Origin of the sequence: Granulicella sp. S156 (assembly GCF_009766105.1) — a bacterium.
In the GTDB taxonomy this organism is placed as follows: domain Bacteria; phylum Acidobacteriota; class Terriglobia; order Terriglobales; family Acidobacteriaceae; genus Granulicella.
The window spans coordinates 274,346-496,321 of record NZ_LMUH01000013.1 but is presented as its reverse complement, the minus strand read 5'-3'; the positions used below and the strand labels follow the sequence as shown (position 1 = coordinate 496,321).

The following is a 221,976-nucleotide window of genomic DNA, read 5'->3' as shown; positions in this document are numbered from 1 at the left end:
TCTCGACTCCGAAGCGTCAATCGGGCATTCTGATGAATGTCCATTCGTTCCTCCCCAAAAGAATCTGATTGCTCGCACATTCAGCTTCTTCGGTTCGGTTCGAATGGACAACCTCTTGAAATCTCACAGGTGCCCGATTTGTGGCATACTAAACTTTATCTCGGTTACACTGACCGCCATGTCGATCGGTCTTAAGCGCTATCAACAGAACGGCGACCTCCATGCCATCAACTTCTGTTGTTTCCGAAAGCGTCCGATCCTCGGCACAACTCAAGCTCGCGATAAATTTCTCGAAATCCTCGAACAAACGCGTGAGAAATATCGTTTCCAAATCCTCGGCTTCGTCATCATGCCCGATCACGTCCATCTGCTCCTCACTGAGCCAGACGAGAAACCACTTTCCACAGCACTTCAAGTTCTCAAACAACGTTTCTCCCGTACCCGAACCGAGACCGAAGTCTGGGAAGAGCGTTACTACGACTTCAATATCTACACCCGGCACAAGCACATCGAGAAAATCAACTACATCCATCACAACCCAGTAAAGCGCGGTCTAGTCACGGAACCGGACCAAGGGTCCTGGAGCAGCGCCCGCTTCTATCTCCGCGATGAATCCGGCCCTGTCGGCCTTACCAACCTTCTCGAATTCTGAGAGGTGGCCACTGGCGCCCGTCTCTTCACATTTTTGCGAAATCGTTTGCCACAGCAAACGGCTGTACTCCTCTATCCAATTGCAGTCGCCTCTACAACCTAAAGGCGGTCGCGCTAACTCGCGATACCCCACCCTTTGCCTGAGGGTTCTTTAGCACTTCACAAATCGTGCGACAAAGGATGGGGCACCCAGTTGTGTCAGCCCTGGCTTCTCTGCAGCTACAGCAAAACAAGCAACGGCCCGCTTTCGCGGGCCGTTGCTTGTTTCAATGATCGATCGCCTGTTAGAACCGGACGCCGACCTTGACCGGAAAATACGTAGTTTCCTGGCTGTTTTGCGGAAAGTAATTCCAGCCAGTGTAGCTGTCAGCTACGGTTGTCGGAGTATTGACCGTAATACCCGGACGGTAGTTATTGAAGGTATGCACGACACGAAACTCGGCGTAGAAGCGTTCGTTGGAGAACCGCGAGAACTTGTAGGTCAGGCCGATACCGCCGTTTACGCCAGCCGAATTACTCGAGTAGTTCTGGACCGTAGCATTTGCGGTGTAGTCGTAGCAGTAGATATAGCAGGATTCCGCTTCTTGAGGAACGAAGAAGTTCGCGGCCTTGTGATAGAAACCTCCACCAACAACGACATACGCGCCAAGTCCTTCACCCGAATAGAAGGTATAGGTTGGATCCACCGTAAAAGACCAAATATGGCTGTGACCATCAAGACCATACAAACTATTCGTTGGATCATCAAAATAGAGGGATGCCTGATTCGAAATAGTCTGTCCGGTAAAGCCAAAGTTGTCCCAATCGAACTGTATCGGGAGCGCGAAGTGCTTGTTAAACTGGCGACCGCCGCCTACCTGAATACCCCAGCTGGTCTTCAGATAATTAGAGTCGTTTCCCACGGGTGCGGTAAAACCTGCACCGGCGAAAAACACATACTTGTTCGAGCCATCCGCGTTCGTGTTGCCACCGCGATAGCGCGGCCGTCCGTAGCGCTGGCGCTGGCCGCCGCCGTACTGCATGGCATCCACGAAGTTGAAGTGGTCGGCGTTGACCGCTACCTCATTCTCCGAGCTGCTGCTCGAAAACATCGCGTCGCCGCTGACGGCAGGAATAGTCAAGTTCAACGTCGGCTTCGCCTGAACATCGGCTTGCGCGGAAACCGGGCTGGTCTGGGTTGTCGCTGGAGCAACCGACTCATCATTGGTCTGGCTGGTTTGCGCGCTCATCACGGCCACGCTTGCGCCGAGAATTGCCGACAACGCCGCCAACTGTGTTAAGTTACGGCGCACAAAACCTGAGGGTCTAGTAGGGGTAAACATCATCTTTAGAACTCCTTGCCGTGAAACGGACAGAATGCTGAATCAAACCCGAGCACCCGCCAATTGTTGCTATGACTTGCGGCAGTCCCTGGTTCCTTTCCACGTAGGACGATGATAATGCCCTAGAGGATGCAGAATGTGCGCTAATCAGTACATTCTGCCTATTTCCACAAGCGATGAATCATGCCCGTTACCTGTAAATTTGCGCAACAAATCTGCGTAACTCTGCGCCCAAAATAACGTCTAATACAATAAGCCTTCGTGTGTTCAAAATTTGCTACAGACACAGCACGAGACGTTTCGTCAGGATGGTATCCGTTTGTCATTTTTCCCTCAGGTCTGGCCTTCACGGCGCATTTGTCGCATCTGCGCTTTTAGCGTGGCCGGACTCGTACTATCTCCGCTGATCGCGACCGCGCAGCAGGCTTCCTCCGTGGCACTGGTTGTTCCGCCGCAGGCAGCGGCTCAGCCCACACTTCCAGATGCTCCTTCCGCACTTTTGATCTCTGCCGTCACGCCTGAAGCCGGCACAAGTTCCTCCGCCACTCCGAACGAGGCAGGCGACAGCGACAGCACAGACGACCAGACCACGCAGAACCCTTCCCCACAAAGCCAGACGACGACACAAAGGCCGACCCACCAGGAAACCGTCACCGTCAATGGCAAGCAGGTTCCCTCCGACGTCGAACTCGACTCCCACGGCAATCCAATCCCGCTCAATCTTCAGCAGCCGAAGCGCATTCTCGGCTTTATGCCGAACTTTCGTTCCGTATCTGGCGGAGCTGTAGCCCATCCTCCGGGCTGGAAGTACAACTTCCAGATCGCCACTCACCAGGCGTTCGACTACTCCTCCTTCATCTTCCTCGGGATCACATCCCTCGCCGCCGAAGGCATCAACTCTCACCCCGTCCTCGGTAAGGGCGCCGACGGCTTTTACGCTTACACCTGGCGAGGCTTGCTCGACAAGACCGATGGCACCTACCTTGGCGCCTGGTTCCTTCCCAGCCTTCTGCACGAGGACACGCGTTACTACGCCATGGGCAATCGGCGCAGCATCCCCATTCGCGCACTCTATGTCATCAGCCGCCAGGTCGTCACACAAACCTACGGCGGTAACGAGACACCGAACATCGCCGGACTCGGCGGCAAAGTACTCACCCAGATCGTCTCGCGCGAGTACTACCCCCCAGGCGCCACCAGCTTCGGCGTTCTCGCTACAAAGTTCGCTTACTCCGCCATGCGCGATATCGCCTTCACGTCTATCCGCGAGTTCTACCCCGACGTCGCCGCGCACTACATTCGCGTACACCGCGAAAAGGCCGCACGCCTCTCCGCGAAGGACGTCCAGTCCGTCGGCAACCCGTAGAGCGGTTCTCCTGTAGATGTATCCGGAGGACTATGGTCTATACGCCGCTTTTTCCCAAGAAAAGCGGCACGCTCTAAACTCCTCCAAAGCGCAGTAACAGGAGAACCGCTCTAAACTGGACAAAGCATGTCCATCGCCTCCAACCTTGAGCGTCTCCGCAACGAAATCGCCGATATCTGCGCCCGCACGAACCGCCGCGCGGAAGATATAGCCCTGATGGCTGTCAGCAAGATGCATCCCGCTGAAGCTCTCCTCGAAGCCCACGCCGCTGGCCAGCGGCTGTTTGGCGAGAACCGCGTGCAAGAGGCCCAGGCCAAGTCTGCCCAGATCGCGCAACTCGATGGCCTGGACCTCCACCTCATCGGTCCGCTGCAGAGCAACAAGACGACGAAGGCTGCCGAACTCTTCCACGCCATCGACACCATCGACTCGCTGAAGACAGCGGAACGCCTCAACACCGCCGCTCAGGCTCTCGGCAAAACGCTGCCCATCCTTATCGAAGTGAAGCTCTCGCACGAAGAGACCAAGCATGGTCTGGCGCCCGAAGAACTCGCAGCCTTTCTCGACTCGCTGCGGCCGTTCAGCTCCCTTCAGCCCCGTGGATTAATGACCGTTCCACCCTGGAGCGAAGATCCCGAGACCGCTCGACCCTACTTTCAGCATCTGCGCCGCCTGCGCGATGAGAGCCTCGCGCAGCATCCGGAGCTTACGCAGCTCTCGATGGGCATGTCCAATGACTTTCGCGTGGCCATCGAAGAGGGCTCGAACACGGTACGCATCGGCACAGCGATCTTCGGTAAGCGGAGCTACGAGTGATTCTCTCTCTGCGCGACGCACCAGGAGGCTGCACGCTTCGCGTGCGCGTTCACCCCGGAGCGAAGCATAATGCCATCACCGGCACGCACGATGGCGCACTCAAGATCTCGCTGACGACACCACCCACCGATGGACGCGCCAACGCAGCGCTCATCGCCTTCCTGAGCGAACGCCTGCATGTTCCGCGAGCACACATTGAGCTTCTGACAGGCGCGAGCAGCCGCTCCAAGACGCTGCGCATCCTCGGCCCGACGGCAGCAGAGGTCGAAACAGCTTTGCTTACTGATCTCGCGTAGAGCTTCCGCGCTTCCAGACCAACGCGATCAAAGTCAGAGTCGCGGCAGCACCGCCCGCAAACAATCCCGCCATCGCGCTCCCCAGGCGCACCTGCAGCGCATACGCTCCGCCTGGCGCCGAATGCGCGCTGACGGTCCTCGCTGTCAGCACTCCCACGCCGGCAAAGACCGCCACAACCACTATCACCTTCCACGCAAACTGCATGTGTTCAGCTTACTGCTTCGTTACCGTCGCCGTCGGTGAGACCGTAATGCCCTCGCCTTCGACTGCGGTGACAGTTACATGGTCGAACGTGGCCTGCGTGTAAGCAATCTTCATTCCTGTCTGCGCCTGAATGTCGAGGTTCTTCAGCACAATCGTCTTCACCGGAGCCTCAGGCAGTCCAACGATAACGCCAGCCTGCTTCGACCCCGTCGCCTTCAGGTTCTCGATCTCGATGTCGTGAAAGAACGGTGTCAATCGGCCAATGGGTGCGGCCGAGACTTCGCCCTCGGGATAGGCCTTCGGGTAATACTCGCTGATGAGTACCGCAGTCTTCACGTCTTCCATCGTGATGTCCCTGAAAACCATGTGCGATACGTCCGCGCCGCGGTCGCGATTCGACTTGATGCGAATGCCATTGTCCGTTCCCTTGAAGGTGATGCGCTCCGCCAGCACATTCTGCGCGCCGCCCGCTAGCTCGCTGCCGATGCTCAAGCCATGCCCATGCAAAAACGTGCAGTCGCGGATCACAATGTTCTTCGACGGCGCATCCGGCCCCGGCGAGTTGATCATGCCGCTCTTGATCGCGACATCGTCATCCCCAACATCGGCCAATACATGCTCGATCACCACATTCGTCGAGCTGAAGGGATCGATCGCATCCGTGTTCGGCGAGTGCGGATCGGCGAGCACCTTGGTATCGCGAATCACGACATCGTCCGTGTAATACGGCACGATCTGCCACATCGCCGCGTTCTGTACCGTCACGCCTTCGATGCGCACATGCTTGCAGTGGTCGAAGACCACACCACGCGGCCGGGAGTTCTCGCTGCCAAGCAGGCCCGCATCCTTCTGGTGACGTGCTTCGTCCCACCAACTCTTGCCATTGCCGTCGATCACGCCACCACCGGTGATTGTGAGGTTCTCCGCATTCACTGCACCGACGAACGCCTGATATCCCGGCCCGCGAAACTCGGTCTTCTTCGGGTAGTCGGCATGATCGGGCGAGCCGAGCAGCGTCGTTCCCTCCGCAATATTCAGCGTGATGTTCGACTTCAACACAATCGGCCCGCTCAGGAACGTGCCCCCGCTGAGCCTCACCACACCGCCACCTTTATGCGCCGCGCAGGTGTCGATGGCCTTCTGAATCGCCGCCGTATCTTTGGTGGTGCCATCGCCCTTCGCGCCAAACTTGCGCACATCGCAGGTCTTTGCCGAAGCCGCCCAAACCCGTGGTGCAGCCACTAACGCCACCACTCCAACCAACGCCACAAAACGCATTCCACCCACCTCGCTAAAATCTGTAAGACAGAATTGGAAGCCATCTTACACGGCAAATGAGGTTACTGTCGCTGCGTCCTGGCAATGAGTTGAGGCGTCAAACAGCCAGATGATGGCCGCTGTCTGGGCCTGCCGATTCTGGCACAGGTGACTTGTCATGCGCATCCGGTTGCTCTTTGTTTTGCCGCTACTCGTCCTGGTTGCCGGTGCTGCCTGCGCGCAGAACGAAGGTATTCCCCCTGTTCGATTGGGGCCCTTTCCACGAGGCACCAAATTGCCGACGGCCACCATACCGAACCCACAATTTCCGCTGCGCGTTCAACTCCAGTTCGATTACAACCGATGGAACCGCACCTATGGCGGGTACTATGGCTTCGGCAAGTTCACTTTCGCGAACCTGTCCACGAAGGAATACAACTTCGATTACGGCTGCAACGTGTCATTTCTGCAGCCGCAAGCCAACCAGTTCCAGGCTCGTTGGGTCAAAGGCGGACACAAGCTTGAAGTCCTGCTGAATGATCCAAATAAGAACAAGGTCCATACCTGCAGGCTCACCACGCTTGCCAGCGAGCCTGCAGTACCCCCGCGCTTCCGCTGATACGGAAGAGACTCTGAACATCCCCAAAGGGACCCTACTCCCACTCAATTGTTCCTGGCGGTTTCGACGTGATGTCGTACACCACGCGGTTGATCCCGCGCACCTCGCTCACAATGCGGCTGGAGATGGCGCGCAGCACTTCATAGGGCAGCGCAGCCCAGTCGGCGGTCATGCCGTCTTCACTTTCCACCGCGCGGATCGCGCAGGTATAGGCATAGGTGCGCTGGTCGCCCATCACACCGACAGACTTCACCGGCAGCAGCACTGCAAAGCTCTGCCACACCTTGCGGTAGAGGCCCGCGCGTTTGATCTCGTCGACGCAGATCGCGTCGGCTTCCTGCAAGATAGCCACACGTTCGGGCGTGACCTCGCCAAGAATGCGCACCGCGAGGCCTGGTCCTGGGAACGGTTGGCGTTCGAGAATCTCCTCGGGCATACCGAGGTCGCGGCCGATGCGGCGAACTTCATCCTTGAACAGATCGCGCAGAGGCTCGATCAGCTTGAGCTTCATGTCCTCCGGCAGACCACCGACGTTGTGATGGCTCTTGATTACGTGCGAAGGTCCATGAACACTGGCTGATTCAATCACGTCGGGATACAGAGTTCCCTGCACCAGCCAGGCAATCTCTTCACCGGAAGATTTTTCTGCCTCAAAGATCTTCTTGGCTTCGTCATCGAAGACCGCAATAAATTCGTTGCCGATAGCCTTGCGCTTCTTCTCCGGGTCAGTCACTCCGGCGAGCTTGCCGAGGAACCTCTCACTGGAGTCAACTGCAACGACGTTCAGCTTCAACTCCTCGCGCATGGTCTTCTGCACCTTCGCAAACTCGTCCTTGCGCAGCACGCCATTGTTCACGAAGATGCACGTCAGACGGTCGCCAATTGCACGCGCCACCAGCACTGCAGCAACACTAGAGTCCACTCCGCCGCTGAGGCCGCAGATTGCATGCCCCGTTTCGCCTACCTGCTCACGAATCTTCGCGACGGTTGTGGCGATGAAATGCTCGGGGGTCCAGTCCTGCTTCGCGCCGCAGATATCAACGGCAAAGTTCTTCAGCAGGGCCATGCCATGCTTGGTGTGCGCAACCTCGGGATGAAACTGCACAGCCCACATCTTGCGCGACTCGTCGGCGATGCTCGCCACGGCATTGGCCGTGCGTGCCGTGATGCGAAAGCCCGGCGCCAGCGTCTCCGCGTGGTCGCCATGCGACATCCAGACTTCCAGCTTCTCCGGCAGGCCATGGAACAAGGCTGTAGGATCGACGAGCTCAACCTCCGCATGACCGTACTCACGCGCAGCTGCCGGAACGACCTTGCCGCCGAGATGGTGCGTCATGAACTGCAGGCCGTAGCAGATGCCCAGCACCGGCAGCCCGGTTTCGAGCACCTTCGGGTCAGCCTTGGGGGCCGAGTCGTCGTAAACGCTCGACGGCCCGCCCGAGAGCACGATGCCCTTGGGTTTCAAGGCCAGCACCTGCTCTAGCGGTGTCGTACAGGGCAGTACGACGGAGAAGACATTGAATTCGCGGATGCGTCGCGCGATCAGCTGCGTGTACTGCGACCCGAAGTCGAGAATAACGATGGTAGAGGTTTGGGGAGTGTCCACACTATAAGTCTAAATCGAGGTGCCGATAACGCACCCGGGCCCTGGCGACAATCCGGGTTCAGTGGCCTGACTCAAGCCTCTTCATATACCCGGCATAGCGACACATACGCCGCCGCACGCACGACGTGGAAGTAATCCGAGGCCACCAGGTACAGCACCGCGACGCCAATGCCCCAGTTCACCAGGAACCCCTGCGTCTCCACGCTCTCGAAAGGCAGCGGGCAGGCAGAGAAGACCATCGCCAGCACAATCAAGGCGATCTTTACGATGCCCATCACGAGGTTGATCTCTACCAGCTTGCCCCTCAATGGGCCTAGCCGGCTTGCTTGTCGCAGGCTCTCTATAACCCCGAGGCCACGCAGCATCGCCAGCACGGGTGCTATGTCGAACAGCCATCCACTGGCTGCCCACGTCACAAACAGAGCCAGGGTTCCGCAGATCAGCAGCGCCGCATAGAGCACCAGGTTCGGCTCCCCGCCCTGGCTTATCGGCCCCATCACCGCCCACTGCCCCGCCAACTGCAAGCCGCCGTACCAGAGCCCATAGACCGCCAGCAGAATGAAGATCCGCAGGCCACCCAATACGAGGAGTACCCAGGGCCGCGGCTTCAGTTGCGTGTCCAACCGACGCATCACGATCGTTCGCCCGAAGGCGGACACGATCATCCACGCGACCAACGCAAGGGGTACAAACCATCGCGCGATCTGCGTTACCGCAGGCGACAGCGAACTCATCGCCACGCTTAGCGTACCCACAGCATCGACAGGCTTGAACACGGTCATTGCGGCGAGCGCATGGGTATCCACCGGCACAGCACTCCCAATGCGCAAGGCCTCCCACACGACGACCGCGACCAGAGGCGCCCCTATAAGCCAGCGCCACAACACTTCCAATCCAGTGAGCGACGGCCGTTTCCACACGGCCGCCATCACGCCAACAAACGACTGAGTTCCCCTCACCGGTACGTGATGGCCAACAGTGTCCGGCACTACTTCACCACCAGATTCACCATACGGCCCTTGACCACAATGATCTTCACTACGGTCTTACCCACAAGCCGGGCTATTACTTTCTCATCGGCCAGCGCTACCGCTTTGATCGCCTCTTCATCGCTCTCGGCGGAGACCTTCACCACATTCGCGAGCTTGCCGTTGATCTGCACTGGAATTTCAATCTCACTCTCGCGTGCGAGCTCTGCGTCGGCTTCAGGCCAGGGTTGGCGAAGCAATGCGCCCTCGCCCCCCATCTGCTCCCAAAGCTCTGCCGTCATGAACGGCGCGAACGGAGCGAGCAACAACACCAGCGAATGGAAGATCTCGGCAATCGTGGCCGCCGAGACCTCACCAGCATCCATCGCCGGTTCAGCGGTGGAGACCTCATTCACCAGAATCATGATCGCGGCGATGCAGGTGTTGAAGTGCCAGCGTCCGCTGAAGTCTTCCGTGATCTTCGCGATGGTCTGGTGCAGTGTACGCAGCAGTGCCACATCGGCAGGAGACCGCACGGCGTTTGCCGCGGGAGACGTCTGCTCCACCTCCTGCACCACAGGCGCAAACTTCGAGGTCAACCGATAGACACGAGCCAGAAAGCGGCTCACACCAGCAACCCCGTCTTCCTGCCAATCCAGATCGCGGTCTGGCGGTGCGGCGAAGAGCGCATACGTCCGAGCCGCATCCGCGCCAAAGCGCGAGATCATCTCGTCGGGCGAAACGACATTGCCCTTCGACTTCGACATCTTGGCGCCGTCTTTGATGACCATGCCCTGCGTGAAGAGCCGCTCTACTGGCTCGTCATTCTTGATGAGCCCGAGATCCCGCATCACCTTCGTCCAGAAGCGCGAGTAGATCAGGTGCAGGATCGCGTGCTCCACGCCACCGATGTACTGATCGATCGGAAACCAGTAGTTCACCTTGTCGGAGTCGAACGGCGCGGTCGCGTTCTTCGCATCGGTGTAGCGATAGAAGTACCAGCTCGAATCAACGAAGGTGTCCATCGTGTCGGTCTCTCGACGAGCAGGGCCACCGCAGACCGGGCAGGTGGTGTTCACGAACTCGGGCACCTTGCCGAGTGGCGAACCGCCCTCCTGCGTGATCTCGATCTTCTCGGGCAGCAGCACCGGCAGGGCGCTCTCCGGCAGCGCAACAACGCCACCCGGCTTCACGCCCTCATGTCCGTTGAGGCAGTACACCATCGGAATCGGTGTGCCCCAATAGCGCTGGCGGCTCACGCCCCAATCCTTCAAGCGGAACGTCGTAGTCTTCTCACCGAAACCGTGCTCTTCGGCGTAGCGAGCCATCTTGTCCTGCGCTTCGAGCGAGGCCTCGCCCGTCCACTCGCCGGAGTCGACCAGCACCGCCTCTTCTTCACCTGTATATGGCAGTCCTATTTCTTCAGTGTCCAGATTCGGAGCGATGACGCGCTTCACAGGCAGACCGTACTTCTGCGCAAACTCAAAGTCCCGCTCATCATGGCCCGGCACACTCATGATCGCGCCCGTGCCGTAGTCGGCGAGGATATAGTTCGCCACCCAGATCGGCAGTGTCGCGCCGTTGAAGGGATTCACCGCGTGCTTGCCCGTGGAGACGCCGTGCTTCTCAATGTTGCCGATGTCGCCAGTCTCACGCGCGGCCTTCTGCTGCGCGATCATCTCGTCAACTGCCTTCTGCAACTCCGCATCGCTCTTCACCCACTCTTTGACCAGTGGATGCTCAGGAGCAAGCTGAATCGACGTCGCACCGAATATCGTGTCGACACGCGTCGTGAACACAGTGATCTTCTGCTCTTCCTGTTTGCTGTTTCCTGTTTCCTGTTTCCTGCTTTCGCCGGCTACGGCGAAAGCTACATGCGTCCCTTCGCTGCGCCCGATCCAGTTGCGCTGCATGGTGCGCACCTTTTCCGGCCAGCCAGGCAGCTTATCCAAATCATCGAGCAACTCATCCGCATACTTCGTGATCCGCAGGAACCACTGCTCCAGCTCGCGCTGCTCGACAAGGGTGTCCTCATGCCGCCAGCAACAGCCTCCGATGACCTGCTCGTTCGCCAGCACGGTCGCGCACTTGGGGCACCAGTTCACCTTGCTCGACTTGCGATAGGCGAGGCCCGCGTCGACCATCTTCAGAAAGATCCACTGATTCCAGCGGTAGTACTCCGGCAGACAGGTCGTGACTTCGGTCCCGGCCCAGTCGTAGCTCAGGCCGATGCGCCGCATCTGCACCTTCATCTGCTCGATGTTGCGCAGCGTCCACTCGCGCGGTGGCGTGTTGTTCTTGAGCGCAGCGTTCTCCGCCGGCAGGCCAAAGGCATCCCAGCCCATGGGGTGCAGCACGTTATAGCCGCGCATCCACATAAAGCGCGCGAGCGCGTCGCCAATGGAGTAGTTGCGCACATGCCCTATGTGCAGTTGGCCGCTGGGGTAAGGCAGCATCTCAAGGCAATAAAACTTGGGTTTGCCGCTGGAATGCGGCTCTGCGGCGTAAAGCGAAGGATCGGCGTCCCACCGCGCCTGCCACTTGGGTTCGATCTCGGCTGGGTTGTACCGGTTCTGGTTCTCGTTCTTTTCAATCTCTGGCATACCTATTGATTGTAAAGAACCAGAGCTCACTGAGCTGTAGAAGCGGTTACCACCGTAGTGCGATCCTCTACCGTATACCCCTCGGGAGGGGCGAATACCGAAGGATTGGGCTCGTTCTGGCTTAGCTCTTCTATCTCGTAAGTCGTCTTCCCTCGTCTTGGGTCATCGCTGATGGCCAGCAGCATAATACCGTGCTCTTTCGAGTTCCAGTACTCGTTTGTTACCACGAGAGGAAGCTCGTTTCCTTCTTCCCCAGCCGGAATGGTTCGCGTCGTTCTCAAACCATGCGCCTCCACTCCTGCGATCGTCTTAGTTCCCAGGTCCTCCCTCTTGACTTCGCCTCGCGGAGATCGCTGCGCCTGGGAGGACTTCTGACGGGCTGCCAACTCAGCCGGTGTCAACGGCTTGGGAGGCGTTGACGACTGACGATATATACGAACGACCTTATCTTCATTGTCGCCGCCTACGTTCCATGTGGTTGAGGTGTGCGTTGCCGGATCAAAGACGTGCACCATCTTGCGTAGTTGGGGCTCGCCATTCTCTCCACGCTGGCAGCCTACCGGTTGTTCGGAAAATGTTCTTCCCGCACCATCCTGGGCTTGGTGAAACCGCACAAAACCACGAATTGTATTGCCATCTGGCAGTTTTTGTTCAAGGGTTGTCTTTACTGTTGCGGAGTAGGCAAAGTGTCTCCCAAAACTACTGTAGCCGCCAGAAAAACTGTTTACGCCCACCGTGCATGCGGGTTCCGAGCTCTGCCCTTTCGCCGCCACTCCCAGAGCCATCCCAGCCGTAACTGCGGCCACCGTCCAACGACAAAGCTTCTTTCGCATCGTCATTCCCTCGGCTGAATCTGTTGATTCCTAGACGCTGAAGCGTAATCAAGGTAATTAATCCAATGCGAGAAAAGCAATCCCAGAACAGCCACAGACCTATAGGAGAACGGCTCTACCCCGCCGACAACGCCCGCAGCGCCATTACATTACGCATCTCATCGCCGGGCTCATCCACGGGAGTCTCCGCGATGAACGCCGCATGCGCAAAACGCTCGTCGTGCAGTAGCCTGCGGAACGCCGCTGCACCAATCGTTCCTTCGCCGATGTGCTCATGCCGGTCGAGCTTTGAGCCCATCGCGGCCTTCGCGTCGTTGCAGTGCCAGACCCGTACCGCGTCGAAGCCGACGGTCTCGCTAACCTGCTTCATCGTTGCGTCGTAGCCCTCCGGCGAGACGATGTCATAGCCCGCTACATGCACGTGGCAGGTATCGAGGCACACCGCAACCGGCGCACAGGCCTTCAGCCGCTCGACAAGTTCGGCGACCTGCTCGAGACTGCCGCCCAGCGAGAACTCCGCTCCGGCCGTGTTCTCGATCAGGATACGGAAGTTCTTATCCTGCCAGGGCAGCCCGTCGATGGCGCGCTCGATCGACTGCGCCGCCAACAGCAGGCCCTCGTCGCGGGTCAATCCCTTCCAGCTTCCGGGATGCAACACAAGGAACTCCGCTCCCAGCGCCAGCGCACGCTCTACCTCGCCGCGAAAGCCGCCGATGGAGTTCTCCCGCACGCTCTCCGTCTGGGAGCACAGGTTGATCAGATAACTGGCGTGGATCGCCACGGGATTTACGTCGAGCTTTGCGCGTAGTTCCTGCATCTTCAGCGCGTCTTCCGGTTTCACCGGAGCGGCCTTCCATTGCCGGGGGCTGGCGCTGAATATCTGGAACGTGTTCGCTCCCGCCGCTGCCGCACGCTCTACCGCCGTCCACACTCCGCCTGAAGTCCCTACATGTACGCCAATGCGCTTCTTTGCCATGTATGAAAGGGTAGCGCAAGCCTTTGTATTAATGGCTTTTCCATGGCGTCCTTCGGCGATTACAATACTAGGAACATGAGTGAACACGCTTCGAAGTACACACGTAACCAACCCTACATCTCCAAGGTTCTGGTAAACGACAGGCTGACTGGGCCAGAGTCGGAAAAAGAGACCATTCATATCGAGCTTGATCTTGAAGAGGGTATGACCTACACGCCGGGCGATGCGGTCGGAATTATTCCGACGAACCGCGAAGCCGCTGTAGACGGCGTCTTGAAGGCACTCAGCTTCGACGGCACGGAGCGCGTGCTGGACCACTACAAGGTCGAGATTTCACTGCATGAGGCGCTGACCACGCGGCTCGGCATCGGCAAGCTGGCCCGTGGAAGCTTGAACCAGTACGCCAAGCTATGCGGCGAGAACGTTCCTGCCGGTCTGAAGATCTATATCGGCCAGGAAAACAAGGCAGCCGCCGAGGAGTACGTCTGGGGACGCGAGTTCATCGACCTTGCGACCGAGTTTCCGGGCGTCGTGAAACAGCCGCAGGAGCTGTTCAATATTCTGCAGCGGCTCACACCGCGCATGTATTCGATTGCCTCAAGCCAGGCCGCGCACCCGAACCAGGTGCATACGACCGTGCGCGTCATCCGCTATAACGCACACCACGCCGACCGGCAGGGTATCTGCTCGGGCCATCTGGGCGAGCGCTCCCCCGCGGGCAGCACTATGCCCATCTTCCTGCATGAGAACAATGCGTTTCGTCTGCCGGAAGACACCAACGCGCCGGTCATCATGATCGGACCGGGAACAGGCATTGCGCCCTTCCGCGCCTTCATGGAGCATCGGCAGGCGCACGGCGAAAAGGGCAATATGTGGCTCTTCTTCGGCGAGCAGCGCTCGGTATCGGATTACCTGTACAAGGAACAGTTCCTCGGTATGCAGAAGGACGGCTTGCTGACGAACCTGCACACCGCGTTCTCGCGTGACCAGGGCAAGAAGGTCTACGTGCAGGACCGCATGCAGGAGAACGCGGAGGAGTTGTACTCCTGGCTGGAGCGCGGCGCCTACTTCTATGTCTGCGGTGATGCCAGCCGCATGGCCAAGGACGTAGAGACCGCTCTGCTGGATGTCATCGCGAAGGGTTCGAATGGAACCCTGGAGCACGCAACCGAGTATCTCGGAGAGATGAAGAAGGCGAAGCGGTATCAGCGAGACGTCTACTAAATTCCGCGAATATCCCAAAAGCAACGACCGCAAAGGGCATCACTCACTCCTTTGCGGTCGTTGCTTTTTCTGTTCTTTCTGTCACTTCCATAGAGAGCATCGGACATCGCTAAAGGCTTTAACGCAGAGGAAAACGAGGAGGACGCAGTGGGTTCCGTGGCGACCTCCGCGAAACCTCTGCGTCCTCTGCGTTAAAGCTTTTGCTGTTGCGTGTTCCTCATCCCATGCTTAGGTTCTAGCGAAGGAAAACCTATCAACGCCCCTTCACCGCCTGAAACACGACCACGGATGTATCGCTAACATTGACCAGACCTCGGCCTGGAATGAGTTTCAGACTCCAGCGGTCGCCTCCAATGGCCACCGTATAGATCAGGCCATCGGGGTCGAATATCTTCCATGTGCCATTGCGTCCATCGGCAGTCATCACGGCACCGTTCGCCTGGAAGCGCACCGCCTGACAGTCGAAGTCGGGAGGACAGACCATCATCGAATAGGTGCCGGCAATCTGCTCCGGGCCTGCTGCTTTAACCCCGGCAAGATCGATTGCTGGCCCACTGAGAACAATGCTGTAGTCGCCGCCGGCGCGAACCAGAGCCATGCCGGTAGGGCGCAGCTCCACAACCATCGTGCCGGGATGGACGAAGTTTGCCGGCAGCTCAAGCTGCGCTGCGGTTCCATGAGAGGTCAGCGATTTCGTGTCGATGACTTTGCCATTCGGATCGAGAAAGACGACCTCGATCGTCGTGTTCTGGCGATTGCCGAACAGCCCCATGGAGGTAAAGTTGATCGTGACCTTGCCAGGTCCCTTCAGGTATTTGAAGACCCAGAACTGTGGGCCAACCATGTTGTCCAGCGTGCCATGATTTTCACCCGCAACCAGGGGTGTGGGGGCTCTCTGGTTCAGAGATTGTGCGAAGACCGGGGAAACAAGTGTAAGGGTATGGAAGAGGACAGAGAATATGAGCAAGGTGCGGCTCTGACGATCGCGCGGGTGTTGCATGATGGAACCTCCAGAAGCAGGCATAGCTGACAGAACAGGCCCAGTCAGTTATGCGGAGCCCAAAAGTCGGCTGTCCCCTTCAATCCGGCTAGCGGTGAAAGAGACAGAATGTTTCATGGCCCGCAGTATTGCCCTCTGCAGACTGGATAGCAACTGAATGGTTTTTAAATTTTGTGAAGAAATGTATCGCTTTACTTTCTTGAAGATAGGGCTGCAGCAATGTCCTTGCGATCCCTTTCGTCCATAGATTAGGCCGCTACGATCTGCAGGGAGTACATCTATTGTGAAATCGCTTCAGAGGCGAACTCTTGGACAATGTGTGCGATGCCAAAGAAGAACCGGAGATTTCCATTTTGAACGCCACGCTCCTGCAGCACTTCACTCGTAACTGGCGGCTGTATGTCTTTGAGGGTGCCGAACTCGCAATCTTCATGATCTCGGCCTGCCTCTTCACTGTCCTGTTGTTCCATCCTTCCTATCCGCTGCTGCGCCTCTTTCCAAGCGCGGCCCTCAGGCGCATAGGGATGGGAGTGGCGATGGGGGCAACGGCAATCGGCATCATCCACTCGCCCATGGGCAAACGCTCGGGCGCACACTTCAACCCTGCCATCACCTTGACCTATCTAAGGCTGGGCAAGGTCGCGCGCTGGGATGCGCTCTTCTACGTTCTGTTCCAATTTCTTGGCGGCGTCTTTGGAGTGGCCGTCTCTGCCCTTCTGCTGGGCGACCGCCTCGCCGCTCCCGATGTCGATTACGCCATTACTGTGCCCGGAAAGTACGGGACGGCGGCAGCTTTCTTCGCCGAGCTCTTTATGGCAACAGTGCTCATGGGAGTGGTCCTCTGGACCTCAAACCGCCCGTCGTTGGCAAAGTACACCAGCTACTGCGTCGGTGTCCTGATTGCGCTGTACATCTTTTTCTTTGCACCGGTTTCAGGCTTCAGCATCAACCCGGCGCGAACGACAGGCTCTGCCGTCTTTGCGCATATCTGGACCGCAGGATGGCTCTACTTCGCCGCTCCGCTGCTCGGCATGTTCACATCGGCGGAGATCTATCTCCGCACCCAGGGCGCGGATAGAATCCTCTGCGCCAAACTTCATCCCGCTCCGGGATACCCCTGCCCGTTTCTTTGCCACTATCCGCTCCACCGGCACCCATCGCGTTAGTCCGATAATCGCACATACTATTCCTGACGAAAAGGGCCCTTTACTGCAAAGTCCAACACCTTAGAAAACGTGCATCTCACCTTTCATCGAAAGGCGCACTTCGGTTCTATACCTTACTCACTATGCCTAATCCTTACGACGCAATCGTCATCGGCACCGGAGCAGGCGGAGGAACGCTTGCTCTGCATCTTGCCCAGGCCGGCAAGAAGATCCTCATCCTGGAGCGCGGCCCCTTTATGCCGCAGGAAAAACTGAACTGGGACACCTCCGCCGTCTTTCTCGACAACCGCTATCACACCAAGGAAGTATGGCAGGACAAGAACGGCAAAGACCTGCACCCGCAGCAATCCTACTTCGTCGGCGGCCAGACCAAGGTCTACGGGGCAGCCATGTTCCGCATGCGAGCTGAGGACTTCGGCATAATCGAGCACAAGGGCGGCATCTCTCCAGCGTGGCCCATCTCCTATGCGGATCTGGAACCGTACTACACCCGCGCCGAAGAGCTATTCCATGTCCACGGAGATCTGGGCACAGCCCCTTCTATCCCAGGCGGCTACGGCTCTTCGTTCGATCCCACCGAGCCCTTTCACTCCGCGAAGTATCCCTTTCCTGCCTTCAGCAATGAGCCGCGTATGCAATCGATCGAGGACAGCGTTCGCAAGCTCGGCATCAACACCTTTCCCATCCCACTCGGTCTGAAACGCAACGAAGCCGATCCGCAGGCCTCGAAGTGTGTCCGCTGTGACACCTGCGATGGCTACCCCTGCCTTGTCCATGCCAAGTCGGACGCCGACATCAATTGCATTCGACAGATTCTGCATCTGCCTAATGTCACGTTGATGACGAACTCCCGCGTCACGCGACTGCTCACCAACTCAACCGGCACTGCCGTCACCGCAGTAGAGGTCATTCACACCGGCTCCAGCAAGACCTATGGCGGAGAGAAAGACGACGCACCGCCAGCCTCTCGAGAAAGCTACACTGCGACCTATACTGCGGGCTTCTTTGCGGTCTGCGCAGGCGCTATCAACTCTGCTGTGATTCTGCTGGCCTCGGCTAATGACAAGCATCCTACCGGCCTCGCAAACCGCTCCGATCAGGTAGGACGTAACTTCATGTACCACCAGGCCGATGCCCTGCTCGCCCTGACCACCGACCTCAACGAAGACAGCTACACCAAGACCTGGGGCACCAACGACTTCTACTTCAAGGACAGTGATCCGGCTTATCCCTATCCTCTCGGACAGGTGCAGCCTGTCGGGAGCTTTCACTTTGAGATGATGAAGGGAGACGCACCGCCTCTGACTCCAGGCTTCGCCCTCGAGAGCATGAAGCACCATGCTGTGCCGTGGTGGCTAACCACCGAAGACCTGCCCGACCCAAACAACCGGGTAACGCTGCATAACACCACGCCGCTATCAGTCGACAACTCACAGCCTGGCATCGCGGGTGCCCATCCCTCCGGAGATACCGGCACCACCAACCAGTCAGAAACAGTGACGGACGCTGCTCCGCATCGCATCCAGCTCTCTTACACACCGAACAACGTCGAATCCTTCGACCGGCTGAAAGACCGCTGGGTCGATGTGTTGAAGAAGGCCGGCCATGCAGCCACATCGGTGCCGCTGCACGCGTATTTCAAAAAACGCATTCCGCTCGAAGGTGTCGGCCACCAGAACGGCACCTGCCGCATGGGTAATGACCCTGCAACCAGCGTCCTCGACCCGAACTGCAAAGCCCACGACCTCGACAATCTCTATGTCGTCGATGCTTCGTGCTTCGTGAGCGCCAGCGCGGTCAACCCATCGCTAACGATCATCGCCAATGCCATCCGCGTCGCCGATCACCTTCTCGGCGAACGGCTCAAGTAACCACTGTATGGCGCGCTTCGCATTTACCGCAGCCCTGTAGTCTGAAACGGCAAGCCTGTTGCAGGCCAATGATCGACCTGTGCGTCGACATTGGGCCCGATGGAAATGCCACGGCTAGATGACGGGGTGACTGCGACGTTCCATCCATCGAACACCACTAACGCTTCCTCACCCTTGAAATCCTTCAGGTCTGCCTCGATCATGATCGTCCTGCTCTCCCCTGGAACCAGCGAGACATAGTTGTCGCTATAGAAGACCGGCAGCACCCGCTCGCCGGAATGACGGCGCAGTTGCAGGTGCGTCATAAGCGCGACGTTCGTCGATGGATTATGCAAGGTCACCGTCACCAGAGTCTTGCCGTCTGCGTCGTTGCGGCTGGCCTTCGCGTCAAGAGTGACTGTAGGCAGCTTGCCGAGATCGGTGAGGTCGTCCTGGTGTTCCGGCAGAGCCCGCCAATAGAAGTTACTGGAAAGCAGCTTGCCGCTGGCATCGTGCATTTCGAGCTTCAGGAAGTGGACTGAGGACAGCGAAGCAGGAAACTCCACCGCTCCAAGGCTGGTGGCTGTCGACGGAGAGGCTGTGACCTTGTAGTCGTGCTGGTAGGCCACAGTGCCATCCAGGTTATAGACGGACAGATGCGCGACTGCATCCGCTACCGGCGTCGGGAGATTGTTGATGACCTGCAACTCACCCGTGACTTCGTTGAACTGAATATGGACAGGCTCAGAGGCCGACTTGACCGCGAAGAGCGACGAATTGGGCTCAAGGTCATAGTGGTAGAGCTGCCAGACGAAGCTCGGCTGCGCCGGGTGGCTCATCCAGGTGATAATGCCAGTCGTTGGATGAAAGAGTTGCGCGTTGCGGCCTTCGTACATGGCGCGAAACGCCTCGTAGTTCATCAGTTGTGACTTGCGAACGAAGTCGGCAAGATTAACGAGCTTGCCATAGCGCGCGGCAGTGGTCGCAGGATAGGTATCGCCCCCCGAGGCCCCTTTGGCCAAGTCGTGCTCGGCCCAGTCGTCGGTGATCGTCTCCCAGTCTTTCTGGGGCATCATGCCGTGAATCGACTCGAGCGTTGGCACGGAGACGCTGCCGGTCTCGGTCTTGAAGAAGTCATCCGTGACCGTGTAGAACTCACGTGGAGTGCGCCAGTGATACGGCCCATGGGAGCGAACGCCGTGACCGTCAGTAGAGCTAGGTTGATAGAGGCGCATCGGCTCAAGTTCGGCCATCAGCTTGCGCAAGGCTGCATCGATTTCCGGCGGTGGAGGGCCCTCGTTTCTCGCGCACCATAGCGCAATCGATGGGTGATTGCGGAAGTGCAGAATTTTGTCACGCACGTTCGCTATGTACGTGTCGAGATCGGTAGGATCCGGTCCGTCGTCCGGGTTCGGTTGAAAGAACTCGTCCCACACGAGGATTCCGTATTTGTCGCAGAGCTCGTAGAAGTCTTCGCTGGTGCTCTGCCCCACCCAGTTACGGATCAGGTTGAGATTCGCCAGCTGATGCATGTGGATCTGGGCATCGAGGCGCTCGCGCGGAATTCGCTTCATAGCCTCATCGAGTCCCCAATCACCGCCGCGAATGAAGACAGGGACACCGTTCACCGAGATCGTCAGGTTCTCCGAGTCAGGCACCGTGTAGGTGATCTTGCGAACTCCAAAGTTAATGTCCTGGCTATCCGAAACTTTGTGCTGCAGTTCAAAGCTCAGGTGCAGCTTGTAGAGGTTCTGCGGGCCATAGCCATTAGGCCACCACAACTTGGGATGATCGATGTGCAGCGCCAGCATGCTCTTCGGATCGAAGCTCACTAGCTGAGAGCTGTGTGGAGCAAGTTCTACCTCTGTTTCGAAGAGAATATTGCCGATGCTGCCCTTGAGAACACCCTTTTGCGGCTGGTCGGTGATGTTCTCTACCGTTGCCTGTACTGTAACGTCGGCAGAGTCGGTCTTCGGCAAAGGAAGATCCGTGGTGACCAGCGGATTCTTCACCAGAACCGGACCAGTCGCTGACAGGGAAACCTTTTGCCAGATACCTGTGTCGCGATCACGGATAGCGGGCAGCCAGTCCCAGCCAATCGTCGAGAGAAAGGTTGGGCCGTCGATGGCGGTGATGCCGCCGTTCTTGCCCAGGCCATTACGCAAAGTATGCTCATGCGGATCGCCAGGGTGCGGCTGTGGCGAGACGAGCACCGCCACAACAGCCTTCCTGGAATGATCGACATGGAGAGCGGTGAGATCGAAGCTGCCACGAGCGAAGGCCCCGCGCATGGTGCCAACCTTGGTACCGTTCACCCAGATCTGCGCCGCGTAGTTGATGCCATCGAAGTTCAGCCAGATATGTTTGCCCGCAAACGATTTTGGGACGTCCACCACTGTCCGGTACCAGTAGGAGGTACGGGCAAGGCTTTCCGGAATAATCTCCGGGCGGTTGTTTTCGCCGTAGAGCGGCTCCGGGTAGACGTGGTTATCGACCAGCGTCGTAAGCACCGTACCCGGAACCGTCGCGGTATACCAACCCGCGGCTTTGAATGCCGGAGCGGAGACTTCAGCGCCAGATTCCGCCACTTTGGCGACATCCTGCATCTGCCAGCCCGCGGCGATGACAAGAGGTTGGGGAATGTTTTTTTCAGCCCATGCACTGAAGGAAGACATCGCGACCAGTGCTGCTACCAATCCAGTAAGGAGTTTTGTACCAGAACGCATTTGCAATGAATGTATCCCATTGACCCTGCTCTTTGCTAAATCGGCCCTCCGGCCTAGTGACTTACCAGATGTAGGTAGCCGCGGCACCTGCTGAAAGGGTGGCACTGATGGATTTGCCATTGAAGCGGATATAGAACGTCTTTACCTCCGTGCCTGGATTAGCGACGATTACGACATGCTTCCCTTCCGGCGTTCGAAAGGCAACGTGAGGGGGAACATCGGCGGAAGCAGAGTCGGAACTGACACGAACAGACCCCGGCGGAACGAACTTCGAGGCGTGCGCGACGCTGTAGAACGCCAGGTTTCTCGTTACCTTGTCGCCATCGATCGTGATGGCGCCCTCGCAGATGGGGCAACCTCCATTGCTCGTATGAGGGCCGAACTGTGGATCCGCCGCCAGATTCCAGAGCAGGACATTGCGGCTCCAGTTTTCGGTCGCACCGATAAGAACACGAGACACCGGCTTAGCGATCTGAAGACTCGGATCGGACTTCTCGTCGATGATCATCTGCTCCGTAAAGTAGAGATTTTTTTGAGGAGCCACGTTGTGGACGGTGGTCATCGCATCGATCGTGCCCCCATACAGATGAAAGCCGGAACCATCGACATATTGGCTAGCATCGGGATCCTTAAGGATAGAGATCGGATAATCCGGCTTATCGCAGTTGTGGTCGTAAAGAATGATCTTCGTCGCAAGATTATGCTTGTGGAGCTCGGGGCCGAAGGCCTGCTTGATGAACTGCGCCTGCTCCTCAGACGACATATACATGCTCGGCGTATTCTTCGGGTTCAGCGGCTCGTTCTGAATCGTGATGGCGGCTATAGAGACGCCCTGGGCCCGCATCGCCTCAATGTACTTCACCAGATAACGGCTATAGGTGTCGTAGAACTCCGGCTTAAGGGAGCCGCCTTTGGGATCGTCGTTCGACTTCATCCAGGAAGGCGCGCTCCAGGGTGAGGCGAGGATAGAGATCTTAGGGTTGATCGAGAGAATCTCTTTCAACACAGGAACTACGTCCGTCAGGTCAGGCCCCAGATTGAAGTGCTCAAGAGCAGCATCTTTCTCGCCCTGTGGCAGGTCGTCATACGTAAAGACATGGTCGTTCATGTCGGACGAGCCGATACTCACCCGAAGATAGCTGACACCAATAGCGTTGCCGCTTGATCCAAAAAGTTCATGGAGAAGGCTGGTGCGAGCGCTTGGAGTCATGCGCATAATGAGCTGCGCGCTTCCCCCTGTCAGTGCGAAACCAAAGCCATCGATCGTCTGAAAGGTCTTCGCATCGTCCACCTCGATCGTCGGCCCGGGACTAGCGGCATCTTTGAAGCGCAGCTCCCCTGGCTGTTTCGTCAGCAATGAAGTGCGATCTGGCGTCGTCAGCCACTGCGAAACCTTAGGGGTGGCAGCACAGGCAGGAACAGCAAGCGTTCCCAACAGAAGCAACAAGCCAGTTGTCTTCCAGGGGGATACCGCAGAAACAGCTTTATGGATACGCATAAACAGACCACTCCCGATTTCGCCGAATATTACACAATTTATCTAGAGATAAACGATTGTCTAGAGAACATACACGGTGCAGGCAACTCTGCTGGAGAAGCATAGCGAGTCGGACAAAGAATGCGCAAGTGGTCTCGGGTTGCAGGCAGGGCAAACGCATCTTATTTCCCGGAAAATCCGTGGCGGACAGGCAAAAAGCTTTGACGCAACGGGCGCAGAGGAAAGGCGCAAAGGACGCCACGGTAGCCGTCGCGAAGCTTGAGGCTCTTCCTTTGCGTACTTTGCGTCAAGGCTTTTGTAGCGTCCCGCAGTGGAACGATGGCAGTACATCCAAGGTCCTCCTTTGTGGTTGCAGCGTGTGTATGACCAGCATTCATCCTGAACGTATTTTGAATAACAGTTTGATGATGTGTCTAAAGCCCGAAAATTCAGCCCAGCATTGCACTGACAGGGTTTAGACTGAGCGATAATGCCGCGCCCAACCAAATCTCCAAACATCCCGAATCGAGTGAGCCTCAAGACGCTCGCTGACTTCCTGGATTTAAGCCCAGCCACGATCTCCTTCGTTCTCAACGATGCTCCTGGGCGGTCCATCCCTCAGGTGACGCGCAATCGCGTTCATGCAGCCGCGAAAAAGTTTGGATACCAGCCGAGTTTTGTAGCTCGGTCTTTGCAGGGAATGAGAAGCCAGACCATTGGAGTGCTCCTGCCGGTCTTTGGAGAGGGTTATCACACGCAGGTACTCGCGGGCGCTGGAGACTCCCTCATCGACAAGGGGTACTTCTTCTTCACCGCACACCATCGCCACCGCGAAGACCTGGTCCTCGAATATCCCAATTTGCTGGCCGCGCGAGGCATCGAGGGCATTTTGGCGATCGATACGCATCTCAAGAAGTCGCCGCAATGCCCAACCGTAGCTATTGCTAGTCATCACACACTGCCCGGCGTTACGAATGTGATCCTCGATCACCATCGCGCAGCGGAGCTGGCATTACAGCACCTTTACCAACTCGGCCATCGCAAGATTGCCTTCATGAGAGGCCAGAGTATTAGTTCAGACTCGGACGCACGCTGGAAGGCAACGGTGAAAGTAGCACGCAGTCTGGGAATAAAAGTCTCATCCGAACTAACGATCAAGCTGGATATCGATCTCGACACACCGGAGCTTGGCTATCCCGGCATTCGGAACCTGCTGCGTCAGACAACCAACTTCACCGCCATGCTGTGCTTCAATGACGTTGCGGCGATAGGAACGATGCGGGCACTCTTCGATGCGGGCCTGCGTGTTCCTCACGATGTCTCCATCCTGGGCTTCGACGACATCCCTGCCGCGGCATTCAACGTACCCAGCATCTCAACGATTCGCCAGCCGCTTCAGGAGTTTGGCCGCACAGCCGCGCAGCTGCTCTTGAGAAAGATCGCCGGCGAGCGTGTCCCTAACGTTGTCACGATAGAACCCGAACTGATCGTTCGTGAGTCGACAGGACCCGCTCCGAAGAAGCCGGTCGCGTCGCGCAATCGCGCTGGCAATCAATGAACTCTCGTCTTGAGCCGGCACTCTTCAGCCGATCTTCGCTCCGGAAGCGCTTGCCGCTCTATATTGCCTTTGCGGCAACGGGCTTTTCCTGTGCGATTCCGGGAGCTCTCATGCCGTGGCTTCTTGCACGCTGGACGCTTCAGGATTCACAAGTGGGGTTATTGCTGGGCCTCTTTTTTGTGGGAGGAACCAGTGGAGCGCTGCTATCGCGCGGATCTCTGCGATGGTCGATCTTTCGTGGCGCCATCTGCACATCGCTGGGAGCGGCGCTCCTGCCCTTTGCTTCCGGCAGATCTGCCAATGGAGTGATCCTGCTCTTCGGCCTGGGGCTGGGAATCACAATGACGTCCATTAGCCTGCTTCAGTCGCGGCGATGGACCGACACTCGCCCGGCGGAGATGACCAGGCTGAACCTATTGTGGGCAATCGGCGCATGCACCGGTCCCTGGATCATCCTGCATGAGGGTACTCGCAATGCCGCCAACGCGAAAAATGTTCTTCTTATCCTGGCTGGCATATTTGCCGTCTTTTGTGCCTGGGTGGCTGCTTTCGAACGAGATGAACCATCAGTAGACCCAGCACAAACCTCATCTCCACGTTTCATTCAATTCGCGGCACCCCTGTCCCTGCTGCTGCTGGTTGTCTGCGCAACCGGCGTGGAGGCCTCTTCAGCAGGATGGCTGGCGACCTACTCCCAACGCAGCGGCGACAGCCTTGGCGTCACGATAGGTGCACCAACCTGCCTCTGGATCGGGCTTCTGACGAGCCGGCTGGTCCATTCGAGCGCCGCCATTGGGCGGGCATCCAGGCAGTTTCTACTGACGTGGAATCTGCTGGCTATGGCCGCAGCCCTTGCGGCGTTGGTCCTCTTCCGCAACGGATCTGTACTGATGTCAGCAGCCTTTGTCATAGGATTCGCAGCTGGCCCTATTTATCCCCTGCTGCTTGCCCTGGTATTCGAGCACGACAGTGGCAATACGGTTTACGTACTCGGCGGCATTGGCTCTGCCTTGCTGCCCTTCCTGACGGGCGCAGTCTCCAGCAGGACAGGATCACTACGCATGGGCATCCTGGTGCCGTGTGCGGCCGCGATTATGATGACTGCGACAGGGTGGAGCTTCACCCGAACGAACCGAATCGACACACAGCAAAGCTGAAGACGGTCTTGATTAGCTTGGCAGAAGGTTGCTCGCCATTCTTTTCATAGGGTGGAATAGCTGAGTTCTTCGTCGTAGGCCAGAGTCACCAAAGAAATGAGAACTTGATGGCCACGTTCTTTCTGTCGCACTTTTCGGTGTAATCCGCTGATCGCGCTCAAGCTTCCGTCGGAGACTAGATGGTAAACTGCGGTTCAAGTGACTAATCGAGGAAAACAAGGGAAAAAGTCCGGGTATCTTCCCAGTCTTGACGGTTGGCGAGCCATTGCAATCCTGGGCGTCCTCATGTCGCATGACCGAGCCTGGCACATCGGCAGTCACAGCAACATCGCCTGGAAGGGATTGGGCGGTTCCGGCGTTGACCTTTTTTTTGCGATTAGCGGGGTGCTCATCTGCTGGCGCATCCTCGAGGATGAAGCCATAACGGGCGTCTTCAAGCTAAAGGATTTTTACATACGCAGGCTTTTTCGCATTCAGCCGGCAGCACTCTCTTACCTGGCTCTCATTGCCCTTTTGATCGTCATTGGAGTCATCCATGAGTGGTGGCACTTCTGGCTCGGGGGACTCTTTCTTTACCAGAATTTCCTCTTCCACACCCAGAGCCGGACCTTGATATTCGCAGGGTACTTTACCGGACATTTCTGGACGCTTTCGGTAGAGGAGCACTTTTACATTCTGCTGTCTCTTTTCCTGTTCTTTGTCCGGCGCTACAGAATCAGGTGCATGGCGCTTCTCTACCTGGCACAGTATTGCGCGCTGAGAATAGCTCATACCTATGGGTTTTACTCGGAGGATACCTCTACACGCCGGACCTACTGGGTCATTGGCCGCCTCATTTTTCCGGCGTTGCTGGCACTTCTGCTCCGCCGCGAGACGGTATACGCTGCAGCCCAGAAATATCTGCGTCCCTGGGTAGCTTTTCTAGGTGCAGTCCTTTTAGCCTATGCCGACCAAGTCATGCACACAAAGTCTCTTGGCACGTGGACAGCATGGTGGTTCAAAAACGCTTTCTATTCTCAATGGGACCATGTAGTGCTCACGTTTGGCTTCCTGGTAGTCGCCACCATGTTGCATCCCCGAAGTTGGACCACGCGATTTCTGGAGCTTGCGCCAATCCGGTATGTTGGCCGACTGTCCTATAGCATCTACGTCTGGCATCTGCTCTTTCTCTGCGCGACGGAGCCAGAGGCCCATATAACCTGGGCGCCTCTCGTGATGATTGATCAACGGCCCTGGCGGTATATTGGCATTCTAGCCGTCGCCATGCTCAGCTACCATTTGATCGAGAAGCCGATGATCCGGCTTGGTCATAAACTCGCACCACCAGCTACACCTGGGCACTCGGATTTAAGAGTTGAACCGGAAGCCTCCAATGACAGCGGCACTGCAATCTCCGCCACGCAAGCTGGCTAGAGCGAGCAGCGTGTTGTGTCCTGTCGCAGCGTTTTAGGTTGCTGAAGTTTATGCTGAAGCTGCCATCTGCCGTCCATCCGCCACGCTATTTGGCTCAACTTAGAATCACAGCGTGAAAGTTCAAACATAATCTGTGGGGGGACGATCGATCGCAGCCTCGATGACAGTCAACGGTCTTTCGCGAACCTGGCGGTACATGCGCCCAAGGTATTCGCCCATAATTCCCAACAGCATGGCATTGATGCTGATCGACATGAGGATAAGGGCTGCGAGAGTGGCAAAGCCAGCCGGCCATGCTGCGCCGAACATGAGCCGGGCCACAACGTAGCCAGCCATCGTGAGCAATGTGAGTAGAGACACGGCAAGACCAAAGTAGGTAGCAAAACGCAAGGGGATGACAGAGTGGTTCAGAATGCCGTCCAGAGCCAACGACATCAGCTTTGAGAACGGGAACTTGCTTTCGCCGCGCTCGCGTGCATTGCGCGCGTACTCCACTCCGACCTGTTCAAAGCCGAGGGTGGCGATTGTGCCGCGAAGGTAGGGGTTCGCATCGCGATAGGCGCAGAGCAGGTCGATGACACGGCGGCTAATGAGCCGGAAGTCGCCGGCGTCCACGGGCAATTTCTCTTCGCTAAGCAGATCGGCGAGGCGATAGAAGATAGAGCGCGCAGCAGTGATGCCAAAGCCTTCGGCGCGCTGCTTGCGAATGCCGTAGACCACGTCAGCGCCCGACTGCCAGCGATTGAGAAAGGTCTCAATGAGTTCAGGGGGGTCTTGAAGATCGACGTCGAGCTGAATGGCGGCATCACCGCGGCAGCGCGTATAGCCGGTGAGGATGGAACGCTGGAAGCCAAAGTTCTTCGAGAAACGAAAGACGCGCACGCGAGAATCGTGGGTGGCGAGATCGGAGAGCAGTGCGAAGGTCCGGTCAGTGCTGTGATTATCGGTAAAAACAAACTCAAAATGGAAGCGGCTCTCAAGTGGAGCAAGAACAGAGGTGACGCGCTCGTAGAAGGGACGGATGTTTAGCTCTTCGTTGTAGACCGGAACCACAATCGATATGAGCTGCCTTGTCTCCATGACTGCCATCATATCGTCTCAGCACTTGGGTGCAAGGGGGACAGTAGTAGGGGTTCTGCTCTAAGCCTTATCCAGGATCGATGCCCAGGTCCTGCGCAGGCCCTCGTCGAGCATGATGGACGGTTTCCAGCCGAAGGCAGAGTAAGTCTCCTCAACCTTAAGTTCATAACGATAGATCTCGCGATCAACGTAGGGGCGGCCACCGTAGTCGATGAGGCCAGTGCGCCCGGAGACGCGTTCGATGCGTTCGAGACAATCCCGCACGGTAACGACCTCTCCGGAACCGACATTCCAAACCCCTCCCTCGATCCCGGAGAGGGTAAGAGCGAGGACGATGGCGTCGGCGACGTCATCGATGTAGACAAAATCACGGGTCTGCTTGCCTTCCGTGACGTCGATGGTGCGGTTCTCCGCCAGGGCCTTCATCACCTGCGAGATCAACATGCGCGGGGACTGCCCCGGACCGTAGACCACCGAGGGTCGAAGAACGACTGTTGGCAGCTTGAATGAAGTAGTGAACATTCGTGCGTAAGCCGTGACGGCGGCCTTGCTCGCCCCGTAAGGGGAATTTGGATCAGGGGCAAGCGCGGGGTCAAAAGGCGAGATGTTTTGACCGTATTCTTCACAAGAACCCATCAGGATGACCCGCTCAGCCTGGATCGCGGAAGCAGCTGTGAGAAGAGAAATCGTGGAGAAGAGGTTCCATTGCAAAGACTGCTGCAACGAGTGGAGGCTGCGTTCGGTAGAGATATAGGCGTTGAGATGAACGACATAGCGAGGCTTGGCCTGAAGGATGGCGTCGCCTATGTTTGCAACATCTTCGACAACGATCAGCTCGATGGGAAAAGGGAGGGTTTCGAGTTTGGAGGCCGATCTGCCCGCAGCAACAATTGCTACGATCTCTGCTCCCGCCTCATGTAACTTGCGTAAGACCTGCATCCCAATGAAGCCGGTAGCACCGGTAACCGCAACGCGTTGTGACGTCAAACTGATGGGCATGAGAGAAACAAACTTCAGATCCAGATGCTGTAGCTTCCGTTTAGCAGAGCATAACAGAGCGAGGGGAGACGAGCCGGTCTCTGGGTATGCGTACGGGGCATTTCAAAATCCGGGATGCGCCCCTCTATAATCGGCGGTAGATCATGCCCACCAATCATCCAGCGATCCCCCCTAGAAAGCACGCTCTCTCGGTCCCCGTCACACTGCCGCCCGTGCTTCGCGAGTTCTGCTGGGTGACGCTTTTGTTGACGCTGATTTCAGGGCTTTACTGCATTGCGATGGTCGTGGTTTTTCACAAGCATTACCCCTACAACTGGCCCTTCTTCCTAAGGTCGGAACGTTTCAGCGATTTCACGATCTTTACCCACAAGTTCGAATACTTTCATCAAGCCGCATTCTTCACGACTGGCTTCCCAATCAACTATCCGGCTCCTATGACGATCGTTTATGAAGCGTTCTTCAAGTTCGCCGGTTCGAAAGCCCTCCTTGCCTTTCTCATTGTGCTGTTGCTGTCGTTTGCCGTACCCGCAGTACTGTTTGGGCGGGCGCTTGTAAAGCGCGGGCTTTCCCGATCCACAGCCACCGTCGTAGTAAGCATCACGCTCTTGCTCTCATGGCCTGCCTTGCTCTTGGTGGACCGCGCGAACGTCGAGGTGATTGTATGGATCGCAGTAGCGCTAGGAGCCTGGGCCTATGCGCGGAATAAAGGGTGGACGGCTGCGGCCATGTTCGGCGTGGCGGCATCACTCAAGTTGTTTCCATTTATATATCTGGCCCTATTTCTTACACGCAAGAACTTTCCCAAAGTGCTGTTCGGCGCACTGGTGTTCGGCGGGGTCACTTTAGCCTCACTGGCCATGCTTGGACCTACCATTCCAGTGGCCTATCAAGGACTGGCGATGGGGATGAGCTCGTTTCGGGCCAACTATATGGTGATGTATCGTCCGGCTGAAGGCGGATTCGATCACTCAGTACTTGCGTTCTGCAAGCTCTGGATCGCGATAGCGCTCCGCGATCACTCCGCCCATGCGCTTCTTGTGGCTTTGAACATCTATCTTCCGCTGATGGCAATCGGCGGCATACTGCTCTACTTCCTTTTGATTCGCAAGCTTCCACTGCTAAATCAGTTACTGGTGCTAACGATCGCGTCGATTTACTTCACGCCGTTTTCTGGTGACGGCACGCTTATTCACCTCTACTGTTCTTTTGCACTATGCAGCTTTCTGGCAATCGATGCATGGAAACGAAAGATCGAGATTCCAGGGCTACGAACAATTTTCCTGTGTTATGCGTGGCTTTTTTCCATTGAGAGTTTCTTGATCGTCATAGGGTATCGGGTCGAGGGACAGTTCAAATGCGTCGGGATCGCTGTACTGCTAATATCCGCCCTGCGCCATCCGCTGGGCCCTCCCCTGAAGAGCAACCAGGAGGAGGACCTTTCATGGCCGAACGCCAGCAATATTCAAACAGCAAGAATATTGCCGGATAACGTGAGCTGAAGGTGCGTCAGATCGCACGAATGCCTTTCACGATCCGCGCTGGCTTTCATCATTTCTTACCGGTCATAAGAACCAGCCATGATCGTTCACGGCGGAAGGGTTCGCAAAAGACATAGAGTGCCCTGAGCGAATAGGCCTGTAGCGTGCTATCAAGCCACCGGGCGGAGCTTGTGGTTGGATATGCAGCAGACTATGAAAACCGTAAAGCCACCCTCGCGTCGAGCCTCAGGCTATTTGCCGAGCCTCGATGGATGGCGTGCCATCGCCATCCTCGGCGTTCTGATGACTCACGATCTGCCCTGGAGCATAGGCGGCTATAGCACTGCCGCGTTCAGGGGATACGGCGGATATGGTGTCTATCTCTTCTTCGCGATCAGCGGAATCCTCATCTGCACGCGCATCCTCGAAGAGGAATCCCTTATCGGTAGATTCCACCTTAAATCCTTCTACATCCGGCGAGTTCTGCGAATTCAACCGGCATCTTTGGTATATCTCGCGGTTATTGCGTTGCTCATGCTTGCAGGTATCGTCCACGAGAGCTGGCACTATTGGCGAGGGGCGCTACTGTTCTATGCCAATTTTCTCTACCGCGCCTCTGACAGCAGCGGAACTGCGGCCTTTACCGGTCACTTCTGGACGCTCTCTGTCGAAGAGCACTTTTACATACTGCTCTCCCTTCTGCTCTTCTTCTTTCGCAGGCACCGCATCAGGGTCTTTGCAAGCCTTATTTTGCTCACATGGATAGCGCAGATCGTGGCCCACAGGTATGGGATCTATTCGTATGACATCTCGAGCCGCCGTACCCAGTGGGTCATTCTGTATCTATTGACACCGGCCCTGCTCGCGCTCCTTCTTCGTATCCCCAACATACGGTCGCTGGCCGTTCGATTTCTTTCCCCGTGGGTGGCTTATCTGACGACCCTTGCCCTCATGTCGGCGGATCGCCTGCGCGTCCCTCATCCCGGCGTGAAGTTCTGGTCCTTCGACATGCTTGGCATGCAGGGGAACTATCTTTTTTTTGGATTTTCCCTATGGATCATAGCGACCACGTTGCACCCGAAAAGCCTAAGTACGCGCTTTCTCGAGCTGCCTCCTGTCAGGTTTGTGGGCCGGCTTTCCTATAGCCTCTACCTTTGGCACATTCTTTTTTTTATACCCGTCTATGCGGGCGTTCGGATTACCTCGGCACCACTCTTATTTCTCTCTGAGCGCCCCTGGAAGTACATCGCTTCATTTGCAGCTGCAACACTTAGTTATTACTTCATCGAAAAACCGTTTATCCGTTTGGGGCACCGGCTGGCACCTCCTGCTACGCCTGGGCACAAGGATCTTGCTGTTGATACGGCCCATAGAGAAAATGCTGGCGCAGAACCTATTCGCGTTGCCAATTGACGTATAACCCTGTCCCAGGCGGCCTCGACCAGGACCGAGCCGAAACAACATTGTCATCAGAACACCAGAGATTAGCCCCAAGGAGGTTCGTGTCGATAAAACCCGATACATCTGTGATAACAATATCAACGTCTTGGGGAATCATTCCAACATCGAATTCACCAAACGGAGTCGCCATATATGATTTATGGCTTGCAGAGTATGAGTTTGGCAGTGCATGATGACGAATACGGGATCGAACATTTGCATGGGAACGATTACCATTAGATCAGCCGAACACGGGACAAAGACACTTCCTGAAGGGGCAATGATTGGGCAAAACGTCGCTGGAAGAGTGCTTATGACCATCATGACGACATCTGGCGGTCCTTCTGGTTGTGTTCGGACACATGTTGGTGACTGGAAGGTGCAAGGATCTTGATGGACGAAATGTTTTCAATTGGTGTAGACCTCGGCGGCACAAACCTGCGGATTGCCTCGTATGCAGGTGGTGTCGACTTTCTTGACACCATCCTCGTACCTACGCGTCTTGCCGAAGGCCGTGAACGCGTCGTGCGCGATATGTGCGAGGCCATCCAAGCTCTGGCAACGAAGGACTACGGAAGCCGGCGGCTGACAGGCATAGGAATCGGCACGCCGGGTCCGTTGGAACTGCCGGAAGGCATCCTTCGGAATCCACCCAACCTTCCGGGGTGGGACGGATTCGATCTCCGCCAGGCCATCGAGTCAACCCTGGGCCGTTCTGTCGAGATCGATGGTGACGCCAACGTAGCCGCTCTTGCCGAACAGAAATTCGGGGCAGGACAGACCCATAACGTCAAATCCCTCTGCATGCTCACACTGGGCACGGGAGTGGGCAATGGCCTCATCCTGAACGAACATATCTGGCACGGATCCACGGGCATGGGCGGTGAAGGCGGTCACATCATCGTGCAGGACGTCGACGGCGCAGCCTGCGGCTGTGGTGGTTTTGGCTGCCTGGAACAGTATGCTTCCGCACCCGCTATCGTACGGATGGCCCATGAGCTCATGGGGTCCGCTGCTCCGGCTACGTCGCACGATATTGCCCTTTTGGCAGCCGAAGGTGATCCACAGTGCCGTCTGATCTTCGAAAAAGTCGGTCATGCGCTTGCCATCGCGCTCACTGGGTTGATCAACACGCTCAATCTTCCGCTCTACATCATTGGAGGAGGGGTTTGTGAAGCGTGGGACCTGTTTGCTCCGGTCATGTTTCGCGAGTTGCAGCTGCGCAGCTATGTATATCGTCTTACTGCGCCAGAGATTTTGCAGCCTACCCAACTGGAACGGCATAAAACCTATATTCTAGGCGCTCAGCTTGGCCCTTCGGCCGGCCTTCTCGGGGCCTGCCTGCTGCCCTTGCAACAGAAATCGGGTTCATCTCAGCTCCTGGAGGATCCTCTTGTCCATCAATAGGTACATTGTGCGCAGCACCTTCGTGGGCGCGTTGGGTGGACTGCTGTTCGGGTTCGATACCGCCGTTATCTCTGGAACGACAGCCGGACTGACGCACGCCTATGCGCTGTCCCACGGTCAACTCGGCTTTACGGTAGCCATCGCGCTGGTGGGCACCGTGATCGGAGCCGCGACGGCGGGCTCGCTGGGCCAGCGCTATGGGTCGCGCGAGATGCTGCGACTCACCGCGATTTTGTATGTGCTTTCAGCCCTCGGATGTGCCTTTGCACCCAGTTGGACGTTTCTGCTTGCGGCGCGGTTCCTTGGTGGACTGGGCATCGGCGGCTCGTCTGTGCTGGGCCCGGTGTACATCGCGGAACTCGCTCCTCCAAAGTTACGTGGCCGGCTCGTCGGTACGTTCCAGATCAACATCGTCATCGGCATCCTGCTCGCCTATCTTTCCAATTATCTGATCGGCCTTTTGAACCTCGGCGCGATGGAGTGGCGGCTGCAACTTGGAATCGCCTCAGTTCCCGCCGCTATCTTTTTCGCGCTGCTCTTCAGTATCCCCCGGAGCGCCCGCTGGCTCACCACCCAGGACAGAATCGATGAGGCACGCGAGGTCCTGGAGATGATGGGATCGCCCAACTCCGAGGCCGAGCTCGCCGACATCCGCGAGTCGCTGCACATGGAGCGCAATCAGAAGCAGGCATCGCTGTTCGAGTCGACCGGCAATCGGCTGCGCTATGGCAAACCGATCTTCCTGGCCATAGCCATTGGGGCGTTCAACCAACTCAGCGGCATTAACGCCATTCTCTACTACCTGAATGACATCTTTGCCGCGGCGGGTTTCAGCCGAGTCTCCGGCAATATGCAGGCGGTAGCCATCGGAGCGATGAACCTGGTTGCCACACTCGTCGGCATGATGCTGATCGACCGTGTCGGCCGCAAGATGCTGCTGTTGATCGGCGCGGTCGGAACGGCTATCTGCCTCTCCATCGTTGCGGCGATCTTTGCCACTCATCAACATCTGGCCGTGCTGGTCTGGGCGTTGGTTGCCTATATCGCATTCTTCGCCATCTCGCAGGGAGCCGTCGTCTGGGTTTATATCAGCGAGATCTTTCCAACACGCGTGCGCGGCAAAGGACAGAGCCTCGGATCCGGCACCCATTGGGTTCTGAATGCAGCGCTTTCGTGGACCTTTCCCATCATCGCAGCTCGTTCCGGCGCATATCCTTTCATCTTCTTCGCCGCCATGATGGTGGTTCAGTTCATCGTCGTCCTGCTGTTCTTCCCGGAGACCAAACAGGTCTCGCTAGAGGAGCTGCAACGCAAACTTAAGATCACATAAGCCCTGTCCAACTAGAACAGTTCTCCTGGAGAGGTAGAGCGTGCGACCTTCCTCCGACACTTCGGAATAAGGTCATCGACTACCGTCATTTATGCTTGGGGGCAGTATGAGCAAGTCGGAACCACGTACCCCGACAATTCGCGAAGTGGCAAAACTGGCCCGAGTCGGCCTGATGACCGTCTCACGCGTTATCAACAATCATCCATCGGTACGTCCCTCAACCCGCAAGAAGGTAGAAGCTGCCATTGAGCAGCTCGGCTACCGCCAGAACGAAGCGGCCCGCCTGCTCAAGGGTCAGCGCGCAAAGATGATCGGCCTCATCGTTCCCGATCTCTCCGACGCCTTCTTCGCCTCCTGCGCCCACACCGTGCAACACATGGCTCGCGCACACGGGTACATGACGCTGGTGGTCTCATCCGAACGCGATCCCGATCTTGAATTTCAGCAGGCCGAACTCATGGCAAGCAGAAAGGTATCGGGCCTCCTCGTAGTCACCTCCGCACCCCGCGGCGACGATCGCCTGCGCGAGTTGCAGAATACGGGCCTCGCTATTGTGGCTTTCGACCGGCCGCTTCCCGGCTCCGATGCCGATTGCGTCCTGGTCGAAAACCGGGTGGGCGCCGAAGAAGCTACGCAACACCTCATCTCCCACGGCCATAGCCACATCGCCTGCGTCGGCTACGACGAAAAGACGTATCCGATCCACGAACGGGTATTGGGCTACACCCATCACATGATCGCCTCCGGACTAAAGCCGACCGTTACCCTTGGGCTCCTTACCCTCGATGGTGTTCGCCAGTGGCTCAGCAGCGTTTTTGCGAGCAAAAACAGGCCTACGGCAATCTTCTCTCTGAACCACCGCACCTCCGTCTTCCTGCTGCAGGCACTTGCGGATCTGCAGATCCGCATCCCCGAGGACATGGCTCTCGTCGGCTTCGACGACTTCGACCTGGCCGGCATCATCAGCCCCCCTCTCACGACAGTCGCGCAGCCCCCTATCGAACTAGCGCGCCGCGCCATGACCCTGCTGCTCGAGCGTATCCAGAAGGCGCATGACGGCGTCGACGCCTCACCTGCCAAAATACTGCTGCCAGTCAAGCTGATGATCCGCGCCTCCTGCGGCCCGCATGAAAGCCCTGCTCCGGCAGTGCTTCCCCCTCCGACCGACGATCACAACAATCGTTAGACAGGCGTCGTTCACCCTCCCGTTCCTTCCTCCCATTAGCAATCGAACAACGCTTCTACCGGATGTTTCAATCAGGGCTTACGCAAAATCCGGGGAGTGGGATGAAACCCAACCCCTGCGGATAGCACTGATTCACAAGGCTTAAAACGGCCATCCGACAAAATCGACTGGCACTTCTGAGAAATCAGGGTAGAATTGGTCGTGCCAATCCATTTACATGGACATGTACCGATCACGCTTTAGGATCATTCCTGACATTGCCTAACCAGACCATCCAAGATCGAGTTCTTAAAGTCATTGCGACCTCGAAACGCCTACCCCTCGAGAGTGTTCGGGAAGACAGCAGCTTCGAATCCTTAGGGATTGACTCGCTGGACCGTCTCAACATCCTCTTCGACCTCGAAAGCGAGTTTGATATCGAGATCAACGACGAGGAAGCTAAAGATATCAAGAACATTCACGAGATGGTGGAAGGCATCACCCATCTCGTCCAAGCGAAGACGCCCTCTTCGTCTGCCGAATAATATGCATCGCGTCGTCGTCACTGGAGTAGGTGTCATCAGCGCCCTCGGCAAGAATACAGCCGGTTTCTGGGAGTCGTTGGTTGCGGGAACCTCCGCTATCCGGGAGATCAAAAGCGTCGATGTCTCGCAGATTCGGTTCAAAAACGCCGCGGAGATTCGGAATTACGTTCCGGAAGAGCATCTTGAACCAAAAGACATCCCCTTTATGGACCGCTTCGCGCAATTTGCAGTCATATCTGCCCGCGAAGCCATTGCCGATGCGGGAGTCGAGTGGACTCCAGATCTGCGGGAAAATACCGCCGTCATTACCGGCTCCTGCCTAGGGGGACGCGGTACGGAAGAGACCGGCTACTGGGAGCTCTTCCACAACAATAAAAACCGCGTTCACCCCCTCACAATTCCCCTCAGCATGAGCAACGCCGGTGCCAGCCATATCTGCATGCAGTTCGGCATCGAAGGCCCCGCTTACACCATCTCCACCGCCTGCGCCTCTTCAGCCCACGCCATCGGCCAAGCCTTCTGGATGGTTCGTTCAGGAGCGGCCCCGATGGCTATCGCTGGCGGCAGTGAAGCTCCTTTCTTTCTCGGCGGACTCAAAGCGTGGGAGGCCCTGCGCGTTATCAGCAAAGATACCTGCCGTCCCTTCTCTGCAGAGCGCAGCGGCATGGTTTTGGGCGAAGGAGCCGCCATGCTCGTGCTCGAGCCCCTGGAGACAGCACTGGCTCGCGGAGCCCGTCCTCTAGTCGAAATCGTCGGCTTCGGCATGTCCGCCGATGCCGGCCACATCACCCAGCCTGTTGCCACTGGGCCCAGCCGCGCCATGAACCTTGCTCTTCGCGACGCCCGCCTCGCTCCCGAGCAAATCGGCTATATCAACGCCCACGGAACGGCCACAGAAGCCAACGACCGGATTGAAACGGCAGCCATTCGCAGCACCTTTGGCAAGCACGCCGAAAAACTCGCTGTCAGTTCGACGAAATCCATGCACGGCCACGCGCTGGGCGCAGCGGGAGCCCTGGAAGCCGTCGCCAGCATTCGCAGCCTCGAACGCGGCATTCTTCCGCCCACCGCAAACTTCCTCACAGCCGACCCCGCCTGCGATCTCGACATCATCCCCAACCAGGCCCGCAAAGCCTCGGTAGAGGCTTGCCTTTCGAACTCCTTCGCCTTTGGCGGCCTGAATGCCGTACTCGCCTTCAAGGCGATCCCCTAGCGGGGTAGATCCTTCACCCAGGCCACCGAGCGGTCTATACCTTCCTCGAAAGACACCCTCGAAACAAAGTCAAACTCCACCCGCGCCTTGCCACAGGGGTACTCCTGATCCCGCCCCAGCAGGGCCACCGCATGCTGCGTCAACAGCGGGCGCCCCTTCAGCCAACGATAAGGGAACTCCATGACCTTCGCGATCACCATCGCCGCCTCGTAAGGCAGATCGATCCACGGAGGCTTGCACCCCAGCCCCTCCGCCAGCGACGCCACGTATTCATTCCACAGCACCCCTGTTTCGTCCGTCAGGTTATAGGCCTGCCCCAGTGTCGCTGAGCTTTGCGCCGCCGCGATCAATGCGTCTACGGCGTTATCGACATACAGAAACCCACCCGTCGTCCCCCCGCCGCCAATGTGGGCCATCTGCCCTTTCCGCAGCAGGTCCGCAATATCCGTCACAAACGCCTTCCCTCGAGGGCCGTAGATCGTCGCCGGCCGAACCACCGTAACCGGCAGTCCTGCCTCCCGTGCGGCCCGCCAGACCGCCTTCTCCCCCAGGATCTTCGTCTGGTTATACGGCAGCCCTACATCCCGCAAGGCCCCTGTCTCATTGCACGGAACGACCGGATATCCGTAGACATCCGTCGTGCTTACATGGACGAAGCGCTCAAGCTGAGGAGCCTCACGCGCGGCCGCCAGCAACATCTCCGTCCCCTTGACATTGCTTTCGAGGTAAACCTCCATCGACGCCCAGTCCGTCGAAGCAGCCGCGCAGTGAAAGATGTGAGTCGCCCCACGCAGGGCTTCCACTACGGGCTCGCGGTCCGTCAGGCCTCCTCGCACCACGCGCACCTTAGATCCTGATAGGTGCCGCAAGTCGGCATTTGGACGGGCCAATACCGTTACCTGCTCTCCCTCGCGCGCCAGCACCTCTGCCAGCCGGCCACCCAGGAACCCGCTCGCACCTGTCACCAGCGCCGGCATGCGCTACTCGCTCCGCATCTTGTCGAAGGCATCCAGTACAAACTGGAGATGTTTCGGCGTATGGGCTGCCGTCACACACAGTCGCAGGCGCGCCGCTCCCTGGGCTACCGCAGGAAATAACACCGGCGCGACCAGGATTCCGTGATCGCGCAACCTCCGCGCAAACAGTGCCGTCCGCGCATCGTCATGCAGGATCACCGGAATCACCGCCGTCTCAGAAAGTCCTGTGTCATAACCGAGGCTCTGAAGCCCATCGCGCAACAGCGTTGCATTCGCCTTCAGGCACGCAACCCTCTCCGGTTCGGCTTTGAGTATCTTCAACCCCTCCAGAACAGACGCCGCCACTGGCGCCGGCATCGCCGCCGAAAAGATATACGGGGACGCAGCATGCTGCAGAAAGATAGCCACCCTTCGTGAGACGGCTACAAATCCGCCGCTGGCTGGAATCGACTTCGCCAGGGATCCGGTCCAGATGTCGACCTCGTCTGTCGGCACTCCAAAGTGCTCATCTGTTCCACGTCCACGCTTGCCCAGCAAACCAATGGCATGGGCTTCATCCATCAGCAAAAAGCAGCCGAACTCCTTCTTCAGAGCAATCAACTCCGGCATACAGGCGATATCACCATCCATGGAAAAGACGCCATCGGAGATAATCAGCGTTCGATTCGCCTCTGGCCCGTTCTCCAACTCATACCTCAGGGAGGCGGGATTGTTGTGCTCAAACCTCTGGACCTGGACCCCTGCCAGACGGCACGCATCCACCAGGCTACGATGCGACAGCGTATCGGCGATCACCCGGTCGGCCGGCCCAAACAGCCCGCTGATGACGGCCAGATTCGCTGAGTAGCCCGAAGTAAAGGTGATGGCAGCCTCGGTACCCTTAAACTCTGCCAGCGCCTGCTCTACCTCCAGGTGGAGGTCCAGTGTCCCCGACAGCAGCCGAGCGCCGCCCGTCCCTATGCCGTACTTCCGTATGGCCGCAATCGCAGCTTCATCCACACGCGGATCACCGATAAGCCCCAGATAGTCATAGGAGGACAACATGAGCATCTTGTGCCCATCCATCATCACCTCTGGCCCGGACCTGGTGCTTAACGGGGCCTGGAAGGGATAGGCATCCAGCGAGCAGGCCAGTGCCGTGTTCTCGAACAGCCGCCGTGCACGCGCATCAATGAGGTCGCGCTTCTTGTAGGTGTCTTCTCGTGCAGAAGAAAAAAAGCTCTGAAACATCTGTCCTGAAGAAGATGGGAAGTCCTTCTTGGCCGGAGAGATAGACTTTTCGCTGGGTAGGTGAGTACTCATGAATACCCAATATATCGCGCAATCTCCTATTCTTTCGTTTTCCACTGAAACCAGCGGCTTATAGCACCGTATTCCTTACTGGATGGGGTGGAAACAACATAAATCTGCACTTTAGCGGCGTAAAGCTGTAATTCAATAGAAAAATAATTTTACTCATGAGATAAATAATCAAAACCAGCCGCGTTCTACTCGTTTTGGCGTATCGGGCGTGTCCGCGGGCAGGGCTGAGCTCATCGACCGTTCCCCAGCGATATCCTGAAGCCGCGGAGGCTCAGAGCCATCCCTTGGTTCGCGCAAGGCGGGCAGCTTCAGCACGATTGTGGGCGCCGAGCTTGGAGATGGCCCCGGATAGATAGTTTCGTACCGTTCCTTCGGTAAGCCGCAGTGCGCGTGCAACCTCGGCCGTGCTCTCGCCCTCACCGGCGCGGCGCAGGATCTCGCGTTCACGGTCGCTAAGCGGGTCCGCTTCTGCGCCCCAGGCCTCAGCTGCCAACTCCGGATCGACTACGCGCAGCCCGCGATACACGCGGCGCACGGCGTTGGCTAGCTCCGTCGAAGGCCGGTCCTTGAGCACGTAGCCGAGCGCACCGGCCTCAAGAGCACGCCGCAGATAGCCAGGTCGCGCGAAGGTGGTCAGGATGAGCATACGAGTCTTCGGATAGAGCTCCCGCACCCGCCGGGCGAGCTCTAAGCCGGTGAGCCGGGGCATCTCGATATCGGTAACAAGCACGCCGGGGCGATGCTGCCCGATCGCGCGCAAAGCCTCTTCGCCATCGCTTGCAACGGCCACGACCTCGATGTCCGGCTCGATGCCCAGCAGAACAGCCAGCGCGCCCTGCACCATGCTTTGGTCCTCAGCCAGGACCACACGGATCTCTTTGCCTTCGCCCGCCCGCCGAGCTGCACTGTCAATCACGCGCGCACCGTGCCCTTGTCCAGAGTCACGAACAATGTGTTGGTCCTCTCCGCCTGTGGGCGTTCGAGGGTTTGCAGTTCCACGCCGGTCAGTGGAAGCTGCGCAGTCAGCCGCGTTCCTCCATCGGCGCAGCTCTCACGCTGGAGTGCTCCGCCAGCAGCCGCGAGACGCTCGCGCATACCGCGCAGGCCGTTGCCTTCGGCGCCGAGTTTACCGGAACCGTTGTCCTCGATCTTCAGAGTCAGGAGATCTCCGTCGCGATGCAGCTCTAAATAGCACGTGGTTGCACCGGAGTGCCGGATAACGTTGGTAACGGCCTCACGCAGCACAAGACTGAGCGTATTTGCGATGGCGGGAGGCAGGGCAAAATACTCAATGTCCGTGGTGAGTTGCACACTTGCGCTGGTTAGCGCGTGACGGGCGCGGGAGACTTCAACCTGCAGACCCTCCGCACGATACCCCGTGACAGCCTCGCGAACCTCGGCGAGCGCCTTGCGAGCAGTTGCCTCCACCTCGGCGATCTCACGATGCGCAAGCTCCGGCTGTGCGGTGAAGAGCCGGTTCGCGATATCGCTTTTGAGCACAATGACCGTGAGTGTGTGTCCTAACAAGTCATGAAGGTCACGAGCGATGCGCTCGCGTTCAGCCACCTGAGTGAGGTGCTCAATCTCTCGATTCGCCTGTTCTAGTTGCTCACTGGCGAGTAAGTGCCGGGAAAAGGCGAAGTGGCTCAGCCCAACAGCCACCGTATAAAAGATGATCGTCTCAGCGAGATCGAGACTTCTATGCAGCAGCCAAGTCTCCAGCAGGACTCCCGCACCTTGTGCCATCGCAATCGCAGCAAACCTCCAGAAAGCAGCCGACACTCTGGGTTGCCGCAGTAAGAAAACACTCATCGCCACGGGGTACACGAACTCGCCCCCAGCGTTCTGATTGAACGGAAAGTACAAATACCCCAGCAGAAACACTATCCCCAGCCAGATAAGCTGTGTCTGTCCTCGTGTCTTGAATATCTGGAAATAGGCCACCAGAAAGATCACGAAGAACGGTATAAAGAATGCCCACTTCTTTGAGGAGTGATAGGACCAGGTCTCGACAAACCAGAACACTGTATATAACAACGGAGGCCATCGGCCGGAAAGAAACATTCTTCTGTGCTGTGGTATCGTCGCAGCGACCTTCCTGCCCTCTCCCGTCATCGTCACGTTGCCCTCTTCATCCATGGGAACTCCATCATCTCGTGCCTGCCGTGCCGGCGAAACTCCCAGCCATCATCCAGACCGTATGACATTTGTCATCATGACATCTGTCACTCCACATACCTGATGGCCTGCACTTCTTTTGCGGAAAGCTACAGTGCAAGATAACTCCTGTCAGACCTTTCAGGCGAACACTTCAAGGAGTTTCAATGCCGCTTCGACGCAATTTTCTTGCCGCCGCGCTTCTGCTTTCGAGCCTTTTCTCCTGGGCCAATGCAGTGGCAGAGTCCCCCTGCCGTGAACACACGGACAGTGGCAGCGGCCAGGTGATGGATGTGACCGGCGCCGTCATTGTGGACGCCACCGTTACCGTCGTTGGCGCTGAAACGAGTAAGACTCTCCATACCGATCGCGATGGCCGCTTTGCCACAACTTGCCTTTCCGACGGAACCTACACAGCGACGATCGACTCGCCCGGCTTCGAATCCGTTACTCGCAAATTCCAGATCGGCTCCGGGATCCACGCGCTCGCGGTACGCCTCAAGCCCCAGACCGTAACCACTGAGGTCGAGGCAACGGCAGAGGAGACTGGAGTCAACAGCCAGGATATAGCTGGCTCTCGCACCCTGAACAAAAGCGACCTCGCGCAGCTCGCCGATGATCCTGACGAGTTCAGCCGAGAGCTCCAGGTACTGGCCGCGGCTGCGGGTGGTGCGCCCGGACAGGCCATCGTAACCGTGGATGGGTTTCAGAACAGCGGGCAGATTCCGCCCAAGTCTTCTATCGCCTTCATCCGCATCAACCCCGACCTGTTCTCCGCAGAGTATGCCCGGCCGCCCTACCGCGGAGGCCGCGTAGAGATCTACACCAAGCCCGGGCAGTCGAACCTCCACGGCGCTCTGTTTACGACTCAAAGCGCCGAGTGGATGAACGCCAAGGATCCGTTCTCCCCCAGCCGTGCGGCCATCGGCAAGCAGCGTTACGGGTTTGAACTCAGCGGGCCCATGGCCAAGAACCGCAGCGACTTTGCGCTGGCGCTCGAGCATCGGCAGATTAATGAGTTCGCTGTCGTTGATGCGATTACGCTCGATATCTCCGGCAATCAGCAACCGGTAGTAGCGAACGTCGCCACACCACAGTCTCTATGGGAGGCAAGCGCCCGCTTCGGTTTTCTGCTCAGCCCGAAGAACAACCTGACGGTCACGTACACCGCAAACGTGAACGAACTCTACAACCAGGGTGTCGGTGGCAACGTGCTCGCCGAAGCCGGTTACAACAGCGCGCAGTCCGAGCATGTGCTGAAAGTTGTCAATCTTCAGACCCTCTCCCCTGCCCTGGTGCATGAGACGCGGCTTGGGTATACATGGCGTTATCGCAACGACACTCCCAGCTCCGCCGCGCCCTCGCTGCAGGTGGCCGGAGCCTTTACCGGCGGCGGCGTTACCACCGGCGCCATGCGCTCCCATGAACGTGACCTCGAGCTTGACGACGACCTCCTCTACAGCCACGGCAAACACAGCCTCAAAGCCGGAATCGAACTACTCGACACCTCGCTGAACGACACCCAGCCTTCAGGATTCAACGGGACCTACATCTTCGGCGGCGGCATAGCGCCCGCGCTCGATGGCTCCGGCACAACCACCACCATCACCGGCCTCGAGCAGTACCGCCGAACCCTTCTTGGTCTGCCCGGCGGCACCCCCACACAGTACGACGTGACCACAGGCACTGAAGCGGTCTCGCTGAATCAACTGCAGGTTGTGCTCTATGCGCAGGATCAGTGGAAGCTCCGCCCACGACTGCAACTCGCCCTGGGACTTCGCTGGGCCATGCAGAACGACCCTGGAACAGTAGGCAACATCGGCCCGCGGGTGGGTCTGGCGTGGTCGCCTGACCGCAAGCAAAAGACGGTCTTCCATGCACGCACCGGCCTGTTCTTCGGCACCATCGATCCGCAGACAGTACTGACGGCCCACCAACTCAACGGCACAATCCAGAGCCAGTTGCAGATCGACAACCCCGTGTACGGCTCGCCGCTCAACACGGGCACATCCACCGTCACAACATTACGCGCGCCAATCTCAGGTCTGACGCAGACACCGTCGCTACAGTCCCACCTCGGTGTCGAACATGACTTCCCACACCACTGGCATGCTCAGGCCAATCTCTACCTGGCGCATGCGTGGGACATGCTTCGCTCCCGCGACATCAACGCCCCGCTAAACGGATCACCCAATGGCCCACGCCCGCTGGAGCCCAACCTGAATCTCTACCAGTTTCAGCAGAGCGGCAGACTCGGAGGCAACGTACTCTTTGTCGGTCTCGATCAGCACAGCCTGAAGCGGCTGCAGATCTTTGCCGGCTACGTTCGCCTCGACCTGCGCGGCAATGCCGACTCTGACACCTCGTTCCCGCAGAACAGCTACTCCGATCAAGGTGAGATGGCCCGCCCCTCCTGGGAAGCCACACATCAACTGATCGCCTTCACCAACTACACGTTTCCGTATGCGGTGAACCTCTCCTTCCAGTTCAACGCTGCCTCAGGCCAGCCGTACAACATCACTACCGGATTCGATAACAATGGCGATGGCGTCTTCAACGATCGTCCGTTCTTCAGTTCCCCCTCCAGCACCACCGTCTATAGCACGCCCTTCGGCCCGCTCTCGCCCGAGGGTCCTGGTACCTCCATCGGCCGCAACGCCGGAACGCTGCCCTGGAACGTGCATCTCGACGCCAACCTGAGCCACACCTTCACCTTGCCGCACAAAGTCGACAAGCAAGTTCAATCGCTGGCCCTGAACCTGCGCTCTACCAATCTGCTGAACCACACCAATGTGCTCGCAGTTGGCGGAGTGCTCGGCTCCCCGCTCTTCGGCCAGGCTTACGAGGCCGACCCCGGCCGTCGTGTCGAAGGAGGCCTTCGCTGGAGTTTTTAGCTTCATCTGTTCGCACAAATTCGAATCTCTTCACCCAACTCGCAACCTGCTCTTCAAGGAGAACGTCATGAACCGCATCGCCTCTACTCTCGCCACCGTCTTCCTCGCCGCCGGCGCACTCCATGCGCAGACCGCACCTGCTCCCGCTATTGCCCCACCCCTACTTCCGCTGGTGACCACCTATCGCTATTGGCCTATTCAGTTCGTGCAGTTTGTCGGCCCCGAGCTTCCGTACTCGATGGTTGAGCTCGATGTCGATCCCGGCGCGGGGAAGCAGCCGCTGCTATATGCCACACTCGTTGATCGCGCCAGCGGCAAACGCATCCACTACACCAGCGACGACGGACTCATCGCCGCAGCTACTGGGCTTGGCGAAGAGGCGCACAAGGCAGCCATCGCCTTCGAGGCCGCCGACACCGAAAACGTAGGCAGCATCTCAACGGTTCGCTTCACCATGGCCGATGGCAAACCTCTGGAGTGGCGCTTCGTACAGGGCTCTGATATCTCCGAGCAAGGCAGCGGCCTCAACCCCTTCCCCGACTCCAAGATTCCGATCTTCGCCTACCGAGAGCAAGGTGCGGTCGCCGGCGAAGGCACTGCTCTCAAGATCGGCGACACCGTCAGCACCGCTGCAGTATGGACGGAGATCAGCCATCCACCGTACTTCGTCGCCTACCGCGGCGCGGAGACGGAGAGTGCACATACGCTGGTCTTCCTGCCAGGCCAGCAAACCTGGACCATCACCTCCGCCCCAGCTGCACTAACCCCTGGCGCTACATGGGAGCTTGACGAGGAGCACGGCAACCATCGCTCTATCCACATCGACAAGGTCGATGGCGCTCATCTCACCATCACCTCCACCGATCGCTTTCAGCCCGGTGTTCACTGCACGCTGGAGGTCACACGAACCGGCGATACGTGGAGCATTGACCATGCACGCTTTTCTTCCGTACGTGACGGTGAGAAGCATGCGTTTACTGTGCAGTTCACAACTCCGCTCTCCGCTGCCACAGACCACACGGAGCTAACGCTGATCGCAGGCAAAAAGAAAGTTATCGCCAACGGCGCACTCTCTTCAGGCGCCGCACCCAGCCACGCTCTTACGCTCAGCTTCTCGAATCCCGCATGGTTGAACGGAAAGAGTATGACCGAAGAAAGCACCGTCGCGAACGGTAAGGTAAGCTTGTCCGCTCATCCATGATTTTTCTATGCGGGCGACCTGTCGAGAGTCACAAAAGTGCCGCCGCACAGAACTGCGGCGGCACTTTTGTGTAGTGGCAAGGTGGAGAACGGAAAATACTATGTGTGGGGTTACCGGTATCACGATGGAGTCAAAGGATTCCATGAAGTGAGCCGGGCAGTCTTCAATTACAGCTTTTCGATCGTGAACGCCAAAATTGTTTTTCTTTCGTTGAATATTTGTAATAATATTCAACAATGCGCGATGCCGAAATTGATCTCAAGCATGGTCAAGGTGATCCATACTTCATTCGGAACCGGAAACAGCTTGCCACGCTCAAAGCCGCCGCACGCCAGGAACTGCTCGACGTACTTTCCTCGATGGGAACCGTTTCTGTGGCAGAGTTAGCAGCCGCGTTGGGTAAGCCAGCCGACAGTTTGTACTATCACTTGCGCATTCTGCAGAAAGCCGGTCTCGTGATCGAAGACGGCACTCGTGAAGAAGCAGGCCACAACGAGCGACTTTACCGTGCTGTCGCTTCGGATCTTCGGCTCGCATACACACCCGGGCCGAAGGGGAATGCAGAAGCGGTTACGCCCATCGTTGACTCTATGCTGCGACTCACATCGCGAGACTTCAAAGCTGCCTTCACAGACGCGACCACCGTGATTGAGGGTCCGCAAAGAGAACTATGGGCAGCACGCACCACCGGCTGGCTTACCGAGCAGCAGGTAGAGGAGCTGAACCAACATATCGCGTCTATGCGGCAGATAACCGTCTCTTCGCCTCCACGCGATGGAGATGAGCGGCTGTATGCGTTGACGATGGTACTTGCGCCACTGAACCGCTAGCGAAGCTGCATTCAAAGCACATCTACCTAATTTATAGAGGTTCCAGCGTATGACACGATCCGGATGTACAAAACTGTTGTTCGCATTTCTCTTGATCCTTGCACTCGTTTCGACTCAAGAGATGACCGTAGCCATAGCTCAAGCTGCGAACGTCGCCATCGGTGATGTTCCCATTGCTCAGCTCAAGTCTCAGATCACCAAAACCTCTCCAGGGCCGCTGCGTGACTTCTTCGCCGGTGTGCTCGCCGCGCGTGAAGGAAGGGATGAGGAGGCCATTCAACTTTTTACGCGGGCATTGCCGTTGCTACGTCGCACAGAACCGGACCGGGCGGCGCTTGCATTGCGCCTGCTTGCGGACGTCTACGACCGGGACGGCCTCTATGCGCGCTCCAAGCCCTTGTACGATGAACTGGCAAAGTCCAACCTTCTGAATAGACTGACCGAGACGGATCGAGAAGGGGCACGGGATGATGCTGAATTGTCGCGGGTTCTAGCCGATTCCCCCGTACAGACCATTACGCGGAACGGACCGGTGCACTTAATCACGAGCCGCGAAAATCCCCTTGGAGTGATTACAACGGAGCTCACCGTGAATGGCGTCCACTCAGAGTGGATTCTTGACACTGGCGCGAACGAGTCCGTCATCAGCCGCAGCCTTGCATCGCAGCTGCATCTTCCAATTCTTCCGGGGGTGGCCCACACTTCGGGCGGTGTTACGGGCATCGAGAATGAGCTGCACGTGGCGCTTTTGCCCAACCTTCCACTGGGCGGCGTCACCGCCCACAACGTCGTTCTACTGGTACTGGATGACGCCAACCTCACCATTCCCAACGGCAACGGGCGCTCCTACCGCATTGCAGGAATCATTGGCTTCCCAGTCCTTCGCGCTCTGGGCCGCATTACTTTCCATCACGACGGTACGCTTGACGCGACGGTAGATGGCGGAAGTGCGTCTGCGGGTTCTCCACTGGAACTACGCTTTTTCAACCCGGTTATAGAGGCCATGGTAGAAGGCGAACTCCTTCCATTCACGCTCGATACCGGAGCTTCTGGGACGAACCTCTCGGTGCGTTTCTTCGATCGTTTCCAAGCAGAAGAGCCGACGTGGAAGAAGGCACAAACAAAGAACTTTAATGCAGGTGGCGAGACGACGTCACAGAGTTATCTTGTGCCGTCTGTCGCTCTTGAGGTTGGAGGCCGTACAGTCACTTTGCACAATCTCGCCGTCGCTCCTGCCGCGCAGCATGCCGACATCGATACGCTCTTCGGAAATGTGGGCGAAGATTTGTTCCAGTCTGTGCAAAGTTTTACCTTCGATTTTCCGAATATGCGCTTCGTAATGGGACCGCCGCTATCTGCCCCTAACGCGACCGGGAAACACTAGTCCCGAGAAATATTCTTATCGTCAGTTGGCCCGGCTCAGCCTTGGTGCGCTAGCGTACGATCTTTGACGTTTGGTGTAGTGACCCCAATCAGGTCAGGGGAAGAAGCAGGGGGCTGAAAGCCCGGTATATCTCGCTAGTGCAGACGAGATATACCGGGCTTTCAGCCCTTGATTTGTTGTGGGGACTCGTACCTGGGGCTACGCCCCAGGCTGGTATATATCGCCCCTTTGGGGCTGTACCCTTGGCACTTTCAGCAACATTGCTCTCCGCTATCTTTCTGTCGTCCTTCTTCTCGGGACAGACACCCGCTGCGTAACATCAGTTACGCAGCGGGGTTCAAGATCAGCCTTGGTTGGGATGAACGACGCGGTAGCTCTCCCCGCCCTTCGACCAGACCAGCAGAAGAACATCCTGCCCCTCCGGAATGGCATGGACACTCGCTACCGCCTGGTTCGCGGAATCGACATCATGCCGGTTCACCTGCACGATCACATCTCCGGGCTGCAAACCGGCATCTTCCGCCGGGCTGCCGGGACGAACGCTTCCAACAGCCGCTCCCTTCACTCCATCAGGAAGGTTAAGCTGCTGCCGCACATCGGACGTCAGGTCTAACATCGCCAGACCAAGTTTGCCGCCCTGCCCTGCAGCTCCGTTGCTGCCGTCCTGGTTTCCGGCAACCTGTTCGTCGGAGTGGAACTCACCCACCGTCAGGTCGACGTTCTGCGAATGACCATTGCGCAGAATACCGAGTTGCACCTTGGTTCCAGGGGCCACATCGGCGATTGCCAGCTGCAGTGCGCTGCCGTTCAGCATCTTCTGCCCATTCAGTTGCGCGATCACATCCCCGTTCTGCAGGCCGGCCCGGCTGGCTGGAGACTCCGGTGTGACCTGCGCTACGATCGCGCCTGACGCGTCGGAGAGATTGAAGAAGTGGGCATTCTCCGGTGTGACATCGTTCATGGTGATACCCAGGTAGCCGTGGTGCACACCACCGGTCTTGATGATCTGGTCGGCGGTTGCCTTCGCGATCTGCGCCGGGATAGCAAATCCGGCACCGGCAAACGAACCGTTATTGGTGATGATGAAGGTGTTGATGCCCACCAGTTCGCCGTGCGAGTTCACCAGCGCACCGCCGGAGTTGCCCGGATTGATCGCTGCATCCGTCTGGATGTAACCGCCCAGCTTGCGCGCGTCGTTCGAGTACGGATTCTGCCGGTCCACCGCGCTCACAATGCCACGCGTCACCGAGAACTGGAAGTAGCCGAAGGGACTGCCGAAGGCGAGCACCGTCTGCCCCGGCTGCAGCCTCGATGAATCGCCCCACGAGATAGCCGGCAGATTATGCGCGTCCACCTTGATGACAGCAAGATCGGTCAGCTTGTCCACGCCAATCACCTTGGCGGTCAGCACGCGGCGATCGTTCAGCGTTACCTTGATCTGCGTAGCTCCATCGACTACGTGATCGTTGGTCACAATATAACCATCCGGTGAGATGATCACACCGCTTCCGATACCGTGCTGCAGCTCAGGCTGCTGCGGAGCCTGCATGTGTCGGCCTCCACCATTGCCATTACCGAAGCCAAAGAACTGCGCGAATCCGGGAGGCAGTCCTTGCGGGTCCTGCCCCTGCAGTTCAGCGGACTGATCCTCGGCTTTCGAGGTTACGGCGACGTTGACCACAGCAGGCGTCACACGAGCAGCAAGCGACTCCATGGCATGATCGAGCGCGGTGAGAGCGGCAACACTGTTGTCATCCAGCGGCGAGGCCGAAATGCCTGCTGCATGAACATTGTTCTCGTGCACGAAGAGCCCTAAACCGAGTACAGCAGCGGCCAAACTAGCGGGTAGAATGAACTTCCTTGATTTAGTAACTAATTGATTAGTTGACATGAACGTGACGCTCCTTCGAGACAGTTGTGTTGGTGGTTAAAGTTGAACGATCAGCCAGCCGTCTCCAAAGGGGACAGCGGCAAACGAAGGGGAAGACTCGGTCGGCATGGCATACACCGCACGAACCGAGGTGAAGCTAAAGTTGTCACCCTGCATGGTCGTGGTTGCAGTCGTCAGCACCATGTGGGGCTGCTGGGGCTCGCTTGCTGCCTGCACCGTATGCAACTCAGCCTGCCGTGGTTTCCTCATCGCTGGCTTTGCCAGCGGGAGCATACGAGGCGTCTTTGCAGCAGGCATAACGGCCTTCAGCAGCGTTGCATGAGGCTGCGCCGCGGTTGGGCGGTACACCACGGGAAACGCCTGAAAAGCAGCAGGACCCATCACCGGAGCAGCAGCTTCTGCAACAGGTGCAGAGACTGCTTCTGTGAAGGAGACCAGGCGAGGAGCTCGCGCCATCTCGACAGCTCCCCCAGCTAATCCGACACTGAGCAAAGCGATCGATATTCTTGCCTGCAGCGGAGACATCTTATGCATCGGACGCAGAAGACTGTGCACGCGCCGGGCGAGTTCCGACTGGCGGCTCCATGCGGACAAAGCAAGCGCGACGGTACGACTGCGCAGGCGATGCTCGGCCAGCCGTGTCAGGCAGTGGGCATAGTCGAACGGTGCTGCTGTCGACGCCACCACACCGGCATCGCACGCTAACTCGCGCTCCAGGCTCAACCGGCGATCCACCCAGAGCAGCGCCGGATTCAGCGGAAACAGGACAAGTCCAATCTTCTGCAGGAGGTTCATCCAGTCGTCATAGCGGCTCAGGTGTTGGCACTCATGCAGGACGATCTGCTGCAGCTCTGGCTGCGTAAGCTTCGCCAGCAGCCACTCCGGAATCAGCAGGCGCGGCGAGAAGAAGCCAATCACGCTGGGAGAGTCCACATCAGCTGATGTGCAGAGCTCTGCGGAACGCTTTCCGCTTTGCAGTAGCGCGAGTATCTCGGGCTCAACAACGACTGGCTTGGCACGCTTCCAGATGCGGCGCAGGCGAATCGCCTGCACTAGAAGTTGGGAGGCACGTGCAAGCATAAGGGTGGCCCAGATTCCTGCGATGGCGAATCCCCACACTGCCCCTAGGTGAATCACAGCAGAAGGCGCATTCGACGGCTGAACAGCCAGCACTCGAAGATGCAGCAGAGGGATAGCGATGACAAGCGCGAAGGCCACCGACCAGATTGCGAACCGAATCGAAGGGCTTCCGCGAAACATACCTCGAAGGCAGATGGCGACCGCCGAAATCAGCACCACCCCTTGCCAAAGGCCAGACACAAACGCTTGCGCCGTAAAACGCGAGAGGTCGAGAAGCAGGTTCATCGCGGGGTGCGGCATACTTATTTCTCCTCCGATTCGGCAGCAGCTTCGGCTTCAGCGATCGCGTCCTTAAGACGCTGCAATTCCTCAGGGGTAATCTCGCCATCCCCCAGCAGCGAGAGCATCAGCTGCTCCCGCGAGTTGCCGAAGAATCGATGCAGCACATGCCGCACCTCCGACCGGCTGGCATCGTGCTCCGCAACGCAGGGACTATACAGAAAAGCGCGTCCCTCCTGTCGATGCTCGACATAGCCCTTCTGCTCCAGGATGCGAACGGTGGTCAGCACGGAGGTGTAGGCAAGCGGCGCACTCTCGGGCATAGCCGAGACCAGGTCGCTGACCAGGGACTCCCCGCGAGCCCACAGAATCCGCATGATGCGGAGTTCGGCTTCCGTCAACGTATTGGAGCGTTTTGGTGGCATAACTTCTAGTACCCCCCGATAACCGGGACGTATGAGTGGGACGTGCAACTAGAAAATTAGTTAGCAGACCTTTTTGGCAGTTTATTAACTGGCACAGCATGAGCGCACGCCTCCGATGAGGCTGCGGGATGGGCCACATATCGCGCGTGGAATTAGTAGGTTGGTGGAGCGACTTCTACTCCCTTCGCCGACCTCGTGGACGTGGAATCGTTAACTCCCCTTAAGCGATGACCTGTCTAGTTTCAGCAGCACTTTCATATGGTGCACGATGCTCGCTGCACGGAGACGGCTAAATTCTGGCGGCAACGCCTCGCCATTCTTACCGGTCATACAGGATTTTTTGCCCTGCTAAAGTTCTTTGGAGAAAATATTTCTACCAAGGAATTTCATGTAAACTATTGAAAGTAATATAGATATTCGTACGTCGTCCCTGTTTTGAGCGATATTCGCCTTGACAGAGTTCTCGGGGGGCTGGAATAGTTTCGTCTCATCATATTCAACCCTTGATTTTGAGAACTACGCATGTGGAGGCTTTGTAATGGCGGCTCACCGAAAGATATCGATAGCGATAAAGCAAACGGTTACACTTCAACTTTTTCTGATGTTTTTCTTCTGCGCGTTGCTAGTGGCCCAAACCGGCACATCGGCGATCTCAGGAAGGATCATTGATCCCAGCGGTGGACTCATCCAGGATGCGCAGGTCACTGTCACGGATGAGGCAACCGGCGTAAAGACGGAGCTTCACTCGAATGGAGATGGGATTTACTCCGCCGAGGCCCTCGGCGTGGGTTTTTATTCGATACGAGTCGCCAAAGGGGGATTTAGCCCCACTATCACGAGCCATATTCATCTCGATCCAGGCGAGCGGCGAACCAACGATGTGACCTTGAAGCTGGGCACGGAGAGTACGAGCGTCAACGTCGATGCCAATGCTCTGCAGGTCAATACGCAAACGGCTGAGAACGGCGGTACGATCAACGAGCAGCAGATCGACAACCTGATGTTGAACGGAAGAGACTTTCAGACGATGGCCCTGGCAATTCCGGGCGTTGCGAGCCCCACGGGCGCTGACCAGTCCACCGTCTCGAACAACATTCTGATCACAGTGAACGGCGCCGGCACGGAGACCTCCACACAGATCCTGGATGGCATCTACAACATGAACTCGGGTTCGCTGAACGGCATCAATGCGAAGCCGATCGTGGACGGCATTAGCGAGTTCACGGTATTGAAGGACAACTACGGCGCTCAGTATGGAATGTCGAGTTCTTCGGTGGTCGTCGTAGTGACGAAGTCCGGCGGCTCGAAGCTGCATGGAAGCGCATGGGAGTACGTACGCAACAATGACTTCGATGCGGATGGCTACTTCGCCAAGACGACTCCGCCGCTGCACCAGAACATCTTCGGCTACTCGCTGGGTGGCCCCGTGGTAATCCCGCATGTATACAACGGGCAGAATAAGACATTCTTCTTCGCCTCGAACCAGTGGTATCGCATCAGCCAGGGCGTGACCTTGAACGGCGCGGTGCTGACCGATGATCAGCGGGCAGGAAACTTCAATGGCAGTGCGAGCCTGCGACTCTGCGGAACGGCGCCCTGTCCCCTGTCCTTAGATTCGGGCAGCGTGGCACTGCTGGCGTCCGAAGGCAAGACGAACTGCATTATCGCTAACACTAATACCGTTAACCCATCCTGCTTCGATCCGGTTGCGGTCGCCATGTTGAACACGTATTTCCCGACGGCGAACAACTCCTCGAACGGCTTTCAGAACTATCTCAATCAAGGGTCGCAACAAACAGATGAGACGGACTACCAGTACCGTATCGACCACCACATCACCGGCAATGAACTATTGACCGGCAGAGTCATCTACGATCGCGAGCTAAGCAATTACCCGTATCAGACCTGGGGCGGTGTTCCGTTCAACACGATCACGGACAATGAGCCGTTCAGCGGAATGAATGCGTTTGTGCGGCTGCAGTCGACCGTCACTCCTAATCTTCTGAACACGTTCACGGTCGCGCAGACTTACGACAAGCTCTCGTTCAGCCTCACCAAGGGCGGCACCATGCCTTCGGGCGTTAGCATCACCCAGGCATTCCCCAACGCGAATGTGCAGAACTACATTCCCACGATCAATATCTCTGGTGGGTATACCAGCCTGAGCGTGACGGAGCAGCCGATCTGGGCATCCGACGGTGAAGGCATGTTGATGGATGACGTGAGCTGGGTCCACGGACGCCACGTTGTTTCAGCCGGCGGTCTCTACATGTTCGGGATCAAGCGCCAGTATGTGTTTACGAATCCGGAAGGGTCTTTCAGCTTTACCGGCAACCATACGAATGATCCGGCTGCGGACTTCCTGCTGGGCCTTGATTCGAACTACTCCCAGGCAAGCACACAGAAGCTCGGAGCCTTCCACTATCGCCAGGGTGAAGCGTATGTGCAGGACATCTGGAAGGCGACAAGTCGCCTGACCCTGTCCGCAGGCATCCGGTGGCAGTACTTCTCCAACGACACCGTGAGCGGCGACCAGGTCACCAGCTTCGATCCCTCGCAGTACAACGCCGCCCAGGCGCCTGTCGTCAACATCGACGGCTCTCTCACGGTGAATGCGGCCAACCAGCCGTTGACCTCCGCGGGCACGGTGGCGAACACGCTCAACGGTCTGGTGTATGCCGGGAAGAACGGCGTGCCCGACGGCTTCTTCACGCCGAAAAAGGATAACTTCGGCCCACGTGTCGGCTTTGCCTACGATGTATTCGGCAACAGCAAGGACGCGATCCGCGGCGGCTATGGAATCGGCTACTCGCGTATCCCGGTCGAGCAGATCTATAACGCCTTCGGCCAGAACCCGCCCTACAATCAGAGCGCGAACATCCTGAACAGCCTGCTGAGCAACGGCACAGCGGGAGGAGTAGCTCAAGCTCCAACCACCCAGACACTGAACAACGTGCCGCTGTCGTTTACGCCAACGGATGTTCAGTCCTACAGCCTGACGCTGGAGCACCAGGTAAAAAGTGACATCATTGCGACGGTCGGTTATGCGGGCAGCGCGTCGCGTCACCTCATGACCTTCCAGGGAGGCTATGATTTCAACTTCCCCCTGCCGGTAACGGCACCGAGCACCACAGGATGTCTGGCTGCACAACAGACAGCCTCCGCATCCTATAACTTCGATCCGTGCATCAACGCATCAAAGGCCTCTTCGGACTACACACGTCCGTATAAGGGCTACAGCACGATGGACAATCAGTATCAACAGGGCACGGCGAACTACAACTCGCTGCAATCGTCGCTCTCCTGGCGCGGACATCCTCTGCAACTGACGGTCGCGTACACCTACAGCAAGACGCTGACGACCGTTGGAGCCCACGGGACTCAGGCCAACTCCGGTCAGAGTGCGCAGGCCCAGAACTCTCGTGACTTTCATCTGGAATATGGACCTCCTTCCTACGACTTCACCAACGATATTTCTATGACCTGGATCTATGACTTGCCAAAGCTTCGCGGTTCGAACTGGGCTGTGAGAAGCGTACTCGGTAACTGGAGCTTTGCCGGACTATTCCTTCACCAGAGCGGCTTTGCCCTGTCGCCGGGCCTCTCTGTCGGAGACGCGGGTCTCGCTATCCGGCCAAACCAGATAGCTCCTTTCAAGAAGGTCGGAAACGTAAAGGAGTGGTTCGATACCACTCGTTACCAGCAGCCGGCTTACGGATTCTTCGGAGATGCGAGCAACGGATCGATCCGTAGCCCCGGCTACACGACGGCAAACGTTTCTCTGAACAAGGCGTTCCCGATCATCCATGACAAGGCACAGTTCCAGCTCAGCGCAGAGGCCTTCAACGTCGCAAACCACACGAACTTCGTCGGTGTAGATACTGGCGTGGGTTCGGGGTCCTACGGACAACTAACGAGTGCGGGCGATCCGAGAATCCTGGAGTTCTCCGGAAAGTTCAAGTTCTAAACAACCCGTGCAGGCGCACGCGCGCAGACTCATGTATCGATCTGGCGCGTGCGCACTACATGATCCGTTTGGGATCATTCGAAGCAAGCAGTGCTAACAGAAACAACGTGGGAGCAACGATATGCGGAGACATTACAAATCTAGACACAAGGCAGCATCGATGCTGCTTAGCAGCTCCATGCTGCTTGCCCTTACCGGCACAGCACTGCCTCAAGGACAGACCTCTTCGACCGATTCCAATCCAGACACCTTACTCAAAGGCTTCCAGAATCCCCCGAGCTCCGCAGCCCCCAGAGTCTGGTGGCATTGGATGAACGGCAACATCACCCAGGAGGGCATCAAACTCGACCTTGAGTGGATGCACCGGTCCCACATCGGCGGCTTCCAGGCCTTCGATGCGGCGTTGTTCACGCCCCAGTATGTGAAAGATCGCCTCGTCTATATGACGCCGCCGTGGAAGGATGCCTTCCGTTATGCAACTACGTTGGCAGATCAACTAGGCATGGAAGAGGGTATCGCCAGTTCTCCAGGTTGGAGTGAAACCGGGGGACCCTGGGTGCCGCCCTCGCAGGCGATGAAGAAGTATGTATGGAGCGAGACCCTGGTGGAAGGCGGTCATCCCTTCAGCGGAAAGTTGGCGTCGCCTCCAACAAACACCGGAGCTTTTCAGAACCTGCCGGTTAACGATGTGATGCCCGGCGACACCCAGCCACCTCAGTTCTATGCCGATAGCACCGTGATCGCTTATAAGCTTCCTGCTACGGACGAAGAGGCGCTGGAACTCAAACCTAAGATCACCACCAGCGGCGGAAACATCGATCCCGCACTTCTCTCCGATGGTGACCTCGTGAAGGGTGTGCAGGTAGAGAAAGCCTCGAATCCCGGAGAGAAAGCGTGGATTCAGTTCGAATACTCGCGGCCGCAAACGATCCGCGCACTCTCTTTCATGATGAACACAGAGCAGACCCAGGTCATGGGCTGGCTGGGCGTGCAGATGAACGGACCCCGCGCGCTCGAAGCAAGCGACGACGGTCAGACCTTCCATGAAGTCATTACGATTCCAATCGATGGCGCGGCCGAGCACACGCTGTCTTTCGCGCCGGTAACAGCTAAATATTTTCGCGTGAGCATTACGACGCCGCAACCACCGCACATCTCGCAGGAGCAACTCGCTGCGTTCGGCGCGAATTTACCGAAGCAGAGCACGACGTTCACCGTCACGGAATTAGTCCTTCACCCCGGCGGGAGAGTGAACCGTTTTGAAGAGAAGGCGGCCTTCGTGCCCATGCCCGATCTCTACAAGTTTGCAACGCCCGATGCAGGTGCAAAGGATGCCATCCACAAAAGCACAGTCGTAGATCTGACGAGCAGAATGAAGCCGGATGGAACGTTGGACTGGACACCGCCCGCAGGACACTGGATGGTCATGCGCATAGGCTATTCCCTGCTTGGGATCACGAATCACCCAGCGACGAAGGAGGCGACAGGTCTCGAGGTCGACAAGCTAAACGCCAACTATGTACGGAACTACATGAATGGCTATCTCGATAGCTACAAGGAAACTGTGGGACCGGATAGGATGGGCTCCCGCGGTATCCGCTATGTGGTTACAGACAGCTGGGAGGCCGGCGCACAAAACTGGACGGACAACATGATCGCGGAGTTTACGAAGCGCCGCGGCTACGATCCTCACCCGTGGCTTCCTGTGCTTGCCGGGCATATCGTCGAAAGTGCGCAGGCTAGCGATCAATTTCTTTGGGATCTTCGCAAGACGATTGCCGATCTGACCGCGGACGAACATTACGGGCAGGTGCAGGCTTCTCTTAAAGAGCGCGGCATCGGCCACTATGGAGAATCTCACGAGAGCGATCGCGCCTTTATCGCCGACGGCATGGAAGTCAAGAAACTCGATGACATTCCGATGAGCGCGATGTGGACGCAAAGACCGGGCGTCAACAAAATCCAATACAACTTCAATGCAGACGATCGTGAATCCGCTTCGGTGGCGCACATCTACGGCCAGAACCTTGCGGCTGCAGAGTCGATGACCGCTGCCGAAGCGCCATGGGGGTGGTCACCGGAGACACTGAAGCCGACTGCCGACCAGGAGTTTTTGAATGGTATTAATCGCTTCGTCATCCACGAATCGGCACACCAACCCCTTATAGATAAAGCCCCAGGCCTTACCCTTGGGCCTTTTGGACAGTGGTTCAACCGCAACGAAACATGGGCTAATAACGCGAGTGTCTGGATCGATTATCTGGCGCGCACCTCTTTCATGCTGCAGCAGGGCCGCTTGTCCGCCGATGTGCTGTACTTCTACGGCGAAGACTCCAACATCACCGCAATATTTCATAACTCAGCTCCGCCAATTCCCGAAGGCTTCAACTTCGACTATGTGAATGCCGACGCGCTCCTCCATGAGTTCAATGCGACGCCAAGCAAGCTCACCAGCAAAGCCGGCATGAGCTATCGGGTATTAGTGCTCGATCCGTATAGCCGGCATATGTCCTTGCCCGTGCTGAAAGCCATCTATCAACTGGTGCAGCAGGGTGCAACAGTAGCCGGCCCGAAACCAACCGATACGCCGAGCCTTGCGGACAATGCCGCAGAATTTCGCCGCTTGAGTAACGAGCTCTTTGGGAACGGAACCGGCACGCATGTCGTGGGCAAAGGAAAAGTGTATGCGGGCGCGACCGGAACAGACGTAACGCAGGCACTCCAGATTGCTCCTGATTTCCGATACACCAATCCAGACCCACAACATCCAGTTCTGTTTGCTCATCGCGAACTCCCCGATGCTGATATCTATTTCGTCGACAATCGAAGCGATCGAGAGACTGCCATCGATGCGAGCTTTCGAGTGGCAGGCAAGGAACCTGAGCTGTGGTACGCGGAGACCGGCAAGGCTCAGCCAACGTCCTACAGCATCGCGGAGGGCCGCACGAACGTACCACTCCACCTGGAACCATGGGGCACAGTGTTCGTTGTGTTCCACAAACCAACCTCACAGATGTCGAGAGTCATTCCAGCAGCTACCGAGACGCAGCTGACGACTCTCGAAGGATCATGGAAGGTCGGATTCCAGCCTGGGCGCGGAGCTCCGGAAAGCATCACGCTGCCGCAGCTTAGTTCGTGGATAGACAGCCACGACAAAGGCGTGAAGTACTTCTCCGGCACCGGCACCTACACCAAGTCTGTTGAGGCTCCCAACGATTGGTTCAAGCAAGGCACGACTCTTTGGTTGGATCTCGGCGACGTGAAGAATCTCGCCGACGTAGAGATCAATGGCAAACCTGCGGGTGTTCTGTGGCATGCTCCATTCCGCGCAGACGTGACGGGGATTTTGAAGCCAGGACACAACGAGGTCACGATTAAGGTGACGAACCTGTGGGTGAACCGCCTGATTGGAGACCAGCAGCCTGACGCGACGAAGAAGTACACCTTTGCTGACGTGACGCCCTACAAGGCCGATTCGCCATTGCTGCCCTCTGGGCTTCTAGGGCCAGTGCGCATACTTCAGCGCAGTGAATAAACGCGCAGCAGTATAGGCATACGCTTCCCGTCAGTCACACGCGACCACGGGAAGCCTATACCGTTACTAATTGCGCGCAGCGCGAACCCTGACGCTTCAACGTCAGGGAGACGGAGGGTAAGGGAGGCAAACGCCTTTAGGCTACGGAATAAAGCCTTCGCACCTTACTCATAAATTTCGCAAAAAATGATCAAACGGCATGGTTACGCCTTCATTCTATGATCGCGCGATCTAGCGGCGCCAGCGCGAGTATCCCCAACCCCCGCCACCAAATAAGAGCAACACTAAGAGAACAATCACTATGGTTTCCATCTTGTAACCTCTCTTGGAAGAGGAAGCGGAACCGGCCTTTGCAACAGTCGTCTCGCTTCTTCACTAATGCAACATGATAGGAGTGGCTAAGACGGATGTCTGGTCAGATTAGCTCACTTTGAGTCCGGCGCGACAGAGGGTATGTACCTCTTGATGCCACTGCATGATGATGTCAAGTCTAATGGGTTGAAGCCAAATCGGTGACGTTTGTGACGCGCTCTGCGTCAAGAGATCTGCAGTTTGCCTATCCAGGCACGATCTCCTGCGCGAACAACCTACATAGGCCCAGGTTAAAGCCTGGCCCTCAACAGCAGTGACAAACTGCGGTCTAGGATCTGCCATAGATCTTCAAGAACGCGTCCACAGCCAGTTCTGCTCTTGTCTCAAACTGCCTCTGCGAATGAGGAATCTCCAGTCCAAGCATCGCTCGATGCACAAGGTCCCCCACCAGCAGCCCTGCGAAATGCTGCGCAGCCACTTGCGAGTCGTTCAGGGTGAGTGTTCCTCGCGTCACTTGCTTCTTGAGGTGGGCCGCCAGCTTCACGATGCCACGATCCGGTCCCCGCTCTGTCATGTATTGAGCAGCCTTCGGAAATTGCAGCGCCTGCGTGTACACCAGCCGCATCAACGCGGTGTGCTCTTCGCTCAGCAGCGATCGAAGAAGCTCTCTCGCCACCTCTAACAGCGTCTCTCGAATCGGCCGCTCCTCCTGGAAAAGCACCGTTACCTTGTCCGCAATTTTCGCCGTGCGATGGTCGATGACCGCCATGAACAGTTCTTCTTTACTGGCGAATCGTGAGTAGAGAGCGCGCTTCGAGGAATGCGCGCGTGCCGCGATTTCGGCGGTGCTCGCAGCCTCGTACCCCATTTCGAAGAACACCTCCGCAGCGACATCCAGTAGTTGCGTCAGACGCAACCGTTCTTCTTCGGCCTTCGGTAGTCCGCTTGATTTAGGTCTCGCCATCAGTTTCCATTCCTATCTAATTTTGCATCCTCCGTCGACTGGCTTCATCCCATTTATGGTACTAACTAGTACCATTACTGCCTGACAGAGACAGCTACCGACCTCTTTGCTCAAGGCAGCAGCCTTTTACCAAAGGAGCTAAGCCCATGCGCATGCCACTTGTCAGTCGTGTCTTCTTCTGTTTCGTGAGCATTTACCTCGTAGTCGGGGCGCACATCGCGGACTACAGCCGCACCCACCTGCTTGACCCACGCTGGCCGCCGCACGCGAAGTTTCATGACGGCCAGACGCTCATGTTCTCCGTCTTCCTCGCGGCACTCACCATCTACTTCGCCAGCAGGAAGACCCAGGACAGAAACGTTACGCTGATCGCCACTACGTCCTTTGCAGCACTGTACTGGGTCACACAGGCGTTGGCCATCGTGTACCCCGGCACTGCCTTTGTTGACCCCGAATTCGATACCCCGCGCGCCTATCTACTGGGTCTCCCGGCGCAGGTGGTCATCGATGTCATTGCTTTGTGTCTCATCTCTGTGGCCTCGTACCTGGCTGCTCGCAAGTCGTCCCTTTGGACGAGCTAGCGCGCAACCGTCGCTACCAACCGCAACGAAATAAGGAGCTTCCCATGAACACGCAAAAACGAAATCGAATCTTTTATTGGGCCCTGACGCTGCTCGTACTCTTGCCGACAGCAGGTTCCGCCATTCCCGAGCTTTTCGCAGGAGGCACACAGTCAATCGTTCATTCCTACCAAACGCTGGGCTACCCGCTCTATCTGATGAAGATCCTCGGCTTTGCAAAGATATTGGGAGCGGTCGTCCTCTTGACCGATCGCAGCCGCCGGATCATGGAGTGGGCCTATGCAGGCTTCGGCATCTTGTTCCTCGGAGCCACGGCATCGCATTTATTAGCCGGAGACTCAGCCCACGCTCCGATACCACTCCTGTTCTTCGTTATCCTCGCGGGGTCGTATGCATTCTGGAGCAGGAGCAAAGCGCAGTCATTCGAACACTTGCAGAAAATGTGATGGCTATCGCAAAGTGGATTGTCGCGTTCGTCGCTGTCTACGGATTCGGCGGAATGCTCGCAGACTTCGTTGTGCCGGCCACGGCAAAGATGCACATGAAGAACCCGCATTGGCCGCCTCACGCCAAATTTCACAACGGGCAGACGATGCTGATGGGTGTCTTCGCCGGCTCGCTTTCTCTCTGCTGCCTTTTTGCTCCTCGTCCGCTCACGTTGCCATGGTTCTTTGCCGGTGTCGCCGCGGCGTCTCTCTACTGGATCAGTCTGGCCTTCGCTCAGATTTTTCCCGGTACGGCATGGCATGATCCGGAGTTCGACGCAGAAGTGTCCCACCCGCTCGGTCTCGATCCTCAGCAGCTTCTTGGCTACATTCTTTGCGGTCTCCTGATTGTTGCCATAGGCCTGGCCCTGTTGATGCATGGGCCAGTCTCCTAGCGACACACACACTCAAAACAAGTTGAGGTAACGATCATGAGCAGAACGTCTGCATACCCTATCGACCCCATGTTCCTGGAGCGATAGTCACCGCGCACCTTTACACCAGAGCCGATGTCCTCGGAAACATTGTTGACGATGCTGGAGGCAGCGCGGAAGTGAAGAGCTCGACGAGCGTCCTCACGCGCTCTTTCTGACGGATGCGCGGAAATCGCTTGGTTCTTGTGAGCTCGGCGATACCGTGAAGGCTCGCCCAAAACAATTCCGATAGAACCTCCGACTTCGAGCTCTGCCCCTGAAACAACTCCAGGAATTGGGAAAACGCGAATCGCAGCTCCGGCGGAGTAGCCGCTTCACCAAATGGTACGCTCAGGCTGAGCGAAAACATCACTTCATACAGTGCGGGTGAAGACGCGGCGAACTCCAGATATGCGGCCCCGACCGATTCGACCGCATTTCCACGCTTCACCCGTTTCCGTGCCTTCTCCAAAGCCAGGCCCAGCTCCTGGAAACCCTCGATAGCAACCGCGGCGAGAATCCCTTCGCGGCTTTCAAAATGAGCGTACAAGACGGGTTGGCTGTATGAAATTTCGTCGGATAGCCGCCGAACGGTTACGTTGGACCACCCTTCAAGCTCCGCGATTCGTCGTGCGGCACTGATAATCTGTGCCCGGCGGGCCTGCTTGTCACGCAGTTTTCGTTCCGCAATTCGATTAGCTGCCAGCGTCGTTGCCATCGATAGCAAGTATAGCGCCGCTAGAAATCACCCCTTGGCGGACGGTGAAACTTTTCCGAATGCTTTGCATCAAATATAGCGTTGCTAGATTTTATAATAAGGATATAACTTATGCATAACGCTATACCGCTTTCTATAGCTGCTCTCATCGCTGTGGGGGTCACAATTATCGGTTGCTCCTACCTCGTATCTCCTGAACGAATCTCAGGATCATTTGGTCTTAAGCCGCCTGCACCCGATGCAGACACTCGTGCCTGGCTACGTCTTAAAGGAATTCGGGACGTCGCATCTGGATTACTCGTGCTGACCATGATGCTGACCGGAGACAGGCGGTCCGTAGGCATAGCTCTAATCGCTTTTGCCATCATCCCTCTTGGCGACATGTCAATCATCCTGGGGTCGGGCGGGTCGAAGTCGGCAGCGTTCTCCATTCATGGCTTAACCTGCGTGGTGATGCTTGTCGTCGGCCTCTTGTTGATCCATGCCATTTGAGAAATGCCTGTGACCGTTCTTGTCGACCGTGAGGGTCGGATCGCGATCAGCCATGCTGGAGTTGTAGATCCATTGCTCTTCGAAGCCGACATCAACGCGCTCCTCGCCGTATAGGTGAGCGTTCAGCTTATTTTGCCCACAGGTGCGAATTCGTCCCGCTAAGCGCATTTATCTGGATCTATCAAAGTCATTCTCCGCGTTGCACTTTGTTAGGTAGCCAAACCCGCTATTGAAGAAGCTCTTACCTGCGGCTTGTATACGCGTGAGTGTGCTCATTCCCGCGCATACACTTACACCTGTTGTTGAGGAGTCTCCGCCATCCAAGCCTCCGCATCGGCTCCGGCTGCCATGCGAACCGGCGCTGACGGATCGCTCACAATTTTCCAGATCACTTCGGAAACATCCGACGAACGAGTAACCGGGCCGGACGAATCCCGTACGCTGGACATAAAGCGTTCGATCATCGGGGCATACGCGGGATGATTGAGGCCGCGCAGGTGCGGGGATGCATTTTGGCCGAACTTCGTCTCTGGCGCTCGCCCCGGCAGCACCAGATGCACACGTACGCCGAAAGGCTTCATCTCCAACGCAAGCGATTCGGTGAACGCATTCACCGCAGCCTTGCTGGCCCGGTACAGGCCAACCAAAGGCATCGGCCGAAGGGTGGTAGACGAGCTGACGTTGATGATGACGCCCGACCGGCGCTCACGGAATGCTGGAAGAACCGCCTGGGTCATCGCAAGCGTACCCAGTGTATTTGTCTCGAAGAGAGAACGCGCGGCGCTAAGATCGATAAGTTCAACCGGCGAGGGTACAGCGAACCCCGCATTGTTCACCAGGACATCGATAGTGCCAGCATCGGCTACTGCCTGGGAGATGCTGGCAGAATCGGTGACATCGAGCGGCAAAATGCACAGGCGATCGGACTCAGGCAACAACTCGTCGTTGGGCTTCCGCATGGTCGCCACCACATCCCAGCCACGATCGAGAAAGAATTTTGCAGCATCCAGCCCGAATCCGGACGAGCAACCGGTGATAAGAATCTTCGACATAAGCACCTCCCGATGCGATCCCACAGGATTGAAGATAGATCGCATTGCGAGGACTTTCTATGGTTGACCGTCGCTAATTCTTTTGCGATAGTCCTGTTATGTCGAGTGATCCTCTTGCAGAGGTCGTAACGCTGCTCCAACCTTCCGCCCGCTTTTCAAAGCTTGTAGAGTGTGCTGGAACATGGAGAATCCACCGCGGGGGAACCGGGGAGCCTTTCTACTGCGCGATTCTGGAGGGTTGCTGCAACTCGACCGTGGATGGTCAATCGATGACGCTTGAGGCCGGGGACTTCGTGCTGGTCCCCGCCATGCACGACCTCATCAACGAGAGCCTGATCCCACCGCCGGATGGAATGACGACAAAGCCAATCGAGGTCAGCCCGGGATGTTTTCGCGTCGGCCAGCACACTGATCCCACACAGTTGCGGATGCAGATCGGGCACTGCAGCCTGGATTCTCCAGATGCCAATCTGCTCGTCTCATTGCTACCGCAAGTCATCATCACGCGCGGAGAACCGCGGCTCGCTCTGCTGCTACAGCTGATTGGCGAGGAGAGCCGCGCCCGGCGTTCCGCACGCGATCTTGTGCTCCAGAGACTGCTGGAGGTAATGCTCATCGAGGCATTGCGGTGCGGCACGGATACGGCATCCACGCCCGGCTTGACCCGAGGGCTGGCGGACGAACACCTTGCGACCGCACTGCGCGCCATCCATGCACGCCCCGCATATCCCTGGACGGTTCCCAAACTCGCCACCGATGCTGCTTTGTCGCGTTCGGCCTTCTTCGCGCGCTTTACCCGCACCGTAGGTGTGCCGCCCATGGAGTATCTCCTGGCTTGGCGGATGGCGCTGGCGAAGCAACGATTACGAGGACGCAAACTCGCCATCGAACAAGTTGCCGAGAGCGTGGGTTATAGCTCGGCCAGCACATTCACGGTAGCCTTCGCACGCCATGTGGGCATGCCGCCGGCACGCTATGCCCGAATGCAGCGGGATGAATACGATCGACACGCAGCATCAACGGAAAACGCCCGCAACCCGCAGCGTGCAATCTCGTCTGTCTCCTCGACAGAGATTGAGTCAAAGGCCAATGTCCTTTAGTCCACATAGGTCGGCTTGCCGTCAGTGAACCGACAAACCGGCGGGACTGGAACACTGGTGAGTTTCGTCATGGCCTCGAATCACAGGGCTAATTATGCCGTCGGTTCAGGGGGTAAAAGCTCCTGCTCCCCCCGCTCCAAAGCCCCTTCACGGCGCGGGTGCCAGCCACAATTCTGAGCGATACGCCAAAATATCTGGACAGCAGATGTTTTCTGGCATTATGATCGAAAATCGATATACCGATCATCGACTATGCCAAAGCAAAAACTCGATCCTCTTCCCTCTGCCGCCTTTCAGATTCTTCTCGCTCTCGCCGGCGAAGACCTTCACGGCTATGCCATCATGCGCAGCATCGCCGAGCAGACCGGCGGCCGCATGCGCCTGGGCCCCGGCACTCTCTATAGTTCCATCCGATCGCTTCTGGAAGCCGAACTGATTGTGGAACTCGAGGCCCGCGAAGACTCCTCCATCAACAGTGAGCGACGACGCTACTACCGTCTCACCTCAGCCGGACGTAAACTTGCCTGCGCCGAAGCAGACCGTCTCGCTGACCTTCTTCGTGTTGCGCGTTCCAGGAAAATCTTGCGAGGGGAACATGTCTGAAAAACTCTACGCCTTCCTGCTCTATCTCTATCCCTCAACGTTCCGTGCAGCGCATGGTGAAGATGCGCTGCAACTCTTTCGTGACCGTCTTCGCGAGGAAACCGGATTCTTCCGCAGAACCCGGCTGTGGCTAGACATCTTCCGCGATCTTGCCACCTCGCTTCCCCATCTGCACAGGCACCCACAACTTGCTTTCGCTGCTGCGAACTCCGCGAGTTCGTCGATGTTCCTGGTCCTTGAAGAGGAACCGATTCGACCGACGGCGTTTTTATCTGCCTGTGCGATTGCCCTCGTCGCGTACAGCCTCATCGCGGTGTCACTCAACCACACTGGCAAGATGAGAATTGCAAGCGCAGAAGCTGCGCACTCACCTTCGAGGCAACCCCATGCCCACACAACTCCCGACGACCCGGATGATTCTGAAGCCACGACAGGAAAACCTTCGAGCCATCCCGGCCACAATCGCGGAAGTGTCATCGCCAGTCCGGCCTCGGACCTCGAACGCCAGAGGGTATTGGGTGCGGTGATCGCGAATCTGAAGCAACACTACTTTGATCCTGTTGTGGCACAGCGAATGGCAGATGCCCTCGTTGCACACCGGGATCGTGGCGACGACGCTGCAGCCATCGATGAGGCATTCGCCGCACTGCTTACCGCTCAGATGCGTGATGTGAGCCAAGACCCGCATTTGCAGGTCATCTATAACGCAACGCCTCTTCCGCAACCATCGCGCGTGGATTCCGCGCGTATGCGGGCGGACCTGCAACAGGAAAACTGCTTCTTCAGGAAAGTCCAGATACTGCCGCACAACGTCGGCTATCTCAAGCTCGATGGCTTTCCCGATCCTATCGATTGTGGTCCCACTGCGACCGCTGCGATGGAGTCTTTGAACCAAGCCAATGCCCTTATCTTCGACCTCCGCGACAATCGTGGCGGCACCTCCGAGATGGTCTCCCTCATCTCCTCCTACCTCTTCGATCACCCCAAATACATATTCGATCCCAGGAGACTCCCAACGCCCCAGTCCTGGACAGCCTCTCCGGTTGCCGGCAGCAAACTCGCCGACAAGCCTGTATACATCCTCACTTCGTCCACGACTATATCTGCAGCCGAGCAGTTCACCTACGACCTGAGGATGTTGAGTCGAGCTACCATCATCGGCGAGGTCACCGCTGGTGGCGCCCACGCCGGCGCTTATCATCGCATCGACGATCACTACGCCATCGCTATCCCCGAAACTCGCATAGTCAATCCCTATGGCCAGGCCGATTGGGAAGCCATTGGAATTCAGCCTGACATCAAGGTACCCGCAGCCGAAGCTCTCAAAATTGCCTCACAACGAGCGGAATCGCAGATCCAGGAACCTGGGATACATCTGCAACACCATTAGATTTGCACTCTACCGAAGAACCGCATCTCCCACGCTCTTACCTTTGTTTCGAATACAGAAAAGAGGAAATATGATGCAGCGTTTTGTGATCTTTCTCATGCTGGCTGGCTCATGCCTGGCACAGTCCCCCGATCGCAAGGAGATCACGGTCTCTCCCGAAGTCCTTTCTCAATACGTCGGCACCTATGCGATCGCGCCGAGATTCAATATGACAATCACCCTCGTAGACGGACAATTGATCTCGCAGATGCCTGGTCAAGGGAAGGCTCCATTGATCCCCGAATCGGAGACGAAGTTTTCCCGTAAGGGCACCAGTGTCGAGATTGAATTTCCAAAAGATGAAAAGGGCCCGGCGAGCCAGGTGATCCTGCACCAGAATGGCCGAGACACCACGGGAAAACGGCTAAGTGACAAAGATTTAAAGAGGATAGCCGAGGCTGCGGCTGCCTTCGATAAGAGATTCAAGGACCAAACCGCAGCACCCGGTACTGAGGCTGCAGTACGCACGCTCGTTGGGGCATTGCAAACCGGAAAGCCGAACTACGAAAAGATGTCTCCCGATCTGGCGGATGCAACACGCCAGCAACTGCCGGACCTCCACCAGATGATTGTTGAGAAGGGCGTATTGCAGTCCGTGCTCTTTAAAGGAGTGGGGCCGGGAGGCGCCGATATTTATCAAGTCAACTTTGAGAAGGGCTCGATTGATTACAGGGTCTGGCTGGAAGCGGACGGGAAAATCGAGAGTGCGAATTTCCGTCCCAGCGAATATCTCCCACCCATTACGGCGACGGCTGAGAGCCTGCATGCGCAATTAATGGAGGTAGATTCCAAGATTGCAGCTGAGTTTGCGAAACATCCGATCGGTAGTGTCACAGCAGGCGTAGTTGTCGGCAAACAACTTATCTGGTCGAAGAGCTATGGCGAGGCCGATATGGAGAAAAAGATTCCGGCGGATGCCGAAACCGTATACCGTCTAGGCTCCATCACCAAGATGTTTACCGCGCTGATGCTGGAACAGTTGGTGGAGGCAGGAAAGGTACACCTCTCCGACCCGGTGGAAAAATACTTCCCGGAGATGAAAGCGGTCCAGGGACGCTTTCCGGATGCTCCGCCAATTACATTGATCCAACTCGCAACCCACACCTCAGGATTGGACCGCGAACCTGACGATATCGAAGTGGCCACAGCAGGCCCTGTTGCCGATTGGGAGAAGACGCTCATCGCTGCGCTGCCCCATCTGCGTTACCAGTTCGAGCCGGGCACACAGTTTTTCTACTCCAACATGGGATATGCGATCCTGGGCGCGGCGCTGTCCCGGGCCGCTGGCGAATCCTATCTCGAATATGTTCCAAAACACATCTTCGAACCACTGGGTATGACCCACTCTGCTTTGGAATTGAACTCTCAAATCCTGCCACATCTTTCGAAGGGATATGCAGTGATGGGACCTAACGGAGAGGTGGATTCAGAGACTCCCGCGCGCGAGAATGAAAAGGGGCGTGGGTATAAAGTGCCGAATGGAGCCGCCTACACCACCGTAGGAGACCTTGCGCGGTTCGCCTCGTTTCTAATGGGCCAGGGGCCAGCGAGCGTCCTGAAGACTTCCAGCCTGGATCGCTTTCAAAAAGAAATCATAGTGCCTGCCAACATCGACCTAACCGACGGCTACGGTGTGGGCTTTCAAGTGGACAAGCACGATAACTACGTCACCTTCGGGCACGGCGGGTCGGTTGCCGGATACACGGCGATGCTACTGATAAATCGCCAGAAAGGAATCGGTGTCATTGTGTTCTCCAATGGTGCGGTGGATCCGGGCGGCCTCGCGGAACAATCGCTCGATATTCTGTCAAAGTGAAATAACCGCTAGCTCAACCAATGTCTACCCTGGACCTGCGTGGCTCACACGCAATGTCGTGTTGACGGCATGGATCGTATGTTCTTCGCGGCTTGCCTGGTGTATTGGAGAAACACTCGGATAGCGCTCGTTACCTATGGGGTACTAGGTTTTGGCGGGCTCGCGCACTATGTCATGCCTCAGGCGAGAAGTATGCCGATGCGCTGTACGCTCACAATCGGTACGGAGGCTGCCTCATCAGTGCTCTTGATTGCTTACGCCTTACTCCGGTCCAGGATGAATCCCGACAGGTCGGTTGCTCGCCAGTAACGATCGATGACGAGAAGAGCGTTTGTCATTACCTATGTCACTTGCTTGGCCAGGGAGCCGTGCGAAATCAGCGAGTGTCATCGTTTATCGCAATAGGTGGACCACTGAAGCTGTCCTGCACGACGATCGCACACAATGGATCATTCGGGTCTAGTTAGCCCGCACGTGGTCTCCTTGCCTTGGAACAGAGCGCAGCTCGCAACGGATTTCATCCGTCAAGACTTCGTCTAAGTCGCCCTCGACGCGAAAGTATACCCGCCTGGTCACTCGCTGCATGCCGGCTCCGCTGCGATATCTGGAACCACCGTGCGGAAACCAGCCGAGTGTCTGTACGTCAACGATCATAGCGTTTCGTTTCAAGCCGGAACGCATCAACCGTCGCTTGAGTGGCCAGCGCTGGATCGTATGCCAGCGGAACACAATCCAGAGAAGGAGAGATACGGTTACCAGAGAAGCCATAACGATGTACATACGCCCAAGCATAATCTCATGCGAGAGGATTCTGGATCACTGCGATCAGTGACCATGGATATGTCCTGTGAAGTCGATTTCGCGTCAGTATCCGTTGCTGGCGAGTAGCGCGTTATCAGGACTTACGCTCCGCTCGGACGTGGAAGACATCCCGAAGCAGTGACACAGATCGAGGTCCGTGGTGTAGTTTTCGTCTTATATATTCGGACTGGGGTGGCGAATGATCGACGATTTTCAACCCGGTCCCTCGGGGACACCATTGGGAGGCATCAAGGAAGGGCTGGATATTGCCGGAGACTGGCAAGGAGCGTTGGGCGAGAGGAAGCTTCGTTTGGGCGTACGCCTGAGCGCGTCCGATGGGGATGCGTGGAGAGCGACGTTATATTCCATCGATCAGTCCACTCAGCCGATCCCAATCAATGCCGTTTCCCTGGAAGGCCGCTCTCTGAAGTTTGCTGTGAATGCAATTCGCGGCGCGTATGAGGGCACAATCAGCCCCGACGGGAACGCGATCGCGGGAACCTGGATCCAAGGCAAATCGCTGCCGCTCGAACTGCAGCGCGCGACTAGCGAATCTGCCTGGTTAGCCACGCCTACCCAGGTGCACTTCATAGAAGTGGACCTGGGCGTAAAGCTGGAAGTGGTCGACTGGGGCGGCATGGGACGGCCTGTAGTCCTGTTGGCGGGCCTGGGCGCCGACGCCCATTCATACGCCAAGTTTGCGGCCAGACTGACACCTTCTTACCATGTCTACGGCATCACACGGCGCGGGTTCGGAGCCTCCAGTGTTCCACTTACCGGCTACTCGGCCGACCGGCTCGGGGATGACGTACTCGCTGTTCTGGCTGCATTAGACCTGAATCGCCCGGTTTTGGTTGGACATTCCATCGCGGGCCAGGAGCTCAGCTCTGTGGGATCTCGCCATTCCGACAAGGTAGCAGGATTGGTGTACCTGGACGCTGCCTGGTCGTTCGCGTACTACGACAGCTCCCTTGGAGACCTAGCGATTGAGTTGATCGAAGTGAAACGGAAAATGGAAGAGCTGCAATCAAAGTTTCTGCAAGATACGCGACCGCTGATTCAGGAGTTGTTGGAGACCGATCTTCCAAGACTGGAAAGGGTTTTGCGGGAGTGGCAGAAAGAACTGGATGCGACTCCCGCAGCACTCCTGACGGCGCTTGCGCAAGCCGCTCCCCACATCCCCCCAGCCGTTTCTGCAATTCACGCAGGACGACAGAGGTACACACACATTCCGCTTCCCATTCTCGCCATCTATGCGCTGCCTCTTGATCCTGGGGATCGACCTATCGGCACCGAGGCACAGGCGAAGGCGTTCGAAGCTGGCGTACCGTCCGCGCGCGTGGTGCGCCTGCCGCATGCCCGGCATGAAGTGTTCTCCTCGAATGAAGAAGATGTATTGCGCGAAATGAATGCCTTCATCGCAAAGCTGCCTTAAGCTGACGCTAGAGCAGTTCTCGTAATGGTGTAGAGCGAGTCAAAGGTACCAACGTCGTTTTTCCCCAAGAAAAACGACACTCGCAGGGTTCTTCCGCTTCACGCTATTACGAGAACTGCTCTAAGCGCGGTAACGAGATTCGGACACGTCAGCTTCTGCCGAGATTATTTCTGTGCGGTCTGAGTGGAGGAAACGAAGGTTCTGGCGTGAGCGAGCTCAGGGCGCACGGAGTTTTGGCCGTTGCCGGTGGATTTGAGGAGAGCAGCGTAGTAAAACTCGGCCTTCTCCCTGTTCCCGGTTGCCTCAGCAGCCCGTCCAGCGTTATAGAGGCCGTTGAATCGGTTAGGGCTGAGCTTGAGAGCAACTTCGTACTCGGCGAGTGCCTGCTCCGAATGGCCGAATTCTAGAAGCATATCCGCTAGCATTTCACGCGCCGGAATGTCGACCTCTCCCTGGCCGACTTTGTCCTGGAGGTCAGCCGCACGGCGCATGGTCGCTAGCGCCTCCGCTTGCTTCCCCTGCGCGTATGAGTTCCAGGCCAATATCTCGCTATGCTGGATCTGCACGGACGTGTTCTCAGCTACGTAAGCGGATTTGCCCTTCTTGATCTCGGCAATTAATTCGTCGTATCGAGCAAGATCGGTCTTGGCCTGCTCAGGCTGGTGCAAGCGTCCATGAGCTATCGCTCGCGCCCAGTACACCAGAGTTGCGGGCTCCGGCAGCGAACCGGGATAAGGCTCCAACGCCGCAGCCGATCTCCAATCGCGCATCTCAAGCGCATAGAAAACGGGGAGCTTCACCCGATAGTACGAGACCATTCCCGCCATGTAGCCGGCTCCCATCCCGGGCATCGATGCGATCATCGTCAACGGCGCTGAGATCTCAGTAAGAGCAGCTTTGGCGCGATCGTCCTGGGCGGTTTGCAGATAGGCATACAGCACAAAGTCATAGGAGTGCGGCTCATCCATAATGCCGCTCTCGCCGCGCGCCTCAGCTGCCTGCGCAGCCTTTATCGAGCCAAGTTGAGAAGCAATGTCCTGCGGCCACATGCCCAGCCGCGAGTAAATGTGTCCGGGCATGTGAAAGGCATGCGGGCCGGACTGCGCGATCTCGCCATAGTGATCGGCGGCAGCCAGACCAGCTGCGGCCATTGCCGGATTGTCGCAGGCGTGAATGATGTAATGCACCACGCCGGGATTATCGGGATACTTTACGAAGAGCGGCGTCAACACCGCCATCGCCTTGTGCTCCTGTGACAGGCTTGTGTCGTCTGGCGCTTTGGCGGCCAGTAATGAGAGTGCGTAGAAAGCTCCAGCGTCCACATCGTCGGGATAACGACCATACAAGTTGCCCATCTGTGTGGAGTAGGCCGCGATGCGAGCCGGATAATCCTGGGGAGCGGGATTATAAAAGCCGGAGAGCGCGGCGATATAAGCGCGTTCACGTTCCGTGCCCACAGGCAGCGATTGCGCCTTTTGCATCTCCGCCCATCCGAGTTTCATATCGGAGGCATCCGGACGCTCCCAGATTTGGTGGAAGATGCTTATCGCAGCACCCCAGTGGGCCATCGCACAGCCAGGATCGCTCTTGGTGATCCGATCGAATTGGGCCTGCGCCTCCTCGTACCAAAAGTCATGCAGCAGTGCTACACCACGGTTGAAGGCCGCTTGCGATGATGCTGTGCAGGAAATGGGAAACGACACAGTGCCCAGCCGTTCCTTCGGGAGACTGGCCATGTTGTCCGTCTGCTGCTGCATTGTCTGAGCTGTAACTGGGAGAACCGCTAGCAGAAGAAGGAGACGTAAAGGAGCGTACATTGAGCCATTATAGGGAGACAGCCCAATGAATCGCCGTCCCCTTATTACCCTGTCTCACCTCAGGGGTTCACTCCAGGATCGTCTCCTCGTATTTCCCAACGCACTTCTGGTTGCCGGCCCTGGTCCGTATGCAGCGATCCTCCTGATAGCGGGAAGAACGTTTAGAGATAGTCACCAGAATCGAACAGCGAGCCTCGGGTGGAGAACGATTTGGTTTGACCTGAGTTTTTTCAGTTGTGACCTAATAAGCCCGGCCGCGCTGCCGAACGGCAAGCGTGGAACGTCTTATCTGGGACGAGGGGAGCTAGGTCCATCTCATCCTCTGCAACAAACTCCACCGGCCCCGCACACTGCGGCGACTCCTGCACCTGCCCCGTCGGGTCCGGCGTCGAAGCTGTGATCGTGTACTCCCGCTCCGCAAACAGTTGCACCTCCAGGAGGCCGTTCGAATCCGTCCGCCCTGTCGCAGCAGTCTGGACCGCGCTTGCCGGGTCGGTCACTATTACCATCGCGTTCTCGATCGGTGTTCCGTCCGCTCTCTTCACCGCCAGATGCACCGTTGCTACACGCAGCGGCGCGGGCCTTACTAAGTCGATCCCTTCCAGCGTCTCCGCCCCCTTCAGGTGCAGCACCGTTGCGTCTGAAGGCAGCGTCTGTGCCGGATAGAAGACCGGTGGATAAGGATCTTCCTCCTTCGCCGGAGAAGGATGCAGTACCACACTGTAGTCGCCGGGATTCACTCCCGCGAATTCGTACCGTCCATCCACATCGGTCACCATGTATGCAAACGAAGCAACCCGCCCGCGGGCCAGCCCTGCCTCGTCCTTTCCACGCGCGAACAGCCCTACGTTCGCACGCGCCACCGGCCGCCCCGCAGCATCCGTCACTCGCCCGCGGATATGGCTGTCCACTCGCAAGAACCAATCCACCTCCCGGCAACTGTTTGCCGCGACCGAAATCGGTCCACCCGCCTTATCCACCGGTATCACCGCCACGCCCGGCGCAGCCTTTGCCGCCACGACGTAGTCGCCCGGTGGGACGCCGGCCAATAGGTAGACTTGCTCTCCGCTGCCGCGCTCAGCCTGCGCCTCACGACTCACTGGCCCCTGGATCGAAACCATTACCTCTGCGTCCTCCACCGGAGCCGCATCGCCGCCTGTGGTCGATCCGCGCAAGTAGAGTCTGCCGAAAATTACCCCTTTGCTGTCCGCCGAAGACAAATCTCGCAGCAGTTGCAGATCCGACGCCCCCCCATCCGCCTTCGAAAGGTCTTGCTGATGAACACAGCTATTGGCAAATAATGCGTTAGTCGGCCCATTCGCACCGACATAGACCAGGTACTCATGCCCAACCTGATAAGCCCCCGTGGGCACCTGAATCGTGATCTCTTGGCTCGGCAGCTTACCCTTTAGAACCTCACGAACCAGAAACCGGACGTTATCCGTCGCACGGCGCAGGAGCGCTAACCCCGCTGGCGGCGGAGGCAACGGCTCAGTCGTAACCTCAACCGCCTCACCCCGAAAGATCAATGGAATATCTTTGCTTGAGTAAGCCGCGCAGACCGAAATCTCTATGCAAGAAGACGCATACGCCGGAATCGCCAACAGCAACAACACCGGAAGCAAACGCATCATGACGTCGATCCTAAAACAACTAACGATCAGATAGTGCCCAATTCTGTGCGTCATGATTTTTGCGTGGCGGATCTGTCGCAACAGAAACGGGATCTGGTGATATTCAATTCCGGCATATACCCCACAAGCACACATGCCACACCTGTATGCACTCAGTAGGAAGTGCTTTTCAACATGGCGTTGAGGCACCTACAAGCCGCTGAGATAGACCTTAGGTTAAAGCGTTGGCCTGTCTCAGCGGCAAAAGAAAAAATGCTCTTCCGGATTCCTCAGACACTCCTAGTTGGGCGTGACTCTCAAAAGAGCTGAAGCATGCGTGCTGAGCGAGGCACTATAGCTGTTTGTGAAGGTTCCAAGATCGACATTGTTCCAGAGGTCATAGACGTCCGCCGAGCCACTGAACCCCAGACTGCTCCAGTTAACGGTTGTCGTAGAGCTACTACCGTTTAGGTTGAACAGCGCAACGTTGTAAGTCCCATTGCTTAACTTGGGAGATGCCCAGACCGGGTTATTCCCAGACGTAATCTGGGTCCCTGGACTTGCGGACTGATCCACTGCGATCACCGAGCTGTTCGTCAGGAGTTGCAACCCGAAACTGTCTAATTGCGTCAGGTCGTCCCCCACAAACATAGGAGCATTGGCGATGGCCCAAAGCGACATCGTGCTCTGCCGTTCGTCGTTCGTCAATCCATCCTGGTTCCCATTGCCGACTTCCATGGAGTCCAGGTCGTTCCATCCGACCGTTGGGCCAGCATTGTTCTCCCAGGTGACGAGGTCGTTGAACCGCAGCGCGACATCCGCCCATGTCGTGAGCGTGCTGCAATAGCACTCCACGTCATTCTCGATCCTTCTGGCATTGGCATACGTCTGCCAGGTGCTGAGATAGTCGTGATCCAGGGCCCATGAAACCGTCAACCAAATCGGACGACCCGATTGTGCGATGGCCTGCGACCATGCCTGAACATCAGGGCGATTATCCACGGTGAGATCGTTATCGTCAGACCCAGGGGTCGTTCCATCCAATTTAATGAAATCGACTCCCCAGGAGGCAAAGAGAGCAACGACTGAATTTACATACTGCTGCGCTCCAGGCTGTGAGAACTCGATCTTCGCGTGCCAATATGGAGGTCCATTCCCTATGGCAAAGGCGTTGCCGGGAAGATTCGAGTTCACGATGCTGGCTACGGTGTAAGAAGTGCCGAGAATTAAGTCACTCGACTCCCATACCGGTTCCTGCACGCCAGGAATCCAATAGATGCCGGCCTTTTGCCCGTTCGCGTGGATGTATGCGATCGTTGCCGCCATGCCATCCGGGAACTGAGTGGTATTCACCTCCGGGCGGCCATTCGCATCGAAGCGTTCTGCCATCCCGAATCAATGTTGATATACACAAATCCCTGCGATTGCAGCCCCGACGCCTTTAGAGCGTCGGATTGAGCTTTGATATTGGCCTCCGTCAGCCAACTCTCACCGCTGATCGTCTCCTGGCTCCAACTGCTCCAGCCCAGATAGGGAAGCTGCCCCTGACCATTCACCTGTGCTCGCGACGAACTCACGAAAAGGATGAGCATGCCCACCAGCGATAGCAGGCTTCGCCATCCAGCTTTTGAGCTGGTCTGTTTTTGGAGTGTATCTGGCGAGAATCTCGAACCATCGCAAACAGTAAAAATGCGGGCCCATTGTCTAGTTCCGGTTATATGCATCTGTTCTCCTCTTTTGCTCGATACTTCCTGGTTGGAGGGAAACGCTATCGCCTGCAGAGCACCACAACAAAGGCTCAGCGGCGCCTGTCTTTAATCCAGATCCAGCCCGGAAACCGACGAGAATCTGGCTACTTGTCATGCGTTTTCGCCTTAAATGTATACGTATTCATTTAGGCGGGAGCTTTTTATGCTTCCGCAGGTTCCCCTGTCAAGATTTTCATTCCGAAATAAGAAACTAAAGGGTTTGGGACAAACCCTTCCGGCCGAAAACCCTCAGTTACTGCAATCTCCAACAGGCTCTAGACACTGCTTTAGAATCGTTCCATGTCCGACATCTCCCTGGCTTCCCTTGCCTCACCCGATGTATTGGCCCGTGCCAGCAAGATCAAACTGTTCCTGATGGACGTCGATGGCACGCTGACCGATGGCGGCGTCTGTCTGATTTCGACAACGGGCGGCTCCGGAGATGCGACGGTCTCCGAGATGAAGGTATTCAACGCGCAGGACGGACAGGGGTTGTCGCTTGCCCACACAATGGGAATCCAGACCGGCTTTATCACCGGCCGATCTTCACCGGCAGTTGCCAAACGTGCCCAGGAACTGAAGGTCAGTTTTGTCTATCTGGGCCAGGCAAAGAAAACCCAGGCTTTCGAGGAGTGCCTGCAGAAGGCAGGTGTGACCGAAGAAGAGGTTGCCTATATGGGCGACGACCTTCCGGACATCCCTTTGGCGCAGCGAGCCGGTCTGGGAGTATGCGTAGCCGATGGCGCGCCCGAGTTGAAGGCGATCTGCCACTTCACGACTCGCAGACCTGGAGGGCGTGGCGCCGCACGCGAGGTCGTAGAACTTATCCTGAAGGCACAGGGACACTGGGAAGAAGCCGTCCCCCTAGCGCTTGCCTAGATTGTGTTTAAAAAAGAAAAGCCGGAGTTGGCGAAGCCAACCCCGGCGATCTTAGCTTTAGCTAGAAGTATCCCGGACCACTGAAGTCGAACAGGCCCATGAGATCGTCGATAGCCGGGCTATTGACCGGCACATAGGGATTTGAGGGCAAGGCAATCGGGTTGGGGAAGTTGTCGCGGCTACGCCTTGAGACAGTCTCCAATCCCCAATTTGCCTCGATAAACTTCAAGATAGATACGTGGTCGGCATACTCGTGGGAGATGTGACCTGCCTTCGTATAGGGAGATACAACGATCAGAGGAATACGCGTACCGTCGCCGAAATAATCCAGCGGTTGTACATACCCTGAATCGTAGAAGCCGCCGCCCTCATCCTCAGTGATGAAGATAGCAGTGTCTTTCCAGAGTTCTGGATTGGCCTTCACTGCATCCACGATCTTCTGGGTAAATCCTTCAAACAAGTCCAGCTTGGAAGAAGACGGGTGCCCGTCGACCAATCCGCTGGGCTTGACGATGGAGACTGCTGGAAGCTTTCCATCCTGGATGTCCTGGTAAAGATTCTCGGTGTCCTGGATATGAGCCGTGCGTACAGCAGCATCGCTCATGATGGACGTGTCGTACTGAAAAGGATTGCAGATGGTGCAGTATTCGTCGGTCTTGCTGCCGATCGCGCTGGAGTTGAGCTGATAGGGGTCCGGTAAATAGTTGTTCCACTGGTCGCCGTAGTACTTCCATGAAACGTGGTTCTTGATCAGGTCGTCGCCAATGCTGGGGACGGAGGACGGCGGAATGGTAAAGACGGTGTTGTCGGGGTTGGTGTCGGTATAGGCGTTCTTGCCGTTTCCGAAGTAGCCCGGGTTGTAATTGTTAAGAAGGTAGTAGTGACCCTTCTCGCAGCGGGGAGAGATAGGCGTCGGCAGCGATGCGAGGTAATCCACGATAGGCGCCACGCCCGGCTGGGTTTTATCCGAGCAGTCGGTATAAGAACCGCCGCCGTAGGACGGGGAACCATAAGAACCACCACCATAACCATCTTCCGAATACCAGTTGTTGGTGTCGGCTGCCGGGTTGGGATTTTCAACTTCGTCCACCACACCGGAGTTGGCGGTGCCCGGATTAACTTTGATGTTGTGGGGCGGAAGAGCCGGCTGGCCCTTGCCATCGCTGAACCAGATAGCATCACCGTGGCCGAACATGATGTGATTGGCGCCGGTACCACCATTGACGGACTGATGGAAGTTGTCACTCATCGCATAGTTATCGGCGAGATACTTGAAGTAAGGGGCATCGCCATTCTGGACGTTATAGAAGCCCATGGAGGCCGCACCTTCACCGGTAGTCGTAGCCGTGGGAGAATACTCTGTGCTGAAGTCCGCGGGCTGCTTGAGACCGTTTGTGCCTGCACCCACGGTCACTTCTACCCAGGGAAACAGGCTTGCGTCACAACCCGAGGGATTGCTAACGGTTGCCTGCTTGGCGCTGCAGTTCAACTGCTGCCACATCTGGTAGAAGCGATGCACCGGGCTGGCTGCGTATGAGTTGTAGGTAAACCCATCTCCGTTCGTCAGCTGAAACGGACCGGCGGGAATTGCATTCACGTTCTTGATACGTATATCGGGAGTGCCGGATGTCTGACCCGTGCCGCCGGTCACAAGATAGGCATAATAATCATCCGGCAGGCCATTTTCAGACTGCTGTGCAAGAGTGAGGCTGTCGTCCTTGACGTACGAATCTTCAGGTCCGCCCACGAGCGGCGCAGGAAGCACCGATCCAGGAAACGAACCCTTAGCAGGGTTCAGCAAAAAGGCGTCAGGCGTCCGGTCAGTTGCTGCCTTCTGCTCTGCTTTCGCAAAGTTCGGTCCGGCGGTTCCATCGGCCTTCACAATTCCTTCTGAGAGAAGGTTCCAGACCTTCTCGCCCTTCTTCGGAACGTACGTTGCGAAGACATGATCGAAGCTGCGATTTTCGCCGATGATGACAATCACATGCTTAATCGGTGTGCTCGTGTCGTTGTCTCGAGAGGGCTCGCTTTGCGCCGGGCCGGATGCGAACGCGCTGCCTAACGCGAGCTCGAATATCATCGCGCACGTCAGTCCCGTACGGACCGCGCCCATCGTTTTGGATACAAGGTGCCTGGTAAACATGCTTTTCTCCTGGGGCCTGGTGATATGGTGTGCCCCATTGATAAAAGCTCTTTGAAATGAATAGCGCGTATTTGTTTCTTGAACACCAAGTGAATTAATCTTCAGCTTCTGGAAAAGCAGGTGACGGAACACATCTTCATTCGTCTGAAAATCTATTTCAATCCATGACCCTGGGAAGACTCTTTCGTGCAGTCTGCCGAGGAATCGCCTGCACTACACGAAGCAGTCGCTTTGGGTCCTGAAATATCCGGTCCCGGATCGACTCGTATCGATCCCATCATCCCTTTGTCCTCGTGTTCGAGAAGATGACAGTGATACACAAAGGTGCCCACGACATTCGGGTCGCGGAAATCCATGCGAAGGCGAACGCTTGGATATGTCAGTGAGCGTCCGTCATAGTAGGGGACATTCACGGTGTCGCGCAGAAAGTCCTCATTCACCTGTCTTCCTGCATACTCGAGCAACAGAAAATGTAGCTGGTGAATGTGGAAGGCGTGCAGCTCGTTCGAGCGATTTTCTATAATCCAATCCTCAACGGTTCCCTGCTTCGCAATGATGTTCGGGAGATCCGAACTCATATCGAACATCTTTGGTTCTTGTCCATCAACGGTCAGGTAAAACTCCACAGCGCTCGTGGGGTCATTGGGGTCGGCCAGCTTCTCAGAGAAATAGAGTCGCCGTACCCGCACTGGAGCCACATCTCCGAGCCATGTTTCCGTGGAAGGAGAAAGAGAATCCGGCGAACTCCGCAATCGCGAACGCGGCTCGGGTGCATTTGATGAAACGACAATCTTTGCAAGCATCCGATTCGGGTCATTTTCACCGCCGGGACCGGTGTCCACCGTTCTCGTCACCAGCAAGCCGGCTTCGCCTTCTGCGGGTCCAGTCACAATAAACTCAGCGCGCGCACCGGGCGGAAGACCGATGTGCGTTTGCGTATTCACGGAATCACTCTGCACGTCACCATGGTTCATGGGTACACCATCCATAGCCACAAGTCCCAAAGGCTGCGGCGCACGGCGAACCAACACCTCAAGGTTGAGGTACGTGATCGCGGAAGCATTCAAGACTCGCCATAGCTGCCGTTCACCGGGCTTCATCTCGATCGTTGCAGGAGTGTAATCCGGATAAGGAACTGGCACGTAGTTGATCGACAAGTCTTTAGCCGGCTTGCCGAAACCGGTGCCGTTATTGGCTGCGTCTCCATCGCGATCGATCAGAAACTTTGGAATTACCGGCTCAGACCGGGCGGGTTGTGCATTCGGATTCACGAGGTCCTGGTCGCGAATGATGAACACTCGTTCCGGCAGACCAGCGACCGATCTCTTTGCACGCTCGATTCCTTCTACAATGAGCGCTCCAGACGCTCCGCCGAGGAGCTGTTCCTTACTGAATCCATGGATATGAGGGTGATACCAGTAAAGGCCAGGCGGTTCATTCTTTGGAATGCGAAACCGGTACTCAAAGGGGGCATCACCTGGCTGTACAGACGTTTTCAGAACATCGTCCTGATGACAGACTGGAGGAATTGTAAGCCCGTGAAAGTGAAGGTTGGTGGACACCGCGCTCATGATTCCACTCGTACAGGGATCGTCCACAGTGTGGGGATGCCCATGCGCGTGCGCTACTGTTGTGCCGCTGGGACTGAGATCTGTCAGCTTGTTCTTCAGATGAAGAATCACGAGATCACCCGGACTGACGCGCAAATTGGGAGACTCTCGGCCGGCATCATCGGAGTAGCAGTATCGCTTCGTGCCACTCGTATCCATGGAGTCGTAGGCCGTGAGATTAACCTCCAACACGCCATTCTGACTGCGCAGGTCTTCCGGCTCTTCGACGAGGCTCTCAGCCTGTGGGCGTGGACATACATTCCTGGACGGAGCCTGGGCATTCAGCAATTGACACCAGGACGCCACACATACAACGGTCACGGCGATCCATACAGGCTTTTTCATTCGACGGTGCGTTCTCCGGAGGGTTGTGTCAGATTCAGCTCGCCAGTACGCAGGCGAGTCGTTCTTCCATTAGTCTTCTTCAGCCACATGAACATGCGGTAAATAGAAGACAGAACCTCAACGGATCTCAATAGATAGCAATAAGGCCGGTATAGCTTCGGCCAACTTCGATGTAATCGGCGCTTATATGGGGATGCGATGAACTTCAGGTCTTTAGGGGGTTGAAGAGATCGTTGACCCGATCATTCGCTATCTGTTCACTTCAACGCTTCGGCATTGCAGGCGGCGGAAGCGTTGATGGGATTGCAGCGTGCCACTGCGTCGCCGGGAAGGGCTACGACAAAGTGGCCATCCCAACGGGCAGGCTCATTGACGGGATAGTCGGTGCTGAGGAGCTGGGCACCACTGGCGATCATGGCATCGCGAGTCGTGGTGTCGTTGGCTCTCGCCTGCTTGGTGTCAGAGTCAGTGCGGGCGCGGATGAGATAGCCCTGTCGTACGAGAGTGGAGATGTTGGCAGCAGGACCGTCGTTGCGTTCGATAAAGGCGGCATCGGGCTGGCCGGGCTCGGCGTTGGTAAAGAGAACGCGACCGCGCAATGAAGGGTGACCGGCGAGATAGACCGGCCCAACAGGCCGTTGGTCCATGAGGAATATGACCTTGCCACGTGCGCTCGCGAGAGTGGGCCAGTTGCCGGCAAGTACAGCCTGATTGAGCGTCTTATAGTGACCACGGACATCGTCTGGGGTGATGAGTTCATCCGGCGGGAAGACGGAGCGGATCTCGGCATCGAGGGCGTCAAAGGTGGCAGAGGTAAAGTCCTCAGGCATGGTGAGGTGGATATTGCCTTCGGGTTTTCCCTGTTTGGTTTCAACAAGGATGAAGATTGGAATATGTCCCGGATGGGCATGGGACCACTCACGAACCTCTTTCAGGCAGCCGATAAAAGGCTGGCAGGTGCTGCGATAGTCGACATCTTGAACGTGCATGACCTTGAAGCCGGGCTTGGTCATGATCCCATTGGGGTCAAAGTCGGGATCGGGAGGAAGATGGGCGGCGGCCACGTTCGATGGACCAGAGGGATGCGCGTAAAGGCCGCCCTTTGTATCGGCAAAGATGTCGAGCTCGATCTGACGAACGCCGCTGTCAAATTGCTGCGTGAGAGGTTGGTGTTGGTAGTCGAGTCCCTTGAAGGCTTCGGCATACTTTGCTTGCCAGAGTTTGCTCTCGTTGGGCGCGATGCCGGCGTGGTAGCTGTTATGAGTGCCGATGACCTGAATCTGATTGAGCTTGATAGCTCCGTCGCTCGACTGCGCTAGGGAGAGAGTGCCACCCAGGGCTACAGCAAGGGCGACGGCGGAGAGAGCGCGGCAGTGATTCGAAAGCATGAGCAGGTCCTTCAACGGATGCTAGAGCTATGCGGCGATTGTATTTTGATCAGACGGTTCGATAGGGGCGGCTGTAATGTGTTGCCCATTCGACGAGGCTTGCATTCATGAAGCGCCAGGTGGCGTGCTTCGTGTCTACCTCCATGAGCATGTAGGCATTCGGATCGTAGCGAGTAGCTGCCATAACGTAGTGTTGCGGCCCATAGGTATGAGCGAAATCGATCCACTTATGCATGTGACCGGAGACGACAAGTTGAATCGTCTCCTGATACTTGCGCAGAAGAGGCTGCAGCCCATAGTCGGCAAACTCGGCAGGAACATCCTGAATAAGCGGGTAGTGGATGAAGACGAAGGTGGGCTTGTGCTGTTGCAACTGCGCCTCGAACCAGTGAAGCTGCTCTTCCCCAAGAGAACCGATGTTGGGATTGAAGTCAGAAGACGTGTGGTCCTGGGTGCTGCCAAGAAAGTTGTTCAGGTGGATGAATTTGTAGCCTTTATAATCCAGCACGGAGTAGGGCTTGGCCTGGAACTTGGCTTCGAAAAGACGGTGGCTCATCTCGCGCGGGACATGGCGCACGTCATAGTCGTGGTTGCCGAAGCCGAGGTGAATCGGCATCTTGAATCCGTCCGTAATGGCTTTGGCGTTATCGAGACGAGTGGTGTTCTTGAAGTAGAAGTCGTAGTCGGTGGAAGGGTAGTTGTGGAAGTAGTCGCCGATGAGAAAGACCTGTTCGATCGCGGGATTGAGGGAGTTGATGAGATCGCGCGCGGAGGTCAGACGAGGGGTGGTGAGAAGAATGCTCTCGTTGTCTTCGACTCCGTTTTCGCTGCCTTTGACGTAGAAGTTGTCGATGATGTGGGTGTCGGCAATGAGGGCGAAATAAAACTTGTCCGGCGAGGCTGCAGCCCGCACCTGCTCAGCCCAGAGTCTCTGGGTGAGCAGGCTGCCGAGCGATGCGACACCGAGGGTAGTGAACTGTCTGCGGTCCATTGCGATGCCCCTCCGTGTTTTGGGTTAGAAGACGATCTTGCCAGCGAACTGGAGGATGCGGGCCGGGAAGGTAGTAGAGGCCGTTACAACACCGAAGCTGCTGGAGCCAACACCGCTCTGCGGATAAGAATAGTTGGTTTGATTGAGGATGTTGAATGCCTCAACGCGGAAGTCAAACGAGGTACCTGTGGGACGAAGAGCAAATTGCTTATGAAGACCCATATCCAGTTGGTAGAAGGGGTCAAAGCGGACAGAGTTGCGTCCGACATTGCCATAGGGATGATTGTTGTCCGGGAGGCTGAACGCGGAGCTATACAGAGCGGTGACACCTTGGTTGCCCGATGTCCTGAATCGCTGCTTCTTTGGAATGATGACATTGTTTGAGACCTGGTTGGGCCGCTGCACGAGCAGGGGGCTGACAGTTTGAAAGCTATTGGGCGTGTAATAGATGTTGACCGGCATGCCGCTGCTGGCGCTGTTGATGGCCGTGATCTGCCACCCGCCGAGAAGCTCCTGCATGACGAAGGGCGCTCCGCCACCAAACATACGTCCTTTGCCGTAGGGCAGATCGTAGACGATGGTGAGAATATCGTTGAGCGGCTGGTTATAGGCAGAGGGACCACGCTCACCCAATGGATTGGCCAGGTTAATGCGGGAGTTGTCTCCGTCGGGAGTATCGAGATGTCCGGAAGCGTTGTCCAGGGCTCGCGAGTAGGTGAAGGAGTTTAACAGGTAGAGGCCGTGACCGGTGCGATGCTCCAGCTTGGTCTGGAGACCGTTGTAGCTAAGAAAGCCCTGGGACAAGCTCTCTTCGATAGTGGTGAAGGTGGGAATAGGACGACGCGCTGCTACCGACAGACAGCCTGAGCTGGTCGAAGCGTTACAAGTAGCGGTGACAGGATTGGCCTCGGACTGATTCAGGTCCGCAAGAACCTGAATCTTTACGCCATGCTCCCCGACGTAGGAGACCTCGAACGTCGTCGAGTTCGTGAGCTGACGCTGAACGGTCAGATGGTAGCTCTGAACGTAACCGGTAGAAGTGTTTTTTGGGATGTAGCGAGCCTGTGTGCTGAGATTGCTGGCCGCAGTGACATTGGCAGGGCTGGTGAAACCGGTCGGATAGCCCTGCGCAGTGGTGCGGAAGCAGGGGTTGGGGTTGGTAGAGCTGAACGGAGCATCGGCTTGCGCGGTTGTACAGATGGGCTCAGCCTTCTGGGAACCGAGAACACCGGGATTAGCAAACTGCGGGCCCTGGACGATGTTGGTGTTGACGATGGCTGGCAAGTTATAGACCAGCAGATTTTCGCCGCCTTCGCGGTTGACCTGGGCATAGCCAAGACCATAACCAGCACGGATGACCGTTTTAGGATCTGCCTGGAACGCAAAGCCGAAGCGGGGAGCAAAGTCGAGCTTCGGCATGTTGACCAGGGCGCGGTTGTAGAGAGAGCCGGGCGTGGCCTGGATAAGGGACTGGGTATCCGGATCATAGTTGGCTAGCTTATTGCTGGATTCCCACTGGGGTGTCACTAGTTCATAGCGCAGACCGGCGTTGACCGTGAGGCGAGAGTTGACTCGAATATCGTCCTGAAAGTAGAGGTAATGCATTCTCTGATTGAGATGGACGTTGACGAAGTTGTTGAGCTGATAGGTGTCGCGAGCACCAAAGAGGAAGTCTGCAAGAGCAACAGCCTCCTTGGTGCCGGTATTAGAGCCGCTTAGAGCGCTGGCAGTAGCACCAGTAAAGCTGAAACCGCCGTTGTAGGTGTCCTGACCATAAACAGGGTTGAAGTCGTCGATGGTGGTAAAGATGGCCTGATACTCGTAGCCAGCTTTATAGGTACTGCGTCCGTGAATCCAGGTGTAGTTAACCTTTGGATTGAATACGTAGGGATTCTGGTACTGAGGATTGCTGCCCTGATTGCCAAACTGTGTGAAGGTATTGACGCTCTGGACATTAAGGCTGCGAACAACCTGAGGATCTGTCGGAAGGCCAGGGATACCGCCCATCAGGCTCGGTAAGTTTGCGCCGTAAGGGCTCTTACCGCCGTCGGTGCGGGTGAAGGCGAAGCGTGCGTCGAGGATCGAGTTCTGATTGAAGATGTGAGTGACGCCACCGGCGATCTGCTGGTTGAAGATATTGACAGTGCCGTTGCTGTTGCCGCCAGCCGACCCCTGAATATTAGGCGGCGAGGCGATCTTCCCCTGATGTTCGCTGTAACGTACGAAGCCTGTGGTGCGCTGACTGAAGGTCTCGTCGACGCGGATATCGCCCTTGTCGTCATTGATGGTGTCAGCAGGCAGAGAAGCATAGTTGTTAGCGTAGGGATTGCCAGGAACATTCGGAGCAGGTAGAGCCGCGAGAACCCCCTTGGCGAAGGACGAAACGGAAGGATCGTTGAATGGGATCACGCCGTTGGTATACGTCTGGCCAGTGATGGGATTCAGCAGAGGTATGGGGCTGCCGTTCTCAGAGCTGCTCCCTGAGATGAAGGTATAGCCGCCATTGGCAATGGCGAGAGAGCTGGTGCCGTTTTGATTGGCAGTAGGGACAGTCGCCTGATTGATGGCATGCACGACCTGACGGGTGCCTTCGTAATCTGCGAAGAAAAAAGTGTGGTCCTTCCACAGCGGACCGCCAAAGGTACCACCAAACTGGTTACGAATGAGGACCGGTTTCTGTGGCGAGTGTGTGAGCGGATTGGTCGGCGGCGTAAAGGGTCCGATGGCGTTGAAGACCGTGTTGCGAAGATAGTCGTAGGCCTTGCCGTGAAACTTATTGGTGCCGCTGCGGATACTTACGTTGATGACGGCGCCTGCAGAGCGACCATACTCGGCACTGTAATTGTCTGTCTCGACGCGGAACTCAGAGATAGCGTCTGGGGATGGTGGAATTGACTGATTGGAAAAGCCCTGATTAGAGGTTCCGTAGGCGTTGTTGTCCAAACCGTCGAGGAGGAAGTTATTGAACTCGCTGCGCTGGCCGTTGACGTTGAAAGAGGCATCGCGGCTGCTGTCTGTGCTGTTCTCAAGAATGTTGCGACGGACACCGGGGACAAGTGCGGCAAGGTCGGCGTAGGCGCGACCATTGAGAGGCAGATTCTCTACCTCGCGGGTTCCGATGACCTGGCCGCGCTCACTCGAGTCGGTCTCAAGCAATGCTGCGGCAGAGTCAACGGTGACCGTCTCGCTGTTGGAACCGATCTTAAGGGCGACATCTACACGCTGGCGGGCGTTGACCGTAACCGTAAATGGCTGAGTGGTGCTGATATCAAAACCGGCTGCTTTCGCAGTGACCTGATATTGGCCAATCTTGACGTCAGTAAACTCATACGCCCCCTGAGCATTGCTCTGCGCGGTAACCTGAGCCTTGGTTTCCTGATTGACAAGGGAGACAGTGGCTCCAGGAACGACCGCACCCGAACTGTCTCGCACATATCCCAGAACAGAAGCGGTTTCGAACTGCGCAAACAACGGTGCGGAGTTCAGGACGATACAAATCATTGCCAGTAGCAAAAAACAACGTTTTAGCATTTGCACCAGAATTTCCTATCTATATTGCAGTTGCATGAATGGTTTTCCTAAAGACTCCATACGAAACCATCCCTTCGTGACGGCAGATGAGGCAATACTGCCCTCTCTGCGTAGCGACGAAAGGGCATTTCATGTCGGAAATAGTCGAGATTCAGCCCATAGGTCTTCACCGCGACCCGCTGCCATTAACAGGAGAAACGTACTTTTAAGCTTCGACTCTTTCATGGAAATTTCACATCAGGAACTATTTCCCTACGACAAACAACGATGTCTTTATGAAAAGAGCCCGAGTAGGATTCGCGCTTGACAGATGCGACCGCTTTATTTCAGTAAGAAACAGATCCTGCGGAGTTTATCTCATTCAAGGGAAGACAGGGAAATTGAACCTGTCGCATGTCACCCGTAGAGCGCACACGGCAGACCCAGCGCTGGCTTTGCAAGCGCTCTCGAAACACACCAGAGCAGTTTCACGGTTACAGTGAAACTGCTCTAGCGCATCCAGAATCAATGAAGATCTATTTCGCTGCTTGTGCGGCCGCCTCGGTCCGCCATTTTGCTGTGAGCTGCTTATCAGACAGAGCCTTGATGAAGACACCCCCCACCACACTCCGAGCCTGAAAGCCAATCTGCTTTCCGGTCTTTGTGTCATACCAATCGGTCAGGGGGACATGACTGGGTGTCTCGTTTATCCACTGGTATATGGGGTCGATCATCGCGGCGAACTGCTCCGGGTTCGATGCGAGTGTAGCAGTCCAAACGGACCAGTCGAGTTTTGTATAGTCGGCTCGACTGTCGAGGGGGAGGCCGTAGCGGTTAATCTTTTTCATGTAAAAGGCTAGTTCGGTCTCGCGGACGCTCTTAGGAAACAAGTTATAGTCAAGAACGATGTCCCATACCAGATTATATTTTTGACTCCATGTACCAGGGCTGTTGAACGCGAGTTTGTAGTGGTCGCCTTCGCCAGCCATAACGATCCACTTTCCTGCCATTGTCTTCGCGGTAGTACTGTATTCCTTCGCGACATCTTCGTGCCGAAGTAAACGTGCTAGATCGGCATAGGCTGCAAGCGCGTCAATCGCCTTAATAGACAAATTGGCGTTGTGTGCGACGTGGCCAGCAAAGTCGTCCGTCGTGAGTTGGTTCTCTGGGTCGAGCCCTTTCTCCTTCAAATACTTTGCCCAACTTGTAAGTTGCGGCCAATAGCGTTCGGCAAAATGGGCGTCGCCTTCAGCACGTGCGAGAGCGTCGACGAGAATGAGCATATTACCACTCTCCTCAACTGGCATCTGATCTTCTTCCGTCTGCTCTCCGCCGCCATAAACCTGTCCATTGGCTAGAGGGTACTGGCCGAGATCATGAGGAGCGAAAGGAAACCGCCAACGCACAAGAGCCGCATATTCGAGGACGGGAAGAAGTTGAGCCTCAAGCAACTTCGGCTGGAAGAAGAGAAAAAATGGAGCTGAGGGATAAAGCACATCGACTGTAGCAATGCAACCGTTTGAAAAGTTCTCCTTGGCAAAAAGCATAGGATCGCCATTGGCATCGGCTACAAGTTTGTGGGCTGCAAGTGTTTGTCTATACGCCAGAATAGCTATTGCCGCATAGTGTTCTCCACCAACTTTGGTCAAATCGGCGGTCAGTTCCTCATCAAACGTCTGGCCTCGAGCCTCAAGGCTAGGATATTGAGCTTCAGCCGCATCCAACATCTTCTCTACCGACAGGTTGTTGCGCTGCCAGTACGGTCGCATATTCCGCTGCAAATACTGGATCGCATATTCCGCTGTGTAAGAAACCAGGAGGTGACGCGTGATAGACGCTGAACCAACAGAACCAAATTCGATTACCGTTGCGAGGTGTGGACTATCCCAACCAGCAGGTTGAGGCATACCCATTGAATCACTCGCTGCAATCTTCCCAGAATTCACGAAAGCATCGACAGGATGGGATGCGATTGATGCTGTTGACTCCTCATCCTTGGGAATGGCCAGATGGAAGTACCCCCAGTCAATACGGAGGTTGTCTCCGGAGCGATTGAGTATGTTCTGATCACGAGACCCAACCGAGAGAACATTGAGTGACGAGGTCTCGTTACGGGATGACACAACCTGCTGGCTCCTATCATTGACCGCAATAATTGGATCAACATCCAGAAGAACCGAGACCCGATGCGCAACACCATCTGTGGACTGGACGCTCCACGTCAGATATGTAACCGGACGAGAGAGCAAATCCAGGTCGTTCATCATCGCCGGCGTAAAGAACGTGAGTTCCAGCGTTACACCGTCCTGACGAAACTGATAACGAGTGTGCGTGGGAGTGATCGAATGGCCGGTCTGCTGCATTGCAGGGACTTTATCGGGTTGATGCCCCATGAAACGATATGATTTGCCGTCGATGCGAGCAATACCGCTGATGGGCTGAGGGCTTCCAGTCCAATGGGTTGTGTCAGAGTCGGTAAGGTTATCGGTAGTCGACCAGACACTGAAATAGGGGTCATGAGTAATGAGGGGTGTCGCTGGAACTCTCTGCTGACAAACAGCAGAGCCAACACTAAAACAGAAAGAGACTACAGAAAGAAAAAGCGACGCGACAGCCTTCATTAAACCCTCTCTAGAGGCGAAACTTTTGTTCAACAAACCATATGCAACGTTTAGCAAACTTGATTCAAATGTTTAGAGATTAGCATCTTTGGGGTCTCACAAAAACGTCTACGCCGCCTTTATTGGCCTCAGGATCTCCGCTAAAAAGCCAACCGCAGACTGAATTGAATTTCACGTGCGTCATTCGCTCCCTGCAAATTGCCGAAGTTGGCATCGTTGGCGCCGGTGTCTAGTCCCGTGAAATTAACGCGATTGAATGCGTTGAAGAAATCAGTTCTGAATGTAGCGCCATACCGATCAGCGAACTTCCAGGTTTTGAAAAGCGATAAATCCCAGTCTGCGCTTCCGGGACTCTCAATGTTTGACACACCGGCATTTCCCTGAACTCCTAACGTACTTACTAACTGGACATTCTGTGTATTGAAGTACGGGCCCACCCTTCCATTTCTCCCTAGTCCACCATGCAGCGATGGATTATTAACCGGGCCGATGACATTAGGCAAGTTATTCACAAAGGCTCCGAGATTTTGAACGCTACCCAAAGTAAACCAGGGGCCCGTATAAAAAGTCGCAATTGCGCTTGCTTGCCAACCCCCTGCAAGCGCATTTACGAAGCCTCCTTTATTCAAGAATTGTTTGTTTTGACCGAATGGAAGCTCATAAACAGAGTTCACACTTAAGCGTTGATTCTGGTCGTATGTGCAATGGCCATAATCTAGCTTTAGATCGAGAGGATGCCACGCAAACTGGTCTTGCCAGGGTGTACCAAGACACTTCGACCATGTGTAATTACCAAGCAGCGAAAAACCTGATGCGTATCGCTTTTCTATATGAGCAGCGAGAGCATTGTAGTTGGAGGTGCCAGCATTCAAATTCTCCTGAATCGCACCCTGATAATTGGTATAACCTGTTGTGCCGTTGGGCAATAAAGGATTGATTACGATCCGTGTCTCGTAATGACGTGATGACGATCCCAGGTAAGAAAGCTCAAAGAGCCAGTCCTTCAAGAAGGTTTGCTGGACAGCCAGAGAGTATTCATAGGTCAACGGCGTTTTGTTGTTTGCGTTGATAAAAGAGACCGATTGTCCCGCACCTGGCAGGCTCAGACTGAAGAGTTGATCGAGAGTAAAGTTTAATGGCTGTCCCGCCGCAGAGTTATTGTAATTCTGAACGGAATAGTATTTGGGCGTATCAACCATTACCTCAAGCTGATTCAAGTTTGCCGCGAGGTAATACATTCCAAAACCGCCTTTGACAACGGTATTGCCGCTAGCAAACGGAACTAAATTAAATCCAAGTCGAGGGGAGATATTTGTATATTGCGGATGAACCATTTGCCGTCCAAGACCTAGAGCCTTTGTATCCGGGTACGTAAGCAAAGTGCCAGTCGCAAAGTCGAAACTTCCAACGTGGTTCGCCGTGTCTACGGGAGGCTGGCTGTACTCATAACGTATGCCACCATTTACCGTCAGCCGTTTACTGACCTGTACAGTGTCTTGAACGTAATAGGATTGGTACCATCTCCGAAGATTCAAGGTCGGATCGCCGATAGAGGTTGCGGCTGACGATGGTATCCCGAGCAGGGCATCGGCCATCGCATCGCCCGGCGTGCCGGTCAGCGGATTACCCGTATAGTTTCCGTTAAAGCTCACACCGCTTCCCTGCCAGTCTTCGTACAGATACACCGGATCGTAGCGGATGTCTGTGCCCGCAGTGATCGTGTGCCTGCCTTTCTGGATCAGTAAGGAATCGGTCCCCATGAACAGATTTTCCCGGACAACTTCCGTTCCACCCGCCGACCCCGGATTGGCGTATCCGGAGATCCCAATGCTGGGAGGACCAAATGATCCAGGCTGTATCTCAGCTACATGAAGTCCGAGCGGATTGGCGTCACTTTGAATAAATCCAGCAGCTCGATTTTGGCCGGTTTCCGTATAATTCCAGCCAAACCTCGCGTTGTTGACAATGTTTGGCGAAAAGACATGCGTCCAACCAACTGCCAGGTTTTTGGGGTTCGATGGAAATATTCTGCCACCGTAGAATGTTAGACCTGGCTCGACAGTGTTTTCGCGCTCCCAGGTGTATCGCGCAAATATCGTGTTCTTGTTTGAAATCGTGTAATCGAACCGTCCGCTTCCCTGGTCCCAATTGTTCGTTGTGTTTTGAACGTTGACGTAATTATTGCCACCAGAAAAATTTCCGTTGGCTGCTGGGAAAAACGTGAGCATTTTTTGAGCTGCAAGTGATGAGTTGATTGGAATTTGGTTATTTACATACGGCACGTGAGTAATGGGATCGTAGAGCTGCTGGGTATCAGCGCTGAAGTCACCTGCAAGCTGTTGCGTCGTTGGCACTCTAGAGTAGACAGTTGCGGGCTTGATCTGGCGGAACCCCTCATAGTTTCCAAAGAAAAACATCTTGTTTCTCTTGATGGGCCCACCGACACTTGCACCGAACTGGTTCTGGTGGAAAGCCGGCTTCGTGCCCGGCTGGTCGAACCAATTTCTCGCATCGAAGGCATCGTTCCGAATAAACTCGAAGACCGTTCCATGAATCTGGTTTGTACCTGATTTGGTTACAATATTGACGAAAGTACCGCCATTTCCGAAAGCAGCTGATGAGCCTGTCTGCTCAATTTTAAACTCTTGAATATTATCGATCGAAGGAAGGATGCCAATGGCGCCATACCAGGCATTCCTCACTTCAATACCATCGAACAGATAGCTCGTATCGTCTTCTCGTAGTCCGGCAACGGAAATACTAACCGTTTGAGTCCCGGTCCATGCAGAAGCTGGTGAATTCATACCTGGGATATTTGATGGGACGACACCAGCAGATAGCTGTGCCAGCTGTAGAAAGTCTCGCCCATTCAATGGCAAATCCTGAATCTGCTTATTTTCAATGACCTGCCCTTGATTAGAGCTAACGGTATCCAGCAGTTGGGCGCTCTCAGAAACAGAAATCGATTGGGTGCTTGCTCCTACTCCCAGTTTAACGTCCTGCCGGGCCTGTTGATCAACAAGGAGTGTGAAAGCCTTGACATTCTGCGTCGCAAATCCGGTACTTTCAACTTGCATCGTATAACTTCCAGGAGGAAGCTGCGTGACCCTGTAAATGCCCTGATCGCCAGTCGTCGCCTTGTATTCAACGCCAGTGGCGGTGCCAACGATCTTAATCGCGGCACCCACGACAACCGCACCAGAGGTATCCGTCACCGTACCAGTAATCGAACTTGTTGTGCTCTGTGCGCTACCGCCCACCGGAATCAAAACGGCGATGACGAGCAGCATGATTGAGAAACTCAGCTTTCGCATCTGCCGAAACAAGCGAAGCCTCGGCCATTTTATGGTCGGGGTATTTTTTTTCATATTTGGTCTCCAGGGTAAATAGCATCATTTTTTGAACCTAGATGCTTTAGAGCTCTGACGTTCCGCTCTTACATAACGATCCCTTAGCTTCTAGCTGTACGGAGGGAACTATATGGTTCTCACTATGTGATATGCAACATGCCATAGCAACCAATCTTGCGTAGTTCAAATGAACTATGCCCTTGGGCAACTTTGTGAACGTGTGCGAAAGGTGCTAACAGCTTTGCCGCGGGAGATTCAATGGGATAATATTGGCGGACTCGTAAAATGCATCCTTTTTCCGTGCTTCAGTCTTAATGGAAGAACGAGACAGATGAGTTCAGAGGGCCTGATATGCCGGAGCAATCGAAGATAATAAAGGTGCTGATCGTGGATGATCATCCTGTGGTTCGTTTTGGGTTACGAACCATGTTGGAGACTGAAGAGAATATCCAAGTGACGGGTATGGCAGGCTCCGCAAAAGAAGCCTTGCTCGAAGTGCAGAGAATTCAGCCGGATGTTGTCCTCATGGATTTGCGCATGCCTGAAATGGAAGGCACCGAGGCCATTGCGGAACTGCGTCGCATACAGCCGGATATACGCATTCTGGTGCTTACAAATTATGAGGCAGACGAAGATATCCTGCGGGCGCTTCAAGCAGGTGCAATGGGATATCTTCTCAAAAATACTCCACACGAAGAAATCGTTCAGGCCGTTGAGATGGTCTACGAAAACAAACGTTGCGTCCCACCCAACATTGCACAACGTTTACTGGAAACGGTTGGACGTAAGGAGCTTAGCCAGCGCGAGCTTGAAGTGCTTACGCTCGTGGCTATGGGTTTGAGCAATAAAGAAATCGCACGAAGCCTCTTTATTAGCGACAAGACAGCCCGAAATCACGTTGTTAGCTGTCTTACGAAGCTTGGAGCCAATGATCGAACCGAGGCGGCTACAACTGCCATCAGACGTGGACTAATCCGTATTGCCGAATAGGCCGGAGAATGGCAATAGCAAAAAATCATCATTTGCGATGACAGGACAATCTCCAACATGCAGTGCGTTGAGTCGTTACCGCACTTAAGATCAAGAAAAATATCCTAAAAGGCCATCCTTCAGCTTTGCGAATAATCGTTTTCTTAGAGTGCTCTGCCGTCGCGTCGCCACAACACGCACCTGCGTTCCTTCCCCAGGCGTGCTGAGGATCTGCAATATAGCTGCCACGTCGCGAGCTCGTTTCTGCATTCCCGAAATTCCGAACCCCGCTGTTTGCGGTAGATATTCGAATCCCTGTCCGTTGTCTTTCACCACAAGCTCTACCCCGCTGTCCTGGTAACTTAGAGTGATTGTCAGCATGGTCGGATCTGCATGACTCACAGCATTTGCAATTGCTTCCTGACCAATATGCAGCAGAGCGTCGGCGAGCCGTAGATTCAAAAGAACGAAAGTCCCATGAAGTTCCGTGATGATCTCTATCTTATCTCCGGCGATTTTACGCGCTGTGTCAGCCAACGCTTCCAATAAATTCTGCTGTATGAAGGATGACGATGAGCCGAGCATGGCAATCGTTTCACTAGCTTCTGCATGACATCTGCGGATTAACTGATAGACAACATTCAATTGATCCGCGATATAGTGGGAGTCCTGCTGGTTGCGTCGCACAACGCTTCTTCGGATTCCCTGAATTTGATATCCGACCCCGGCAAAGCTCTGCGCCATTGTGTCGTGAATTGCATGAGCTAGGCGCTCACGTTCCTGCATGATCGTATACGTCTTCCACCGCTGGATTCGGAAATAAGCGAGTTGGGTCAGCAAAGCCAACGCTAAAACACCGGCGAAGATCATTCCCACGTGCCACGGAGTCCACCAAGGCGGACCGGCCGGAACCTCTGGCCTTTCCACGAAAGCTGCGTGTTGCTGCAACTCCAGATAATCGCTTCGACCAGCTGGCATTACACTTACATTCCGCCACATCCCACCGGGGTTCATCGATCGCAATCCGATACGTCCAGTTTCGACACAAGAACGCTCCTCAAAAGCAATCCACGCGGTTTGAGATGTAGCCAGATTCTGTACGGAGGCAGCAATATTGCATTCGTATGCCGTCACTCGGAGCCGATACCAGACGGAAGGATGAACGCCACCCGGTATTGGCAAAGGACGCGCTTCCATCCATCCATAATCCGAGCGCCCAATCACAATGGTTCCATCCAAATTGCGAAGACCTACGAAGTACCCGTTATATGTGTCTACACCCTCCTTTTCATCATTGGATCGGATGATCACCCCCATATCGGCGCCCTCTCCGTCAAACCTGATGTCGGCGTTCAGTGTGTAGTTCCTCCAGTCGTTAGAGCCGGTTAGGAGCTTGGCACCTCGTTCGGTGGAGTTATCGCGGATGACGCCATTGTCAACTTCCCACATCCCCCCGACTGCCTTCCATTCATCCATCCGTCCGGCCACCAACTGATAGGAACGTGAGGGTACCACGCTATTCACATGACGCCGTTCAAGCCATAACCATGCGCCAAACACGAGACAGGCAATAGCTAGCCCACACGCCAGAAGTCTCTTCGCCGTTATGTTGTGTAGTAGCACTGTTGCTCCCTCTAAACCACGTCATCTTCTCTATTTAAACGGAATCGAAAGTGTACCGCGTAATGCCGACCAAAATGGCAAGCCGGCATTCAACACGTCACTCTTTTGGAGGAAGCTCTCAGCCAACCTCGCGATGCGAAGCACTGAGTGCTCTACGAATCGGGCATAGAAAACGTTGTCCTCACGATCCAAAAGAACATTCGCTTCCACAACTCAAGAGGACTCGAACTCAAAATTGAGGACTTCAACGCATTCAAGCATGACCAGTTCTATAGAAGACTACCAGCGGTAGATAGACAGATAGGGAATCTCAGCTTTTGCAATATCAAAAGTGCTGCGATCCCTACGCCTGACGGAGTTCGTGGCGAAATATATTTCTAGAGGATAGTCGTTCATTGCAAAGGGGGAATATAGTTTTGAATATGGTTCTTTCCACCACGTCACGCTATTGTTGTTGCATCTGACATTGGCGGTTTCAAGCGGAAGCACCTCTATCTCAACGATGGGGATCTTCCAGGTGGAAAAAATGAAATTGCAGACGCGGTAGCTGACACGTTCCCAGCCATTTTATCCCCATCTAAGTTGAAGCTGCCTAACCTGCCCACCTCGGTCCTGGTGTGTGTCTGGGCTAGCGCGTTCATCGAACCGACTTCGTCCTCACACTCCCGGTAAAAGCATCGCCGTCGACGGCACAAATATTTCCCAAAAAGGAGAATGAAGATGTGCGACGAATATCGTATTAATGGAGATAAATTCCAGGTAGATCCAAATGAGCGGATCGTTAAAAACACTGAAATCGACCAACAATGGGCAGATTGGCTTGCCCCCACTCGCCGCTCATTTCTCTTCGGCGCTGGCGCCGCTGCAGTCGGCCTCACGCTCGGAGAGGAACCCGCTCGTGGCGAGGAGCCTGAAATTTCTGCCCCTCCTGCTTCCACTCCCTCCGCTGCTTTTCTTGCGCTCAACGGAACCATCAAGCCTTACGTTTCCCAAGACACGGGTGTCAGCGAATGGGGTTATGACACCTTGAAACAGCCTACGATACAACCCAAGGGGCTATGGCCGGGAACAGAGAACGGTCTTCCGGAAAAACCTCGCCCCTACACCGATATCAAGAGCTACCACGCCCATTTTTATTTCGATCAGGATTCCTATGAGAAGGCCGTTCGGATTCGCCGGTGGGCCGGCGAGCGGTTCCCTGTCGAACTTGGAGACTGGAATCTACAGCCACGCGGTCCGCATGTAACGCCATCGTTCTACTTCGGCTTTACCAATGACCTGCTGACTGTTATCGTGCCGTGGCTGCAACTCAATAGCCTGGGACTTACAACGCTGGTACACCCTAACACCGACGATCCACGTGCAGACCATCTCTACTACACGCTCTGGGTCAACCGTTCGCAGCCCGTAAATGCCTACAACCTGAAAGCACCGCGCGACAAGGAGGGCAAGGCGCTCGTTGAAAAGATCCTTCCGAACGTGACACCCACCGTAAAACTGGAGATCTGACGCTGAGAGATCCGTTCCACCATCAGTACCAACCGTTTCAAGACGCACCTTTGACCACATGGAGTGAAACATAGAGTCATGAGATCCCTTTTCTTAGCGGCCACACTACTTACCGCGACAACTCTCTCAGCCCAGAGTCCTTCGTCAATCGCTTCTGACCCACCCGTAGATCAGAAACGCCCAGCTGCACTAGTTGAAATCGCAGTGCCCTCGCACGGGGTACAGCTACTTGGCGCTCTGTACCTTGCTGCTGGCGCTGGCCCGCACCCCACGGTCATCCTGTATCACGGCTTCCCCGGTTACGAGCAGAACCTTGACCTCGCGCAGGCTCTTCGCCGAGCTGGCTACAATGTTCTTGCGGTACACTACCGCGGCAGTTGGGGTGTCAAGGGAGATTTCTCCTTCACCCATGTGATCGAAGATGCCGATGCGCAGGTAGACTGGATTACTTCACCTGAAATTGCCGCAAAATATCGCGTAGATACAACCCGCATCATTCTTATTGGGCACTCCATGGGCGGCTTCGCGGCAATCTCAGCAACTGCACATAACCCGAAGGTCAGGGCAGCCGTTCTGATCTCTGCTGCCTCGCTTGGCCATCGTTTCGCAGAGCTAAAGCCAGAAGACAAAGATAAAGCAGTGGGTCTCTATGTGAGCAAAGTAGACCCGGCCGACCTCCTCCCCCTTGCGGGCACAACACCGGCGGCACTTGGCGCAGAGATCTTCGACCACCGCGCGGAGTGGGACTTTATCACGCTAGCTCCCGCGATTGGAAAGCGCCCAATTCTGCTCATCACGGCGGACGATGGCACTGGCCCAAACAGCGAAGCATTGCTTCAGGTTTTGAAACAAGACGGAAGCACGGAATCCGAACATATCCCAATCAAAACGGATCACCCCTTCAGCGACCACCGCATCGCTCTCGAAACAGACATTATCCATTGGCTCGATCGGCAGGCGTTCTGAAATCAAGGCGGACAGAAATCTCGGCCCGGACAACTCAAAAAAAAGCATTGGAAGTGGGCACCTACAACTTTGCCCGTCAGGGAAGATGCCCTGACGGGCAAAGCCTTGGCTTCGAGATAACTTCCAGAGATCGAGCTATTCGCCGGGCTTGGCTGGAGTCGTTGCAGCAGCCGTGACGTTTTGGCCAGCTTTCTCAGCGAGAAGTTGTTCTATCTTCGCGGTGAACTCATCCTGCAACTGCTGGTTGAACTCACCGCTAGCAGGAGAGGCGAATCCAGAATGGATTCCCTTCACTAACCCATCTCGGCCAACGAAAATAGTTGCCGGCCAGGTGTTGAGGTTAACCGCCTGAGGAACTTTTTCCCACATATCAGACGGCGCGCCTGCGATCAGATAGGTGTACTCCACCCCGTACTGCTTCACGAAGGCGCGCTCACGGGCCAAGGTTCCCTGCTGTTCCGGTTCTTCGAAGTCAAGAGCGACGATTGCGAGGCCCTTGTCACGATATTTCTTGTCGAGCTTTACGAGATACTGCGCCTCATCGTGGCAGTTCGGGCACCAGGTGCCTGTCACAATAGCGAGCACAACCTTGTTCTTGAAGCGAGGGTCATCGCTCGACACCAGCTTTCCATTCACGTCCGGGAAGTTGAAGGTGAATTTCTCATTCGGGTCCCTCACGGTTGTATGGGTATCGTAGTTTTCGGGCTGCGGAAGCCCCTTGGCTGTTGCCACCTCGGAACGGTATGCGATCAGTTTCGTGGCATAGCGGCTGTCGGCCGTCTCGTCACCATACGACTTCGTATTGCTGGCACCCACTGTTTGGGAGCTGCCCGCACTGGCTTCATTCTGCGCGACGGCCTTTTTAGCGCGCCCACTGTTCTGGAGAACTTCGAGTGTGCCATCTTTCGTCAAAGACACTTCGATGACTCCCGGACGTGAGCCGTCGAAGTGACTGAGCACCCATTTCCCGTCTTTGTAGGTGCCGCTGTAAGCACCGGTGTCTCCATCGACACGGAGAATCGACGCTGCGACGTCCGCACCATGTTGCTCGACGATGAACCGGAAAGCCTTCTCGCCTTTGGAAGAAGGGCTATCAAGCGGGATGATCCATGAACCTGCTATAGACGGCGCATCGACAGTTGCAGCTGTCGATGCCACATGCCGGGTAGCCAGGAAGCCATATTCCGTGGCGGGGCCCCGCGATTGCGTCACGACGTTCCCCGTGAGCTGCTCGTCCTTCAGCGTAGCCGTAATTGTCGTGAGGTAGTGCTCGACGTTGAGTACGAGCTTGCCATCCTGAAAAGATGCGCTGGTCGTACCGTCGTACGGCTGGAAACCGTCATAGAAGGTGCCTTTCAACGTCGGACCGGATCCGGAGATGTCGAGCCTAAATGGAATGACCGTGCCATGGCTGTTAAGGCTAGCGTCCCAGCGCCCTTCCAGGGAGCCAGCCGCGGGGGTGGTTTGGGCCACGGCGATGGTTGCGCCAAAGCTCGCGAAAATAACTGCGAAGCAAGCACTTCTTGATATTGATTTCATTTCATTATTCCTTTCTAGTTAAATCCGGGTAAGTTGCTTATCCTTGTGAACTGGAACGAGAACGCTTTCCTGCTATCTGAATGTGGAGGTGGTTGGATTTGGCGTAGTCTCTCCACTCCTCTGGTAATCCGGGCTTGGTTGCCAGCAAGATTTCAAGAATCGCTCGGCGCTCTTCTCCCGACAGTTTCGCGAAATCCGAGCTTTGATCCTGCCCTGTCAGAATTTCCAGCAAGCGATGATAGATATATCCCTTGGCTGGTTCGGGTAAGGTGTCGAAGGACTCGGAGTAGATGAGGTAGCTGCAGGGATACCGGAAGATTCTGGTCTGCAGATCAAAGTCGCGCAGCGAACGCCCTTTCCGATCTCGTATGCCCCGCTCAGTGAACTCTTTTGCAAATGTGGACGATCCTTCAACACTCCCAGACCCCGCGCTGAAAAGGGGTGCTTCGTTGACGAAAAGCATGTAGCGCAGCAACTGCTCCGCTGGCCGCTCGAACTGCTGCCGCACATTCTCCGGCAAGGACGTGTCTGCCGGCACACCGGAGCCCTTGCTCTGCGTAGCTTGCGCGTAAAGAGCAAGCCGCGTCTTATAGTTCGTCAACGTGATCAGGTTGTGCATCTGCGTCTGATGTGCCAATACAAGATGGGCCACAACATCGCTGTCGGGTAACAGATAGGTTGAAGTATCGAACGGTTTTGAGAGTGCGACCAGATTATTGACAGTAGCCTGGTCCGATTGTTCCGTCGCTGGCTTGTCGACGACAACAGCATTGCCCATATGGGACGCTCCAGCAAGCTTGCCGGTAACGTACCACCCTCCCCAGCGATCCTTGAACGGACTGTCTTGATCCGTAATGAAAGATTTGCTACTGGGCGCCTGGGTCCCCGTGGTCGTAGGATAGATAGACCGCAACAACACTCCGGGAACTCCACGTGTACCCGCAGCAATATGGCATTGCGTGCAGTCCAGTTCCGCTCGCTGAAAGGTAGGTTTCTCTACCTTATGTTCGTCAAGAAGATAGAAAATAGCCCCTTGCATTGGATCGAAGGAGACTATTTCAATCGCTTTCCCCTCATGGACCGAGCCGACATAAACGTCGTCATTGAAATAGAGGGCTCGAGGATGCTCTGGGGAAATTTTCTTGTATTGAAAGCTTGTCTTGGAGAAAACCAGCGTCTGCGAATCGACAGGTACCTTCAACAGATTCAGTACGGATTTGAGATAACCGTGTTCGGGTTCATACAGCAACGCCGTTTTACCTTGATCTAACCGTTGCTGCAGCTTGGCCACCGGATCACTTAGATCCTCTGATCGGTAGTTGATCGGCGCATCGCTATAGGGCACATACCCTTGATTCCGCACCGCGATCTGTCCATAAGCACGCAGAGCCAGCCAACCGAGACCTGCAGCGGCGAGTGCCACAAATATTGCTGAGACCAGACCAAGTCGGTGCACCGCTGACATGATCGGCTTCGATGTCCTCGTCACCGTTTGCGCGGATTGGCCTGCGCCCACCCACAAAGAAGGAAGCTCTGGATCATTAACATCGATCCCTGTTCGAATTGGATCTTGAGATTTCACAACGATAAACTGCCCCATGCGTCAAGGATTAGAACTTCTGGAAATGCGCCTCTGCCAAAAGGAAAGCCCGCTACAGTCAGGCTGGCGGGCTTCAACAGAGATAACGATCCAGTATGACCGCGCACTCAAACAAGAAACCCGCTCCAGCAATGCTGGCGAGCGGGTTATCGATAACGGTACGGATCGTTGGCGATCACATATCAGTTAGAGGTACACACGATTTCCCATATGCCAGCGGAGATGCTTGGCGAACAACAATACATTCTGGGAATAGTTACCATAACAGCGAATCTATGCATAGTTGTCCAATTTGTCAAACGCAAGGCTGCGACCTGAGGGAGTTAGACTGCGCGTCCTCCTCCGCTAGGTGCCAGCAAGAACCTCAATCGGTATGGATAGGTGAGCAGTTCTCGGGGGCAGGCAAGTTCGGTCGCTGCATGCCTGAAATCGAACGCTCACCGGGATTGATTGCTTGCCCGTGGCTGAATGTTGTTTCACCTGCAAGGGAATGTGCACCGTGAATGACTGCGTATAAAACTGGGTCTCTAGTTCAAAGCTTGGGTCCTGTTTCTTTATCGGAGTTGTGCCTGACGTAGTACCGGCGATCTGGACCGCATCATTCTCCTCCAGGGCTACACGCAGCGGCGTTGGGCCGCCAGGAACCTGCTCGAGACCGTAGACGTGCCAGCCGTTTTGAATTTCCGCAGACAGTTCAACCGCGAACCTGCTTCCATGTTTTACAGGCGTCTTCGGTACCGCCAACCCTTCCCATTGCACCGGCTGGACCGGGGCCTGCGCAGCACCAGCGGTACAAAGGAACAGACCCAAAGCAAGGCCAAAACTAATTCGTAGAAACTTCATACGAGCTGCCCTTTCTATCATCATTTCAATTCCAATCTTGTATGTTTCTATCTCTGCCGAGCACAAGGAACGGCCATCACAACACTCATCTCTGTGGCTTCGGTTCAAAAGTTGGAGGTTGCACCTGTCCCTGATGACAGTTGCCGCAGGTAAGAGGTTCGGCATACCGCCTATCCCCAAGCTGTGCAAGGTATTTGTTGTTGATGTCATTGGTCATCGAGATCATGGACCGCGCCGTCTCTTTGATTGGATTCTCGTCGGATGCGAAGTCGATCTGCTTGGTTTGCGGATTCTCTTCATGGCAGTATCCGCACGGCACACCCAAGTCCTTTTCATACCGATGCATCAGCTTATCGATATCGTCTCCGGTGAGATTCTTCGGCAATACCTTCAGGTTCGTTGGCTTGGGATGTGCAGCTTTTGAGGAAGGACCTGCATCGCTTGTCGCTTTGGTACTGCCTGGGCTTTGAGATGCGGCACCTATGCCAATTGAAAATATGGCGCAGCCCAAAATGAGAATCATTGCGTAGCGAGCATTCATGCTATTCCTTCCTGAATTCATTTTGGGGTGGACCATGACGGAGCCCGACCTCTGGCATCCCTTCCGTGCCCAAACCTACGCACGCAACCGAAAGTGTGAATGAGCCCGCGAAGAAGAACAATGCACCAAAGTCACAGGACTACCGACCTCCTCATGCTGAATACAGCGCGAGCGGCGGGAGAAGACAGCCCTCGAAATGAACACAGTGCGTAAGCACCGAGGCAACCTACGCACCGTGTTTTGGGCCATTACTCGGATTTCACAAGTTGGCCGCGTATTTCTCCTCCGGGGTTTGCCGACGTATGAAGGTTGAAATACCACTTACCATCCACCAGATCCTTCGCTTGTTCCGGTGTTATGGTCGCTTTCCCATCAATAGGGCTTGCGAGAGGGCTGGTCTTGATCGGAATCTGCGGTTTCGCATTCGTCCCCGCAGCTGCCGGTCCATGAAAATGCGCTGCGACAACAGGGCCGGTCAATCCACTGAACTCGATGTGATACTTCAACTCATTGGTGTCAGTATCTAGCGTAGCGGTCAAAGTCCCTGTACCAGTACTATCTTTGGCAGGAACTTCTGCAGAGGCTTTCAGGTCAGCCTTCAGGGTAATCGTTGCGGCGTGCGCTGCGATTGACACAAACGCCAGGGTCGAGGCTGCAACAACGGTTCGAATCAAACTATTTAACTTTTTCAATTCACTTCTCCTTTGAGTTGTTGGTTTACGTCTATTTGTATTTGCTGAATAAAGTGGAGCATTGCACAACGACTTATGGCGGAAACCGATCCAGGTCACTGAAGTCAATACTCGTGGTCGCGATCCCTATGCGTTCGCTGCTAGCGCAAGGAAAAGGATTAGCAGAAAGCCGCTGGACAACACACGAGATGGCATTGGTAGACGGGGGAATCGACCGAAGGGTGAATGAAATACGGCATATCGTTCCTGGAATGGACGGAGAGATTAAATCCACCTATCGCGAAGGCACAATCGTGCTATGGATGGGTTGACATCACCAAATGGAAAGTATGGTGCCAAGGACGAGAGATGTTAGCCCAGGCAGGGACAACAAAGGGAGAGCCGCGTTGGAATTTTCGTCAACATCGCGTTTGCTCGACGATAGCGCAATTGTCCTGATTCTGCAATCAATTGCCGTGTTTGCTGAGGAAACGACCTGCATGAAGACAAGAAGAAGCGGCGCATGTAAATTCGCCGCTTCTTCTTGTCCGCATGCCTGCCAATGCCTCGCGGCTGCTATGGCATTTTAAGTACATTGTTGCTGCGGTCATCATCCGGGAGGAGATGATCCGGATCGACGGTGATGTTGTCCACGGGCTTTCCCTCTTTGAAGATAAAGGTGCCGGTGCCTTTGGAAAGCCACGCTTCCGCTGGGATACGGATACGAGCTGTAGTGCCATCTTTATAGGCAACCTGAAGCGTGGCAGGAAGAACCAGCGGCCGTAGATTCGAGACTACGACAGCGATACCTTCCTTTGGATTGTCATTGACATACTTGGCGGACTCAACGGCCAAGTCGAGGGTCCAGTTGTGCATATACCATCCACGCCAGAAATAGCTGAGGTCTTCACCGCCTTCGTTCTCCATGGTGCGGAAGAAATCGGAAGGAGAAGGATGTTTGTAAGCCCACTCCCGAATATAGCGACGGAAGGCGTAATCAAAACGCTGAGGGCCGAGAATCTGCTCGCGGAGCAGCACATTTCCATAGGCCCCTTTGAAATATTGAACTGGGTGACCGAGAGCCCCGGTGAAGCCGTCGGCGCGAGTGAGAATGTTGGGCGCGTCGGGATTGTCTAAAACTTTGAGGATCGTGTCTGACGGTTCTCCACCCGCGGAGTATTCGCTATCGCGCTTGGGGCCGTAGACACCGTGTTCGAAGTCGTCGGACTCAAAGATATCAATGAACGTATTGAAGCCTTCGTCCATGAAGGCCCAGCGGCGTTCGTTGGAACCAACAATCATTGGGAACCAGTCATGTCCGATCTCATGAGCGGTAATCCAAAAGAGGATCTTGCTCTGGTCGTGTATTCCATCGAAGACGATGCCGGGATACTCCATGCCGGTAGAAAAGCCCGCCACGTTGATGGCTGCAGGCCAAGGATAGGGATACCAGCGACGGGAAAACTCTTCTACAGAATCCTTGACATATTCAGTGGAACGAGACCAGCCTTCCTGGCCAACGCTCTCGACGGGATAGACGGACATCGCGAGGGGAATTTTGCCGACGGGGAGCGAGTTGGGCGGATCATCACCTACATCGGTTTTAGCCGGGAGGTTGATTCGCGCGGCATCCCATACGAACGTGGGCGAAGCGGTGAAGACTACGTCGCGAGTGTGATCCATCTGGAAGTGCCAGGTAAGTGTGCCGCTCTGTTTAGGACGGCTACCGGGATCGGTTGTCTCTTCCGGGGTGCGGATATAGACCGTCTTATCGGAGTGGCGAGCCTGCTCGAGACGATCTATCTGGGTTTTGGTGAGAACTTCGGCCGGATTTACGAGCTCGCCGGAACCGGCGAGGATGAAGTTCCAGGGAACGGTGACGTAGTAGTCGAAGTGGCCATATTCGAGATAGAATTCCGCGCCAATGTAGGGGAGCGTGTCCCACCCGTGAAGGTCATCGTAGACGCACATACGGGGATACCACTGAGCAATGTCATAGATCTCGCCATGCTCTGCTGCTCCCCAGGATGTGCGTCCTCCCCAAATGCCAGGAATCGCGTAGTGATATTTGATGTGAATGCGTAACTGTGCGCCGTGTGGCTTCAAGGGCGTGCCAAGCCGTACCTGCATACGGGTGTCGTCAACGATGTAGTCGGCCTTGGACCAGCGAGTTGTTGCGGCAACAACGCCAACCTCGACGGAGTCGAACACTATACCTTCGGTATGGTTATCTCCGCGAGCAGGCGGTGGAGGGCCGGTCTGGCCGGCACGGGGTGGACGAGCGAAGCCGGTATTGCCGAGATTGTTAGAGCGGGAATCCCTTCGATAGATGTTCTGTTCAAGGTAAATCCAGAGGCTGTCGAGGGAGTCAGATGAGTTGTTGGTATAGGTGATGACTTCGTCGTTGGTAAGAACTTTGGCGACGGGGTCGAGCGTAGCGTGCATCACGTAATCGGCCGCGTTCTGCCAATAAGATGCGCCCGGCGCGCCGGAGACGGAGCGATACTGAGTGGCTGGGTCGGGCAGCGCCAACGGAGCAAATGTGACGCGCGGATCATACGTGGAATGCGAAGATGGCGAAGCCTGCCCAACGGCTGAATTTGCGAAAGTGCCACACAGAAGAATGGCCAGCAAAAAGGATGCAATTCGATGCACAGTGTTCACAAACATGTCCTCTTTCTTGTCGAATGGAAATTGCCAGTTGGATCGAGCGGTCTGCCCTGCCTCTTTTGTATCAGTTGATCAGCGGCAAAAACGGAATAAAAGAGGCCGGGCAGACCGCGGCGAGTCGTGGTCAAGGGCAATCATTGGCTCGCAAATTGGGCTGAGTTGAAGGCGGCACGTGCCAATGCTCTCGACGCGATTCAAACCAAACAAAGAGGGATGCTCGCTGGCCGGGCTCGACCGAGCATCCCTCCTATACTGCGCTGCTAGACCAGCGGTACTACTAGGGCTTCAAAGGCGACACTGCAGCAGATGCACTCTGGCTCGTCGCGTTTTCTGCGAGAAGCTTTTCGATCTTGGCCGTGAACTCCTCTTGTAGTTGACTATTGAATTCGCCGCTGGCCTGAGAGGCAAAGCCGGAGTGGATTCCCTTAGCGAGACCATCCCGTCCCACGAAGATGGTTGCCGGCCAAGTATTCAGATTGACCGCTTGAGGAACCTTCTCCCACATTTCGGAAGGGGCTCCTGCGATCAAGTAGGTGTATTTGACGCCATATTCCTTCACAAAGGCACGCTCGCGGGTAAGATTGCCCTGCTCCTCGGGTTCTTCGAAGTCGAGAGCTACGATTGCCAGACCTTTGTCACGGTACTTCTTGTCGAGTTGAACGAGGAAGCGTGCTTCATCGTGGCAGTTAGGGCACCAGGTGCCGGTCACGATCGCAAGAACCACTTTGCCCTTGAAGCGCGGATCATCGCTGGAGACTAGCTTGCCGCTGGCATCGGGAAAGCTGAAGGCGAACTTCTCATTCGCATTGCGGATGGTTGTGTGGGTATCGAAGTTGTCGGGTTCAGGAAAGCCTTTGGCGCGAGCCACTTCCGGGCGATAGGCAATAAGCCTATCACCGGTGACAGCCGCACTCGGCGCTGCGTCATACTGACCGGCACTCGCACTCGCGGTTTTTGTCTCAGGGCTGTCTCCTTCGATAGCTCTCTTGAGAGCCTCGTTATGTTGGACTACTTCCAGTGTTCCATCTTTCTTAGCGGAAACTTCAATCACGCCAGGGCGCGATCCATCAAAGTGACTCAGAATCCATTTGCCGTCTTTGTAGGTACCGCTGTAGGCTCCGGTATCCCCATCAATGCGAAGGATCGATGCTTCGGCATCTGCTCCATTTTGCCTCACGATGAGATGGAAAGATTTCTCTCCTTTCGAACTTGTAGACGCAAGTGGAAGCTCCCACACTCCCGCAATGGAAGGCACATTTTCAAGTTTTACCGTCGAGTCCGCATGACGAGTCGCTTCAAAACCATAGTTGATGTGAAATCCTGGGCCCTGTAAGACCACGTCACCGGCAAGCTCTCCGTTCTTCAGGGTCGCGGTGATGGTCGTGAGATAGTGCTCGGCTTTTAGCGTAAGTATGCCGTCCTGGTACGACGCATTGGTCGTTTCCTCATAGGGCTTGAAACCATCGTAGAAAGTACCTCTAAGCGTTGGTCCCGATCCTGCGATGTCGAGCCGAAACGGGACCGCCGGCCCATTATTGATGAGGCTGGCATCCCAGCGTCCGTCGATGGGCAGCTGCGTATCGCTAGATTGAGCAACGGCTCCGGATGAACCGAAGGCTGCAAGAATGAGGGCGAGACCTATACTTCGCGAAATTATTCTCACTGGATGAATTCCTTTCTGGTGGATGATCGTGAACTACTGCTCTTGACGGCTCGGCTGTGACTCCTGTGTGCTTCCACATTTGCAAACTCGCGACAGCAAACTAGTTCTTGGGGACGGAAAGCTCATCCTTAAGAACGCATATGCCGCTTAGCGAAAACTTGGAACACGAAATGCCCAGGCTGGCCGGGAATTACCCGAAGACCGTTCTCGAAGTGCGGGATAGATCCTCGTATCCCTTGCGAAAGGCGATGAGATTTTGAGGTCGACTTAAACAGAAAACCCGCTCCGGAAGAGTCACTGGGCGGGTCTGTCAACCACGATATGGATCTATGCGATCACATACGAGTCGGTTGAACACGATTTTCCCGTTCCCCAGCGGAGATGCAGGACGAACAACAATATGTTCTGGGAATAAATCGCATAATCGAAACTTACTACCGCACTAATAAGTTGTCAATCAATAGCCAGGTCTTGCGTCGAAGCGACAGCTGAAACCTTATATCCCGAAAGTGTTCACTTATTCACCTCTCATCCTATAGTTGCCTAGAATGCCGGGAGGACTGCGCCCTGATACTTTTGTTGAATGAATTGCCGAGCGATAGGGCTCTGTAATGCCTTCACCAAAGCAAGGATGCGGGGATCGGTTGCTTTTCCGGGCACAGTGGACAGTACATTGGCATAGGGAGATGCAGAGTTTTCCAGGAAGATCGCATCCTTGAGCGGATTCAACTTTGCTGCCAAAGCATAGTTCGTATTGATCACAGCGGCGTCGACATCGCGAAGCGAACGCGGCAACTGTGCCGCCTCGAGCTCGCTGATCTTCAGATGCTTTGGGTTCTGAGAGACATCCTCAAGCGTTGTGTTCGTATTGGTTCCAGTGCGCAGCTTAATCAATCCTGCGGACTGCAGCAGAAGTAGCCCTCGCCCCAAATTGACCGGGTCATTTGGAATCGCAATGATTGCACCATCAGGCAATGCGCTGAGCGTCTTTATGCGCCCAGGATAGAGTCCGAGTGGTTCGATATGGATTTTGGCCACCGCGATGATATTCGTACCGTGGTCCCGGTTGAAGCGGTCCATAAAAGGGACATGTTGAAAGAGGTTCGCATCGATATCCCCTGAGGCCAATGCCAGATTTGGCTGGATATAGTCACTGAAATAGATGATCTGCACGTGGATCCCTTCCCTCTCCAAAATCGGCATCACCGCCTGGAGAATCTCTCCGTGTGGAATAGGATTTACGCCGACGCGCAGAGGCTTGTGGAGTACCGCCGAGTGCACATGAAGAACAGTCGCAAGTATTCCAACTAGAAGGATACCGAGAGTCCCCCAACGCACTACAGGAAGATATCGAGGAGGTATCTTCCACCAGCGTTGCCGCTGCAGTGCTCCTATTGCGCCAGCTTTCCCGGTGCGTTCGAAGTGCCGCGCGAGGATATCGCCTGAAAACTGAATCCCCTGGATCATCATGATCAGCACAATGACTGTTACCACCATGATGTCGAGACGAAATCCCTGGTAGCCATAGCGAATAGCCAGATCACCCAGGCCTCCGCCACCCACCGTACCAGCCATCGCCGAGTAGCTGACCAGAGTGATCGTGACTACGGTGAAAGCTCGAATTAGCGCGGGAACTGCCTCTGGCAGATATGCTTTGCGGATGACCTGCCACGGGGTAGCACCCATCGTGAGGATCGCTTCAATCGCGCCGCGGTTCACCTCGCGAAGCGCACCTTCCACCAGCCGTCCGACATAAGGGATGGCTCCAACCACCAGCGGCACCATCGCCGCCGTCGTTCCAATCGATGTCCCCACGACCCAACGAGTGAAAGGGATAATGGCGACCATCAAAATGATGAAGGGGATGCTGCGGCCGATGTTTGTGAGTGTGTTCAGGAAGCGGTTCAACCACGGCGCTGGCAACACACCGCTTTGCTCCGTGACGACCAACAAAACGCCAAGTACGGTCCCACCTACTCCACTGATCAACGCAGATACTGCGACCATCGCAATGGTCTGCAAGGTAGGCTCCCAAAGCAGTTGCAGTAGCTCTTTCACTCCGGCCTCCCATTTGTTTCTGCTTCAGACCAGGGATCAATTTGTGTCACGACAGCTCCATGCGCTTCGAGAAATCCTATGCTCTGTTCCAGCGTTCCCGTCGCACCACTGAGTTCGACAACGAGCAAACCATAGGTTGACCGGTTCAGTGCTCCAATATCGGCGCGCAGAATGTTCACGGTGACATCGATGGTGCGAACCAGGGTCGAAAGGACATGGCTCGTAGCACTCTGGCCTAGAAACTGCAATTCCAGGAAGATCGAGTCCTGGTGTGCTGTCTTTCCGCCCAGATATTCAGCCAGATGTTCGACACCCAAGTTGCGTCCCAACAGGCGCTGTGTCGTCCTGCTAGCAGGACGCAGCAACACCTCTTCGACAGGCCCCTCCTCGACGATAGCGCCCTGGTCGAGCACAGCGACGCGGTCACAGATTGCTCGGACAGCGCTGAGTTCGTGCGTAATAAGAAGGATCGTTACTCCAAGTTCATCGCGGACCCGGCGCAGAAGTTCCAGCACAGATGCAGTCGTCTCCGGATCGAGCGCAGAGGTGGGCTCATCGCTTAGGAGGACTGCCGGCTTCGTCGCCAAAGCGCGGGCGATGGCGACTCGTTGCTGTTGTCCGCCGGAAAGCTGCGATGGGTAGTCGTCCGCTTTTGTCTGCAGACCAAACCAGGCGAGCAACTCCGTCACTCGTTCGTCGATTGCCTCTGGACTCGATCCAGCAAGTTCCAGAGGCAGAGCGATATTCCGTGCCACGGTACGCGAACGAAACAGATGAAGCTGTTGGAAGACCACGCCGAGCCGGCGCCGGGCAGATCGTAGCTGCGTCCCGTTCATATTGGCCAAGTCAGCTCCATCAATCAGTACTCTTCCTTCATCAGGAAGCTCCAGACGGCTGATGCACCGCAGTAGTGTGGTTTTGCCTGCGCCGCTGAAGCCGATAATGCCCTGAATCGTACCTTTCGATACGCTCAGGCTAATGCCAGAGAGCGCATTCGACCAATTGGAGCCTTGCTGGTAACGTTTCGTGAGGTTCTCGAGCAACACGGCCGGAGGCGGTGTTGGAACCGAGATCTCCCGATGATCGAGTTGGGGAAAAGATCTTGCGTCGTCAGGCATATGCTTTGTCCTCGTTGTTGTCAGGCATAGATGCCCAGCAGTTGAATAATTTGCTCAAGTCAGGGACACAACGGAAAGTTGACTGATATGGATATTGGGCAATGAGCGCCCGATAGACCACAGCACTTCGCTCAGCGAATGTAAAAAGGCGTTCCGCCAATCTCACCGTAGAGCGGATGCTAACTTCACGTAGTGAAACTTCTCCGCGAGCTGTACCGGAGTATGTCCCTCCGGATCTTTAACGTCGCGCTTCGCACCGGCAGCGAGTAACTGCTGCACAATCGCCGTCTCTCCATAGTCCACCATCGAAGCATAATGCAGAGGTGTAAGTCCGATTCCATCAGGAGCGTTCACGTCTGCTCCCTTGGCAATCAGGATTGCCACGACATCCTTGTAGTTCGAGAGGACTGCCCGTGACAGCGGAGTCAGTCCGCGCAGATCACGCTCGCGTATATCTGCGCCTGAGTCGATTAGAAACTGCACCATCGGCGCATCGCCCATGTCGATCGCATTGATCAAAGGGGAGTAACTTCCACCCCGGCGCGTCCATTTCTCGTTGACTCCATCGCCATGGGCGATCAGCAACTGCGCCTTCTCGATCTCACCGGTGCCCGCAGCAAGGAATAGCGGCGAAGGAACACTTGTGTCAGTCGTCCCACGAGCAACCGTAGCACCATGATCGAGAAGTGTTCGCACGACCTCAGTTGTCCCGCGATAGTTCGCCGCCACGGTCAGTGCTGTAAAGCCATTCTTTGTTCGGGTGTTCACCGCCGCGCCGCGCTCCAGAACCAACTTCGTCTTCCCAGCATCGGTCGCCACCAATTGCAGTAGAGGAGTTCCTCCCGGTGTCGTGGCATTTGCGCTTAGTCCCTTGTCGAGCAGTGTCTTCAACTCCTGCGTGGTACCGAAGAGTGCCGACTCAATCCATGTGTTGTCCGGTTGAGGGCCAGTAGGAAAGAGCCCACTGTCGTCCGATGCCGTGTAGAGTGGCACTGTCACATTCACCTTCGGCTGGGTCAACAAGAGCGCCTGAGTGGCCCACTCCGTACCGAAAACAGAGATTACATAGTCGTCGTCATAAGGAAACTTGAAATCAAAGGGAGGCGGACTCAACTCAACCGGAGCGACCAGCCGTGTCTTTACATGCCATGAACCGTCTTTAGCCTGCGTCTTAAGGAGATATTCAACCCCATGCCGGTATACGGGGTCCTTTACGTTCAAAGCCCTGGACTCATTCAGAGCGACCAGTGCTTGCCCTGTGGCATACGCGTCGCTGTCACGCGTTGGAATCTGTGCCCATCCGCCGTCCTCTCTCTGCTCTTTGATCAGCCGCCTTGCAATCGGCTCAATCTCCTTCTGCGAAGCATCCGAGGACTTTAGGCCGAATAGCTGCATACTCTCATCCTCGGTCCCGCGCGGGGCTGCCGTAAGCAACCACTGCTTCGCCCGCCCTATGACCTTTCGTTTTTCCACTGCGATCCGCGTCGGCAAGTAGTCGCGAATTGCCTCAATTGCATAGGCGGTGGCGCTGAAATAGCTCTCAGACTCAGGAGGCCGCCGATCCGAAGTTACCCAGTAGCCTGCGGGTGTCTGTAAGCGCTCCACTCGCTTCGCGTATGCAGCCAGATATAAGTTTCCCGGCACACCGAGATCATGAAGCGAGGTCAGCTGGATACCATCCACGATCGGCGCATCGACGAAATAGGTACCTTGCACTGCATAGTCCAGGCTTCCGATCGCCTCGATACTCTTCAGGCCAAGCGTCTTCCGCAGATTCGTGTTCGCCGCGGCACGGTCGACCGCAATGCCATGCTCCGTTGCCAGGCGATCCAGCCGGAACTTGATCGCCTCGTGATGGCAGTTGTAGCAATAAGCCTTATCCACCCACGCCTGCTCGCTCACGTTAAGTAGGTCGTTCGCTTGATGAATCGCGCGTAAGATCTGCTCGTTCGAGGCGTGCGTAGGAAGCTGGGCTCCAGCTACCGTGGACCCGACGAGCAAAACTGCCAGGGCGAAGAAAGAGAAACGCTGCATGAACCCTCCAGAGCGCGATTCAGAAAAACACAAGAACACTGCAAGCGGCAAGATGAGGAAGCTCACCTCATCGGGTTCAGGTTAAAAAGAAAACCCACCCGGCACCAAGCCTGAGCGGGATTTGAAGATCGCTATGCAAGTCGACTGAAGTCAATGACTCCGGATGAAATGTATCCACGCTCCGCCCGCCACAGAATACAAACGACAACAATCGCGGGAGTTATGAACTGTAACCATGTGTAGATGCTATCTATCAGCCGAAGGGGCGTCAATCGAGGAGAGACTCAGGGCATTGACCTTTCGAAAAGGTATACCCGCATTTTTAATGCACGAAATCGATCATCTACAGAGCACTCTTTATATCGATCGCATGTTGTAACGCAGTTTCTCCACCTTGGATAACTAAAGTTGGCATTGGAGAGATCGCCCATCGCGTCACGCTGGAGACTAATGTTAGTCATTCTGATCTTGACCTTAAGCCCGCCACCAGATATCTTTCCATACATGGCTCCTCAACCATTCTTTACTTGTCGTTGTTGCTCTTCCGTCTCCGGAGAGCAGTTGACGCTGAGCCACATCCGGATACTGGCGGCCTGATTCAGGCTCAACAGTGTTCAGGGTTATCACTCTCCACTCCTAAATAATTCACTCGTTAGCTGAGTCCACGTTTCTCTCCTGATATCGGGCGAGATGATCATCGTGCTATGTGATTGGTTGAGATGCGCCGAATATTCGTACAAGGCCGTTATTGTTGTCCCAGCTTCCAATCTCCTCACTGGTGGGACAGGGCATGTGTGTCGTTGATGGCTTGATCCACAAGCTACTCGTTTGATTCCCATATCTCTGTGGCCCGCTTGCCCCGCATAGTGGGCCTGCTCTGTAGACACGTGTTGAGTCGTTATCTTACCGGCCAACGAACGGACCGAGAAACACTGCGTGCCTTCATACCGGGAACCGCCCGTTTGGGGACGAGATGTCTCTCTTTGGCGCAAACAGCATTGCAATCGGAAGACGTTGGAGAAAACATGCTAAAAGCTGTTCATTGGAAACCAGGTATCTATATTGCTGTACGCTCCAGCATCTTGACACTATTTATGGCTAGTACTCTATCTGTACATGCTCAGACAAACTATGGGAGTGTGCGAGGACGTGTGACGGATGCTCAAGGAGCTGTAGTCTCTGATGCCATCATCTCGCTAATCAACTCGGAAACTCATCTCGACCGTTCTACTCGTTCGAACGCGTCAGGGGCCTACTTCTTTACTGCGGTAGATCCCGGGACGTACACAATCGCAATCTCGACTTCGGGCTTCAAAAAGACTGAGAGAAAGGATGTCGTCATCGAGCTCGGTGCGACAGCGACGATTGACGAGAAGCTTGAGGTGGGTACGGTAGGTGAGACGGTGAATGTTTCGGCTGCAGAGCCTCTGATCGACACTGCGACCGCTTCCGGAGGGCAGCTTTTCTCCGAGCAGCAGGTCCAGGATCTGCCAAACCTGGGACGCAATCCATTCATCCTCGACAAGCTGGACAACAATGTGACGCCGGTAGGTGATCCCCGTTTCGTGCGTTTCGAAGATCAAAACGGCACGGCTTCCGTATCGGTGTCCGGAGCTCCGATCGGCGCAAATAGTTATGTCGTCGATGGAATTCCAATCTCGACATCAACTGGAGGCGTTACATTTGTTCCTTCCATTGAGGCTGTATCCAATGTGAAGGTGCAGGCGAACACGTATGACGCCGAAATGGGTCGAACTGGCGGAGGAGTTTTCAATACATCGTTGAAGTCTGGTACAGACACATATCACGGTGTGCTATTTGGCCTCACCCGGCAGACTGATTGGGCAGCCAATACCTGGTTCAATAATCACAACCAATACACGAATAGTTCGGGAGTCTCTCAATCTCCGCCAGCTCCGAGGCCCAATTTCACGACGTACCAATACGCTGGCGCCTTTGGCGGCCCACTGCCATTCAGCAACAAGAATCGCTATCTGAAGAACACCTTCTTCTGGGTAACGGAAGAAGGTTATCGGCAGGCTCAACCCTTCGTGAGCACAACTACCCAGTACTATGTTCCGACGGTTGCGGAACGGGCCGGCGACTTCAGCGCAGATATCGGTTTACCGCTTTATGATCCAACCCAGCCCTTTGTGAATGGTAATCGGACCGCGGTTCTCTCTGGAACAATCAATGGTGTTTCCAAGCCCAACGTGATTCCCGCTAATTACATCAATCCCATCGGGCAGGCGATCGTGAACTCATTTCCGCTTCCAACCACGAGCCAGGCCTACGACGGTAGCCATGCGAACTACTTTGGATCTGATGACTACAAGACGCGCGGCGACGAGTATGTCGGAAAGCTCGACCATGCTTTCGCCCCGTGGTGGTCCGCTGCGGCTTCTTATGTTCATCTTGCAACGCAGGAGCCAAACGGGAGCATTTTACAAACCGTTGCCGCAAGTCAAGGGGTGTTGACTCGATATATCGATGCGACGGCCGTGAACAATATAGTTACTCTCAATCCGACCACACTTCTGACCGTGGGCTATGGATTCAACCGCTATTATTCAACGGACCCGCAATATAGCAATGGCTTCAATCAGACGAACGGATTTGGCGGCACAGGCTTTCCTGCTGGATATGTAGATCAGCTGCAGTCGAAGACGTTTCCGACTATCACCCTGGCGAACGTAACACAGGCAGCATCGCTTGGCGCAGCCAACACCGGACCGACTATTCAGACATCACGCAATTTGATCGTAGGGTTGACCAAGACGATAGGCAAACACAACATCAAGACCGGATACGTGTTTCGCAGCCTCACATCTTTCTCCTCCCCGGAGACGAACGGAAATGGCTCGTTTACCTTCGATGGGCAATACACGACCCAGAGTGGCGGAGCGCCTAGTAGTGGCAATGGACCGAATGCAATTGCCGACCTGTTACTTGGCCTTCCATCAACCGCCAGTGTTCAGATCAATGCGGTAGGACTCAACATGAATCAGCACTATCATGCAGCCTATGTTCAGGACGATGTTCGCCTGGGGGAGAAACTGACCGCTAACCTGGGACTGCGCTACGAATACGAACAAGGGCAGAGCGAATCCAACAATCGATACACCGTTGGCTTCGACCCAAATGTCGCATACTCCTTTCCCGGAGCCAACGGAGATATCGCGACCCATGGCGCTCTTGCCTTTGCGGGACTAGATGGCTATTCGAAGCACTCAGGGGACCTTAGCCACACGAAGTTCTCGCCTCGCGCCGGGGTGAGTTACGAAGTTCAACCGGGCACTGTCGTTCGTGCCGGCTTCGGTGTCTTCTACGCGGCGGTAGGACTCACGCCTGCGTCTACCGGCTTCACGCAGACCACAAGCTATGCTCCCGGCAACGCCACGGGGCCGGTTGCGGTAGGGGCGAATGCCTATCTTTCCAACCCGTTCAACGCACAACTCCTGGCGCCCACGGGAACCTCACTTGGGCCGTTGACTGGCGTCGGAGGCTCTGTAGCAGTTTCAAGTTTCGGCTTGCGCTATCCGTTTGTGGAGCAGTATTCGCTGGATGTGGAACAACAACTTCCGAGCGGCATCGCTCTCAAGATCGGTTATGTCGGAGCCCACTCCCGCAACTTTCCGGACCCGGTGAACATTAACCAGATCCCGGATAACGTGCTGGCTTCGTATGCGGGCGGAACGACGAACCTGTCGGCGAAGGTCACCAATCCCTACTATGCGAAGACCGTTGGAGGCTACCCCTCAACTCCCTTCGGCATCATCGCGCAGCCGACAGTGGCAAAAGGCCAAACCTTACTGCCATTTCCCCAGTTTCAGGCTGTGACGGTAACCGAGAGTATTGGACGAAGCCAATACAACGCGCTGGATGTAAAGATCCAGAAGAGTTTTCGCAGAGGGTTGACCGTACTGGCCGCTTACACTTGGTCTTCGAACTGGGACAATCTGTATGGCTCGCCCGTTGCTGGACTCAACACGCTCAATCCGAATCCGAGTTCAAGCTCTCCTGGACCGCAAGACAACTACAACACAAACGCGGAATACTCTCGTGCGACCAACGACATGCCTAACCGCTTTACCCTGGCCGCTTCCTACGATCTGCCGATCGGACGCGGGAAGAAGGTCTTCGGCGGCGCGAATCGGTTTGTGAATGGACTCATTGGGGGATGGCAGATCAACGATGAGACGATCGTGGAGAACGGTGGTCCGCTGCCTGTTGTGCAGACGAATCTCAGTGCCGGAGCATTCGGAACAACAGGGGTCGGTGGAACAAATCAGCGTCCCAACCTACTTCCCGGAGCGAATCCCTGCTACTCAGGCAGACCACAGAGCCGTCTCGGGGGATCGCCTGGCCTCAACAAACCATATTTTAATCTGAATGCGTTCTCCCCTGCGCTTCCTTACACGTATGGCAATGCTCCGCGTACGCTGAGTTGCTATGGGCCGGGATTTAATAACTCGGACCTTTCGATCAACAAAGACTTCAAGGTAACGGAAAGGGTGAACTTCCAGTTCCGCGCCGAGGCCCTCAATGTCTTCAATACCCCGGAGTTCGGTCAGCCCGGGAATATCCTCACGTTTAGTAGCAGCAGCCTCACATCGGCGTCCTACACTCCCGCAGCAAGCAATGCAACGGCGGGCGCTGTTACTTCTCAGCTAGGTTTTTCGCGAATCATTCAGCTCGGCGGACGTCTCACATTTTGAATGCCGCTGAGCCTTACGAAGCTTCAGATCTGGAGGAACCTTTTATGACTTTGCCTCACCACTAGCTGTCCGCTTTTCCGATCGACAAATCACCTAATCATGACTGGACTCATGGATGCGCCATTCTGACGACATCCCATGAGTTCCGAGGAGGTCATCGGTAACTTCGCAAATGAAGAGAACATAAAGGTGGTTCAGGAGCTCACGCGTCATCCAAGTATCCGATTCAAACTTGAGATCTATTCGCAAGTTCAAATCATTACAAAGAGACAGGCACAGCGATCTGAGGGACGGTTGAGAATGGGCCGAAAAAAGCTAAGCCAGGTTGGGTTCCCCACGTACCAACCCACGCCCACATGGTGTGCTGTGGCTTTGTGGCATTTTTGTGGCAAATATCCATTGGGTCAAAATAAATCTTCGCCGTCCGTCACCCAGATTTCAATCGGCCCGGATCAATCGCAGTTGGGACACGAGACGATTCCGGTTGTGATTGCCTTCAGATCGATCTCCGCCAGATTTGAGACGCATTCGCATTTTGGGAAGATATGCACAGGCTCCGAGTGCTTTTTCTCGCTCGGATTTGAAATATGCACACTCATCTACGATTGGAGATTCCATTGGCAAAACTAACCATTATCGTCGTCTATCGGCAGACCATGCTGAGATGGCGCCTCTTACGCTATCCAACCGCCGGTTGTGTAATTTGAATGTCCGCCATCTCTTCGACAAATGTGACAATCGCGGAATGATCTAAATCACCCTTCCCTTGGTTCATGAGCGCAATCAAAATCTGCTGTATTGCGCTGGTAAGTGGCAGACTGACCTTCATCGACTCGGCAGCTTGCAAGGCGTTTCGAAGATCCTTTTGATGCAACCGAATTCGAAATCCTGGTTTAAAGTTGCGGCTGATCACCATAGGAGCTTTGGCATTGAGAACGGTACTCCCTGCCAAGCCGCCTTTGATGGCGTCGAGGACAATATTGGGATCTAATCCCGCTCGTGTAGCCAGCACGAATGCTTCCCCCATGGCGGCGATATTACAAGCCACAATGATCTGATTGGCCAGCTTGGCGAAGTTCCCAGCGCCAATAGGTCCTGTGAGCGTAACGCTAGATCCCATGGCTAGCAGTACCGGCTCCACTTCCTTGAATACAGATGCTTCGCCTCCAACCATGATTGCGAGTGTTCCATCAACAGCTTTCGGTTCTCCGCCACTGACCGGGGCATCTAGGAATCGGACTTTCTTAGCCGCACAACTCGCACCTATTTTTTGTGAAATAAGCGGATTGACCGAGCTCATATCAATTACCGTCGAGCCGGGCTTTGCTCCTTCAAGGACGCCACAAGTACCGAGAATGACCTCTTCTACCTCAGGTCCATCAGGCATCATCGTGATGACTATGCTTGATCTCTCGGCGACATCGCGTGAGGATTCGCCACGTGCAGCTCCGAGTTCAACGAGGCGATCGATGGCGCCGGGAGAACGGTTGTAGACGACCACTTTGTGTCCAGCCTTCAACAGGTTCCGGCACATCGGACCACCCATAATGCCTAAACCAATAAATCTGATTTCAGCCATAGCGTTGTTCTCCTTAGGTCGTTGTTACTTCTGTCTTTTGAGGGTCGGCATCTCGTTGAACCAGCTCAAACCGTCGGTCGTATTGGCCGCCGGACGATACTCGCATCCAATCCAGCCGCTATAACCGATCGCATCTAGATGGTCATAGAGAAACGGATAGTGAACCTCACCGGTGTTCGGCTCGTTACGCTTAGGCACCCCAGCCACCTGTACATGGCCGCATCGTGCGGCATACTTGCTGAGCTTGATAGCCAAGTCGCCTTCCATGATCTGCATATGGTAGAGATCCATCTGCAGCATCAGGTTCTCGGCGTTTACTTCCTGAAGAATGTCAAACGCCTGGGCTTGCGTGTTAAGAAAGAAACCCGGAATATCGCGTGTATTAATAGCTTCAATCAAAAGGGTTAAGTTATGCTTCGCAAGTTCAGTTGCAGCGAACTTGAGATTGGCGACATACGCGGCCTTAGCGTCCGTTGGATTGATCCCTTGCGGCACAACACCCGCCATGGCGTGAAGCCTCGGAGTGTTCAAGGTTTTCGCGTATTCAATTGCGGTCGCTACCCCAGCACGAAATTCTTCTTCACGACCCGGCAGACAGGTTGTACCGCGCTCTCCTGACGCCCAGTCTCCCGGAGGCAGGTTGAACAGTATGTTTTCCAAAGCATTTGTCTTGAGTTCCGCCGCTATGAGTTCTGTAGGAAACTCATAGGGGAACAGATATTCGACACCTGTAAATCCCGCATTGGCCGCGGCGGCGAACCGCTCAAGAAACGGCACCTCGTTGAACATCATCGAAAGATTGGCTGCAAATTTAGGCATTTTGGGTCGCCTCCGAATGGTTCTCAAGTTTCCTGCTTGCTGACTTTCTATTGAGGATGCGGCGAACCGCGCCAACGATCGCTTCTACGCTCATCCCATATTTATCCAAGAGATCAAGATAGGGTCCACATTCGGCAAATGTGTCATCAAGGCCCACTCTCTCCACCGGAACGGGGCAAACGTCTGCAAGGCATTCTGCGATGGCACCCCCGAGACCGCCGACAATAGTGTGCTCTTCCGCAGTGACGATCGCACCCGTTTCACGCGCACAGGATTCGACCAACTCAACATCAAGCGGCTTGATTGTGTGCATGTCTACGACACGCGTGCTAATTCCCTCGTGGCGTAGTACTTCGGCCGCCTGAAGTGATCGAGCTACCAGCACACCGCACGCGATAATTGTGGCGTCATCGCCATCGACCAACGTGATCCCCTTGCCTATCTGCGGGTCACAATCATCCGTGTGGATCTGCGGCACTTCGTTGCGACATAACCGGAGGTAGACCGGCCCTTCCCATGCTGCTATCTGCGGCAATAGCTTCGTCACAGATAACGAGTCAGCAGGCACGACGATAGTCATTCGCGGGAGGCTACGAAAGATAGCGATATCCGTGATGGAGTGATGCGTAGGCCCGTCGAAGGAGTCAGACAGCCCAGCGTATGCTCCTGCTAGTTTGACGTTGGCTTGGCCATAACATAGGTGAGTCCGTACCATCTCCAAAGCTCGCGTCGCGATTAGGAAAGCAAAGGTATTCACGATGGGAACTAACCCACTGTTCGCTAATCCAACCGCAGCATCTACAAGTGCCGGCTCAGCGATCCCAACGTTGAAGAAACGATCAGGGAAACTCTGCTCAAACATGTTGCTGTAGTCCGAACTGCTAACGTCGGCACTCAACACGACCACATCCTTGCGAGCGTGTCCCAGTGCCACCAAGGCATCGCCGTAGGCCCTACGCATCATGATGGGCTGGCCAAATGGGTTTCTAATCAGGCTTGCCATTGCTCAACTCCTTCTCGCAACTCGACTAACGCTTGTTCGAATTGCTGCTCACTCGGAATCCCCCCATGCCACTGTGGCAGGTGCTCCATAAAACTGACTCCCTTGCCTTTAGTGGTGCGGGCAATAATTACTACCGGTCGTCCGTGAATCTCATCCGCGAGATCGAGAGCGTCCAAAATTGCGGCCATATTGTGCCCGTGAATCTCGATTACGTGCCAGTTGAAAGCAGCCCACTTATCAGTAATCGGTTCGGTCGGCATTACATCTTTCGTCATTCCGGTTTGCTGAACGCCGTTATAGTCGACGATGACTGTGAGGTTGTCCAAGCCGAACTTGGCTCCCACCATTAGGCCTTCCCAAATCACCCCAGAGTTGAGTTCGCCATCGCCCAAAACGACATAGGTCTTGCGGCGAGACCCCGCTATGCGGGCGGCCAGCGCCATTCCGGCCCCTATGGCAACGCCGTGGCCCAGAGGCCCGGCAGCAACCTCCACTCCAGGAGTTTTCGCTGGTTCCGGGTGACCCTGCAGACGGCTGTTCAATGCGCGAAATGTACTCAGTTCAGCTACTGGGAAGTACCCGCGGTGGGCAAGAACCGTATAAAGCATCGCGCACGCGTGGCCTTTTGAAAACACTAGTCGGTCGCGGTCATCCCACCCTGGCCTTTCAGGGTCCAATCGCAGTTGGTGGAAGTAGAGAGCCGTCAGAATCTCCGCAATCGAAAACGCTCCGCCAATGTGACCGCTCTTGCGCTCGTAGACCATGCGGAGGACATGAGTTCGATACTCATAAGCACGCAGGGACAAGTCTCGGATCATTTCGGGAGTGTGCCTTGTTCCGTACGCGTACAGTTTCCTCGATGGCTCAGATGTGTATCCATTCATGTCATCCTCATTTCGGTTCTTCCATTTATCTTTGTCGTCAACGGCCATAGTCTTAAATTGGAATTCCCTTCGTTTCGTAAATCTTGGGGTTGATAACGGGTGTGATCTTGCGCACAACCAGCAGAATGATGATGAATCCTAGTGGGTGCAATAAACCCGTGATGGCAAAGACGATGGTGTAACTGTGATATGCAGTGAGCAGCGCGCCTGCGAAGATATTGAACAGCATCCCGCCGAAAGCTCCTGCAGCACCAATCAAACCCGCAACAGAGCCGACACTGGATGAAGGGAACATGTCCGCCGTAAGGGTCTGCATGATCGTGGACCAACACTGATGGCCAAGCATCGCCAGACTGAAGAAGACAATTGTGACGGACAATGGCGATACAGTGATCAAAAGTGACAGGGGCATGCAGGCAGCGCTAATGCCCAGACATATTTTTCGCGAGGCATCAACGGAGAGCCGGCGCTTGACGAGGTAGCTCGATAACCACCCTCCCAGCAAGCTGCCTAAACTAGCTAGGGCGTAAGGAATCCAAGCGAAATATCCGATTGACTTGATATTTAGATGGCGTACGTCGGCCAGATATTTGGGCAACCAAAAGATCAGGAAAAACCATGCCGAGTCGGAGCAGAATCTGGCTGCTACTAGGCCCCAGACTTGCCGCAAACGAAGGAGGTCAGTCCAAGACAAGGAGGGGCTCCCAACCATCTTTGCGGGAATGGCCTCAGCTAGAAAGTCTCGTTCGGGATCTGTAAGTCTTTTATGCAGCGCTGGAGGATAGTACAGTCCGAGCCAACAGACCGCCCAGGCGAACCCCGTTGCACCGGTGATGAAAAATACCCAGCGCCAATTTAACCGCAGCACAATCACCGCAATCAAAGGCGGCGCGATCGTGGCGCCGAAACCGGATCCCGCATTGAAGATCCCAAAGGCCAATGATCTTTCTTTCGCCGAAAACCACTCAGCGATAGCTTTGGCCGCCGCAGGAAAGGCCCCGCCTTCGCCGAGCCCCAGCAAGAAGAGTCCAATTCCCAAGCCAAATACGCTCGAGACTGCTCCTTGCATAAGATTGGCCGCCGACCACCATACGATGATGACGAAATACCCCCAACGCGCTCCTAACATGTCCGTGAGCTTGCCGCCAACGATGTACATCACCCCATACGCAAGGAGGAACATAAACTGCAAGTTGCCGTATTGTTGATCTGTGATGGGTATGGTCTTTTGAATCTCTCCGATGACCACGGGCAGAGTCTGCCGGTCCACATAGGCTAGCGCGCTCGCAGTAGCGAGTAACCCGGCGATCCACCAACGTAGGTTCGGAATGCGTTTCGATATCACTGGGTTTCTCTAAGTAGATACGGGGTTGAGAGGCTTTGCAGGCGCATTTCGGCTTGGCGGGGTTCGAATTCTTTAGGCGACGGTAGTGGCCAGAGGGATAACGTCTCGGGAAAATCGGGAACGCAGAAATTTAATCGCCTGCCGTGCGGCCGCGTCTGGATTGGGTTCAGGTAATATTTCAGCCGTTATCCAATCGTTGTAGCCAATCTCGCCGAGGATCTGAAAGATTTCGTCGAGCGGAACGTGTCCCCATCCTGGTGCAAGACGATTTGAATCGGCTACGTGAACATAGCTTATGAAGTCGCGAGCTGCCAGGAACGCATCGCGAAACGATGCATCTTCGATGTTCATGTGAAAGGTGTCAGGCATCAACCGCACGCATCGCAGACCTGATTCGCGGATAAGCTCAATGCCTTGAGCGCAATTGTTGATGAAGTTCACTTCATATCGATTCACGGGTTCCACAAGTAACTCCACACCAAGTGGTTCGGCGATATAAGCGCACTGGCAGACACAGTCGATATAACGTCGGCTGGCCGCGTCGAGGGTGTCTTCGGAGTGAATCGTACCGCGGACTCGACCTATGTTCACCTTCGCATTGAACTCTGACGCAAGACGGATCATGTCAATGATTCGTTCGATGGCACGAGTTCGAACCGCTCCATCAGGATGTGTGAAATAAAGGTGATCTGCTGCGAAAACCTGACCGGTTGAAATGCAAGGAATTTCGAGGCCAGTCGCCGCCAGTCGCTGCTTTATTCGTTGCACATCCACCTGTGACGCGTCACGTAACGCAAGCTCAACCCCGTCGTATCCCAGTTCAGCGCAGCGATCGATACAGCTGCCGAGGTCGTCGCGGTATACAACATATGCACTTGGGAGCGCGTCTTTCGTTGAAACAGCTAACCCAATTTTCATTGCCAATCTCCTGTTGCGACTTTCTCGTTGCTCATGATCTGGATCGTCACTGACTCCTGTTATCGATGGATCGAGGACTGCTTTCTGTACCTATGTTCGGTCTTTAGAGCCGTGAGATCAGCTGACACCATAGGAAGCTATTGCCGAAGGCGTGAGAGCATTTCGACGCTCTGTTATTCCGCGCTATGCGCCGGAATCAAAATGGAGTAGAAAAGAGTGGCTTATTCGGAGGACCTTTCTTTTCATGTCTGTTTCTCGGGATCGCTCATCGGATCCACCGGCTCCCACATTCCGCAATTCGAGATTGCCCTCTCGGCCTCGCCGATTAGACCGAGCGAAATCTCATGGCGGCCGCCCTCAAAAGGTGTCGCGAGCCACGCATCGAGAATTTCCAATGCCTCTGGCACCCCAGTAATTTTTCCGCCAAGACAAAGCAAGTTCGAATCGTTATGCGCTCGGGTCATCTTGCCCATATGCACACTTGTGCAGAGTGACGCCCGAATTCCTTTGTACTTATTAGCGATGATGCTCATCCCGATTCCGGTTGAACAAATCAGGATTCCTCGGCTCGCTTCTTTCTTCACAATGGCTTCGGCGACCTGTGCAGCATAATAGGGATAGCGGACGATCTCCTCCGAGTGGCAGCCAACGTCGTGAACCGCAATTCCCTTCTTCTCGAGATGTTCGGCAATTTGCGATTTCAGTTCAAAACCACCGTGGTCGCTTCCTATCCAAATTGCGGATTTGTCCGTCACAGGTACCGACCTTTCTGGTCTTACACTTCATAGACACCGAAAACTCATCCAATTTCGGGCGGCTCCTCAAACGAACACTTCGCCCATTGGGTCTCGGCGCGTTAGGAGCTCTGAGCGGCGCAAAAATCCGGTTGGAAGTTTCCGGGTGTCCTACAATTCGTGAATACTAATCAATACAATGTATTAGTGTCAAAACATCACTATCAAAATGTTTATTTTCAACACTATAACATAGTGGTATTACCTCATACCTCACACCAATAAGACGCATGCGAAATATCGACAATGATTGAAGAGTTTGAAGATCCGTAACAACAATCTTGATATGGACTCAGAATTCGCCGATCAAAAGCCGGAGATCCCTCAGGTTCTGTTCAGTGGATTTCGTAACAACCAAATCACCTAGCGCAGCGAAGAGCGGGCTGGCGTCGAATGCCGCCAGTGATGCTTCAGCGTCATAACCTAGCGCGTGCGCACGTGCAACCGTCGTCACGTCCGCGATTGCTCCTGCCGCCTGAGTGTTCCCGTCTATTCCGTCCGAGCCCGCGCTCAGAACAATAAGCCGCTGTCCTTGATGTCGATCCAGTTCTAGAGCACACTGCAACACAAACTGCTGATTTCGCCCGCCGAAGCCGGGCCTCTCCTTCAGGGTCACCGTAACTTCTCCCACTGAGATCAAGCAAAATCGTGGGTACCTTCCACGTAGCGCATGAAAGCGATCCAGTAAGTAGCGAGCCGCTTCTGCATAATCCCAATCGTCGCAGGTGTTGTCCACAACCACGTAATAGCCGGCCTTCTCAGCGATTGCGCGGGCATTTTCTAACAAGTCATGGCTCGAAAGCAGTATCTCGAACCACGAATCCCGCAACACTTCATCGCTATCGCTTAAAGAAGGGCTTGGCTCCGGAGGTCGCGTGAGTTCTTCCCCCTCATTGCTCAGAGAGCATGATAAGAAACCCTCATTCTGGGAAAGCCCAGCCACAGGGTCTCGCCTATCAAAAAACCTGCGCACTGATTCGGGAAGTTTGGGGACCAAAGCATACCGATCCATCAACTCGCGCACCTCCACCAAAGTCGACCTATTGGGGAATGTTGGGCCAGAAGATAGCGCGTCTAGCGACTGCAGAGGTACATCAGGCAACAGTAGATTAACCTTGGTGGCTTCCCGTGCAGCCAGCGCCAACCGTCCACCTTTAACGGCGGAGAAGTGTTTTCGCAGGGTGTTCATCTCGTTGATTGGAGCACCCGAACCGAGCAGAACTTGATAAAACGTAATTGTCTCCTCTAGCGTGATCTGCGAGTCTAGTGGCAGTTCGAACATCGCAGATCCACCTCCCGAAATTAGAAAGAAGATCAACGTGTCTTTCTGTGCTGTTTTCAGGAGTGTTAGGGCCGCACGTGCCGCGGCAAACGAGGCCTCATTCGGGACCGGGTGGCCACCCTCAAAAAACTGGATCTCGCTATATTCGCCTTTCGGAGGTTGGTTCGAACAATAGATTCCACCAAGCCCCGTTCGTCGCTTCATACGATCCAACAACGCGTCTAGCATCGGCCCCGCCGCCTTGCCCAGAGCCACGACAAAGATCTGTTTGAAATTATTCATATCTATCGTCGACGAACTGGTGCCATCAGCCGCCAGACGATGCAATACATCTCCCTCAAATCGGATGCGTCGATCGAAGGAAGATGCGATGTCGCATGCCTTCAGTGCGTCAAAAAAGATTTCCGCTGCCTCTGCATGCCGAACTTCAAATTCATTGGGTGCGGCCACGAAATTGCTCCTTGAGCCACCCGGGGAAGCTCGTGCATCCTAGAGCGGACTGCTAATCAGTGATCGGCGGCATAGACTATCATGCCGCCGATCACATAGTGCATGTCATCCCTTTTCGGGATGACATCTATTGAAGTTGAGGCTTTTTCCAGTACGAATTTCCTGCTTCGTGACCTGGTACCAGAATGAGGTCATAAAGCCGGATGACGACCGACTGTTTCTTATACGCGCTCAGATCCAGATGGATGTGCTCCCAGTGGCGCGCTGCGTCAATTGTCTTCGTATCCGGAGGCCCATCAATATGTATCCCCGGTGGTGCCCCCCCCATCGGCATCACGATTGGGGGCTCTCGCATTGGGTGCGTCGGCGCTGGACCTTCTATCAATTTGTCGAGGACTCTGTCGTTGTTGACATAAACCTGCAAGTGCCAGGTTCGGCCAGGGTCGACGCCCGCGTCGAAATCGAGTGAAGGGCTGTCGCTTAGTTTAACTGTCTGACGCAGAAGCGCTCCGCGCACCTCATCTCGGGGAAAGACCGACAGGATATCTCCGTTTAAGAAAGTGGCGCCGCGGATTCCTCTAATTCCCCCGGTACCTCCGCCAAATCCAGCTCGTTCCAGAGACCATTCCGGGCCCCACCATTTGGTAAAGTCAGACAGTTTGAACAACTCGGGCGCCTGGGTGACGGGTTGCTGTATAGCAATGACAAGGTTATTGCCCTCGAGTTTAGCTCCGTGCGCGAGAAGAATCTTCTCCCCAATCTTTGCCGTCCGATCTCCCAGGACCCGGATGCTTTCGTCAACCGGCGGCGTTAGGGCAACGCCGCCCATGGTAGCGCCCTGAACCCGATCATTGAAAGAAGCCACCAACTCCGCTGGCATCGCGGCCATTCCATGCATCGCACCGATGACGGACGCGGCATTCGCTGCGTTGCAGTCGGTATCCGCATAATCGGCGATGGTAAACGCAAGGTTTTCCGTCTTTGCAAAATCGCCGTTTCCGAACCATACGCTTATAGCTACTATCGATCCGTTCACGACTGCATTGTTGGTCGCCGGATATTCGATACCCCAGCGCTCATTGATGACACGAGATATCTCTTCCGGCGACTTTCCTGCGTCGGCCATGGAAATCACCATATCCAGAGACTGACGATACGGAGACAAAGGCGATATCAAGCTTGCGGCTTTGCGAATGATAGTCTTGGTATCTGTCTCGACAAAGCCCAGGCTGATCATGCCAGAGATGAATACGGCGCCGTCCGTTCCCTCGGCATAGCCATTTACATGAGTCAACCGACGAGCCATCTCGGCTGCGACATTGGGCATACCCGGAGCAAGAGTGCCATAGACATCGCTGCTGAACTCCGGCCCAATGGTCCACCACAATTTGTTGTAGCGCGGGTTTCCGGTATCCGGGGCCTTCATTCCCTGCCTAAGCAAGCCAAGTGCTTCCGCGCTGGACCCCCAGGAGCCCGCGCTATTCTCGAGCCACTGGTCTCCTAGCTTCTCCACCGTGAGATTGATTCCGTACTTTTCGAAGGCTCGGATTGCCACCATCTCGTAGTAATAATCATCGTCGGTTTCTGCGAATCCCCGTCCATGAACCAGAGGGGTGTGACTAAGCACGGAGGCCGTCTTATGTTCAAAACGCAAGCCAGTCAATTGGCCAATCATCTGGCCCATCCATATCGCGTTGACGCGGTCCAAGTACTCCGACTGGGAGATGACCAGGCGTCCTTTTTGCACTTCGCTTGCGTGGGTTACAGGCGGAAATATCCCCATATTCAAGGCAAGCGCAGCCGTAAGCGCGGAAACAATTGTTGTGCTCCACCAATTAGTATTCATCGATATATCTCCCTTTGAAACTTAGATCAAGAGGTTGTGGGTTACGCCAGATGAGGTTGGCAAGGATCATGACTTGGCCCTCTGCTTGGACAACCCTCAAGCTGGACACAGTACCCTTCAATAGTTTGCGCATGCCTTGCGGTCCGCGGTGCGCTTTCGATCTGAGCCCATCACGTGCGGACAGTCGAGCTGTGATTGGGAGCACACCCGCGGACAATGTTCGATGCCCACCTCTTCCGGTTGTACCTACATGTCTCCCCAATACATAACCGGCTTCAACATGAAAGCTAGATGAGTTGCAAAATCGGTCGAATAGTAGATCATGCCATACATATATGTCAATTAAATCTATTAAATATTGATTACAAATACTTTATATTGAGGTACGACCTCTTACCTCATACCTCAATATGAAGACAATGTAAGGCATGAAACCTTCGGAAGCGACTTCTCTACTGTCAGACCTCCTACCACTTTTGCTTGACTTGGCTTGAGAAGACTCTATGATGGCAAATGATGATGCGGATCAGCGAATGACAAATTCAGCATTAAAGCGAGTACCCAAACTTCGTTTCGGTACAGTTGGCAACAAGAGCGCACTGGTCGACAGGGTTGTTGAAAAAATCCAGGAACTAATCCTTTCAGAGCGCCTAGCTGTTGGCACAAAACTGCCCCCGGAAAGAGAATTCGCTGAGCGTCTGGGTGTTAGTCGCACCGTCTTACGAGAAGCTGTGCGCGTCCTCTCAGCAAAGGGATTGCTTGAAACCTGCCACGGGGTAGGCACTACGGTTCGCGCATTGACTCACGAAGAGATGGTCGCGCCATTGAATCTGTTTCTTCGCTCCTGGGGTCGAGATGTCAGCCTCAATCACTTGCATCAGGTTCGATCTCTCCTGGAGGTGGAGAATATTGGCTTAGCGGCAGAGCATGCTTCGGAAGAAGATATCCAAGATCTTCGTCGCATCTTAGAGGAGATGAAATCTGCAAAAGCAAATCCCTTGCTCTTTGCGGCCAAGGACTCTGACTTTCATCGACGTCTTGCTCAAACGGCGCATAATCCGCTACTCACGCTGTTGCTCGACTCTATCCAGGACCTCCTGGTTGGGATTCGCAAGCTAGTTGCAGAGGAGAGCGGGCTAGTCGAACGAGTAATGCCCGCACACAATGAAATGCTGGAATGCATCGTAAATCGCGATGCGAGAAGGGCCAGACAGACGATGCGTGCGCATCTCCTCGCGGCGCTAGACGTTCAAAAACATGTAATCCGTTCCGAGTCCGATACCCAAGAGGCGAAATCCGAACAAGAGCAATCTGCAGATGCGAGCGGTACGGCCGAATACGCCTAAGTCCAGGTTCCTTTCTAGCACTAGGAGTTAGGGCAAAGGATGGGTGTCAATCACGTACTCACCAGGAGTGACGGCTCGTTCGATTGATTGCTCGTGGTGCGGCCAGCTTTGCGCATAGCAAAGCCAGGATTGGAAACACGAATGAGGGAGCAGCGAAAGCCTGCGTCCTCATTCGTGTTTTTAGCTTGATTGAACTGACTACTGTGCATCCTTGACCGTTCGGAACCCTACGGTTCCCGAACGATCGTAACTAGGAGCCATGAGCAACAACTTGCCGTGTTGGTCATTTCTATAGGCTTGAGGAAAGTACCAGATTGAGCCTTGCGGCTGATAGTGACTGCCCCCGCGAACAATGGCGGCGCGAGTGTGCTCGTCTTCATACTCGTCGGTCCACTGCCATACATTTCCGACCATATCCATGACACCAAACGGGCTGGCTCCATGGGGATGCGCATCCACATCGCTCGGAGGAAGTATCGTACGCCCCTTGTCAGGAGCTGGCGCCAGAGCGCTACTATCGGAAGCGCAGGCACCCGCCCCACCTCCGCGCGAAGCAAGCCAGTCGCAGTTTCCCCAGGGGAACCTGCGTTCATCGTTGCCCTGCGCAGCATACTGCCACTCCCACTCGTGGGGAAGCCGTTTCCCAGCCCATTTCGCATATGCTCGCGCATCTTCGATCGATACCCAGGTTACCGGCTTGTTCGCCCATCCATCGGGGTAGGAACCATCTTTCCAGTCCTTGAGGAAATTGAGACTGTCCTTGGGCTGATAGTGGGTAGCATCGCGGAACTTCTTGAATTCCGCATTGGTCACTGGGTACTTATCGATGAAATAAGGCTTGATCTGCATCGTGTGTTCATGGAAACGACGAGGGCTGTCTTCCCAGGGATACTGGACATCTACCCCAACATCGTCGCTGCCTTCGATCTCCAGGCCCTCTAGGCGGAAAGTATACTGTGCGCCTTCGATGCGGATCATTCCTTCAGGGGCGGATGCGGCGCGTGGCGAAGGTTCGATAGCGACCATTTGCTGTGGCAGAAAATGCCACTCGTGCGAGTATGCCGATAACGGCTTCGCTGTCATCGCCTTCATCTTGACCATGAGTTCTGTCAGCCTGGAGTCCAGCTCACCGGAAGTTGAGAAGATCGCTCCATAGCCGTGACTTTCAGTCGGAAAGGAAAGTATAGCTTGTTCGCCTTTGATTTCCGGCTTCAGTTCGACGCCGTGATAGAGATCGTAGTAACGCATACCCTGCTTGTAGGGCATCGTCATCTGGGCCCCTTCGATGTCATATTCATTGCGGTTCACGATGGTCCACACTGTCTGGTCGCCAAGCGGCCAGCGGCTTGAGAAGACACCGTACCTCAACATCGGATAGAGCGGCTCCCAGCCTTGACTGGCGAAAAAAGGAGCCACCGCGCGCTCGATGGTTGCCACGCGACGCGTTGCCTCTCCGTCGCGAGGAGTAACTCCGTTCCAAATACCCCAGACGTTTTCCCAACTTTCCCAGCCTTCGCCGTTGAAGAAGGCGTATTGCAGAGCGTCCGTTTTATCGCGATCCCAGCGTCCCTGAATGTTGACCTGGTGGCGGGGTTCAAGCCAGCGATACCTGTCCACCGCAGGAACAAACGTATATTGGTATTGGCCCCAGGTAAGCACGTTCCAGGCAAGCCCCTCATCGGCGGGGCCGCGTTCTGGCTCAAACGCGAGCGGATGGCCGACTTTTTCAGCAGCGAGAGAGAACGCCAACGGCACTCCATCCTGCGTGTCCCCATTGACTCCGTCCGCATCAATCTCTTTCATAAATTCCGCAAATGCCGTCGGCCAGTCTGTTCCCGGGTCTCTGGTTCCCTGATCCCACATCATCATAGGAAACAGAACTTTCACGCCGCGACGATGAAAATCCGCGACCATCTGCTTCAACCCCTCCACACCGCCGGGCATGGAGCGCGCCATATCATGTTCGTTGCGATCGTCGATGCCCGCGTTTGGATAAACTGCCCAAACCAGTACGGCATCGATGCCACCGTAACGCTTCTCAAGGTCATCAAGATAGCGGTCAACGGTATATTTGCCAGCGACAGGATCATAGAAGTAGCGGTCCTGCACCATCATCTGCGGTTGAATAAAGCTATGTTGAGCCCATTGAAGCTGAGGCAGCGCGTAGCGGAATCCGTCATACCCGATATAGATGTGGCGCTCATTGCGCCAGTGCGTAATATTGGCGATCCAGTCACGATGTGTGGACTCGGTGCAAGGCGCGGAGCCTCCCATCCACACGGGAGCCATCGTTAAGCACGACGGTGAAGCAAGCAGTGGCCCCTGTGGAGGTGGATGCTGTCCATAGGAGTTTGCCGCGAAGGCAGCACTAATAAGCAACGGGCCGGCAATGCGCAACATTGTTCGGAATTCAGCCTTCATTTCGTACTTCCTTTCGGGCGAGTAAATTGTGACCACTTGTGCGTGAACATAGAAGATACGGTCGTCATGTCTAGTAACTTCCGAAAGACAACTACCGTTGAACAACTTCACGCGCAACTTGGAGCGATTCGTCTTTCATGAACGCCTCTACCTCTGACATGCTGGGCATGGAAGGCTGAGCTCCCATACGTGTTACTGAAATGGCAGCGACCGCGGCAGCGAAAACCGCACTGTCCAACGGAGACTTTCCCAGCATGAGCGCGGTAGCGAAGCCAGCATTGAACGCATCGCCGGCAGCCGTAGTATCGATCGCATTGACAGAAAACGCGTGAACCAAGCTGCCCAGGCCAGCCTGCGTCCCGAGATAGGTCCCATGGGCCCCCATCTTCAGGACAACCCCACGGCAGCCATTGGAAAGGAAGACTCTTGCCATTTCGGCGGGTGGCTGTGAATTTGATTCGGAGTGTTTGTCTCCAAGATAGAAAGCAGCTTCGGTCTGGTTCGGAGTAAACCATGCAATATTTTTGAAGATGTCCGGCGACAGATCCCTCGCGGGCGCCGGGTCGAGAATCAGAGGCACATTCTCTCGCGCGCAGATGCTGGCCAGGTACTCAACGGTCTCCAGTGGTATCTCAAGCTGAGCCAGAACCATGCCAGCGCTTCTCAGAATTGAGATGTTTGCATCAATATCCTCAGGAGTGACCTTAGAATTAGCACCGGGCGCTAGCACGATGCTATTTTCTCCTTGTTCCGAGACCGCGATCATGGCCACGCCTGAAGCACCATCACTTGTAGAGACACCGGTTACGTCGACGCCCGCCTCCTCAAGGTGAGTTCGTAGGACAGCACCGAACGTATCATTCCCCAAGCGTCCGATGAGTCGCACGGGGTAGCCAAGCCGAGCTACAGCGACGGCTTGATTCGCGCCCTTTCCACCGGGATGATTCTGAAGGTCGGATCCGGTGACAGTTTCACCCACAACAGGAATTCTCTTAGTGACCGATACCAAGTCTGTATTGATGCTGCCGACGACGACAATTGGCTTTTGCGCGGACAATGCGTTTCTCCTCAAAATAACGTTGCAGGGTTGCTATCAAAAGATCGGGGCACAAGCGACCGCCGTCAAGCCGCACAGAAAAAAGATAAACATCCAGATCAGAATATTTTTTGAACGAGATGGAGCGCCACTGAATTCGTGCCAAACGAAGACACCCCAGCACGCTGAAATCATGGTGGCACCTTGCCCGATCGAGTAGGAGACGGCGGGTCCTACGATGTGGGCCTGTGAAGCCACAAAATTGGCCATCGCCCCCGTACACCAGATCGCTCCCCCCACGACGCCCCAGAAGTGCCAGGCGCCGGGCGCTCGCCAATAACCCCGCATCAACGCGGGTTCACGGCCATCGAGTGGAAAGCGCATGAAGAAATAGTTCACCGGAATCGCGCAAACCGCCACGCCGATCGTGAAGAATAGCAGCACGGCATAGGGCCCGGGCGCGCCCTCTCCTGTCATTGCTTTCGAGACGAAGGGGTAGAACATACCCATCAGAAGTCCCGCGATCAAACTAATGACGATGCCGCGACGGCTCATGGCAGGGCGTTCTGTTTCGCGCAGCCTGTAGGCTACGGCATCGAATACGATGGCCGCTGTAACAAATGCGATGCCACCGAATAAGAGAAGAGGATTTCCTTTGGGCGAGATGATGTAACTACTGATGGCGCCGGCAACAAGCGCCAGGCCTATGCCAATAGGAAACGCCACTGCCAGACCTGCGATATCGATCGCGGCGACTAGCAGCAGGTTAGCGATGTTGAAGATAGCACCGCCCGCCATGGCGAAGAGTATCGGGTGCGCGCCAGAGTGAGCGATGTCCGCATAGAAAGATCTGCCCACAGTTCCAAGGCTTCCGAGAGTTGAACCCCACACAATCGCTGCAGCAAGCAATCCTAGGATGAAGTCCCAGTAAAGCAATTGAAACCTGTACCCGGGACAAAGCTTCACGGTGTTTGCCCATGACCCCCAGCACAACATGCTTGTCAGCATAAGTGCGAGGGCGATGAAATAAGTTTCCGGCTGATACATACATTCCCCTTCAGCGAAACAAATGTAACGGTCGCACCCTGGTCCATGCCTACCAGGGTACGACCACTTAGAAGATCAGCTTCGCCGCTACCTGGCCAATGCGGGCATCCCCGGCCCCGTTCACCGAACCGAACGGATATTGCGCACTTCCGCTCGGGTACGTGGTCACGACACTGTTCCACTGCGAGTGGTTCAGAGCGTTGAAGGCATCTGCCCGGAACTCGAGATGAAGGGTCTTATACAAGGGGAACGTCTTCGCGAGAGAAAGATCCAGCCTCTCCTGTCCGGGACCTCGAACCGTGCCGAATCCTGAGTTTCCGCGGACGTTCATAGGAGGAACTGAGAACACCGACGTGTTGAACTGCTTTGAAAGACTCTTCTGGCCATGACCAATATTGGGATTGCCCGATATATTTAGCTGATCGAATGCAGCCCCATACTGCCCATCGAACGAAGCTCCGTCCTGTGCGCTGGAACCGAAGCCGGTGGGGCACATAGGGGTGCCACTGTCAGCCGCCGGGCAAGATTGGTTCGGGCCGCCGTTAGATACGGTTAGAGCATCGCCGGATTCAAATGTGGCAATACCGCTAATTCGCCAACCCGTGAGAGGAACCCTCGCGAAGGCCGACCAGTTTTTCCCGTATTCTGGTGCCCAGATCCCACTGATCACCATGCGATTGCGATGAGACTGAGTCGACTCACCACGGCTATTTAGATTTGGATACTCGAGACCGCCGCCACCATAAAACGGGTACGCGTTCGTGGCGAGGTTGTTGACAACAGGGTAGTCGGAGACCGTCTTCCCCCAGGTGTAGCTGCTCGTAATCTGAACACCTCGGCTGAAGGAGCGCTGGAACTGGAATATTGCGGCGTTATAGAACGAATTGATGGTCGGTCGAATAACAAAAATGTCACCGAACCTACCGGAATTATTGGGACGTGCTGCGTTGAAAGTAGAATCTTGAACGCCCCCACCATAGGTCCAGCCTGTCTGATAGGCGGGAAGGTTGGTGTTTACCTCGTTCTGCCCCTTCCGGCCTTGCGCTCCGACATAGGAGACCGTGAAAACATTGTGCCCTCCTACTTGCTGTTGGACATCGAAGAGCATTCGCTGATAGTAGGGCAACGGAGTCGACTTCTGATCGTAATAGGTGACCTGGCTCCACTGTCCGTCACCTTCATATCCTTGCCCCACCGCTGTGGACACCGGAAATGTTCCCAACGTCGTCGTCAAGGGTGCCGGGAAGATGTTCGACAGGTTTAATACTGGCGTGTCAGGCAACGCACCTAGTGTGACGTTGTTGACGTTGTAATTAACTGACGCAGAGGTTCCATAGATCGCGTTCCCGAGATTGTTAGAAACCTGACTGGCTCCGGTGTCATAGAAGATACCGTACCCCGCACGGATAACGGTGGATGGCGTAGGACTATAGGCGATACTGAGTCGAGGAGCGAAGTCGAGCTTGGGCGCTTTGAGGTAACGATTCGACAAGCCAGCGGCAATACCGGGGTATTCGAGTACACCGCCCTCGGGTGTTGACGTGTAGATTGCGCAACAAGGGGCCGTACTCGGGTTAGGTGTATAGTCCGGAATGCTCAAGTCATAGCGCAAGCCAGCAGATATCGTCAGCTTCGGATTGATGCGAAATTTGTCATTCGCATAAAAGCCCCAATATGGGAAAATGATGTTATAGTCTGGCGCTGTGGGGCTGCCACCCTGGACGGTATATCGGACGTCCATACTACTTGGAAGTCCCATTGCAAGGTCCGCCATGGGATCGCCGCCGGCATAACTTTGGGCACCACCTCCACTACTAAATCCACCAAATTGCACATTTCGTTGAACGTCCCAGTCGATCTCACTCTTCCGGAAATAATTCATGCCGGCGGATAAAGTGTGTCGCCCCTTTACGAAATCGACATTGTCGGATATTTGATAGGACTTGTTCTCGTCATGAAACACCTCACCTGTGCCTGGAGTCGCGTAGTTGCCAACGTCGATAGCGAAAATACCTTTCGTTACACCTGTGCCAGTGTTTTGAAACTGTGTATTCAAAGGATTGCTTGCGCTATTCAGGAAGCTTTGCTCGCTCGAGCTTATGGTGATCAACGAACCATCGCCTACTCCAAAGATGAATTCGTTCGTGAGATGCGGTGTGAAAATATGTACGTAGTTTGCCGTTATGAGATATGCCTGATCTTGATTCGTGAAGTCGTGGACCTGATAGGGCGGGATACCACCCGTAATCGTATTCCCTCCGCTTGACTTTGACCATGTTACAAAAATGGAATCATTTGCGGTTATCTTGGCGTCAAACCGAGTGTCGAAGTGATAGCTAGAGATCCCCGATCCCTGGGTTGAGACATAATTAACCTCGTTGCTCGGAGTGTTTGGAACATTCGGCAACGGCCAGAGCGCGTTCTGGATAGCGAGTGCGCCTGGATCTAGAAGAGGAGCACCATTTGGCCGTGTTGCCAAATCGAGACGGTTGCCCGCAATCGCGGGCCGAGAACTTAGGCCTGTAACGGGGTCATAGGTGGTGTAGAACGGATTGTAGAGTTGAAGTGGATTTTGATTAGGAGCTAGCAACTCGCTAAAGTCGCCAGTACGCTCCGCTGCGGAAGGAACTGAGGCGGTCACGAGCGCATTCCCATCATGTTCAATGAATTTTTCGTAGTTGGCGAAAAAGAACAATCGTTGCTTGAGTTCTGGGAGCAGTTTAGGAATAAAAATAGGACCACTCAGGTTGCCTCCAAATTGGTTGCGACGAAGCGTCGGCTTAGCGGATGGCGCCCCCGTAATAATCGCATTGGCATTCGTCCATGGGTTTACCGCATTCAGCGCGTCATTCTCGATAAAGTCGTAAGCTTCACCATGAAATTTGCTGGAGCCACCTTTGGTTTGCATCGTCAGCGCCGAGATATCGTGGCCTACGGCTGCTGAAAAATCTGCGACTTGAATTGTTCCGGTACCAAGCGCTTCGGCAGAAGGCTCGAAGCTGATACTGCTCTCATAGTTGTCGTTGATATTCACACCGTTGACATAGAATCCTCCGTCGCGAGACCCTTCAAAGGCGCCACCCACTGTGAATTGCGTACCTCCGACGGCGAACATCGCGCCCACAGCATAGGTACCTTGCGTGTTCACATTCGCCTGCGGATAGGTGCTCACTCCCGGCGTGAGCGCTGCGATGGATGTGAAGTTGCGGCCATTGAGGGGGAGTTCCTCGAGTTGCTGCGTAGAGACGTCGGTACCGATACTGGCTCGCTCGGTGTCGACCCCACCCTCCTGTGCAGTCACGGTAACGGATTCGGTCGTGGATCCTGGGAACAGCTTGAAATCGAAATGAGCACTGCCACCGATGTTGACGGTGATCGGTTCCGACTTTGCGGTTTGGAACCCCGTCAAAGTCGCAGTCAACTGATATTGACCGGCGGTGAGGTTGTCGAACTCAAAGTGGCCCGCCGTATCGGCATTGATTTTCCGCTCCTGCCTCTGAGCCAAATCTAGCAGGGTGATTTGCGCTCCGGGAACTACGGCACCGGTCGAATCGAACACAGTGCCAGCGAGACCTCCGCGCTGCGCAAACTGCGCCCACGATTCTCCGGTTAAAGAAAGCAAGAGGACAAAGAGCATGGAGATCAACACGCGTCGTTTCACGAAATATCTCGGCATCAGGGAAGGCCCGAAAGTATGGCCCATCCCTACGGCGAGGACAGAGACGAGCAGAGATCTGATCGGACAAAAAATCTTCATCTTGCGACTCCTTTGAAAGCTTTCAAATAGAACGTCGATGAAGGTAATGACTAGAGATGCAAAATGTCAAGAGATAAATTTTGGAGTCACCATATGTATTTGATTATAAACAGATCATAATTGTGGTATGACCTCATATCTCCTACCAAATTTGTGAATGTGGGAAGCGGTTTATTCTGTTGGCTAGAGGTGGTATAAGCTAAGGTCTCTGGATCTCGGTCTCTTACGACCAAACTCCTAAAACCTAACGGAGAGAATGCGTCATGGCCAACATGCATGAGATCGCCAAGATGGCAGGCGTCTCACTAGGTACGGTCTCGCATGTACTCAACAATACCGCCAAGGTTCGAGAGCCGAAGCGCACGCGTGTCCTTGAGGCTGTGAAGGCATCTGGATATCAGCCTAGCCAGTTGGCGCGCGGCCTGCGACGCGACACAACCAACATGATCGGGATGATTATTCCCGATATTACAAACCCTTTCTTTCCCGCAGTCGTTCGCGGTGCGGAAGATATGGCATTCTCAAACGGATATCGTCTGCTCCTCTGCAACACTGATAACGATCACGCCAAAGAGATAATCCATCTGAATGAGTTGCGGACCTATTTACCTGCCGGGCTCATCGTCATCCCATCGAATTTCAGCGATCTTACCGCGCAAGCGGAGTCTTACCGGCGAGCGGGTACCGGCGTTGTTTGCGTGGACCGGCTCCCAAAAAACTGGAGCGGGGACAGCGTCACTGCAGATAACGAGGCAGGAGCTTACAACGCGACTCGGCATCTGCTTCAATTGGGGCACACCAGACTGGCAACGATCACAGGGCCATTGCACTTTACCAATGCAAAAGAGCGTCTTGTCGGATTCAAACGCGCCATGAAGGAAGCCAAACTTCACCTATCCTCGGACTACACTCAGGAGACCCGCTACGACAAGCAAGGCGGACACGCCAAGACTCTTGTTTTGCTAGGCCTGGTTCCACGCCCAACTGCGATCTTCGCCGGCAACGACATGATTGCGTTGGGAGCCTTACTCGCCGTCCACGAAGCAGGCCTCCGTTGTCCTAACGACGTCTCCATCATGGGCTTCGATGATCTGGACTTGGCCGAAACCACGAATCCTCCCCTCTCGTCTGTTTCCCAGTCGGGCTACCAACTTGGTGCGACAGCAGCCCGCCTATTGCTCGACCGCAGGGAAGGCGACATCGGTCCCGCAAAACATATCGTTCTGGAAACAGTATTGAACCTGAGACATTCGGTGGCACCTCCGCCGGAGGCGGCGATGGGTAGTTCGTCGATGAAAAGGCGACCCAGAAGTGTACAAAAGAGAACCTGATTTGGCTTGCAGGTGACCGATCTGATCAACACCCCCCCGGTCTGCGCGATGTCCACTAAACTCCGTGCGACGCTCGCTTCCTGACTCCTGCGATGTCACAGCTCCGATATTGATTTCTTATAGGTGAAGCTCTGCGCTATGTATCGGCTCAACCCCGGTGACGATTAAGCTCGTAAAGAAGTAGTCGTCAAACATATTTAAGGATGTGCTCTGCCACCTCCACACAGCAACGCCTGGTTCAAGCACTTTTCCCTGAGGAAGCAGAAGAATTACCACCTGTGATTTGCAGACACACTGAATCGATCTATCGCCAATAAATTCAATAACTTAGAATTCTAGTGGAGCAACCGGGAGTAACAACTTCCCCGCACAGGACATGTAAGTTGTTGATTTATATGGTGGGCACAGCAGGATTCGAACCTACGACTTCCACCGTGTGAAGGTGGCACTCTACCGCTGAGTTATGCGCCCGTCATCGTGCATCCAGAACCATACGCCCACCGCAGCGGCCCCAGACCTCCAGCATAGCATTGCTATCCCGGTGCGCCAACCACGATTCCTTCTGTCGCGTCTAACTTCGTGAGCCAAAAGATACAATTACACCCTGATGAAGTCTTCTCGAACATCCGTGACTCCTCCCGCAGAATCTCGCATAGAGGCCGACGATCCGCAATTCCCTGCGGAATCCGACGATCTCGCGCAACCTGAGGCGGAAGATGGGGTTACAGAAGACATGGGAACGCTTGCGATCCATCCCGGACTCCTGAATGCACCGCAAGACTCGCACTTGTTGGTGGACCGTCCCTTTGGCGTAGAAGCTCTGACACCCGAACAGGCTCACTCCCGGGCCGCAGCCGTAGCACGCGGGGACTTCTCACTGCTCTCCGATGCCGAGGTCATGCTGGAGTTGCGGTCCGGCAACATGGCGGCCTTCGATATCCTGCTCGCGAAGTACCGCAAGCCGATCATTCACTTCATGTTCCGCATGGTGCATAATCAGGCCGTTGCCGAAGAGCTTGCGCAGGAGGTTTTTCTTCGTATCTACCGTTCGCGCGAGACCTACCGCGCTGAGGCCCGCTTCAGCACCTGGCTGTACCGCATTGCGACGAACCTCGGGGTCAACCATGCTCGCGACACGCGACACGAAAGATCGGCTTCGACGGTTTATCTGGACGAGACGGACACCGAAACCGGCACAACGCCCGACGTTGCCGACTCTACGCCCTCCGCTGAAGCCAACATGCTTCGTCGCGAGCGCATGAACGCCATTCGCCAGCACGTGCTGGCGCTTCCAGAACGGCAACAGACCGCCGTTCTTATGCACAAATATGAAGGCATGGACTACAAGCAGATAGGCGAGGTCCTGAAACTCTCCGAGTCCGCGACCAAGTCGCTCCTCTTCCGCGCGTACCAGACATTACGCGAGAAACTAAAGGATTTTGTTTAGCCCGTTATGGAACAAAACGGGCAGAGATATCGTCGAACCAAGAGCCGTTGCTTTATTCCGGCGTACCGGGCATCGACATGACAGCAACACAACCCTGCTAAGGGGGGCTGAGATGATTAACGAAATGATTCGTAAAACCGATTCCGATTGCAAGACATGCCGCTCGCACCTCCCCGATCTCCTTTTTGAAGAGGGTTTTGCGGCTGCGCATCCCGAACTCGAGTCACACCTCGAGTCCTGTGCTGAGTGCCGCACTGAGTTGAACGAGTTGCGCTCCACCTTTGCCCTGCTGGACGAGTTCACTGCGCCCGAGCCCTCTCCCTACTTCGATTCCAAGCTGCATGCACGGCTGCGAGAGGCCCAGGCCACCGCGCCCGAGGGATTTATCGAGCGTCTGCGCTCCTTCGTATTGTTCGGCACTGGGCGGAGTTTTCGTCCAGCTCTTGCTGGAGCTCTCGGACTTCTGCTTTTACTTGGCGGGGGCGGAACATTCGTCGGACTCTACAACACTCACGGTGCTGCGACTGCCACAGCTTCATCCGCCGCAGTCGACGACCTCAAGGTGCTTGACAACAATGTCCAGGCCGAGCAGCAGATGGGTCAACTGCTCGACATGTCCGGCTCAGAGGACGACGATACGCCACCTACAACCTAAGGCTGGCCGTGTTTTCCCTCTCTCTCGTGTCATAGGCAGTTTTCGGTATGATGGAGAGCGTTCAGCATCCCTCAGATTCCGGCAGGTGAAATAGACAGACGAACTGTGCGAACCGTGACCAAAGATGGCCACGGTTCGCCGCTTGTCTCATAACCGAATGAACTGTTTGCTTCCAACTCGCGCTGGCACAACGCTCGCAAGCATCGTCTTATGCTTGTCAGGTGCTGCGTTGGCGCAGGGGCGGCATGTCTCTCCCCCCGCTCCCGCTCATTTTTCTTCGCCAGCGTCGTCCGAACCAGCTTTCCGGTCTTCTGCCCCGCAGAATGGCACGCCAGCCGGGAACGGCTCCGCCACACAGCACCCTAGCGGCGCTTCCGCGCCCATTGAGCGTCGGCCGCCAAATGCGGCCAAGTCTAACGGCGTGCATCTGCCTGTGTGGATGAATCAACACAAGAACCTGACGCCCGAACAGCAGCAGCAGGCCTTGGAAAAGGAGCCGGGCTTCCGCGACTTACCACCCCAGACGCAGCAACACATGCGCGACCAGCTAAAGCGTCTTAATGCCATGACACCGGAAAAACGTCAGCGTTTGCTCGAAACCAATGAGTGGGTGGAACACCTAACTCCCGCGCAACGCAATCAGTACACCAGCGCCATGAAGCAGTTGAACACGCTCCCACCGGATCAGCGTGTCTACGTCGCCCGCACCTTCCGCGGACTTCGCGAACTCACCCCGGACCAACGCCAGGCCGTGCTAAACTCCGATCGCTTCAACCACCTCACGGATGCCCAACGCGCCACGCTGAATAGCCTGATGCAGGTCGAACCGCTGATGCCGCCGCCTTATGACTCAGGTCCGCCGCCACAGCCCCACTAATTCCTGAAGAAGTTCTTCGCTAAAAACAACACATTCGCTGGTCGCTCTGCCAGCCGCCGCATGAAGTATGGGTACCATTCCGTTCCGAACGGCACATACACGCGCACGCCGAATCCCCTGGCCACCAGTTTTCGCTGCAAGTCGCGGCGTATACCGTAGAGCATCTGGAACTCGAACGCGCGCTTGTCGAGTCCTGTCTCGGCGACAAACCGTTCCATCTCGGCGACGATCGTCTCGTGATGCGTCGCAATCCCGCAGAAGACGCCGCTGGTAGCAACTCGCTTCATGAGCTTGACGTAGTTCGCATCGACATCCTGCTTTGCAGGAAACGCGATCTCTACCGGCTCCTTGTACGCGCCCTTACACAGACGAATTCGAATTCCCTGCGCGACTAACCGTTCGATGTCGTCCGCCGTGCGAAAGAGATACGCCTGCAGCACCGTTCCCACAGCGCTCGGCCACTTCGCGTGCAGACGCTCGGTCATTGCGATTGTGGCCTCGGTGTAGTCGGAGCCTTCCATATCGATACGCACGAAGTTGGACATCGCCGCTGCGTGCTCCACCATCTCGCCGACGATGCGCTCTGCCAGCTCAGGACCAGCACCATGGCCACCGATGTCCATACCCACCTGCGTCAGCTTCACGCTGACGTTAGCCCGCAGTCCGCGGGCGGCTATCTCATCCAGCAGCCGATGATAGATCGCGGCGCTCTCCTCAGCCTGCGATACCAGCATCACGCTCTCGCCGAGCGAGTCTAGCGTCGCGTCTATGCCCTCGGCGTTTAGCTGCTCTGTGGCGGCAATCGCCTCTTCGACGCTCATACCCGCGACAAAACGCCGCGACACTCGCCGCCCCATCGCCGACCGCTCAGAAAATGCACGAAACGCCTTATTCGTCGACAAGGCAATAAAGAAAGACCGTAACAACCACACACCTCACAAAACCTAATGACAACCGCTTATTTTCGCACGTCTTCCCACTCGTCATTGGCAGGCAGGGCTGGTATGGGGTGAAGCAGCATGCGTCCTTTTAGTCGATTCTGTTGGAGTTTGCCGTAAACTCGTCTTTTTTGCCGCTAGGCCAGGTGCGAAAAACATAGAGCTTGGGCGAATATCGACCATAATTCGCGAATCGTAGATTCATCCCAGGACAGATATTGGGCGAAGACATAGGCATGCCGGGTATCTATTCGATACCCGGCATGCTTTTTCCTTAAGAGCTTCCTGAAAAACACCATCAGAAGACGGTGGGTGAGATGGTGATGGAGTCCAGATCAGGAGCGTAGTTATCTGGGTTGCTGAACTGGATCTGATTGGCACCTGCCTGCAACGTCACCTTGATAACAGTGCTTTGCGGTGTGCTGAAACTGGTACCGTTCAGATCGAGTTCGTTTGCAGCGCCGTTGTTTATGGAGACGAAGAACGATCGTGGACCGCTGGTCAGGTAGTCAACCTCCATTTGATAGACTCCCGCCACCGGCACATTCACCGTGGTGAAGGTCACGGTGCTCTGTGGGGAGCCTCCGATATTACCAGCCTTGGAGACGCCGGAGCAGTTAGAGCAGTAGCCCTGGCTAGCGGTTCCGCCAAGCGTGGCCAGTTCGCCTTCATAGGTGGTGGCCTCCGGATACGGCTCATGGCCATCACCGCTGATGACGATGCGGTCGAGATCCGGCGGATAGCTCGCAGGATTGCCGAACTCAATGGTGTTCATGCCTTTTTGCAGACGAACCGGAATAGTACTGCTGAAAGGAATATTGCCACTTCCTCCACTCAGATTCAACGTAATGTTGGGATCGTCATTCACCCCGATGATGAACGAGCGAGTGCCATTCGTCATGGAGTCGACCTCCATCCGGTACACACCCGCCTTATCAGCCTTCACATTGAAGACGGCATAGTTGGCCGCTCCAATGCCGAGATAGGTCAGTTTGTAGCCGCTCGCGCAGGTGGAGCATTGCGAGAGCTGAGAGCCTCCGAACAGCGTTGCCGTCTCTGCCCCATAGATCTGCGATGGAGATGCCGGGGCATGGCCGGCAGCCTTTACCTTGAACAAGCGCGTTCCATGTCCTGGCAGCACATCGGAGAAGTATCCGTATCCAGGTCCGAGTTCAGTGTGGTTCCAGAGGTCTCTCCTCTCGAGCGCACCGGCGAAGCCGAGATCGTTCCAGTTCACGGTTACGCGGGTGGGAAAGGCATTGAGATTAAAGATCGCGACGTAATAGCTACCATTGCCGAGATCGGAGACCCACACGGGGGTATAGCCTCCCGTAACCTGCTTTGCCGGATGACCGGACTGATCGACGGCGAGGACTTCATCGTTGGAAAGTAGCTTTTCGCCATAGCTGGTCAGCTTCGTCAGATCACCCCCAAGCGAAAGCGGAGCATTGGCCATCGCCCACAGGGTCATCGCGGTCCGTTGTTCCGTATCCGTAATGCCGTCCGTGGTTCCGTTGCCGACCTCCAGCGAGTCGAGATCGTTCCAGCCGAGAGTGGGACCTGAGACGTTCTCCCATCCGATCAGATCGTAAAAACGAAGCAGTACACGCTGCCATTCTGTCAGGTTCGGGCAGTCTCCTTCGCATTCAACGTCACCTTCGATGCGTCGTGCATTCGAATTCTGCTGCCAGTCGCTGATGTAGTCCTCATCAAGAGCCCAGGACAGCGTAAGCCAGATCGGACGGCCGCTCTGCGCAATTGCTTTCGACATCGCCTGCACGTCGGGGATGTTGTTGATGTTGAGATTGTCGTTGTAGGAGCCCGGAGTAACGGCATCAAGTTTGATAAAGTCGATACCCCACGATGCATAAAGATCGATGACGGAGTTGATGTACTCCTGCGCACCGGGCTTGGTGTAATCGATCTTGTCTCCACCGCCAAAGGCATTGGCGATAGTGGCCGGGGTCACAATAATGTCCTGCGCGTGATATTGCGTGCCTAGAATTGGGAGATTGGCAGCGACCACCGACGTACTGATACCTGGGTTCATATAGATGCCAACCTTTTGCCCATTGGCATGGATGTGTTTGATCATCTCCAGGAATGTCGGGAACTCGGTTGGGCTCCAGAGAGTACGTCCATACTGATCGTTACCGCCATTCCAGGCCGCATCGAGGTTGATGTACTGGAATCCATGAGCTCCCAGTCCGGAAGAACGTATTGCATCGGATTGCGCAAGAATATTCTGCTCATTCATTACGGTGCTGGAAGGCACAATCGTCTGCTGGCTATAGGTGCTCCAACCAAGATAGGGCCTGTTCCCTAAACCGTTCACCTGGGAAAGAGCAGCCACCGGCGAGATTAAAACTGCAAGAAGAAACAAAGACATGGAGATCCATGCTCTGCGATGGGTTAAGTGGTTATGAACGGCCCGAGTTGCAGCGGGGGAAGGTGTCGTTGGCATCGTCGCTTACCTCATAGGAGTTTGTGCCTCTTCACCCTCATAGCGAGCGCCTTTGCGAAACAGCCTTCGGCGTGAAATCGACCGTCGAAATACGGCTGCCAGCAAAAGACAAACATTTTTAAGGATGAAAAAACACTTTTAGTGCGGCACTACTGTACTCCGGAAACGACGAAAGTGGCAATTTTCAACTTTTAAAATGCGCCTGGAAGAATGCTTTGTAGAAGCTGCAGGCTAAGGGTGTGATTTTTATGCAGAATACCTTTCATATTCACCCCGCAGGCGGCGGTTAAAGTCATGGGGCGAGCCGGATATCCGGCTCGCCCCATGACTTTTATTACCCAAGCGTACGTCGTGCTTTATCTGTCGAGGTGAGACAGCGATTCCGATAGCGGCGCTGGCGTCCAATCGGCGCCCCAGTGGGATGGAGAGGGTCCCATCACCAGTCTGAGCGAAGCACCGGCCAGGATGTCTTCATAACGGATCACTGGAATCGTGAGTGGCTTGCCATTCAACGTTGCCGACTGGATGTAGACGTTCTTCGAAGAGTTATTCACCGCGTCTACGGTGAAGTGATTTCCATTGGCGAGCCGCAATGTCATTTTCGTGAAGAGTGGGCTGCCGATCATGTAATCCCCCGAGGCAGGGTTGACGGGATAGAAGCCGAGCGCGGTGAAGATATACCAGGCCGACATCTGCCCGCAATCGTCGTCGCCATCTATGCCTGAGGGGAGATTGGCATACTCTGCAGTGGCGATCTCCCGCACCTTGGCCTGAGTCTTCCAGGGTTGCCCACTGTAGTCATACAAATAACCGTAATGGTGACTGGGCTCATTGCTGTGAACGTTATGACCGCCGCTGAAGTGTTCGTCGAGCTCAGCGTTATATTTCTCTCTGCCGCCCATCAGTTGGATGAGCCCAGGAATGTCATGCATGACGGCCCAGGTATAGACCCACTTATTCCCCTCGGTCCAGCCTTCATCAAGGCCAGCCCACGATCCGTCGGCATGCTTCGCCTGCATGAAGCCGGTCTCTTTATTAAAGAGATGTTGATAGTTGAGAGATCGTTTGAGAAAGAACTGGTAGTCGCTGGTTTTGCCGAGTGCTTTTGCTACTTGAGCCACGCACCAGTCGTCGTACGAGTCCTCCAACGTGCTTGAAGCCGACTCCGCCGTATGATCCACCGGAATATATCCCAGTTCTTTCAGGTACGTAAGGCCGGCACGAGCCTCGTAAGGAGTGTGCGGTTCGCGATCGGCCCAGCGGCGTGTAGTATCGCCGTCCGGCGGCGTCATCGCATCCTTGTAGACAGCGTCCCATGCAAGGTTGTAGTCGAAGCCTTTGAAGTGTTTGTTGATTGCCTCCGCGACCAATGAGTCAGCATGAGTCCCAATCATGATGTTGGTGTAGGAAGGATTCGGCCACTTCGGCATCCATCCACCTTCCTGATAGTTCTGCAGAAGCGCACCGATCATGCCATCGATGCGCTCGGGAGCCATGAGCGTAAGCAGGCTGTGCTCCGCACGAAAGGTATCCCAAATGGAATATGCCGTGTAGGACGTGCCTTTATGCACCGTGTCATCAAAGGCGCTATAGTAGCGACCCTGCTCTGAGAAGATACGAGGATAGAGCAGCGCGTGATAGAGGCCGGTGTAGACGATTCTGCGTTGGTCGTCAGTGGCGCCCTCGACCGTGATGCGTCCCAGCTTGTCGTTCCAGGTTGCACGTAACGAGTTGCGAACCGCTTCAAAGTCCCAGACAGGAATCTCAGCCTTAAGGTTCTGGCGTGCCTGATCGATACTGATAAACGATGTGCCTACCCGGGCTTCGACAATTTCTCCTTCGGTCGTTTTAAATTTTGCGTAAGCGCCAGTGGCAAGTCCGGGGTCCTGCGCCGTTGGCCCGTAGAGGCCTGATCCGCTGAATGCTTTGCGAAACTGAATGACGAAGTAGCCCTTGAAGTTTGGCAGCTTGAAGGGACCCAAGCCGGAGTCTATGCGGTCCGGGTTGTAGCCGGTGATCTCTTGCGCAGCAGCGTCCACATGCGCAAACCCTGCAATGCCAGGGCGTGATGCTTCCACAATGACAGTGGAGGAAGCGTTGGCAGGAAAAGTGAAACGCAGATAAGAGCAGCGTTCGGTAGCCGTCATCTCCGTGCGAATCCTGCGCGAATGATCTGCGTCCATCCAGACCGAGTAGTAGTCCGGCCGTACGATCTCATCCTTGTGATTGAAGGCGAGCTTGCGGTCGTCCGGAGTTGTCTTGAGGCCATCGATCTCCGGCATCAGAGTTACATAGCCGTAATCGCCCATCCAGATTGCCGGCTGATGGGTGCCTACAAAGCCTGAGATCGATGTGTCTTCGTATTTGTAGGAGACGACACTCAGTTTGTTCTGACGAGTTTGCGGTGTCCAATCTGTCATGCCGAATGGAGTGGTGACGAACGGCATCGTGCCACCGTAGCCGATAGGCCCACTGCCTGTGCCAATGTAGAGATTGACCCAATCAACAGGATCGGCCTGGGCCGAGGTTGCCAGAGTACACAAAGCAAGAAATGCAGGGACATAAATGGTACGGCGCGGCAGTACGCTCCAAAGACTATGAATCCGTTTACATATCTGCAGCAGCCGATGGAACATTTGCGCACTGTTCATTAAGATAGAAACCTTTCCGGCATATTCAACCCGGTCCATTTTTGCATGGCATGTCCGGTAGACTCAATCACCATGCCCACGGCGCCCAACGGAAGCGAGATGGAACGCACGTTGCGTGCGTTCCATCTCATGGTGACCGATCGATTTTAGAAGGACAACTTCAACGCCAACTGTAGCAGCCTGGGATTGTTCCTGGTGCTGGTAATGGAGGCGAAGGTATTCGGAGTGAGGAAGTTCAGACTTCCCGGTTGAGCGAACTGAGGCGTATTGGTGGTGTTGAACGCCTCAGCCCGAAACTGCAGCCGAACCGTATCCGTAAAGTTGAAGTACTTGAAGACGGAGGAGTCCAGGTTTTGGTACCCGGGTCCGCGAGCCTGTTGCGCACTACCGCCGAGAACAGAGTAGTCAGACTGGCCCAGAGTAGTGGCTAGAGCAGGCTGTATAAATGCGGCCGGGTTCAGCCATTGGTGATAGTTATGTTGACCAGCATACATATTCTGGCCCTGAGCTACAGGCGCAAAGCAGGTAAAGCCAGGTGAGGTTGTGACTGGGCAAGTGACCGTAAATGGCTGACCACCCTGATAGCCATAAATGAAGTTGATTGCCCATCCTCCGAAGACAGCATCTATGCCGCGGTTTGTGTTACTCAGGAACGCCTTCCCCCGGCCGACGGGCAATGCCCAGGAACCAGAGAGATGAACTACGTTGGTCGCATCGGTATCGCACAGGCCGTAGTCCGCGCTGATGCCGAAGCCAGGAAGCCATTCCGCTCTGTACTGTTGATTCTGTTCGGCCTGGGTGTGTTGATCGGTCAAACACTTACTCCAGGTGTAGTTGGCAAGTAGAGTCAATCCATAACTCAGTTGATGCTGATAGGTTGCCTGCAGTGCGTTGTAACTGCTCGTTGCGTTGGTAGTTTCATAGGTTGCATTCCGAGCAAAATTGGGAAATGGAATGTAGTTTTGGGCATTGGCGCCCACAGGAAGAATCTCACTAGGAGAGTTGTTATATCCCAGATTGTCCAGATGGCGGCCCATCGTTCCCACGTATCCGATTTGGACAGAGTCGTGATTCGTGAATTGATCCTGGATGGTTAAGTTTACGGTTTGAACGTACGGAGTCTGAAAGTTCTGCTGGCGTCCGTACAAGTTCAATCCCAAGCCACTATTGATCGTAGGGTCCTGGATGTTGATGGAGGAGAGACTGTTCTCAAGAGTCGCTGTCTGGCCGTTGGGAAGCACCAACGGATGCTGGGAATCAGGACTGTTGAAGGTGGAGGTATAGACGAACGGATAGTTAGTGCCCAACGTTCCGCCGTAGCCGAGATTGCCCAGCGCGCCATAGGACGGTCCATAGCCACCCCGTATAACCAACTTCGGTGTAACTCGATACGCAAAACCAACTCTTGGAGCAAAGTTAGTCTTCTGCGCTTGTCCCAAGGTAAGCCCAGGAACACAGGCAAGCGTGATATTGCTGCTTGCCAGCAATGCATTGAATGCAGTGGACCTGGCTACCTGGCAACCCTTCGTCGACATGGAGTAGGTTCCGGTGTTGCCGTTGCCGCCGGTGGGGATGAAGTTCGCCTGCCTGCCGTTCACCTCCGCATACGGAGTGAAGTAATCCCAGCGAAGACCAAGATTCAATGTCAGGTTGGGAGTAACTTTCCAGTCGTCCTGGAAGAACGCTCCCGTATACCAGCGTTGATCATCGGTCGAGGAGACATTCGAGCCCCCAAAGGTAGCTAGACCACCCACATTGTTGACGCCGCCTGAGACTGTCGAGGCCTCGGGAACCACAAGCAGATCCGCGATGCCATTCAGGCTCTGATTGGCGTTGGGAACATCGGTGTATTGTCCATTGAAGGTGTAGTTCCCTCGTCCCTGAGGCGGCTGTGAGATGTTCGCTATCAGATCATCGACCTGGATGCCGCCCTTGAAGGTGTGATTGCGAAGAGCCTTGGTTATACTGTCCGACCCTTCAATGCTGTAGACCGTCTGAATCGTCGGGGTGTAATTGCCTACTCCAATATGAGTCAGGCCGCTGATGGTGATGGGAGGGATGCCGCCGTTGTCTGTAACCTGTGGCACGCCGCCGATACCATAAGTCGCGGGAATGCCGAAGGTATCTCCATAGACGGATCTTTGAAATTTATCGGCATGGACCATGCCAACGTGCATTTCATTAGCCAGCGTAGGGGTAAATACAGTGTTGTAGCCCACGGCGAAGGCATAAGCGGGAAAGCTGTCGTTCCTGCCGCCGGTTTCGCCTACAGCCAACCCAGGCAGACTGGCTGGAACGGATCTGGTGATGAGGCTTCGGTCATACACACCAAAGAGAGTGTTTTTGGAGTTGATCGTCTCATCAATCCTTATGTCGAAGGAGTTATCCGTTTCATCCTGGCTTGGGGTCCAGGCAAAATTGTTTGCCAGCACCCCATTTACGGTTGGCGCTGGATAGAGTCCAAGTAGCTTGACTGCATTGGGATCGATACGGCTGGCCGGAAGAACGTTCAATTGAGAGGTTAGACCAACGTAGTTCGTTCTGCCGGCGATGCTTCCCGTATAGAACGGGTCGCGCGCGTATCCGGTAGCGGTTGCCGTCAGCCCTGTTACCGGGTCTACTGCCCCCTTGGTTACAGCGCGTGTGGTGGCTGGGTCGAGGATGGTTCCATGAGAAAAGGTTCGGCCCAGGGAGTCGGTTGTGGTTCCACCACTGTATGTAATGAGGTCCTGCAGGTTCTGGAATCCACTGCTGATCATGCTCGCGGTAGGCACTGTGCTGGTTGCGGGCACCGGCTGTACGATCCGATTTCCCTGGTAGTCCACGAAGAAGAAGGTCTTGTCCCTGCCGTTGTAAATCTTTGGGATAACGACTGGGCCACCCAGGGTTCCGCCAAACTGATTCTGGTGATACGGAGGTACGGGGCTGGTTGGCGTAGCTTTGAAAAAGACGTTCGCGTCGAGGGCGGTATTCCGGAGATACTCCCACACGTCTCCGTGTAGTTGGTTGGTTCCGGTTTTGATCGCGGCATTGATGACGGCTCCGGTAGAGTGTCCGAACTCAGCATTGAAGTTGCCATTCTGCAACTTGAACTCCTGGATGGCGTCCGGTGGCGGAGTAATGGCTGCGTTGCTGTTCACCGAGGAGCCGCCATAGACCTCGATGTTGTCATTGATGCCATTCAGACGGAAGTCGTTCTGCCATAGGTTGACGCCGTCGACCGAGAAGTAAGCGCTCCCCGTGGTTCCCGAGTTGCCGCTGGGTTGGCCCACCGGAGCGGTTGTGGTCCCAGCGGAAAGTTGCGCCAGAGAATCCCAGTTGCGGCCGTTCAGCGGGAGATCGTTGACCGTTTGACTGTTGATCGTCTGACCAATCGCGGCGTTTTCCGCCTGCAGCAGGGGGGCTGCCGCCGTTACGGTGATCTGCTGCTTCACTCCGCCAGGAGCGAGTGGGACGTCGATCGTCAGGGTGCTCTGCAGGTGAACCTCCAGGCCCTTGTCGACAAAGGTTTGAAAACCCGGTGCTTCCCCGCGCAGGGTGTACGTTCCAGGCCTGATGGCGTTCAGGGAGTAGGTGCCTGTCGACGTGGATTGGGTTGAGCTTACGATCCCAGTCGCATCGTTCGTCAGCGTAATGGTGGCACCGGGTACGACCGCGCCAGAGCGGTCCATTACTGTTCCGGTGATTCCGCCGGTATCAATCTGTGCTGAAAGAGGACCTGCCGCGAACGCCAGAAGACACAGCATGCTGGCGAATAAGAGCATTCTGGCCTTCGTGAAGGAAGAGAGCGGTGAAGTAGTGTCTTTGAGCGTTAACACTTGGAGCCTCCTAAAATTTTGCAGTTGACCCTCACTATTCTTCGTCTCTACAGCGCATGCGCAAGGGGTTTACACCGGGTTTACACGGGTGTCTTTCTGAGAACCGCATAATCTTTTCAATTGTTTACAAAAGCGTTACAGTGGATGCGCTACTCATAAACAGGATTGCCGGACCACAGGAAATCCCTTTACCTGTTGTTCTTCAAAATCCAGTAACCTTCGCGGTGAGGGGATTTTGAGGAGAGGGTGTCGAACAAATTGTTTGACCGGCCCTTCCAGATGAAGGAGAGGAGATCGAAATGGGAGCGCGCCAAAGCGGTCGCCGACCTGAAGACGATCCATCACGCGGTTGCGAAGGAAGAGGCCGCGCTGAACGGGCTGTGCCAGCCCCCTGGGAATCTGGCTGCGAAATGAAAGCTCACCGAGATCTAGAGAGACTCTCAGCCGCTTCGTGACACTGCGGGAAGATCGCTTCCCTCACTGTCACGGCTGGTCAACCGATCGTTATTTAGCCCGATCGTCACCACAAAATACTGGACACTACCTTGGAGCAGCGAACTGATTGGACCTCACACTCGGAATCCTTCCCAAAGAGCGCGGTGCTAGAGCCCCCAGCGCACTACGAACCGGTATGGTCCTCTTTGTGTCTGGAAGACGATCTGCGTTGGCAGCTCGCCCAGCGTATTGCGGCCAGCAAGAGCTTTGCTAAATCTGCCCTGCTGTCCAAGTTTTTGCTCTACGTGTGCGACCGTGCGCTAAGTGGAAGAGTGGACGAAATCAGCGAGCACCAGATTGGGGTGCACGTCTTCGTCAGAAAACCGGGATACAACTCCGCGGAAGACAATATTGTTCGCAACTATGCGCGTCAACTGCGTCGGCGCCTGGAACACTACTTCGAAGAGGAGGGGAGATCCGAAAGCCTGCGGATCAGTATCCCCGTCGGGAAGTATGTCCCTGTATTTTCTGCGAATCATCCTGCTGAGCCAACCCCGATGCAAGCGCATGCGGTTGATGAACCGAGACCGTTATCGGTAGGCGACGGCAGCAGACCTGTGGCCCTCGATGCTCCGCGCTATCGTGTGCGTTTGTATGCTGTGTGTGTTCTCTTCTTATTGCTGGTATGCGGAGGTTTCGTATGGAGAACACTGAGACGAGCTCACTCCATACAGGGAGATCCCTATCACCAGCTTTGGGCGCAGGTCTTCGACAAGGAACACCAGACTTTTCTAGTTCCGTCCGATGATGGCATTGTTATGTTTCAGAATTTGACCGGCCATACCGTTCATCTTTCCGAGTACATCAATCGAGACTATCTTTCCACGAAGAGCTCCTTCAAGATCGATGCGCGAAATATGGCGGATCTTGATGCGCAGCGTTACACCAGCGTCGCCGATCTCGATGCTGTTCTGAGATATTCGCGAGTAGACGCAGTAGACCCCGCTCGCTTCGTCGTTCGATACGCGCGCGAACTCCACATGGAGGACCTGAAAGGCTCCAACGCCATTCTTATGGGGTCCACCTTTTCCAATCCCTGGGTAGAGCTCTTCCAGAAGAGCCTCAACTTCGAATTCAACTATGAACCGCGCCCAAACGCTTCCGTCATTATTAATAAGCACCCAAACCAAGGGGAGCTTCCGATCTATACCAATGACGCAGAGCAACCATCGCATCGGACGTATGCCGTGGTTGCGCTGGTTCCGAATTTGAACAATACCGGGTGGGTCTTGATTGTTGAGGGGATGACCATGGCCGGAACTCAGGCGGCCACGGACGTGCTCTTCAATCGTGACGAGATGCTGCCAGTCCTTGAAAAAGCCGAGGCCGGTGGTAGCACCCTGCAGCCTTTCGAGTTACTGATTGAGACCAGAAGCTTCGGCTCGAACGCTCCGCAGGCAAGCATTATTGCGAGCAGAATCTATTCCAAGCTTCCGGCTTAACAAAGCCTGCGTTACTCCTCGCCGTAGCGTTTCTCTCCAACTGGAATCGCCACTGTCAGGCGGTTGGACTCGGTCGGCAGCGGGCAAGTGGCGTAAGGCGTGTACCCGCATGGCGGATTATGCGCGTAGTTGAAGTCGATCACTACCGTGCCCGCTGTGTGGACTCCGTTGCTGGGCAACGCCGTGTTCAGAAATCTTCCAGCGCCATCGGTCGTGGTCTTGCTGGTGGTATCGCGGAAGTCGAAGAACAGGCTATCGCCTTCCACCGTTGGTTCCAGCCTCACCGTCTGGCCGTCGAGCTGAAACTCGGCGTAGCCCGGTGACGGCTCCTCGTTCGTCTGGCCGAGTACGTTCACGATTCGCAGCGTCTTTGGCGACGGATACGGCACCCACTTCGCTGTTACACGGAGTGCGGGGTTCTCGGCGTACCAGTTCAGGCCATGAAAGTGCAGGCGCGTTGGCGAGTAGGCATCTTTCACTCGCAGGTAGTAGCGATCTCCTCGGTGAATGACTGTCATCTGCACGTCGCCGCTGGTGATAACGGAGGGGTGGTCCGAATCATCGGCATTGACTACTCCTGCAGTCGACTTGCCATCCAACAGCACGGAAGGCGAAGCGCCCTCTTGCGGCGAGAGAAGTTCCACGTGTCCAGTGTGCTGACGCAGTATGCCGAGATGCGCCGGCACGTGCTTCAGCTTGATCTTGTTGTCCGCTGCAGACCCCACAGAGCTATCGCCATCCTGCAGCCACTCCAGCGCAACTAGTGCAAGCCAACCATCGCGCTTCATTAGGTTATCGGCGTAGGACTTGCGCCAGTGCTGTAGATCTTCGGTTTCCTTTGCGGGCTTTGCCTGGGCGAAGACTGCCGTTGCACACTGTGCAGCGACGAAGGCAAGACTTGCGGCAGCAATGATGATTGCGCGACGACGGGTTCGGGGACGCAGGCTTGGAATCATGATGGCTTTAGGTTACCCCGATAACGGCACGGGTAAACACGTGCCGTTATCGAAACGTGACCATTTCAGGAAATCAAGTAAGTGTCTTTAATGGGAGTACAACGGTAGTAAACTGCGTTACCGTACTTCGACATGCTCGACGCGTTCTACCTGAGGGGTCACCATCTTGCTGGTGTCCTTCATCGCGGCGATCGCTTCGTCGTAGCGTCCGCGCACGGAGTTTGCGCGGATCTCCGCCATCTCTTCCAGCATCTTCATGCCGTCTTTTAGATAGCTGATGCGGCTGCGCTCGTCGTGGCCCCAGGTTACTGGTACTTCGACGATCTTGTAGCGTAGCTTCTGAGCAATAAATAAGATCTCTGGGTCGAAGCCCCAGCGCTCGATCGTCTGCAGCCGGAAGATCGTCTGCGCGGCTTCGCGCTTGAAGGCCTTGAAGCCGCATTGGGTGTCCTTGAAGGGCAGTCCCATGACCAGCCGCGTGACCTTGTTGAAACATCGCCCGAAGAACCGGCGATACAGCGGCTGATGCACCGTCTGCTTCTGCTTGTCGAGCCAGCGCGAGCCGATCGCGACATCCGCTCCGGCGTCGATGGCTGCCATGAGACGCTCGGCCTCTTCCATCGGCGACGAGAGGTCGGCGTCGGTAAACATCACAATGTCGCCCGCGGCCTGCAGGAGACCGTTGCGTACCGAGTAGCCCTTGCCGCGGTTGCCCGGGTTCTTCACCAGGTGCAGTCGGTCGTACTTCTCCATCCAGTGCTGCACGATGGGCACCGTCTCGTCGGTTGAGCCGTCGTCGACGACCAGCACTTCGGCGTCCCAGCCGCGGGCCTGCACGCAGGCCATCACACGCTCGAGGGTGCCCTCGATGCGTGCGTGCTCGTTGTACGCCGGAATGACGATGCTTAATGCCGGATGTGCCACGTTGTCTCTATACCCTTCTTCGCTTGTCGGCCCGATTCGTGCTCTTCCTTTAAAGCATTTTTCCTATTACTGTGAACCGGATAAGTTCTACGAGTGCCGTTTTAGGAAAAACGGCGTATAGATCTTTACTTTCGGTGTACACACCTAGGGAAATGCTCCAGCCTACAGCAGAGGAGACGTCGTAAATCCGCGCCCAATCATACGCTATCTATTTGACGTTTCGATATCCCTATTTGACTCTTTGATATCTTGCCGTTTGAAAATTATCGCAGATGCAGGTGAGGCAGGAAACAGCGAACAGGAAACAGGAAACAGCGCAGGGTGTTGCGGGGGAGCGGTGTGGCTCCAAAATGCCTGCAAAAGCGCTTACGCAAAGGGAGACGCAGCGGTCGCGACGGCTTTTAAGGCTAAATATGGCCTCTTTAATGCGGTGAAGGGCTGTTTGTTGTTTCCTTTGCGCTACTTCATGGTTCCTGCTTCCTGCTACACTCCCCATCATGCCGGAAGATTTCCCACAACAGCCGCCGCCACCCGCTCCGTACAGCACCGGAAGCTTCGACCAGCCCGCTGGACAGCCGGTTACCCGCGCTGCCTATGGAGCTTCGACTCCGCCGGGGCCTCCGCCTGCTCCGCGCCGGTCCGGCTGGTTCTGGGTCTCCATTATTGGAGGCATCGCTGCGGTCATCATCATTGCGCTTTGCATTACCTTTGCGTCGCTCGCCAAGTCTCTCGGCAATGACACGGACGGCGCCTCGAGCTTCGTCGGTTCCGATGCGATCGCGGTCATCGATGTCTCCGGCGTGATTCTCGATGCCGATAAGGTCGACAAGCAGCTCCAGAAGTTCGGCGATGACGACAGCGTCAAGGCCATCATCCTGCATATCGACTCGCCCGGCGGCGGTGCAGCGGCCTCTCAGGAGATCTATCACGAGGTATTGCGCATCCGGGAGGAGAAACACAAGAAGATTATTGCTTCGGTTGAAAGCGTGGGAGCCTCCGGTGCGTATTACATTGCCTCGGCCTGCGACAAGATCTATGCCAACCCAGCTTCAGTCGTCGGATCCATCGGCGTAATTATGGAGTGGACCAACTATGGCGACCTGTTGCGCTGGGCCAAGATGAAGAATGTCGTCATCCATGCGGGCGAGCTCAAGGACGCCGGCGACCCGACCCGCGATCTTACCCCTAAGGAAGAGGCCTACTTCCAATCGCTGGTCGACAATATGTACGGCCAGTTCATCCATGACGTCGCCACCGGCCGCCACACCACCGACGACAAGATCAAGCCGCTGGCCACAGGCCAGGTCTGGACCGGGGAACAGGCCCTCCCGCTGGGGCTCATCGACCAGCAGGGCGGCTTCCGCATTGCCCTGATCGACACGGCGCGCTCGGTTGGCATTAATGGCGAGCCGCGTATCGTGCGCCCCTCCAAGGACAAGCGCGGAATAGCCGCGCTGCTCACCGACGGTACGGATGATCTCTTCCCAAACCCCTCAAAACTTTTGGATCGTGCCCCTGGCTTCTACTTTCTTTGGAAGTGATGGCATAAACTGAAACCGTCGGCATACGATGTACGTCGATGTTCTTATAACACCCGGAGCCCTCGCCATGACCAAAGCCGAACTCGTCGACCACGTCATAGCCCTCGGTGACCTTACCCGCCGTGATGGCGAGGTCATCGTCGACACACTCTTCGATTCGATCATTGGGGCCGTCAAATCTGGCGACAAGGTCGAAGTTCGTGGATTTGGCAGCTTCCGCACGCGCCAGCGCAAGCCGCGTACGGGACGTAATCCGAAGACCGGAGCCTCCGTCTCGGTCCCGGCCAAGCGCGTTCCCTACTTCAAGCCGAGCAAAGATCTCCGCGATCTTGTGAATCCGGGCGAGAAGAAGTCCGCGCGTGGTTCCAAGGCCAAAGAGACCGAACTCCCCATCGACCCACATCATCCTCCTGCGATGTAGACGGCCGGGGACAGATCACTTTGTCCCCAGGCGCTCCCACAATTGCTCGCGGTACAGGCGCGCCGGTTCCACGGCCTTTCCGTGGGCATGGTGTGTTGATCTTTCCGGTTGTCACAAGAACGTTAGATGGATGCGGTGGGATTCTGCCCTCCGCATAGGCGAAGTGCGTTCAAACTAGTACACCTCTATAGAACTGCACTAGATGTACACTGGGCCGACAATGCCCTTCCAAGGTGTGCTCTCCATGCGCAAGCTTGCTCTATGGTTTTCCTCGTCTCTTTGTGTGGCTGCCATCTTGTGCGGCTGCGGACCTGGAAACGGATCTGGCTCTGGTTCAACACCTAAGGCCCCAACGGCGAACGTTGGGGGACCTTATACCGGCAAGACCGAGACTGCTCTCAGCTTCAGTGGAAACGGATCGAGCGATCCTCAGGGCGAAGCGCTTACCTACGCATGGAACTTCGGCGACAAAACAACTGGGACAGGTGTTAGTCCATCCCACACCTACACGGCGCCCGGGACTTATACCGTTTCACTCACCGTCACCGATACCTCCAATCTGACCGCTACCGCCTCCACCACGGCCACCGTTGCAGCGCAACCCCCGGTGGCGAACGCCGGAGGGCCCTACACAGGCGGCATTGGAGCTGTCATTTACTTCAGTGGAAACGGATCGAGTGATCCCCAGGGGGAAACCCTTGCCTACGCATGGAACTTCGGCGACGGCACAACCGGGACGGGCATCAGCCCATCCCACGCCTACACGGCTGGCGGGACTTATACCGTGTCACTCACAGTGACCGACACCTCCAATCTGACCGCTACCGCTTCCACCACGGCCACCATTGCAGGGCTGTCTCCTGCGGCGAATGCTGGAGGACCCTACACAGGTGGTATTGGAACCATCATTAGCTTCAGTGGAAGTAAGTCGAACGATCCTCGGGGGGAAACCCTTACCTACGCATGGAACTTTGGCGACGGCACAACCGGGACGGGCGTCAGTCCAACCCACGCCTATACGGCACTCGGGACGTATACCGTTTCGCTCACCGTGACCGACACCTCCAATCTGACCGCAACTGCTTCCACTACGGTCTCTATCAAAGCCAGCACGATCAATATCAATGGCCTCGTCAGCGGCGGAAAGAGTCCTATCTCTGGGGCGACCATCGCTCTGTATGCCGCGGGCAATGTGAGTAACGGCTCCACAGCTACCGCCGTACCCACATTCCTGGCCCCGGTGGTCACCGACAGCAACGGTAACTTCGACATCACCAGCGACTACACCTGCGTCAACGCCAGCGATCAGATGTATCTTGTGGCGACTGGTGGAAGTCCGGATTCTGCTTCTAGTGCCAACAATGCCGCACTCGAACTGATGGCGGCGCTTGGCCCTTGCGACCAACTCAGCAGCACCCCCTTCGTCACGTTGAATGAGGTTACGACCGTAGCCTCTGCCTGGGCTTTGTCGCAGTTTCTCTCCCCGGGTGGCAATGTGGGCGCGACCCCTAACAACGTCCAGGGGTTGGCCAATGCCGTCATTACGGCAAACAATCTCGTCAATATCGCAACGGGGGCATCGCCGGGAGCAGCCGTGCCGGCCAATGTAAAGGTCTCTACCTCGAAGTTGAATATGCTCGCCAATGCACTCGCGTCCTGCGTGAATTCTGTAGGGGGAGCAGACTGCAGCTCATTGCTCGCTGCGGCTACAGCAGGTGGTGTTACCCCTAGCAATACGCTGGATGCGGCGCTCAATATCGCACGCAATCCGGCCAGCAATGTCGGCTCTATTTACACGCTGGCGACGGCGAATACTGTGTTTCAGTCCGCGCTGGCCGCTGCGCCACCCGACTGGATGCTGTACGCCACTCTTACCGGCGGCGGCCTGGACGGCAACCAAGTGGCCGCCATTGCCGTCGATTCGGGAGGCAATGTCTGGGTTTCAACGTACTTCAACTACATCGCGAAATTTTCCCCGAACGGAACTCCCGCCACGGCAACAGGATTCACCGGCTCCGGTATCAATGAGTCTTACGGTATTGCACTGGATGCCAGCGACGACGTGTGGATCACCAATCGGGAGACCTCCCCGAATAGCGGCAGCGGAGATGTTACTGAATTGAATTCCTCCGGCCAGCCGCTTACCGGCGCAAATGGCATCACAGTCGGCGGCATCGACTATCCCGTGGCAGTCGCCACTGACACAAATGGCAATGTGTGGATTGCAGACAATGATCACTCCCATGTCACGCTGCTGAACAGCGCAGGTACTGCCATTTCGCCCAGCACCGGATTCGGCGTGGGTTATGTCTCGCTCCCGCTCTCAATAGCCGTAGATGCTAACCACAACGCCTGGGTCGGCAACTCGGGCGGTAGCCCCACGATTACCAGGATATCTTCCGATGGATCGCAGGTTGTTAATCTCGTCTGCTGCGATGAGGAGATTGTCGGCATCGCCATCGACCAGACGAACAACCTCTGGACGGTCAACTACGACAACAACAGCATCAGCCAGATCAAAGACATCTCCACGACAACTCCTAGTATTGGCGGATCTTTCAAGGGTGGGGGTGGACTCGACTTTCCCAGTGGCATCGCCGTGGATGGAGCTGGAAACGTGTGGGTGACTAATTTTCACGGCGCTTCTCCATCCCTTACTGAGCTTGCCGGCTCGAATGCGGCCTCGCCGGGTACCTTTCTATCGCCTACTACCGGATTCGGGAGCGATGCCTCCATGCAGGAGCCCTATGGAGTTGCGGTCGATGCGAGTGGAAACCTTTGGGTTTCGAATACTGGGAATGACTCGGTGACGGAGCTTATCGGGGCGGCGGTGCCGGTTAGGACTCCGTTGGTGGGGCCGGTGCAGCTTCCTTAAGGGTTACCTTGTTGAGTTCTTCAGCATTCTGCTGCATTTGAAGCGTTTGAGGTGATATTCCACTCTTTACATAATGACATCATGATGTCATTATGTATATATGGCCGATGGTCTATTAAGTAGTTCGCTGCCGCTCTATGCCCAGGTGGAGGCCGTGCTGGCCGCCAGCATTGCCGATGGCACCTATCCGCCCGGCAGCCGGCTGCCCAACGAAGAGAGCCTGATCGAGCGGTTTGCGGTGAGTCGAACGACCGTACGGCAGACCGTGCAGAACCTGATCCGGCGGGGGCTGGTGGAGATTCGGCGGGGCAAGGGGACCTTCGTCACGCAGCCCAAGATCACCCAGGAACTGACTGAGCTGAGCGGCTTCGTCGAAGACATGCAGGCGCTGGGGCGGCGGGCCACGGCCCGGCTGGTCGACAAGCAGGTCGTTCCGGCGAGCGAGTCGGTCGCGCGGCAACTGGCGCTGGCCGCTGGAACGCTGGTGGTGCGGATTCAGCGGGTGCGGCTCGCGGACAACGTGCCGATTTCGTTCGACGAGACCTATCTGCCGCGCGAGATCGGCGAGAAGGTGATGGAAAACGATCTGGAGATTGAGCCGATCTTCTCGCTGCTCGAACAGAAGTACAACATGCCGCTGGTGGAGGCGGAGTATCGGCTGGAGGCCGTCTCCGCCGATGCCGTGATCGCGAGGGCGCTGGGTATCGCCGTGGGCAGCCCCATCTTCCTGATCGAGCGAACCTCCTACTGTGCGGGGCCGCAGCCGATCGACTACGAGAGGCTCTACTACCGTGGCGATCAGGTTCGATTCGTAACCCGGCTCGCACGCCGCAGCCCGGCCGGAGGCCTTTGAGATGTCGAGTGAGGTGACTCTATGGTTGTTTGCGGTGGCCCTGGGAGCCAGCGCGCTGGGTGGAATGCTCGGCATGGCGGGCGGGATCTTTATGGTGCCAATCCTTACGATGTTCGGGCACATCGACATCCATACCGCCATCGGCGCGAGCCTGGTCTCGGTGATCGCCTGCTCGTGCGGCAGCGCGAAGCCGTATCTCAAGGGCCGGCTCACCAACATCCGCCTCGCGATTGTGCTGGAGGTCGCCACGACTCTGGGCGCGTTGACGGGTGTGCTCCTCATTGGCGTGATCCCGGTGTCGTATCTGTTCTTCCTCTTTGCCGCGATTCTCCTGCTCTCCGCCCAGCAGATGCTGGCCAAGCGCGGCGACCCAGCCGCCAGCTCTGCCGTAGCGAATCCCGGACAGTGGGGGACGATCCTGCGGCTGGACTCGAACTATCCCGATCGCACGCTGGGGCGCGATATTCCGTATCGAGTGCAGCAGGTGCCTCTGGGGATGGCGCTGATGTATGGCGCAGGATTGATCTCGGCGCTGCTGGGCATCGGCAGCGGTGTGCTAAAGATTCCTGCGATGGACTCCGCGCTGCGCCTGCCCATCAAGGTTTCGTCGGCTACTTCCAACTTCATGATCGGCGTGACGGCAGCGACGAGTGCGGGGGCCTACTTTCTGCGCGGCGACATCGTGACTGCTATCGCCGGGCCGGTGGCGCTGGGGTCGGTGGTGGGTTCAGTGCTCGGCGCGCGCATTCTGATGCGCGTGCCGAACGACAAGATCCGTCTGCTGTTTGTCGTGGTGCTGGTGGCGCTGAGCGTCCAGATGGTGCTGCAGGCCTTCGGCATTCACTTATCTAGCCATTCATGAGGAAGACGATGAATCACGACGAATCGCGTTCTCTTCCGCTGGAGTCGCTGTTGGCGGAAGTGTTGGACTATGGCTGTTGGATAGCCTCGGCGGCCATCGCCTTGGGGCTTGTTTTGGCTTTGAGCGCTCATCATCTGGCAGTGCTGCAGAACCTGCACCTTGTCGCGATTGGGATTGCGTTGTTTATTCTGCTGCCGGTGCTGCGCGTGGTCTTGATGCTGATCGTCTTCCTGCGCGAACGTGACTATCGGTTTAGTGCGATTGCAGCGCTGGTGTTGACGATACTTTTGGTGGGGTTTGTGCTCGGGACGCGCGTACCCGGTGCGATAGCGAGATAGGCTGCAACTAGGGAGCTTAGAAGCATTGCACGATCTTCTGATTAGGAGAGGATGAAGGAGAGTTGAACAAATCGGGTGCCCCATCTTCGGCGCGCGTTCTTTGCGCGACTAAGGTGGGCATTCGCGAAGCGAACCGCTCCTGCCCATCTTTCCATTTTCCTTGGTGTTATGTATCTGACATCTGGCTTGGTGGTACGAACGATATGGGGGATGCGCGCATGGGCGGGTGCGGTCGGGCTTCGCCCGATGCCCACCTTAGCGACGATGAAACCGTCGCGAAGATGGGGCACCCGATTTGTTCAGCATGCGTCATTTCATAAAAGACATTCTGCTGACAATCATCTGTTACGATTTGGGGAAAATGGTACCCATGCACTCTTCTACGGAACAGACTCCACCGATGGCAAACTTCCTCACTAAGCGCCGGCCTTCATGTCACGTCTGATGCCCAGCGAGAATGACAGAGTTCAGGGCGTCATCGGTTGGTCCAGCTTCTTTTTTGCGGTTCTGCAAAGCATCTGTACCTTCTTTGCAGCTGTTGACGGCCTGCGGCTGGTGATTGGGGTAGGCTCCCTTGCGATAAGCGCCGGAATCGGAACAGCCGTGGACTGGTTTCACCAGGACTGGATTCGAGTACCGATGATGGTGCTGGCGCTACTCGGCTCCTCGCTCAATCTGTTGATCCTGATGCAGGTGCGCCGTCTCCGCAATCGTCCGGCTTCGCAATGGCGTCAACTACCACTGAGTCCGAAGAAGATCCGTATGGAGCGAGTACAGATGATTTTGTCACTGGCTACTCTGGTTCTCATTGGCATCGAGGAGTATCTACACTTTCGCTGGTGCCATCATCTATAAGCGGCGATCTTTTGCGGATAGAGCATTTCTCGTGAAGGTGTAAAGAGGTGCCAGGACACGGGCTGGTATTGATCAACTCGCGGATGAGCACGTACTAGCTGGCAGTGCCGCGAGACATGCGATTCGTGACGATTCGGATTGCGCTGTTTCTTCTGCTGCCGGTCTGCGCGAGGTCTTGATGCTGATCGTCTTGCTGCGCGAACGTGACTATCGCTATTGGCGCTGGTGCTGACGATACTTTTGGTGGGGTTCGTGCTGGGTACGCGCCTGCCGTCGACAATAGCAAGGTAGCCTGTTACTCGCACTGGATCAGTTGCGGAGTTGCCGCTCATTCGAGAGCTTGCATTCTGTTCAATCAATACAAGAGTGCCTGTACTGATTTTCACTAAAAGAGATTTGGTTGCGCGTATACTTCTCCCCATCCAATCATGGACAAAAAAGACAAACCTCTTTCTTCGACGGACTGGCTCTCCTCGGACAGACCTATAGACGTTCGAAGCGAAGACCTGCTCGACCGTCGAGGATTTGCTGAAGCTCTTGCGACCGCGATTCGAGAATGGTCAGGCCGCGACAGCCTCGTAATAGCCCTCTATGGGGCGTGGGGCAATGGGAAATCCTCGATCAAAAACATGATGATCGACTATCTCTCTGAAACGGCTCCAAGCTTGCGCGTTTTTGACTTTAATCCATGGCAACGTGCAAATCGGCCACAGTTAAGTGCTGCCTTTTTCGATGAGTTAGGCATTGCCCTAGGAAAGGGCGATCTAGGAACGAATGAAAGCCGTAAAAAAACGTTGAACCGCTATCGGCGCTGGGCTTCAAGATTGCGAGGGGGACAGGAGATAGTCAATCTCTTACGACACACGATCAGCACTATTTTTATGGTTTGCGCCTTAGTTCTCCTTAGTACCGGATTGCTTCAGTCCCGAGCACTCTCCGTAGTGGCTGGTCTTCTTGCATTTTTCATTGGTCTGCTCTCATTCAGCACAAAACTTGTAAATGCCACAATTGCTTTCTTTGAAGCTGGAGTCGATACAGGTGCAAAAAGCCTCACGGAAGTAAAAACAGAACTTGCCGCAGACTTGCAGAAGATGAAAACTCCGATTTTGGCTGTCCTTGATGACCTCGATCGCTTAACACCAGAGGAGCTTCTTGAAGTCTTTCAGTTAATTAAGGCAAATGGAGATTTTCCGAATCTCATTTATTTAGTCCTCTGCGACCGAAAAATTGTTGAGAATAGCATATCGGAGTCTCTCAAGCTGTCCGGAAGAGATTATTTGGAGAAAGTCGTGCAGGTCGCATTTGACGTTCCAATGATTGACGCCGACCGCGTAAGATCGGTCCTTTTTCAAGGCCTCGATTTGCTTCTTGCGAAAGAAGGCGTCTCAAAGCGTTTTGATAGGAAACGTTGGGGCAACGTTTTTTTTTCAGGCCTCAACTCTTACTTTGCGACGCTACGGGATGTAAATCGATTTCTTTCAACCCTAGCCTTCCACATCTCACTTTTGTCCGTTGAGGGTGCCTTCGAGGTCAATCCCATTGACCTAATAGTTCTTGAAACGATGCGACTCTTTGAGCCAGATGTCTACGCGTCTTTGCAAGCTAACAAATCTCTTCTCACCACGTCTAGGTCAGAGGGCGGCGACGCCTCAGTCGCCAAGAAGGCACTCAACTCCATAGTGAGCTTGGGTCAAAACACCCATCAGAACCAGCTAATAGCGCTCGTCAAGCATCTCTTTCCAACTGTCGAATGGGCTTTTGACGGCCCGAATTATGCGCAAGACTATGGATCCCAGTGGTACCGGGATTTGCGCGTATGTTCGCGGAAAGTATTTGATCGATACTTCCGCCTTGCGATTTCTGGAGGGGAGCTTCCGCAGGCCACAATTAGCCGCCTGCTGGATGCTCGCGGAGACCGGCAAGAACTGCGATCAGAGCTGGAAGCACTCTTCGCTCAAGGTCTGGGCAATCTGGCCATGGAGGAACTCGGCGTATATCAAGACGACCTAGAGTCCTTACAAGTTGAACCATACATTACTGCCATATTTGATATTGGAGATTCTATCTCTGACGAAAACCGAACAATGTTCGACGTTCCCGCATCCTGGCGAGCCGGTTTCTTGGTCGATCGGGCCCTCGAAAAGCTACAAGATTTGAGCGTGCGCATCTCGATTCTTAGAAACTCGATGCATAACACGCTCGGATTGTTCTTGCCACTTCAGTTCCTAGATCAAATCGCTGCTGAAAACCCAAACGACGGAGCGGAGCGGCTCATTCCAGAGTCGGATCTTATAAATTTGAAGGATACGATAGGACTCCAGAAAATAAGAGATGCGGCAGACTCGGGGGTACTGGCAGATCATCCGAAAGTTGGACGATTGCTACACATGTGGCGAGAACGGGGCCAGCCTGAAGCTGCCGCGAAATATGCGGACGAAATGACGCAGAAAAAAGCAGGCATGCTGCGGTTCCTTGAGTCCTTTGTCCTGCGATCAACACGACAAGGAATTAGCGATCATGTCGGTGAGGCGCGACGATATATCCGTAGCGGCGAGATTAACTCGTTGGTTCCCGTCGCTACGATTGAGTCCAGACTTGGCCTTATGTCCCTCAATGACATAAGCGAGAGCGAGAGTGTGGCAGTAAAAGCATTTGAAAAGGCAATGGAGCGCCGCAAAGCTGGAAAGAGCGACGAAGACCCGCGTACCTGGAATTAGTCTCAAAAGTTGGCTTGTTATCAGCAATTAGCAGGTCAGCACAAGAACATTTGTCATTACCAGTTTCACCAGAGCATGTTCTTGTTCCGTGCTCGCGGAGGCAACGTGGCTGCTGCGGTATGTTGGCATTGTATTGAAGACGAATATCTCAAACGGATTATCCAAGACCGCGGTGAGATTGCAGAATGCACTCTCTGCGGTAACCACGACAGAGCGGCGTTCGCTCCCGATGACTTTTCTGCTGTTCTCGATCCGGTCATGCGCAAGCACTTTGCTCAGGGCGAGGACGTAAAGCGATTTGGCGAAGATGACAGCGAGTGGTGGGAGCAGGTGGGAGATCCATTGTCGCACCATCTTCAGGAAGTAATCGGCACCTACCTGGGCTTTGAAGATGAGATTGTCGAGGCTTTAGAGAAGAACGAAGACGTTCGCCCACAAGATGGAGAACAAGCATTCTTTGACAGTAGCCAAGTCTACGTCCCCCTTCCAACCCGACCGTACAGGTATATCGAAAAATGGGATCTTGCCCTCGATGAGTTGAAGCATAGAAGGCGATTCTTTAGCTCATCAGCAAAAACTCTGTTTACAGAACTATTTGAGGGTGTCGAAACAAGACAAGCTTGGAGCGAGAGCGGGGCAAGGGATGAAGTAGTTAGGTCATTTCCTCAGGGATCAGAGTTTTATAGAGCTAGAATATGCGGGTCCACTGCAACTATTAAAGAAGCTTTTTTAGATCCTTTAAAGAACGTTGGTCCAACTCCATCAGAGCATGCGCGTTCAGGCCGCATGAATGCAGAAGGTGTAACTGTCCTCTACGGGTCTCTGGATTGCGAGACATGTCTAGCGGAAGTGCGACCAGCACTTGGTAATGACACGGCAGTCATAAAATTGCGTACTACAAAGCCTCTACGACTGCTTGATTTCAGCAGGCTTGAGCGGTCGTATACCAACCTGAGCTATTTTCAGCCCGATTTCGAAGAAGAATGTGAAAAGGGGGTTTTTCTCAGGCGACTGCAGAAACTTATCTCACAGCCAATCATTCCCGGTCGAGAAACAGACTACATCATTACACAAACTCTAGCTGAATACCTCGCACACGTACACGATTTGCATTTCGACGGAGTGCTTTTCCAATCGGTTCAGCGATCTGAAGGAACAAATATTGTGCTTTTCCCGGACGTGGAGGGCAACTTCCCATTGTCCTACGTCGACCAGAGCATCGCTCTGCACACCACAACGTCAATTGAGTACAAGCACGACCAACGGCTTGTGCTTTTGACCGAAGATAGTATTTGGATTGATAGTGATTATGACGAAGAGGAATGGTGATCATCACCGGCTCGCCAGATGAGCGCACGATAAAGGAATAATAGGGAGATGATTCAAGGCGATATCCACCCTTCGCAAAAAGATGAACCACCCAATTGTGGCACGACCGATAGGTCGGACTTTCAGCCCTCTGCTCTGAGCTTGTTCCGTAACCCGGGGTTTCACCCTGGGCTGTGATAGTGCCGCCCCTTCTGGGCTGGTTTGAGAGGTTGCTGAAGATCGTAGCGCGTTACCACGGCGGCTAAAACCGTATTGCGATGGAAGCTTTTACGGCACCCGTTCGACTACGCTCAGGGCAGGCTAACCGGTGCCGTTAACGAAACGTGTCCTTTTTAGCACCCTTCGACACGACTATAAATGCTTGCAGGAGCGATTGATTATGTACAAGCTACTATTCACCCGAGGGTTGGTAGTCAGCGTCTTAACATTGACGGTCTCGGTCCAATGTCTGGACGGACAGCAGGGCATTTCGAAACAAAACATCACGCCGGAAGCACTGAAGATGTTTCTCCGAAGCTATCTAAATCCGAGACGAGCGTCTCCAGATAAGAGCACTCGAATTACCGTTGTTTCTGTGGCTACAAAGAGCGTGGCAACCGAGGAACAAATCGTATATGTCTCTGGGCAAGGCTGGTGTGGCAGTGGTGGGTGCATGTTGCTCGTTTTAGAACGTTCCGGCGCTTCTTTCAAGATTCTTGGCGACATGAGTATAGTTCAGCTTCCGGTGCGGATCCTCCCATCCATGGAACATGGGCATCCTGATATAGGTGTGAACGTTCGTGGACGTGAGGTCGGAAGCGAGTACGAAGCCAAGCTCTCTTTCGATGGAACTGCATACCCGACTGACCCTACCTTACCGCCCGCTCGGCGAATACCAGCCGGGAGAGGTAAACAAATCATCACTACGACGGAGAGCAGCGTTTCTCTGTACGACTGAAAATGGTAGCGCGCTGAAGTGCTTTTCAGCGCCCATCGAAGACCCGATTGATATGTGGCGTGACTGATAGGTCGAACTTTCAGCCGTCTGCTCTGAGCTTGTTACGTAATCCAGAACCTTGCCACTTCGCCCCGGCTGCATCGGGGGAAAAGGTTCGAACTGTGTTGGCAACCCAGAAACTTTCGGGGTTCTTCGACTGCGCTCAGAATGACGGATTTGTGGGGAGTGAAAGGACGACAAACCCTTTCGGTTAGCGCCTATGCCGCTTCGCCCTCGGCTCTGATGGAATCGCTCCTTCGGGGCTGGCTTGAGAGGTTGATGAAAGATCGTGACGTGCTGAAGCGCGTACCCTCTGACGCAGAGCTCGATGCGAACGGTTGTGCTGCACCTGAGAGCATTCCCTCTGTGGCTGAAGCCGGGTTTATCGGGATGGACTGACGGCGGGGCTTCAGCCTAATGGCACTTACTTTCCACAGGGAATAATGGAGTGTAGGCCAGATTGTCGCATTTGGCTTCTTTCGTCATGCAGGCATTCGCGAAATGCTGAGGTTTCTCCACTCCCGTTGGTCGGTCGAAATGACAAGTATAGGGTAGTTTCTAAATACAACTGCTGTTTCAGTGGAAAGTAAGTGGCATTAGGCTGAAGCCCCGCCCCTTCAAAGCTAAAGCCGCGTTGTGATGGAAGCTTTACGGTACCCATTCGACTGCGCTCAGAATGACGGATTTGTGGGGGATGAAAGGACGACAAACCCTTTGGGTTAGCGCCTATGGGGCTTCGCCCTCGGCTCGGATGGAATCGCCCTATAAGGGAGCGTCCCAATGGTTGCGGCCACGAATTTGCGGTACAAGATTCGCTGTCCAAAGAAGTAGAGAGCCTTATATCTCCCTTATATGTTTGAGCGTTTACTGGTGTGAGAGGTGCGGATCTGATCCGACTCTGGAGGAAACACCCATGAAATCGATTACCCGGTTCGTCACAGTAATGGTGGCGGTTCTATTAACGTTCGCCATACTAAGCCCCGCGCAGGACGTCACCACGAAGGACCTGGGCAAGGGCGCGGCGTTCCATGGCAAGAGTATCCACATGAAGGACAACGGAGAGGTCTCTTACCTCCTGTCTTTCACGGCGGGGAAAGAGTTCGAGGCCACCACGGACGGCGTGAAGACTACCGACGTGCACCTTTTTGTCTACGACTCCACCGGCGCTGAAGTCGGTAAGGACGTCTCTCCCGGACCGAAGTGCTCCGTTAAGGTCACACCGGAGAAGGACGGGCAGTACAAGTTCGTCATCAAGAACGCCGGCGGGGCCAACACGGTGACCTTCCATGTAAAGGTCGCCAATTGATGACTCGCCGCTTGCTAAAAAGACGCTAGGGCCTGTCATCAAATTCTGCCATTATTCCACTGCGGGGCGTTGCAAAAGCCTTGACGCAACGAGCGCAACGGTTCGCGACGATACGCAACGGCTATAGTGCTTAGGACTGGCATCTTTCCCAAATACAAATGCCTTCGCGTTCCTTTGCGAAACCACCGCGCCCTTTGCGTCAAGGCTTTTGTAGTACTCCGCAGTGGAATGATGGCGGGATTTGATGAGACACCCTAGCTTTGTGAGTTATTTATCAGTTGAGAAGTAGTATCGGCATGAAGTAAGAAGGGAAACTTGAAATGCCTATCGTGCATGGTCTCGAGTTCAGGGCTAACCAGTCTGAAATCGTCAAAGATCTAGTTCGTGAATTGCTGAAAGACGGTAATTGCGCCGTCTATGCGTTACATAATATGAAACCTCAGGGTGAGCTTCGCTTGGCTTCGACACTACCTAGCCCGAACCCGAAGAAGGCACGTGGTGTGTTCTTGCGAATACGGCCGGGAGTCACGGAAGCGATCATTGTGCGTCCCATGAATGCCAAGGCTGGCCAGTCACTGACGAAGCTAACTAAGATTTCCATGGCGGAGACGCTCCGAACTATTCGGATTTGGCGCAAACAAACGTCGCCGCATGGAGTGACATCTGAGAGAGTTGAATCAATGGGCAAGAGGACATCTGCCACGGCCTTGCAGGAAAGCGCTCCGCTGGCTTAGTTCTGAACCAAACTATAAGACACCTGTGACTGTTGTCTTTGCCTCCTCATCGACAGCAGTCACATCCTCTAACAATCACTGACAGTTCTCGAAACGGAACCACATACCCTCAAAACGGGCGCAGTTCTTTTCTTTATCTCTCGTGCGATCGTCGAAGCTGTAGCTGGTGCGCCAAAGCAAGTCGTTCGGACTTTCAGCCCTCTTCTCTGATCTTGTTCCGTAACCCAGGGCGTTGCCCTGGGCTGTGATAGTACCGCCCCTTCGGGGCTGGCTTGAGAGGTTGGTGAAAAATCGTGGTGTGCTGAGTGCGTCCCCCTAATTGCTGAAGCCCCAGGGATATAGGGGCTTTCCTCTGGGCCTCTATGCCGCAGGAGACGAAGGCTTGTCCCAGGGGCTGAAGCCCTGCCCCTTCAAAGCAAAGACTGCTGAAGCCTCACCCCATCAAGGCAAAACTTCGGCCACTGGCTCATACGCATCCTGAATCCCTGGGCGCCACCTTCATGACAGCTTCCTGTCATGAAGGGCGGATTTCTCATAAAGAACCTGTTTTATACCAGGTGTATGCTTTGGGCTGGGGCTTTATCACTATGAATAACAGGCTGCATCCAGGTTGGAGTGGGCTGGGACTTTCTTTGTGATTCGTTTCGCTAAGTTCCGGCAGGCCGAAGATCAGGTGTTGTTGGTTTTGGCCGTTGTGATTGGCGCGCTGACAGGTCTGGCGGTCGTCGCGTTCATCCTGTGTACCGAGCGCTTCGGGATGCACCTTTACCCGATTGGCGGCGCTGCGTGGCGGCGGCTTTTGTTCCCCGTGGTGGGATCGATTGGCATCGGATATCTGCTCTATCGCTTCTTTCCCAACGCCCGTGGCAGCGGCGTTCCGCAGACCAAGACGGCACTGTTTGCACGCGACGGACGCATTACGCTGCGTACCGTGCTGGGCAAGTTCTTCTGCACCTCGGTGACACTGGCCAGCGGCATCCCGCTGGGACGCGAAGGTCCTTCGGTGCAGGTCGGCGCCGGCATCGCCTCCGTGCTTGGACGCATGCTTGGGCTGAGTCCTGAAACGGTGAAGAAGCTGATCCCGGTGGGTGCGGCAGCTGCCATCGCAGCAGCTTTCAATACGCCGCTCGCCGCAGTGCTGTTTGCCCTCGAAGAGATCATGGGCGACCTGAACGCACCGGTCATGGCGGCGGTCGTATTGGCTTCGGCAACGGCCTGGGTAGTGCTGCGCGCTTGCCTGGGCAATCATCCGCTCTTCCGAGTTCCGGAATATCAATTGGTGAGCCCGATTGAATTTTTCTTGTACGCGTTGCTGGGCGTGGCCGGAGGATTGATCTCAGCGGCTTTCACCGGATTGCTGTTGCGCATGCGCGCAGCCTTTCTGCGCTTGCCTTATAAAACCACGTGGTTGCATCCTCTGGCCGGGGGATTGATGGTGGGTGCGATGGGATGGTTTGTGCCCCAGGTTCTGGGAGTGGGATATCTCTACGTCGGTCAGGCCCTCAACAACGGTATCGCCCTCCGCTTGATGCTTTTGCTCGTTGTGTTGAAGTTCTTCGCTGTTACCACCAGTTACGCTTCGGGCAATGCTGGAGGCATCTTCGGCCCTGCCTTGTTTATCGGAGCCATGCTCGGAGGATCACTGGGGACGGTGGCGCATCATCTGCTGCCGGCCTTAACGGCAACGCCAGGAGCGTATGCGCTGGTCGGCATGGGCGCGGTCTTTGCCGGAGTTGTGCGCGCTCCGATGACCTCCGTGCTGATCATCTTCGAGATGACGCAGGACTACGCGGTTATAGTTCCGCTGATGCTGGCAAATCTTGTCAGCCTATTCATCGCGTCCCAGTTCCAGCGTGAATCGATCTATGAGGCACTGACCGAGCAGGACGGCATCCACTTGCCGGCGGCGGCGCGAAACCTGGGATACAGCAAACGGGTGATCAGTGCGGCTATGCGGCCTCCGGGCGAGTTACTGCGCACGGAGATGACGGTCCAAGAGGCCTTTACCGTGATGCACTCCTCGGAGCTGGAGTCCTGTCCGGTGCTGGATTTGAGCGGTGTCATCGGAGTGGTGAGCCTTACGCAACTCGATCGGGAGCGGAGTGCAGATGCAGACCGCAGGCTCGATGCCTTGATCCATGCTCAGGATTTTCTTCACGTTCACGCCGACGAATCGCTGGATGTGGCCCTCGCCCGCATGGGATCTACAGGGGTGGCGATGCTGCCTGTAGTCAGCCGCGCAAACATCCACAATCTCGAAGGCATAGTGACCCTGCAAGATGTGCTGCACGTCTATGGAGTTTCCGCGTGGGGTGGGCATTCTACGGATGATGCAGCAGCAGCAGCGGACATATCGCCTCTGCCAGCACACTGGGAATAACGCCACGCAGCAGGTGGTCTGCTTTTTCTGCTGCGCTGTGCGCGCCCATCACAATAAGATCAGAGTCCCGTTCCCGCGCTAACCCAACAATCTCAGAGCTGGGCTCTTTGCGGGAGACGACCGTTTGCAGGCTCTTCATTGGATCGCATCCGGAGAGTCGCTGGTCAGCAGACATGATTCTGGCCAGTGCGTTTTGAAACGGCTCCGGATCGAGTGGTTGACTGTGTCTTTCTCGCGCAGGATTCTCGATATGCAGAAGCGTGAAGGCGGCATGATGATCTTCAGCGAGCGCGCAGGCGAAGGCGGGAGTGCGAGCCGAGCCGGGATTCAGATCGCTGGCGCAAAGGACATCGCGCAACGACCAGACAGATTGTTTCATTTGCCGGACTTTAGGGCCGACCACCAGTACGGGACAGTCGACCCGACGCAAAAGGGCTTCGGCGTCGGAACCGCAAAACAGCCTTACAACGCCTTTCACCGCATGTGTGCCGAGCACCATCAGATCGGGCTTCTGGTCGTGCGCCGTAGCGATGACCTCATCCTGTAAGTTTCCTGAAGACAGAATCGTCTGCACCGCAAATCCTTCAGCACGCAGCTGAGCGTCATGCTCTTCCAGCCTCCGTTCGCCCTGGCGCATCACTTCAAGTGTCACGTCGAGCTCTACCCAGGGCATTTCGGAGGGGGCATATCCACTGGGAAGTTGGCTTACATGCTCAAGCAGAATCTGCGACCCATAGCATCTGGCGATGCTTTTGGCATACTCCAGCGCGCACATGGAAAGATCGGAAAAATCGCTAGGCACGAGGATTCGGTCGAACGCTATCTTTTTCGGAGCTAGAGTGACCACCGTATGCACCTCCTCCTGAAAGTAGATGCCGTACCGAGCTCCCATTCTACGCCGCGCTCCGTGCAGGCAGGCTATCTCTTCAGCTCATCTTGCATGGGATAGGAACATTGGCGGCAGAACACGATGGAGATCATGAACGCAGAGCAGATGCGAGGACATAGAGGAACGGACGGATGGGCCACGCTTATCCTGAATCCATCGGGTGCCATCGTGGCGCAACCGGCATCGTTCCCTCCGCGGCTGAAGCCGCATGTATCCGGATACCCTGACGGCGGGGCTGAAGCCCCGCCCCTTCAAAGCAAAGGCTGCTGCAATTCCCTGGGATATGTTTTCTCTTCTCTCGGCACCTGTGCCATAGGAGAAGAAGGCTTGTCCCAGGGGCTGAAGCCCGTTCTGTGGCGGTCCCCTAATGTCCGGACTAAAGTCCGGACCTATCTCAGAGGCAAAAGCCTATCTCTGAAGCAAAGGTCTATCTCAAGGGCGAAAGTAAATATCCCAGAGAGCTGTGGCCGCACCCTCATGCGCAAAGAACGCGCATGAATGGGGCACGCGGCTGATATTGCGTAACGGCGTCCCTCAAAACGCTCTAACTTTTTTGCGGCAGCCATTGTGCAAAGATGCCGTTTGAGTAAAATGGTGGCGTCATTCTTCACAAAAACCACTTTGCGTTAGGTTCCAACAACGCGCGTCCAGGCCTTAGCGTAATAAGGCCGTTTGATCGGGCCTGAAGAACCGGAAGACACGATTCGGTATACGCAGTTTTACTGGAGCGAGCCAATGAGTTCCATGGGATGTTTGGGTCGCCGCAAGGGCGGCGGCAAGTGGATTTTTCTCCTCATGAAAATTGTGACTGTGGCGATCTGTGCGGCTTTGGGAGCCTCGCTTTCGGCACAGACGGTGACCGTCACGCTGAGCACGGACGCGGCAGCAACGACCACCAATCCCGGGGATGGTCCAGGGCAGAGTGGCGATTTGCGGTACGCCATCTTGAACGCGACGAGCGGATCGACAATCCAGTTCAGCTGCGGAAGTCCGTGCCTTATTACGCTGAACGGTCCATTACCGCCAATTACGAAGAACCTGGCGATCAATGGCGGGACGCTGGGCAATGTGATTATCAGCGGCAATGGTACGTACCGCGTGTTCTTTGTCGATACCGGCACGGTAGAACTCGAAAACCTGCTCATACGCAATGCAGTGGGAAAGGGAGGCAATGGCGGAGTGGGTCATATTGCCTGCGGAGGCGGAGGCGCCGGCCTGGGTGGCGGCCTCTTCGTGAATGGCGTTACTGCGCCCGCTACCGTAACGGTGAGTGATGTCTACTTTTCGAGTGACCGCGCGATCGGTGGGAATGGTTGCTCCGCCAGTGGCTCTGGTGACGGAGGCGGTGGCGGTGGTTTAGGAGGCAACGGTGGCAATGGCGCACTCGCCAGCGGTACCTACGTGAATGGTGGCGGAGGCGGTGTCCTGGGGCCGGGCGCAAATGGCAGTACAGCGACATTGAATGGAGCCGCCGGTGGCGTTGGAGGCGGCGGCGGTGCAGATGAGAATGGCAACCCAGGTGCTTCACCAGGCGTGGGCGGGTCTGGTTATGGGACAAATAGTGCTGGAGCAACTGGGACTACTGACGCGGCCGGTAACGGCGGATTTGGCGGCGGCGGCGGCGGTGGAGTGCTGCAGGGAGGTAGTGGCGGATTTGGAGGAGGAGGCGGAGGCGCCGAAGACAATGGTGGAGCTGGTGGCGTTGGAGGCGGCGGTGGTGGCTCCGAGGGCGGCACTGCCGGTCCGGGAGGTGTTGTTGTTGGAGCGGTAACAGGAGGCAGCGGATCTGGTGGATTTCCGTTTGGCAATGGAAGCAGTGGTGGCGGCGCGGCTGCCGGCCCGGACATCTTTGTCAATCAGGGGACTCTGATCACGGTAAACAGCGGCTCCCTTGGCGCCAGTGCGACAGGCGGCGCCGGCGGATCGGGCGCGGGTAGCGGGACTTTCGATGCCACACCGGTCTTCAACTATGCGGGCTCGGTTAATGGCTCTACGACCAAGGGCCCCATTGCCACCGCCCTGACGGCTTCTGCAGTACCCGACTTTGTGGTGACCTCCACTGCGGACAGCGGCCAGGGGACACTGCGTGAGGCCCTGACCAATGCTGCGGACTTCGGTGCGGGGAACGTCACCTTCGACCCCACGGTATTTGCGACGCCGCAGACGATTACGCTGGCGAGTTCGTTGAGCGTTCCTTCGAGCACGACCATCACCGGCGCGACCAGCGGCAGCGGAACGACGCTGACCAACCTGGTGACGGTGAGCGGCGGCGGATCGAGCAGCAACTTCTCGGTGTTCAGCGTCGCCATCGGCGTGACCAATGCTGCGATCAGTAATCTGATCATCGCTAACGGCTATACCACCGCCGAAGGGGGCGGGGTCGATAACCTCGGGGTCCTCACGGTGACGAATACCACCTTTAGTAACAACTATGCGGCGGGGACCTTAGCGTTTGGTGGAGGGGCCATCTTTACGTCAGGCACCCTGACCATAGCTGGGAGCACCTTTACCGGAAATTCCGCCGGGCTGGGCGGCGCGATTTCTGCAGTCGACGGAACGGTCACCGTTAGCTCCAGCACCTTTACCGGGAACGCTGCCTCAGGAGGGTCTCCGGGCGGCGCCATGTTCATTTCAACAGGTACTGTCACGATTACGGACAGTACCTTCAGCGGAAATTCGGCGAGCACGGGCGAAGGGGGCGGAATCGCTAACGACGGAACGCTCTCGGTCGCGAATTCCATCCTCTCCGGCAACACCGGCGGCGACTGCGTCGGCGGCTGCCCCACCAATGGAAGCAACGGCAATCTCGTAGGGGGTACGGTCGCCCTGTCGTCGCTGGGCAGCTATGGTGGACCGACACAGACGATGGTCCCGCTTCCAGGGTCGACGGCGATCTGTGACATCAATCCTTCGACGGCCACGGGGACCGACCAGCGCGGCGACCCGCGCACAACCAGCTACGGCACGGCGACCTGCCAGGATTCAGGAGCGGTGGAGAGCCACTATGCGATAAGCTTCACCACCGATCCGGCTGCCACGGAGACTTCAGGCGTGGCCTTCCCGGTGGCCATTACGCTGACCGAAAGCGGCAATCCCTTCCTGGGCGCGAGCGAGAGCATCCCGGTGACGCTGAGCAGCGGCGCCACGCTTTCCGGCTCGCCCGTTTCGGCCAGCACTAGTACCGCTACAGGTGTGGCCAGCTATTCGCTGACCGCGACCGATTCGACCTCAGTCAGTGGGCTGACGCTGAATGCGGGCCTGACGCTCAATGCGCCGACGGCGGTGATTGCGGCACAGAGCGCCAGCTTCACGCTCAGTCCAGTCACTGCGCCGGTGGCTTCGGCCGCTTTCAATCCGACGACGATCCCTGTGGGAGATACTTCACAGCTCACCATCACGGTGACCAATCCGAACGCGGTAGCGCTCACGAATGTGCAGTTCACCGACACGCTGCCTTCAGGCATCACGTTCGTGACGTTCCTCGCTGGGACCTGCGGGACCTTCGCCGTCAACGGCGGGAGCTTCTCGATCACGGAGAGTTCGCTGGGGGCGAACTCGTCCTGCTCTATAGCGGTGCTGGTGCAGGGCAACTCGGTGACTACGGCGACCGACAGCACCAGCACAATCACTTCCAGCAATGGCCCGATAGGGGCCGCTGCGACCGCGACGCTCACAGTGGAAGGCGGCCTGGTCTGGGTGATCAACGCGAACGGTACTTTGGCCAGCCTCTCTGAGGACGGAACACTGGCCACAACCGCCGGTACGGCGGGCACCGTCGGCGCCTTCGGTGCAGTGGCCTTCGACAACGCTGGAGATGTCTGGGCGGTTGCCAACGGAACCAGCGCGGTCACCGAGTTCACGAGTACTGGTACGGTCATCGCGGTACCCGGCAATGCGGCTGCAGGCGTTAATACTCCGGCGTCGCTGGCCATCGATGGTCTGGGCCAGATTTGGGTTGCTAACGGCAACAACTCTGTCAGCGTGCTCAGCGCGAACGGTACGGCGGTAACGTCGAGCACCGGATATCAGGGGGGAAGCATCAGCACGCCGGCTGGCATCCTCATCGACAACTCAGGTTCGGTGTGGATACCCAACAAAGGCAATAACTCTGTGACCAAGATCATCGGCGCCGCCGCTCCGGTCGTGACACCTACCGTCACCGGCACCACCAACAACACACTCGGAACGCGGCCCTAAGTATCAGGAGCAGGAGAATACGGTGCGAATCCTACAGACAACACGACAGACGATGAATCGTACCTCCTTCGCTCTGATTCTCACCCTTGCGGTCCGTGGAGCCCGCATCGGTTGCGGCGTGGGCGCTTCTCTCTGCAGGTAAGAGATTCGTGTTGCTCTATCCTGCCTCTGGGGGATTGCGATGAAGTCTTTGATCTTTGCCTTTTGTGTTATGGCTGCGTTTGGCAGTCTGAGCGCGCAGAAGCCTGTGTGGCAGCCCTCGCCGGGACATACACAGATACCGATATGGCCGGGGGCGGCTCCTGATCCGCAGCCGGTGCGAGGACCAGAGTACATGGAGACGTCGGGGAAAGACTTTCTTCCCGGCGGTAGACCGGCGGTTGGAGTGAACGATGTGACGCGGCCCACGATCACGGTCTATTCGCCGAAGGGAAAGAATACCGGCGCTGCAGTAGTCGTGTTTCCTGGCGGGGGTTATCAGACACTTGCCATCGACCTTGAAGGCACCGAAGTTTGCGACTGGCTGACGCCGATAGGGGTCACGTGTGTGCTGTTGAAATATCGCGTGACGGAGGTGGGGCCGTATCCGAAATCGGGACCGTATCCGGAGTCACCGATGGCGCTGGAAGATGCACAGAGGGCAATGGGGCTAGTGCGTTTTCACGCGGCGGAGTGGCACATCGATCCTCACAAGATTGGCGTGCTCGGGTTTTCGTCGGGCGGGCATCTGTCGGCAGCGATCAGCACGCACTACGCGAAACGTTTATATCCGGTTGTCGATGCCGCCGACAAAGAAAGCTGCCGGCCGGACTTTGCGGTGCCTATCTATCCAGGTCATCTGTCGCTTGCGGCGGCGGAATGGGATGCGAAACGAGGCACCAAAAAGTTTGTGGTTCCTCATCCGGCAGGCGTCGATGGACATCTTGCGTTGAATCCTGAAATTCCAGTGACCGCACAGACGCCTCCTACGTTCTTGCTGCAGAACGAGGATGACCACGTGGACAACGTAGACGATTCGCTGGCTTACTACATTGCACTGAAGAACGCCGGTGTTCCCGTGGAGATGCATTTGTATGCCCAGGGAGGGCACGCGTTCGGACTGCGGCGTACAAAACTTCCAGTGACAGCATGGCCTCAGTTGGTGGAGACGTGGCTGAAGACGATTGGGATGATTTCGGAGTAGGTGCTGTGGGTAGGCGTACCCGCTTATCGGAATCGAGTCACGTAGCTCCAGGTGTGGACTCGCCACTACAATTTAAAAGCGGTCGCCCTTGCAGGCGATACCCCTGACGCAGAGCGCGCTGCGAAGATTTGCGGTGTTCGCTCAGCAGCAATACCCCACCCTTTCGCAAAAGCGCGAAAGGATGGGGCACCCAATTTGTGGTGCGACCGAGAGGTCGGACTTTCAGCCCTCTTCTCTGATCTTGTTACGTAGTCCAGGGTGATGAAGTTTGACATGGTTTAGTAGTACACAGTCGACGTAGTTCCGGAGACGCCAACCCCGAAGCCGCACGAGAGGCCTCCGGTATCGTATATTGCGCCATACCAGCCCGGCGTCTCGAGAGTGTAGGACGTAGTTCCCTGGTAGACCTCAGTGCCTGTAAATGTGTCGTGGAGGTTAGCCGGGAGCTGGGAGCAGGAGCTTATGCCGTAGGCCTCGAGGACCGCAGCATACGCCCAGGACCACTCGAGCCCTGAGGTGCTGGTTGTGATCCACGAATAAGCGCCTGTGGTTTCATCCTCGCCTTCCACTCTCCAATCGAGAGTGCTGCCTGAAGTACCGGTCACCTCGGTATATCCGAAGAGCGAGTCACCGGGATTAACGGTCTCCAGCGGGCTATGGAAGACATAGTTCGTGCCCACGAGCCAACTGGCGATGGCCCAGTAGTTGCCGCCTCCCGCATAGCCCGAGCCATACTGAAGAACAGGCTGCAGGATATAGGTCTGGACCGAAGGCTCAAGGCCATTGAACAGATAGATCAGACCACCGTTTTCCGAGGGGTTGGAGGGCACTGTCCAATTTCCGTAGATGAGATCGACGTTCTGATTCGTGTCATCCCATTGTGCGGCTTCGACCCAGCCATTGAGGCCAGGAGTGTGGGCAACACGGTTCTCGCTGGGCGACGGGTGACGGGTAGCGACGGCTTCTTCCGTGCAAGGCTCATAGTGAGCGAGGAGTGCGCCATTCACAGTTACATCGCCGGTAATTTTGCCCTCTACAGTCTCAACCTTGGCGCCGTTTGGGATTTCATGCACACATTCCGGGCGGATCAACTCACCTGGAATCTGTACCCAATCGGGGTGGACGAGGGCGGCCTGGCTCTTGATGGTTTGTGCGTACGCCATGGAATACGTGGACAGCCCAAGTAAACCAGCGCAGTAGATAAGCTTCACTTTCTTTAACATCGTGTATCTCCTTTTTTCCTGGCGCACTGCTGCACTATGCCGCAATGGACTGGGTCGCAGTGGACTGGAGTAGCGAATGCGCTCGATAGATGGTGCCCATCGCAGGCGTAGCGTTACAGTTTGCTGGAAGATAAAGGCCGGGCAGCCTGCACGCATGCCGAATCGCAAAGAATGTGCGTGAAGGTGACACCCAATTCGTGGCGCGCCTGGCGTCATTCCCTCTGCGGCTGAAGCCGCTTTTAGCGGGGATGTCCTGACGGCAGGGCTGAAGCCCCGCCCCCTCAAAGCAAAAGCTGCTGAAGCCCCGATTGATGTGTGGCGCGACCGATATATGCTCGCCTGGACTAGGATGTAAGCTGTTGACCTTTCCGCATCGTCGCTACTCGTGCGAAGCCAGGTCGGTGTTCGAAACTTCAATAGCATACGAATGCACGATGCCTGATCTTCCAATTTCCATGGGCCAACAGGCTCTCACAACGCGGACGAAGGCCTTGATTATCGGGGACAGTGAGTTGGCTGGCCGCATTCGTGCGCACAGTTGGTCGGAGACACCTCTTGGGCCGATTGAAGGCTGGTCCGAGACCTTACTCGCGACCGTGAATCTCATGTTGCATTCGCCGTTTCCAACGATCCTCTCGTGGGGGCCGGAGATGGTGTTCCTTTATAACGACGCGGCCATTCCCACTTTGACAGAGAAGCATCCGAGCGCCCTTGGCGGCCTGTATCGGGATGTCTTCCACGAGGCATGGGACCTCGTGAGCGGCGATCTCGAAGCCTGCTTCTACCGAGGGGAGACGGCGGTACGGGATAACATGTTCATCCCGACCCTCTTCCATGGTGTTCTCGAAGACCATTATTGGAGCTATTCCCTCATCCCGGTCTACGAAGGTGGTGTGATCGCAGGGGTTTACGACGCCTTCCGCAACACTGCCGAGATCGTGATGGGGGCTCGGCGGCTGGGAGAACTCGCGGCCATTGTCGACTCCTCCGACGATGTGATTTTGAGCAAAGATCTGAATGGCATCATTACGAGCTGGAACGCGGCCGCTATTCGCCTTTTCGGTTATTCGGCGGAAGAGATGATTGGCAGCTCGATTCTCAAACTGATTCCAGACGATCTTCATTCCGATGAAAAGACCATCATGGACAGTATTCGTGCCGGACGCCGTGTCGAGCATTTCGAAACAGCGCGCCTTACCAAGAGCGGTCAATTGATCGATGTTTCTCTCACTATTTCACCGGTAAGAGACGAGCGCGGCAGGGTGATCGGAGCCTCCAAGATTTTGCGCGATGTTTCCATACGCAAACGGATGGAGCAATCCCTATTGCAGGCAGAAAAGATTGCAGCCACCGGGCGCATGGCGGCGACGATCGCCCATGAGATCAACAACCCTCTCGAAGCGGTGATGAACCTCCTCTACCTTATTGGCCCCATGATCACCGATCCGGTCGGTATCAGTTATTTCCAGGCCATCGATACCGAACTCGGACGTGTCGCGCATATCGCCAAGCAGACGCTTGGCTATTACCGCGAACATGCAGCCGCGAACGCTGTCGCTATTGCAGATATCGTCCTCCATGCCATCACCATCTATGGGCCACGATGTACGGCTACGGGCATTCAGGTAAAGAAAGCACTTCATTCGTCGAGAAAGATTGTGCTGCGTCGCGGCGAGATGACGCAGGTGGTCTCAAACCTCATGGTGAACTCGATTTACGCGATGCCAACGGGTGGCGTCCTGTCCGTCTCTGTGGAAGATGCGGCAGAGCCCGAAGACGGCATCGTCCTGACCATTCAGGATGACGGTGCCGGGATCGCGGAAGCTGATATGCCAAGAGTGTTTGAAGCCTTCTTCACTACTCGCAGCGTTGTAGGAACAGGCATTGGCTTGTTTGTGGCAAAGCAGTTTGTCGAAGGCCACGGGGGCAGGATCGAGATCGAAAGCAGACAAGGCGCGGAAGATCATGGCACGACCGTTCGCGTCTTTTTGCCGATGTCCACGACGTATGAGTCCGCTGGTGAGGTTGCACGCGTCAAGGATTGAGCTGGGAATGAAATAGAGCGGGTTTAGCCTTGGGCCTACGTGGCCCTATTTCAGGAATTCATGCCGCTCCTGCGCCACAGATACATAGGTCGAAAAGGAATAGGCCACAGAGGTTGCGTGAGGACTTTCGGGGTCCTTCGACTCCGCGTCCCCAAAGGCTGGGACGCTCCGCTCAGGATGACGAATTTACGGTAACTGAGATACAGGGGTTTCTAAACGCAAAGCGCGCCACAAACATTTGCATCACGCTCTGCCTCAAGGGGTTTCTCCGCTCCCGTTGGTCGGTCGAAATGACAGGCTTTTTGGTTAGGTCTGTAAGTACAGCTGTAGTACTCGAGGAGTTCCCTATTGCTGTAAGTGCAATCTCGGGGTCATCCCATGTAAGCTGATCAGCACATCATGAATCAAGGCACTGCAATCCTCAAAACTAAGAGCCACTACGAAATCCTCGACGGATTGCGCGGCGTGGCGGCGCTCATGGTCGTCATCTTCCATACCTTCGAGGGGTATGGCCCAGGCAATCGATTCCTACAGCCGATCAATCATGGCTACCTGGCCGTCGACTTCTTTTTCCTGCTCTCTGGGTTTGTCGTCTCCTATGCCTACGATGACCGCTGGGGAAAGATGACGCAGTGGGAGTTTTATAAGCGTCGCCTGATCCGGCTGCAACCTATGGTTATCGCGGGAAGCGTGATTGGGGCTATCTTCTTCTACCTGCAGCGCTCTCCCACCTTTCCACTGATTGCTACTACGCCAGTGTGGAAGATGCTGGTGGTGATGGTCGTCGGCTTTACTTTGATTCCCCTTTTGCCTTCGATGGATATTCGCGGCTGGCAGGAGATGCATCCGCTGGATGGACCGGCATGGTCGCTCTTCTGGGAGTATGTCGCCAACATTCTCTATGCCGTGGGCCTCCGGAAGCTTTCCAATAAGGCACTCGGCGTTCTGGTGTTCCTGGCGGGTGTTTTCCTGGTGCATCTTGCGGTGATGGGTGGCCGTGGCGATGTGATCGGCGGTTGGGCGGTCGATATACGAGAGATGCACATCGGCGCTGCTCGCTTGCTGTATCCGTTCTTTGCAGGCATCCTGCTGCAGCGGCTGGGCAAGCGGATTCATGTCAAGGGAGCCTTCGGTCTATGCAGCCTGATGCTCATCGTCATTTTTGCCATTCCCAGAATTGGCGGGCCTGCCCATGTATGGATGAACGGACTCTATGAGTCGTTCTGCATCATTGTTCTTTTCCCGGTGATTGTTTCCATGGGTGCGGGCGATGAGGTTACGGGAAGGATCTCCATCAAGGTTTGCAAGTTCTGCGGGGAGATCTCGTATCCGCTCTATATCACTCACTACCCGTTGATCTATTTCTATACGGCCTGGACGCATGATCATCACGCTTCCGTACGTACGGGAGTGTTGTTGGGCATCCTGCTCCTGGTCAGCAGCGTGACCATTGCCTATGCCTGCTTGAAACTCTATGACGAGCCAGTGCGTGCATGGCTACAGCGGCGATTCCTTTGGGCCAAATAGAGGATAGGTCCTGGGGAAGCGTACACGTTCATCCATAGCTGTGCAGTTCTGACGGCGGGGCTGAAGCGCCGCCATCAAAACAAAGCTAGTGGTTGCGAGATCGCCGATGCGCTGTCAGACAGCACATCGGTAAAGGTGGGTGCCTGTTCTGCAACTGTGGTTTCGGCAATAATGGATGTACAGACCGGTGATTTTTGCGTTGCTAGCGCAAGAATCCTACCCCGAGCTGCGAGGCGAGCCGGGGAGAACTGCCACTACGCCTCCATCAGCCTTTTGGTGAGAACCTTTGAGCTTTCGTAAATACCTTGTGATTCTCTCCATGGTAGTTTTTGGGTCCAGCGGAGACGCGCTGCTATCGCACGGCATGAAGACGTCCGGCGCGATCGATATTCATCACCTCCTGAATGTCTTCGCGATGCTGCCCAATCCCTACATCCTGCTTGGAATTTTTTCTCTGATCGTCTTCATGTGGAGCTACATGACGGCGCTCTCGTTTGCCGATCTGAGCTACGTGATGCCGGCAACGGCCATCAGCTATGTCGTGATGACGCTGCTCTCCATCTTCTGGCTACATGAGCATGTCGGACGAGAGCGCTGGTCGGGGATTCTGTTCATCGTCCTTGGGGTTGGACTGGTTGCCGGAGAACCCGCGCGCACGGGGGATACGCCAGAGCCTGTTCCCAACGTGAATCCAGAGGAGGCAGGCCGATGAGAGCGGTGTACATATGGCTATGCATCGCGATTACCGTTTGCGCCGCCACTGCCGGAGATGTTCTGGTCGCGCTGGCCATGCGTCGCATCGGGGACCTGGATGAGCTTCGCCGCCACCGAGGATGGATACAGATGTTTCTTCGAGTGCTCTCCAGCGGTGTGCTCTTTGCGGGAATCTTCTTCATGGCCATCGCCTTTTTCAGCAATCTCATCGGCCTCTCGTGGGCGGACCTGAGCCTGATGGGCCCGGCTTCGGCTGCGCTCACGTACATCACCAATGCCGTGGCCGCTAAGTTTTTTCTGAAAGAAGTGGTGAGCCGCCGGCGCTGGCTGGCCACCGTTTTTGTGTTTTGCGGCGTACTGATTCTGACCTTCAGCTGAACCGGGAAGCAGGGTCGGCGCATCATACCGGCAATAACGCGAATAAGGAGAATCGCACCCCATGATCTCGTCCCCCTCGAACTCCGGCGCCGTGCCGGGTTCCGACGCTACGACGACCCGAAGTGGTGATGGAGCCGCCACGGAGCGGGCTATTCATTCCGATCGTTCCGGACGCCCTGTCCGTCGGCTAGCCGACTGGCGAGTTTCCGTTGTGGTGATCGCCGGATTGTGGGCGGTGATCTACATGATCGGGCTCTCGTGGCCGGCACTGCTGGATGACGTGGATACCGTGCATGCCGAGGCAGCGCGCGAGATGCTGCAGCGTCATGATTGGGTCACTCTCTATACGGACGGGCTCCGTTATCTGGAGAAGGCTCCCATGATGTATTGGAGCCTGGCCACAAGTTACAAGATCTTCGGCATCAGCAATTGGAGCACACGCCTGCCACTGATGCTTGCCCTATTGGCGCTGGCGTTGGCCACCTATCGTTTAGGAAGACGCATCTATGGCGAAACGGGCGGGCTGTATGCGGGAGTGGCTCTGATTACCTGCCTCGGGTTGTATGTCTATACGCGCTTCCTGATTCCCGAGGTGCTGGTAACGCTGTGGCTGACTCTCGGCTACGACCTGTTCCTGCAATCGCTCGAGCAGGAGCGGCCGTCGCGCCTTGTCTGTTGGGGGTTCGCGGTACTATGCGCGCTCAACGTATTAACCAAGGGCCTGGTTGGACTGGTCTTTCCGGTGGGTGCGATCGGTCTCTTTCTGTTGCTCACTGGAGACCTGCGGCGTCTGCTGCGGATGCGCCTGATTTCGAGCACGCTGGTGTTCCTGCTGATCGCGGCACCGTGGCACATCCTGGCCGCGCTGCGCAATCCTCCTGCGGGCCAGTCGCGCGGCTTCCTGTGGTTCTACTTCATCAACGAACACGTGATGCGCTTCTTAGGTAAGCGTGTGCCGCCAGGCTATGACACGGTTCCTCTGCTGCTGTTCTGGGTTCTGCTGGCTGTGTGGCTGATACCGTGGAGCGCGTTTTTGCCGCAGGCGCTGCGCAGTGTTCCAGCATTCTGGAGCCGTGCAGCGCGGCCGTTCAACGCACAGCAACGGGCCAATCTGCTCTTCCTCCTATGGGCTCTGGTGATTTTGGTGTTCTTCAGCTTCTCCACACGGCAGGAGTACTACACGATCCCCGGTTTGCCCGGCCTGGCGCTGCTGGTCGGCGGATGGCTGGCACGTGAATCGGCGCCGGATGCAACGGAAGAAGATCGCAGGGCCGGGAGGATATCTTCGGTTGCCTTGTTGGTCATCGGAGTGATCGCCTTTGTGGCGGGCATGTACTTCCTCTCCGTCTCTCATACGCCACCACCCGGGGTGGATCTGGCCGATCTACTGAAAGCGAATCCTCAGGACTATAACTTTTCGCTGGGACATGTCTTCGATTTGACCCCGCGGGCGTTAGGCCTGTTTCGCCTACCGCTGCTGGGGGCCTCGCTGGCCTTGCTTCTGGGCACAGGGTGCAACTGGATCATGAGGCGCCGTGGGCGGCCCGTGGCGGGGAATATTGGGTTAGTGGCGATGATGGTTGTCCTGCTGGCTTGTATCCACGTTTCTTTCGGGATTTTTTCTCCGATCCTCTCCTCCTACAACCTGGCGGCGGCGATTCAACAGCGGTATCAGCCGGGAGATGTGATCGTAATCGATGGCCCTTACGATGAGGCGTCGACGCTGAATTTTTATACCGGAGTCCAGGTGCACGTTCTACATGAGCCAAGCGGGAATCTTTGGTATGGCGCGAAGTTCCCGGATGCTCCGCATATCTTCGAGACGCCGGAATCGCTGGCGGCTAAGTGGAACGGGAAGGCACAGATTTTCGTATGGTCTGATCAGGAAGATCCGCAGGAGCTGCATGGACTGAAATCGTTCCTGCTCGCGCGTAGCGGAGGAAAGTCCATCTTCACGAATCGCGCGCCGGCTGCGTGATATTCGGCCACGTATCCAGATTTGTCTGGTGGCCGACATAACGAAGACGTGAGTGCGGGAGGAAAGAAAGATAGAACTCACAACAATTGCTGGCTGAATATCTGCGGGCAAAATTTGAATCGATTCTGCGCCCAACGCCACGCCTCCAGCATCAAAGATTTCGAGAGAAATGGTTATGCCTACTTTCGCTATTATGACAATTGCCGTTGGAGGCATAGTCACTTCAACGATCGTATTAATTCTTTCCCTAGTGGGTGCGGTAAAGTTTCGCCGGGATGCCCGGAGGGACCGTGAATCCTTTGCCCGCCTGGGTAAAGATCTGCCTCCTATCTCCGTGCTGAAGCCCGTTCATGGCAACGAGGCACGGCTTAAAGAAAACATCGAGAGCTTCTTTCGTCAGGACTATCCTGCGTTCGAAATCTTGTTCGCTGCCGACGAGGCGGATGATCCCGCGCTGCCCGTAATCCGGGAGATCTGCGCGCGATATCCGAACATTCCTACTCGAATTATGGTGACGGGAAAACCGCCCTGGCCGAATGCACAGAACTACTGCTTCCATCATCTGACTGCCGTCGCGGCGCATGACATCCTATTGACCAGTGACAGCGACGTTGAGGTGGGTCCGGACTATCTGCGCGAAGTCACGGCTCCGCTGCTCGATCCTAAGGTCGGAGCCGTCACATGCCTCTTCCGCGGCAAGAGTGCTGGCGGATTCTGGGCCGGGTTCGACGCCATCGGTATGTCCGTGGAGTTTACCGCCGGTGTTCTGGTCGACAATCTTCTGGAAGAGACGAAGTTTGGTCTCGGACCGACAATCGTTGTTCGGAAGGACTCGATTGGAAAGATTGGCGGCTTTGCAGGTGTCCGCGACTATCTATCGAACGATTTCGTTGTCGGCAACTTTATCTACAAAGCCGGCTACAAGGTGGTGCTCTCCAGTTATGTGGTCGATCATGTGTGCTCCTCCAAAGGTCTTCGACCGATGTGGGAGCGACAGTTGCGGTGGGCGATGGGTACGCGGTACTCGCGACCGGCGGGCCATTTTGGCTCGGTGCTGACCTTCGCCGTCCCGTTTGGAATTCTTGGGCTGGTCGCAGGATGGATGCTCGGCCATCCGTGGCTGGGGGTCGATCTGTTTGCCGCATCGCTCGTGAACCGGATGCTGGAGTGCTGGCTCATCGGCTGGTGGGCTGCGGGTGACCGTATGGCTCTGCGTTGGGTGCCGCTCTATCCTCTGCGGGATCTGTATGGCTTTGTCGTATGGTGTGCGAGCTACATGAAGCAACGCACCCTATGGCGCGATACGAACTATCGGCTGCTCAAGGGCGGCAAGTTAGTGGCGGTGCGGGCCGATGGCTCTGTGCTGGATCCGGAGTCGGCCCGGTCGATCACGCCAGAGGCCGGACACTTTTAGGAGAGCTCGCACCTTGCCTCACAGAGTTCGGCGTTAGAACATTTTTCAGTCATGACGTGATGTATGCATGAACTACTTTAGAGCTGTCATCTCGACCGGAGCATGATGGTTCTATCGTCATGCGGAATGGAGAGACCTGCAGTTTGCTTGCGCAGGCGATAGGGACGGTCTGATCTAGACCAGCTCCAGCGCTACCTTCTGCTCGACCTTGACTGTGCGCTTTCTCCACGCTGCCAGCCTTCGCAGCGCCAGAGAGAATCCGGTCCATACCAGGAGAAGCGCGGCCAACGCCGCAATTAACGCGATCAACTGCCCAGTCGCACCATAGAGCTCGCCCGTGTGCAGGTAGCGCGCATAGAGCCGCCATTGGCGACCGCGAGGCTGGCTGCTGAACGGCTCCCACCTCACTACCTTTGCATTCTTCAAGGAGAGAATGAGTTGCGCTCTTTCCTGAGGGCGACCGCCCTTGCCATCATCGATGGAGAAGGTGACGTTCTTGTCCTTCTCCCCTGGCATCCGGAACGACAGGCTGTACCAGCGTGCATCCTGCAACTTCGCATGCGCGATCAGAGGATCAAGAAGAGTGAGATCGGAGATGGAGCCGTGCTGCATCTGCCGCTCCGCTGGAGTCGCCGGAAGAGGAGTTCCCGCTGCGCGATAGAGCAGCCCGTTGGCCCAGCTATAGGCCATGATCGAACCCGTTGCAGAGATGACGAGCAGCGGCACCGCCAACCAGAATCCTGCGATGTTATGCAGATTCCACTCACGAGCCCTGCCCGCCAGGTTCCTGCGGAACGTTAGCGCGGACTTTAGATTTGCAGATCGCCAGCGACGCGGAAACCAGAGGATCAATCCACTTAGCAGGAGAAAGGAGAAACCAAGGTTGGCAGCATCCTTCACGTACCGCAACCCCTCGTGCTGGCCGCGGCTCAGTGCGACCCAGCGGTGCAGGTCGCGCACGGAGTTGAAGAACACCCGAAGCCGGCTAGCGCCCGGCCCCAGCACCTTGCCAGTGCAGCCATCGACGAGCAGAGTCGTGTCGCCCGGCAATGTCACTTGAGCGGGCACGACTGGATCAGAGAAGAGCTGAACAGCCGTGGCAAGCTGACCGCTTTGCGCCTGAGCCGAAGCCAGAATGGTCGATGGAGCCGCACAGACTTCTCCTGGCGACTGAATGCCGGGCTTGATGGCTCGCTCAGCAAATCGCACGATCTGCGGCTGAAACGCGAGAATCGTTCCGGTAGCCGCCATATAGGCGACCCCCAAACCCACCGCGATTCCAACGATCAAATGTGCCCAGAACAAGAGGCGTCGTACGCTCATACTACTGTCTCCATGGGGATGGAGGCCGTAGAGCTATACCCCTAAAAGGCCTGCTCGTGAGCCATCATCGCCGATCTCAAGAATCATCCGGGCGCTTCGCCAAAAAGACTTCCGGATAACCCGCCACCAAATGAAGACTAAATTGGTCCTATATTTAAATCAAGTTCATCTTGACCTTCCAGGCACTTGCGGAGAACCCATTGAGGCTCAAAGCGAGTTATCAGTGCTGTCATCGTTCCACTGCGAGATACAAAAGCCTTGACGCAACGGGCGCAACGGTTCGCAAAGGAACGCGACGGCATTTGTATTAGGGAAGATGCTTGCCCTAAGCACTATAGCCGTTGCGTATCGTTGCGAACCGTTGCGTCAAGGCTTCCGCACCCGCAGTGGAACGATGACAGTACTTCCGATGTCCTAGGCCCCTGTCATAACAGCGCGTCTGTACGAACCCAAAGTATTCGTATGAGTCGCAACGCGCTTAGGAGATCACTTCTATTGCATCGACCCGTGATGGATAAAACGCCAAATGCTCTTTAATGCCGGCGACTGCCTCGTAAGGGTTTTCATAGGTCCAAACGGCATATTCCGATTTCGCTCCGCCGATGGGAACGCTGTAGTACGTGCAGTCACCCTTGTACGGACAATAGGTGTAATGCGTGGTCCGAACGAGCAAGGACATATCTGCATCGCTGCGCGGCAAATAGTAGACAGGCGAATATCCCTGCTCCTCCAACCGCAGCGCTCGTGTCGATTCAGCGACGATCTTGCCGGCGACCGTTACGCGCACTGTGCCCTCCGCCGGAGAAATCGTGATGGGATGGTCTGGCCCGGGGATTTTGATTTCTTTCTCTTTGATAGACATAGTGCTCCTCATGGTGCCAGCTACAGCTTAGACCCGCCATCGACTGGAATGCTCGCACCTGTGATCCAGCGCGCACCATCGGACGCCAAAAAAGCGACGACATCGGCGACATCCTCGGGCTTGCCGAGCCGCTTCAAGGCCTGCATTCCCAGCGCGACCTCGCGTCCAGTTTCGGTCTTCGTGAAGTTCGACATATCTGTGTCGATTACGCCAGGTGCGACAGCGTTGACACGAATGCCGCTCGGCCCAAGAATGGCGGCCCAGTTCTTGACCAGAGTCTCGAGCGCTCCTTTGGTAGAGGCGTAGGCAAGGACCGAAGGGTTTTCTAAACCGGGCTTGCCCACTACCATACGGGCTGCGAGAGAAGAGATAACAACGATGTTCGATCCCTCCCCAAGAACTGGCAGGAGCTGTTGCACCAGGAAGAATGGGCCTCGGACGTTGGTCGCGAAGAGGTTGTCAAAATCCTCTAGCGTGTGATCCGCGATGCGTGCGGCCTTGCTGATTCCAGCGTTGAGCACAAGCACATCCAATCGATCTCCGACGATGGAACGCACCTGTTGGGCGAGCAGCGCAGCACCGTCCGGTGTTCCCAGGTCCGCTGAGATGGCATGGGCGCGGCCTCCCTTTGTCTGGATCTCGGAGACGATAGACTCCGCTTCCTTGGCGGAACGGCCATAGTGAACCAGAACCTGTGCTCCGGCCTCAGCAAGCGCTAGTGCAGTCGCACGGCCGATCCCTTTCGATGCGCCCGTCACAAGCGCAGTTTTGTTTTGAAGTGTAGCCATTGCTCTCTGTCTCCTGTCAGCTAATAGATAAGACGAGTGCGGCATCTGCCGTTAGGGAGAGTCGGCTTCGTTCGCCGGCTCTCCTTTACGTCCACACGGATGCCTTCTCTTCAGACCCGCGAACTGCGTGTCTGCGTTGGGTCAGGCATTCGTGCCGCCATCGATCGTCAGATTCGCCCCGGTAATGTAGGAGGACTCCGGACCAGCGACGAACGCCACCAGCGCGGCAACCTCATCCACATGACCATAGCGGTTGAGTGCTGTGGCAGCAATTTGCGGCTCCGCCCAGTCGCCCGCTGCGGGGTTCAGGTCCGTATCGATCGGACCAGGCTGGACGTTGTTGACCGTAATGCCTCGGCTCCCGACCTCTCTGGACAAGCCTTGCGTAAACATCTTCACGGCTCCCTTGGTAGCTGAGTAGGGCACCAGTCCTGGCGTCATCATGCGCTCGCCTACGCAGGAACCAATGTTGATGATTCGGCCACCATCATTCATGTGTTTCAGTGCCGCCTGAGTCGCAACAAAGACACCGCGGATATTGATGTTAATCACGCGATCCAGCTCTTCCAACGTGGTGTCTTCGAACTTTTTCGGGATAGCAGTGCCCGCATTATTCACCAGTACATCCAACCGGCCCAGGGTAGCGACGGCCTTTTCGACCGCAGCTTTGACCGCGTCGGCATCGGCCGCATCCGCCTGGATCGCGACGGCCTTTCCGCCAGCGAGTTCAATCTCCTTGACCACGGCCGAAGCCGAGCTTGCATCCTTCGCGTACGTGATGGCTACGCTTGCTCCATCCACCGCCAGACGCTTCGCGATCGCCGCGCCAATACCCCGGGAACCGCCGGTTACGAGTGCCACTTTATTAACTAACTTAGACATGGAATCTCCTTTGCCTCTCTGTGAACAATTCACTACAGTGTTGATTCAACTGACCGTCATCTTGCTCGAAGCTCTCAGACTGCTATCTGATGTGCCATTATTGCAAGCGGACTTGGCACTCCCTGGAATACCAGCTATTCCCAAGAGGAATGCATGATGTAGAAGAGGAACCTTTGTTTGGTCTGTGTTCTTTACCTCTGACAACAAAACGAAAGAATCACTATCCCTCGCATAGAATCCATTCCATAGAGGAATACGGAGGCTGGTTTGGACAAATTCAGTGCCATGCAGATGTTCGTCCGAGTGATCGAGAAAGGGAGCTTCTCCGCTGTCGCCAAGGAACGTGGAATCGGCCAGCCTGCGGTCAGCAAACAGATCTCCGCGCTTGAAGATGAGCTCGGCACCGAATTGATTCACCGCACCTCTCGTGCCATTGCACTGACGGAAGCAGGCCGCGATTTTTACGAGTCTGCTTTGCGCATTCTCGACGACTTTGAAAGCGCGACTTCGCGAATCGGCAGAGGCCAGACAGCACCGAAAGGCCTTATCCGCGTGACCGTTCCTCCCACGTTTGCCCGCCTCCACATGGTGTCGAAGCTGGCTGCTTTTTTTGCTGCCTATCCCGACATGGCCGTTGAGATGGCAGCCTCGGAGAGCCCGACAACAATCGTCGAAGACGGCTTCGATTTGGCCATCCACTCAGGGGACCTTCCAGACTCTACATTGGTTGCGCGAAGATTCGCGCAGACGATGACCATTCTCGTCGCCACGCCTCAGTACCTCGCACGCTACGGGGCACCGGAGTCGCCGGAAGATCTCCACCGTTTTCGATCGGTCGTCTTTGTCGAGCGGGACTCGGTACAGCCATGGATCTTTGGCTCTGGGCAGGATGCGAAGCGAGTTATCCCCACAGGAGTCTTTCGAACCAGCGATATCGAACAGATGCGGATGGGAGTCCTTGAACATCTGGGGATTGCCCAGGCGCCAGCATGGCTCTTCGCCGCAGAACTCAGAGAAGGTACCGTCCTCAGGCTGCTGACGACTTTTGAGCGAACCGTACCGATCCTTGCCGTACGGCCTGCCAGCCGCCGGATGTCTACCAAAGTTCGCATCTTCATCGAGCATCTGGAGAAGACGTTCGCGCTCTGTTCTCAGTTCAATCCACGCCCTAGTTAAGAGTGCTCGATATAATGCCTGCATGAATACGCCTCAGGCTGGAATCTTCGCTCTTGGAACGTCCTCTCATGCATACCTGGAGTTTGACCTTCTGGACGCGAAGAGTTGCAAGGAGTTCGCCTCTACCATCGCCGCTATCCGTGAACCGCGGACCACCACAGGGGGAGTGAACTTCGTCATCGGCTTTCGGCCTGAACTCTGGCGCGATATCGTTCCAGCCGACGCCCCTGCGGGCGTGGAAGGATTTAACCACGACATCAAGGGCACAGAAGGGTTCGTTATGCCGAGCACCCAGCATGATGCGCTGGTATGGATGTCTGGCAGTGCTTATGATGTGATCTTCGATATGGCCCGCACGGTCATCCATGACCTCGCAGGCCAGGCCACGCTGGGGGAAGAGACCTCAAGTTGGCCGTACCGGCATGATCGCGATCTTACCGGCTTCGTCGATGGCTCGGAGAATCCGACTCTGCTAGACGCTCCCCTCGCAGGACTCCTGCCCGAAGGAGCGCCCGGCGCCGGCGGTTCAGTCCTGTTGCTGCAAAAATGGAAGCACAAGGTAACGGAGTGGGAAGCTCTGCCGGTCGAACAGCAGGAGCGCATCATGGGACGCACCAAGCAGGACAGCATCGAACTCGAGAACAAGCCGGCGGACTCGCATGTCGCTCGCACCGATCAGGACGAGTTTGGGAACATCTTTCGTCGCAATATGCCCTACGGAAATATCGACGACCATGGCACGGTATTCGTTGGATTCAGCGCAGATCAGAAGCGGCTTTCCCGAATGCTCGAAAGCATGGCTGGCCTCATCACTGGCACGCGCGATGCGCTCACACGCTATACACAGCCATTGACCGGCTCCTATTATTTCGTGCCTTCTGTCGAGAGCCTGCGGAATTTACGGTGAGACGGCGAGCTTCATCGCTTCAGCTCCGGGTGTTCCGAGATACTCAACGTATTTCCGTCCGGATCCTTGAACCAGGCGACCTTCGCGCCGGTAGGCGAAGTCCAGATGCCTGACTCATCCTGATCCATACCCTCATAGCGCTCGAAACGAACACCGGCTTGCGCCAGGCTCTTAACGGTTGCAGTAATCTCGGGGACTTGCCAACCCAAAACCGTGCCATGTGCGGGTGGGCGTTCTTTCGCCATGCCGAGACGCAGCATGATCCCATTGGCCTCAAAGACCAACGCGAACGGTGGCTCTTCCAGGATTAGGCGAAGGCCTAGAGTGTTCTGATAGAAATCCTTCGCGCGGGGTACGTCGACGATGGTGACAAATCCGATGATGTTGTATTTGCCGAGTCCGGGTAGTTGTGACATGCGGCCATCATGAACTCTTTAATCGATTGTCGCAAGAATGCTCTTACGCCATAATATATCTCTATTGCGACAAAGTGAAGTTTTGACAGAATACGATCCGAAGCGCGGCGTTTCTGTTGCGACGCTCGCCTATGAATACCCTTCCAGGTCTCGGGTGCCGGAACACGCACACGGGTCGGATCAACTGATCTATGCCATCAGCGGGCTTATGGAAGTATCGTCCGGTCAAAGCATGTGGCTGATCCCACCGCATTTTGCGCTTTGGATTCCGGCGAGAACCCAGCATCGGATTCACATGCCTGGGCCTGTTGCGATGCGCACGCTTTATCTACGGAGAGACCTGGCAGCAAGATTGGAGCCGCGTTGTGCCGTGCTGCATGTGACTCCGCTACTGCGGGAGCTCATCGTCGAAGCCGTAAGTGTCGGCCAACTTCGTATGCGGAATCACTACGAGTGTGCCCTTCGTGACCTGCTCATTCGTCAGATTCAGAAGGCATCCCCGATACCCACCTTTGTGACGCTGCCACGAGAGGAGAGAGCCCTTGCGGTAGCTCAGGCAATCCTGCGGAATCCGGCTGAATCGAAGTCGATGGCGGTTCTATGTTCCGAGGCAGGTGTCGGCGTCAGAACGATCGAGAGGGCCTTTCATAAGGATGTTGGCATCAGCTTTGAATTGTGGCGACGACAGGTTCGGCTGACGAAGGCCGTGGAGCTATTGGTTTCGGGATGTTCGATCAAGGAAGTGGCTTACAGAGTCGGCTATTGCCAGTCGAGCGCCTTTGTCGAAATGTTTCGCCGAACATTTGGGACAACACCGAAGGCGTGGGTCTTAGCGCTAGAGACACTTGGACAACAATCTACCGCATCACAGGAAAAACTTTCGCTTGCAGCCCGACGCTCAGAAGAGGTTTAGGGCGTGTCATCCAATTGCACGAAGCGCGTTCACGATGGCTTCATCGTTAGCATCAATACATCCTTTACTACAGCTTGTTATCAATACATCCTTTACAGGTCAGCGAGACTGAGAGGGTGGACTCGGTATGCCATCGGCATTCCATGCAGTGACACGGTAACTAACACCGAAGAATCCAGGGTGTGGATCGGCCCAGGGATCGTCGCTGTCCGTGGCACACTTGTCGCAGACGACCATCCACTGTTTTGAAGTTGGATCCAGACGCTCTACAGAATAGCGGACAGCGCCAGCGGAGCCACGCCACGCGATCAAGCCTCCGAAGACGGTCGACGTGATGACCGGTGATGGTGGAATAGCGTGCCTGGGAACAGGAATTCCGGACATCGCGAAGGCATGGGTACGAAGCTGTTGCGCGCGGGCCGCCATATCTTCAGCTGTATTGACCAGAGTCTTGACGCCGGGATAGTAGAGCGCCCACCATTCGCCGCACTCGCCTTTTTCAGCGAACACGGGATCTTTGGAGTCAGCGGGAATCGGCTGGAAGCCGAAGTTGTCGAGATGAGCCTGCAGTGCCCAAAAGCCGTCGCCGGAGATGTTGGGGTCGTGGGCGAGAGTATCGAGGACGTGCTGGAAGTCATCCGTAGTCTTCCAGTCGGTGCGGTCCCATCCGAATTCATTCACGATGAATACCTTGCCATGAGCGGTGACGGTAGCCGCATCGTGGGTGAATGTTTCAGCAGTAGTGGGTGGTGCGCCCTTGTTGAGAGCAAAGTCCCAGTGTGGGTAAAACTCGAAGGTGACGAGGTCCGTGCTGGGGTTCTCAATAACTTTCGGGTAAGCGCGGAAGATGCCGGTAGTGTCGAGATAGAGGTGGTGCGGATCGACCTGCTTGATATGAGCGCCGATGGTTTCGGACCATGCGGCAACCTGGGTGAGAGCGGTTTGGTCGCCTCCTGTGAGGAGAGTGACGATGCCGCACATGTTGCAGTTCTCCCAGGCCATAATCGTGGGGTCATCACGGTAGCGAACGCCCGTGATCGTGTTCACGTGGTTGAGAACAGCGTCGATGTGATGCTCGTAGGCGGCGATGATCGCCGGATCGGTGAAAAAGTCCTGTGGGTTCTGCTTTCCATTCCAGGCGAGATACTGACCAAGACCGCCGCCTGCGCAGGTGGCGCAGTCTCCGACGAGAGGAATGATCAGGCGCATGTTGTGCTTTGCAGCCGTGGCGATGGCGTAATCGGAGGCCTGAAAAGCAATCTCGTTAAACTTGCCCTGTTCGGGCTCGATACAAAGCGGACAGCCAACCGTGTCGCCGATGGTCTGGGCACGTACTACCCTGGCGCCCATCTCGGCAGCGGTGGCGAAGGCATCGTCGATTTCGAAGTGGCTGGGGAAACGGGGTCCCGCTGGATCGTGAGGGCCGTAGCCTTCGAGACCAAGCCACTCGATGTTGGGGCCGCTATAGCGGAAGGGTGCACCGCTCAGCGTAAGGTGGCTCCCCGTGCGCTGAACAAAGTCCTGAGCATCTACTGAGACCGAGAGAGCAAGCATTGCGGCGAGGGGAAGAAGAGACTTGAGGCTGTGCATTCGTTCTCCGAGGCTTACAGAGTGTGCTGAACCACCGCCAGAATTGTAAGGGATGGCTTTATGCGTTGGCCTCCCTTGTATTTGTCCGTTTCTCCACCCTGCACTCACCGTGAAAATGCTTTAGTCCTTCAGCCTCAGCGTCACCAGAGCGTTGTCGGACACTTCGACCCATTTGGGGTCGGGCGATGCGCTGGAGCCGTATTCATCGTGCCAGTTCCACCACTTGTATGGAGCAGTTTGGGGATAGCCTGCGGGCGAGTCCTCCCAGTCCTCCTGGCGACCGAGCGCGGTTATGTCGAGATAGCTCCAGACGCTCCCCATTGCTTCGTCGCCGCGGTTGTTGATGAAGTAAGTGCGGAAGATCTTGTCGCCATCGCGGATGAACGCGTTGGTGCCGTGCCATTCGTCGACATCGAAGTCAGTGTCGAAGCTGTCCGTTATGGTGTACCAGGGCATCTTCCAATCCATGCGCGCTTTCAGACGCTCGATGTCCGGCTGTGGCGCGCGCGAGGCGTAGGCGAGAGTGGTGTCGCGGGCGTTCAGATGGGATAGATGAGAGAGCTGGTCGGCACCCAGGGAACAACCGCGGCAGGCATGGTCGGGCCAGCCGAACACTCCGGGTTCAAAGAAGGCACGGTAGACGATGAGCTGGCGGCGGCCTTCGAACAGGTCGAGCAGGCTCGCTTTGCCTTTGGGACCCTCGAACTCGTATTGCTTCTCTACGGCCAGCCACGGCATCCGCCGACGCTCAGCGGCCAGGGCGTCGCGCTCGCGGGTGAAGTGTTTCTCCTTGGCCAATAAGTTCGTGCGAGCCGCAAGCCACTCCTCTCGCGACACTATCTGTGGTTTCTCAATCATGTTCGATGACATCTTGATCTCTCCTTGGATATGCGTTGGGGACTACTTCAGCTGCTCTGTTGTTTTTCATGCCGAATTTCCTGATTACGATTGCAGCGAATCCTCCTGTAGAGGTCGCGCTCCCGGCGATCAGCGCTGCGGTTGCTATGCACATCGGACACATGGGCTTCTCCTCCCTTGCGGCTCGTGATTGCAATACGGGCTGTTGTCAGCCGACCTTAGCTTGCCTGCGAACGCGTTCATGCAGGTTGGTGGTCACGAGACAATTTAACACCCATCGCGCGATAAATGGGCACAGGGGTTACGCCGGCTGAGGTTCCGGCTGGAGTACTGAACGTTCGTCGGCGCTAGGGCCCCAGCTTGATGGCACAGGAACCTCGAGCAGGCGCAGGTAAACGCAGAACTGGCCGCGGTGCTGGTACCAGTGGTTGAGCATGATATTGCGCAGGAAGACGACACGCGGCATGGCGGCGATCTCCTGACCGTCGGAGACGATGCGCCAGGTCGCGTTCATGGCGGCGTCATCAAAGCCCGGCAGGATCTCGCGCACGGTGGCGATGCTCTTGTCGAAGGCGTCGAGGACCTCCCGCACGGTGGCGGGTTGAGGGAATTGGAAGTCTGACGGCGGGACTTGGTTCTTCTGAGCGCCGCGGACGACTCCTCCGGGCACGAGGGCGAGGTGGTATGCCAGTTGCCCAGCGGTCAGGGACCTCGGGTGAGGCTTCCAGGTGAGCTTGTTGTCGGGAAGGCGCTCCAGGAACTTCCGCGTGATGGGAGCCTGAGCTTCAAATTCTGTGAGTAGGGATTGTGCAATGAGCATGGGATTCTCCTTTGGAGTTTGTGTCCTTAGCAGGTCACCAAAGCCGCTATTTACGCGAGGCCTCGGCTTGCCTGCGAACGCGTTCGTGCATCGAGGTCCAGCCTTTGTCCATCCCTGCCTTCTGCTCCTCGGGAACGACGCCGAGCGCGGCGTGCCGAAAGGAGATTAGCGTTCCGCCATCGGCTTCACTCAGCCGATATTGCACGTTGGAGACGAACGGGAAAGAGGCGAACAAGGGGCCGACGAATTCTAGCAGCGTGGGCCGCTTGATGGCTTTCACATGGGCCCAGAAATGCCCTTCGCCCTCGCCGAGGTCGCGGTACCACCTTCCACCGGGCCATGGCTCGATCTTCATGTTGAGCGATTTGCCGTCGGGTGTCTCGTTGCCAGGACCCAGTTGCTCGAGCAGTGCGGCAAAGGTTACATCCAGGGGCGCCTGGACGTGGATCTCCTGATTAATAGTCAGGAGCAGGTTTTCGAGGGTCTGTTCGGTAGCAATCATTGTTTCTCCTTAAGGTTCGGGGTTGGGAAATTCGAAGCTGTTGAACTCTGGCGGACCGTCGCTTCCGCAAGTTCCTTCACGCGATTCAACTGGTGCTGCCAATAACGCTCGAAGGTTGCGGCCCACTCGTGAAGAGGGCGTATCGCTTCGGCATTGGTCCGGTACAGCTTTTGGCGGCCCTGGCAGCGCATCCGAACTAGTCCCACATTGCGCAGCACGCGCAGGTGCTTGGAGACGGAAGGCTGCTCCAGACCGAGGGCTGCCACAATCTCTCCAACTGGGCGTTCGGCTCCCGCGAGATAGCTCAAAATCTCCCTCCGGCGGGGTTCAGCAACCGCGTTGAAGGCATCCGATGTGGTGCTTGCTCTTGCCATGACGGAACATTACATGCCGATATGGGAATATGTCAAGGGAGGTTTAGCCTGCCTCCGGACAAGGCTAAGTAGCGCACTTTGCATCCTCATCCCGGGAAGTGGGATAGATCGCACTCTCGGGGCTGCTTTCGTGCGGTTTCTAATCTGCTTTACGCCGCGTTTAGACCTGTCGCAGTTTTTCCGCGAGCTCTCGATATGAGCCTGACAGGATGTCCGTGAGCATATCGACGCCTTTCGGTTTCCATCCCAGTTCTTGAACGGCTTTGCGATTCGACGCGCGGTTCTCGAATTGAACGAACGCCGTCAGGAACTGCCCCCATATGGCCTCCGCCTCTTCTCGATTGACGGAGCGCGTTGGAAGTTTAAGGGCCTCTCCGATGGTTTCAGCCAACTCCCGTAAGGTGACAGTGGTCGATCCAGTGCCGTTGAAGACCTCACCGGCTTTCGCTTTGCTTGCAGCGAGAAGATACAACGTCGCCGCATCGTCCACGTGAACATCCGAGGTGCGCAGATGTCCGTCGTCTACGTAGATGGACTCGCCGGCCTTCGCAGCCGCTTCCATCAACATCGGCACGAAGTAGCTGCCGCCGCGTCCGTAGACGTAAGGAGGCAGACGAATCGCACTCACCCGGACACCCTCTTCGCTCAGGCTCAGGGCATGACGTTCGGAGTGGATGCGGTCTTTCAAGACGAAGGTTTGCGCCAGTGGTGAATCTTCGGACGTCTCACCACCCGCCAGATCTGGATCGACGACCGCCGTGCCGGAGGTGATCACGAACCCCTTCGCTGTTCCGCGTAAAGGCTCGCCCAAGGCATCTACTGCCGCCTTATCGATGCGCAGAATCTCTTCGTAATCCATTCCCCAGTCGTGAATGTAGGCCAGTTGCAACACCGCATCAGCCTGAGCGCTCTGTTGCCGGAGTACGTCCAGGCTAGTCAGTTCTCCACGTACGGGAGTCGCACCCAGGGCTCTCAGCTTTGCATCGCCTTCATCATTCCTCGACAACCCGTGCACAGCGTGGCCTTCGGCGATCGCTCGCTCCGTTACAACGCGGCCGATATACCCGGTCGCACCCGTTATAAATATCCGCATTTGTTCTCCCTCGCTTTGTTCTGCAGAGACGTTTCTCGTTCCTGCTTCCCCTTAAGATGTGAGCGAAGAGCAGACGATGTAACGCGTCCGTCTGGATTTTATTCTCACAATCAGTTGATGGAGAGCGACATACGCTTTTACTCAGGGGCGTTGCGAGTCGCATTGGTGTCGGGTATCAGTGGGTGTTCAAATTTGTGCTGCATGGCTCGGTAGCTGCGTTCGGTGACAACGATGGTTTCGGCGAGGCGATCCTGGGCGCAGCGGCGGTAGGGGTGAATAAAGAACTGGACGAAGCCGAAGCCTCCCTCCAGCGCTGCGGCGCCATAGCCAAGAGCGCGCTCGACGCAGTGCCAGAAGCTAAGGTGCCGGTGCACGAGGGAGACAACACGAATACGCATGATGCGCTTGCCCGGCGTACGTCCTTTGCCCTTCCAGAGAAGGATGCCGAAGTAAAGGATGGGTACGACGATGTCGAAGAACGCTTGAGAGATTTCACTGTGGGAGAACTCTATGAACTCCGGGTCGGTGACCTTGAGGTTGAACGGAGGGCTGGTGATGATTTGCTGGAGGCTGGGCAGGGGATGGCCTTGCGCAGCGCCCACCCCCAACTGGACCGCAAGAAAAGCCAGTGTAACGATGGCCCAGATAACAAGGAACAGTGCAGCGAGGATGCAGCCATCGATCACCAGGGCCAGGGCGCGCTGCTGAAAGCTGGCCAACTCGATGCCATCCAGCTCCAGCAGCCATTCAGTTTCGCGAGCGGAAAAATTGCGCATGGAAAAGTGTAACGTCGAGCGACGGGAATTCTTACTCCAAGCCGTCTCGACAGGTCTTCACTCGGGGCGGTGCTACGCTCCAAATTGCCGAAGATGATGATCCAGATGTTTGTATGCCAGCGACGCCCACTCCAGGGGAGTCATCGGCCCGAAGAAACAGTGCGGATGCGTCGTGCATCCTGAAGGGCCACCCGCTGCGAAGGTGTCCGTCCATTTCAGCAACCGATCCCGCTCCGAGACGAACTCTCGTTCGTCGCTCACGATCAGGCTCTTTTCCGAAGGCATATTACGGCCAATCGGTTCTTCTCCACCCAGCACCTTCGCTTTTGCGACCCGCCCAAAGATGCGTCCGATCAGGCTTCGTGGTGGAGAGTTCAACCCAACAACCATCTCCATCCACGCGGAGCAATGCGCCAGCATCTGGGAGACATTCATCTTTCCCCACTGCGGTTCGCTATCCGGCTTGAGATGCGCCATACGCTCCTGGATCTCGTTCACTGTCACTGCTTCAAAAAGATTTTTCATACGGATAGACCTCTCCTACTTTCCATTGCGCTTTCCGTCGCGGCCGAAATGTTCGGCGTAGAACGTCTTGGCGCGATCCTGATCGAACACAGGAAACTCGGCAAACTGGACATGCATGAATCTTCATTCCTAACGATGCAAATAGGTACTGGACAGTCTAGTACTGTAATTGCGCCGATACTAGACTGTCCAGTACTCTGAGTCAAGAGAATATTTACTCAAAATGGAGGTGGGATGGCGACATCGACGGAAGCAGGCAAACCAGTCCAACGCGTAGAGGAGGGTAACTCTGCCCGAAAGCGCAGGGCGATCCTGGATGCCGCTACCGAGGTGTTTCTGAAAGGCGGCTACATGGGGACGAACATGGATGAGATTGCAGCTCTGTCAGCGGTATCGAAGCAGACTGTTTACAAGCATTTCTCCAGTAAGGAGTCTTTGTTCATCGAGATCGTGACCCGCATGACAGACGCGGCCAGCGAGAGGGTTCACAACAATATCCCGGAACTCTCCGAAGACGCTACCGTCGTTGCCTTTCTTGAGATGTATGCGTACCGACTGCTATCTGTGGTTCTGACGCCGCGACTCATGCAACTACGCCGCCTGGTGATTGGCGAAGCGAGCCGCTTTCCCGAACAGGCAAAGATCGTTTACGAACGTGGGCCGCACCGCGCTAAGTCGGTGACTGCAAAAACACTCGTGGGCCTGGCCGCGCGTGGCCTGCTGGTTATCGATGATCCGATGATTGCAGCCTCTCATTTCAACTGGCTGGTCATGTCTGATCCCTTGAATAAGATCATGTTTTTGGGGGACGACGCGATTCCGAAACCAGCGGCCCTTCGTCGTCATGCTGCTGAAGTGGTGCGAGTCTTCCTCGCAGCCTACGGGAAAAAATGATCGAAGACCGTGACGGTTACTTTGAAGCTTCAAATTTCCTGGACTCCACTCGCATCATGCGAGGCTCAGACGGTTTTGTTCCTGGCTTGATATTCCCGTGGTCATCGGTGACGTCCCAGCCGGAGTTGGCAATGTAGTAGAAGTCCTTGCCAACGACCACTCCGTGGGTCGGATCGCCGAGCGTATCCGTGGATCGTTCGAGAATCGTTTCGCCTGTAATTTCCGAGAGTGTTGAGTCTAGCGTGAAGACGATCACGCGTTCGGGAGAGGTGCCATTTTGTACGGCGATTAATCTTCCATGATCGAAGTAAAGACCGTCGATGCCGTTGAGAGCGAATCGCCCTCCTGTTGAAAGCCACTGCACGTGTCTGGTTGCGAGCTCCACAACAGCAATCCCGCGTTCATAATCAGGGACAAAGATATGCTCCCCGTCCGGATGCATCGCTGGAGTCTGAGGGGAGATGAAATCTCCGCCGTCGAGACGCTCCAGAGTGGAGCTCTTCGCTGGCAATCGGTATACGCCGCCTCCATCTCCGTCGCTCACAACAACATCGCCATTCGCCATCAGCGCCATATCGCCCAGGGCGCTGCTGCGTGGGCCTTCGATACGCCGCAGCAACCTACCGTCTTTCAGGTCGTAGCAGAGTAACGCTGACCTTCCCCAGTCCGATTCGCGTGCCAAACTAAAGCCTTGCATCGCAACTTCCGTTGCCCACACCAGTCCGCGTGAGCGGTCGATCTTGATCGCCATCATGGGCCAGTTGTCGGGAGCACTCGCAAAATCACCGCTGACTCCGCCACCCTTCATAGCAATGATCTTCTTCTGGCGCAAGCTTGTAACAAGAAACCGATGACCACTCGGATCGTAATCCACATCTTCGGCTAGCAGGTTAGATTCAGGCAGTAGAAACGCGGTTGATCCCAGTGAGATCGGAGTGCGGTTCGTCTGCATTCCACGCTGTATCGTTGCAAATTCTGCCTTATCGCGGAGCGGGGCAAACTCCGCGGATCGCTCCGGCAGATCGCTGGACTGCCCCATGCGGACGAACTGATCCAATTCGCGAAACGCTGCCTTGAAATCTGCCACATGCACATTAGCACGAGCAACTTCCAACAGCGAGTCCGGATCCTCATTGAGCAACTGTTTCAATTCATTGGCTGCGATGAGATTCGACTGCCAATCCTTAGCAGTACGGGACTGCTTAAGCTTTGCCTGCACGCTCTGGAATCTCGCCACCGCAGAATCGGTTGGTTCTGCGGTTAACGATGTCGCCACAATGAGCAGAATGGACGCTGCAAGCAGTCGCATATACGCCTCAGGGTTACGAGTATAGAGCGGTGGGCCATATCTGGGGATATCCCGACGCACAGGATCACGGTAAGTCTTCCGAGGTGCGAATCTCAGGAAACCTCATACCCCCCCTCCAACGGTTTCGAGTTCTGGTCTTGACAGTGAATACAGCTCGGTCTACGCTGGCATAGTTTAACTATGTAAGCTTCGCTGGAGTCTTCTGCATGACCGCAGGCACACCTCGCAACTCGGATTTGGGCGACAGCCGGGATGAGATTCCGCCCGGCACCCTTTACCTGCTCATCCTCAAAACCCTTGCGGTCCGGGGCAAACTCCACGGTTACGAGATCGCCGACAATATTCAGCGCAGCACCGACGATATTCTCCAGGTGGAAGAAGGCTCGCTCTACCCTGCCCTGCAGCGCATGTTGATCAAAGGCTGGGTGACCGCCGAGTGGGGCATTACCTCCGGCAATCGCCGTGCCCGTTATTACACGCTCACTACTGCTGGCCGCAAGCAGTTGCGCCTTGAAGTCTCCCAGTTCGAACGTGTCATGGGCGCCATCACCCGCGTTATCCAAACGGTCTAATCTCACGCGTTACGAGAGGAGCTCCTATGAGCCTGCCTGGTGAATGGCTACGACGACTGCAAATGCTCTTCCACCGCCGCCAATTCCGCAGCGATCTGGAAGAAGAGATGCGCCTCCATATGGAGCTTCGCCAGGAGCAGCAGATCGAAATCGGGCTGTCTCCTGAAGCAGCCTTCTCCGCCGCTCATCGCAAGTTCGGTAACACCACTCGCATCCAGGAGAACAGCTACATGACATGGGGATGGGAATGGTTGGAAAGCTTTGCCCAGGATATTGCCTATGGCACCCGCGCCATGCTGCGGAGCCCCGCACTCACGGTGGTCGCGCTGGTCTCGCTGGCGCTGGGCATCGGCGCTAACACCGCCATCTTCAGCCTGCTGGACGCGGTGATGCTCCGGTCTCTGCCGGTTAGGGAACCCCAGCAGCTGATCCTTCTCGGACACGGCGAGGATAATGGCAACAGCGACGACCGCGGCCAAACCGATCTCTACTCGTACCCCTTCTATCGCCAGCTGCAACAAAGAAACGCCGTCTTTTCCTACACCGCTGCGGTCTTCAGCGTGTTGAATGCAGTGCACGGAACAGTGGAGGGCCGGACCGAAGCCGAGCCCATGAACGTCCAGTTGGTCTCCGGAACTTACTTCCCAACCCTCGGTGTGCAGGCTCCAATCGGCCGACTACTTAACGATGCCGACGACAACAGCGAAGGCGACCATCCTGTAGCCGTCGTGAGCCAGGCTTGGTGGAAGCGCAGCCTCGCCAAAGATCCTGCGGTCCTTGACCGCAAGCTGAAGATCGGTTCGACGATCTTCAGCATCGTTGGCGTCGCTCCTGCCGAATTCTTCGGCACCGAAGTGGGCAAAGCGCCCGATATCTGGATTCCGCTATCGATGGCGCAAGCCGTTCCTCCCGGCTGGAAGGGATACAAAGATAACTTTTCGGAAGCCCTCTACCTCATGGGCCGGCTCAAACCCGGCGTCACAACCGCGCAAGCCACCAGTAACGTCAACCTGCTTTACCAGCAGATCATTCGCAGCTTTCCAGATGCCAATCTCGATCAGAGAAACCTGGAGAAACTCAGCAAAGCCCGCGTTCCCCTGACCCCGATGGCCAATGGGCTGTCGTCACTTCGCCGTGAATTTTCTGAGCCACTGCAAATCCTCATGGGGGTCGTGGCACTGGTCCTGCTGATCGCCTGCGCTAACATCGCCAATCTGCTTCTCGCCCGATCTACCACGCGCGCACGGGAACTAGCTGTCCGCCAGGCGCTCGGAGCTCGCCGCACCCGCATCATCCGCCAGCTTCTCACCGAGAGCTTGCTACTCGCTCTTGTCGGCGGCGCGCTTGGCGTAGCCCTGGCCTCCGTTGCCAATCGCCTTCTATTGCGTATGGTCTCCGGTGGACTCGACACCATCCCTCTCGATGTCTCCCTCAACACCCGGCTGCTGCTTTTCACGTTAGCAGTGACTATCGCAACGGCACTGGTCTTCGGCACCGTCCCGGCCTTTCGCTCCACGCGGCTGGAACTCACAAGCACCTTGAAGGCCGGCCGCAGCTCTCAGGGCACGGGCGGAAAGAACCCACTGGCCCGGGCACTCGTCGTCTCGCAGGTATCCCTCTCGCTGGTTCTGCTGGTCGGCGCGGGGCTGTTCCTGCACAGCCTCGTCAATCTCAATAACGTAGACCTTGGATTCAACAAAGAAAATGTACTGCGCCTGCAAATCGACTCAACTTCAGCAGGATATAGCGGCGACACGGACTCCGTCAGAGAACTCAACCTCTATCATCAGATCGAAGACCGCGTCAGTTCCCTTCCCGGCGTAAAGGCCGCCAGCTTTTCACTCTTCACCTTTCACGAAGGCAGCTGGAACAACAACGTGATCGTTCCCGGCATGAACGTTGACCAAAACATCGACGTCAAGCACAACATCATCAGCGATGGCTACTTCGCCACCATGCAGATACCCCTGATTGCGGGCCGCAACTTCGGTCCACAGGACACGGCGACCTCGCAGCATGTAGCCATCATCAGCGAGCGTATGGCAAAGACGATGTTCCCTTCCGGCAGCCCCATCGGCCACCACTACTACATTCACGATGTCAGCCCAGAGAATGAACGCGTCGTGGTCGGCGTCGTCAAAGACGTAAAGTTTGGCGATCTGACCGAAGCCCCAGAGACCCTCGACTACTATCCCCACACTCAGTACGCCTGGGACCTAGGTGACTTCGAGGTCCGCTATGCAGGCAGCTTCACCGCGATCTCAACAACCGTTCAGCAAGCCATCCACTCGATTGACCGCAACCTTCCCATCGCCGACGTCACAACGCTCGACGAACAGATCGCACGCTCCATCACCAACCAGCGTCTCGTCAGCCAACTCTCCGCCTTCTTCGGTCTGCTGGCCGTCTTCCTCTCCTGCATCGGCATCTACGGCCTTATGTCCTACGTAGTTAGCAGCCGTACTCAGGAGATCGGTATCCGTATGGCTCTGGGCGCGGCGCGGTTCGACACAGGCTGGCTTGTTATGCGCGAGATCGTCCTGCTGGTGACCATAGGCATCGTTATCGGAGTCCCGATTACCCTCATGGGAACTCGCTTGGTCGCAAATATGCTCTATGGATTCCAGGGCACAGACCTGGCCAGCCTTGCCAGCGCCGTCATACTCCTGCTGGTCGTAGCAGTGTTTGCAGGCTACTTTCCGGCACGCCGCGCTTCCAGAGTTGATCCAATGGTTGCGCTCCGCTATGAATGATCCATTTCCGAGTCAAACTTTTGAAGTGAGTGAGTTGTTGGAGCAGCTCAGGCCTTCCAAATCGCTGCGGTTTCCGCAACGAAGTCTTCATAGCTACGTGGAGCATGGCCAAGGAGCTTTGTAATGCGAGCGACCTCTGTCTCGGTCGACCCGAATCCACGATCGAAGTAGCCCTGGAACATCATGCGAAGATCGTAGGCTGTCCATCCAGCGGCTCTCGCACGCATCTGTTCTTCCCACTGGTCGAAGTTATGGCCCGTGTACTTGATCTCCTTACCCAGCAGCTTGCTCCAGATCGCTGCATTGCCAGGACCGGTGATCGTCGACGGCCCGACCAGATCGTAGGTCTGCCCCTCGTGCCCATCTTCTGTCAGAGAAATCGCAGCCACTTCCGCGATGTCCCGCACATCCACTGCAGCGATTCCCGCTGTGCCGATAGGCATGGGATAAACACCAGGACCCGTGAGCGCGCCCTTCAGGGTCGCATCGTTTTGAATATAGTAGCCAGGCCGCAGAATGGTGTACGGAACGCCAAACTCGCGCAAGGCACTCTCAACGGCCAGCTTCGACGCAAAGTGCGGGACGTCGCGGAATTGATCTACTTTGAAGACGGACAGATAGGTCACATGCTTCAGCCCCACCCGCTTCGCGATGCCGTAGGCAATCAACGCCTGCGTCAACTCGTCGGTAACGACTGCGTTGAGCAGGAAGAGTTTGTCGACTCCCAGCATCGCTTGTTCCACCGACACCGGGTCGAGCAGATCTCCGATGGCCACCTCCACACCAGCTGGCAGCTTGCCTGCTTCCGGCTGCTTGCGAGCCAGCACGCGAACCTCTGCGCCCCGTTTGAGCAGTTCGCGTACCACTGCACCGCCTACATTGCCTGTTCCACCTGTCACTAGGATCTTCATTTCGGTCTCCTTTACTTTCCTGTTAGCGCTTCGTCGCGGCTATCCAGGTTCGTAATAGAAGACGCTGGTCGAGGGCAGGTCGAAGCATTCATATGAGCAACTCTGAGTTGCTATAGCGCAATACTGAATTAGGCTCAAACCTGCGGGCGGCCCTTATCTGCCCCAAGACCGCCCATCCGCTTCGTCGACAGGAGTTGCCGTGGAGATACCCGACCTCAACGATGTCCGCACCTTTGTCCTGATCGCCCAGGCAGGCACCCTGACAGCCGCAGCCAGGGAACTGAACCTGCCGACTTCGACGGTAAGCCGGTCGCTGACTCGGCTCGAACAGCATCTGGATGTCTTGCTGGTGCAGCGAAGTCCACGAGGGCTTGTCCTCACCGACTTCGGCAAGGAGTATCTGCAAACGTGCAGGCAAGCGTTACGCACCCTGAGAGACGGAGGCGAGTTGCTGGAGAGCCGTCGCGAACGGCCAAGCGGCCTCATTAAAGTAGCCTGCCCCGTAACTATGGCGCGCAACATCTTCGCGCCTTTGCTCAAAAAGTTCTTTGAGCGCTACCCGGATCTTCGCGTCGAGATCGAGCCCTACGCCTCCGGATGGGATCAGGAGCCGCGGGAGGATGTCGACGTCTTCTTCAAGCTACGGGCACCTCGTGACTCCCTGCGCCGCGTGCGTCCCTATCCAGGCACGAAGCGAGGACTCTTCGCCAGTCCCGATTACCTCTCGGCCTTCGGCACTCCAGCTACTCCGGATGAACTCACGTCACACACCTGCATTGGTTCCGGCATCTGGAAGTTGAGCCGAGGCTCAAAGCTGGCTGCACCGAATATAGTTTTTCGGGTTGTTACCAGCGATCCCCTGGTGCATCTGAAGCTGGCGACCAGCGGACTCGGAATTGCCAGCCTGCCCTTGTACATGGCCAAACGCCCCGACACGCGCCATCAACTCGTGCCCGTATTGCCTCTCTGGAGTCCCGAGCCGATCACCCTGTGCGCACTCTTCTCCGGTTCGGCACGGCTGACTCCTAAAGTTCAGGTACTGCTGGACTTCCTGGGCGAACACATCGGAACGAATCAAGACCCACGGCTTCAGCAGATGCCCGCAAAGGGGTTCTTTACAGACCCTACGCTTGCAGCGACATCCGGTCCCTAATAACCATAGGTGCGGACATCGGCGATGTTTCGATTGGAGCCATGATGTCCCGGCGCGATTAGAAATCTGCTGACAAATAGAGCCATGCCGTACACTCAAACGCATATGGCTCCCGCGATTGCCGCTCACGCTCTCACCCGCAGCTTTGACGGAGGATTCACTGCCGTCGACCACATCGATCTGGCTGTTGAGCCAGGACAGTTCTTCGGCTTTCTCGGGCCCAACGGCGCGGGTAAGTCGACGACCATCAAGATGCTCACCGGGCTGCTGGCCCCGACCTCGGGCAGCATCCAGGTCCTCGGCCAGGACTTGCTGAACAATCCGGTAGAGGTCAAGCGCCACATCGGTGTTGTGCCCGAGGGCATGGCGCTCTTTGGCAAGCTCACCGCTACGGAATACCTGCACTTCGTCGGCCGCATGTACGGGCTCGATCGACAGGTGACACAGCAACGAACTACAGAGCTCCTGGAGTTTATGGGCCTGGCCGACGAGCGGAAGAAGCTTCTCTCCGACTACTCGCACGGCATGGGCAAGAAGCTTGCGCTGGCTGCCGCCGTCATCCACGGACCGAAGGTGTTGTTTCTCGACGAGCCGTTCGAAGGCGTCGATGCCATCGCAGCCGGGACACTCAAGAATATGCTGCAAGGCATGATCGCCCGCGGCGCAACCATCTTCCTCACGTCGCATGTGCTGGAGATCGTCGAGCGGCTCTGCTCCCACATCGCCATCATCCACAAAGGGCACATCGTCGCCAACGGCTCGCTGGACGAGTTGCGCGCCGGGGTTCAGGCCCGCCTCGCACCAGGCGAGCAGACAGACTCGAACGCTCGCCTCACCCTTGAGCAGATCTTCCTCAATATCGTCGGCGGGGAGTCGGGCATCACGCATCCCGAGCAGGAGCTGCAATGGCTGGGGTAGGCCTCTCTCCCAACAACGGATCTTGGACTGCCGCGCAAACGCGTGCGCAGTTTGCCGCTATCGCCCGCCTGCGCTGGCGTATGACCGTCAACTCCTTCCGCCGCAAGGGCGGTGCGGGCGATTTGATCGCTGCCATCATCCTCTATCCCCTCTTTGCGGTATTGGCACTGCTGCCGACCCTCGGCTCGGGAGCCGGCGCGTACTTCTTCGCCTCGCATCACCATCTCGACCGTATCTCGTGGCTGTTGTGGGGAACGTTTGTCCTCTGCCAACTGCTCAACATCAACCTCGGACAGCCCGGCACCATCTTCGACCCGACGCAGCTCATCCGCTTCCCGTTGAACCTGGCCAACTTCGTTGCGATCCGCCTGTTCTTCGGCCTCCTGACGCCAGCCAACATCGTCGGTACAGCCATGAGTTTGGCGATCGCTGTTGGCGTTGTCATCGCGATTCCATCGCTCTGGCTCTACGCACTGCTGTCGCTGGCGGTCTTTGCCGCGGCCAACGTGCTCTTCTCGCGGATGGTGTTCGCGTGGGTCGACCGCTGGCTCTCCACACGCCGCGCCCGCGAGGTCTTCACCGGGCTGATCTTCTTCGCCTCTCTGGGCTTTCAGTACCTGAATGTCACCTTCAACCCGGCCTATAACCACCATCACAGTCACACAAGCGCTCTCTCACAAGAACGTCTGAATGCAGGGTTGAGCTTTTATCACCATGCGCAACCTTTCTTTTCCTCGCTTCCGCCGGGACTGACTGCCTCCTCGCTTATCGCCGCGAATCAGGGACAGCCGCTTGCCTCGCTCGGCTTTACGCTCGGCTGTGCTGCTTTCGCCGCTTTGTTCTTCGCGATCTTCGCTCTGCGTATGCGCACCGAGTTCCGCGGCGAAAATCTGAGTGAACAAGCCAACGCCGTCGCTCGCAAAACGACGCCTTCGGCAAAACAAACATCCCCCGCACTCGCTTCAACCGCAATCGAGCCTGAGCACGGTTTCCTGGGACTCTCTTCCGTAGTTACAACATTACTCGGCAAGGAGCTACTCTACGTCCGCCGCAATACGGGCATCTTCTACAGCCTGGTCGCGCCGGTGGTGATGGTGTTCCTCTTTGCCGGGAGGCTGGCAACACGCGGCAATACCTCCTGGCTGTTCCCGATAGCGGTGTCCTATACGCTGCTGGGCGTTGTGCCGCTCGCGTATAACTCGTTCGGGCTTGAAGCCGCAGGCTCGCAGTTCTACTTCATGGCTCCAGTGAGACTGCGCGATGTGTTCTTCGCCAAAAACCTGGTGAACTTCCTGCTGGCATTCATTGAGATCGTCGCGGTCTTAGCCATCATCACGTACCTCACCGCGATGCCCTCCCTGTTGAATATTGCCAACGCTCTGCTATGGGCCGTTGCGACTCTGCTGTTCAGCACAATTATTGGGAATCGACGTTCCATCACAGCGCCAAAGAAGATCGTAGTCGCCCGCATGGGAGCCGGAAAACAGGCATCTCCTTTGAGCGCGCTGATCAGCATCGGACTCTTGATTGGTTCCGCAGGTGTAGCAGCAGGCTTACTGTTCCTGGCTCACTTCATCGGGATACCGTGGCTGCCATTGCCAGTTTTTGCAGTCCTAGCGGGTGTTGCTGCGTTCGTCTATGAACGCAGCCTGCGCTCCATCGACAGCTTTACACTGGCACATCGCGATGAGCTGTTTGAAGAGCTCTGCAAAAAATAATTACAGAGCGTCTACTTGACGGCATCCACGCTTGACAGAGGACATTATCATGCGTGAGCCGAAGCGGGAAAAGAAGCGTTATCAAACTTTCCTATAATAGGACTTTCCAGGAACCTGTTTTCGGCGTTACGGCATTAATAGATAAAGAGTATTCCAGAACTAATCGCGTATTTAGTCGCGCGAAGTAAGCTTTGGCAAGTGTCGTCAGTTCGCCGTTGGGTGTTCAGCGTGTTCCAGGATGAGCACCGAGGTCGGGACCTTCGCAGGTTGGAGCTTTAGCCCCAGCTGCAGACAGAGAAATCATCCCTACAAAGATGCCAATAAAAATGTTCGAGCGCGATCTTCAATCAATCGTCTGTCTCTTTAGATGCGATTTAATTTATAGAGCGGTCAGGTTGGATGATGGAGATTTCCGAACAGAGCACATGTGCGTCAAATTTCGGTTCATCGGCACATGCGGATTCAGCAAATAGCAGTGTAGATAAGGCCTCTCGTCCAAGCCATCCCACTTACGCCGCTGCGTTTCGGTGCGCTGGACCGAGTTGCGAGGATCCTTGTTGTGGGGATTGGGACATACCTCTCGACAAAAACACTTACGAAAAATACCAACAATTTCCTTCCAAGAAACTTGGCGACACCGTTTCTCAGTTCGTCATCGTCAATCAGACCGACCAGCGAGAACAGCTTTACGGGCAGATACTGCGAACATCATCTGGCTCGTGTCCGTTCTTTGGAGCAGACCACCTATGCGGGATTCAAAAAGAGTATGGCAATCAACTTCTTTCCGCTAGTTGTTCGATCTATCCTCGATCGCTCAGTATTGTCGAGGAACGGCTAGAAGGCGCGTTAAGCCTGTCATGTCCTGAGGCAGCCCGTAATGTACTGCTGACTATGGATTTTATGCATAGCGTTTGCAACATCAATTCGGGAGATTTTCGTACGGATAATTTTTATCGATTGGCTGGCACTCAAGGCAATTCCACGGTGAAGCCTCATAGCATATTTTTGCCAATCCGCAAGATGCTGATCGATTTGGTTATGGATAGATCACGCAAATTGCCCGATCGCTTGCTAATGATTGGGCACCTGTGCAAGAGGCTCAGCGCGATGGATGCCGGGCAGAGTCAGACCACGCTTCTGTCGAATCTTTGCGATCTCGGAGACGCGTCGAAGAATCCTCTGGTTCAAGCTGAAATTAATCGTCTGCCGAATGATCCCCGTTTGAGAGTGGAAACAATATTCGGACTGACTGACATAGTTATGCGACATGAGCCCAGCTCACGTTTTCAAGAAATATTCTCGTCGTTTGTCGCTGGGATTGTTGCACCCGCCGGTTCGTCACGGAGAAGCGATATTGAGACTTTTCTCACAGCTGAACGAGACTATTACTCTCCTTTCTTCGAGGCGTCTCCATTCATCCTTGAGAATTACCTCATCAATTACATCTTCAAGTATCTATTCCCCTATGGAAGATCAGGGAGCGATTCCTTCATTCCACAAGGAATTTTCACTGAATATCTTCAGATGACGACTCAGTTCGCCTGGATGAATGGCCTGCTCATCGGAACTGCGGGACATCACAAGGACGCGTTCAATAACGAACATGTCGTGAAAGTGATCCAGTCGTTCTCGAGGGCTGTCGAGCACGATCCAAATGTACACAGATCGATGCACAGATATATCAGTAGCCACAATCTTCATAGCCTTCTTGGCATGGCGATCATGCTGAAGCACTGATTAGAAGATTTCAATTCCCCCGTTACATTGCAGAGCAGTCAAGGACAACGTGCGCCATCACTAAATGGAGGAAACATGAGGACTGTCGATGAAGCACTGGAGATGGTATATGCCGCTCTGCGAGCCGCGTCTGCGCCTGTGGGAATGAATCAGCGAATTCTGGAAAGATGCGCATCTTGGCGCAGAATCCGTTGCCGTCCACCCAATGCCGATCAGATACGGAAGATTGAGCCCCTTTCGCGTCGAGCGCGCGACTTCAGGTCAAAGCAATAGCGAAGAATTCGCCAGGAAAGGTTTGATAAATCTTATGGGTAAGAAGAATCAGCATCTATGTCCGTGCGGAAGCGGGAAGCGCACGAAGCTGTGCTGCGGAAAAATCGGTCGCACGAACCCGTTGTCGCTGACGCCAAGCAGGAAGCTTGAAATGAGACGAGAGGTCGAGAGACTCGATCGCGCAGGAAGACATCTGGAGGCTTGCGAGATCCTCGTCCAACTGCTTGCGGTGAGCCCAAGAAATCCGTTGATCTGGAATGATCTCGGAATACAGTACGAGGCTTGTGGTCAGACGGAGAAAGCTCTTGATGCATTGCGCCGCGGCCATCTTTGTGACTCCACGTATCCGCCAATTCTCTACAACCTCGGAAAGTTTACGTTTGATAAGTTCATCCGTCTCCACAATGCCAGAAGGCTTTGCGATGCAGAGGGTCAAGAGCTATTGAAAAAGGCAGCCGAGTTTCTGAAGGTCAATCTCGACAGAGACCCAGATAACGCGGATGCACACTACAACCTTGCTCTGATCTATGCCCTGAGCCACAACGAGCACCACGCCCAAGCTCACATGAGACTGGCCCTCAGGATGAGGCAAGACCTACAACTGCCTTTAGGTTGGATTATCAGGTAGAACAGGGCTGTATGTGATCGTGGTTCTCATCTCAAACGGCAACGGGAGAGTTGGGGAAATCATGGGGCGTTTGCAAATGTGCCAGCGGAGCCAGATGCTCTAGCGATGAATCCAGGTCACAGGACTTCTCAAGGTCCCGCAAAACGGAGTTATAGGCAACTCCAAAACCATCTGCTCTTTGGGTTCATAAACCAAAGAGCGGGGCAGAGACTCCAGACAAACGCAAGCCGAAACTCGTCAGATTTCTTGGCAGACGCAGGACGACGACGTCTAGTGCCCCATCGTCACTGCGCTATTGAGCGCTTCGTCGGTTTTGTGTAAGCTGAGAGTTGGTCGAATCATGATTAATCGACCCATAGTTTCCACTTTAATTATAACAAGTTTAATTGTATATCACTCTGTGAGATTCCGCAAGCCAGAAAGATAGGGGTAATAGAACATGAACAAATCCCAGGTGTACATCACGATGCCTGACGCGCCTTTACCTGTTGCTCTGCCGGGTGGCTGGACCGTCGTCCACCAAGGCGGTCCGCTAACCGTCATCGGACCGGAGTCAGATTTAGAGCTGTCGTTTCTCGCACGCCCCGTCGTCGACGACATAGAAGAGTTGATACGGCTTGCGTGGCAGGCGGTAAAGCCGGGGTTCGACGTGCCCGTTCTGCACAAAGTGGAGATGCCGGCAAAAGACGGTTGGGATAGAGAGATTGATATCACATACGACACACCTGAGAGCGAGAGCCGAATCGTACTCGCAATTACTCGCCTGCTTGGCAGCCGTGCCTATATCACTCTTCTCCATGGCACCAGGGATGGCGTCAGCCGGCGGCTGGCGCAATTCTCAGAACTGCACAGTGGCTGGAAGCCCACGGGGCTGAAGGAGCCCAGCCTTGCCGGCATCTCCCCGAAAAAAATCGGCGACGCTGAACGGAACGCCATGAGCAGTTTTGTGGACTGGGCTATGCGGCAGATTGGAATCCCCGATGTAGCCATAGCTGTCGTCCAGGATGGCCAGACTGTCTACGCAGAAGGTTTCGGGGTGTGCAGAGCTGGCGGCCAGGAACGGGTGACGGCTGACACCCGCTTTATGATTGGATCGTCGACGAAGCCGCTGACAACCCTGATGATGGCCCGACTGGTGGATCTGGGGTGTTTCACCTGGGCGACGCCGGTGACCGAAGTGTTACCGGGCTTCGCACTTGCGGATGAGGATGTCACTCGACGTCTGGAGATGCGGCACACGGTGTGCGCCTGCACGGGCATGCCCAGAAGTTGGGATGCCGATCTGATCTTCCGATTTCGTGGCGTTCGCCCTGAGGACCGCATCGCCAAAATGAGACAGATGAGCCCGACGACCGGCTTCGGCGAGACCTTTCAATATTCGAACTACCTTGTCGCTGCGGGCGGCTATGCCGCAGCCCACAGCTACGCCCAGGATCTTTCACTGCAGGATGCCTACGATCGCGCCATGAGGGAACTTGTCTTTGAGCCCCTGGGGATGTCACGCACCTCAATCCTCTGTATGGATTCGCCCCTCGATGCCGCGCCTCACAGCCGCGATCTGCATGGGAACGCCGTTCCCATAGATCCTGTGCTGGAAAAGTTTGCCGACGCTGTCGCTCCGGCTGGATCAGTGTGGTCCAACGTTCTCGACATGGCTCAGTACCTGAAATGTGAGATGCAAGATGGATCGAATGATAGAGGGGAACAGATCATCTCAGCTGAGAATCTGCTGGCGCGGCGTCGTTCCGCCATCAAAATCGATGGGAAGAGCAGCTACGGAATGGGATTGTTCCTGAAGGACCAACAAGGCCTGGTGGAGATTGGCCATGGGGGCAATACGCGTGGCTTTACTGCGGACATGTTCTTCTTGCCGGAGCACCGCATCGGCATGGTGATCCTCACGAACCTCCGCTTTGCCAATCAGTTTCTGTCATCGGTTGGGCAAAAGTTGCTGGAGGTACTCTTCGGAGCGGAGAGCAAGGCCGAAGCCATGGTGACCGGTGAGAAGAAAGCTCTCGACGATGCAACGGAATTCATTCGCCACCGAATCAAGACAGATGCTGGATCCACAGCATGGATTTGCGATTACACCGGCCACTATCTCTCGGAGGCATTGGGGTCTGCGTGTATCTCGCAAATTGGGGAAGAATTTCAAATTGAGTTTGAATCCGGGTTCAGCACTCTCGGCGTAGAGGAGCAATCCAGCAAGAGCCGACAGATTGTCCTCACGACTGCACCGTGGCTGCCAATAACCAAACTTCAACTTACAGACAACCCGAACAAGTTCCTGCTCGACCGCGGCCAAACGAGGTATGAATTCGTCCGAGTTGGAGAGAAGCATCCCCTGAGGCACTGAACTACCTTTGCAATAAATCCTTCATTTCCTTCCAGTGATACACCTTCAATTTATCCGATTGATTGATCGCAGAATTTTTCATAGCTTTGGCGATATCCTCCCCAGCTATTCCCCTGTATCTGTTGATCTTGCCTACTAAGATTGGGTTCATGGCCGACCATATTTTTATGAATGGTTTTTCGAGTGGACGATTCTCTTGCCTGTTTCCCATGATCATGGACGGGCGAAAGATGTGCGTGTGTTCAAAGTCGAGAGCGATGATATCTCGCTCGGTCTCTCCTTTAGTCCTTACATAAGAGATCCGCGAGCGAGGATTTGCACCCACAGCCGTGACCAGAAAAACCGATCTCGCCCCTCTTGCTTTGGCAATCCGAGCCGCTAGAACCGGATAATCATGATCGACCTGGTAGTACTTTTCCTTTTCTGGCGAAGTCGCCCTGGTCGCTCCAAGAGTAATAAATATTTCGTCAGCAGATATCTGTGACTCCAAGGCAGGTAGAGAGCTGTAGTCACCGATCAAAGTGTTTAACTTCGGATGACTAATGCTTAAGCTTTTCCGAACAATGGCTGTTACCTGTTCGTAATCCGGACTATTCAGCAGTTCGTTTAAAAGATGCGAACCTACAAATCCGCTTGCCCCGAAAATAATAGCCTTTTTCATTTCCATAAGCCTTTCAGCACAATGAGGCGGCTGCTCTCGAATTTGTTCTGTCGCCATTGAATCTATCGCCCAGAACTCAATCCGCGCACATACTACCTTTTTCGATTCTGTTCACGCGATCACTTAGCCGCACCAATCACACTTAACATGCGGCCCGTGAAACCGTGCTCACTGCGGTGCGAGAAGTACTTCCTCTTGCCGTTGCGCAGCCGCGTACAGGCCGTGCATTCGCCGACGACGCTGATCTTTTTATCCTTCAGTCCTGCGTCGAGCAACTGCCGCCGGTTAGCTTCAAACAGGTCAGCGTGAATCTGCGGGCCGAGGTTCGAGTGGCCCGGAGCGCGGGCGGTCATAAAGAGCATCGGATACTTCTGGCGTACGGCGTCGGAGTCGTAGCCCTCGGAGAAGAGCTCAGATCCATAGGCGAACTGGCTCTCGAACTCGGACCGCACCTCTTCGCCCACCGCAAAACAGCACGGACCGATCGCTGGACCGATGGCGGCAACAAGATCCTTCGGCCGCGAGCCGTACCGGAGCTGCATCGCTCCGACGCCGCGCTCCACGATCCGCGCCAGCGTTCCTCGCCAGCCCGCATGGAAGGCCGCGACGGCATGGGTACGGGTATCGGCCACCAGGACAGGAACACAGTCCGCAGTCTGCACACCCAATAGAACGTCCTCGACATCGGTCATCAGGCCATCGCCACGCAGGACAGCCTTGCCCTCGGGTGTCGCCAGGGGGCCGTGGTCGGCCTCGACGGTTCGAATCATGCCGCTGTGAAATTGACGGATCGTGGCAAGCGTCATGGGGTTCCCGCCGATGACCGCCCGGGCAAATCTCCGGCGATTCTCCGCAACCGTCTCTGGGGCATCCTCAGGAGTCCAGCCGAGATTCAACTCGCCCTCGCCGTAGGCCACGGAGCCGCCACCCTGCCGCGCACTGAAACCCGCACGCAGCCAGGAAAACTTCTCCCACGCTTCGATCTTCACAACACCGGGCTTCTGGGTTCTTGTCATCTTCACCTACTCATACTCTGCCACGTCGACCGACGACGGTCTCGCCGTCTTGAGCGCAGTCGAATGGAGGCATGACGATAAAACAGACAGGCTGGAGCAGTTCCCGTATTGATGTGGCGTGGGGGGGAATCCCTACGAGTGCTGTTTTTCTTGGGGAAAAACAGCGTACAGACCTGTGGCTCGCTCTACACCTATACGGGAACAGCTCTACCGTCGAGATGACGAAGCAGGATTGGTAGCGGATGAGTTCTGGACTAACCTAAATTTTTGAGCCCCTTAAGAAATCTGGGCCCGCTTTCCGGCGGGCCCGGGAGAGGCATGAGGGGGGAGGGAAAAACTGAGGAATCATTGAGGTGCCCAGAAGGGCAAAGTGGAATCGACTTCGGTGGGACAGATTTGAATTGCCTCTCAGTTACCCGATTAGACGCCACCAGATTCAAAATGGACGCACGGTTTAGTAAATAAATTTTTAGGCCTTTTATAGCCGCCGTCTGGGCGGCCAACAGACTTCTTTTCAATGAGATTTCCGCATTAAGTAGAAACGTCCACAGCTTTCCCACGTCTAATCTGTCTGTCGACGACCGGCGTGCGAGGAATTTTCCACCGCAAGCCGGTCACAATTCCAGCAAAGCCCTTGCATTTGAAAGGTTTCGGCGTTACGATACCGCGATTGCCTGCATGACAACTGCCAACCAAATCGCCTCTCATCTCCTTCGTTCCCGCCTCGGCAAAATCTGCGTTGCCATTACCGGATCGACCCCCGAAGAACTCATCGAAAAGGCCGCTAATGTTCTTAAAGAGACGACCTTTATTGAGTTTCGTCTCGACTATCTGTCTAAACCGCTGGCCGCGTTGCCGCGCCTGAAGGAGTTCCTTGAGGCAAACGGCGCCGCGACGGTAATCGCCACCTGCCGATGTAAAGATAACGGCGGCCGCTTTGAGGGTTCGAATACCGCAGCGCTCGACGTTTTATTGAAAGCCGCCGAGAGTGGCTTCCAGATCGTCGATATCGAGCTCGAATCGATCGAAAAGCTGCCGAAGACGACCATGGCTCACCTGCGCGAAGCCGGGGCTGCGGTCATCATCAGCTACCACGACTTCCACGCGACCAAAGATCTGGATGCCGTCTATAACCGGATCGAGCCCTTTGCTCCCGACTTCATCAAGGTTGTCCCGACGGCTAAATCGCTCTCCGACAACCTGACGCTGATGCGCTTTATGGAGCGCATGGAAGACCGCTCGAACTTCAGCATCGTCGGCATTTGCATGGGCGAGGCTGGCATCATCTCGCGCGTTCTGGGCCTGCGGGCCGGTTCGGCCTTCACCTTTGCCGCAGCCAACGCCGGCGAGGAGACAGCGCCCGGCCAGATTACGGCACGCACGCTCATCGAGGACTACCGCATCGACCAGGTCGACGCCGCGACCAAGGTCTACGGCGTAGCCGGTAATCCGATCCGCTCGTCGCTCTCACCACTGATGATGAATACCGCCTTCCGCCGCGAGACGGTGAATGCGGTCTATCTGGGGTTGCAGGCCACCAAGGTCGACGACCTCTTCAAGCTGGTACGGGAGGTTCCGATTCAGGGACTCAGCGTCACCATGCCCC

General features: G+C 55.7%; 163 protein-coding genes and 1 tRNA gene. 77 read left to right on the top strand and 87 right to left on the bottom strand.

What is annotated here, in order from left to right; genetic code table 11:
- A partial coding sequence (locus GSQ91_RS11915) for a transposase (RefSeq protein ID WP_216845197.1) occupies positions 1-652 on the top strand: 652 nt, incomplete at its 5' end.
- Positions 653-935: 283 nt separating this feature from the next.
- On the opposite strand, the gene GSQ91_RS11910 is transcribed toward GSQ91_RS11915, so the two are convergent.
- Positions 936-1,976, bottom strand: a complete 1,041-nt coding sequence (locus GSQ91_RS11910; protein WP_158821760.1) for a hypothetical protein — start codon at positions 1,974-1,976, stop codon at positions 936-938.
- Positions 1,977-2,352: 376 nt separating this feature from the next.
- On the opposite strand from GSQ91_RS11910, the gene GSQ91_RS11905 reads away from it, so the two are divergent.
- From GSQ91_RS11905 to GSQ91_RS11895, 3 genes are all read left to right on the top strand, one after another.
- Positions 2,353-3,339 carry a hypothetical protein gene (locus GSQ91_RS11905; protein WP_254064520.1) on the top strand — a complete coding sequence of 329 codons (987 nt, stop codon included), beginning with the start codon at positions 2,353-2,355 and terminating at the stop codon, positions 3,337-3,339.
- Positions 3,340-3,465: 126 nt separating this feature from the next.
- Positions 3,466-4,155, top strand: a complete 690-nt coding sequence (locus tag GSQ91_RS11900; RefSeq protein WP_158821759.1) for a YggS family pyridoxal phosphate-dependent enzyme — start codon at positions 3,466-3,468, stop codon at positions 4,153-4,155.
- Positions 4,152-4,451: a DUF167 domain-containing protein gene (locus GSQ91_RS11895; protein ID WP_158821758.1), complete on the top strand. Its 300-nt coding sequence runs from the start codon at positions 4,152-4,154 to the stop codon at positions 4,449-4,451. Before GSQ91_RS11900 ends, GSQ91_RS11895 begins: the two co-directional genes overlap by 4 nt.
- Here the strand turns inward: GSQ91_RS11895 and GSQ91_RS11890 are convergent.
- Positions 4,435-4,656 carry a hypothetical protein gene (locus GSQ91_RS11890; protein ID WP_158821757.1) on the bottom strand — a complete coding sequence of 74 codons (222 nt, stop codon included), beginning with the start codon at positions 4,654-4,656 and terminating at the stop codon, positions 4,435-4,437. The two genes, GSQ91_RS11895 and GSQ91_RS11890, sit on opposite strands and share 17 nt — an antisense overlap.
- 9 nt (positions 4,657-4,665) lie before the next feature.
- Positions 4,666-5,934, bottom strand: coding sequence for a glycoside hydrolase family 28 protein (locus tag GSQ91_RS11885; RefSeq protein WP_158821756.1), 1,269 nt, complete (start codon positions 5,932-5,934; stop codon positions 4,666-4,668).
- A 157-nt stretch (positions 5,935-6,091) separates the two neighbouring features.
- Between GSQ91_RS11885 and GSQ91_RS11880 the strand changes: the two genes are divergently transcribed.
- Positions 6,092-6,532, top strand: coding sequence for a hypothetical protein (locus GSQ91_RS11880; protein WP_158821755.1), 441 nt, complete (start codon positions 6,092-6,094; stop codon positions 6,530-6,532).
- Positions 6,533-6,566: 34 nt separating this feature from the next.
- Here the strand turns inward: GSQ91_RS11880 and guaA are convergent, their stop codons facing one another.
- From guaA to GSQ91_RS11855, 5 genes are all read right to left on the bottom strand, one after another.
- Complete coding sequence (gene guaA / locus GSQ91_RS11875) at positions 6,567-8,138, bottom strand: glutamine-hydrolyzing GMP synthase (RefSeq protein WP_158821754.1); 1,572 nt, start codon at positions 8,136-8,138, stop codon at positions 6,567-6,569.
- 71 nt (positions 8,139-8,209) lie between these two features.
- Complete coding sequence (locus GSQ91_RS11870) at positions 8,210-9,127, bottom strand: hypothetical protein (protein WP_254064518.1); 918 nt, start codon at positions 9,125-9,127, stop codon at positions 8,210-8,212.
- Positions 9,127-11,709, bottom strand: coding sequence for a leucine--tRNA ligase (gene leuS / locus GSQ91_RS11865; protein ID WP_158821753.1), 2,583 nt, complete (start codon positions 11,707-11,709; stop codon positions 9,127-9,129). The genes GSQ91_RS11870 and leuS overlap by 1 nt, the downstream gene beginning before the upstream one ends.
- Before the next feature lie 26 nt (positions 11,710-11,735).
- Positions 11,736-12,542, bottom strand: a complete 807-nt coding sequence (locus GSQ91_RS11860; protein ID WP_158821752.1) for a hypothetical protein — start codon at positions 12,540-12,542, stop codon at positions 11,736-11,738.
- A 115-nt stretch (positions 12,543-12,657) separates the two neighbouring features.
- Positions 12,658-13,518 carry a deoxyribonuclease IV gene (locus tag GSQ91_RS11855; RefSeq protein ID WP_158821751.1) on the bottom strand — a complete coding sequence of 287 codons (861 nt, stop codon included), beginning with the start codon at positions 13,516-13,518 and terminating at the stop codon, positions 12,658-12,660.
- Between the two features lie 75 nt (positions 13,519-13,593).
- Here GSQ91_RS11855 and GSQ91_RS11850 point away from each other — a divergent pair, with 75 nt between their 5' ends.
- On the top strand, positions 13,594-14,742 hold the full coding sequence (locus tag GSQ91_RS11850; protein ID WP_158821750.1) for a sulfite reductase flavoprotein subunit alpha: 1,149 nt from the start codon (positions 13,594-13,596) through the stop codon (positions 14,740-14,742).
- Positions 14,743-14,995: 253 nt separating this feature from the next.
- Here GSQ91_RS11850 and GSQ91_RS11845 read toward each other — a convergent pair whose 3' ends face one another.
- Positions 14,996-15,742: a hypothetical protein gene (locus GSQ91_RS11845; protein WP_158821749.1), complete on the bottom strand. Its 747-nt coding sequence runs from the start codon at positions 15,740-15,742 to the stop codon at positions 14,996-14,998.
- A 353-nt stretch (positions 15,743-16,095) separates the two neighbouring features.
- Here GSQ91_RS11845 and GSQ91_RS11840 point away from each other — a divergent pair, with 353 nt between their 5' ends.
- Positions 16,096-16,908 (top strand): MIP/aquaporin family protein, encoded by an 813-nt coding sequence (locus tag GSQ91_RS11840; RefSeq protein ID WP_158821748.1) that lies wholly within the window; start codon positions 16,096-16,098, stop codon positions 16,906-16,908.
- Between the two features lie 122 nt (positions 16,909-17,030).
- Complete coding sequence (locus GSQ91_RS11835) at positions 17,031-18,779, top strand: GMC oxidoreductase (protein WP_158821747.1); 1,749 nt, start codon at positions 17,031-17,033, stop codon at positions 18,777-18,779.
- Positions 18,780-18,802: 23 nt separating this feature from the next.
- Here the strand turns inward: GSQ91_RS11835 and GSQ91_RS11830 are convergent, their stop codons facing one another.
- Positions 18,803-21,484, bottom strand: a complete 2,682-nt coding sequence (locus GSQ91_RS11830) for a sugar-binding domain-containing protein (RefSeq protein WP_174240679.1) — start codon at positions 21,482-21,484, stop codon at positions 18,803-18,805.
- Between the two features lie 61 nt (positions 21,485-21,545).
- A complete protein-coding gene (locus GSQ91_RS11825; protein ID WP_158821746.1) occupies positions 21,546-22,982 on the bottom strand; it encodes a glycoside hydrolase family 30 beta sandwich domain-containing protein in 1,437 nt (478 codons plus the stop codon).
- Positions 22,983-23,451: 469 nt separating this feature from the next.
- Between GSQ91_RS11825 and GSQ91_RS11820 the strand changes: the two genes are divergently transcribed.
- The 3 genes from GSQ91_RS11820 (at position 23,452) to GSQ91_RS11810 (ending at position 27,089) form a co-directional block, all read left to right on the top strand.
- Entirely contained in the window at positions 23,452-24,519 is a 1,068-nt protein-coding gene (locus tag GSQ91_RS11820; RefSeq protein ID WP_158821745.1) for a LacI family DNA-binding transcriptional regulator, read from the top strand.
- Positions 24,516-25,676 (top strand): sugar MFS transporter, encoded by a 1,161-nt coding sequence (locus tag GSQ91_RS11815; protein WP_158821744.1) that lies wholly within the window; start codon positions 24,516-24,518, stop codon positions 25,674-25,676. Before GSQ91_RS11820 ends, GSQ91_RS11815 begins: the two co-directional genes overlap by 4 nt.
- A gap of 198 nt (positions 25,677-25,874) precedes the next feature.
- Positions 25,875-27,089, top strand: coding sequence for an acyltransferase (locus GSQ91_RS11810; RefSeq protein ID WP_158821743.1), 1,215 nt, complete (start codon positions 25,875-25,877; stop codon positions 27,087-27,089).
- Between the two features lie 120 nt (positions 27,090-27,209).
- Here the strand turns inward: GSQ91_RS11810 and GSQ91_RS11805 are convergent, their stop codons facing one another.
- Positions 27,210-28,181, bottom strand: coding sequence for a glycosyltransferase family 2 protein (locus GSQ91_RS11805; RefSeq protein WP_216845195.1), 972 nt, complete (start codon positions 28,179-28,181; stop codon positions 27,210-27,212).
- A 48-nt stretch (positions 28,182-28,229) separates the two neighbouring features.
- Positions 28,230-29,168 (bottom strand): NAD(P)-dependent oxidoreductase, encoded by a 939-nt coding sequence (locus GSQ91_RS11800; RefSeq protein ID WP_158821742.1) that lies wholly within the window; start codon positions 29,166-29,168, stop codon positions 28,230-28,232.
- 143 nt (positions 29,169-29,311) lie between these two features.
- On the opposite strand from GSQ91_RS11800, the gene GSQ91_RS11795 reads away from it, so the two are divergent.
- From GSQ91_RS11795 to GSQ91_RS11765, 7 genes are all read left to right on the top strand, one after another.
- Positions 29,312-30,667, top strand: coding sequence for a glycosyltransferase family 87 protein (locus GSQ91_RS11795; RefSeq protein WP_216845192.1), 1,356 nt, complete (start codon positions 29,312-29,314; stop codon positions 30,665-30,667).
- A 192-nt stretch (positions 30,668-30,859) separates the two neighbouring features.
- Positions 30,860-32,059 (top strand): acyltransferase, encoded by a 1,200-nt coding sequence (locus tag GSQ91_RS11790; RefSeq protein ID WP_158821740.1) that lies wholly within the window; start codon positions 30,860-30,862, stop codon positions 32,057-32,059.
- 420 nt (positions 32,060-32,479) lie between these two features.
- Positions 32,480-33,493: an ROK family protein gene (locus GSQ91_RS11785; protein ID WP_158821739.1), complete on the top strand. Its 1,014-nt coding sequence runs from the start codon at positions 32,480-32,482 to the stop codon at positions 33,491-33,493.
- Entirely contained in the window at positions 33,480-34,823 is a 1,344-nt protein-coding gene (locus tag GSQ91_RS11780) for a sugar porter family MFS transporter (RefSeq protein WP_158821738.1), read from the top strand. Before GSQ91_RS11785 ends, GSQ91_RS11780 begins: the two co-directional genes overlap by 14 nt.
- 106 nt (positions 34,824-34,929) lie before the next feature.
- Positions 34,930-36,009 (top strand): LacI family DNA-binding transcriptional regulator, encoded by a 1,080-nt coding sequence (locus GSQ91_RS11775; protein ID WP_158821737.1) that lies wholly within the window; start codon positions 34,930-34,932, stop codon positions 36,007-36,009.
- A gap of 257 nt (positions 36,010-36,266) precedes the next feature.
- On the top strand, positions 36,267-36,533 hold the full coding sequence (locus tag GSQ91_RS11770) for an acyl carrier protein (RefSeq protein ID WP_158821736.1): 267 nt from the start codon (positions 36,267-36,269) through the stop codon (positions 36,531-36,533).
- Between the two features lies 1 nt (position 36,534).
- Complete coding sequence (locus GSQ91_RS11765; RefSeq protein WP_158821735.1) at positions 36,535-37,746, top strand: beta-ketoacyl synthase; 1,212 nt, start codon at positions 36,535-36,537, stop codon at positions 37,744-37,746.
- Here GSQ91_RS11765 and GSQ91_RS11760 read toward each other — a convergent pair.
- From GSQ91_RS11760 to GSQ91_RS11745, 4 genes are all read right to left on the bottom strand, one after another.
- Positions 37,743-38,723 carry an NAD(P)-dependent oxidoreductase gene (locus GSQ91_RS11760; protein ID WP_158821734.1) on the bottom strand — a complete coding sequence of 327 codons (981 nt, stop codon included), beginning with the start codon at positions 38,721-38,723 and terminating at the stop codon, positions 37,743-37,745. The genes GSQ91_RS11765 and GSQ91_RS11760 overlap by 4 nt on opposite strands.
- Positions 38,724-38,726: 3 nt before the next feature.
- Positions 38,727-40,025, bottom strand: coding sequence for an aminotransferase class I/II-fold pyridoxal phosphate-dependent enzyme (locus GSQ91_RS11755; protein WP_158821733.1), 1,299 nt, complete (start codon positions 40,023-40,025; stop codon positions 38,727-38,729).
- A gap of 271 nt (positions 40,026-40,296) precedes the next feature.
- Positions 40,297-40,941 (bottom strand): response regulator transcription factor, encoded by a 645-nt coding sequence (locus GSQ91_RS11750; protein WP_256370375.1) that lies wholly within the window; start codon positions 40,939-40,941, stop codon positions 40,297-40,299.
- The gene (locus tag GSQ91_RS11745; RefSeq protein ID WP_158821732.1) at positions 40,938-42,164 is read right to left on the bottom strand and encodes a sensor histidine kinase; all 1,227 of its coding nucleotides are present in this window, start codon (positions 42,162-42,164) and stop codon (positions 40,938-40,940) included. Before GSQ91_RS11745 ends, GSQ91_RS11750 begins: the two co-directional genes overlap by 4 nt.
- A 185-nt stretch (positions 42,165-42,349) precedes the next feature.
- Between GSQ91_RS11745 and GSQ91_RS11740 the strand changes: the two genes are divergently transcribed.
- From GSQ91_RS11740 to GSQ91_RS11725, 4 genes are all read left to right on the top strand, one after another.
- Positions 42,350-45,076, top strand: a complete 2,727-nt coding sequence (locus tag GSQ91_RS11740; RefSeq protein ID WP_158821731.1) for a carboxypeptidase-like regulatory domain-containing protein — start codon at positions 42,350-42,352, stop codon at positions 45,074-45,076.
- A 67-nt stretch (positions 45,077-45,143) separates the two neighbouring features.
- On the top strand, positions 45,144-46,277 hold the full coding sequence (locus GSQ91_RS11735) for a hypothetical protein (RefSeq protein WP_158821730.1): 1,134 nt from the start codon (positions 45,144-45,146) through the stop codon (positions 46,275-46,277).
- 236 nt (positions 46,278-46,513) lie between these two features.
- Positions 46,514-47,107, top strand: coding sequence for a helix-turn-helix domain-containing protein (locus GSQ91_RS11730; RefSeq protein WP_158821729.1), 594 nt, complete (start codon positions 46,514-46,516; stop codon positions 47,105-47,107).
- Positions 47,108-47,183: 76 nt separating this feature from the next.
- Positions 47,184-48,491: an aspartyl protease family protein gene (locus GSQ91_RS11725; RefSeq protein ID WP_158821728.1), complete on the top strand. Its 1,308-nt coding sequence runs from the start codon at positions 47,184-47,186 to the stop codon at positions 48,489-48,491.
- A gap of 343 nt (positions 48,492-48,834) precedes the next feature.
- Here the strand turns inward: GSQ91_RS11725 and GSQ91_RS11720 are convergent, their stop codons facing one another.
- The 3 genes from GSQ91_RS11720 to GSQ91_RS11710 are packed head-to-tail and all read right to left on the bottom strand — an operon-like array spanning position 48,835 to position 52,166.
- Positions 48,835-50,382 (bottom strand): trypsin-like peptidase domain-containing protein, encoded by a 1,548-nt coding sequence (locus GSQ91_RS11720; protein ID WP_158821727.1) that lies wholly within the window; start codon positions 50,380-50,382, stop codon positions 48,835-48,837.
- A gap of 36 nt (positions 50,383-50,418) precedes the next feature.
- Complete coding sequence (locus tag GSQ91_RS11715; protein ID WP_158821726.1) at positions 50,419-51,762, bottom strand: M56 family metallopeptidase; 1,344 nt, start codon at positions 51,760-51,762, stop codon at positions 50,419-50,421.
- Positions 51,763-51,764: 2 nt separating this feature from the next.
- Positions 51,765-52,166, bottom strand: a complete 402-nt coding sequence (locus tag GSQ91_RS11710; protein WP_158821725.1) for a BlaI/MecI/CopY family transcriptional regulator — start codon at positions 52,164-52,166, stop codon at positions 51,765-51,767.
- Positions 52,167-52,704: 538 nt separating this feature from the next.
- Between GSQ91_RS11710 and GSQ91_RS11705 the strand changes: the two genes are divergently transcribed.
- Both GSQ91_RS11705 and GSQ91_RS11700 read left to right on the top strand, forming a co-directional pair.
- Entirely contained in the window at positions 52,705-56,133 is a 3,429-nt protein-coding gene (locus GSQ91_RS11705) for a carboxypeptidase regulatory-like domain-containing protein (protein ID WP_254064516.1), read from the top strand.
- Positions 56,134-56,293: 160 nt separating this feature from the next.
- Entirely contained in the window at positions 56,294-59,668 is a 3,375-nt protein-coding gene (locus tag GSQ91_RS11700; RefSeq protein ID WP_158821724.1) for a glycosyl hydrolase, read from the top strand.
- A gap of 640 nt (positions 59,669-60,308) precedes the next feature.
- On the opposite strand, the gene GSQ91_RS11695 is transcribed toward GSQ91_RS11700, so the two are convergent.
- Positions 60,309-60,944, bottom strand: coding sequence for a TetR/AcrR family transcriptional regulator (locus tag GSQ91_RS11695; protein WP_158821723.1), 636 nt, complete (start codon positions 60,942-60,944; stop codon positions 60,309-60,311).
- Positions 60,945-61,090: 146 nt separating this feature from the next.
- On the opposite strand from GSQ91_RS11695, the gene GSQ91_RS11690 reads away from it, so the two are divergent.
- Genes GSQ91_RS11690 through GSQ91_RS11680 form a run of 3 tightly spaced genes read left to right on the top strand, consistent with a single transcriptional unit; the run spans position 61,091 to position 62,405 of the window.
- Complete coding sequence (locus GSQ91_RS11690; RefSeq protein WP_158821722.1) at positions 61,091-61,525, top strand: DUF6640 family protein; 435 nt, start codon at positions 61,091-61,093, stop codon at positions 61,523-61,525.
- A gap of 44 nt (positions 61,526-61,569) precedes the next feature.
- Positions 61,570-61,971, top strand: a complete 402-nt coding sequence (locus tag GSQ91_RS11685) for a DoxX family protein (protein ID WP_158821721.1) — start codon at positions 61,570-61,572, stop codon at positions 61,969-61,971.
- Positions 61,971-62,405 carry a DUF6640 family protein gene (locus GSQ91_RS11680; RefSeq protein ID WP_158821720.1) on the top strand — a complete coding sequence of 145 codons (435 nt, stop codon included), beginning with the start codon at positions 61,971-61,973 and terminating at the stop codon, positions 62,403-62,405. The genes GSQ91_RS11685 and GSQ91_RS11680 overlap by 1 nt, the downstream gene beginning before the upstream one ends.
- A gap of 100 nt (positions 62,406-62,505) precedes the next feature.
- Here GSQ91_RS11680 and GSQ91_RS11675 read toward each other — a convergent pair whose 3' ends face one another.
- Positions 62,506-63,141 carry a TetR/AcrR family transcriptional regulator gene (locus tag GSQ91_RS11675; RefSeq protein ID WP_158821719.1) on the bottom strand — a complete coding sequence of 212 codons (636 nt, stop codon included), beginning with the start codon at positions 63,139-63,141 and terminating at the stop codon, positions 62,506-62,508.
- A gap of 111 nt (positions 63,142-63,252) precedes the next feature.
- Here GSQ91_RS11675 and GSQ91_RS11670 point away from each other — a divergent pair, with 111 nt between their 5' ends.
- Entirely contained in the window at positions 63,253-63,633 is a 381-nt protein-coding gene (locus tag GSQ91_RS11670; protein WP_158821718.1) for a DUF4267 domain-containing protein, read from the top strand.
- Here GSQ91_RS11670 and GSQ91_RS25595 read toward each other — a convergent pair.
- Both GSQ91_RS25595 and GSQ91_RS11665 read right to left on the bottom strand, forming a co-directional pair.
- The gene (locus GSQ91_RS25595) at positions 63,580-63,801 is read right to left on the bottom strand and encodes a hypothetical protein (RefSeq protein ID WP_174240675.1); all 222 of its coding nucleotides are present in this window, start codon (positions 63,799-63,801) and stop codon (positions 63,580-63,582) included. The genes GSQ91_RS11670 and GSQ91_RS25595 overlap by 54 nt on opposite strands.
- Before the next feature lie 122 nt (positions 63,802-63,923).
- Positions 63,924-64,685: an SDR family oxidoreductase gene (locus tag GSQ91_RS11665; RefSeq protein WP_158821717.1), complete on the bottom strand. Its 762-nt coding sequence runs from the start codon at positions 64,683-64,685 to the stop codon at positions 63,924-63,926.
- Between the two features lie 98 nt (positions 64,686-64,783).
- On the opposite strand from GSQ91_RS11665, the gene GSQ91_RS11660 reads away from it, so the two are divergent.
- The 5 genes from GSQ91_RS11660 to GSQ91_RS11640 all read left to right on the top strand — a co-directional run bounded on the left by GSQ91_RS11660 (position 64,784) and on the right by GSQ91_RS11640 (position 71,869).
- Entirely contained in the window at positions 64,784-65,785 is a 1,002-nt protein-coding gene (locus GSQ91_RS11660) for an AraC family transcriptional regulator (RefSeq protein ID WP_158821716.1), read from the top strand.
- A gap of 252 nt (positions 65,786-66,037) precedes the next feature.
- A complete protein-coding gene (locus GSQ91_RS11655) occupies positions 66,038-66,388 on the top strand; it encodes a PadR family transcriptional regulator (RefSeq protein WP_158821715.1) in 351 nt (116 codons plus the stop codon).
- Entirely contained in the window at positions 66,381-67,778 is a 1,398-nt protein-coding gene (locus tag GSQ91_RS11650; protein WP_158821714.1) for a S41 family peptidase, read from the top strand. The genes GSQ91_RS11655 and GSQ91_RS11650 overlap by 8 nt, the downstream gene beginning before the upstream one ends.
- Positions 67,779-67,848: 70 nt before the next feature.
- Positions 67,849-69,633, top strand: a complete 1,785-nt coding sequence (locus GSQ91_RS11645) for a serine hydrolase (protein ID WP_158821713.1) — start codon at positions 67,849-67,851, stop codon at positions 69,631-69,633.
- 1,000 nt (positions 69,634-70,633) lie between these two features.
- Complete coding sequence (locus GSQ91_RS11640) at positions 70,634-71,869, top strand: alpha/beta fold hydrolase (RefSeq protein ID WP_158821712.1); 1,236 nt, start codon at positions 70,634-70,636, stop codon at positions 71,867-71,869.
- A 164-nt stretch (positions 71,870-72,033) separates the two neighbouring features.
- Here the strand turns inward: GSQ91_RS11640 and GSQ91_RS11635 are convergent, their stop codons facing one another.
- The 4 genes from GSQ91_RS11635 to GSQ91_RS11620 all read right to left on the bottom strand — a co-directional run bounded on the left by GSQ91_RS11635 (position 72,034) and on the right by GSQ91_RS11620 (position 76,891).
- Complete coding sequence (locus tag GSQ91_RS11635) at positions 72,034-73,605, bottom strand: M48 family metallopeptidase (protein WP_254064515.1); 1,572 nt, start codon at positions 73,603-73,605, stop codon at positions 72,034-72,036.
- A gap of 311 nt (positions 73,606-73,916) precedes the next feature.
- Entirely contained in the window at positions 73,917-75,320 is a 1,404-nt protein-coding gene (locus GSQ91_RS11630) for a collagen binding domain-containing protein (RefSeq protein WP_158821710.1), read from the bottom strand.
- Positions 75,321-75,599: 279 nt separating this feature from the next.
- The gene (locus GSQ91_RS11625; RefSeq protein ID WP_158821709.1) at positions 75,600-76,688 is read right to left on the bottom strand and encodes a glycoside hydrolase family 27 protein; all 1,089 of its coding nucleotides are present in this window, start codon (positions 76,686-76,688) and stop codon (positions 75,600-75,602) included.
- Positions 76,649-76,891: a hypothetical protein gene (locus GSQ91_RS11620; protein ID WP_158821708.1), complete on the bottom strand. Its 243-nt coding sequence runs from the start codon at positions 76,889-76,891 to the stop codon at positions 76,649-76,651. Before GSQ91_RS11620 ends, GSQ91_RS11625 begins: the two co-directional genes overlap by 40 nt.
- A 456-nt stretch (positions 76,892-77,347) precedes the next feature.
- On the opposite strand from GSQ91_RS11620, the gene GSQ91_RS11615 reads away from it, so the two are divergent.
- Positions 77,348-77,926 (top strand): HAD family hydrolase, encoded by a 579-nt coding sequence (locus GSQ91_RS11615; protein WP_158821707.1) that lies wholly within the window; start codon positions 77,348-77,350, stop codon positions 77,924-77,926.
- Positions 77,927-77,987: 61 nt separating this feature from the next.
- Here GSQ91_RS11615 and GSQ91_RS11610 read toward each other — a convergent pair whose 3' ends face one another.
- From GSQ91_RS11610 to GSQ91_RS11580, 7 genes are all read right to left on the bottom strand, one after another.
- Positions 77,988-80,069: an alkaline phosphatase family protein gene (locus tag GSQ91_RS11610; protein ID WP_158821706.1), complete on the bottom strand. Its 2,082-nt coding sequence runs from the start codon at positions 80,067-80,069 to the stop codon at positions 77,988-77,990.
- A 152-nt stretch (positions 80,070-80,221) separates the two neighbouring features.
- A complete protein-coding gene (locus GSQ91_RS11605; protein WP_158821705.1) occupies positions 80,222-82,024 on the bottom strand; it encodes a multicopper oxidase family protein in 1,803 nt (600 codons plus the stop codon).
- A gap of 257 nt (positions 82,025-82,281) precedes the next feature.
- A complete protein-coding gene (locus GSQ91_RS11600) occupies positions 82,282-83,412 on the bottom strand; it encodes a phosphatidylinositol-specific phospholipase C1-like protein (RefSeq protein ID WP_158821704.1) in 1,131 nt (376 codons plus the stop codon).
- 49 nt (positions 83,413-83,461) lie between these two features.
- A complete protein-coding gene (locus GSQ91_RS11595) occupies positions 83,462-84,403 on the bottom strand; it encodes a metallophosphoesterase (RefSeq protein ID WP_158821703.1) in 942 nt (313 codons plus the stop codon).
- A gap of 24 nt (positions 84,404-84,427) precedes the next feature.
- Positions 84,428-87,934 carry a TonB-dependent receptor gene (locus tag GSQ91_RS11590; RefSeq protein ID WP_158821702.1) on the bottom strand — a complete coding sequence of 1,169 codons (3,507 nt, stop codon included), beginning with the start codon at positions 87,932-87,934 and terminating at the stop codon, positions 84,428-84,430.
- A gap of 515 nt (positions 87,935-88,449) precedes the next feature.
- The gene (locus GSQ91_RS11585; protein ID WP_158821701.1) at positions 88,450-90,534 is read right to left on the bottom strand and encodes a glutaminase family protein; all 2,085 of its coding nucleotides are present in this window, start codon (positions 90,532-90,534) and stop codon (positions 88,450-88,452) included.
- Between the two features lie 140 nt (positions 90,535-90,674).
- Positions 90,675-93,902 (bottom strand): TonB-dependent receptor, encoded by a 3,228-nt coding sequence (locus GSQ91_RS11580; protein WP_158821700.1) that lies wholly within the window; start codon positions 93,900-93,902, stop codon positions 90,675-90,677.
- 333 nt (positions 93,903-94,235) lie between these two features.
- Here GSQ91_RS11580 and GSQ91_RS11575 point away from each other — a divergent pair, with 333 nt between their 5' ends.
- Positions 94,236-94,874, top strand: a complete 639-nt coding sequence (locus GSQ91_RS11575) for a response regulator transcription factor (protein ID WP_158821699.1) — start codon at positions 94,236-94,238, stop codon at positions 94,872-94,874.
- 90 nt (positions 94,875-94,964) lie between these two features.
- On the opposite strand, the gene GSQ91_RS11570 is transcribed toward GSQ91_RS11575, so the two are convergent.
- On the bottom strand, positions 94,965-96,329 hold the full coding sequence (locus GSQ91_RS11570) for a family 16 glycoside hydrolase (protein WP_158821698.1): 1,365 nt from the start codon (positions 96,327-96,329) through the stop codon (positions 94,965-94,967).
- 867 nt (positions 96,330-97,196) lie between these two features.
- Between GSQ91_RS11570 and GSQ91_RS11565 the strand changes: the two genes are divergently transcribed.
- Together GSQ91_RS11565 and GSQ91_RS11560 are read left to right on the top strand one after the other, a co-directional pair.
- Entirely contained in the window at positions 97,197-97,985 is a 789-nt protein-coding gene (locus GSQ91_RS11565; RefSeq protein ID WP_158821697.1) for a DOPA 4,5-dioxygenase family protein, read from the top strand.
- Between the two features lie 78 nt (positions 97,986-98,063).
- Positions 98,064-98,951 (top strand): S9 family peptidase, encoded by an 888-nt coding sequence (locus GSQ91_RS11560; RefSeq protein WP_158821696.1) that lies wholly within the window; start codon positions 98,064-98,066, stop codon positions 98,949-98,951.
- Positions 98,952-99,086: 135 nt separating this feature from the next.
- Here the strand turns inward: GSQ91_RS11560 and GSQ91_RS11555 are convergent, their stop codons facing one another.
- The 10 genes from GSQ91_RS11555 to GSQ91_RS11510 all read right to left on the bottom strand — a co-directional run bounded on the left by GSQ91_RS11555 (position 99,087) and on the right by GSQ91_RS11510 (position 113,688).
- Positions 99,087-100,490: a peroxiredoxin gene (locus tag GSQ91_RS11555; protein ID WP_158821695.1), complete on the bottom strand. Its 1,404-nt coding sequence runs from the start codon at positions 100,488-100,490 to the stop codon at positions 99,087-99,089.
- A gap of 37 nt (positions 100,491-100,527) precedes the next feature.
- Positions 100,528-101,955, bottom strand: a complete 1,428-nt coding sequence (locus GSQ91_RS11550) for a hypothetical protein (protein WP_158821694.1) — start codon at positions 101,953-101,955, stop codon at positions 100,528-100,530.
- 480 nt (positions 101,956-102,435) lie between these two features.
- Positions 102,436-102,933, bottom strand: coding sequence for a protein-disulfide reductase DsbD domain-containing protein (locus tag GSQ91_RS11545; RefSeq protein WP_216845190.1), 498 nt, complete (start codon positions 102,931-102,933; stop codon positions 102,436-102,438).
- Between the two features lie 85 nt (positions 102,934-103,018).
- Complete coding sequence (locus GSQ91_RS11540) at positions 103,019-103,474, bottom strand: c-type cytochrome (RefSeq protein ID WP_158821692.1); 456 nt, start codon at positions 103,472-103,474, stop codon at positions 103,019-103,021.
- A 248-nt stretch (positions 103,475-103,722) separates the two neighbouring features.
- Entirely contained in the window at positions 103,723-104,166 is a 444-nt protein-coding gene (locus GSQ91_RS11535) for a CHRD domain-containing protein (protein ID WP_158821691.1), read from the bottom strand.
- Between the two features lie 555 nt (positions 104,167-104,721).
- Positions 104,722-106,815 (bottom strand): M1 family metallopeptidase, encoded by a 2,094-nt coding sequence (locus GSQ91_RS11530; RefSeq protein ID WP_158821690.1) that lies wholly within the window; start codon positions 106,813-106,815, stop codon positions 104,722-104,724.
- 277 nt (positions 106,816-107,092) lie between these two features.
- Positions 107,093-108,478: a TlpA disulfide reductase family protein gene (locus GSQ91_RS11525; RefSeq protein ID WP_158821689.1), complete on the bottom strand. Its 1,386-nt coding sequence runs from the start codon at positions 108,476-108,478 to the stop codon at positions 107,093-107,095.
- A gap of 543 nt (positions 108,479-109,021) precedes the next feature.
- Entirely contained in the window at positions 109,022-110,536 is a 1,515-nt protein-coding gene (locus GSQ91_RS11520; protein WP_158821688.1) for a MetQ/NlpA family ABC transporter substrate-binding protein, read from the bottom strand.
- On the bottom strand, positions 110,533-111,654 hold the full coding sequence (locus GSQ91_RS11515) for a methionine ABC transporter ATP-binding protein (RefSeq protein WP_158821687.1): 1,122 nt from the start codon (positions 111,652-111,654) through the stop codon (positions 110,533-110,535). Before GSQ91_RS11515 ends, GSQ91_RS11520 begins: the two co-directional genes overlap by 4 nt.
- A gap of 162 nt (positions 111,655-111,816) precedes the next feature.
- A complete protein-coding gene (locus tag GSQ91_RS11510; RefSeq protein ID WP_158821686.1) occupies positions 111,817-113,688 on the bottom strand; it encodes an ankyrin repeat domain-containing protein in 1,872 nt (623 codons plus the stop codon).
- 1,094 nt (positions 113,689-114,782) lie between these two features.
- Here GSQ91_RS11510 and GSQ91_RS11505 point away from each other — a divergent pair.
- Entirely contained in the window at positions 114,783-118,406 is a 3,624-nt protein-coding gene (locus tag GSQ91_RS11505) for a TonB-dependent receptor (protein WP_254064514.1), read from the top strand.
- Positions 118,407-119,085: 679 nt separating this feature from the next.
- Here GSQ91_RS11505 and garR read toward each other — a convergent pair.
- The 9 genes from garR to GSQ91_RS11460 all read right to left on the bottom strand — a co-directional run bounded on the left by garR (position 119,086) and on the right by GSQ91_RS11460 (position 129,326).
- Positions 119,086-119,985 (bottom strand): 2-hydroxy-3-oxopropionate reductase, encoded by a 900-nt coding sequence (garR, locus tag GSQ91_RS11500; RefSeq protein WP_158821685.1) that lies wholly within the window; start codon positions 119,983-119,985, stop codon positions 119,086-119,088.
- A gap of 24 nt (positions 119,986-120,009) precedes the next feature.
- A complete protein-coding gene (otnI, locus tag GSQ91_RS11495) occupies positions 120,010-120,804 on the bottom strand; it encodes a 2-oxo-tetronate isomerase (protein ID WP_158821684.1) in 795 nt (264 codons plus the stop codon).
- Positions 120,797-121,807, bottom strand: coding sequence for a transketolase family protein (locus GSQ91_RS11490; protein WP_158821683.1), 1,011 nt, complete (start codon positions 121,805-121,807; stop codon positions 120,797-120,799). Before GSQ91_RS11490 ends, otnI begins: the two co-directional genes overlap by 8 nt.
- Positions 121,795-122,613 (bottom strand): transketolase, encoded by an 819-nt coding sequence (locus tag GSQ91_RS11485; protein ID WP_216845188.1) that lies wholly within the window; start codon positions 122,611-122,613, stop codon positions 121,795-121,797. The genes GSQ91_RS11490 and GSQ91_RS11485 overlap by 13 nt, the downstream gene beginning before the upstream one ends.
- Before the next feature lie 130 nt (positions 122,614-122,743).
- Complete coding sequence (locus tag GSQ91_RS11480) at positions 122,744-124,036, bottom strand: MFS transporter (RefSeq protein WP_216845186.1); 1,293 nt, start codon at positions 124,034-124,036, stop codon at positions 122,744-122,746.
- A 72-nt stretch (positions 124,037-124,108) separates the two neighbouring features.
- Positions 124,109-124,954 (bottom strand): sugar phosphate isomerase/epimerase family protein, encoded by an 846-nt coding sequence (locus GSQ91_RS11475; protein WP_158821681.1) that lies wholly within the window; start codon positions 124,952-124,954, stop codon positions 124,109-124,111.
- A gap of 242 nt (positions 124,955-125,196) precedes the next feature.
- A complete protein-coding gene (gene rpiB / locus GSQ91_RS11470; RefSeq protein WP_254064513.1) occupies positions 125,197-125,709 on the bottom strand; it encodes a ribose 5-phosphate isomerase B in 513 nt (170 codons plus the stop codon).
- A gap of 331 nt (positions 125,710-126,040) precedes the next feature.
- Positions 126,041-127,480: a glycerate kinase gene (locus GSQ91_RS11465; RefSeq protein ID WP_158821680.1), complete on the bottom strand. Its 1,440-nt coding sequence runs from the start codon at positions 127,478-127,480 to the stop codon at positions 126,041-126,043.
- 127 nt (positions 127,481-127,607) lie between these two features.
- A complete protein-coding gene (locus GSQ91_RS11460; RefSeq protein ID WP_158821679.1) occupies positions 127,608-129,326 on the bottom strand; it encodes an ADP-ribosylglycohydrolase family protein in 1,719 nt (572 codons plus the stop codon).
- A gap of 503 nt (positions 129,327-129,829) precedes the next feature.
- Here GSQ91_RS11460 and GSQ91_RS11455 point away from each other — a divergent pair.
- Positions 129,830-130,672 carry a FadR/GntR family transcriptional regulator gene (locus tag GSQ91_RS11455; RefSeq protein WP_158821678.1) on the top strand — a complete coding sequence of 281 codons (843 nt, stop codon included), beginning with the start codon at positions 129,830-129,832 and terminating at the stop codon, positions 130,670-130,672.
- A gap of 198 nt (positions 130,673-130,870) precedes the next feature.
- Here the strand turns inward: GSQ91_RS11455 and GSQ91_RS11450 are convergent, their stop codons facing one another.
- The 4 genes from GSQ91_RS11450 to GSQ91_RS11435 form a co-directional block, all read right to left on the bottom strand.
- Entirely contained in the window at positions 130,871-133,093 is a 2,223-nt protein-coding gene (locus tag GSQ91_RS11450; RefSeq protein WP_174240678.1) for an SUMF1/EgtB/PvdO family nonheme iron enzyme, read from the bottom strand.
- 91 nt (positions 133,094-133,184) lie between these two features.
- Positions 133,185-134,150 carry a ribokinase gene (gene rbsK, locus GSQ91_RS11445; protein ID WP_158821677.1) on the bottom strand — a complete coding sequence of 322 codons (966 nt, stop codon included), beginning with the start codon at positions 134,148-134,150 and terminating at the stop codon, positions 133,185-133,187.
- A 36-nt stretch (positions 134,151-134,186) separates the two neighbouring features.
- Positions 134,187-135,125, bottom strand: a complete 939-nt coding sequence (locus tag GSQ91_RS11440; RefSeq protein ID WP_254064570.1) for a GRP family sugar transporter — start codon at positions 135,123-135,125, stop codon at positions 134,187-134,189.
- A gap of 118 nt (positions 135,126-135,243) precedes the next feature.
- Complete coding sequence (locus tag GSQ91_RS11435) at positions 135,244-138,933, bottom strand: carboxypeptidase regulatory-like domain-containing protein (RefSeq protein WP_158821675.1); 3,690 nt, start codon at positions 138,931-138,933, stop codon at positions 135,244-135,246.
- Positions 138,934-139,196: 263 nt separating this feature from the next.
- Here GSQ91_RS11435 and GSQ91_RS11430 point away from each other — a divergent pair, with 263 nt between their 5' ends.
- Positions 139,197-140,264, top strand: coding sequence for a LacI family DNA-binding transcriptional regulator (locus GSQ91_RS11430; RefSeq protein WP_254064512.1), 1,068 nt, complete (start codon positions 139,197-139,199; stop codon positions 140,262-140,264).
- Between the two features lie 396 nt (positions 140,265-140,660).
- Here GSQ91_RS11430 and GSQ91_RS11425 read toward each other — a convergent pair.
- Positions 140,661-140,735: transfer RNA gene (locus tag GSQ91_RS11425), tRNA-Val, on the bottom strand.
- A 136-nt stretch (positions 140,736-140,871) separates the two neighbouring features.
- Between GSQ91_RS11425 and GSQ91_RS11420 the strand changes: the two genes are divergently transcribed.
- The 3 genes from GSQ91_RS11420 to GSQ91_RS11410 all read left to right on the top strand — a co-directional run bounded on the left by GSQ91_RS11420 (position 140,872) and on the right by GSQ91_RS11410 (position 143,243).
- Positions 140,872-141,711 carry an RNA polymerase sigma factor gene (locus tag GSQ91_RS11420; protein WP_158821674.1) on the top strand — a complete coding sequence of 280 codons (840 nt, stop codon included), beginning with the start codon at positions 140,872-140,874 and terminating at the stop codon, positions 141,709-141,711.
- A 112-nt stretch (positions 141,712-141,823) separates the two neighbouring features.
- Positions 141,824-142,366: an anti-sigma factor gene (locus tag GSQ91_RS11415; RefSeq protein WP_254064511.1), complete on the top strand. Its 543-nt coding sequence runs from the start codon at positions 141,824-141,826 to the stop codon at positions 142,364-142,366.
- 439 nt (positions 142,367-142,805) lie between these two features.
- On the top strand, positions 142,806-143,243 hold the full coding sequence (locus GSQ91_RS11410; protein ID WP_158821673.1) for a DUF3106 domain-containing protein: 438 nt from the start codon (positions 142,806-142,808) through the stop codon (positions 143,241-143,243).
- On the opposite strand, the gene GSQ91_RS11405 is transcribed toward GSQ91_RS11410, so the two are convergent.
- The 4 genes from GSQ91_RS11405 to GSQ91_RS11390 form a co-directional block, all read right to left on the bottom strand.
- Positions 143,240-144,169 carry a proline dehydrogenase family protein gene (locus GSQ91_RS11405; protein ID WP_158821672.1) on the bottom strand — a complete coding sequence of 310 codons (930 nt, stop codon included), beginning with the start codon at positions 144,167-144,169 and terminating at the stop codon, positions 143,240-143,242. The genes GSQ91_RS11410 and GSQ91_RS11405 overlap by 4 nt on opposite strands.
- Positions 144,170-144,479: 310 nt before the next feature.
- A complete protein-coding gene (locus GSQ91_RS11400; RefSeq protein ID WP_158821671.1) occupies positions 144,480-146,570 on the bottom strand; it encodes a CBM35 domain-containing protein in 2,091 nt (696 codons plus the stop codon).
- A 431-nt stretch (positions 146,571-147,001) separates the two neighbouring features.
- Positions 147,002-149,188: a GH92 family glycosyl hydrolase gene (locus GSQ91_RS11395; protein ID WP_254064510.1), complete on the bottom strand. Its 2,187-nt coding sequence runs from the start codon at positions 149,186-149,188 to the stop codon at positions 147,002-147,004.
- Between the two features lie 254 nt (positions 149,189-149,442).
- On the bottom strand, positions 149,443-153,114 hold the full coding sequence (locus tag GSQ91_RS11390) for a TonB-dependent receptor (RefSeq protein ID WP_158821670.1): 3,672 nt from the start codon (positions 153,112-153,114) through the stop codon (positions 149,443-149,445).
- Positions 153,115-153,360: 246 nt separating this feature from the next.
- Here GSQ91_RS11390 and GSQ91_RS11385 point away from each other — a divergent pair, with 246 nt between their 5' ends.
- Together GSQ91_RS11385 and GSQ91_RS11380 are read left to right on the top strand one after the other, a co-directional pair.
- Positions 153,361-153,528, top strand: a complete 168-nt coding sequence (locus GSQ91_RS11385) for a hypothetical protein (RefSeq protein ID WP_158821669.1) — start codon at positions 153,361-153,363, stop codon at positions 153,526-153,528.
- A 185-nt stretch (positions 153,529-153,713) separates the two neighbouring features.
- The gene (locus GSQ91_RS11380; RefSeq protein WP_158821668.1) at positions 153,714-155,051 is read left to right on the top strand and encodes a hypothetical protein; all 1,338 of its coding nucleotides are present in this window, start codon (positions 153,714-153,716) and stop codon (positions 155,049-155,051) included.
- Positions 155,052-155,062: 11 nt separating this feature from the next.
- Here GSQ91_RS11380 and GSQ91_RS11375 read toward each other — a convergent pair whose 3' ends face one another.
- Both GSQ91_RS11375 and GSQ91_RS11370 read right to left on the bottom strand, forming a co-directional pair.
- Entirely contained in the window at positions 155,063-156,007 is a 945-nt protein-coding gene (locus GSQ91_RS11375) for a DUF1684 domain-containing protein (protein ID WP_158821667.1), read from the bottom strand.
- Between the two features lie 117 nt (positions 156,008-156,124).
- Positions 156,125-156,931 (bottom strand): dolichyl-phosphate beta-glucosyltransferase, encoded by an 807-nt coding sequence (locus GSQ91_RS11370; RefSeq protein WP_158821666.1) that lies wholly within the window; start codon positions 156,929-156,931, stop codon positions 156,125-156,127.
- Between the two features lie 497 nt (positions 156,932-157,428).
- Here GSQ91_RS11370 and sppA point away from each other — a divergent pair, with 497 nt between their 5' ends.
- The 10 genes from sppA to GSQ91_RS11320 all read left to right on the top strand — a co-directional run bounded on the left by sppA (position 157,429) and on the right by GSQ91_RS11320 (position 171,004).
- Entirely contained in the window at positions 157,429-158,472 is a 1,044-nt protein-coding gene (gene sppA / locus GSQ91_RS11365; RefSeq protein WP_158821665.1) for a signal peptide peptidase SppA, read from the top strand.
- 67 nt (positions 158,473-158,539) lie between these two features.
- On the top strand, positions 158,540-158,893 hold the full coding sequence (locus GSQ91_RS11360) for an HU family DNA-binding protein (RefSeq protein WP_158821664.1): 354 nt from the start codon (positions 158,540-158,542) through the stop codon (positions 158,891-158,893).
- A 244-nt stretch (positions 158,894-159,137) separates the two neighbouring features.
- The gene (locus tag GSQ91_RS26060; RefSeq protein WP_158821663.1) at positions 159,138-161,768 is read left to right on the top strand and encodes a PKD domain-containing protein; all 2,631 of its coding nucleotides are present in this window, start codon (positions 159,138-159,140) and stop codon (positions 161,766-161,768) included.
- Between the two features lie 100 nt (positions 161,769-161,868).
- Positions 161,869-162,621: a GntR family transcriptional regulator gene (locus tag GSQ91_RS11350; RefSeq protein ID WP_158821662.1), complete on the top strand. Its 753-nt coding sequence runs from the start codon at positions 161,869-161,871 to the stop codon at positions 162,619-162,621.
- 1 nt (position 162,622) lies between these two features.
- A complete protein-coding gene (locus tag GSQ91_RS11345) occupies positions 162,623-163,483 on the top strand; it encodes a sulfite exporter TauE/SafE family protein (protein ID WP_158821661.1) in 861 nt (286 codons plus the stop codon).
- Between the two features lie 8 nt (positions 163,484-163,491).
- Positions 163,492-163,821, top strand: a complete 330-nt coding sequence (locus GSQ91_RS11340; RefSeq protein ID WP_158821660.1) for a DUF1634 domain-containing protein — start codon at positions 163,492-163,494, stop codon at positions 163,819-163,821.
- A 432-nt stretch (positions 163,822-164,253) separates the two neighbouring features.
- Complete coding sequence (locus GSQ91_RS11335; protein ID WP_216845184.1) at positions 164,254-164,676, top strand: hypothetical protein; 423 nt, start codon at positions 164,254-164,256, stop codon at positions 164,674-164,676.
- A gap of 428 nt (positions 164,677-165,104) precedes the next feature.
- Complete coding sequence (locus GSQ91_RS11330; RefSeq protein ID WP_158821659.1) at positions 165,105-167,393, top strand: P-loop NTPase fold protein; 2,289 nt, start codon at positions 165,105-165,107, stop codon at positions 167,391-167,393.
- A gap of 105 nt (positions 167,394-167,498) precedes the next feature.
- Positions 167,499-168,722 (top strand): RES family NAD+ phosphorylase, encoded by a 1,224-nt coding sequence (locus GSQ91_RS11325; protein ID WP_158821658.1) that lies wholly within the window; start codon positions 167,499-167,501, stop codon positions 168,720-168,722.
- A 1,889-nt stretch (positions 168,723-170,611) separates the two neighbouring features.
- The gene (locus tag GSQ91_RS11320; protein WP_158821657.1) at positions 170,612-171,004 is read left to right on the top strand and encodes a hypothetical protein; all 393 of its coding nucleotides are present in this window, start codon (positions 170,612-170,614) and stop codon (positions 171,002-171,004) included.
- A gap of 439 nt (positions 171,005-171,443) precedes the next feature.
- Here the strand turns inward: GSQ91_RS11320 and GSQ91_RS11315 are convergent, their stop codons facing one another.
- Positions 171,444-171,605, bottom strand: a complete 162-nt coding sequence (locus GSQ91_RS11315) for a hypothetical protein (RefSeq protein WP_158821656.1) — start codon at positions 171,603-171,605, stop codon at positions 171,444-171,446.
- Positions 171,606-172,372: 767 nt separating this feature from the next.
- Here GSQ91_RS11315 and GSQ91_RS11310 point away from each other — a divergent pair.
- Positions 172,373-174,118: a chloride channel protein gene (locus GSQ91_RS11310; RefSeq protein WP_158821655.1), complete on the top strand. Its 1,746-nt coding sequence runs from the start codon at positions 172,373-172,375 to the stop codon at positions 174,116-174,118.
- Here GSQ91_RS11310 and GSQ91_RS11305 read toward each other — a convergent pair.
- On the bottom strand, positions 174,060-175,010 hold the full coding sequence (locus GSQ91_RS11305) for a universal stress protein (RefSeq protein ID WP_158821654.1): 951 nt from the start codon (positions 175,008-175,010) through the stop codon (positions 174,060-174,062). The two genes, GSQ91_RS11310 and GSQ91_RS11305, sit on opposite strands and share 59 nt — an antisense overlap.
- 732 nt (positions 175,011-175,742) lie before the next feature.
- Between GSQ91_RS11305 and GSQ91_RS26125 the strand changes: the two genes are divergently transcribed.
- Both GSQ91_RS26125 and GSQ91_RS11295 read left to right on the top strand, forming a co-directional pair.
- The gene (locus tag GSQ91_RS26125; protein WP_158821653.1) at positions 175,743-179,204 is read left to right on the top strand and encodes a choice-of-anchor Q domain-containing protein; all 3,462 of its coding nucleotides are present in this window, start codon (positions 175,743-175,745) and stop codon (positions 179,202-179,204) included.
- Between the two features lie 181 nt (positions 179,205-179,385).
- Positions 179,386-180,387 carry an alpha/beta hydrolase gene (locus GSQ91_RS11295; protein ID WP_158821652.1) on the top strand — a complete coding sequence of 334 codons (1,002 nt, stop codon included), beginning with the start codon at positions 179,386-179,388 and terminating at the stop codon, positions 180,385-180,387.
- Positions 180,388-180,665: 278 nt separating this feature from the next.
- On the opposite strand, the gene GSQ91_RS11290 is transcribed toward GSQ91_RS11295, so the two are convergent.
- On the bottom strand, positions 180,666-181,610 hold the full coding sequence (locus tag GSQ91_RS11290) for a hypothetical protein (protein ID WP_158821651.1): 945 nt from the start codon (positions 181,608-181,610) through the stop codon (positions 180,666-180,668).
- Positions 181,611-182,044: 434 nt separating this feature from the next.
- Between GSQ91_RS11290 and GSQ91_RS11285 the strand changes: the two genes are divergently transcribed.
- The 6 genes from GSQ91_RS11285 (at position 182,045) to GSQ91_RS11260 (ending at position 189,666) form a co-directional block, all read left to right on the top strand.
- The gene (locus GSQ91_RS11285; protein WP_254064509.1) at positions 182,045-183,655 is read left to right on the top strand and encodes a nitrogen regulation protein NR(II); all 1,611 of its coding nucleotides are present in this window, start codon (positions 182,045-182,047) and stop codon (positions 183,653-183,655) included.
- 399 nt (positions 183,656-184,054) lie between these two features.
- Complete coding sequence (locus tag GSQ91_RS11280) at positions 184,055-185,182, top strand: acyltransferase (protein WP_158821650.1); 1,128 nt, start codon at positions 184,055-184,057, stop codon at positions 185,180-185,182.
- Positions 185,183-185,468: 286 nt separating this feature from the next.
- Positions 185,469-185,894 (top strand): DMT family transporter, encoded by a 426-nt coding sequence (locus tag GSQ91_RS11275; RefSeq protein ID WP_254064507.1) that lies wholly within the window; start codon positions 185,469-185,471, stop codon positions 185,892-185,894.
- A complete protein-coding gene (locus tag GSQ91_RS11270; RefSeq protein WP_158821649.1) occupies positions 185,891-186,274 on the top strand; it encodes a hypothetical protein in 384 nt (127 codons plus the stop codon). The genes GSQ91_RS11275 and GSQ91_RS11270 overlap by 4 nt, the downstream gene beginning before the upstream one ends.
- Before the next feature lie 61 nt (positions 186,275-186,335).
- Positions 186,336-188,252 carry a glycosyltransferase family 39 protein gene (locus GSQ91_RS11265; protein ID WP_158821648.1) on the top strand — a complete coding sequence of 639 codons (1,917 nt, stop codon included), beginning with the start codon at positions 186,336-186,338 and terminating at the stop codon, positions 188,250-188,252.
- A gap of 175 nt (positions 188,253-188,427) precedes the next feature.
- On the top strand, positions 188,428-189,666 hold the full coding sequence (locus tag GSQ91_RS11260; RefSeq protein ID WP_158821647.1) for a glycosyltransferase: 1,239 nt from the start codon (positions 188,428-188,430) through the stop codon (positions 189,664-189,666).
- A 174-nt stretch (positions 189,667-189,840) separates the two neighbouring features.
- Here the strand turns inward: GSQ91_RS11260 and GSQ91_RS11255 are convergent, their stop codons facing one another.
- The 4 genes from GSQ91_RS11255 to GSQ91_RS11240 form a co-directional block, all read right to left on the bottom strand.
- A complete protein-coding gene (locus tag GSQ91_RS11255) occupies positions 189,841-190,989 on the bottom strand; it encodes a PepSY domain-containing protein (RefSeq protein ID WP_158821646.1) in 1,149 nt (382 codons plus the stop codon).
- Positions 190,990-191,467: 478 nt separating this feature from the next.
- A complete protein-coding gene (locus tag GSQ91_RS11250) occupies positions 191,468-191,851 on the bottom strand; it encodes a DUF427 domain-containing protein (protein WP_254064506.1) in 384 nt (127 codons plus the stop codon).
- Between the two features lie 20 nt (positions 191,852-191,871).
- On the bottom strand, positions 191,872-192,639 hold the full coding sequence (locus GSQ91_RS11245) for an SDR family NAD(P)-dependent oxidoreductase (RefSeq protein ID WP_158821644.1): 768 nt from the start codon (positions 192,637-192,639) through the stop codon (positions 191,872-191,874).
- 141 nt (positions 192,640-192,780) lie between these two features.
- Entirely contained in the window at positions 192,781-193,521 is a 741-nt protein-coding gene (locus GSQ91_RS11240; RefSeq protein ID WP_158821643.1) for a 3-oxoacyl-ACP reductase family protein, read from the bottom strand.
- Between the two features lie 267 nt (positions 193,522-193,788).
- Between GSQ91_RS11240 and GSQ91_RS11235 the strand changes: the two genes are divergently transcribed.
- Both GSQ91_RS11235 and GSQ91_RS11230 read left to right on the top strand, forming a co-directional pair.
- Entirely contained in the window at positions 193,789-194,697 is a 909-nt protein-coding gene (locus tag GSQ91_RS11235) for a LysR family transcriptional regulator (RefSeq protein WP_158821642.1), read from the top strand.
- A gap of 22 nt (positions 194,698-194,719) precedes the next feature.
- On the top strand, positions 194,720-195,604 hold the full coding sequence (locus GSQ91_RS11230) for a Dyp-type peroxidase (RefSeq protein WP_158821641.1): 885 nt from the start codon (positions 194,720-194,722) through the stop codon (positions 195,602-195,604).
- An 11-nt stretch (positions 195,605-195,615) separates the two neighbouring features.
- On the opposite strand, the gene GSQ91_RS11225 is transcribed toward GSQ91_RS11230, so the two are convergent.
- Entirely contained in the window at positions 195,616-196,020 is a 405-nt protein-coding gene (locus GSQ91_RS11225) for a VOC family protein (protein WP_158821640.1), read from the bottom strand.
- A gap of 82 nt (positions 196,021-196,102) precedes the next feature.
- Here GSQ91_RS11225 and GSQ91_RS11220 point away from each other — a divergent pair, with 82 nt between their 5' ends.
- The gene (locus GSQ91_RS11220; protein ID WP_158821639.1) at positions 196,103-196,933 is read left to right on the top strand and encodes a helix-turn-helix domain-containing protein; all 831 of its coding nucleotides are present in this window, start codon (positions 196,103-196,105) and stop codon (positions 196,931-196,933) included.
- Positions 196,934-197,032: 99 nt separating this feature from the next.
- Here GSQ91_RS11220 and GSQ91_RS11215 read toward each other — a convergent pair whose 3' ends face one another.
- From GSQ91_RS11215 to GSQ91_RS26235, 9 genes are all read right to left on the bottom strand, one after another.
- Positions 197,033-198,523 (bottom strand): cellulase family glycosylhydrolase, encoded by a 1,491-nt coding sequence (locus GSQ91_RS11215; protein ID WP_158821638.1) that lies wholly within the window; start codon positions 198,521-198,523, stop codon positions 197,033-197,035.
- A gap of 120 nt (positions 198,524-198,643) precedes the next feature.
- Positions 198,644-199,393, bottom strand: a complete 750-nt coding sequence (locus GSQ91_RS11210) for a DUF899 domain-containing protein (RefSeq protein ID WP_158821637.1) — start codon at positions 199,391-199,393, stop codon at positions 198,644-198,646.
- A 289-nt stretch (positions 199,394-199,682) separates the two neighbouring features.
- On the bottom strand, positions 199,683-200,201 hold the full coding sequence (locus GSQ91_RS11205) for a DinB family protein (protein ID WP_158821636.1): 519 nt from the start codon (positions 200,199-200,201) through the stop codon (positions 199,683-199,685).
- 46 nt (positions 200,202-200,247) lie between these two features.
- Positions 200,248-200,703, bottom strand: coding sequence for an SRPBCC domain-containing protein (locus tag GSQ91_RS11200; protein WP_158821635.1), 456 nt, complete (start codon positions 200,701-200,703; stop codon positions 200,248-200,250).
- Entirely contained in the window at positions 200,700-201,077 is a 378-nt protein-coding gene (locus tag GSQ91_RS11195) for a helix-turn-helix transcriptional regulator (protein WP_158821634.1), read from the bottom strand. Before GSQ91_RS11195 ends, GSQ91_RS11200 begins: the two co-directional genes overlap by 4 nt.
- 160 nt (positions 201,078-201,237) lie before the next feature.
- Positions 201,238-202,170 (bottom strand): SDR family oxidoreductase, encoded by a 933-nt coding sequence (locus GSQ91_RS11190; RefSeq protein ID WP_158821633.1) that lies wholly within the window; start codon positions 202,168-202,170, stop codon positions 201,238-201,240.
- Between the two features lie 137 nt (positions 202,171-202,307).
- Positions 202,308-202,946 (bottom strand): RDD family protein, encoded by a 639-nt coding sequence (locus tag GSQ91_RS11185; RefSeq protein ID WP_158821632.1) that lies wholly within the window; start codon positions 202,944-202,946, stop codon positions 202,308-202,310.
- Between the two features lie 72 nt (positions 202,947-203,018).
- Positions 203,019-203,471, bottom strand: coding sequence for a DUF1569 domain-containing protein (locus GSQ91_RS11180; RefSeq protein ID WP_158821631.1), 453 nt, complete (start codon positions 203,469-203,471; stop codon positions 203,019-203,021).
- Between the two features lie 15 nt (positions 203,472-203,486).
- The gene (locus tag GSQ91_RS26235) at positions 203,487-203,588 is read right to left on the bottom strand and encodes a VOC family protein (RefSeq protein WP_371417105.1); all 102 of its coding nucleotides are present in this window, start codon (positions 203,586-203,588) and stop codon (positions 203,487-203,489) included.
- A gap of 117 nt (positions 203,589-203,705) precedes the next feature.
- Between GSQ91_RS26235 and GSQ91_RS11170 the strand changes: the two genes are divergently transcribed.
- A complete protein-coding gene (locus GSQ91_RS11170; RefSeq protein WP_158821630.1) occupies positions 203,706-204,365 on the top strand; it encodes a TetR/AcrR family transcriptional regulator in 660 nt (219 codons plus the stop codon).
- A gap of 16 nt (positions 204,366-204,381) precedes the next feature.
- Here GSQ91_RS11170 and GSQ91_RS11165 read toward each other — a convergent pair whose 3' ends face one another.
- Positions 204,382-205,674 carry a YncE family protein gene (locus tag GSQ91_RS11165; protein WP_158821629.1) on the bottom strand — a complete coding sequence of 431 codons (1,293 nt, stop codon included), beginning with the start codon at positions 205,672-205,674 and terminating at the stop codon, positions 204,382-204,384.
- Positions 205,675-205,880: 206 nt separating this feature from the next.
- On the opposite strand from GSQ91_RS11165, the gene GSQ91_RS11160 reads away from it, so the two are divergent.
- Positions 205,881-206,246, top strand: a complete 366-nt coding sequence (locus GSQ91_RS11160) for a PadR family transcriptional regulator (RefSeq protein WP_158821628.1) — start codon at positions 205,881-205,883, stop codon at positions 206,244-206,246.
- Positions 206,247-206,272: 26 nt separating this feature from the next.
- Positions 206,273-208,999: an ABC transporter permease gene (locus tag GSQ91_RS11155; protein WP_158821627.1), complete on the top strand. Its 2,727-nt coding sequence runs from the start codon at positions 206,273-206,275 to the stop codon at positions 208,997-208,999.
- Between the two features lie 47 nt (positions 209,000-209,046).
- On the opposite strand, the gene GSQ91_RS11150 is transcribed toward GSQ91_RS11155, so the two are convergent.
- Complete coding sequence (locus GSQ91_RS11150; protein ID WP_158821626.1) at positions 209,047-209,910, bottom strand: SDR family oxidoreductase; 864 nt, start codon at positions 209,908-209,910, stop codon at positions 209,047-209,049.
- A 199-nt stretch (positions 209,911-210,109) separates the two neighbouring features.
- Between GSQ91_RS11150 and GSQ91_RS11145 the strand changes: the two genes are divergently transcribed.
- The 6 genes from GSQ91_RS11145 to GSQ91_RS11120 all read left to right on the top strand — a co-directional run bounded on the left by GSQ91_RS11145 (position 210,110) and on the right by GSQ91_RS11120 (position 218,693).
- Entirely contained in the window at positions 210,110-211,063 is a 954-nt protein-coding gene (locus GSQ91_RS11145; protein WP_158821625.1) for a LysR family transcriptional regulator, read from the top strand.
- A gap of 105 nt (positions 211,064-211,168) precedes the next feature.
- Positions 211,169-211,981, top strand: a complete 813-nt coding sequence (locus GSQ91_RS11140) for an ABC transporter ATP-binding protein (protein WP_158822183.1) — start codon at positions 211,169-211,171, stop codon at positions 211,979-211,981.
- The gene (locus GSQ91_RS11135) at positions 211,969-213,699 is read left to right on the top strand and encodes a hypothetical protein (protein WP_158821624.1); all 1,731 of its coding nucleotides are present in this window, start codon (positions 211,969-211,971) and stop codon (positions 213,697-213,699) included. Before GSQ91_RS11140 ends, GSQ91_RS11135 begins: the two co-directional genes overlap by 13 nt.
- A 399-nt stretch (positions 213,700-214,098) precedes the next feature.
- A complete protein-coding gene (gene fliB / locus GSQ91_RS11130) occupies positions 214,099-215,436 on the top strand; it encodes a flagellin lysine-N-methylase (RefSeq protein WP_158821623.1) in 1,338 nt (445 codons plus the stop codon).
- Positions 215,437-215,743: 307 nt separating this feature from the next.
- The gene (locus tag GSQ91_RS11125; protein ID WP_158821622.1) at positions 215,744-216,337 is read left to right on the top strand and encodes a tetratricopeptide repeat protein; all 594 of its coding nucleotides are present in this window, start codon (positions 215,744-215,746) and stop codon (positions 216,335-216,337) included.
- Positions 216,338-216,776: 439 nt separating this feature from the next.
- Positions 216,777-218,693, top strand: a complete 1,917-nt coding sequence (locus GSQ91_RS11120) for a serine hydrolase (protein WP_158821621.1) — start codon at positions 216,777-216,779, stop codon at positions 218,691-218,693.
- 1 nt (position 218,694) lies between these two features.
- On the opposite strand, the gene GSQ91_RS11115 is transcribed toward GSQ91_RS11120, so the two are convergent.
- Together GSQ91_RS11115 and pgeF are read right to left on the bottom strand one after the other, a co-directional pair.
- Complete coding sequence (locus tag GSQ91_RS11115; protein WP_216845179.1) at positions 218,695-219,411, bottom strand: oxidoreductase; 717 nt, start codon at positions 219,409-219,411, stop codon at positions 218,695-218,697.
- Positions 219,412-219,473: 62 nt separating this feature from the next.
- The gene (gene pgeF, locus GSQ91_RS11110) at positions 219,474-220,370 is read right to left on the bottom strand and encodes a peptidoglycan editing factor PgeF (protein WP_158821620.1); all 897 of its coding nucleotides are present in this window, start codon (positions 220,368-220,370) and stop codon (positions 219,474-219,476) included.
- 678 nt (positions 220,371-221,048) lie between these two features.
- Between pgeF and aroD the strand changes: the two genes are divergently transcribed.
- Positions 221,049-221,976 (top strand): type I 3-dehydroquinate dehydratase (gene aroD / locus GSQ91_RS11105; RefSeq protein WP_158821619.1); only part of this gene is annotated, 928 nt, incomplete at its 3' end.

Coding starts and splice junctions, on each gene's coding strand:
- GSQ91_RS11910 (WP_158821760.1), bottom strand. CDS start 1,976: ATGATGTTTACCCCTACTAGACCCTCAGGTTTTGTGCGCCGTAACTTA.
- GSQ91_RS11900 (WP_158821759.1), top strand. CDS start 3,466: ATGTCCATCGCCTCCAACCTTGAGCGTCTCCGCAACGAAATCGCCGAT.
- GSQ91_RS11890 (WP_158821757.1), bottom strand. CDS start 4,656: ATGCAGTTTGCGTGGAAGGTGATAGTGGTTGTGGCGGTCTTTGCCGGC.
- GSQ91_RS11885 (WP_158821756.1), bottom strand. CDS start 5,934: ATGCGTTTTGTGGCGTTGGTTGGAGTGGTGGCGTTAGTGGCTGCACCA.
- GSQ91_RS11880 (WP_158821755.1), top strand. CDS start 6,092: ATGCGCATCCGGTTGCTCTTTGTTTTGCCGCTACTCGTCCTGGTTGCC.
- leuS (WP_158821753.1), bottom strand. CDS start 11,709: ATGCCAGAGATTGAAAAGAACGAGAACCAGAACCGGTACAACCCAGCC.
- GSQ91_RS11860 (WP_158821752.1), bottom strand. CDS start 12,542: ATGCGAAAGAAGCTTTGTCGTTGGACGGTGGCCGCAGTTACGGCTGGG.
- GSQ91_RS11855 (WP_158821751.1), bottom strand. CDS start 13,518: ATGGCAAAGAAGCGCATTGGCGTACATGTAGGGACTTCAGGCGGAGTG.
- GSQ91_RS11850 (WP_158821750.1), top strand. CDS start 13,594: ATGAGTGAACACGCTTCGAAGTACACACGTAACCAACCCTACATCTCC.
- GSQ91_RS11845 (WP_158821749.1), bottom strand. CDS start 15,742: ATGCAACACCCGCGCGATCGTCAGAGCCGCACCTTGCTCATATTCTCT.
- GSQ91_RS11835 (WP_158821747.1), top strand. CDS start 17,031: ATGCCTAATCCTTACGACGCAATCGTCATCGGCACCGGAGCAGGCGGA.
- GSQ91_RS11830 (WP_174240679.1), bottom strand. CDS start 21,484: ATGCGTTCTGGTACAAAACTCCTTACTGGATTGGTAGCAGCACTGGTC.
- GSQ91_RS11825 (WP_158821746.1), bottom strand. CDS start 22,982: ATGCGTATCCATAAAGCTGTTTCTGCGGTATCCCCCTGGAAGACAACT.
- GSQ91_RS11820 (WP_158821745.1), top strand. CDS start 23,452: ATGCCGCGCCCAACCAAATCTCCAAACATCCCGAATCGAGTGAGCCTC.
- GSQ91_RS11815 (WP_158821744.1), top strand. CDS start 24,516: ATGAACTCTCGTCTTGAGCCGGCACTCTTCAGCCGATCTTCGCTCCGG.
- GSQ91_RS11805 (WP_216845195.1), bottom strand. CDS start 28,181: ATGATGGCAGTCATGGAGACAAGGCAGCTCATATCGATTGTGGTTCCG.
- GSQ91_RS11800 (WP_158821742.1), bottom strand. CDS start 29,168: ATGCCCATCAGTTTGACGTCACAACGCGTTGCGGTTACCGGTGCTACC.
- GSQ91_RS11795 (WP_216845192.1), top strand. CDS start 29,312: ATGCCCACCAATCATCCAGCGATCCCCCCTAGAAAGCACGCTCTCTCG.
- GSQ91_RS11790 (WP_158821740.1), top strand. CDS start 30,860: ATGAAAACCGTAAAGCCACCCTCGCGTCGAGCCTCAGGCTATTTGCCG.
- GSQ91_RS11785 (WP_158821739.1), top strand. CDS start 32,480: ATGGACGAAATGTTTTCAATTGGTGTAGACCTCGGCGGCACAAACCTG.
- GSQ91_RS11775 (WP_158821737.1), top strand. CDS start 34,930: ATGAGCAAGTCGGAACCACGTACCCCGACAATTCGCGAAGTGGCAAAA.
- GSQ91_RS11765 (WP_158821735.1), top strand. CDS start 36,535: ATGCATCGCGTCGTCGTCACTGGAGTAGGTGTCATCAGCGCCCTCGGC.
- GSQ91_RS11760 (WP_158821734.1), bottom strand. CDS start 38,723: ATGCCGGCGCTGGTGACAGGTGCGAGCGGGTTCCTGGGTGGCCGGCTG.
- GSQ91_RS11755 (WP_158821733.1), bottom strand. CDS start 40,025: ATGAGTACTCACCTACCCAGCGAAAAGTCTATCTCTCCGGCCAAGAAG.
- GSQ91_RS11745 (WP_158821732.1), bottom strand. CDS start 42,164: ATGGATGAAGAGGGCAACGTGACGATGACGGGAGAGGGCAGGAAGGTC.
- GSQ91_RS11740 (WP_158821731.1), top strand. CDS start 42,350: ATGCCGCTTCGACGCAATTTTCTTGCCGCCGCGCTTCTGCTTTCGAGC.
- GSQ91_RS11735 (WP_158821730.1), top strand. CDS start 45,144: ATGAACCGCATCGCCTCTACTCTCGCCACCGTCTTCCTCGCCGCCGGC.
- GSQ91_RS11730 (WP_158821729.1), top strand. CDS start 46,514: ATGCGCGATGCCGAAATTGATCTCAAGCATGGTCAAGGTGATCCATAC.
- GSQ91_RS11720 (WP_158821727.1), bottom strand. CDS start 50,382: ATGTCAACTAATCAATTAGTTACTAAATCAAGGAAGTTCATTCTACCC.
- GSQ91_RS11715 (WP_158821726.1), bottom strand. CDS start 51,762: ATGCCGCACCCCGCGATGAACCTGCTTCTCGACCTCTCGCGTTTTACG.
- GSQ91_RS11710 (WP_158821725.1), bottom strand. CDS start 52,166: ATGCCACCAAAACGCTCCAATACGTTGACGGAAGCCGAACTCCGCATC.
- GSQ91_RS11705 (WP_254064516.1), top strand. CDS start 52,705: ATGGCGGCTCACCGAAAGATATCGATAGCGATAAAGCAAACGGTTACA.
- GSQ91_RS11700 (WP_158821724.1), top strand. CDS start 56,294: ATGCTGCTTAGCAGCTCCATGCTGCTTGCCCTTACCGGCACAGCACTG.
- GSQ91_RS11695 (WP_158821723.1), bottom strand. CDS start 60,944: ATGGCGAGACCTAAATCAAGCGGACTACCGAAGGCCGAAGAAGAACGG.
- GSQ91_RS11690 (WP_158821722.1), top strand. CDS start 61,091: ATGCGCATGCCACTTGTCAGTCGTGTCTTCTTCTGTTTCGTGAGCATT.
- GSQ91_RS11685 (WP_158821721.1), top strand. CDS start 61,570: ATGAACACGCAAAAACGAAATCGAATCTTTTATTGGGCCCTGACGCTG.
- GSQ91_RS11680 (WP_158821720.1), top strand. CDS start 61,971: ATGGCTATCGCAAAGTGGATTGTCGCGTTCGTCGCTGTCTACGGATTC.
- GSQ91_RS11675 (WP_158821719.1), bottom strand. CDS start 63,141: ATGGCAACGACGCTGGCAGCTAATCGAATTGCGGAACGAAAACTGCGT.
- GSQ91_RS11670 (WP_158821718.1), top strand. CDS start 63,253: ATGCATAACGCTATACCGCTTTCTATAGCTGCTCTCATCGCTGTGGGG.
- GSQ91_RS25595 (WP_174240675.1), bottom strand. CDS start 63,801: ATGCGCTTAGCGGGACGAATTCGCACCTGTGGGCAAAATAAGCTGAAC.
- GSQ91_RS11665 (WP_158821717.1), bottom strand. CDS start 64,685: ATGTCGAAGATTCTTATCACCGGTTGCTCGTCCGGATTCGGGCTGGAT.
- GSQ91_RS11660 (WP_158821716.1), top strand. CDS start 64,784: ATGTCGAGTGATCCTCTTGCAGAGGTCGTAACGCTGCTCCAACCTTCC.
- GSQ91_RS11655 (WP_158821715.1), top strand. CDS start 66,038: ATGCCAAAGCAAAAACTCGATCCTCTTCCCTCTGCCGCCTTTCAGATT.
- GSQ91_RS11650 (WP_158821714.1), top strand. CDS start 66,381: ATGTCTGAAAAACTCTACGCCTTCCTGCTCTATCTCTATCCCTCAACG.
- GSQ91_RS11645 (WP_158821713.1), top strand. CDS start 67,849: ATGATGCAGCGTTTTGTGATCTTTCTCATGCTGGCTGGCTCATGCCTG.
- GSQ91_RS11640 (WP_158821712.1), top strand. CDS start 70,634: ATGATCGACGATTTTCAACCCGGTCCCTCGGGGACACCATTGGGAGGC.
- GSQ91_RS11635 (WP_254064515.1), bottom strand. CDS start 73,605: ATGGCCAGTCTCCCGAAGGAACGGCTGGGCACTGTGTCGTTTCCCATT.
- GSQ91_RS11630 (WP_158821710.1), bottom strand. CDS start 75,320: ATGATGCGTTTGCTTCCGGTGTTGTTGCTGTTGGCGATTCCGGCGTAT.
- GSQ91_RS11625 (WP_158821709.1), bottom strand. CDS start 76,688: ATGGCAGAACGCTTCGATGCGAATGGCCGCCCGGAGGTGAATACCACT.
- GSQ91_RS11620 (WP_158821708.1), bottom strand. CDS start 76,891: ATGCTCATCCTTTTCGTGAGTTCGTCGCGAGCACAGGTGAATGGTCAG.
- GSQ91_RS11615 (WP_158821707.1), top strand. CDS start 77,348: ATGTCCGACATCTCCCTGGCTTCCCTTGCCTCACCCGATGTATTGGCC.
- GSQ91_RS11610 (WP_158821706.1), bottom strand. CDS start 80,069: ATGTTTACCAGGCACCTTGTATCCAAAACGATGGGCGCGGTCCGTACG.
- GSQ91_RS11605 (WP_158821705.1), bottom strand. CDS start 82,024: ATGAAAAAGCCTGTATGGATCGCCGTGACCGTTGTATGTGTGGCGTCC.
- GSQ91_RS11600 (WP_158821704.1), bottom strand. CDS start 83,412: ATGCTTTCGAATCACTGCCGCGCTCTCTCCGCCGTCGCCCTTGCTGTA.
- GSQ91_RS11595 (WP_158821703.1), bottom strand. CDS start 84,403: ATGGACCGCAGACAGTTCACTACCCTCGGTGTCGCATCGCTCGGCAGC.
- GSQ91_RS11590 (WP_158821702.1), bottom strand. CDS start 87,934: ATGCTAAAACGTTGTTTTTTGCTACTGGCAATGATTTGTATCGTCCTG.
- GSQ91_RS11585 (WP_158821701.1), bottom strand. CDS start 90,534: ATGAAGGCTGTCGCGTCGCTTTTTCTTTCTGTAGTCTCTTTCTGTTTT.
- GSQ91_RS11580 (WP_158821700.1), bottom strand. CDS start 93,902: ATGAAAAAAAATACCCCGACCATAAAATGGCCGAGGCTTCGCTTGTTT.
- GSQ91_RS11575 (WP_158821699.1), top strand. CDS start 94,236: ATGCCGGAGCAATCGAAGATAATAAAGGTGCTGATCGTGGATGATCAT.
- GSQ91_RS11570 (WP_158821698.1), bottom strand. CDS start 96,329: ATGGATGAATGGAAGGCAGTCGGGGGGATGTGGGAAGTTGACAATGGC.
- GSQ91_RS11565 (WP_158821697.1), top strand. CDS start 97,197: ATGTGCGACGAATATCGTATTAATGGAGATAAATTCCAGGTAGATCCA.
- GSQ91_RS11560 (WP_158821696.1), top strand. CDS start 98,064: ATGAGATCCCTTTTCTTAGCGGCCACACTACTTACCGCGACAACTCTC.
- GSQ91_RS11555 (WP_158821695.1), bottom strand. CDS start 100,490: ATGAAATCAATATCAAGAAGTGCTTGCTTCGCAGTTATTTTCGCGAGC.
- GSQ91_RS11550 (WP_158821694.1), bottom strand. CDS start 101,955: ATGTCAGCGGTGCACCGACTTGGTCTGGTCTCAGCAATATTTGTGGCA.
- GSQ91_RS11545 (WP_216845190.1), bottom strand. CDS start 102,933: ATGAAGTTTCTACGAATTAGTTTTGGCCTTGCTTTGGGTCTGTTCCTT.
- GSQ91_RS11540 (WP_158821692.1), bottom strand. CDS start 103,474: ATGAATGCTCGCTACGCAATGATTCTCATTTTGGGCTGCGCCATATTT.
- GSQ91_RS11530 (WP_158821690.1), bottom strand. CDS start 106,815: ATGTTTGTGAACACTGTGCATCGAATTGCATCCTTTTTGCTGGCCATT.
- GSQ91_RS11515 (WP_158821687.1), bottom strand. CDS start 111,654: ATGCCTGACGACGCAAGATCTTTTCCCCAACTCGATCATCGGGAGATC.
- GSQ91_RS11510 (WP_158821686.1), bottom strand. CDS start 113,688: ATGCAGCGTTTCTCTTTCTTCGCCCTGGCAGTTTTGCTCGTCGGGTCC.
- GSQ91_RS11505 (WP_254064514.1), top strand. CDS start 114,783: ATGGCTAGTACTCTATCTGTACATGCTCAGACAAACTATGGGAGTGTG.
- garR (WP_158821685.1), bottom strand. CDS start 119,985: ATGGCTGAAATCAGATTTATTGGTTTAGGCATTATGGGTGGTCCGATG.
- otnI (WP_158821684.1), bottom strand. CDS start 120,804: ATGCCTAAATTTGCAGCCAATCTTTCGATGATGTTCAACGAGGTGCCG.
- GSQ91_RS11490 (WP_158821683.1), bottom strand. CDS start 121,807: ATGGCAAGCCTGATTAGAAACCCATTTGGCCAGCCCATCATGATGCGT.
- GSQ91_RS11475 (WP_158821681.1), bottom strand. CDS start 124,954: ATGAAAATTGGGTTAGCTGTTTCAACGAAAGACGCGCTCCCAAGTGCA.
- GSQ91_RS11460 (WP_158821679.1), bottom strand. CDS start 129,326: ATGAATACTAATTGGTGGAGCACAACAATTGTTTCCGCGCTTACGGCT.
- GSQ91_RS11455 (WP_158821678.1), top strand. CDS start 129,830: ATGATGGCAAATGATGATGCGGATCAGCGAATGACAAATTCAGCATTA.
- GSQ91_RS11450 (WP_174240678.1), bottom strand. CDS start 133,093: ATGAAGGCTGAATTCCGAACAATGTTGCGCATTGCCGGCCCGTTGCTT.
- GSQ91_RS11440 (WP_254064570.1), bottom strand. CDS start 135,125: ATGTTGTGCTGGGGGTCATGGGCAAACACCGTGAAGCTTTGTCCCGGG.
- GSQ91_RS11435 (WP_158821675.1), bottom strand. CDS start 138,933: ATGAAGATTTTTTGTCCGATCAGATCTCTGCTCGTCTCTGTCCTCGCC.
- GSQ91_RS11430 (WP_254064512.1), top strand. CDS start 139,197: ATGGCCAACATGCATGAGATCGCCAAGATGGCAGGCGTCTCACTAGGT.
- GSQ91_RS11420 (WP_158821674.1), top strand. CDS start 140,872: ATGAAGTCTTCTCGAACATCCGTGACTCCTCCCGCAGAATCTCGCATA.
- GSQ91_RS11415 (WP_254064511.1), top strand. CDS start 141,824: ATGATTAACGAAATGATTCGTAAAACCGATTCCGATTGCAAGACATGC.
- GSQ91_RS11410 (WP_158821673.1), top strand. CDS start 142,806: ATGAATCAACACAAGAACCTGACGCCCGAACAGCAGCAGCAGGCCTTG.
- GSQ91_RS11400 (WP_158821671.1), bottom strand. CDS start 146,570: ATGTCTTTGTTTCTTCTTGCAGTTTTAATCTCGCCGGTGGCTGCTCTT.
- GSQ91_RS11375 (WP_158821667.1), bottom strand. CDS start 156,007: ATGATTCCAAGCCTGCGTCCCCGAACCCGTCGTCGCGCAATCATCATT.
- sppA (WP_158821665.1), top strand. CDS start 157,429: ATGCCGGAAGATTTCCCACAACAGCCGCCGCCACCCGCTCCGTACAGC.
- GSQ91_RS11360 (WP_158821664.1), top strand. CDS start 158,540: ATGACCAAAGCCGAACTCGTCGACCACGTCATAGCCCTCGGTGACCTT.
- GSQ91_RS26060 (WP_158821663.1), top strand. CDS start 159,138: ATGCGCAAGCTTGCTCTATGGTTTTCCTCGTCTCTTTGTGTGGCTGCC.
- GSQ91_RS11350 (WP_158821662.1), top strand. CDS start 161,869: ATGGCCGATGGTCTATTAAGTAGTTCGCTGCCGCTCTATGCCCAGGTG.
- GSQ91_RS11345 (WP_158821661.1), top strand. CDS start 162,623: ATGTCGAGTGAGGTGACTCTATGGTTGTTTGCGGTGGCCCTGGGAGCC.
- GSQ91_RS11340 (WP_158821660.1), top strand. CDS start 163,492: ATGAATCACGACGAATCGCGTTCTCTTCCGCTGGAGTCGCTGTTGGCG.
- GSQ91_RS11335 (WP_216845184.1), top strand. CDS start 164,254: ATGTCACGTCTGATGCCCAGCGAGAATGACAGAGTTCAGGGCGTCATC.
- GSQ91_RS11330 (WP_158821659.1), top strand. CDS start 165,105: ATGGACAAAAAAGACAAACCTCTTTCTTCGACGGACTGGCTCTCCTCG.
- GSQ91_RS11320 (WP_158821657.1), top strand. CDS start 170,612: ATGAAATCGATTACCCGGTTCGTCACAGTAATGGTGGCGGTTCTATTA.
- GSQ91_RS11315 (WP_158821656.1), bottom strand. CDS start 171,605: ATGGAAATCTTAGTTAGCTTCGTCAGTGACTGGCCAGCCTTGGCATTC.
- GSQ91_RS11305 (WP_158821654.1), bottom strand. CDS start 175,010: ATGGGAGCTCGGTACGGCATCTACTTTCAGGAGGAGGTGCATACGGTG.
- GSQ91_RS26125 (WP_158821653.1), top strand. CDS start 175,743: ATGAGTTCCATGGGATGTTTGGGTCGCCGCAAGGGCGGCGGCAAGTGG.
- GSQ91_RS11295 (WP_158821652.1), top strand. CDS start 179,386: ATGAAGTCTTTGATCTTTGCCTTTTGTGTTATGGCTGCGTTTGGCAGT.
- GSQ91_RS11290 (WP_158821651.1), bottom strand. CDS start 181,610: ATGTTAAAGAAAGTGAAGCTTATCTACTGCGCTGGTTTACTTGGGCTG.
- GSQ91_RS11285 (WP_254064509.1), top strand. CDS start 182,045: ATGCCTGATCTTCCAATTTCCATGGGCCAACAGGCTCTCACAACGCGG.
- GSQ91_RS11280 (WP_158821650.1), top strand. CDS start 184,055: ATGAATCAAGGCACTGCAATCCTCAAAACTAAGAGCCACTACGAAATC.
- GSQ91_RS11270 (WP_158821649.1), top strand. CDS start 185,891: ATGAGAGCGGTGTACATATGGCTATGCATCGCGATTACCGTTTGCGCC.
- GSQ91_RS11265 (WP_158821648.1), top strand. CDS start 186,336: ATGATCTCGTCCCCCTCGAACTCCGGCGCCGTGCCGGGTTCCGACGCT.
- GSQ91_RS11260 (WP_158821647.1), top strand. CDS start 188,428: ATGCCTACTTTCGCTATTATGACAATTGCCGTTGGAGGCATAGTCACT.
- GSQ91_RS11255 (WP_158821646.1), bottom strand. CDS start 190,989: ATGAGCGTACGACGCCTCTTGTTCTGGGCACATTTGATCGTTGGAATC.
- GSQ91_RS11250 (WP_254064506.1), bottom strand. CDS start 191,851: ATGTCTATCAAAGAGAAAGAAATCAAAATCCCCGGGCCAGACCATCCC.
- GSQ91_RS11245 (WP_158821644.1), bottom strand. CDS start 192,639: ATGGCTACACTTCAAAACAAAACTGCGCTTGTGACGGGCGCATCGAAA.
- GSQ91_RS11240 (WP_158821643.1), bottom strand. CDS start 193,521: ATGTCTAAGTTAGTTAATAAAGTGGCACTCGTAACCGGCGGTTCCCGG.
- GSQ91_RS11230 (WP_158821641.1), top strand. CDS start 194,720: ATGAATACGCCTCAGGCTGGAATCTTCGCTCTTGGAACGTCCTCTCAT.
- GSQ91_RS11225 (WP_158821640.1), bottom strand. CDS start 196,020: ATGTCACAACTACCCGGACTCGGCAAATACAACATCATCGGATTTGTC.
- GSQ91_RS11215 (WP_158821638.1), bottom strand. CDS start 198,523: ATGCACAGCCTCAAGTCTCTTCTTCCCCTCGCCGCAATGCTTGCTCTC.
- GSQ91_RS11210 (WP_158821637.1), bottom strand. CDS start 199,393: ATGTCATCGAACATGATTGAGAAACCACAGATAGTGTCGCGAGAGGAG.
- GSQ91_RS11205 (WP_158821636.1), bottom strand. CDS start 200,201: ATGCTCATTGCACAATCCCTACTCACAGAATTTGAAGCTCAGGCTCCC.
- GSQ91_RS11200 (WP_158821635.1), bottom strand. CDS start 200,703: ATGATTGCTACCGAACAGACCCTCGAAAACCTGCTCCTGACTATTAAT.
- GSQ91_RS11195 (WP_158821634.1), bottom strand. CDS start 201,077: ATGGCAAGAGCAAGCACCACATCGGATGCCTTCAACGCGGTTGCTGAA.
- GSQ91_RS11190 (WP_158821633.1), bottom strand. CDS start 202,170: ATGCGGATATTTATAACGGGTGCGACCGGGTATATCGGCCGCGTTGTA.
- GSQ91_RS11185 (WP_158821632.1), bottom strand. CDS start 202,946: ATGCGCAATTTTTCCGCTCGCGAAACTGAATGGCTGCTGGAGCTGGAT.
- GSQ91_RS11180 (WP_158821631.1), bottom strand. CDS start 203,471: ATGAAAAATCTTTTTGAAGCAGTGACAGTGAACGAGATCCAGGAGCGT.
- GSQ91_RS26235 (WP_371417105.1), bottom strand. CDS start 203,588: ATGCATGTCCAGTTTGCCGAGTTTCCTGTGTTCGATCAGGATCGCGCC.
- GSQ91_RS11170 (WP_158821630.1), top strand. CDS start 203,706: ATGGCGACATCGACGGAAGCAGGCAAACCAGTCCAACGCGTAGAGGAG.
- GSQ91_RS11165 (WP_158821629.1), bottom strand. CDS start 205,674: ATGCGACTGCTTGCAGCGTCCATTCTGCTCATTGTGGCGACATCGTTA.
- GSQ91_RS11160 (WP_158821628.1), top strand. CDS start 205,881: ATGACCGCAGGCACACCTCGCAACTCGGATTTGGGCGACAGCCGGGAT.
- GSQ91_RS11155 (WP_158821627.1), top strand. CDS start 206,273: ATGAGCCTGCCTGGTGAATGGCTACGACGACTGCAAATGCTCTTCCAC.
- GSQ91_RS11150 (WP_158821626.1), bottom strand. CDS start 209,910: ATGAAGATCCTAGTGACAGGTGGAACAGGCAATGTAGGCGGTGCAGTG.
- GSQ91_RS11140 (WP_158822183.1), top strand. CDS start 211,169: ATGGCTCCCGCGATTGCCGCTCACGCTCTCACCCGCAGCTTTGACGGA.
- GSQ91_RS11135 (WP_158821624.1), top strand. CDS start 211,969: ATGGCTGGGGTAGGCCTCTCTCCCAACAACGGATCTTGGACTGCCGCG.
- fliB (WP_158821623.1), top strand. CDS start 214,099: ATGATGGAGATTTCCGAACAGAGCACATGTGCGTCAAATTTCGGTTCA.
- GSQ91_RS11125 (WP_158821622.1), top strand. CDS start 215,744: ATGGGTAAGAAGAATCAGCATCTATGTCCGTGCGGAAGCGGGAAGCGC.
- GSQ91_RS11120 (WP_158821621.1), top strand. CDS start 216,777: ATGAACAAATCCCAGGTGTACATCACGATGCCTGACGCGCCTTTACCT.
- GSQ91_RS11115 (WP_216845179.1), bottom strand. CDS start 219,411: ATGGCGACAGAACAAATTCGAGAGCAGCCGCCTCATTGTGCTGAAAGG.
- pgeF (WP_158821620.1), bottom strand. CDS start 220,370: ATGACAAGAACCCAGAAGCCCGGTGTTGTGAAGATCGAAGCGTGGGAG.